Raw genomic sequence first — 218,847 nt, 5'->3', positions numbered from 1 at the left:
TTGTCCAGGCGTCTGACCACCTGTGGTAGGGTGGCCAGGGCCTGTGCCCCGGTGACCTCTAGGGCCAGAGGGTCGCTAGCGGATTTGGCGAGCGGTGTGGTGATGATCAGCGTGTCGATGTTCACGGCCATACGGAAACCTCCTGGATAAAAAGATCCTGCACCTATGCGAGCAGTTGAAAGGCGTCGGGTTCAGTGAGCCAGGGAGGTCCGGGCAAAAAAAGCCCGCCAGGGCGGCGGGCAAAGTGCGTTTTTGAAGGGAGAGCCTGCACCATGCGCCTTGTCGGTTAAGCCGGGGTTAAGCAGCGCGAGGATTGACCGCCCGCGCCGATACGCCTATACAGGCGTGCCGTTGTTACCGGAGCCTGCGATGCACGACGAAGACGATCTGCCCGAACCCGAGCACGACCACCTGCTCGACCCTGAATTCCACGAAGACTTCGACCCCGAGGCGGACGCCTACGGGGCGCTGGACGAAGTCGAGGAGGACGAAGAGTTGCTCGACGACTTCGATGATGAGGATGACCATCCAGCCTGGCACGACGACTGCGACGACTGAAGCCGCAGTGGGGCTCAGCGACGGTCGAGGGAGAAGCGCCCGGCGCCAGTAACGGCCAATAGCAGCAACCCGCCGACAATGGCGAGGTTCTTCAGGAACTGGGTCATGTTGGCGCTGCGCTCGGGTTCGACCATGTTCCAGAACGGGTGCCCGAGCAGCGCGGTGCCCAGCACGAACAGGGCGAACAGCAGGGCCAGCGGGCGAGTGTAGAAGCCCAGGATCAGCAGGATGCCGACCAGCAGTTCCATGATCACGGCAACGGCCGCCGCCAGCATGGGCGCGGGCGCGCCGAGGGAGGTCATGTAGCCGACCGTGCCTTCAAAACCGCTCAGCTTGCTCCAGCCGGAGAGCACGAACAGGATCATCAGCAGGATGCGGGCGAGTAGCAGGATGACGTCGCGTTGACCGTCGAGCAGGCTATAGCGCATGGCGGCGCTCCAGTGGACAGGGACAGGTTCCACTCTAGCAGCTGTGTGGCGGTTTTCCGGCGGGCATGAAAAAGGCGCCGCAAGGGCGCCTTGATCGACAGAAGATGGTGCGAGTGGCGGGACTCGAACCCGCAAGGCTCACGCCGACAGATTTTAAGTCTGCTGTGTATACCAATTCCACCACACTCGCACGATAGGCCGGCGCGCTGCATAGCGGCGGGGCCTGGGCAATCAGGCGCGCTTTATAACCCATTGTTATAGAAGCGTCAACTGGCCCTGGGGTTCAGGGTTCGATGCTGCGGGCGATGTCGCGCATGTCGCAGGCTGAGTGGCGCAGGGCATCGACATGCCCGTCCATGGCCTGTGCATCGGCCTCGTGAACCGAGTGACGCAGGAAGCGGGCATGGCCATCCAGGGCCTGGCACAGTTCGTCGAGTTCGCTGGCGTTGCGCACCAGATCCTCCTGCAGCCCTTGCATGCGAAAGTTCGAAGTCATGTCGGGTCCTCGTGGGATCGGGGCGGGGCCCACTATAGGCCAATTGACAGCATGCCGCCATTACGCCACTGTTCAGGCATTGGATCCAACGGGTCGTGTCGCCATGTCATCGCGTTCCTCCTATCCAGAGACAGCAAGGTGTGTACGCCCGAAGCTGTTCTGGCGGCTGCTGTTCCTGCTTGTCTGCCTGCTGGCGGCATTCCTGTACGCCGGCTTCATGAGCCTGGGCGGCTACCTGCTGATGCTTGGGTTCAACCTGGACCACCCCGAACCTCAACGCTTCCTGGCACTGGGCGGCGGCGTGTCGATCCTGTTGCTGGGGCTGTGGCTGTTGAAGGTGGCGATGCCGCGCCGGCTGGTGCCGACGGTGGTGGAGCGTGAGCACTGACGATCATCGCCTGAAGGACGGTGTCGGCGGGACTTTTGACTACGCTCAATATGTCCTTTCGTGGTGCTTGTGGAGCTTGCATGGTGTCGACAGACCGCCCCACCCATTCGGTAATGTCCGAGGCGCGCTACGAGCAATTGGTCCAGGCAGTGGTGGACTATGCCATCTACATGCTCGACCCGACCGGCCATGTGGTGTCGTGGAACGCGGGTGCGCAGCGAATCAAGGGTTATCGTGCCGATGAGGTGATCGGCCAGCATTTCTCGTTGTTCTTTACCGATCAGGACCGTGCTGAAGGGCGCCCACAACAACTGCTGCTCCAGGCCCTGGAAGAAGGCAAGGCGCAGGACGAGGGCTGGCGCGTGCGCAAGGATGGCACGCAGTTCTGGGCGCTGGCGGCGCTGGATGTGATCCGTGATGAGCATGGCGAGGTCATCGGCCTGGCCAAGGTCACCCGCGACATCACCGACCGCCGCGAATCCGCACTGCAACTGGACGCCATGCGCGTGCAGTTGTTCCAGGCGCAGAAGCTCGAAGCCTTGGGACAACTGACCGGAGGCCTGGCCCATGACTTCAACAACCTGCTGACGATCATCCTCAGCTCCGCCCGGCTGGCCCGCGGCAACCAGGACCCGGCACGCGTGCGGCGCCTGCTCGAGCATATTCTCGACGCCGGGCAGCGCGGTGCCCAACTGACCCAGCAACTGCTCAGTTTTGCCCGGCATCGGCAACTGAATGTCACCAGCATCGCTCCAGCCCAGGTGATCGACACCACACGCGGGCTGGCGGAGCACGCGTTGCCCAGGGACATCGAACTGCTGCTGCAGGTGCAGCCGGACCTGCCGCTGATCGAGGTGGACGCCGGGCAACTGCAGATGGTCCTGCTCAACCTGGTGTTCAATGCCCGCGATGCCATCGCGACGACGGGGCAGATCCACCTGACGGCCGAAAGCGTCCGCCTGGCCGGCGAGGTGGAGGGGCTGCATGGGCGCTTCGTGCGCTTCGATGTGCGTGATGACGGGCAGGGGATCGACCCCCAGGTCTTGCCACGGATCTTCGAGCCGTTCTTCACTACCAAGGCCTTCGGCAAGGGCACCGGTCTCGGCCTGAGCCAGGCCTATGGTTTCGCCCGCCAGAGTGATGGCGCGATCAGCGTGTCCAGCCGCCCCGGTGAAGGCACCTGCATGAGCTTGTACCTACCCGCCCGAATGGGCGACGATACCCCATCGAGCGACGGATAGACGACCATGGTAGAGCAACTCAAGCGACTGGCCACCGGCATCGAAGGGCTTGATGCGCTGCTCAAGGGCGGGCTGGTGGCCGGTGCCTCCTACATCGTCCAGGGGCACCCGGGCTCGGGCAAGACCATCCTCGCCAACCAGCTGGCCTGCAACCATGTGCGCGACGGTGGCCGGGTGCTGGTGGCGACCCTGCTCAGCGAGTCTCATGAGCGCTTGTTCCAGTACCTGTCGACGCTGAGCTTCTTCGACCCGGCGCTGGTCGGTGACAGCATCCAGTTCGTCAGCGCTTTCGATACCCTCGAGCAGGATGGCCTGGATGCGGTAGTCAGGCTGTTGCGTCAAGAGATTGCGCGGCAGCAGGCCACCTTGCTGGTCGTCGATGGCCTGCTCAACGCCCGCTCACGGGCGGAAACCAGCCTGGATACCAAGAAGTTCGTCTCCGAGCTGCAGGGGCATGCGGCGTTCGCCGGTTGCACGGTGCTGCTGCTGACCAGTGCACGGCTTGAGGAGGGCAGTCCCGAGCACACCATGGTCGACGGCGTGATAGAGCTGGGCGAACACCTGGTCGGCAGTACCGCGGTGCGGCATGTCCAGTTGCGCAAGACCCGCGGCAGCGGCGCGCTGTCTGGTCGCCACGAATGCCAGATCGATGAGTCGGGGTTGCAGGTCTATCCGCGCCTTGAAGCGCTCTACAGCCGCCCCAGCCAGCAGGGTGCGCAAACCCTGGCGCGGGTCGCCACCGGGGTTGCCGACCTGGACGGCATGCTCGGTGGCGGGCTGGCCGAAGCCTCGGTGAGCTTGCTGATGGGGCCATCCGGCGTGGGCAAGACGGCTTTGGGCATCGCGTTTCTCGCCGCCTCGACGAGGGCCGCACCGGGTCTGCATTTTGGATTTTACGAGACGCCGGCGCGACTGCGCCTGAAAGCGTCCGCACTGGGCTACGACTTGCCGGCGCTGGAGCGCGAGGGGGCGGTGCAACTGAGTTGGCAGCCGACCACCGAAGGCCTGCTGGATCAACTCGGCGCGCGCCTGCTGGCGCAGGTCGAGGCATTGGGCGCGCGACGCGTGGTGATCGACAGCCTGGGCGCCTTCGGCCGTTTGGCGCTGGAGCCCGCCCGCCTGAATGCGTTCTTCCGCGCGCTGACCGGCGAGCTGCGTGCCCGTGGCGTCACGGTGCTGCTGACCTGGGAGATGCGCGACATCTTCGGTGCGGAGATCACTGCGCCGGCTCCGGACCTGTCGAGCATCGTCGACAACCTGATCCTCATGCGCTTCGCCGAGCTCGACGCACAACTGCATCGCGCCCTGTCGATCATCAAGGTGCGTGACAGCGACCACGATCCGGCCTTGCAGGCATTGAACCTGGGGCCGACGGGCATCAGCCTGGCGCGGGCATTCGATGGCGCCAGCGGTGTGCTCAGCGGCTCGGCGACAACGCCAGGAGACCGCTGATGGGATGAGCAGCATCTTGATCGTCGACGACGAGTACCTGATCGCCGATATCCTGGGATTCGCTCTGGAGGATGAGGGCTACCTGGTGGAAAAGGCCAGCAATGGGCGCAAGGCGCTGGAGGCCTTGAGAGAAAAGCGCGTGGACCTGGTGATCACCGACTACATGATGCCGGTGCTCAATGGCGAGGAACTGTTGAATGCGATTCGTGACGAGCTGCAGCTGACGGACCTGCCGGTGATCCTCATGAGCGGTGCCCAGGCCAGCCAGGGCCGGACCTGCCCAGGAAGGTTCGCGGCAGTGTTCGACAAACCCTTCGACATGGACCGAATGATCGCCACGGTACGCGAACTGCTCGGCGCCTGAGGTTCGCAAGAGGCTCCCCGCATGGGCGGGCAATCGATCAGGCGCATCCGTGCGGCATGATGCGGTTGGTTTGAGGTTACTCGTCGTTGCTTTTTTCCGGCGCCGGGCTGCCGGCCTGGATTCGCTTGTAGATCTCTTCACGGTGCACCTGGACATCCTTCGGTGCATCGATACCGATCCTCACCTGCATCCCCTTGACGCCCAGAATGGTGACTTTGATGTCATCGTCGATGACGATGCTTTCGCCAACCTTGCGTGTGAGTATCAGCATGTAGTTCTCCTTGGTGATGTAGAAAACCGCCGAGCCTGATGGTCTGCGGTGGGAGCCTGTCCCTCTTCCTTCTCATTAAAGACGCTTTCGGCGGATAGTAATTCCCCGACAGACAAATTCTGTTATCGATCTTTAGTTGCAGGTGCCAGTGGGGGTGCTACGCCTTCCGCTGGCCAAGGTGCTCGGTGGCAAGGATAGGGTGCTTGGGTCAATATGGGAAATTTCTCTGCTCGATGAGCTAAATAGTTGGGGTCAATGATCGTTTTGGCGCGCAAGCGCCTGGAGAAAGCGCAGCAGTGACACTTCCTCGAGTTCCAGGCCCTTGCGCGCCCGCGCGCGGGGCAGGTCTGCCAGGCGTCCGAGTTGGAAGTGTTCGAGGATGGCGGGGTGGATGTAGCAGCGTCGGCAAACCGCTGGCGTGTTGCCCAGTCGCGCCGCCACCTGGCGGACGGTGTCGGCGACCTGGCGCCTGGCCTCGCTGTCGGGTTCCCAGGCCAGTGGCCGCAGCAGGCTCAGGGCAAGGCTGCTGCCGGCCCAGGTGCGGTAGTCCTTGGCGGTGAAGTCGGCGCCGGTCAGTTGCTGGAGAAACTGGTTGACCTCGGTCGAGCCGATGCCATGGCGCTGGCCCTGTTCGTCCAGGTACTGGAACAAGGCTTGGCCGGGCAATTCCATGCAGCGCTTGACCAGCCCGGCCAGGCGCCGGTCGGTCAGGGTGACGTTGTGCTCGACACCGCGCTTGCCACGGAACTGAAAGCGAATTTGGCTACCCTTGACCTGTACATGGCGGGTGTTGAGCGTGGTCAGTCCGTAGGAGCGATTGGCGCGTAGGTATTGGCGGTTGCCGATGCGGATCAGCGTACTGTCGAGCAGGCTGATCACCAGCGCCATGATCTTCTCCCGGCCCAGCCCCGGGCAGGCCAGGTGCGCATCCAGTTGCTTGCGCAGCTTCGGCAGGGCTTCGGCGAAGGCCAGCATGCGCCCGTACTTGTGCTGGTCGCGCAGCTCGCGCCATTGCGTGTGGTAGCGGTACTGCTTGCGCCCCCGGGCATCCCGGCCGGTGGCCTGCAGGTGGCCCTGCGGGTCGGCACAGATCCACACATCGGTGTAGGCCGGCGGGATCACCAGGGCTGCGATGCGCGCCAGTGTGTCGGCATCGCGGACACGCTGGTTGCTTGCGTCGAAATAATGAAAGCGATCGCGCCAGCGCCGCCGGGTCAAGCCGGGCTGGCTGTCATCGACATAGTGCAGGGCGGCAGGCAGCGGGCAGTCGGGCATGGGGGCGGTCCATGAAGAGCATTCTTGCTGCAATGGACAGCGCCCGTTGCGTCATTGCTCAGCCCAGCAGCGCTACCGACTTGATCTGCGCCCACAGCATCTGACCCGGCTGCACCGCGAGCTGGTCCGCCGAATAGCGGGTGATGCGCGCCAGCAGGGCGTTGCCGGCGGCGTCCAGGCTGACCAGCACATGGGCCGGGTTGTCCGCCGGGCGGCATTCGCGGACTTGCACCGGCAGGCGATTGAGGATGCTCGAGGCGCTATCGGCGGTCAGTGCCAGGCTGACATCCCGGGCCTGGACCTTGAGCCGCAGGGTGCTGCCCATGTGCAGCCCCGGGTGGGCGATGCGCAAGCGCTGGCCGTCACCGCCGGGCAGGCGTAGCTCGAACAACTGGTAATGCGGGTCGTGGCCTACCACCACGCCTTCGAGCACCACGCCGGCATCCTCGCCCTGGGCCAGCGGCAGGTCGAGGCGCGCCAGGGTCTGGCCGATCGGCCCGCTGGCCACGGCCTTGCCCTGTTCGAGCAGGACCAGGTGGTCGGCCAGGCGCGCCACTTCGTCCTGGGCATGGCTGACGTAGATCAGCGGAATGTCCAGTTCGTCGTGCAGGCGTTCCAGGTACGGCAGGATCTCGCGCTTGCGCGCGCTGTCCAGCGCGGCCAGGGGTTCGTCCATCAGCAGCAGCCGTGGGCTGCTGAGCAGGGCCCGGGCGATACCGACCCGCTGCGCCTCGCCACCGGACAGGGTCGCCGGCTTGCGTGCCAGCAGGTGGCCGATGCCCAGCAGTTGGCAGGCCTGCTCCTGGCTGATCTTGCGCGCCTCGGGGGCGACGCGGCGCCAGCCGAACTCGAGGTTGCCGCGCACCGACAGGTGCGGGAACAGGCTGGCCTCCTGGAACACGTAGCCTACCGGTCGCTGGTGCGGCGGGATGAAGTGCCCGCGCGCGCTGTCTTCCCAGACCTCGCCATTGACCTCGATGTAGGCGCTGGCGGCCCGCTCCAGGCCGGCCAGGCAACGCAGGCACGAGGTCTTGCCCGAGCCGGAATGGCCGAACAGGGCGCTGATGCCGCGTCCGGGCAGGTTCAGGTCGACGTCCAGGGTGAAGTCGTCACGCGCCAGTTTCAGACGCGCCTGTATAGATGTACTCATGTCAGCTCCAGCCGGCCTTGCTGCGACGGCCTGCATAGAGCATCAGCAGCACCAGGAACGAGAACACCAGCATGGCTCCGGCCAGCCAGTGCGCCTGGCTGTATTCCATGGCTTCGACGTGATCGAAGATCTGCACCGAGACCACCCGGGTCTTGTCGGGAATATTGCCGCCGATCATCAGCACCACGCCGAACTCGCCCACGGTATGGGCGAAGCCAAGAATGCTGGCAGTGATGAAGCCGGGGCGCGCCAGCGGCAGCACCACGTGGATGAAGGTATCCCATGGGCTGGCGCGCAGGGTGGCGGCCACCTCCAGCGGGCGTTGGCCGATGGCGCCGAAGGCGTTCTGCAAGGGCTGCACCACGAAGGGCATGGAGTACACCACCGAGCCGATCACCAGCCCGGTGAAGCTGAACACCACGCTGCCCAGGCCCAGGGCCTGGGTGGCCTGGCCTATCCAGCCATGGGGGCCGAGGGCCATCAGCAGGTAAAAGCCGATCACGGTCGGTGGCAGCACCAGCGGTAGGGCCACCACCGCGCCGATCGGTCCGCGCAGCCAGGAGCGTGTGCGCGCCAGCCACCAGGCGATGGGCGTGCCCAACAGCAGGAGGATGGCGGTGGTCAGGCTGGCCAGCTTGATGGTCAACCAGATCGCGCCCAGGTCACCGGCGTCGAGCGGCATCAGAGCTCATAGCCATAGGACTTGATCACCGCCGCGGCCTTCGGGCCCTTGAGGTAGTCGACCAGGGCCTTGGCGGCCGGGTTGTCCTTGCCTTTGTTGAGAATCACCGCGTCCTGGCGGATCGGGTCATGCAGCTCGGCGGGCACGATCCAGGCGGAGCCTTCGCTGACCTTGCCATCCTTGTAGACCTGCGACAGGGCGACGAAGCCCAGCTCGGCATTGCCGGTGGAAACGAACTGGAAGGCCTGGGTGATGTTCTGGCCTTCGACGATCTTCGCCTTGGTGGCTTCGGTCAGCTTGAGCTTGTCCAGCACCTGGGTGGCGGCCAGGCCATAGGGCGCGGCCTTGGGGTTGGCAATGGACAGGTGCTTGTATTCGTTCTTCTTCAGCACGTCGCCCTTGGCGTCGACGTAGCCCGGCTTGGCCGACCACAGCGCCAGGGTGCCGATGGCGTAGGTGAAGCGCGAGCCCGCGACGATTTCCTTTTCCTGCTCGAGCTTGGCCGGGGTGCTGTCGTCGGCGGCGAGGAACACTTCGAACGGCGCGCCATTCTTGATCTGTGCGTAGAACTGGCCGGTAGCACCGTAGGCGGCAACCAGCTTGTGGCCGGTGTCCTTCTCGAAGTCCTTGGCGATGGCCTGGATGGGCGCTGTAAAGTTGGCCGCTACGGCGACCTGGACTTCCTCGGCCTGGGCGGCGTTGACGGCGATCAGGGTGGCCAGGGCGCTTAAGGCCAGGTGGGACAGACGAATACGCATGTAAACGGCTCCTAGGGGCGGCGGATTATCGTTATGGCTTTAACTATATAGCGATACGCCATCTGTCGGGAAGAGGGTGTCTGAAAGTTTCCTGATCTATGGGTCAGCTTTTTGTTGGCCGCCCGGCAATGGCTCGGGTCAGCTCACCCGCCGGCATGTGACGCCCAAGGCGCAGCGCCTGTCCGGACCACAGGTTGCTGAAATCGGCGTTGCCCTGTGGGTCGGTGATCGCCCGCAGTGGCATCAGCGCGCCACCGGCCAGCGGGAAGCGCGGGGCGAGGGCGCTCATCGGCCCCAGCTCGCGCATCAGGCGGTTGTTGATGCCACGCGCCGGGCGGCCGGTGAACAGGTTGGTCAGCGCTGTATCGTTGGCGGACGCGTTGTCCAGCGCGCGGCGGTGCGCCGGCGACACCTTGGCCTCTGGGCAGAACAGGTACGCAGTACCGACCTGCACCGCCGAAGCGCCCAGGGCCAGGGCGGCGACCAGGCCGCGATGGTCGCCGACACCACCCGCCGCGATCACCGGCAACTGCACGGCATCCACAACTTGGGGCACCAGGGCGAAGGTGCCGATCTGGCTGTTGATGTCGCTGCCGAGGAACATGCCGCGATGGCCGCCGGCCTCGTAGCCCATGGCGATGATCGCGTCGCAGCCGTGCTGCTCAAGCCACCGCGCTTCCTCCACCGTGGTGGCGCTGGACAGCACCTTGGCCCCGGCTGCCTTGACCCTTCGCAGCAGCTCGGGCGCCGGCAGGCCGAAGTGGAAACTGACCACCTCCGGGCGCAGTTCCTCCACCAGCTGGCAGCTCTGTTCGTCGAAGGGCGCGCGATTGGACACCGGCGTCGGCGCCTCGAAGTCCGCGCCGACTTCCTCGTAGTAGGGTTTGAGCGCCTGCTTCCAGCGGGCGTCGCGGTCGGGGTCGGGCGCCGGCGGCTGGTGGCAGAAGAAGTTCAGGTTGAGCGGGCCCCGGCAGGCGGCGCGAAAGGCCTCGATCTCGCCGCGCACCTGCTCGGCGGTGAGCATGGCGCAGGGCAGGGCGCCGAGGCCGCCGGCGTTGCCGACGGCAATGGCCATGGCCGAACCGCTGGCGCCGGCCATGGGCGCCTGGAGAATGGGCAGCTCGATACCCAGCAGGTCGAGGATGCGGCGGTCTTGCCAGGTGCTCATGGGCGACTCCTTGAGTGCGGGGCGTGCTGCGTGGTTACAAGGCCTTGCTGACCTGGATGTCGCTGATCTTGTCGACGTCGTCGCCGTGGATCTTGCGCAGCGCTTGCTGCGCCTGCTCGAGGGAGGCATCGGGCATCTGGGCGAAGTCCCAGCGGCGCTCGCCGTCGAGCTTGTACTTGATCACGTATTTGATGGTCTGGGTCATGCGGCTATCCAAGTGTTATCCGAGTTTCGACGACGAGCGACGGACGATCTTGATCTTGTGGCTGAGGGCCGGCTTGCGCGTCACCGAGATCGGGCGAGTGGTCACGGTGTCGATGGTGATGTTCCAGAAGCCTGTGCTGGGCACGGTGATCTTCGCCGGGAAGCGCTCGAAGTGGCCGCCGTGGTAGGTGTGGCGCCCGCCATTCTTGAAGCTGCGGAAGTTGGCGTCGTTCATCAGGCGGATGTTGCAGCGCTGGGAGCACTCGATGACGACGATGTCGTCTTCGTTCAGGTGCTCGCGCTGGTGTACGAATTTCATGGGGAGCTCCGCAAGGATTGGTTCAGCAAACGCGAAAGATACCACGATGTGAGGTTACACTTGCGCCCGGGCTGGCCAAGCCAAGGAGATTTCTGCCAGACGTGGGAGCAAAACCGCCTGGATGTGGTCAGAGGATGACTTTGCAGATGCTGGAGACGATGTAGATGAAATGGGTGTTAGCGGCGGTATCGTTGGCCTTGGGGGGCTGTGTCAGCGTGACGGAACTCGAGCAGTCCCACGCGACGCTGGATGTGATCTCCGGCAAGACGCCGCGCGAATATGCCGATTGCGTCAAGCGCAAGCTGGCCGACACGCGTGATCCCTTGCAGGAAGAGGTACGGGGCGATGGCCTGCGCCTGACCGTGCCGCAGAAGGTGTCGGCCGGTGTCGGTCCCGCGGCGCTGCTCGATATCGACAAGCGCGGCAGCGGCAGCGCGATCAAGGTGTATGAACGGCTGAACAACTTCCCGCTGCGCCTGGGTGATGTGCGTACTTCGGCGACCCAGTGCATCTCCGGTTCTTGATCCAGCTCAGTTAATCGGCGATTAGCTGGCGGTTTGCCACTTTCCTTCCCGGTGACGCGTTGTCGCACGTCGGGGATTAGGCCTAGTATTTCTGGGCTTATATCGTTTGAGCCTAAGCTTATAACAAGGAAATGGAGCCTCCGTGATGAAACCCCTGAGCCATGTCGTGATCGGCAGCCTGCTGATCTTGGCCTGGCCCTCGGCGCACGCTGCCGATGGCCAGAAAATCTTCAACCAGGGCGGGCAGAACCCCGCCGCCATGGCCTGCCTGGGCTGTCATGGCCCGGACGGCAAGGGTATCGCCGCCGCCGGCTTTCCCCGTCTCGCCGGCCTGCCTGCCGGCTATCTCAGCAAGCAGTTGCACGACTTTCGCAGCGCCAGCCGCAAGCAGCCAGTGATGGAGCCGCTGGCCAAGGCCCTGGACGATGCCGAAATCGAGGCGGTCAGCGCCTATCTGGCCAAGCTGCCGGCCGATGCCGCGGCGGACACGCGTCGCCAGCAGATCGCCAACGATCCGGTGGCCCGCCTGGCCATCTACGGCGACTGGAGCCGGCTGATCCCTGGTTGCGTGCAGTGTCATGGCCCGGGTGGCAGCGGCGTCGGCGAGCACTTCCCGCCGCTGGCCGGGCAGCCCGCCGCTTACCTGGTGACGCAACTCAATGCCTGGCGCGATGGCAGCCGCAGCAATGATCCCAACCAGTTGATGGTCAACGTGGCCAAGGCGATGACCGATGCCGAGGTCAAGGCGGTCGCCGACTACTTCGCCCAACCGGCCAGCCAGGAGGTCAAGCCATGAAAGCCCTGATGCCAACCCTGCTGCTGGTCATGGGCACTGCCCAAGCCGCCCCCATCGCCATGGAAGACCAGTCCCAGCTCAAGGTCCCGGGCGTGCAGGCCGCCCCGCAGTTCGTACCGCCGGCGGAAAGCGCGATCCCGGATAACGCCTTCGGCAAGATGATCCGTGAAGGCCACGCGCTGTTCGTCGATACTCGACGATTGATGCCCGACGCGGTCGGCAACGGCATGAACTGCAGCAACTGCCACCTCGACCAGGGACGTATGCCACATTCCGCGCCATTGTGGGGCGCCTACCCAATGTACCCGGCGTATCGCAAGAAGAACGACAAGGTCAACACCTTCGCCGAGCGCATCCAGGGCTGCTTCACCTTCAGCATGAACGGCAAGCCGCCGGCGGCCGACAGCCCACAGATGACCGCGTTGAGCGTTTACGCCTACTGGCTGTCGACCCAGGCGCCGACAGGCGTGGAAATCGCCGGTCGCGGCTACCCGGAGGTGCCCAGGCCCGAAGGTGGTTATGACTTCAAGCGCGGCAAGCAGGTGTATGACGAGCAATGCGCGATCTGTCACGGTGGCAATGGCGAAGGGCAGAAGGTGGCCGGGGAGTATGTGATGCCGCCGCTGTGGGGCAAGGATTCCTACAACTGGGGCGCCGGCATGCACCGGATCAATACCGCAGCGTCGTTCATCAAGTACAACATGCCATTGGGCAAGCCTGGCAGCCTCAGTGATCAGCAGGCCTGGGACGTGGCCGCGTGGATCAACCGCCATGAGCGACCGCAGGATCCGCGGCTGGTCGAAGGCTCGATCGAGAAGACCCGGCTCAAGTTCCATGCCAACGACGGGGTCAACCTGTATGGGCAGAAGGTCGATGGCGTGCTGATCGGGCAGGGGATCGGCGGCTGAGCCACGGTCATCGCGGGGCATCTTCGAGAGCGCGGGCCTGCCCCGCGATGACGCTGTCGGTCGCCTGAAATTCACACCCTGGCGGAACTATCTACACTGGAATATCTCTATGATGGCATCGGCCAGCGCGGGGGGCATTGTAAGGTGAACGCCGCCTGATTAGACTGCGCCGAATTTCGTACGCAAAGCCCTTGTTAAGGACGTATATGATCAAGAAATGCTTGTTCCCGGCAGCCGGTTACGGCACCCGCTTCCTGCCCGCTACCAAAGCCATGCCCAAGGAAATGCTGCCGGTGGTCAACAAGCCACTGATCCAGTATGGCGTTGAAGAAGCGCTGGACGCTGGCCTCAACGAGATCTCCATCGTCACCGGCCGTGGCAAGCGCGCCCTGGAAGACCACTTCGACATCAGCTACGAGCTGGAAAACCAGATCAAGGGTACCGACAAGGAAAAATACCTGGTAGGCATCCGCCGACTGCTCGACGAGTGCTCGTTCTCCTACACCCGCCAGACAGAAATGAAAGGCCTGGGCCACGCGATCCTCACCGGTCGTCCGCTGATCGGCGACGAGCCATTCGCCGTGGTACTGGCCGACGACCTGTGCGTCAACCTCGAAGGTGACGGCGTGCTCAAGCAGATGGTCAAGCTGTACAAGCAGTATCGCTGCACCATCGTGGCGATCATGGAAGTCGACCCGCAGGAAACCAGCAAGTACGGCGTGATCGCCGGTGACCTGATTGGTGACGACCTGTACCGCGTACGCAACATGGTCGAGAAGCCGAAACCGGAAGATGCACCGTCGAACCTGGCGATCATCGGCCGCTACATCATGACCCCGGACATCTTCAAGCTGATCGAGGAAACCGAACCGGGCAAGGGCGGTGAAATCCAGATCACCGACGCATTGATGAAGCAGGCCCAGGACGGCTGTGTGATTGCCTACAAGTTCAAGGGCAAGCGTTTCGACTGCGGTGGCGCCGAAGGTTACATCGAAGCGACCAACTTCTGCTTCGAGAACTTCTACAAGACCGGCAAGGCTTACTGAGTCCCCGGTGTTGTGTGAAAAGCCACCTTCGGGTGGCTTTTTTGTTTGCGGCGGACAACGGCGCTATGCTGGGCGCCTGCCTAGGAGAGTGAATACATGGCCTACGATTTTGATCTGTTCGTGATTGGCGCCGGTTCCGGCGGTGTGCGCGCGGCACGTTTCGCTGCGGGGTTCGGTGCGAAAGTGGCGGTGGCCGAGAGCCGCTACCTCGGCGGCACGTGCGTCAACGTCGGGTGCGTACCGAAGAAGCTGCTGGTGTACGGCGCCCATGTCGCCGACGAACTGGAACAGGCCGCGGGCTTCGGCTGGACCCTGGAAGAGGGGCATTTCGACTGGGGCACGCTGATCGCCAACAAGAACCGCGAGATCGAGCGCCTCAACGGCATCTATCGCAACCTGTTGGTCAACAGTGGCGTGACCTTGCTGCAGGGCCATGCGCGCCTGACCGGCGCCCATGAGGTGGAAGTCGAGGGCCAGCGTTACAGCGCCGCGCATATCCTCATCGCCACCGGCGGCTGGCCGCAGGTGCCGGACATACCCGGCAAGGAGCTGGCGATCACCTCCAATGAAGCCTTCTACCTCAAGGACCTGCCGCGCCGGGTACTGGTGGTGGGCGGCGGCTACATCGCCGTGGAGTTCGCCGGCATCTTCCAGGGCCTGGGTGCCGACACCACGCTGCTGTACCGCGGCGAGCTGTTCCTGCGTGGCTTCGACGGCTCGGTGCGTACCCACCTGAAGGAAGAGCTGGAGAAGCGCGGCCTGGACCTTGAGTTCAACGCCGACATCCAGCGCATCGACAAGCTCGAGGATGGTAGCCTCAAGGCCACCCTCAAGGACGGTCGCGAGCTGGTCGCCGACTGCATCTTCTACGCCACCGGGCGCCGGCCGATGCTGGATAACCTGGGCCTGGAAAACACCGGCGTCGAACTGGACCCGCGTGGCTTCATCCGCGTCGACGAGCAGTACCAGACCACCGAACCGTCGATCCTGGCCATCGGCGACGTCATCGGTCGTGTGCAGCTCACCCCCGTGGCCCTGGCCGAAGGCATGGCCGTGGCCCGGCGCCTGTTCAAGCCAGAGCAGTACCGCACGGTCGACTACCAGAACATCCCGACTGCGGTATTCAGCCAGCCGCCGATCGGCACCGTGGGCCTGACCGAGGAGCAGGCGCTGGCCGCCGGGCACAAGGTGCAGATCTTCGAGAGCCGCTTCCGCGCGATGAAGCTGACCCTCACCGATATCCAGGAAAAGACCCTGATGAAGCTGGTGGTCGACGCAGAAACCGACAAGGTGCTGGGCTGCCACATGGTCGGGCCGGATGCCGGCGAGATCATCCAGGGCCTGGGGATCGCCCTGAAGGCAGGTGCGACCAAGCAGCAGTTCGACGAGACCATCGGCGTGCACCCGACCGCCGCGGAAGAGTTCGTGACCATGCGCACCGTCACCCGCTGATACGCGTTTATCCCGGATCGCGGGGCAAACCCGCTCCCACGCCTGAAAATGTCCCGGCGTGGGAGCGGGCTTGCCCCGCAATGCATTTTGCCCCCGCAATCCTTTGCTCAGCCCAATCCCTTCTATTAATAATCCCGCCTTATAGCCAAAACCAATCACCAGCATGAGCTTTGCCAATGAGCCTTCATCGGGACCAGCGGTTAGGATTCTCTCCGTCAACTGATTTCAACCCATGAAGGAGCGTCTCTCATGCCAATCATCAACAGCCAGGTCAAACCGTTCAACGCCACTGCTTTCCACAATGGCGAATTCGTCCAGGTCAGCGAAGCCGACCTGAAAGGCAAGTGGTCCGTCGTGTTCTTCTACCCGGCCGACTTCACCTTTGTCTGCCCGACCGAACTGGGTGACCTTGCTGACAACTACGCTGAGTTCCAGAAACTGGGCGTGGAAATCTACGGTGTGTCCACCGACACCCACTTCACCCACAAGGCCTGGCACGATACCTCGGACACCATCGGCAAGATCAAGTACCCGCTGATCGGTGACCCGACCCACGTCATCTCGCGCAACTTCGACGTGCTGATCGAAGAAGCCGGCCTGGCCGATCGCGGTACCTTCGTGATCAACCCGGAAGGTCAGATCAAGATCGTCGAAATCAACGACGGTGGTGTAGGCCGTGACGCCAGCGAGCTGCTGCGCAAGGTCAAGGCTGCCCAGTACGTTGCCGCTCACCCAGGCGAAGTCTGCCCGGCCAAGTGGAAAGAAGGCGAGGCCACTCTCGCGCCGTCGCTGGACCTGGTCGGCAAGATCTAAGGCGAAGCCTCTGATCATGCGCCAAGCGCGGGCGGTAGACAGCCGCCAAAGCTGAAGCAGTTACCGCCCCGTAAAAACGCCCGGGCGATCTCGTCTGGGCGTTTTTGTATCCGAGTTTTGAAAAAAAGGAATCGCCCGTATGTTGGACGCCACGCTTAAATCGCAACTGAAAACCTACCTGGAGCGGGTCACCCAGCCGATCGAGATCGTTGCCTCCCTCGACGACGGCGCGAAATCCCGCGAACTGCATGACCTGCTGGTGGAAATCGCCGGTCTGTCGAACCTCATTACCTTCAGTGCGGATGGCAACGACGCCCGTCGTCCTTCGTTCTCGCTGAACCGCCCGGGAGCCGGGATCAGCTTGCGTTTCGCCGGCATCCCCATGGGCCACGAATTCACCTCCCTGGTGCTGGCGTTGCTGCAGGTCGGCGGCCACCCCTCCAAGGCCAGTGCCGAAGTGATCGAGCAGATCCAGGCGCTGGAAGGCGAGTTCACCTTCGAAACCTACTTCTCGCTGTCGTGCCAGAACTGCCCGGACGTGGTCCAGGCGCTGAACCTGATGGCGGTGCTCAACCCCAATGTGCGTCATGTCGCCATCGACGGCGCGCTGTTCCAGGATGAAGTCGAAGCCCGCAAGGTCATGGCGGTGCCGAGCATCTACCTGAACGGTGAAGTGTTCGGCCAGGGCCGCATGGGCCTGGAAGAAATCCTCGGCAAGATCGACACCAATGCTGGCGCTCGCCAAGCCGAGAAGATCAACGCCAAGGATGCCTTCGACGTGCTGGTGGTCGGGGGCGGCCCGGCCGGCGCCGCCGCCGCGATCTACGCCGCGCGCAAAGGCATTCGCACCGGTGTTGCTGCCGAGCGCTTCGGTGGCCAGGTGCTCGACACCCTGGCGATCGAGAACTTCATCTCGGTGCAGGAGACCGAAGGGCCGAAGCTGGCCACGGCCCTGGAAGAGCACGTCAAGCAATACGACGTCGACATCATGAACCTGCAGCGCGGCGAAGCGCTGATCCCGGGCACCGATGGCGGCCTGCACGAAGTACGCCTGGCCGGTGGCGCCTCGCTCAAGGCCAAGACCGTGATCCTCGCCACTGGCGCTCGCTGGCGTGAGATGAACGTACCGGGTGAGCAGCAATACCGCGCCCGTGGCGTGGCCTACTGCCCGCACTGCGACGGCCCGCTGTTCAAGGGCAAGCGCGTGGCGGTGATCGGCGGTGGCAACTCCGGCGTGGAAGCGGCCATCGACCTGGCCGGCGTCGTCGCCCAGGTGACCCTGATCGAATTCGACAGCCAGCTGCGCGCCGATGCCGTTCTGCAGCGCAAGCTGCACAGCCTGCCGAACGTCAAGGTGATCACCAGCGCGTTGACCACCGAGGTGGTCGGCGATGGCGAGAAGGTCACCGGCCTGCGCTACAAGGACCGCACCAACGACGCGTCGCACGACCTGGCGCTGGAAGGGATCTTCGTGCAGATCGGCCTGCTGCCGAACACCGATTGGCTCAAGGGCACGGTCGAGCTGTCGTCGCGTGGCGAGATCATCGTCGACGCCAAGGGCCAGACCAGCATCCCGGGCGTGTTCGCCGCCGGTGATGTGACCACCGTGCCTTACAAGCAGATCGTCATCGCCGTGGGCGAGGGGGCCAAGGCCTCGCTGGCGGCCTTCGATCATCTGATCCGCACCTCGGCGCCAGCCTGATCGCCAGGCGCCGCACATGAAAACGCCGCCATTCCCCGAGGGATGGCGGCGTTTTCATTGCCGGGCGGTAACGCCGCGATCAGGCGCCGCGTTGTTCCATTGCCTGGCACGCTGCAGCGGTGAACAGCACGTCGGTGGAGGAGTTCAGCGCGGTTTCCGCCGAGTCCTGCAGCACGCCGATAATGAAACCGACCGCCACCACTTGCATGGCGATCTCGCTGGGGATGCCGAACAGGCTGCAGGCCAGCGGAATCAGCAGCAGCGAGCCGCCGGCCACGCCTGATGCGCCACAAGCGCAAACCGCCGCCACCACGCTGAGCAGCACCGCGGTCGGCAGGTCCACCGGGATACCCAGGGTGTGCACGGCGGCCAGGGTCAGCACGGTGATGGTGATCGCCGCGCCGGCCATGTTGATGGTCGCGCCCAGCGGGATCGACACCGAATAGGTATCCTCATGCAGGCCGAGTTTTTCCGACAGCGCCAGGTTGACCGGGATGTTGGCCGCCGAGCTGCGGGTGAAGAACGCGGTGATGCCGCTCTCGCGCAGGCACAGCAAGGTCAGCGGGTAGGGGTTGCGGCGGATCTTCCAGAACACGATCAGCGGGTTCATCACCAGCGCCACGAACAGCATGCAGCCGATCAGCACGCCGAGCAGGTGCAGGTAGCCGAGCAGCGCGTCCAGGCCCGATTGCGCCAGGGTGGCGCTGACCAGGCCGAAGATACCCAGCGGGGCGAAGCGGATCACCACGCGCACGATCAGGGTCACGCCGTTGGACAGGTCCTCGACCACGGTGCGGGTGGTGTCGTTGGCATGGCGCAGGGCCACGCCCAGGCCGATGGCCCAGGTCAGCACGCCGATGAAGTTGGCGTTGAGCAGCGCGTTGACCGGGTTGTCCACGGCGCTGAGCAGCAGGTTCTGCAACACCTCGCCGATACCGCCGGGGGCGCTCAGCGTGGCGTCGCTGGCGCTCAGTGCCAGGTTGGACGGGAACAGCATGCTCGCCGTCACGGCCACCACCGCTGCGGCGAAGGTGCCCAGCAGGTACAGCCAGAGGATCGGGCGGATATGGGTTTCCTGGCCATGGCGGTGGTTGGCGATCGAAGCCATCACCAGGATGAACACCAGCACCGGCGCCACGGCCTTCAGGGCGCTGACGAAGACCTTGCCGAGGAACGCCAGGTCGCGGGCCACGGCCGGGGCGAGCAGGGCGAGGAGAATGCCGGCCACCAGGCCGATGCAGATCTGCGTCACCAGGCCGGTGCGGTTGATGAGGCGGAGGATGGGGGTCATGTGCAGCGCAATCCAGTTACGTGAAAGCGCGCGACTTTATCACAGACCCGCAGGGCATATCGTGGCAACGGGCCTGTCCCGCGATCACCGGCCGACCTACCAGTGAAACAACTCCCGCCGCGCGCCCTCGGTGATCGCCAGGATCCCCGGGTGCTTGACCTTGCGCTCTACCGAAATGGCGTAGAACGACTCGTTCACGGCCTCGGTCTGGCCGATCAGCCGCACGCCGTACTGGCGGCAGACTTCCTCGGCGATCACGCTGGGGGCGACGAAGATGCCGCTGCCCGACTGGCCGAAGGCCTGCATCAGCGCGCTGTCGTCGAACTCGCCGACGATGCGCGGCTGCACCTGCTGCTCGGCCAGCCAGCGCAGCAGCCGGCTACGCACCACGGTCTCCTGGCCGGGGATCAGCAACGGTGCGTCGTCCAGGCAGGCGGGGAAGGGCCGGTCGAGGCGATCGGCCAGCGTGGGCGTGGCGAAGAAGCTCAGGCCGCATTCGCCGAGTTTCTGGCTGTAGCCCTTGATGTCCAGGTGGCTGGGCATGGGGCTATCGGAGATCACCAGGTCCAGGCGCTGGATCGCCAGGTCCGCCAGCAGCCGTTCGAGCTTGTCCTCGCGGCAGCTGATGCGCAGCACCTCGTCCAGCTCCATGGTCGGCGCCAGCAAGCGGTAGACGATGGACTTGGGCACCACGTCGGCCACCCCCACGCGAAACAGAATCTGCTCCTGTGGCCCGGCCCGCAGCATGGCTTCCAGCTCGCCGCCGATCTGGAACATCTGCTCGGCGTAGACCAGCGCCTGGCGCCCGGTCTCGGTCAGCTCCAGCTGGCGGCCGACGCGCTGGAACAGCTCCAGGTTCCAGGTCTGCTCGAACAGGCTGATCTGGCCGCTGATGGTCTGCGGGGTGAGGTTCAGCTGCTCGCTGGCGCGGGCGATGCTGCCGGTCTTGGCCACGGCCCAGAAATAGTGGAGCTGGCGGTAGTTGAGCATGGCCTGCCTCAGTTCGGAAAAACCGAAGTATACACGCCGAAAAAACGAATTTTCCGGATGTTTCAGTCTCTTTAGAATGCCTCCCCATCAGGCGCATGGCGCGCCGCCCGGCATTCGACAAGCGAGGACCCCATGCTACAACTCAAATCCATTGGTACACCGCTGGTGCTGGCACTGGCCCTGCTCGCCATGTCCGGTTGCGACCAGGCCGAGAAATCCGCCCAGCAGATGCTCGACCAGGCCGCCGAAACCGCCAAGCAGGCCATCGACAAGACCAACGACGCCGCCCAGCAGGCCCTGAGCGACGCCATCGGCGGCGATGCCGAGAAGGCCAAGGCCGAAGACGACAAGAAAGACACCCAGGACATCTGAGAGCAGGACTGACCAATGGAATATTTGCTGGAACTCGCCGCAAGCCCTACCGCCTGGGTTGCCCTCGCCACCCTGGTGGCCATGGAGGTCGTGCTTGGCATCGACAACCTGATCTTCATCTCCATCCTCACCAACAAGCTGCCTGAGCAATACCGCTCCAAGGCACGGCGTATCGGTATCAGCATGGCCCTGGTCATGCGCCTGGCGCTGCTCAGTACCGTGGCCTGGATCGTCCAGCTGACGGAGCCTGTGGTCGAGGTGTTCGGCCACACGTTCTCGTGGAAGGACATGATCCTCATCGCCGGTGGCCTGTTCCTGCTGTGGAAGGCGACCAAGGAGATCCATGAAAGCGTCGACCCTCACGGCGCCAAGGAAGAGTCCAAGGTTGGCAGCACCGTGACCATCGGCTTCACCGCAGCGATTTTCCAGATACTGCTGCTGGACATCGTCTTCTCGATCGACAGCATCATCACCGCCGTGGGCATGACCGAGCACCTGCCGATCATGATCATCGCCGTGATCAGCGCCGTCATCGTGATGCTGGTAGCCGCCGACCCGCTGGCCAAGTTCATCAACGACAACCCGACCGTGGTGATGCTGGCCCTGGGCTTCCTGATCATGATCGGCATGACCCTGATCGCCGAAGGTTTCGGCGCACATGTGCCGAAAGGTTATGTGTATGCGGCCATGGCGTTCTCCACGGCGATCGAGATCCTCAACATCCTGGCGCGTCGGGCACGCCTGAAGCGTGAGGCGGCCGAGGGCAACTGAGCCGCAAGCTACAAATGATAATAAGCAAGAGGGAGCCTGGGCTCCCTCTTGTCGTTCATGGCTCGAGGTGTGTAGATGCTGTCAATGAGCCCCGGCATGGCGTCGGACACGGCGCATGGGCTGGGCCTTGGCCAGTGCATGGGGTGGCAGGTGATGAGGGTGGGAATGCCGGCGCACGATGCGCAACACCCCCCAGAGCATGGCCGCCGCAACGCTGAGCCACATGCCGACCAGCATTAGAATTGCCATTGTCAGGCTCATGTGTGCCTCCTTATCTCTGGCGAGCCAGACTCGCCATCCAGACACAGCTTTAGTCTAGCCCGTCGCCTATGACGTTCCATTGACCGAAGGTCTAGTCCTTGGGTTGTTTTGTTCCAAGCCCGCGCCGGGCTATACCCGCAGGCGCCAGCGTCCTATGATCGGCTTCTTGGTCGGGCGCTGCCTGCCTGACCGCGGAACAAGCGAGTGTCCACGTTGCAAAAGCTCTCCAAGTTTCGGGCCCTGGGCCCACGTCGCCTGCTGGCCGCCTGCCTGGTGGTGGCGACCCTTTCCGGTTGCGCAAGCTCGCCGCCGGCCGCACTCAAGGGCCTGGCGCAGCGGGTCGAGATCAGCAGCGTGCCGTTCTATCGCGGCAACGCCAACCACAGCGGCTCGATGGCCCTGGCCGCGGTGCTGTCGCAACAGGGCGCGCCGATTACCCCGGGCCTGCTCGACAAGGCGCTGGGCCTGCCCCAGGCCGCCGAATCGCTGGATACCGGCATCCCTCGGGTTGCCCGCGAGTATGGCCGGGTGGTGTACCCGCTGGACAAGCACCTGGACGCCTTGCTCGCGCAGGTGGCCGCCGGTTATCCGGTGCTGCTGCGCTTCCAGGAAGGTTCGGCCTGGTGGAGCGAGACGCGCTACGCCGTGCTGATCGGCTATGACCGCTACAAGCAGCGGGTGCTGTTGCGTTCGGGCATGCATCGACGGCAGTCGATGGCCTTCGATGATTTCGAATCGGCGTGGGCCAAGGAGGGCAGTTGGGCGGTGCTGCTGCAGTCGCCACGGCAGCTGCCGGCCGAGGTGGATCGCCAGCGCTGGTTGCGGGCGGCGGATGAGCTGGCCCGTTCAGGGCAGGAGATTGCCGCCAGGCAGGCGGTTGCCAGCCTGGGCCAGTGATGGCTTGGCCAGTTGCAGGACGCCGCCTGCAGCTCAAACGTGCCTCTACCGATCGAATGAGAGCATTGTCGCGAAAGGGCTTATTGGATCGCCGTCTCGTGCAGGCAGCGCCACACCACCCCACGGTCGCTGCATTCGAGCAATGCCAGCGACCAGCGTGCCAGTGTCACGTCCTGCGCGCGGTGGGTTTCCTTGTAGCGCACCGCCACATTCACCCCGGCCTGCCACACCACTTGCACATCGCCGACCGTGATCTGCAGCCCGGGCCGTGTGCCTGCGGCCCCCTTGAACAACTGCTCGACCTGCTGGCGGCCCACTAGACTGCCTGTCGTGCCCACCATGCTGAAATCGTCGGCGAACACCGCCATCAGGCCGCCGAGCACCGACTGGGTCTCGGCCGCCGACCGAGTGAAGATCATCTGGATCAGTTCGTGGACGTGATGAATGCTGCGTTCGGCGCGGGCAATCGCGTGTTCAGGCATGGGCGTGGTTCTCCTTGGGCAGTGTGTTCAGTACCAACAATGGCAGCAGCCCCAGCAGCGCGGCCAGGGCAAAGGTCAGGCGATAGGCCGAAGACGCGTCCAGGTCCACCAGCAGCAGGTTGAGGATCATCAGCAGCAAGGCTGCGCCGACGCTGAAGGCCATCTGTCGATTGAGGTTCCACAGTACGCTGGCCTGCTGCATCCGCTCGCCGCTGAAATCGAGCAGCGCGGTCGTCTGCGCGGTGTTGGCGCCGACGCCGCCGCCGATACCCATGAGGCCGTAGGCCGCGACCAGTGCGGCGCTATCCGTCGGCGTGGCGACCCATATCAGCAGGCTGATACCCAGGCTGTGCAGAAGCAGGCCGAGCAGCAGCAGGCGGACGGCACCGACGCGGTTGTACAGGCGGCCGGCCACCAGCATGGCGGCCAAGGCTCCGGTGGCATAGACCAACATGAACAGGCCGGTGGCCTGGGCGCTCAGTTCCAACACGTCCTGCAGGTAGAAGATGTTCAGCAGGTTGACCCCAGTGAACACACCAGGGATCGCATGGTAGACCTGCATCGAGACCCGCAGACGAGGGCTGCCGAGCAGCTTGAGTTCGACGATGCCGCCGGCCGAGCGTCGGTAGTGGGCGCGGTACAGCAGGGCGCAGGACACGCTGGCCAGCAGGCAGGCGATGGTCAGCGCGAGGCCATGGCCAGCGCCGTACAGCGACAGACCCAGCAGCAGGCAGGCGAGGGTGGCGCTGACCAGCAGCAATCCCTTGAAGTCCGGGCGGGAGGCTGTTGGGCCGGGCGTCTGGTCAATCCAGGCCCAGGCCAGCGCCGCCGTCAGCAGGGCCAGCGGAATGTTGCAGTGGAAGACCCACGGCCATCGGCCATGGTCGACGATCATCCCGCCGAGGGTCGGCGACAGCGCCGGCGCCAGTAGCGCCACGGCCATCACCAGGGTGGACACGCGGGCGCGCTCCGGGCCCTGGAACCGCTCGAAGGTCAGCGCTTGCCCCACAGGGATCAGCAGGCCACCGGCCATCCCCTGGAGCAGACGCCAGGCGATCAGCGCAGCGAAGCTTGCGGCTTCCCCACAGCCCCAAACTGCCACGCTGAACCCCAGCATCGCGGCGCACAGCAGGCGCCGCGCGCCCCAGTGGTTCGCCAGCCAGGTGCTCACCGGCACGGCCAGGGTCAGCCCGAGCATGTAGGCGTTGCCGACCCAGGCGCTGCTGGCATTGCCAATGGCGAACTGGTCCGTGATCCGCGGCAACGCCACGGTCGGCATGAACAGGTTGATGCAGTCGATGAAGAAGCCCATCAGGAAGATCGTTGCCACACGATATCGGTACGTCATTGCCACTCCTTTTCGGCGCGCAGCGTAGGTGCCGTGGACTGTCCCCGTCGATATCGCTACCCTTGAAACTCTGTTTGATGGAAGTGAACAATGCCGCGCACGGCCCTCCACACCCAGCTCAACCGGGTGCAGACGTTTCTGGCGGTGGTCGATTTCGGCTCCTTTACCAAGGCGGCGGACTTTCTCGGCATCAGCAAAGCCATGGCCAGCCAGCACGTCAAGGCGCTGGAGCAGGCCCTGGGAGTGACGCTGCTGGCGCGCAGCACCCGTTCCATCGCCCTGACCGAAACCGGCCAAGGTTTCTACGAAGACTTCAAGGTGATCGTCAGCGATGTCGAAGGCGCCTTCGACAGTGTGCTGCGCCGGCACAATGGCGTATCGGGCCGACTGCGCATCAGTACCACCGGGGAGTACGGCGAGCGCTTCATCCTGCCGCTGATCCCGGTGTTCGCCGAGCGCTACCCAGCGTTGTCGATCAGCTACGAGACCGACTCGTCGCTGAGCGACCTGATTGCCGAACGGCTCGACCTGGTGGTGCGCCTCGGTGCCCTGATGGACTCGAACCTGCGCAGTCGCAAGCTGGCTGACTACGACATTCTGCTGGTGGCCTCACCGCCCTTTCTCGCTCGCCATGCCATCACCGAGCCTGCCGACCTTGCGCAGGTACCCTGGATCGCCAATAGCAACCTGCGCAGCCCGACCAGTTGGACCTTGCGCGCAACGCGCAGTGGCAGTGCGAGCGTGGTGGGCAAGGCGGTCTACCAGTCCAATGCGTCCCACGCCATCCGGGCGATGGCCTGCGCCGCGCTGGGCGTGGCAGTGCTGCCTGCCTGGCTGGTCGAGGAGGATCTGGACGCCGGCAGGTTGCAGCGCGTGTTGCCGGACTACAGCCTGCCGGCGCAGCCCATCAGCGTCGTCTACCCGAACAGCAGCCATGTGCCGCACAAGACCCGGGTGTTCATCGACTTCCTGTGCGAGCACCTGGGGCGCTAGTTCATGGCTCCAGGCCGATACCGCGCAGGATGACGCCGGTGACGGTCTGCACCGCTTGCTCGAACGCCACGTCGGACAGCGACTCGCCGCCATTGAGCAGGTTGACCTGGTAGCCGAAGTCGGCGTAGTGCTGGGTCGCGGCCCAGATCATGTACAGCAGCGCAGACGGCTCCACCGGCAGGATGCGGCGTTCCTCGACCCAACTGCGGATCTTCGCTTGCTTGAGCTGCGCCCAGGGCACCAGGATTTCGTCCAGGCTGGCGCCGAGCAGCGGGGCGCCGTGGAGCATCTCCTCGGCCCAGATCTTCGAGCCCAGCGGCCTTGAGCGCGAGTGGCCCATCTTGGCGCGGATGTAGCTGGTCAGCACCACCCTGGGGTCGTCGAAGCGCTCGAAGCACAGGGCGTCCTGCTTCCACACATCCAGCAGGTCCTGCAGCACGGCGCGGTACAGCTCGTCCTTGGTGCTGAAGTAGTAGTGCAGGTTGGAGCGCGGCAGTTGCGCCAGCTCGGCGATATCGCCCATGGAGGTGGCGCCGTAGCCCTTGTCGGCGAACACCTGCTCGGCGGCTTGCAGGATTTTCTCGACGTTGCGCCTGCGGATCTCGATCTTGTGGTTGGCCATGGGCTGTCCGTGGTGACCTGAACAGGGCAAGGCTAACAGCTTTGCCAGGGCCAAGGTTAACGGCCTCGCGCTCCTGCAGGGAGACGTGTAAACCCTGGCTGTTCGGCAGCAGGGTCAATGCCTGGCGCAGGCGCATGATCGACTCGGTGCGCGGCTGACGATGCGGGGGCACGCCGACGCGGTGCAGGGTGTGATCCAGCCGGGTTGCGGGCACTTCGTCATGGAGGAAGCGCCGGTGTCGTTCAACGAGCACCTGCTGGCGTTCCTGGAGGAGGTCGAGGTCAACCGCTGATCGCGGTCCGGGTCCTGGCGGCGTCGGTCACCACCTGCGGGCGGCCGGCGCGCGACACCGCCAGTTTGCGCTGCTCGTATTCCTCCAGGCTCAGGCCCTGACGCTGCAGCGCCTCGAGTTGCAGCTGACGGGTTTCCTCGGCGGTATAGGGGCGTAGCTCGGGATGACTGGCGCAGCCGCTGAGCACAGCGATGGCCAGGGCAGCGAGGAGGTGGCGGGCGGTGGTGTTCATCGGGGCGGTTCCGTGAGCCTGGGATTCGAGGGTGTCGAATCGATGAACTCAGGTTATGGGCCGCGTTGACGCTTTGGAAATTGCTGGGCTCGATAGTGATTATCGAAGCATGCGCATATCCTGCAGGTACGGGCTTGCACTGTTTGGTCCGCCCTCAGCGCGGCATGTAGCCCAACTGCCAGGCCCGCGGAATGAACACCGTCACCAGCGCCAGCAGGCAGGCCAGGGCGCAACTGGCTGCCAACGCCTGCAAGCCAAGCCGTTGTTGCAGCCAGGCGCCGAGCGCGGCGCCCAGCAGCATGCCGCTCCAGGGCACCAGTTGCACTCGCCAGCCATCGCGCCGCTCTCCCAGCAGCCAACGTCCCAGGCCACGGCCGAAGCGCGACAGCGCGCCGGTGACGTAGGTCAGGCCGATCGGCAGGCCGTTTACCTGCTCGACCACCGCGTTGAGCATGCCCATGGCCAGGGTGGCCGCGATCAGCGCGGGGAAGGTGATCGACGCCGGCCAGGCCGCGGCGAAGGCCAGCAGGGTGGCGACGATCAGCAGCAAGGGCGCGGCGCGCCGGTTCAGGCGCCGGGCCAGCAGGACACCCAGGGTGTTGCCCAGCACGAAACCGAGGATCGCCAAGGCCAGGCGCAGGATCAGGGCCAGGTCCGCCTGGCTGATGGCCACCGCCAGGCGCGTGGTGTTGCCGCTCATGAACGAGACGAAGTCGCCCAGCGCCAGCAGGCCGACGGCATCGGTCATGCCGGCCAGCACCGAAAGCCCGGCCACCAGCCCCAGGCCGACCCGCCCGCGCAAGGCCTGCAGGCGGACGCGGCGTGCACTGTGCAGGGAGGGGGCGGTGGGCAGCATGGGACGGGTCTCCGGGGCAGGGGGCTCTGATCTTATACCCGGACCATGGCCTTGCGCATGGGGATGCAGGACAGTTCGAGGCCAAAGGGCGACTGGTAGGTCGATTGTGCTTCGCCGACGTAGCCGCAGCGGCGATAGAACGCGGCGGCGTTGAGGGTGGCATCCAGATGGACCGTTTCCAGGCCCTCGACCCGGGCGATGCCTTCGAGGTGTTCGACCATCCTGCGGGCGATGCCCTGGCCCATGAACGACGGCAGTACGAACAGTGCGCCCAGTTCGCCGCTGTGCAGGTCGAGCATGCCGGTGGCGGCGATCGTAACAAGGGCGTACGGGAAAACGCTGATTGGCGCGGTGCAATGGGATTGTGCTGTTAAATCACCGGGGCAGGTCGCATGCTGCGGGCTTCCCGCAAGCACAGTGTCGAGGCAGGCAATGGCAATGGATACGCCCGTGGTAATGGTCAATGGCCTGATCGGCTGCCTGGATCACCCGACGTTTCAGCGCACCTTGCGACCCAGGAAGGTGTTTGCCCCGGACCTGCTCGGCTACGGCAGCCTGGACGACACGCCGTCGACGCTGGTCGATATCGACGCCCAGGTCGAGCACCTGCGGCAGATCCTGCTGGCGCGCAACCTGCCCTATGTGCACCTGCTCGGCCACTCCGTGGGTGGAGTGGTGGCGATGCTGTTCGCCCGGCGCTATCCAGCCAGCGTGGCGAGCGTGATCAGTGTCGAGGGCAACTTCACCTTGAAGGACGCGTTCTGGTCGGTGTCAGTGGCGCGCATGGCCCCAGTCGAGGCCGAAGCGTTGCTGCAAGGTTATCGTGACGATGCCTCTGCCTGGCTGGCCCGCTCCGGCATCATGGCCGATGCCGGGCGCCTGGCGCTGGCGAACCAGTGGCTGGCCCACCAGGGCGCGGGCACGCTGCAGGCCATGGCGCGCTCGGTGGTCGCGGTGACCGGCGTACCAGGTTACCTGGCGGAGCTGCGCACGTTGTTCGCCACGAAACCGGTGCACCTGGTCGCCGGCGAACACTCACGGGCTGGTTGGGATGTACCGCACTGGGCCGAGGAGCAGGCGGCCAGTTTTACCGTGCTGCCGCGTGCGGGGCACCTGATGATGCTCGAAGACCCGCAAGGCTTCGCCAACGCCATCGCCCGCCTGCTCGACTGACCGGGCTCAGAACGATCCTGTCTGTACCTCGCCGCTGCGCACGTAATGCGCCAGCAGTACCCCGTTGGGCGTGCTGCTCGATTCCACCAGCTTGAAGGTTGCAGCCTGTGCATCGTCACCGAACAGGCGCTTGCCGCGCCCCAGCAGCAGGGGATGGATCAACAGGCGCAGCTCGTCCACCAGCCCGGCCGCCAGCAGCTGGCGTACCAGTTCACCGCTGCCTTGGGTCAGCAGCGCCGGGCCGTCCTGTTGCTTGAGCGCGCGCACCGCGCCTGTTACATCGGCGCCCAACGTGTGGCTGTTTTGCCATTCGATGGATTCGGGACGGTGGGTGGCGACATGCTTGGCCACGCCATTGAACAGGTCGGCCAACGGACGATCCGGCGCCTCGGGCCCGACTTCTGGCCAGAACCCGGCGAAGATGTCGTAGGTGCGCCGCCCCAGCAGCAGTTCGAACGGTTGGCTGAACAGGGTCTGCATGGCCTGGCCGAAGGCCTCGTCGGCCAACGGCGGGATCCAGCCGCCATGGGTGAAGCCGCCGCTGGTGTCCTCCTGCGGACCGCCGGGGGCCTGCATGACGCCGTCGAGGGTGATGAAGGCGGCGACGATGAGCTTGCGCATGGGATGAATCTCCTCGGGTGGGTGTGCTGGATAGTCGAACGGGGTTGGCGCGAATCGACAGCAGGGCTGAACGATAGTCAGGGTTCGACGGATGGGGGCGCGGGAGGAGAGAAAGCGGGAAAAGGCGCGGTCGCCTGCAGGAGCGGCTAAAGCCACTCCTGCAGAGGGTTCGGCTACAGCCAGTAGGTCACCGCCCACCAGCCCAGGCCACCCATGACCACGGTGTAGGGCAAGGCCATCCACACCATGCGTCCATAGGACAGTCGAACCAGCGGCGCGATCGCCGAGGTCAGCAGGAACAGGAACGCCGCCTGGCCATTGGGCGTGGCCACGCTGGGCAGGTTGGTGCCGGTGTTGATCGCCACCGCCAGGGTTTCGAAGTGCTCGCGGCTCATCGCGCCGTTGACGAACGCCTGCTTGACCTCGGTGATGTAGATGGTGGCGACGAACACGTTGTCACTGATCGCCGACAGCAGGCCGTTGGCCAGGTACAGCATGCCCGGCTGCTGCTCGCTGGGCAGGGCCAGCACCCAGGCGATCAGCGGGCTGAACAGTTGCTGCTGGTGGATCACCGCGACCACGGCGAAGAACACCACCAGCAGCGCGGTGAACGGCATGGCGTCCTGGAACGCGCGGCCCAGGCGGTGCTCGTCGGTGATGCCGGTGAAGGCGGTGATCAGCACGATGACCATCAGGCCGATCAGGCCAACCTCGGCGATATGCAGGCCCAGGCAGACGATCAGGATCAACGCGGCCAGGCCTTGCACCACCAGGGCGATGCGCTGGGCCGGAGTGCGCGCGGCGTCGTCCTCGGCGGCGTAGGCGGCCAGTACCTGGCGCACACGCTCGGGCATCAGCGTGCCGTAGCCGAACAGGCGCAGCTTCTCCAGCAGCACGCAGGTCACCAGGCCTGCCGCCAGTACCGGCATCGACACCGGCGCGACCTTGAGGAAGAAGTCGGCGAAGTGCCAACCCATTTCATGGCCGATCAGCAGGTTCTGCGGCTCGCCCACCAGGGTGCACACGCCGCCCAGCGCCGTGCCCACCGCGCCGTGCATCAGCAGGCTGCGCAGGAAGGCGCGGAACTGGTCGAGGTCGTCGCGGTGCAGTTGTTCGACCTGGTGGTCGCTGTCCAGCGCCGACTCCTCCCGTGGATTGGTGCCCGAGGCAACCCGGTGGTACACCGCATAGAAACCCACCGCGGCGCTGATGATCACCGCGGTCACGGTCAGGGCGTCGAGGAACGCCGAGAGAAACGCCGAGAGCACGCAGAACAGCAGGCTCAGTATCGCCTTGGAACGCACCCCCAGCAGGATCCGCGAGAACAGATACAGCAGCAGTTCCTTCATGAAGTGAATGCCGGCGACCATGAACATCAGCAGCAGGATTACCGGGAAGTTGTGCTGCAGCTCTTCGTACAGGGCCTCGGGCGTGGTCATGCGCAGCAGCAGCGCCTCGACCAGCAGCAGGCCGCCGGGCATCAGCGGGTAGCACTTGAGCGCCATCCCCAGGGTGAAGATGAACTGGATCACCAGCACCCAGCCGGTAACCACCGGGCCAAGGGTCGCCAGCAGCAACGGGTTGAGCACCAGGAACAGGCAGATGACGGCCTTGTACCAACGCGGCGACTGGCCCAGGAAACCATGGGCGAGGGCGCCGGTCAGGGAACGGGACATGAATTTGTATCCTTTTGATTCAGCAGTGGCGCAAGGTGCCGCATCGCGCCTTGGGGTGCAAGTCATCCAGTCCGGCTTTTGGCACATGTGCAGCCTTGCGGGTGCGCTAAGATCCGGCGTTGTGAACCCTTTTCCCACAGGAGTGCCGCTCGTGACCGAATACACCGCGTTCAAGGTCGAACTGACCGACAACATCGCCCACGTGCAGATCAACCGCCCGGACAAGATCAACGCGATGAACGCCGCCTTCTGGGAAGAGCTGGTCGAGATCTTCCAATGGATCGACGACACCGACGCGGTGCGCGTGGTGGTCATCAGCGGCGCCGGCAAGCACTTCTCCTCCGGTATCGACCTGACGATGCTGGCCACCCTGGCGCAGCAACTGGGCAAGGACGTCGGCCGCAATGCCCGGGTGATGCGCCGCACCATCCTGCGCCTGCAAGGCTCGTTCAACGCCGTGGACAACTGCCGCAAGCCGGTGCTGGCGGCGATCCAGGGCTACTGCATCGGTGGCGCCATCGATATGGTTTCGGCCTGCGACATGCGCTACTGCGCCGCTGACGCGCAGTTCTCGATCAAGGAGATCGACATGGGCATGGCCGCCGATGTCGGCACCTTGCAACGTTTGCCGCGTATCATCGGCGACGGCATCATGCGTGAGCTGGCCTACACCGGCCGCCGGGTCGACGCCCAGGAAGCGCTGCGCATCGGCCTGGTCAACCGCGTCTATGATGACCAGGCGGCGCTGCTCGACGGGGTCTTTGCCATCGCCCGCGAGATTGCCGCAAAATCGCCGATCGCCGTGGCCGGCACCAAGGAGATGATCAGCTACATGCGCGACCATCGCATCGACGATGGCCTGGAGTACATCGCCACCTGGAACGCCGCCATGCTGCAGTCCGAAGACCTGCGCGTGGCCATGGCCGCGCACATGAGCAAACAGCAACCGACGTTCGCCGACTGACTGGACAGTGGCGGGCGCCACCTAGGGACCCGAACCATGTCAGCACGCTGGACAACCGCAGTACTCGACCCGCAGATCACCGGGGGGCTGGCCGTCGCCCGCAGCCCGGAGGGGTTCCTGGTGGACGCCAACGGCGCGCTGTTCCCCCGCGACTGGCTCAAGCGCCAGGACCTGGACGTGCTGTGCGAGCATGGTATCGGCCATTTCGATGGCCAGCCGGTGTTCCTGCTGGAGCTGCGCGGGGCCGGCGAGGTGCCGGGGTGTTACTGGCAGGGGTTGCGCCGGTTCATGCTCGAGGGCGACTTCGATACCTACAAGGTACTTGGGTACGCCGCGCAGATCGGTACCTGGGCTCGTGAGCACCGTTTCTGCGGCAGTTGCGGGCAGGCCATGACGCAGATTCGCTGGGAGCGGGCGATGTATTGCCAGCCGTGCGACCTGCGCAGCTATCCGCGGATTTCACCGAGCATGATCGTACTGATTACTCGCGGTGACGAAGTGCTGCTGGCCCGTTCGCCGCGCTTCGTGACCGGGGTCTACAGCACCCTGGCGGGGTTCGCGGAGCCTGGGGAGTCGGCCGAGGACTGCCTGGTGCGCGAGGTGCGTGAGGAGGTGGCGGTCGAGGTCAGGAACATCCAGTACGTTGGCAGCCAGTGCTGGCCGTTTCCGCATTCGATGATGCTGGGGTTTCATGCCGAGTATGCTGGGGGGGAGATTGTCATGCAGGCGGATGAGATCGAGGATGCGCGGTGGTTCAATGTGCATGAGTTGCCGCCTTTGCCGGCGGGGCGGTCGATTGCTCGGTATCTGATTGATCTGTATGTGGCTCGGCGGTTGGGTCTTCCTGAGCCGGTTTTGTCTGCCTGAGTTGAGTTGGTTTGTTGGTTTGGAAGTTGTAGGCGCATTCATTTGTGATGTTGACGCTTATTCACCTTTGCGCCCTTACGGCGGGTTACTTTGGTCGTGGCCAAAGTAACCAAAGCCGTTGCGCTCCATTCATCCGGCCCTACGCTTCGCTCCGGGTTCCCTCACTCCGGCCTTGCTCCCGGGAGGACCGCGCTGCAGGGCCCATCCTGGGCCCCAGCGCTTGACGGGCATCCATGCCCGTCACCTCCCTCCGCAAGACCTCCATTCGGCCTCCTGAAGTCGCGAAGTTACGGGCGGCGCCTGGGCTGGCGCAGCTGTCGCTAGTTGGAATTTAATTAATCTCTCGATTGTTTCGCGGGGCAAGCCCGCTCCCACGAAATAGTCGTCGTTATATAGATCTCTGTAGGAGCGGGCTTGTCCCGCGAAAGGGCCTGAACAGCCAATACATAACTAATGGTAAAACAACTAACTTCGCGCCTCTTGCTCTTGCTCTCTTGCTCTTGCTCTTGCTCTCTTGCTCTTGCTCTTGCTTCTAAGCGCGCGATAGTCCAGGCGCCGCCAATTGCGACTTCAGGAGGCCGAGCGGAGTTCTTGCGGAGGGAGGTGACGGCCATGGATGGCCGTCAAGCGCTGCGCCCCAGGATGGGGCGTTCAGCGCGGTCCTCCCGGGAGCAAGAACGGAGCGAGGGGACCCCGGAGCGCAGCGTAGGGGCCGGATGAACGGAGCGGAACGGTTTTGCCTACTTTTCCCAAGAGAAAAGTAGGCCGCCATAAAGGCGGAAAGGTGACTAAATGTCGTTATATTCTACGAATGCGCATACAAAAATCAAAACAATCGCCCCCAAGCCCAAGCCCTACCCAAACCAATGCTGCCAAGCCAACCGCACAGTCAACGCCAACACCACGGCAATAAACACCGGTCGGATGAACTTGCTCCCCCCACTGATCGCCGTACGCGCCCCGAAGAACGCCCCGATCATCACCGACACCCCCATGCACAGGCCAACGATGTAATCCACCTGCCCGGAAATGATGAACACCGTCAGCGCCGCGATGTTGCTGACGAAGTTCATGCTACGCGCCACGCCACTGGCGCGAACCAGGTCGATGGGATAGAGCAGCAACGTGCTCACGGTCCAGAAGGCACCTGTGCCGGGCCCGGCGACACCGTCGTAGAAGCCCAGGGTGAAGCCCTGCGGGAACTGCCACTTCTTCCTGATCGGCGCCTCGGCGTCCAATGGCGCCTTGGGCGTGCCGCCAAACAACAGGTAGACGCCACAGGCAAAGACGACCACCGGCAGCATCTTGTTCAGCCATTCGGCAGGCATGTAGTGGGCCACAACCGCGCCGATCAGCGCACCCACCAGGGTGCCGACGATCGCCAGGCGCCACTGCGCCGGGTGGAACAGCTTGCGCCGGTAGTAGGTGATGCTGGCGGTGACGGCGCCGAAGGTCGAGCTGAGCTTGTTGGTGCCCAGCACCAGGTGCGGCGGCATGCCGGCGGTGAGCAGCGCCGGGGTCGTCAGCAGCCCGCCGCCGCCGGCAATGGCGTCGATGAAGCCGGCTACGAAGGCGACCAGGGCGAGGATCAGCAGGGTGAGCGGTTCTACGGTGAGGTCGAAGGGCATGGGGTGTGCGCAGGCTGGAAGGCGGGGTGCGGCAAAAGGCCGCGCCAGAGGTGGTGCATGGTAATCCTGGGCGGCGCGTGATTCCAGTGCCAGCCTCTTCGCGGGTAAACCCGCGAAGAGGCAGCAACAGGGCCTACAGGAACCAGCGATACTCCCGCGCACTGACCTCCTGCAGAAACGCCAGATGGTCCTGGCGCTTGTTTTCGCAATAGACCATCACGAACTCTGCGCCCAGCCCTTCGTTGACTGCCGGGTGTCCGCGCATGGCCGCCACCGCGCCGAGCATGTCCTTGGGGAAGTCGATCCCGCTGCCACGATCCTCGTTCAGCGGCGTGATCGGCTCCTGCGCGGCATCGAGGCCGTGCTCCATGCCGCAGAGTATCGCCGCCAGCACCAGATATGGATTGGCATCCGCCCCGGCCAGCCGGTGTTCGATCCGCAGGTTGCGCGGATCCGACTCGGGGATACGAATGCAGGCGTCGCGGTCCTCGAAGCCCCAGCTCGCACGGCTGGCGGCGTTGACCATGGCGCCATAGCGACGAAACGCGTTGTGGTTGGCGGCGAACACCGGCATGCAGTGCGGCAGCAGCGCCAGGCAGCCGGCCACGGCGTGGCGCAGCGGGCGCTGGGCGTCGGCGGCGAGCAGGTTGCTGCCGGCCGCGTCGTAGAGGCTGACATGCACATGCATGCCGCTGCCCGGCGCGTGTAGGTAGGGCTTGCTCATGAACGACGCACGCAGCCCATGCTTGAGCGCCACGCCACGGGTGCTGCGACAGAACAGCGCCGCCCAGTCGGCGGCGCGCAGACCTTCGTCGCAGTGAGCGAAATTGATCTCGAACTGGCCAGGGCCCAGCTCGGCGGTGATGACATTGGCGTCCACTCCCTGGGCATTGGCGGTCTCGACCATCTCGCGTAACACATCGGAAAACCGCGAAAGGCGCTCGATATGCATGTTCGGTTGGTCGTCGGCATCGCCACTGGCCGGATCGCGGGGGAACTGCGGCAGACCGTCCTTCAGCGTCCGGTCGAACAGGTAGAACTCCAGTTCGAACGCCACCACCGGGCGGATGCCCTTGCGTTCGAGGCGCTGCAGGACGCGGGCCAGAACCTCGCGGGGCTCGAACTCGATGGGCGCCGCGGTGCCGTCCGAAGTGATCAGCATCTGCCCCAGCGGCTCGCGCTCCCAATTAATCGGCTTCAGCGTACCGGGCACCAGGCGGCGCGGGGCGTCCGGGTCACCGTCGTTGAAGCAGTAATCGCCGATGGGGAACAGCCCGCCCTGCACGCCGAGCAGCACGCAGTTCTGCGGCAGCTTGAGCGGGCTGCCGGCGGCCACCTTTTCCAGCATGTCGATGGGGTAACGCTTGCCGTAGAAGTGCCCGGGGATGTCCAGGCTGATCAGGTCGACGTAGCGCACCTCGGGGTGTCGGGTACGGAAGGCGCGTACTTCGCTGAGCAGATCGGGGAAGCCTGTTGTACTTGTCATTGGCATGCTCTCAACGGAAGACCCAGAGAACCCGGGTCGTTCGGGCGGTCAGGTTGGCGTAGCGGAACTGGCTGTGGGGTGGCAGCTGGAAGCTGTCGTTGGGGTACAGGGTGACGGCATCTTCCTGGCCTTCGAGCCACAGGGTCAGTTCGCCCTCGAGTACGAAACCACCCTGTTCCGAGCTGTCGTCCAGATGCCCCTCGCCACTGCTGGCGCCGGGCGCCAGGTGGCTTTCGAGCATGGCGAAGCGGCCGGTGAGGGTCGGCGAGACCAGCACGTCGGTGACCCCGGAGGCGTAGTACAGGGTCCGTCGCTCGCCGGGACGGGTGACCCAGTCGAGCGCCCGGGGCGGCACGGCCTGGTAGAAGTAGGTGGTGGGGACCTGCAGCGCCTCGCTGATGGCGGTGAGGTCGGCCACCGTAGGGCGCGAGAGGCCGCGCTCGACCTGGGAGAGAAAGCCCAGCGAGCGCTTGACCCGGCCGGCCAGCTCGTCCAGGGTCAGCCCACGGTGCTTGCGCAGGTCGCGCACCAGTCGCGCCAGGCCTTGGTTGTCGTCGATCGGCTCAGACATGGTCGCGCATCCTGTACCAGGCCTTGGCGGCTGCTTCCAGCGGCGCGGCCAGCAGGTCGCCACCGGGGAAGCGGCCATTGTCGATAGCCTGGTAAAGCGCGAGCAAGTCGTCGTTACCGAGAATCGCGTCACTGACGGCGCGTGCGCCGGCCAGTGTCGGCAGCACGCCGTGCCCGGAGAATCCTTGCAGCCAGTAGCGTTGGCCCTGACGGCCGATATCCGGGGTGCGCTGGATGCTGCAGTCGATATGGCCGCCCCAGGCATGTTCGATGGCCACCCCGCGCAACTGCGGGAACACCCGCTCCAGGTAGGGCCGGGTGGCGCTGGCGACGTCCTTGGGGATGCCGCCCAGGTAGGTGCAGCCGCCCCCGAACAGCAGGCGATGGTCGGGTGTCAGGCGGAAGTAGTCGGGAACGAACTGGTTGTCGATCACGCAGCTGTTGCGTGGCAGCAGCGAGGCGGCGAACTCGGCATCCAGCGGCGCCGTGGCCACCTGGTAGGAGCCCACCGGCAGCAGGCGGCGCGAGAGCGTGCGGTCGAGGCGGTCGATATAGGCATTGCAGGCCAGCACCAGTACGCGACTGCGCACTTCGCCCTGATCGGTGCGGGCAACGAAGCCGTCGGCGTGTTCGTGGTAGTCGAGCACCTGGCTTTGCTCGAAGATCCGCCCGCCGTTCGCCTCGATCACGCCGGCCAGCCCCTGGGCCAGTTTCAGTGGGTTGAGGTGGGCGCCATTGGGGTCGTACAGCGCGGCCTGGTATCGGGGGCTGTCGATCCACTCGGGCAGTTCGTCGCGGCCGATCAGGCGCAGGCAGTCGTAGTCGAACTTCTCCTGTGCTTCGCGCCGGGCTTCCTCCAGCAGTTTTACTCGGCGCGGCAACACGGCGGTCCACAGGCTGCCCAGGCGATAGTCGACATCGAAGCCATGGCGCTGGGGCAGTTCGCGCAGCTCGCGGGCGGCCCAGCACATGCTGTCCCACAGGCGTCGGCTGCGCTCCAGGCCCAGGGCTCGCTCCAGCGGGGGCATGTCGCACGACCAGCCCAGCAGTGCCTGGCCACCGTTACGGCCCGAGGCGGCCCAGGCCACCCGGCTGGCTTCCAGCAGGGTCACGCGCTGGCCGGCCAGTGTCAGGCGCAAGGCCGTGTGCAGGCCGCTGAAGCCGGCACCGACGATCAGGATGTCGGTGTCATGAGCGCCTTGCAGGGTGGGGCGCAGGGGGAGGGTGGTGGGGTAGGTGCGGGCGTAGTAGCTGGCGACGTGCTGGGCGGATTGCTTGAACATGCCGGGGCCTCGTGAAATTTTTTCTGATTATTTTCATGAAAAAATAGCAGAGAATTTTCATTTCGCCAGTAGTAGATGGTGCCATCGCGGGGCGCGCTAGGTCGCTGCCTTGCGCCGCGGCTGTCGGGGCTTGCTGGCTGCTGTCTTGCCCTTGGCGGCACCCTTGCGCTTCTTCTTCCACGGCGCTGCCGCCTTGCCCGCTGCCGGCCCGCTGATGGTCAGGCGCAGGCCGCTGCACCGTTGCACCAGCTTGCCCATCCAGGCCGACTGGCGGGTGACGAACTCGTCCAGGCTCATCTCGCCGCTCTGTACCATGTCCAGCGCCTGTTCCCAGATTGCGGTGGTGCCGGGGTCGGCGATGGCCCGGGGCACGGCGTCTATCAGGCTGAAGGCGGCGGGCGTGGCCGACAGCGCCTTGCCGTTCTTGACCAGGTAGCCACGGTCGAGCAGGCCCTGGATGATGCTGGCCCGGGTGGCCTCGGTGCCGATGCCGGTGGTTTCCTTGAGCTTCTGTTTAAGCCGAGGGTCGTCGACCAGCTTGGCGACGTTCTTCATCGCCTTGATCAGGTCGCCTTCGGTGAAGGGCTTGGGCGGCTGGGTCCACAGGTCCTTCAGCTGCAGGTCCCGCACTGCGCAGTCCTGGCCTTCGCGCAGCGTCGGCAGCACCTGTGCCGGTGGCGCCTCGCGACCCTTGGTTGGGGTCAGTGCCTCGGGCAGCGCCCGGCGCCAACCCGGCTCGACGATCTGCTTGCCCACCGCCCGCAGCGCATGACCGGCACAATCGAACTCGGCCTCGGTACGGTCGTACTCGTGGTTGGGCAGGAACTGCGCCAGGTAGCGGGCGCGAATCAGGGTATACACGGCCTTGTACTTGGGCGGCAGACGCGCCGGGTCGCTGGCGGCGGCGGTGGGGATGATGCCGTGGTGGGCGCTGACCTTCTGGTCGTTCCATGCCCGTGAGCGGCGGCCCGGATCCAGGTGCGGCCGCAGCGGCGCGAGGCTGTCGTCGGCGCGCTGCAGGGCGGCGAGGATGCCAGCGGCCTCGCCGTGCTGGCTGAGAGGCAGGTAGCCGCTGTCGCTGCGCGGGTAGGTGATGAGCTTGTGGGTCTCGTACAGGGCCTGGGCGATGTCCAGGGTCTCCTGGGCGCCGAGGCCGAGCTTCTTCGAGCACACCTCCTGCAGGGTACCGAGGTCGAAGGGCAGGGGCGCCGCCTCGCGCACGCGTTCGGTGGCGATCTTGCGCACCCGGGCGCTCGCGGCCGCCTGCATGTCGGCGGCCGCCTGCCGGGTCAGGTCCTGCTTAAGGCAGCGGCCCTGGTCGTCGCAGGCGTCCTCCGGTGCACGCCACTGGGCGTTGAACACGCTGCCGGCGCTCTCCAGCTGCACCTCGATGGCCCAGAAGGGCACCGGCACGAAGTCGGCGATGCTGCGGTCGCGGTCCACCACCAGGCGCAGCGTCGGTGTCTGCACCCGGCCTACCGGCAGCACGCCCTGATAGCCGGACTGGCGGCCGAGCAGGGTGAACAGGCGGCTCATGTTCATGCCGATCAGCCAGTCGGCCCGCGAGCGGCCGAGGGCCGAATGGTACAGGCTGAAGGTCTCCTGCCCCGGCAGTAGACGACCCAGCGCCTTGCGGATCGAGGCATCGTCCAGCGCCGACAGCCACAGACGCTGGATCGGCCCCCGGTAGCGACAATGCTCGACCAGCTCCCGGGCGATCATCTCGCCCTCGCGGTCGGCGTCGGTGGCGATCACCAGTTCGCGGGCCTCGCCGAGCAGGCGCTTGACCGCCTTGTACTGGCTGGCGGTCTTGGGCTTGACGGTCATCTTCCACTTTTGCGGGATGATCGGCAGGTCCTCGAGGGCCCAGCGCTTGTAGCGCTCGTCGTAGCTGTCGGGCGGGGCGGTCTCGAGCAGGTGGCCGATGCACCAGGTCACGCAGACATCGGTGCCTTGCCAGCAGCCGTCGCCACGACGCTGGGCGCCGAGGACCTTGGCGATGTCTTTTGCCTGGGAGGGCTTTTCGCAGAGAAAGAGGCGCATGGCCGAAACGCTTGATCGTGGGAGGTGGGCACTAGGATGCGCAAGGCAGGGCGCACAGGCAAGCTTTATCTGTATGTATGTACAGTTTTTTCGCCCGCATGTTTGGCAGGGTAGTCACCCCTTGGGGTTGGACGATTCGGCAAATGCGTGCCAGCTTTGCCTTTCGCCCGCCAGTCGTGTCACTGGACGATGTCGCTGGGGTGTCCTTCCTACAAGAACAACAAGGATGTAAACCAATGCCCGTTTTCGATTACCGACAGCTCGATAGCACTGCCTCCTCCTCGCTCTATAAAGATGCCATGGCCCTGGCCACCTATGCCTACCATGGCATCGACGATGGCTTCAGCGCCGGCTATCAAAAGCACGGCTTCGGCCTGGGCCTGCCGGCCACCCTGGTCAAGGCGCTGATCGGCGGCACCGACAGCCAGGGCGTCATTCCCGGCATCCCCTGGAATCCCGACTCCGAAGCCCGGGCCCTGGCCCAAGTCAAGGCCGCCGGCTGGACGCCGCTCAGCGCGGCGCAGCTGGGCTACCAGGGCAAGACCGACGCCCGCGGTACATTCCATGGCGAAGCGCCGGGCTACACCTCGGCACAGGTGGAAATCCTTGGGCGCTACGATGCCGCCGGTCAGCTCAGCGGCATCGGCATCGCCTTCCGCGGCACCAGCGGGCCGCGCGAGATCCTGCTGGGCGACACCATCGGAGACGCCATCAACGATCTGCTGGCGGCGATCGGCCCGGCCGGCTATGCCCGTGATTACGCCGGTAACGCATTCGGGCAACTGCTCGCCGATGTGGCAGCCTTCGCCAAGGCCAACGGCCTGAGCGGTGCCGATATCACGGTCAGCGGCCATAGCCTCGGCGGCCTGGCGGTCAACAGCCTGGCCGACCTCAGCGGCTCGCGCTGGGGCGGTTTCTACCAGGATGCGCGTTACGTCGCCTTCGCCTCGCCGACCCAGGCCGCCGACGCCAGCAAGGTGCTCAATATCGGCTACGAGAACGACCCGGTGTTCCGCGTGCTCGACGGCACCTCGGCAACCTGGGGCACCCTGGGCGTGCACGACGGCGCCAAGGCTTCGGCCACCAACAACATTGTCAACTTCAACGACCACTACGCCTCCGACGCCTGGAACCTGCTGCCGTTCTCCATCGGCAACATCGCCACTTGGTTGTCGCACCTGCCGACGGCCTACGCCGATGGCCTTGGCCGCGTGCTGGGGTCGTCGTTCTATCAATGGACCAGCCGCGACTCGACCATCGTGGTCAGCAACCTGTCCGATGTCACCCGTGGCTCGACCTGGGTCGAGGACCTCAACCGCAATGCCGAGCCGCACAAAGGCAGCACCTTCATCATCGGCTCCGACCAGGACGACCTGATCCACGGCGGGCGTGGCAACGACTACCTTGAGGGCCGGGCCGGCAATGACACCTTCCGCGACGACGGCGGCTTCAACTTGATCGACGGCGGCGCCGGCCACGACACCCTGAAGCTGCAGGACGCCCTGGCCAACCTGAGCATCGCCCGGGACGGCGAGGGCACGCTGTACGTGCGCGACGCCCAGGGCGGCATCAGCCTGGTGCGCAATGTCGAGAACCTGGTGAGCAAGGAGTCGAGCCTGCTGATCTTCAGCAAGGAGGTCAGCCACGGGGTCGCGGCGCAGGGGCTGTTCGAGAGCGGCAAGGTCACGCCCTACGCGTCCTCGCTCAACGGCACCCAGGCCGGCGACCAGTTGGTGGCAGGCAACCAGGGCCAGTGGTTGTTCGGCCTCGGCGGTGACGACCGGTTGCAGGGCGGTGCTGGCAATGACGTGCTGGTCGGCGGCGCGGGCAACGATGTGCTCATTGGCGGCGGCGGGCGCGACACCTTCCTGTTCAGCGAGCATTTTGGCCAGGATCGGGTGCTGGACTTCTCCGGGCAGGACCGGCTGGTGTTCATCGGCGTGGACGGTGGCACCGCAGCGCCGGACTGGCGTGCCCATGCCAGCCAGGTTGGCGATGACCTGGTGCTGAAGTTCGGGGGGGATAGCGTGACGCTGGTGGGGATCTCGGCCCAAGGGGTGGGGGATGGGCAGATTGTGATTGCCTGAGGGGTAGGGCGTAACCCTGCAGGAGCGGCCTTGCCGAGGCGTCGGACCGGTCGGAAAGGGCCGCATAGCGGCCCCGGCGATCTTTGCGTCAACGCTGAAACCCTGGGGCTGCTACGCAGCCCTTTTCGACCGGTCCGACGCCTCGGCAAGACCGCTCCTACAAAGAGCAGGCTAACGTGATGGCTCAGGCCATCTCGCGCGAGTCGCGAACCATGTCCACGTGCGGAATGCCAGCCTCGAGGAACTCCTCGCTGACCACGCGGAACCCCAGGCGCTCATAGAATGGCGTGGCGTGCACCTGGGCGCTGAGCATCTGCTGCTTGAGGTCGCGGTTCTGCGCCTCGACGATCACCGCGCGCATCAGCGCGTCGCCCACGTGCAGGCCGCGCCAGTCCTTGAGCACCGAGACCCGGCCGATGGTGCCGTCGGGCAACAGGCGGGCGGTACCGATCGGGTAGTCGCCCTCCATGGCCAGGAAGTGCACGGCGGTCGGGTCCTCGGCGTCGAATTCCAGCTCCGGCGGCACGTGCTGCTCGGCGACGAACACGGCGCTGCGGATACGGTGGATGTCGGCGTTGTCCTTGTGCCAGTCGGCCAGTCGAACACTGATCTTATTCATCGGCGAATCCCAGGCTGCCTTGCATGACCAGCTGTTGTACCAGCATCAGGCCGTCTTCGTCTTCCAGCCACTGCCCAAGGTTCTCGCTGTGCAGGGCGTCGGCGGAGCAGATCAGCTTCAGCAGTTCGCGCAGTTTGCCCGGCAGCGGGCAACTGCGACCGCTGGCGAACAGCAGCAGGTCGTCGCCGAACTCCGACCAGGCCAGGCGTGCGCTCGGGTTGCGGATCAGGATGGCGCCCTGGCCGAGGTAGTCGAGCAGCTCCTGCTCGCTCAGTTCCTCGCCGACAACCTGCTCGGGATAACGCGGCTCGGTCATGAACTGGCCGAACCAGGTCAGCAGCAGGTCCTTGTCGGCCATGTGCTTGTCGATCAGCGCCTTGAGGCGGTCGAGGGCATCGTGCTGGATCTGGTGCGGGTCGCTGACCGGCTGGGCGTCGGCGTCGCTGTAGCGCTCTTCATCCGGCAGGAACTGGCCGAGGAAGTCGGTGAAGTGGGTCAGCACTTCGGCGGCGCTCGGGGCGCGGAAGCCCACCGAGTAGGTCAGGCACTCGCTCTCGGCAACGCCGTAGTGGGCCAGGCGCGGCGGCAGGTAGAGCATGTCACCCGGCTCCAGGGTCCACTCTTCGCTCTGCTCGAAGTCGGCCAGGATACGCAGGTCGGCGTGGTCGATCAGCGCGCTGTCGCTGTTGCACATCTGTCCGACTTTCCAGTTGCGCGTGCCGTCGCCCTGCAGCAGGAATACGTCGTAGTTGTCGAAGTGCGGGCCGACGCTGCCGCCGGGCGCCGCATAGCTGATCATCACATCGTCGATGCGCCAGCTGGGCAGGAAGCGGAACGCTTCGAGCAGCTCGGCCACTTCCGGCACGAACTGGTCAACCGCCTGCACCAGCAGGGTCCAGTCGCGCTCGGGCAGGTCGGCGAAAGCGTCCTCGGCGAACGGGCCGCGGCGCAGCTCCCACGGGCGCTCGCCGTGTTCGAGCACCAGGCGCGACTCGACTTCTTCTTCCAGGGCCAGGCCGGCCAGTTCGTCGGCGTCGATGGGGCTGACGAAGTCGGGGAAGGCCTGACGCACCAGCAGCGGCTTTTTCTGCCAGTAGTCGCGCAGGAATTCACGGGCCGTGAGGCCGCCCAGCAGTTGCAGTGGAGTATCAGAATTCATGTTCAACCTATTGAAAAAACGTAGTTTTCGTACGGGAATAAAAACGCCCGGCCAGGCCGGGCGTTGTACGCGACGCTCAGCTTAGATGCGTTTGGCCTGGGCCACGGCGTTGCCGATGTAGGTCGCCGGGGTCAGTTGCTTGAGCTCGGCCTTGGCTTCGGCCGGCATGTCCAGGCCGTCGATGAAGGTCAGCAGGGCTTCAGGGGTGATGCCCTTGCCACGGGTCAGCTCCTTGAGCTTCTCGTAGGGGTTCTCGATGTTGAAGCGGCGCATCACGGTCTGGATCGGCTCGGCCAGGACTTCCCAGCAGGCGTCCAGGTCGGCGGCGATGCGGGCGGCGTTGACTTCAAGCTTGCCGATGCCTTTCAGGCTGGCTTCGTAGGCGATGACGCTGTGGGCGAAGCCCACGCCCAGGTTACGGAGCACGGTGGAGTCGGTCAGGTCACGCTGCCAGCGCGAGATCGGCAGCTTGCTGGCCAGGTGCTGGAACAGCGCGTTGGCGATCCCCAGGTTGCCTTCGGAGTTCTCGAAGTCGATCGGGTTGACCTTGTGCGGCATGGTCGAGGAGCCGATTTCGCCGGCGACGGTCTTCTGCTTGAAGTAGCCCAGCGAGATGTAGCCCCAGACGTCGCGGTCGAAGTCGATGAGGATGGTATTGAAACGGGCGATGGCGTCGAACAGCTCGGCGATGTAGTCGTGCGGCTCGATCTGGGTGGTGTAGGGGTTGAACACCAGGCCCAGCTCGTCCTCGATGAAGGCTCGGGCGTTGGCTTCCCAGTCGATCTGCGAGTAGGCCGACAGGTGGGCGTTGTAGTTGCCCACGGCGCCGTTGATCTTGCCCAGCAGCGGCACGGCGGCCACCTGGGCGATCTGGCGCTCCAGGCGGTAGACGACGTTGGCCAGCTCTTTACCCAGGGTGGTCGGCGAGGCCGGCTGGCCGTGGGTGCGCGACAGCATCGGCACGTCGGCGTGGGCGTGGGCCAGGGCGCGGATGGATTCGGCGATCTGGCGCATCAGCGGCAGCAGCACATCGTCACGGCCGGCGCGCAGCATCAGGGCGTGGGACAGGTTGTTGATGTCCTCGCTGGTGCAGGCGAAGTGGATGAACTCGCTGACCTTGGCCAGCTCAGGCAGCTGAGCCGCTTGCTCCTTGAGCAGGTACTCGATGGCCTTGACGTCGTGGTTGGTGGTGCGCTCGATTTCCTTGACGCGTTCGGCGTGCTCAAGTTTGAAATCGGTGGCCAGGCTGTCCAGCACGGCGTTGGCTTCGGCGGAGAACGCCGGCACTTCGCCGATCTGCGGGTGGGCGGCCAGGCGCTGCAGCCAGCGTACTTCGACCAGGGCGCGGAAACGGATCAGGCCGAATTCGCTGAAGATGGGGCGCAAGGCCTGGGTTTTGCCGGCATAACGGCCGTCTACAGGGGAAACCGCAGTGAGCGAGGAGAGCTGCATGGGGTGTTCTCGGACAGTCAGGCTTTTGGAAGGGCGCATATCATACATGAAAAACGCGCCCGAGTCGGGTGGCTGACCAAAGGTCGGGCCTATCAAAAATGTTGCGATCCCCTGTAGGAGCGGCCTTGTGTCGCGAAAGGGCTGCGCAGCAGCCCCGGCAATCTTGAGTCAGGCTCGAGATCCTGGGGCCGCGCTGCGGCCCTTTCGCGACACAAGGCCGCTCCTACAGGTACTACGTCAATCGTTGGTACGCATCATCCCGTACAGTTCATTGAGCAACTTGCGGCGGCTGAACACCAGCTGCCAGCGGTGTCCGCCCAGCTGGCGCCACAGGCGCGCGGCGCGGATGCCGGCCAGCAGCAGGGCGCGGATCTTCGAGGCGTTGCTGGCCTGCTGCAGGAAACGCATGTCGCCGTGCACCTGGATGCGCTGGCGCAGGGTGCTCAGGGTGTCCTGGTACAAGGCTCCACTGGAAGCAATGACGTTTTCGTGAACCAGGCCGAAATGCTCGGCCTGGGACTGGATCTGCGGCAGGCGATTACCGATGGTGTCGAGCATGTCGCCACGCTTGTTCAGCTGGCGCTCAAGGCCCAGCATCGACAGGGCGTAGCGCAGCGGCTCGCGCTGCAGGCTGCTGGGGTCGCGCTCCAGGGCGCCGACCAGCGCGCGGTAGCCGTCGCGCAGGTTGAGGTCGTCGCCGCCGAACACTTCCAGGGTATCCTTCGGGTCGCGCACCAGCAGGCTGCCGAGCATGCAACCGATGTTGGCTTCGCTGGCCTGGCCGGTGCGGGCGATGCGGTCGACCAGCACTGCGGCCTGGAACACGCCGCCCAGGGCGACCAACTGCTCCTGAAGGTTGTTCATCGACGCGGGCTCCACGGCTCGGCGATCTCGATCACGCCGCCGCCCAGGCACACCTCGCCGTCATAGAACACCACCGACTGGCCCGGGGTGACGGCGCGCTGCGGCTCGTCGAACACGGCGCGGTAGCCGCTCTCGGTGCGTTCCAGGGTGCACTGCTGGTCGCCCTGGCGGTAGCGCACCTTGGCGGTCAGGCGGCGCGGGCTGGACAGGTCGATCGGGTTGACCCAGAAGATCTCCGAAGCCAGCAGGGCGCGGGAGAACAGCCATGGGTGCTCGTTGCCTTGGCCGACCACCAGCACGTTGCGCGCGAGGTCTTTTTCCAGCACGTACCACGGCTCGTCGCCCGCGTCCTTCAGGCCGCCGATCCCCAGGCCCTGGCGCTGGCCGATGGTGTGGTACATCAGGCCATGGTGCTGGCCGATCACTTCACCCTCGGTGGTCTGGATCTCGCCGGGCTGGGCCGGCAGGTACTGCTTGAGAAAATCGCTGAAGCGGCGCTCGCCGATGAAGCAGATGCCGGTGGAGTCCTTCTTCTTGGCGGTGGCCAGGCCGTGTTTTTCGGCGATGGCGCGTACCTCGGGCTTTTCCAGCTCGCCGACCGGGAACAGGGTGCGGGCGATTTCCTTGCCGCCGACGGCGTGCAGGAAGTAGCTCTGGTCCTTGTTCGGGTCCAGGCCCTTGAGCAGCTCGGTCAGCGCGCCAGTGTCGCGGCGGCGCACGTAGTGGCCGGTGGCGATCAGATCGGCGCCCAGGGACAGGGCGTAGTCGAGGAACGCCTTGAACTTGATCTCGCGGTTGCAGAGGATGTCCGGGTTGGGCGTACGGCCGGCCTTGTACTCCTCGAGGAAGTGCTCGAACACGTTGTCCCAGTATTCGGCGGCGAAGTTGGCAGTGTGCAGCTTGATGCCGATGCGGTCGCACACGGCCTGGGCGTCGGCCAGGTCTTCGCGGGCGGTGCAGTATTCGGTGCCGTCGTCTTCTTCCCAGTTCTTCATGAACAGACCTTCCACCTGGTAGCCCTGCTCGATGAGCAGAAGGGCGGAGACGGAAGAGTCCACGCCGCCGGACATGCCGACGATGACGCGGGTCTTGGCGGGGTCTTTGAGTGCTGGGCTGGTCATGGCTACCGGTGTGTATCAGAGGGGAAAAACGCCGATTCTATCAAACCCGTGGGCTGGCGTCAGTCGCGCAGCAGGTCGAGGCTGTGCAGCGGGCCTTTGAGATAGTCGTCGAGGCAGCGCGGTACCAGCTCGCTACGCCAGCGTGACGGCTCGGCCAGCAGTTCGTCGCGGGTCAGCCACACGGCACGGACGATGTCGCTGTCCAGCGCCAGGTCGGCATGATGGTGCACGGGGCGGGCGGCGAAGCAGATGCGCTGGTAGGTGACGCCGTTGCTCGGGGCGGTATAGAGGTAGATGCCGACCACGCCGGTGAGTTCGACTTCCCAGGCGGTTTCCTCGAGGGTTTCGCGCAGGGCGGCCTGGGCGATGGTCTCGTTGGCCTCGAGGTGGCCGGCGGGCTGGTTGAACACGTGCTGGCCGGCCTTGAACTCCTCGACGAAGAGGAACTTGCCGTCGTGTTCGACGATGGTGGCGACGGTGATGTGGGGTTGCCAGGTCATGCAGTGGGCTCCATGGCGGGGGCGTGGGGGGGGGGGGGGGGGGGGGGGGGGGGGGGCGGGGCGGGGGGGGGGGGGGGGGCGGGCGCCGCGGGGGGGGGGGGGGGCGGGCGCCGCCCCCCCCCCCCCCCGCCCCCCCCCCCCCCGCCCCCCCCCCCGCTCCCACGGGAGATTTCACAAACTTCAAAAAGCACAAACCCCGGTGCGTGGCCGGGGTCTGTGCTGCTACGTCAGGCGAACCTTACAGGGCGGCAATGGCGCTGTTCAGGGTCTGGCTTGGACGCATCACCTTGGCGGTCAGCTCGGCATCCGGGGCGTAGTAGCCGCCGATGTCGGCCGGCTTGCCCTGGACGGCGTTGAGCTCGGCGACGATGGTCGCCTCGTTCTCGCTCAGGGTCTTGGCCAGCGGGGCGAAGCGCGCCTGCAGGGCTGCGTCGTCGGTCTGGGCGGCCAGTGCTTCTGCCCAGTACAGCGTCAGGTAGAAGTGGCTGCCACGGTTGTCGATACCGCCGACCTTGCGCGAAGGCGACTTGTTGGTGTCGAGGAACTTGCCGGTAGCCTGGTCCAGGGTGTTGGCCAGGACCTTGGCGCGCGGGTTGTCGTAGGTGTTGCCCAGGTGCTCCAGGGAGGCTGCCAGGGCCAGGAACTCACCCAGCGAGTCCCAGCGCAGGAAGTTCTCTTCGACCAGTTGCTGCACGTGCTTCGGTGCCGAACCACCGGCGCCGGTCTCGAACAGGCCACCGCCGTTCATCAGCGGGACGATCGACAGCATCTTGGCGCTGGTACCCAGTTCCATGATCGGGAACAGGTCGGTCAGGTAGTCACGCAGCACGTTGCCGGTCACCGAGATGGTGTCCTTGCCTTCGCGGATGCGGGCCAGGGAGAACTTGATGGCGTCGACCGGGGCCAGGATGCGGATGTCCAGGCCTGAGGTGTCGTGATCCTTCAGGTACTGCTGCACCTTCTCGATCATCACGCCGTCGTGGGCGCGGGCCGGGTCCAGCCAGAACACCGCCGGGGTGTTGCTCAGGCGGGCGCGGTTGACGGCCAGCTTGACCCAGTCCTGGATCGGCGCGTCCTTGGTCTGGCACATGCGGAAGATGTCACCGGCTTCGACGTCCTGCTCCAGCACGACCTTGCCCTTGCCATCGACCACGCGCACGACGCCGTCGGCCTTGATCTGGAAGGTCTTGTCGTGGGAGCCGTACTCTTCGGCTTTCTGCGCCATCAGGCCGACGTTCGGCACGCTGCCCATGGTGGTCGGGTCGAAGGCGCCGTTGGCCTTGCAGTCTTCGATGGTGGCCTGGTAGATGCCGGCGTAGCAGCGGTCCGGGATGATCGCCTTGGCGTCCTGCAGTTCTCCGGCGGTGTTCCACATCTTGCCCGAGTCGCGGATCATCGCAGGCATCGAGGCGTCGACGATGACGTCGCTCGGTACGTGCAGGTTGGTGATGCCCTTGTCCGAGTTGACCATGGCCAGGGCCGGGCGAACGGCGTACAGGGCCTGGATGTCGGCTTCGATCTCGGCTTGCTTCTCGGCAGGCAGATCCTTGATGCGGGCGTACAGGTCGCCGATGCCGTTGTTGGCGTTGAAGCCCACCTGGCTGAGTGCGGCTGCGTGCTTGGCCAGTACGTCGCCGTAGAACTCTTCGACGATCACGCCGAACATGATCGGGTCGGAGACCTTCATCATGGTGGCTTTCAGGTGCACCGACAGCAGCACGCCAGAGGCCTTGGCATCGGCGATCTGCTCGGCGATGAAGGCTTTCAGGGCCTTGCGGCTCAGGGTGGCGCAGTCGATGACTTCGGCGGCCTTGACGGCGGTTTTTTCTTTCAGGACGGTGGTGGCGCCGTCCTTGCCGACCAGCTCGATGCGCAGGCTGTCGTCAGCCTCGATCAGCGCGGCTTTTTCGCTGCCGTAGAAGTCGCCCTGGGTCATGTGGGCAACGTGCGACTTGGAGTCGGCGGCCCAGGCGCCCATCTTGTGCGGGTGCTTGCGGGCGTAGTTCTTGACCGACAGCGGGGCGCGGCGGTCGGAGTTGCCTTCGCGCAGGACCGGGTTCACGGCGCTGCCCTTGATGCGGTCGTAGCGGGCGCGGGATTCTTTTTCCTCGGCGCTGCCCGGCTCGTCGGCGTAGTCGGGGATGTTGAAGCCCTTGGCCTGCAGCTCCTTGATCGCGGCCTTCAGCTGTGGAACCGACGCGGAGATGTTCGGCAGCTTGATGATGTTGGCTTCAGGGGTGGTGGCCAGCTGGCCCAGTTCCGCCAGGTGATCGCCTACCTGCTTCTCGGCACCCAGTTGCTCCGGGAAGGCGGCGAGGATACGGCCGGCCAGGGAGATGTCACGGGTTTCGACGGCGATATCGGCCGAAGCGGTGAAGGCCTCGACGATCGGCAGCAGCGAGTAGGTGGCGAGGGCGGGGGCTTCGTCGGTGAAGGTGTAGATGATCTTGGAACGGGTGGGCATGCGGGTTAACTCTCTATGTGCTGAGCGTACTCGAGTCTCGAGGTGCGCAGGGTAGGCGCTTCGCCCTGGCGACGCCATGAGCGGAAAGTCGAGAGGCTGCGAGCGGTGATGGTGGATGCATCAGTCGAGCGTCAAGTGCTGGGCCGCGGTAACAACCCAGGCTTTGCGGTCATTCATGACCAAGGGCGAGCCGCATTTTCCTAGGGTTCGCCCCGATGACCCTATGGTCGCGCCGGAGTATATCAAACCCTTTGGGCTATTCAGCAAGGCGAAGTGGTATCAGCGCATTTATAAGACCAAAGACGTAGGGGCAATGTGGCGTGTTGCCGCAGGCTGCCAGGGGGATTTTCCAGTCCTTTTTCGGCTGTCGTGGCAGCGAGCTTGCAGGTCGGCAGATGTGGTTTAGGCTCAGTGGATCGCACGATTTCCAATCACACCAGGAAAAGCGGAGTAGTGCAGCATGGGATACCAGAAAATCAAGGTTCCGTCTGATGGTGCCAAGATCACCGTCAATGCAGACCATTCGCTCAACGTTCCCGATAACCCCATCATTCCCTACATCGAGGGTGACGGCATTGGCGTGGACGTCTCGCCGGTGATGATCAAGGTGGTCGACGCCGCCGTGCACAAAGCCTACGGCGGCAAGCGCAAGATCGCCTGGATGGAGGTGTACGCCGGCGAGAAGGCCACCCAGGTCTACGACCAGGACACCTGGCTGCCCCAGGAAACCCTGGATGCGGTGCGCGACTACGTGGTGTCGATCAAGGGGCCGCTGACCACCCCGGTCGGCGGCGGCATCCGCTCGCTCAACGTGGCCCTGCGCCAGCAGCTCGACCTCTATGTGTGCCTGCGCCCGGTGGTCTGGTTCCAGGGCGTGCCGAGTCCGGTGAAAAAGCCGGGTGACGTCGACATGGTGATCTTCCGCGAGAACTCCGAGGACATCTATGCCGGCATCGAGTGGAAGGCCGGTTCGCCCGAGGCGAACAAGGTGATCAAGTTCCTCAAGGAAGAAATGGGCGTCACCAAGATCCGCTTCGACCAGGACTGCGGTATTGGCGTCAAGCCAGTCTCGAAGGAGGGCACCAAGCGCCTGGTGCGCAAGGCCCTGCAGTATGTGGTGGACAACGACCGCAAGTCGCTGACCCTGGTGCACAAGGGCAACATCATGAAGTTCACCGAAGGGGCCTTCAAGGACTGGGGCTACGAGGTGGCACGCGACGAGTTCGGCGCCGAGCTGCTCGATGGCGGCCCGTGGATGAAGTTCAGGAATCCGAAGACAGGCCGCGAGGTGATCGTCAAGGATGCCATCGCAGACGCCATGCTCCAGCAGATCCTGCTGCGTCCGGCCGAGTACGATGTGATCGCCACCCTCAACCTCAACGGCGACTACCTGTCCGATGCCCTGGCGGCGGAAGTGGGTGGTATCGGCATCGCGCCGGGCGCCAACCTGTCGGATACCGTGGCCATGTTCGAGGCCACGCACGGCACCGCGCCGAAGTACGCCGGCAAGGACCAGGTCAACCCGGGCTCGGTGATCCTCTCGGCGGAAATGATGCTGCGGCACATGGGCTGGACCGAGGCGGCCGACCTGATCATCAAGGGCACCAATGGCGCCATTGCGGCCAAGACCGTGACCTATGACTTCGAGCGCCTGATGGACGGCGCGACCCTGGTCGGTAGTTCGGGCTTTGGCGAGGCGCTGATCAAGCACATGTAGGCGGGGCAAAAAAACCGGTCGCCTCTTTATATTAAAGGGGCGACCGGCTTTTTCGTTTACCGGCAGACAGGTCGGGGATCAGACTTCGACGGTATTGCCTGGGTTCGTCGCGCTGGCCTGGACGTTGCTGGTGGCGCTTCTGATGTCGGTCGCGTGCAGCCCTTTGGGGCCCTGGATGATCTCGAAGTTCACGGCCTGGCCGGCTTTCAGCGTCTTGTAACCGTCCATCTGGATCGCTGAATAGTGGGCGAACAGATCATCGGTCTTGCCATCCTCGTTGATGAATCCGTAGCCCTTGGCATTGTTGAACCACTTGACTTTACCGCTTGCCATCCCTATGTCCCTCTGCAAAGGACTCCATCACTGGAGTATCATCCACTTCATCCGCATACGAACCTTGCGAGAAAATCTGGTTGACTGCGCGGATCTTTATCGACCACGGTGGGTTCTTATTGGTTGTAACACCGTTTTGCCGATAGTCAAGGTCAGCCGGCGCCCGCGCCGGGAGTGGCCTGCGCGGTCAACCCACAACCTTAACCTGTCGATCATGATGAAATTCTTTCCATGCATGCACCCAGTGAGATTCGACTAACATTCAATCAGGATCGCCCCCAGTCGCATGAGGACGGGCATGAGGACGATGGCGCGGGCCTTGCCGTCCAGGAGGCCAAGCCGATCCTGCAGGCGCCGCCGATGTACAAGGTGGTTTTGTTCAACGATGACTACACGCCGATGGATTTCGTCGTCGAAGTGCTCGAGACGTTCTTCAATCTGAACCGCGAGCTGGCGACCAAGATCATGCTGACCGTCCATACCGAAGGGCGGGCAGTGTGCGGATTGTTTACCCGGGACATCGCCGAGACAAAGGCCATGCAGGTCAACCAATACGCCAGGGAAAGCCAGCATCCGCTACTCTGTGAAATCGAGAAGGACGGTTAATCGCCGACCACTTGGGTATGAGGTGAAGCTATGTTAAACCGCGAGCTCGAAGTCACCCTCAATCTGGCCTTCAAGGAGGCCCGTTCGAAGCGTCATGAGTTCATGACCGTCGAACACCTGCTGCTGGCACTCCTTGACAATGAGGCTGCCGCGACCGTTCTGCGCGCCTGTGGCGCCAATCTCGACAAACTCAAGCACGACCTGCAGGAGTTCATCGATTCGACCACCCCGCTGATCCCCGTGCATGACGAGGATCGCGAGACCCAACCGACCCTGGGCTTCCAGCGTGTGCTGCAGCGTGCCGTGTTCCACGTGCAGAGCTCAGGCAAGCGCGAAGTGACCGGCGCCAACGTGCTGGTGGCGATCTTCAGCGAACAGGAAAGCCAGGCGGTGTTCCTGCTCAAGCAGCAGAGCGTGGCGCGCATCGACGTCGTCAACTACATCGCCCACGGCATCAGCAAGGTGCCGGGCCACGGTTCGCACAACGAAAGCGAGCAGGACATGCAGGACGAGGAGGGCGGCGAAGCGTCGTCTTCCAGCAACCCGCTGGACGCCTATGCCAGCAACCTGAACGAACTGGCCCGGGCCGGGCGCATCGACCCGCTGGTCGGGCGCGAGCAGGAGGTCGAGCGCGTGGCGCAGATCCTCGCCCGCCGGCGCAAGAACAACCCGCTGCTGGTCGGCGAGGCCGGCGTGGGCAAGACCGCCATCGCCGAAGGCCTGGCCAAGCGCATCGTCGACGGGCAGGTGCCCGACCTGCTGGCGCAGAGCGTGGTGTACTCCCTTGACCTCGGCGCACTGCTGGCCGGTACCAAGTACCGCGGCGACTTCGAGAAGCGCTTCAAGGCGCTGCTCGGCGAGCTGCGCAAGCGCCCGCAGGCGATCCTGTTCATCGACGAGATCCACACCATCATCGGCGCCGGCGCGGCTTCCGGTGGCGTGATGGATGCGTCCAACCTGCTCAAGCCGCTGCTGTCGTCCGGTGAGATCCGTTGCATCGGCTCCACCACCTTCCAGGAGTTCCGCGGCATCTTCGAGAAGGATCGCGCCCTGGCGCGGCGCTTCCAGAAAGTCGACGTCACCGAGCCATCGGTGGAGGACACCGTGGGCATCCTGCGCGGGCTCAAGGGCCGCTTCGAGAGCCACCACAACATCGAGTACAGCGACGAGGCCCTGCGCGCCGCCGCCGAACTGGCCTCGCGCTACATCAACGACAGGCACATGCCCGACAAGGCCATCGACGTGATCGACGAGGCCGGCGCCTACCAGCGCCTGCAGCCGGAGGCCAATCGGGTCAAGCGCATCGACGTGCCGCAGGTCGAGGATATCGTCGCCAAGATCGCGCGGATTCCGCCGAAGCACGTCACCAGCTCCGACAAGGAGCTGCTGCGCAACCTCGAGCGTGACCTGAAACTGACCGTGTTCGGCCAGGATGCCGCGATCGACTCGCTGGCCACCGCCATCAAGCTGTCCCGTGCCGGCCTCAAGGCGCCGGACAAGCCGGTCGGCTCGTTCCTGTTCGCCGGCCCTACCGGCGTGGGCAAGACCGAGGCCGCCCGTCAGCTGGCCAAGGCCCTGGGCGTGGAACTGGTGCGCTTCGACATGTCCGAGTACATGGAGCGGCACACTGTGTCGCGCCTGATCGGTGCGCCGCCCGGCTATGTCGGGTTCGACCAGGGTGGCCTGCTGACCGAGGCCATCACCAAGCAACCGCACTGTGTGCTGCTGCTCGACGAGATCGAGAAGGCCCACCCGGAAGTCTTCAACCTGTTGCTGCAGGTAATGGACCACGGGACCCTGACCGACAACAACGGGCGCAAGGCGGATTTCCGCAACGTGATCCTGATCATGACCACCAACGCCGGCGCTGAAACCGCCGCGCGGGCCTCGATCGGCTTCACCCACCAGGACCACTCGTCCGATGCGATGGAGGTCATCCGCAAGAGCTTCACGCCGGAGTTCCGCAACCGCCTGGACACCATCATCCAGTTCGGCCGCCTGTCCCACGAGACGATCAAGAGCATCGTCGACAAGTTCCTCATCGAACTGCAGGCGCAGCTGGAAGACAAGCGTGTGCTGCTGGAGGTCACCGACGCCGCCCGCGGCTGGCTGGCGGCCTCGGGCTACGACGTGCAGATGGGGGCGCGGCCGATGGCGCGGCTGATCCAGGACAAGATCAAGCGGCCGCTGGCCGAGGAGATCCTGTTTGGCGAGCTGGCCGAGCACGGTGGTGTGGTGCATATCGACCTGCGCGATGGCGAGCTGGTGTTCGATTACGAGACCACGGCTGAAGTCGCGTAAGGCTGGGGCCGCTGTGCGGCCCATTCGCCGGCAAGCCGGCGAAAGGCCTGCACAGCAGTCCCGCTGTATAAAGCCCACAAAAAAGCCCGGCACATTGGCCGGGCTTTTTCATGGCTGGAGCTTAGCGCGCACGGTAGGTGATGCGGCCCTTGCTCAGGTCGTACGGCGTCAGTTCGACGCGGACCTTGTCGCCAGTGAGAATACGGATGTAGTTCTTGCGCATCTTGCCAGAGATATGCGCGGTAACGACGTGCCCGTTTTCCAACTCCACGCGGAACATGGTGTTGGGCAGGGTGTCGACGACAGTGCCTTCCATTTCGAAGCTGTCTTCTTTCGACATGCAGTAAAGCCCTCGGTATCCAGTGATGGCCCGACGCACGACTGCACCGGGCAAAAAAAGTGGCGTGGATTATGCCCGAAATTTGTGTTTCAAGCCAATGCCTTTCAGTTGAGGGTGACCCAGCGCTGGTTGATCAGCAGTTCGATGGGGCGATACTGGGTTTTGTAATTCATCTTCTTGCAGTTCTTGATCCAGTAACCGAGGTACACCGCCTCGAGGTCCTGGCGCAGGGCCTCGGTGATCTGCCAGAGGATGGCATAGCGCCCCAGGCTGCGGCGCTCCTCGTCGGGCTCGTAGAAGGTGTACACCGCTGACAGCCCATTGGGCAGAAGGTCGCACACCGCCACGGCCAGCAGCCGGCCCTCCAGACGGAACTCGTAGAACCAGCAGAACGGCAGGTCGCGGACCAGGAAGGTGGAGAACTGGTCGCGGCTGGGCGGGTACATGTCGCCGTCGGCGTGGCGCTGCTCGATATAGCGCCGGTACAGGTCGAAGTATTCTTCCTTGAAGGACGGGCGGGCGGCGGTGACGGTCAGGTCGGCGTTGCGCTTGAGGATTCGGCGCTGCTGGCGGTTGGGAATGAAGCGCGCCGCCGGGATGCGCGCCGGCACGCAGGCGTTGCATTGCTGGCAATGCGGGCGATAGAGGTGATCGCCGCTGCGGCGAAAGCCCATCTCCGACAGGTCGGCATAGACATGCACGTCCATCGGCTGGCTCGGGTCGAGAAACAGCGTGGTCGCCTGCTCATCCGGCAGGTAGCTGCAGGAGTGGGGTTGAGTGGCATAAAACTTCAACCGCGCCAGCTCTGTCATGATCAACCCCTTAGGTGAGACGTTGTCTCTAAGTGTAAGCCAGCTCCGGGAACTCGCCTAGGCAACCCAGTTGGCGCCGCTGGGCTGATCCAGGTACCGCGCCAGGTGGTTGGCAAACGCGACCCGGCTGATGGCGCGGGCGCCCAGGCTGTGCAGGTGGTCGGTCGGCATCTGGCAGTCGATCAGCACGAAGCCGGCCTGCCTGAGGTGTTCGACCAGGGTCACGAAGCCCACCTTGGAGGCGTTGTCGGCGCGGCTGAACATCGATTCGCCGAAGAACAGCCGACCCATGGCCAGGCCGTAGAGGCCGCCGACCAGCTCGCCGTCGCGGCGCACCTCCACCGAATGGGCGATGCCGCGGCGGTGCAGCTCGCAGTAGGCGGCGCGCATGTTGTCGGTGATCCAGGTGCCGTCGGCGTAGTCCCGCGGCGCGGCGCAGGCGGCGATCACCGCCGCGAAATCGCTGTCGAAGCTCACCTGGTAGCGGCCCTGGCGGATCAGCTTGGCCAGCGAGCGCGAGACGTGCAGCTCGTCCGGGAACAACACGGTGCGCGGGTCGGGCGACCACCAGAGGATCGGCTGGCCGTCCTGGTACCAGGGGAAGCAGCCGTGGCGATAGGCCGCGACCAGGCGGTCCGGGGTCAGGTCACCGCCGGCGGCAAGCAGGCCGTTGGGGTCGTGCAGGGCCTTTTCCAGGGGGGGGAAGGTCAGCGAGTCGCGGGTCAGCCAGGTGAGCATGGGGTTCTTGAGCGGCGGGGGAGGGGAGAGGGCAGCATGGCGTGGGTTGAGAATGAGGTCAACGCCTTGCCAGGTCGACAAATTCCCTTCGGCTTCGGTAGCGCCAGGCACCATCTGGCGCTTTTGCTGTCACACCTGTGCAAAAACACAGCATAAGCCTTTGTCACAAAAGAAAATGCATGCTCAAATTGCAACTATATGAAAGTAGCCCCCGTTCGCGCCCCACACGGCGTGCCGCCATGGCGGCTGGCGGGCAGTAATGTTAAAAGTAGTGGTTCATTGGCCAGTGACCGGCCAATCACTATTGGACGCGCAGCACGCGCAGGAATAGACGCGTTTTGAAGAAATCGACCGCAACCCCAGCCCCCTTGCCAGTGCCTCTGTGGCGGCAACAGCTGCACTACCGCCTGAAGGAAGGTGCGCTGATCGCCGTCGGCGCCCTGTGCCTGTACCTGTGGATGGCACTGGTCACCTACGACACCGCCGATCCGGGCTTCAGCCACACCAGCAACGCCGAGCAGGTGCAGAACGCCGCCGGCCGCGCCGGGGCCTACTTCGCCGATATCCTGTTCATGGTGCTCGGCTACTTCGCCTATATCTTCCCGCTGCTGCTGGCGATCAAGACCTGGCAGATCTTTCGCGAGCGTCACCAGCCCTGGCAGTGGAGCGGCTGGCTGTTCTCCTGGCGCCTGATCGGCCTGGTGTTCCTGGTGTTGTCGGGTGCGGCATTGGCGCATATCCACTTCCACCCGCCGGCGAGCATGCCGTTCTCCGCCGGTGGCGCCCTGGGCGAGAGCCTTGGCGATCTGGCGCGCAACCTGCTCAACGTTCAGGGCAGCACGCTGATGTTCATCGCCCTGTTCCTGTTCGGCCTGACCGTGTTTACCGACCTGTCCTGGTTCAAGGTGATGGACATCACCGGCAAGATCACCCTCGACCTGTTCGAGCTGGTGCAGGGCGCCGCCAACCGCTGGTGGGAGGCGCGCAACGAGCGCAAGCGCCTGGTGGCGCAGCTGCGCGAGGTGGACGAGCAGGTCGACGAAGTGGTCGCCCCGGTGGTCGCCGACAAGCGCGAGCAGGTCAAGGCCCGCGAGCGCATCATCGAGCGCGACGAGGCGCTGACCAAGCACATCGCCCAGCGCGAACAGCAACCAGCCCCGGTGATCAACCTGCCGACTCCGGCGGTCAAGGCGCCGGAGCCGAGCAAGCGGGTGATGAAGGAGAAGCAGGCGCCGTTGTTCGTCGACAGCGCCGTCGAAGGCACGCTGCCGTCGATCTCCATCCTCGACCCGGCCGAACAGAAGAAGGTCGAGTACTCACCCGAATCCCTGGCCGCTGTCGGCCACCTGTTGGAAATCAAGCTGAAGGAATTCGGCGTGGAGGTCTCGGTCGACTCGATCCACCCGGGCCCGGTGATCACCCGCTATGAGATCCAGCCGGCCGCGGGCGTCAAGGTCAGCCGTATCGCCAACCTGGCCAAGGACCTGGCGCGTTCCCTGGCGGTGACCAGCGTGCGCGTGGTCGAGGTCATTCCCGGCAAGACCACCGTGGGTATCGAGATTCCCAACGAAAACCGCCAAATGGTGCGCTTCTCCGAGGTGCTGTCGTCGGCGCAATTCGACGAGAACAAGTCGCCGGTCACCCTGGCCCTGGGCCACGATATCGGCGGCAAGCCAGTGATCACCGACCTTGCCAAGATGCCGCACCTGCTGGTGGCCGGTACTACCGGTTCCGGTAAGTCGGTGGGCGTGAACGCGATGATCCTGTCGATCCTGTTCAAGTCGGGCCCGGAAGACGCGCGGCTGATCATGATCGACCCGAAAATGCTCGAGCTGTCGATCTACGAAGGCATTCCGCACCTGCTGTGCCCGGTGGTCACCGACATGAAGGACGCCGCCAACGCCCTGCGCTGGAGCGTCGCCGAGATGGAGCGCCGCTACAAGCTGATGGCGGCCATGGGCGTGCGTAACCTGGCGGGCTTCAACCGCAAGATCAAAGATGCCCAGGAGGCCGGCGAGATCATCCACGACCCGCTGTACCGTCGCGAGAGCATGGACGACGAGCCGCCGGCGCTGAAAACCCTGCCGACCATCGTGGTGGTGGTCGACGAATTCGCCGACATGATGATGATCGTCGGCAAGAAGGTCGAAGAGTTGATCGCCCGTATCGCCCAGAAGGCCCGTGCCGCTGGTATCCACTTGATCCTGGCCACCCAGCGCCCGTCGGTGGACGTGATCACCGGCCTGATCAAGGCCAACATCCCGACCCGCATGGCATTCCAGGTGTCGAGCAAGATCGACTCGCGGACCATCATCGACCAGGGTGGCGCCGAACAGCTGCTCGGCCACGGTGACATGCTCTACATGCCGCCGGGCACCAGCCTGCCGATCCGCGTGCATGGCGCGTTCGTTTCCGACGACGAGGTGCATCGCACGGTCGAGGCCTGGAAGCTGCGCGGCGCGCCGGACTACAACGATGACATCCTCAATGGCGTCGAGGAGGCCGGTAGCGGCTTCGACGGCGGCGGTGGCGGTGGCGGCGATGGCGACGACCCGGAAGCCGACGCGCTCTACGACGAAGCCGTGCAGTTCGTGCTGGAAAGCCGCCGGGCGTCGATCTCGGCGGTGCAGCGCAAGCTCAAGATCGGTTACAACCGCGCCGCGCGGATGATCGAGTCGATGGAAATGGCCGGCGTGGTCACGCCGATGAACAGCAACGGCTCGCGGGAAGTGATTGCCCCGGGTGGCCCGCGCGACTGATGAACAACCTGCCGGGCGCCATTGACGACGCCCGGCCCCTCCACTGTGCAATGAGGATTTCCATGCGCGCGATTCGCATGCTGTTGGTTTCTGCCCTGGCTACGGCCAGCCTGTCGGCCCAGGCCGGCGAACAGGACGTCCAGCGCCTGACGCAATTGCTGGAAAAGTCGCAGACCATCGAAGCCAATTTCTCCCAGCTGACCTTGGATGCCGGTGGCACCAGCCTGCAGGAGACCAACGGCAAGATGACCGTCAAGCGCCCGGGCCTGTTCTACTGGCACACCGATGCGCCGCAGGAGCAGGTCGTGGTGTCCGACGGCAAGAACGTCACCCTGTGGGACCCGGACCTCGAGCAGGCGACCATCAAGAAGCTCGACGTGCGCCTGAACCAGACCCCGGCGCTGCTGCTGTCCGGCGATGTGTCGAAGATCAGCCAGAGCTTCGACATCACCTCCAAGGAGCAGGGCGAAGTGATGGACTTCACCTTGAAGCCCAAGACCAAGGACACCCTGTTCGACTCGCTGCGCGTGTCGTTCCGCAGGGGCCTGATCAATGACATGCAGCTGATCGACAGCGTCGGCCAGCGCACCAATATCCTGTTCAATGGCGTCAAGGCCAACCAGGCGGTGCCGGACAGCAAGTTCCAGTTCGACATCCCCAAGGGCGCTGACGTCATCAAGGAGTAAGCGGAGCCTGTGATGGACCTGTTTCGAAGCGAACCCGTCGCCCAGCCCCTGGCCGCCCGCCTGCGTCCGTCCAACCTGGACGAGTACGTCGGCCAGGAGCACCTGCTGGCGCGCGGCAAGCCGCTGCGCGAGGCGCTGGAGCAGGGTGCGTTGCACTCGATGATCTTCTGGGGGCCGCCTGGGGTGGGCAAGACCACCCTGGCGCGGCTGCTGGCGCAGTTCTGCGACGCCCACTTCGAAACGGTGTCGGCGGTGCTGGCCGGGGTCAAGGAGATCCGCCAGGCGGTCGAGGTGGCGAAGCAGCAGGCCGGCCAGTATGGCCGGCGCACCATCCTGTTCGTCGACGAGGTGCACCGCTTCAACAAATCGCAACAGGATGCCTTCCTGCCCTACGTGGAGGACGGCACGCTGATCTTCATCGGCGCCACCACCGAGAACCCGTCGTTCGAGCTGAACAACGCGCTGCTGTCGCGGGCGCGGGTCTACGTGCTCAAGAGCCTGGACGAGGCGGCGCTGCGCAAGCTGGTCGATCGCGCCCTGAGCGAGGAGCGCGGCCTGGGCAAGCGCAGCCTGCGGGTGGGTGATGAGGCGTTCAAGATGCTCATGGCCGCCGCCGACGGCGATGGCCGGCGCATGCTCAATTTCCTCGAGAATGCCTCGGACCTGGCCGAAGACGGCGGCGAGATCGGCGTCGAGCTGCTGCAGAGCCTGCTCGGCGACAGCCGTCGGCGTTTCGACAAGGGCGGCGAAGCGTTCTACGACCAGATTTCCGCGCTGCACAAATCGGTGCGCGGCTCCAATCCGGACGGTGCGCTGTACTGGTACGCGCGCATGCTCGACGGCGGCTGCGACCCGCTGTACATCGCCCGCCGCGTGGTGCGCATGGCCAGCGAGGACATCGGCAATGCCGACCCCCGAGCCCTGAGCCTGTGCCTGGCGGCGTGGGACGTGCAGGAGCGCCTGGGAAGCCCCGAAGGCGAGCTGGCGGTGGCCCAGGCCATCACCTACATCGCCTGCGCGCCGAAGAGCAACGCGGTGTACGTGGGCTTCAAGGCGGCCATGCGCGAGGCCGCCGAGCACGGTTCGCTGGAAGTGCCGCTGCACCTGCGCAACGCGCCGACCAAACTGATGAAGCAACTGGGCTATGGCGAGGAGTACCGCTATGCCCACGACGAGCCGGACGCCTATGCCGCTGGCGAGGACTATTTCCCCGAGCAGCTTGAGCCGCGTCAGTACTACCAGCCGGTGCCGAGGGGACTTGAGCTGAAGATCGGCGAGAAGCTCAAGCACCTGGCCGAGCTGGACCGCAACAGCCCCCGGCAGCGGAGAAAACCGTGATCGCACTTGTCGCTGCCGTCAGCGCCGGCGGGATTGCCGGCACGCTGCTGCGCTTCGCCACCGCCAACTGGGTCGCGGCCCACTGGCCACGGCACTTCTATGCCGGTACGCTGGCGGTCAACCTGGTCGGCTGCCTGCTGATCGGCCTGCTGTACGGGCTGTTCCTGCACAAGCCGCTGGCGCCGGTCGAGCTGCGCGCCGGGCTGATCGTCGGTTTTCTCGGCGGCCTGACCACTTTTTCCTCCTTCTCGCTCGATACCGTGCGCCTGATGGAAAGCGGGCAGGTCCCGTTGGCCTTGGGCTATACCATTATCAGCGTGGTGGGCGGCCTGCTCGCGACCTGGGCCGGCCTGTCCCTGACCCGATTCTGAACCAACATCTACACATAACGAGAGAACGACATGCTCGATTCCAAACAGTTACGCACTGAACTTCAGGCAGTGGCGGACCGCCTGGCCACCCGTGGCTTCAGCCTGGATGTCGCGCGCATCGAATCGCTGGAAGAGCGCCGCAAATCGGTGCAGACCCGCACCGAGCAACTGCAGGCCGAGCGTAACGCCCGTTCCAAATCGATCGGCCAGGCCAAGGCCAAGGGCGAGGACATCGCACCGCTGATGGCTGACGTCGAGCGCATGGCCAATGAGCTGGCCGCCGGCAAGACTGAACTGGACGGTATCCAGGCCGAGCTGGACGGCATCCTGCTGACCATCCCCAACCTGCCGGACGCCAGCGTGCCGGTCGGCGCCAGCGAAGACGACAACGTCGAAGTGCGCCGCTGGGGCACCCCGACTACCTTCGACTTCGAGATCAAGGACCACGTCGCCCTGGGTGAAGTCAGCGGTGGCCTGGACTTCGAAGCCGCGGCCAAGCTCTCCGGCGCCCGCTTCGCCGTGCTGCGCGGCCCGATCGCCCGCCTGCACCGCGCCCTGGCGCAGTTCATGATCAACCTGCACACCGGCGAGCACGGCTACGAGGAACACTACACCCCGTACCTGGTGCAGGCTCCGGCCCTGCAAGGCACCGGCCAGCTGCCGAAGTTCGAGGAAGACCTGTTCAAGATCAGCCGCGAAGGCGAGGCCGACTTCTACCTGATCCCGACTGCCGAAGTGTCGCTGACCAACCTGGTGGCCGGCGAGATCCTCGACGCCAAGCAACTGCCGCTCAAGCTGGTTGCTCACACCCCGTGCTTCCGCAGCGAGGCCGGTGCCTCGGGCCGTGACACCCGCGGCATGATCCGTCAGCACCAGTTCGACAAGGTCGAGATGGTGCAGGTGGTCGAGCCGTCCAAGTCGATGGAAGCGCTGGAAAGCCTGACCGCCAACGCCGAGCGCGTGCTGCAGCTGCTGGAGCTGCCGTACCGCGTGCTGGCGCTGTGCACCGGCGACATGGGCTTCGGCGCGGTGAAGACCTACGACCTGGAAGTGTGGGTGCCGAGCCAGGACAAGTACCGCGAGATCAGCTCCTGCTCGAACTGCGGTGATTTCCAGGCGCGCCGCATGCAGGCTCGCTGGCGCAACCCGGAAACCGGCAAGCCGGAGCTGGTGCACACTCTCAACGGTTCGGGCCTGGCGGTCGGGCGTACCCTGGTGGCGGTGCTGGAGAACTACCAGCAGGCCGACGGCTCGATCCGTGTGCCGGAGGTGCTCAAACCGTACATGGGTGGCGTCGAGGTCATTCGCTGAATGGACTACCTGCCGCTTTTCCATAAGCTGCAGGGCGGCCGTGTGCTGGTCGTCGGCGGCGGCGAGATCGCCTTGCGCAAGGCGCGCCTGCTGGCCGATGCCGGCGCCGCGCTGCGGGTGGTGGCGCCGGAAGTCGACGGCCAGCTGGCCGCGCTGGCCCGCGAGGGCGGTGGCGAGGTGCTGGTGCGTGGCTACCAGGCGAGCGACCTGGAGGGCTGCCGCCTGGTGATCGCGGCCACCGACGACTCGGCGCTTAACGCCCAGGTCTCGGCCGAGGCCCAGGCGCGCAGCCTGCCGGTCAACGTGGTGGATGCGCCGGCCCTGTGCACGGTGATCTTCCCGGCCATCGTCGACCGTTCACCCCTGGTGGTGGCGGTCTCCAGCGGTGGCGATGCCCCGGTGCTGGCGCGCTTGATCCGCGCCAAGCTGGAAGCCTGGATCCCGTCCGCCTACGGCGAGCTGGCTGGGCTGGCGGCGCGTTTCCGGCACAAGGTCAAGGCCTTGTACCCGGACGTCAACCAGCGTCGCGGCTTCTGGGAGAGCGTGTTCCAGGGGCCGGTCGCCGAGCGCCAGCTGGCCGGGCAGGGCGCCGAGGCCGAGCGCCTGTTGCAGGCGATGGTCGACGGCGCACCGGTGCAGCAGGGTGGCGAGGTGTACCTGGTGGGCGCGGGGCCGGGCGATCCGGACCTGCTGACCTTCCGTGCCCTGCGCCTGATGCAGCAGGCCGACGTGGTGCTGTATGACCGCCTGGTGGCCCCGGCCATCATCGAGATGTGCCGGCGTGATGCCGAGCGCATCTATGTCGGCAAGCGCCGCGCCGACCATGCCGTGCCCCAGGACAAGATCAACCGTCTGCTGGTCGACCTGGCCCGCCAGGGCAAGCGCGTGCTGCGGCTCAAGGGTGGCGATCCGTTCATCTTTGGCCGTGGTGGCGAGGAGATCGAGGAGCTGGCCGACGAGGGGATTCCGTTTCAGGTGGTGCCGGGTATCACGGCGGCCAGCGGCTGTTCCGCCTATGGCGGGATTCCGCTGACTCATCGCGACTATGCCCAGTCGGTGCGTTTCGTCACCGGCCACCTGAAGGATGGCACCAGCAACCTGCCGTGGGATGACCTGGTGGCGCCGGCCCAGACCCTGGTGTTCTACATGGGGCTGGTCGGATTGCCGACCATCTGTGCCGAGCTGATCCGTCATGGGCGCGCGGCGAGCACGCCGGCGGCTTTGGTGCAGCAGGGGACCACGCGCAACCAGCGGGTGTTCACCGGCACCCTGGCTGACCTGCCGGAGCTGGTGGCGCGGCATGAAGTGCATGCGCCAACCCTGGTGATCGTCGGGGAGGTGGTGCAGCTGCGCGAGAAGCTCGCGTGGTTTGAAGGGGCGCAAGACAGCTGAAATTGCTGGGGCTGCAAAGCAGCCCCAGCTCTCTCAAGCCCGCCAGATTCCTTTGCCCGACAACCGCTCCCGGTCATGCGGCAAGCCAAAGTCCTGCAACGGCCCCTTGGGCACGATCCCGTTCGGGTTGATGGTCTTGTGGCTCATGTAATAGTGCTTCTGGATATGCTCCATGTTCACCGTTGCCGCCACGCCCGGCCACTGGTACAGCTCGCGCAGCCAGTTGGACAGGTTCGGGTAGTCGCTCAGGCGGCGCAGGTTGCACTTGAAGTGCCCGTGGTACACCGCGTCGAAACGCACCAGCGTGGTGAACAGGCGCACATCGGCCTCGGTCAGGTACTCGCCGGCCAGGTAGCGCTGGCGACCCAGCAGCCCTTCCAGATGATCCAGCTCATTGAACACCTCGTCGAAGGCAGTCTCGTAGGCGTCCTGCGAGGTGGCGAAGCCGGCGCGGTACACACCGTTGTTCACGGCCGGGTAGATACGCTCGTTGAGCGCATCGATGGTCGCCCGCAGCGGCTCGGGGTAGAGGTCCAGGGTATTGCCGGTCAACCCGTCGAAGGCGCTGTTGAAGATACGGATGATCTCGGCCGACTCGTTGTTGACGATGCGCTTCTCCTGCTTGTCCCACAGCACCGGCACGGTCACGCGCCCGGTGTAGTGCGGGTCGTCCTGGGTGTAGCGCTGGTGCAGGTACTGCAGCGCATCCAGTTGATCGCCGCTGGAGCCTTGCTGCTGGTCGAAGGTCCAGCCATGCTCGCCCATCAGCCAACTGACCACCGAGACATCGATCAATGGCTCCAGGCCCTTGAGGGCGCGGAAGATCAGGGTGCGGTGCGCCCACGGGCAGGCCAGCGACACGTACAGGTGATAGCGGCCGGCCTCGGCGGCGGGCAATGGGTTGCGCCGCTGCGCGTTCTCGCGCTGGAAGGCGCCGTCCTTGCTGCTCTGGTACCACTGGTCATGCCAGCGGCCATCGATCAAAAGGCCCATCTCGGAGCTCCTCGAAAACTAATCGTCTGTCGTTGGAGCTCAGTCTAGGGCAAAGCGTTCGAAGAAATAGCGCAAAGACTGCCCTATTCCTATCGACTTATTCGATGTCTATGCGGGCGGCCCAGTAGGCGCGGGCATTGCTGAACGCCTGCTCGCGCTCCTGGCCGAGCCCGCGCAAGGCCAGGGCCATGGTCGCGACCACGGCCAGTTCGCCGTAGCTGTCCTGCGCCTCGCCGCGCCACACCGCCAGCAGGTGCTCGGGCTGCAGGCTGGCCGGCTTCACATGGCGCTGGGCACTGAGCGCCGGCCACTCTTCGTCCCAGGCCTCGCCGGCCGAGGTGCCGTACAGGTGGCTGATGACATCCGGGTTGACCTCGATTTCGCCACCGTCGCCCTTGATGACCACGGCATGATCGCCGAGCAGGCGGCTGGCTTCGCGGTGCACCGCCTGGTAACCGGGGTGGAAGATGCTCTGCAGGCCGCAGCGGGCGGCAAGCGGGTTGAGCACCCGGGCCAGCGAGTGGATGGGCGAGCGCAGGCCCAGGGTGTTGCGCAGGTCTATCATGCGTTGCAGCTGCGGCGCCCAGTCCTGCAAGGGGAAGAAGGCCAGTCGGTGGCTGTCCAGGGTCTGCTCCACGGCCGTCCAGTCACGGCTGAGCGGGATCTCCAGCAGGTCGAGCAATTGCTCGGTGTACAGTCGCCCGGCCGTATGGGCGCCACCGCCGTGCATCAGGATGCGCACGCCGTTACCTGCCAGGCATTTGGCCGCCAGCAGGTACCAGGGCAGGTGGCGCTTCTTGCCGGCGTAGCTCGGCCAGTCGAGGTCAACGGTGATGCGCGGCGCCTGCAGGTGGGCGCGCAGGGCCTCGGTGAAGCCGGCCAACTCCTCGGCGCTTTCTTCCTTGTGCCGCAGCAGCATCAGGAAGGCGCCCAGCTGGGTGTCCTCGACCTTGCCTTCGAGCAGCAGGGTCATGGCGGCGCGGGCTTCCTCGCGGGTCAGGCCGCGGGCGCCGCGCTTGCCCTTGCCGAGGATGCGCACGAATTCGGCGAACGGGTGTTCGGCCGGGGTTTCCAGGGTCAACGGGCGGACGTCGTTCAGCTGTGGTTCGGTCATATGCAGTTGGTCGGCTTGGGCAGGCCCGCCAGCTTGGCGGCGAGTTTGGCGGGGGTGCCATTGAACAGGCGGTTCAGGTGCGGGCTGTTGCCTTTTTCCGCACCGAGCTTGAGCGCGGTGTACTTGATCAGCGGGCGGGTGGCTGGCGACAGCTGGTACTCCTGGTAGAACTGGCGCAGCAGCTCGAGGATTTCCCAGTGGTCCGCGGTCAGGGCGATGCTTTCGCGCGTGGCGAGGGCCTCGGCGACTTCGTGGGACCAGTCCTGCAGCTCGACCAGGAAGCCGTCCTTGTCCAGGGCGATGTGGCGATCGCCGACAGTCAGGGTACTCATAGCCAGCTGTTGACCTTGTCGTGGTGCAGGGTGAGTTCGACGAAGGCGGCGTAGTCCACGGCCTCGGCCAGCTGGCTGTCGAGGCCACGGGCCTGCAGGTCTTCGGCAAGGGCGAACAGCCGCCCGCCGAGGTTGGCGGCCTGCAGGGCGGCGAACGGCTCGCTGCCGGCCTTGAGCGCGTAGGTGGCGTCGCCGCACAGCAGCAGCGCGTCTTGCGGGCCCAGCAGGCGCAGGCAGCTGGCCAGGCGCTCGTCGCTGAAGGGCGATTGGGCGATTACATGCAGGGTCGTCATCAGAGCGTCACCACCTGGTCGAAACGGGCAATCAGCGCGGCCAGCGCGCAATCGTCGAGCACCTCGACCGGCAGCGCCAGGGCATCACCGTCCAGCCCCCGGCGGGCCAGGCTGTGGCGGCAGGCGAACAGTTCCTCGACGCCGAACATTGGCAGGGCCTGGAGGTTGGCGGTCAGGTTCTTCTGCTGCAGGGCGTCGGGTTGCTGCGCGGCGGCGAGCTGGAACACGCCGTCATCGAGGAACAGCATGCCCAGCGGCAGGTCGAAGGCACCGCCGGCCAGGGCTATGTCCAGCGCCTCGCGGGCGGACGGGCCGTTCCACGGCGCCTGGCGGCTGATGATCAACAAGGACTTGGCCATCTCAATCACCTCCGAAGCAGACCAGGCGGTCGGCCAGTTGCGCGGCTTCGTGCAGTTGACCCAGGCCGGACAGCTCCCACGGCATCGGCAGGTTCACCGCCGGACGCTGGTAGCGGTTGGCTTCGGTATCGTCGAGCACGCCCCGGCGCAGTGCCGCGGCGATGCACACCACGGCGTCCAGGCGGTGGTCGCTGACGAAGGTGCGCCACTGCGCGGCCACGTCCAGTTCGTCCTGGGGCGTGACGATATTGGCCGAGGCGCTGTGCACCCCATCTTGGTAGAAGAACAATCGGGCTATTTCATGCCCGCCGGCCAGCACCGCCTCGGCAAAGCGCAAGGCGCGGCGCGAGGAGGGCGCATGGGCCGGGGAAAAGACCGCGATGGCGAATTTCATGGAAGGCTCGTGCAAATGAATGCGGCCATGATAAAGCAAAAAGCCCGCGCTGGTAGGCGCGGGCTTTTTGCTCAGGCGGGCGCGGCTCAGGCCTGTTCCTTGCCCTCGGGCAGGAACCAGTTGAGCAGCAGGGCACAGATGCCGCCGGTGGCGACGCCCGACTCCAGCACGTTGCGCAGCGCCGCCGGCATGTGCGCGAGGAACTCCGGTACCTGGGCCACGCCCAGGCCCAGCGACAGCGACACGGCGATAATCAGCAGGGCGCGGCGGTCGAGACGGGTGCTGGCAAGAATGTTGATGCCCGAGGCCGCCACGGCGCCGAACATCACCATGGCCGCGCCACCGAGCACCGGCTCCGGCACTGCCTGGATCACCCCGGCGACGCTGGGGAACAGACCCAGCAGGATCAGCATGGCGGCGATCCAGATACCGATATGGCGGCTGGCGATGCCGGTCAGCTGAATCACGCCGTTGTTCTGGGCGAAGATCGAGCTGGGAAAGGTGTTGAACAGCCCGGCCAGCAGCGAGTTGGCGCCGTTGACCAGCACTCCGCCCTTGATCCGTTGCATCCACACCGGGCCTTCCACCGGCTGGCGCGAGACCTTGCTGGTGGCGGTCACGTCACCGATGGCTTCCAGCGAGGTGACCAGGTAGATCACCAGCATCGGGATGAACAGCGACCAGGAGAAGCCCAGGCCGAAGTGCAGCGGCGTCGGCACCTGGAACAGCGCGGCCTGGTGCATGCCGGTGAAGTCCAGGCGGCCCAGGTAGCCGGCCAGGGCATAGCCCACGGCCAGGGCGATGACGATGGCGCAGCTGCGCATCCACACCACCGGAATACGGTTGAGGATGACGATGATCGCCAGCACCACGCCGGACAGCAGCAGGTTCTCGCCATCGGCGAAGGTGCCGTTGGCCATCGCGCCGAAGCCGCCGCCCATGCTGATCAGGCCGACCTTGATCAGGGTCAGGCCGATCATCAGCACGACGATGCCGGTCACCAGCGGAGTGATCAGGCGCTTGACGAAGGGCAGGATGCGCGACACGCCCATTTCCACGAACGAGCCGGCGATGACCACGCCAAAGATCGCCGCCATCACGCTCTCCACCGGCGTGCCCTGCTTGACCATCAGCGCACCGCCGGCGATCAGCGGGCCGACGAAGTTGAAGCTGGTGCCCTGGACGATCAGCAGCCCGGCGCCGAACGGCCCGAAGCGCTTGCACTGGACGAAGGTGGCGATACCCGAGATCACCAGCGACATCGACACGATCAGGTTGGTGTCACGCGCCGACACGCCCAGCGCCTGGCAGATCAGCAGGCCCGGCGTGACGATCGGCACGATGATCGCCAGAAGGTGCTGCAATGCCGCCAGCAGGCCGATCAGCAGGCGAGGCTTGTCCTCAAGGCCAAGGACCAGTTCATTGGCAGGCGCCGCCGCGCCTGGGCCGTGTTCGTGTGAACTCATGGGAAAATGCCGCCCCGGAATAAAAAAGGAGCGCATTCTACGGGCAGAAAGCCCATAGGGGTAGAGGCAAGCACGATGGCCGCACAATCGCGGAGGAATGGGGTTATAAGCTGACTTTTAAGTCAATCTTCGTCGGCTTTGCTACCGCTGTTCAGCAGGCACGAAAAAGCCCGCCAAGGCGGGCTTTTTGTGAGGCGCTTGTCGACCAACTCGATCAGTCGTCGCGGCCCATGATGCCGAACAGCTGCAGCAGGCTGACGAACAGGTTGTAGATCGACACGTACAGGCTGATGGTGGCCATGATGTAGTTGCGCTCGCCGCCATGGATGATGGCGCTGGTCTGGAACAGGATGCAGACCGACGAGAACAGTACGAAGCCAGCGCTGATGGCCAGTTGCAGGCCGCTGATCTGGAAGAAGAAGCTGGCCACCACGGCACCCAGCAGGACGAAGAAGCCGGCGGTGATGAAGCCGCTGAGGAAGCTCATGTCCTTGCGGGTGATCAGCACGTAGGCCGACAGGCCGCCAAATACCAGGGCGGTCATGGCGAAGGCCGAGCTGACCACTTCGGCGCCACCGGCCATGCCCAGGTAGCGGTTGAGGATCGGGCCGAGGATGAAGCCCATGAAGCCGGTGAGGGCAAAGGTGGACACCAGGCCCCAGGCCGAATCACGCAGCTTGTTGGTGAGGAAGAACAGGCCGTAGAAGCCGATCAGCACCACGAAGATGTTCGGGTAGCCGACACGCATCTGCTGGGCGACGAAGGCCATGATGCCGCTGAAGGCGAGAGTAAGGGCCAGCAGGCTGTACGTGTTGCGCAGGACCTTGCTGACCTCCTGCTGCTCGACCTGCTGGCCGTGTTGGACGGCGTAATCCTGTTCGCGCATGGCGCACTCCTTTGGGGTGAGACCGCGGTCCGGGACCGGCGGTAGTGGAACGTATGAGGCAGAGCATATCAGAGCTGTCGCAGGGCGCGACACAGAGAGTTTGACAGCTTGTTACATTACGGTATGATTGCCGCCGCAAAACAAGCTGGAAGCGTGGCCGAGTGGTTTAAGGCAACGGTCTTGAAAACCGTCGATGGGCAACTATCCTAGAGTTCGAATCTCTACGCTTCCGCCACATTCAAAGCCCTGATTTTTCAGGGCTTTTTGCGTTTTGGGGCATGGTAAAACTACCCATTGGAACACCCTTGGGAATGGCTCCAGGTACTTTGAATTAGGACGCGTCCTAATACTTTGCTCATTTGGTCGGCTTGGCGAGCCCCGACGCGTCGATAAACCCTCTCGGTTATGTCTCCTTTCGTATGGCCAAGCAGCAGGCTGGCATGGTCGACATCGGTGATTTCTGGGGTCGCCTTTCGTCGGTACACCCCGGGGGCAAGTCCCTGTTTTCGGTCTTCCTTGGGGCGCATTTCACCTCACCTTCGAAATGTCAGGTGTCCACGCAGGGACTACAGGTGGTGGTGACGCCGTTGGCATTACTCCAATGCTCCCGCCCAGCTTCATGCAGACGTATGGCGACCAACCAGTGGGCGCCCGCTGCGGGTTTCAACGAATACCTAACCTCGTTCTTCTAGCCAGCGGCGCTGGTAGCCTCTGGCCTTGTAGCCGGTAAGGTCGGCCAGCTCTTCGTCCGACAGGATCTCGGTTCCATGATGGTCTCTTTGAATATGCGGCCCCGTTCCCCGCACCAGTCGGGGTAAAGGGGGTATAGTGGGGAGCGAGTCGGCATCCGTCCGGCTCATCGAAGGGGTAAGAACATGTACGAATCCGCGACGCATCAGGCGCATTTGCACCTGAAGCAAAAGATTGAACAGTTCTTGTCTAAAGGCGGGGAAATTCAGAATGTCCCCTCAGGTGTCAGCGGCTTTAACCGAAGCTTACCTAAGGCCCACTGGGCCAAAGGGCAGTCAGTAAAATCGTGATCATGATGCTTGGAGCCGTCTCCAAAAGGCGGCTTTCTAGCGTGCCGTGAAAACTCGGGGCGAATAGCTCAACGCCGCTTCAAGGAAGGCGATGAGCCACGACCAGTAGGGTTCAGCAGCTAGAACAGGCGCCACTCGCAACTGTCAGTGCGGTCTATTTGCGTGTGGCGGCGTATTGGTGGCATCCCGGCGCAAGGCCGGAGGGAGCATCACCGATGGATCGCGAGCCTACCAATCGAGAAGTTGCAGCCGAGATTGGCATTGCTGAAGCAGAAGTGGAGCGCTACCGTAGCGATACGTTCCGTCTCGATGATGGTTCCTGGTTGATTCACTTCGGCTTCTTGATGCCGAAGGAGCTTCGCCAAGGCCTCACTGGAAGCTTCACCTTTATCCTGAAAGCTGATCGGAAATCGGGCGATTTGAGTCGTCCCGACTGGTGAGGCTGTGTGAGAGCAACGTGACAGCAGTTTGAGGCAAAGGTAAGGCAGTCGATGCATGGAACAGACTCGGTAAAGGCGGAGTCCACCGTAATGAGCCGTTGAAGCTGATAGCTCATCCACCCCACCACTTAGGTGAGCTACATGCCCAGCGCAAAGGAAGGCCGTTATCAGGCCTATAAGTTATTAAGAGAGCTTGATGCTCAAATTGCCGCCACGATGAACCAGGTGGCCTATGGTCGAATGAGCGGGGTCGACTGGGAGAGGACGTGCAAAGCCCACCGAATTGCCTTTGATGAGTGGATTCAATTCGCTGACCTGCAGACCGGCGAAGAGAACCACTCAGCTCCGAACAACCCCGACGATATGTGACTGATCGTGTTGGCACCGTACCTCGATATGTAGTGGTCCTGGTCGTACATCGGGGGACTGGGGATGTTCTATTACATCAGCGCTTGGCCGCCAGAGTTCCACGACAAGCGCTGAGGAACTGGCTGGTAGCTCATGCCCGGCTGCTGGGTGAAAGTCCGGTTATCCTCCAGCTCGGTGTCCAGCAACCTTCCAGGCAGAACAGAATATGACCCTTCCGGCACCAATGATCGGCCATATATTCTGCGGTGTACTCAACCCATCGAACCCGAACGTCCCCAAACAGACAGCTACGCCAATACGCCGTACCGTTCTCGCCCGGATAAGCGACAGGATCGATTTTTGACCAGTCCGTGGTGCCGAACGGGATTGCTGTCAGCTCCATGACAACCTCGCAGAAACAGTGAGGCCTGAACCGTACCGATGAAATCGCTCTGCCGATAGGCACAGACCGCTGGGAATTTGGACATGGAGACAGTCCAGCGAGCCTGATTCAGGGGCCAAGCTGCTTCAAAACCGCCGCCACAATCGCTTCCGGTCGGTCTTCCTGCATCAGGTGGCCTGAGTTTTCTACTCGCACGCAGGGCTGTTGGGAGATAAGCCCAGCGAGACGTTCCCCTTGGGAATAGGGAATCCAGGCGTCCTCCGAGCCCCAAAGTACCGATACGGGGCAATCCAGCTTTCCGTAAAGTGGTTCGATTTCGTCGGTGTAGCGCTGATTCATCTGTGCGATCTGCCTGTAGAAGGCCGCCTGGCCAATCGGCCCCAGCCATGGAGCGCTGTACGCTTGCAGGGCTTCGTCACTGAGGGGATTGGCCGCAGCGGTTTGCAGATAGGCTGCCAGCAGCGCCCGGTGCATGTACTCGGGCATCCCGGAAAAGGCGGCCTCATGTTGACGGACATGCTGAACGAAAGGAGAGCCCCAGGGTGCCAGGGCTACGGCATCGAAAATGGTGAGGGATGCATAGCGCAGACCGTTCAGGTAGTAAGCGCGCAGTGCTGTCGCGCCTCCAAAGTCATGGGCCAGGACGTCAGGGCGCTCGATGCCCCATTCCTCGAAAAGCGCAGCCATGACGTTGTTTTGCATCGCCAATGAAACGTCCTGGCCTTCTCTCATTTCAGACAGGCCATAACCAACCAGGTCGAAGTAATACACGGTCCTGCGGTCAGTGAGATGAGGTATGACGCGCCTCCATACCTGCGAAGAGAAGGGGGTGCCATGGATGGCGACCAGCGGCGCGCCTGTGCCCACTTTCCCCCATCTGACGATGTTGCCTTCGATGCTCGATGCGTAGGGTAGATCCAGCATGGCTCACCTCACATTGTCATTTAGCTAAATGACTATATGATGTGGGCATGGACAGATCAATACAGATGAAAGCGATGAGCAGTGAGGTTCGCATGGCGATCCTTCGCCTGCTTGCAGCGCCTCGTGACCACTTCGCTGAACAATGGTCGGCAGACCCCGTCGAGTTCGGCGTCTGCATGACCCTTATCGCTAGTGCGCTGGGTATTGCCCAGCCAACAGCGAGCCGGCACCTTGAGATTCTCAAGCAGGCGAGGTTCATCTCGGTTTCAAAGCAGCAAAAATGGTCGTACTGCAAGCGTAACGATGCCGAGATTCTCGAGTACCTGGAGTGGCTCAGGATTGAGTTGTCGCCGGGTGGATGTGTCTAGCAATTTTGGTTCGCTGGTGCTGCACAGCACCGCAGGCGATCCGCTTCGCCGCAGGGCTTCATGCCCGAGCCGACCATAAGACAATAAGGCGTTGGCGGCTCGGGCCTTCAGAGCGAGCATGGCGGACTGGCCCGCCCTGCGTTCAAGTCTCCGGAACCCCTTTCTCCCAAGCGGTCCAATTTTTCAGGATTTCCAGCACCAGAGGATTGGCAGTCCGATAGAGATTCTCCAGCGCCGGAACAAAACCGCCCTGGTCGGCATACTCGAGCAGATTCTCAACCTCACTTCCCCCCGGCTCAGGCCGATCAAAGTCAGATCCCGCCCGCACCACCGCCACCCGCTGCACATCCACCAACCCTTCACGACTGGCCCGCAGCAGCGCTTCATAGGTGGAGTTATCCTCCTGCTGTGTGGTGCAGTACTCCCCCTTGTTATCCGTCAACAACCGAGTCCAGACCTCGGCTCGCTCACTCAGGCGCGTCCCGGAAAACCAGGTATTGCCTGCCACGGTGTCGCACCGGGTCACCACCGGCGGCTGGTTGGCCGGCGCCATCGGGTACTTGAGCCGCCAGGCCGCCGATTCCTTGCTCTCGCTCAGGCTCACCCCGTGTGACAGGGCATAGGCCTTGGCCTGCAGCTTCGGATTGAGCTCGAAGACCTCGGTCTTGTAATCCAGCGGCGGCTTCTCGTTCGGCCCCTTGGTGTTGATCCCCAGGTAGCCCGTCGGCCAGTCCTTGGGCGCATCCCGCGAGTCCAGCTCCCACTGGGTGCCGAACTCCACCAGGTAATGGGCCCAGGCGGTGGTGCCGAGGGTCCCGTGCTTCGGGTTGATCCCGGCAATCCCCGCGACCAGGAAGTAGCTCTTGCGCAGGTCGAACTTCGGCGACAGCGCCAGTGCCAGGGTCGAGGCCGCTGCGTTGGTCTGGCCCATGCCGGTCACCAGCAGGCAGACGTCCTGGCTGTTGCAACGTATCACCGGATACTCCGCCGACAGGCCCGGTACACGCACTTCCTGATTCAGCTCCAGGCGCTCGATCCAGTGCTGGGCCTCGGGGGCGAACATGGTGATCAGCATCACCTTGGGCTTGATCGGCGGCGCAGTCGTCTCGCCGGCCTGGGCCGTCGAGGTGAGCAGGATGCCGCAGGCAAGGCCCACGGCGAGGGAAAGACGATGTATCGGGTGCATGCGAGCCTCCATGGCGCAAGTGATCAGAACTGGTAGCCGACCCCGGCGTAATACCCCCAGCCATCGGACCGGCCGCGGAAATCGCCGTCGCCGAAATTCAGCTGGCTGCCATCTTGCCAGTTGCCGCCATTGTGGAAATGGCGGCCCACCAGGGTGAAGCGCAGGTGGGTGAAGGCGTACAGCAATACGTTTGTGGATACCGTGGCATTGGCCGTGCGGTTGGGGTTGTCCTTGTGCAGGTCCGAGCCGAAATCGAAGTTGGTGAAGCCGATGTAGGTCAGCGAGGCGCCGTTGTCGAACTTGCCGAGGGGCACGATGTACTTGAGCTGGGCCCGATAGCCGTCCCACGAATACTCGTTGCTGGCGCCATAGTTTTCCCACTGGTAGCGGCCATAGAAGTTGGCCGACAGGTTGACCCGCGAATGGGTATCGATGTCGGTCCCCAGGCCGCTGTACAGGGTGTTGGCGCGGTTGGCGCTGTTGCTGCCGTGGTCGTAGATCCAGTCGAAGGCTACGTACCACTCCTTGAACGGGCCGACGGCCAGGCTGCGGCCGGCCAGGTAGTCGATGGAGATCCGCGGCTCGTGCTCCATGAACAGTGGCGAGCCGTGGTCCCACGCGCCTTTGTCATGGCTGTTGCCGATGTCGAGGATCTTCGGGATGTCGATGTAGCCGTACAGCTCGAACGGCCCCTTGCGGCCGAAGTACTCGTATTCCAGGTAGATATCGTCAACCGGGCGGGGGCCGAAACTGATGTCCTTGGTGCCGATCAGGGTGAAGTTCTGGTTGTACCAGTCCGATAGGTAAGGGCCGGATTTGACCGGCGCGGCGGCGGGGCTCAGGGCCTCGCCTTGGGCTGACTCGTTGGAGGCAGTGTCCTGGGCGTGGCTGGTGATGCTGAGTAGTCCCGTAACAGCGCCCAGTAGCAAGGAGACAGCCAGGGGGGAGCGAGCCGCTGGGTGGTGGGAAGCAGGTTGACGCATTGAAAGTCCTTGTTCATGCGGTGGTAGCCCAAAAAGGCTGAGGTGAGCGAAAGCTTCGGCGATTGTTCGCTTAATTGTTTTGAGCAAACGTTTGCATACTCTGTACCAACCTGCCAGAGGTCTTTCAAATAAAGCTGAATCCGGGGTATTAGCTGACCTTCCGGTTAGAAAGCTGCACGGAAAATGGGCGTGGGATGGGGGCAGGCACACGCATGGGGCGGTCTTGCTGCGCAGGTAATGGGGAGTCGATTGAACGCGGATGGTTTAAGCGATGGGCTTGCGGCGCCTCATCAGAGGGGCGAGCCGCAAATCCGTCGCCATCCTGCTGGCATCACTTCACTGCAGTGTCTCGGGCTTTCTCCCTTTGGAGGCCTCCTTCAATCCCTGCTCCATCCGCCCGATTACCTGCGCCAGTATCGCCGCTCTTTCCAGCTCTCCCGACGCCTTCATCCGTGCATGATCCCGCCGCAGGTTCAGCAGGCATTTTTGCAATCCAAGCGCCGAGCTGTCGTAGTTGTCCATGTTGTTCTCACTGGCCGTGGGCATCCGTGCCGTTGTAGGAAAGGCTCGACGGTATCAGGTCAATTCCCCATCCAATACTGATTATTCATACACCGGATCACAAACCCGTAGAAACGTCCTACGGCGACAAAAGAGACGTCTTACAGGACCGCCGGGGGGAATGTTTCGCCATACGTCCGCTCATTTTGCGGCAGGCCCCGTAGTACAAGGTCTGCCACGGAACAGACGGGTCGCAGAGGCAATCCGCGCATACCGGCACCCGACACGCGCCGTCGAAACGATATGTTGCAATTGCCCTTACAGATGGTCTGCATCCACCACGGCCTTGACGAATGCCTCGGGCGCTTCCTGCGGCAGGTTGTGGCCGACGCCGCCGCTCACCAGGCGGTAGGCGTAGTTGCCGGTGAAGCGCTTGGCGTAGGCCTCGGCCGTTGGATGCGGCGCGCCGTTGGCATCGCCCTCGAGGGCGATGGTGGGCACGCCGATGGCGGGGAAGGTGGCCAGCTTCGCCTCCAGCGGGTCGTAGCGGGTTTCGCCCTGTGCCAGGCCGAGCCGCCAGCGGTAGTTGTGCACGGTGATGGCGACCTGGTCGGGGTTGTCCAGGGCCTTGGCGCTGCGCTCGAAAGTGGCGTCGTCGAAGGCCCACTGCGGCGACGCGGTCCGCCAGATCAGCCGGGCGAAGGCGTGGCGGTTGCTGTCGTAGCCGGCACGGCCGCGCTCGGTGGCGAAGTAGTACTGGTACCACCACTGCAGTTCGGCGCTGGGCGGCAGCGGGGCCTTGGCGGCCTCCTGGCTGCTGATCAGGTAGCCGCTGACCGACACCAGCGCCTTGACCCGCTCGGGCCACAGGGCCGAGACGATATTGGCGGTGCGCGCGCCCCAGTCGAAGCCGCCGAGCACGGCGCGCTTGATCTGCAGGGCGTCCATGAAGGCGATGACGTCGCTGGCCAGGGCGGCGGGTTGGGCATTGCGCGGGGTGTTCGCAGAGAGGAAACGGGTGTCGCCGTAGCCGCGAGCGTAGGGCACCAGCACCCGGTAGCCCTGGGCGGCCAGTTGCGGCGCCACCTGCTCGTAGCTGTGGATGTCGTAGGGCCAGCCGTGCAGGAGGATCACAACCGGGCCGTCGGCAGGGCCTTGTTCCACGTAGGCGACATCCAGCACGCCGGCCTGGACATGCTTGAGCGGGCCGAAGGACGCGGCCTGGCGGGCTGCGGCAGGCGTGCGGGTTTCCTCGGCCTGGCCTGGGGAGGCGGCCAGCAGGGCCAGAGGCAGCAGGGCGCAGGCGAGCAGGGCTGAGCGATTGAGGCGGTTGGCGGTGGCGAACATGGTGCATCTCCTTGGCGGGCCATCGGTGTGGGCTGGATGGGGTGTAGTTAAGGAGGTGGCTGTGTCCGGGGTGTGTCGGGTGGTGGTGGGGTGGACGTTTGTGTGTATCGGGAGGCGGTTGGTACACAGAAAGCTACAAAAGGGCAGACCTCTCTAGCCCGCTAAATCAGAGCGTTGTGATTTGGGCGTTCTTGGGTTTCATCGTTCGCCTGGGCCTGCAGCCAGCGCACCACCTGCTCGGCGGCCGAGCCTGCCTGCGGAGCATGGCTGGCGAGCAGGTGAAAGCCGGCATCGCTGTGCAGCTCATGGTCCTCCAGGGCCAGTACCAAGGTGCCGGCCTTCAGGGCATTTTCCACTAGCAGGCGGGGCACCAGGGCGATGCCCATGCCTTGCTCGGCGGCCTCGATGGCGAGGATGGTCTGGGAGAACACCGGGCCGCTGAAGCGCGTACCGGGCAGCGCGTAGTGATCAAACCAGCGCTTCCAGTTGTTGTGGCTGTCGGAGATCAGCGGCTGCTGCGCAAGATCCGTGGCTTGCCGCCAAGGGCGCTCGCCGCGCAGTGCCGGCGCGCACACCGGCACCGCCACGCCGGGCAGCAGTGGCAGGGCGTAGGCGTCGGCGAAGGGCGGCGCTCCCCAGCGCACGGCAAGGTCCACGGCACCCTTGCCGCTCAGGGGGCGGGTAGTGTCGGAGGCATCGATCATCAGCGCCACCTGCGGGTGTGCCTGGGCCAACAGGCCCAGGCGCGGGATCAACCAGCGGCTGGCGAAGGCGGGGGTGGTGCTGAGCAGGATCTGCCGGGGATCGCGCTGGCTGTCGCGCTCCAGCAGTTCGCCGGTGGCGTCCTCGATGATGTCCAACGCCAGGCGCACGCGGGTCAGGTAGTCGGCGCCGTCCGGGTTGGGTCGCAGGCCTCGGGGCAGGCGTTCGAACAGCGGGCGCCCGAGCTTGTCCTCGAGGGTGCGCACCTGCTGGGCGACGGCGCCGGGGGTGACGTGCAGTTCGTCGGCGGCGGCGCGGAAGCTGCCCAGGCGGGCGGCGGCCTCGAAGGCCACCAGGTGGTTGACGATGGCGGGGGCATTGCGTCGCTTGGGCGCGCTCATCCAGTAGATTTCCTGCAGGCTGCTGCCAGTATTTGTGATTGGTGCGTTTAGCCGGATTCTGGCTTCATGGGCCTACTTGATCAACTCCCTGAAGGAGCAGCAAATGTCTTCGCAGAAAGTCGCAATCATTACCGCAGGTGGCAGTGGCATGGGCGCTGAGGCCGCACGGCGGCTGGCCGCTGATGGCTTCAGGGTGGCGATCCTGTCGTCGTCCGGCAAGGGCGAGGCGCTGGCGGCCGAGCTGGGCGGCATCGGCGTGACCGGCTCGAACCAGTCGGTAGAAGACCTGCAGCGTCTGGTGGATACCGTGATGCAGCAGTGGGGGCGGGTCGATGTGCTGGTCAACAGCGCAGGCCACGGCCCGCGCGCACCGATCCTCGAACTGAGCGACGACGACTGGCACCGTGGCATGGAGGTGTACTTCCTCAACGTAGTGCGCCCGACCCGCCTGGTGACGCCGATCATGCAGCGCCATGGCGGCGGCGCCATCATCAACATCTCGACCTTCGCCGCCTTCGAGCCGGATCCGGCGTTCCCGACCTCCGGGGTGTTCCGTGCCGGGCTCGCGGCCTTCACCAAGCTGTTCGCCGACCGTTACGCGGCCGAGAACATCCGCATGAACAACGTGCTGCCGGGCTTTATCGACAGCCTGCCGGAGAAAGAAGAATTCCGTAACCGAATTCCGATGGAGCGGTACGGCAAGTCCGAGGAGATCGCGGCCACTGTCGCCTTCCTGGCCTCCGAGGGCGCGGGCTACATCACTGGGCAGAACCTGAGGGTCGATGGGGGCATCACCCGTTCGGTGTAACTGGTGCATACAGCTGGGCGGCGACTTCCGTTAGCATGTCGCCCCTGTTTCCCGCTATCCGGATCCGCCCCATGAGCACCCCGATGTTCCGCCAGGCCACGGCAACCGACGTGGACCGCTGCTACCAGATCGAAACCAGCGCCTACGAAGGCGACGAAGCCGCCACCCGGGAGAAGATCGCCACGCGCATCGCCCAGTACCCGGAGGGCTTCCTGGTGCTGGAGGCCGATGGCCAGGTGATCGGCTTCATCAACAGCGGCTGCGCCGACCAGGTGGTGATGTCGGACGAGGCCTTCAAGGAGCTGGTCGGACACGACCCGCAGGCGCCCAACGTGGTGATCATGTCGGTGGTGCTCGACCCGGCGTACCAGGGCCTGGGTCATGCCAGCCGGCTGATGGCGCGCTTCGTCGAGCAGATGCGCGAGCGCGGCAAGGCGACCATTCACCTGATGTGCAAGGATCGCCACGTCGGGCTGTACGAGAAGATGGGCTACACCTATGTACGCCCGTCGGCCTCCGATCATGGCGGCATGGCCTGGCACGAAATGATCATGGTGCTCTGAAGGGCCTTCGACTAGCATCGACGCTTTCGCAGCCAAGGAGAGGCCTGTGAACTACGTCGTGATTGCCGCACACCGCAGTGAATACCCTGCGCCCATCAGCTTTGCCCAGGGCACATTGCTGGATATCGGCCAGCGATACGAGGGTGTCGAACCCTGGGAGGACTGGTACCTGTGCAGTTGCCACGGTCAGGAGCCGGGCTGGGTGCCCGGCCAGCTCATCGAGCGGCTGGGCGTCGGTCGAGGCAGGGCAGTGGAGGCCTATTCGGCGCATGAGCTGGACGTCGACCCTGGCCAGCCGCTGGAGGGCCTGCGCCCGCTGAACGGCTGGCTCTGGTGTCGTCGTGCCGCTAGCGGGGAGCTTGGCTGGGTGCCGCTGGCGAAGCTGCGCCTGCTGGACTGAGTTCAGGCCATGGCCAGGACAGCCGCGCTGTCGAGAATCCGCGCATAGTCCATGGCCAGGTTGCCCAGCGCCAGGGCATGGACATCCTCCGCCAGCCACAGTCGGCCCTGCAAGTCGTGCTGGTCGAAGGTGTAGCAGGCATCGCCCACCACTACCGTATCGAACCCCAGGTTACCCGCCGAGCGTGCGGTCGACTCCACCGAGTTGTTGGTGATCACTCCAACGATGACCAGCTGGCTGATGCCGCGCTGGTGCAGCCAGCGTTCAAGTCCACTGTTGCAGAAGGCGTCGGGCACGTGTTTTTCGAACACGGTCTCGCTGGCTTGCGGAGTAAAGGCGGGCTGGAACTCGCAACCGGGTTGGCCCGGCCAGAACACCGAATCGGGATCGCGGGAGACATGGCGCACATGCACCACCGGGCGCATGCTCGCGCGCCAAGAAGCGAGCAGTTGGTTGATGCGCTGTTCGGCTTCGGGGTTGTTGCGACGGCCCAGGCGAGGGTGGTTGATGCCGTTCTGCATGTCGATGATCAGCAGGGCGGCGTTGTTGGCGAGCGCGGTCATTGGCGGTAGTTCTCCTTGACTGGGCAGGGGACCGTAGCACAGCTGTGTAGCTGGCGCAGATGTGATCGTGGAGCGCGCCCGCGCCCTTGGCAATCGCCTCGGCTTCACCATCTGATCCGCTTTTATTCCGCGAACCTGAATCTGTAACCGTATCAGCGGCTGCCGGACAATACGTCCAGGCCCAGCCTTCCAACCCGGTGTGCGCTGGGCAGGTTGCCCCGCTGCACTACCGCAGCGGCCAGCCCCGCCGTTACGACATCACACTGTAGAGGTTCCGATGGGCAAGCTCGCGCTGTTTCTGGGTGGTTTTCTGCTGCTGACTATCATGATTGGCCTGCTGGGTACCATCCCGCCAAGCTGAGCCGTTAAATTTTCTTGTCCCGGCCCGCCTGGCGCAATGGCGGGCCAGACACATCGCCCGGTTTTACCCCGCCCCCTGACCGCAGTCGTCTAGACAAGCGGTAGCTGCAAGTCGTTCTCAAGTACAAGTCGCTCGTGTAATCTCGCGCCCCCAATCCCAGGGCCCGGGCACACGGGCCGTTCACTTGCCTTGGAGACAGTACACACTATGGAATGCAAGAAGGGCACTGCAGCGATGCTGGAGTGGCGCGGTCGTTTTCTCGGTGAGGGCATCCTCCACGAAGCGGACTACGATCAGGCACTGCGCCGTGCCGAAGAGTTGGAGCGTTCCGGTGTGATCAGCGCAAGCGAATGGATCGAGTTGGTCAAGCTGGCCAATGCGGCTTTACTGAGCTTGTAAAAATTCCTTCAAGGCTTGTAGAAACTGTCCACAAAAATCGTGGGTAGGTCTGTGGATAAAGCGCTGCAGGCCATTGTTTTCAGGGCCTCTGTTAGATTGAGCAGAAATTGAGCAGCCCTGTTCAGGGCTGTTTTCCACTGCGCAGACCAGCTTCGCGCAGGGCTTGCAGCAGTTCGCGGACCTTCGCCGGCAGATCGCCGGCCGGGTACACGGCGTGCATCTGCGGGTCCTGTCCGGTGCTGGATGTCAGGTGGTAGTCGGGGCAGACCCGCACCAGGCGCCCGGCACGTACCTCCGGCTCCCCCAGCCAATCCGCCAGCCGGGCGATACCGGCCCCCGCCAGGGTACTCTGCAGCACCGCCACCCCCGAGCCCAGGCGCAGCCGTGGTCGCGGGCGCAGGCTCACGGTGTGTCCATCCTTGCTGAAATGCCAGGCCTTCAGGATGCGCGGCGCGGTGTGCAGGATCAGCGTATGCCGCTCCAGGTCTTCCAGTACCTGCGGTGTGCCAGCCAACGCCAGGTACTGAGGGCTGGCGTAGAGATGGCGGCGGTAACGCCAGAGTGGATAGCCGATCAGCTCGCTGGACTGCGGGAAGGCCCCGCGGATCACGAAATCCAGCTTGCCTTGCAAGGGGTCGAAAGCCTGGTCGCCGTACTGTACGTCGAGGGTGACGTGGGGGTGGCGCCGGGCAAATTCAGCCAGCACCGATGGCAGCACTTGCAGGGCCAGCACCTCGGGCGCGGCCAGGCGAATCCAGCCTTGGGCGTCGCCGGTCAGCGCCGCCAGTTCGTCGGCGGCATCCCGTTGCACATCCAGCAAGCGTTCGGCGTGGGGCAGTAGCCGCTCGCCAGCTTCGGTCAGGGAAACCGAACTGGCGCTGCGGTTGAACAGCTTGGCGCCGCTGTTATCCTCCAGGGCCTGCACAGCCCGGGTCACCGCGCTGGGCGAACGCCCCAGGGCACGGGCGGCGCTGACGAAGCTGCGCTTGTGCGCGACGCTGACGAACGCCTGTATTTCACGCAGCATGTCCAGTGCCATCGCGGGCCTCCTTGTTGCAGTTTTCGCAATATGGCATTTCAACACACGCGCGCCGCTTTGATTAGTCTGGCAGCCTGTTTTGTGCCGCCCGGACCCTCAAGATGATGGATATCGCCCTGCTTTCGCTGTTCGCCTTCGCCGCTGGCCTGATCGACGCCGCCGTCGGAGGCGGCGGGCTGATCCAGATCCCGGCGTTGTTCAACGTGCTCCCCAACGCCCAGCCGGCGGCCTTGCTGGGCAGCAACAAGCTCGCCTCGGTGTGCGGCACCACCTTTGCGGCGCGCTCGTTCATCCGCAAGGTCACACTGGACTGGGGGCTGATCGTGCCGGCGGCGCTGAGCGCCTTCGTCATGTCGTTCTTCGGCGCGGCCACCGTGTCGCTGGTGCCGGCCAGCGTGATGCGGCCGATGGTCCTGGTGCTGATCGTGCTGATGGCCATCTACACCTTTTGCAAGAAGGACTTCGGCACCTTGCACAAACCCAGGGTGATCGGCCGCAAGGAACAGTGCCTGGCGGTGCTGATCGGCGGCGCCATCGGCTTCTATGACGGATTGTTCGGGCCAGGCACCGGCAGCTTCCTGATCTTCCTGTTCATTCGCTTCTTCGCCCTGGACTTCCTGCATGCCTCGGCCTCGGCAAAGCTGGTCAACATTGCCACCAACCTGGCCGCGCTGGTGTTCTTCATCCCGTCGGGCAATGTGCTGTGGGCCATTGCGCTGCCGATGGCGTTGTTCAACATCCTCGGTGCGCTGACCGGCACCTGGCTGGCGGTGCGCAAGGGGGCCGGTTTCGTGCGCGGGCTATTCCTGGTATTGCTGTGCGTGCTGATCACCAAGCTCAGCTGGGACTTGCTGGTCGGATGAGTCACCGCACCTGGCGCTGCCCTTCGGCCTGCTCGACCCGGTTGCGGCCTTGGGCCTTGGCCCGGTAGAGCGCTTGGTCGGCGCTGGCCAGCAGTTCGTCGAGGCTGGGCGCCGGGGTGTCGGCGGCGCAGCCGCTCAGGCCGATGCTGACGGTGATCCGCAGTGCCTGCTCTGGCTGGGCGATATGCAGGTCCTGCACTGCCCGGCGCAGGCGCTCGGCGGTAAACCTGGCCAGCTCCGGCGCCAGCCCCGGCACGATGATGACGAACTCCTCGCCACCCAGGCGGGCGAACAGCTCGCCGTCGTGCAACTGGTCCTGCAGGGTCATGGCGAACTGGCGCAGCACCTGATCGCCGACCCCGTGGCCATGCCGGTCGTTGATGGTCTTGAAATGGTCGATATCGAGCATCATCAGGGTCAAGGGCAACTGCGGCGTGTGCTGACGGCTGTCCAGCAGGGCGTTGGCGCGGCGGGTGAAGGCACTGCGCGACAGTGTGCCGGTGAGGTGGTCGATGGTTGCCTGATGCGCCAGGCGCGCCATCAGGCTGCGGTTGGCGCTGCTGACGCAGGCCAGCACCAGCGGGCCGAGCACCAGCATGGCGATGCCCAGGCGTGCCGACATCAGGGTGGTGACCCCCGACTCGCTCTGGGGAATGCTGAAGTGCATGAGGTTCTGCGCCACGGCGACGATCAGCGTACTGCCCGCGGTCAGGGCCAGCAGCGCCACCAGGAACGGTGAATAGCTCAGCGCGCACCACAGCAGTGCGGCGATCGGGAAGGCGATGGCCCCCGGGCCGCCGAAGACGATGCTGACCGCCAGCGAGGCCAGCAGTACCAGCAGCGGTGCCAGGCGGATCGGCTGGCTGCCGTGGCCGCTCAAGGCGCGGGGCGAGGGTGCGGTGAGCAGCACGGGCAGGACCAGCACGCTGGTGGAGAACTGCTCGCTGAACCAGGCAAGCCATGTGGCGCGCAGCGATTGTTCGAACCAGGGCGTGGCCATCACACAGGCCAGGCTGGCGGCGACCATGGCACCGACCGCGCAGGCGCCGAACAGGCGCAGGGTGCCGTGGGGCGTACGCAGGCGTCGATGCACGCGTGGCAGGCGGGCCATCAGGTACCAGATGCTGACGATGGCGCCGAGGTTGCACAGGTTGAACCACAGGGCCGGTTTCCAGGCGCTGCCGCAGCCGAGGTCGGCGACCACCATGGCCAGGTAGATGAGGGCGAATCCGGAAGGGGTGGCCTGGCGCGGATTGCGCAACAGCACCCCGGCGAGCACGGCGTTCACCGGCCAGAACAGCGACAGCGACTCGATGGGGCGGGCGAGGATGCCGGCCAGGGTCAATGCCAGGGTCAGGCCGAACAGGATCAGCGGGGGCAGCAGGCGCGACGGAGCTGATGACACCATGGGCTCGACCGACAAGCGAAGACAGAATCCAGGAAAACGGCCGTAGGCACCTGGGACGATAGTCTGTGAGTGTCTTTCAACTGCCCAATTGATGTCAATTCGCCGCAAACCGCCTGGATCGTGGCGACTACAGGCCGAACACCCACGGCACCATCAGCACGGTGACCAGCATCACCAGGAAGGTGAAGGGCACCCCGACCTTGACGAAGTCCCCGAAGCGGTACTGCCCGGGCCCCAGCACCAGGGTGTTGACCGGCGACGACACCGGCGTCATGAACGCCGCCGACGCCGCCAGGGCCACGGTCATGGCGAACGGGTAGGGCGACATGCCCAGCTGCTGCGCGGTGCTGACCGCCACCGGGGCCATCAGTACCGCCGTCGCGGTGTTGGAGATGAACAGGCCGATCAGCGCGGTGAGGGCGAACAGGCAGGCGAGGATCACGCTCGGCCCTGCGCCGCCGAGGGCGCCGACCAGCGCGCCGACGGCCAGGTCGATGCCGCCGGTCTTCTGCAGGGCGAGGGCGAAAGGCAGCATGCCGACGATCAGCACCAGGCTCTGCCAGTGGATGGCGCGGTAGGCGCTGTTCATGTCGATGCAACGGCCGGCGCCCATCAGCAGGCAGCCGATCAAGGCGGCGATGACGTTGGGCACCAGGCCGCTGACCATCAGCCCGACCATCACCGCCAGGCTGATCAACGCGTAGGGCGCGCGGGCGCGGGCCGGGGCGACCTGGTCGATTTCCGCCGGCAGGCTCAGCACCAGGAAGTCGCGGGGCTTGCCCTGCAGCTGGCGCACCGCTTTCCATGGGCCGACCACCAGCAGGGTGTCGCCCAGTCGCAGCTTCTCTTCCACCAATTGCCCTTCGATCGCTTGCAGGTCGCGGCGCAGGCCGACCACGTTGAGGTCGTAGCGCGTGCGGAAGGTCAGTTCGAGGAGGGTCTTGCCGATCAGTTGTGAGCCCGGAGGCAACGAGATCTCGGCCATGCCCACTTCCTGGGACTGGTCGATGAAATAGGCCGCCTTGAAGTGCAGGGGTTCGAGCAGCATCGACTGGCACAGGCTGCGCAGGTCGTCGCGGTTGGCGAACAGGTCCAGCAGCAGCACGTCGTCCTGTTGCAGCAGGGTACCGGAGTCGGCAGTGATCACCCGGGTGGTGAATTTGTGCTGGCGCTCGATGCCGATCACGTTGGCGCCGTGGCGGGTGCGCAACTCCAGCTCGCCCAGTGTGTGGCCGATCAGCGGCGAATGGGGGCGGATGCGCAGGCGCCGCTCGCGGCCGCTGAGCTTGTAGTCCAGTACCAGGTCGAGCAGGGTGCGGCGGCTTTCGACGCGGCCGTCCTTGCGCACCTCGCCGTTGAGCCAGTGGCGGGTCAGCAGCATGTAGCCGATACCCAGCACCAGCACCACCAGGCCGAAGGGAGTGAAGCTGAAAAAGCCGAAGCCGCTTTCGCCGTGGCGCACCAGCTCGCTGTGCACCACCACGTTCGGCGGGGTCGCCACCAGGCTGAGCATGCCGCTGATCAGGCCGGCGAAGCTCAGCGGCATCATCATCCGGCTGGGCGAAAGCTGCAGGCGTGCGGCGATGCTCAGCACCACCGGGATGAAGATCGCCACCACGCCAGTGGAACTCATCACCGAGCCCAGGCCAGCCACCGCGACCATCAGCAGCACCAGCAGGCGCGCCTCGCTGTTGCCGGCGCGTTCGCTCATCCATTCACCGATGCGGTAGGCGATGCCGGTGCGCACCAGCCCCTCGCCAATCACGAACAGCGCGGCAATCAGTACCACGTTGGGGTCGCTGAAACCGGCCAGGGCTTGCTCCACGGTCAGAATGCCGGACAGCGGCAGCGCGAGAATCACCAGCAGGGCAACCACGTCCATACGCGGACGGTTGATGATGAACAGGACGACGACGACGGCCAGCAGGCCTAGGACCCAGAGCAACTCATGGTTCATGGGGAGGGGATGTTCCTTCACACAGGGGCACGATAGGCGATGGCCCTAGTGTGGCAGCTCGACGCGAATGCGTCGTTGACGTGCTGCAGTGTTTTTGCCGGTTGGCGATCTGCTGCGTAATGGCTGGGCGCTTGGGGCGGGCCCGCGGCCCCCCCCCGTACTGCTGAATCAGTGGCGATGCTTGTGCTTGCGGTTGCTGTCGCCCATATGGTTGCCGAGCGCGCCGCCCGCCGCGCCGCCCAGGCCTGCGCCGATGGTCGAGCCGTTGGCGCCGCCGAGCTTGCCGCCGATCAGCGAGCCACCGGCCGAACCCAGGCCGCCACCGATGGCGGCTTCGGCCCGGTTGCCCTTGCGGGCGCCCACCGCGCTGCCGGCCGCACCGCCCAGGCCCGCGCCGATGGCTGCGCCGGTGCTGCCGCCGATCTGTTTGCCGACCACGTTGCCCAGGGCGCCACCCAGGCCGCCGCCGATGGCCGCAGTGCCGTCACCGGCGAAGGCGCCCTGGCAGAGCAGCAGGCCGAGGGCGAGGGAAGGCAGAGTCAGACGCATGTTGTGAACCTCAGGGAAGTCATCAGAAGTAGGGTGCCGCGTGATTGGCGGCGAGTCAGGGTTGGAATGACGCTTCAGCGGTAGTAGCGGTCACGGTACTGGCGGTCGTCATCGTCACGGTCGTGGCGATGGTGATGACGGTGGCCGCGGTCACGGTCGCGCCAGCCGTCGTCATCGTCGTGGTAGTGATTGCTGTAGCAGCCGCCGAGCAGCAGCAGGGTGGCGATCATCGAAAGGCTGGCAAAGCGTTTCATCACGTTATAGGTCCTTGATCCGCAACGGTTTACGCGGTACCTCCTGAGACCTGTGGCGATCGATTTGGTTCTTTGCCGCGCAAATTTTTATCGCGGCGGCGATGAGCGGCAGTGGCGATTCCCCGGTCGGCCAGGCGGTGCTAGAGTCAGCTTCTTTTTTGTCCCGAGGATGGAACATGCGAGCAATTCTGCCGATCACCGTGGCGCTGCTGCTGGCGGGCTGTGCATCGTCGACCATGGAAGCGGCGCGCAACGGGTCGCCCACCGCACGCCTGGATTCGCACAAGACGCCGGACCTTGTCGCCCAGTGCATCCAGTTCAGCTGGCAGGAGGAAAACACCTTCGGGGTCGATGCCAGCGGTTACCTGGAGGCGCGCAAGCAGGGTGGGTTCACGGTGTACACCCGAGAGGCCGAGTCGTTCGTCGATGTCTACGCCCAGGCCGGGGGCACCCGTGTGGACTACTACGCGCAGAAGGACGACCAGATGGCCCTGCGCCGTCGCGCGGCGGCGGCGACCTGCCTGTAGGGCCATCCCCCCCGGTGGTCACATCGGCAACAACCTGTCCTGAATCACTTCTTTCATCACCAGTGTCGAGCTCAAGCGCTTGACATTGGGGATGCTCGTCAGCTGTTCGTCGTACAGTTTCTGGAACGCCGGCAGGTCCTTGGTCACCACATGCAGCAAGTAGTCCGGATCGCCGAACAGGCGTTGGGCCTCGACAATCTGCGCAATTTCCCCGAGCGCCGCCTCGAAGTCCGCCACCGGCTGGCGGGTCACTTCACGCAGGGTCACGAACACCAGCGCGGCGAAATTCAGGCCCAGGGCCGCCGGAGCCAGGCGAGCGTGGTAGCCGAGGATGGCGCCGGATTCCTCCAGCGCCTTGAGGCGGCGGTGGCAGGGCGAAAGGCTCAGGCCCACGCGCTCGGCCAGTTCGGTAACAGACAGGCGCCCGTCTTTCTGCAGCTCGGCAAGGATTTTTCGATCGGTTCGATCCATAGGGGAGAATCTTCCAGTATTCGGCGTGTTGCAGGGAATATACGAAAGAAAATCCCTGGGTGATATCCGTAGTCTTTCTTCCATCGAAACCTGTGTGGAAGGAAGGGTCGACATGACCATGAGTGTATTGGCGGCGTTCTGGGCCGTCTCCCTGCTGTTCGTGATCACCCCTGGTGCCGACTGGGCCTATGCCATCTCGGCCGGCATGCGCGGGCGTTGGGTGGTACCGGCGGTGGCCGGCATGCTCTCCGGGCATTTCCTGGTCACCCTGGTGGTGGCGGCCGGGGTCGGTAGCCTGCTCGCCGGGCACCCGCTGGCGCTCACCCTGCTGACCTTGGCTGGCTGCGTTTACCTGCTGTGGCTGGGCGGCAACCTGCTGCTGAGCCCGGCGGTCCCCGAGGCGGGCGAAGGCGGCGAGCGAGACTCGGGGTCGCGCTGGGCGTTCAAGGGCCTGTGCGTGAGTGGGCTCAACCCCAAGGTCTTCCTGTTGTTCCTGGCGTTGTTGCCGCAGTTCACCGATCCGCAGTCGAGCTGGCCGCTGCCGCTGCAGATCCTGCTGCTGGGGCTGGTACACCTGGGCAGCTCGCTGGTGGTCTACCTGATGGTCGGCTATGGGGCCAAGGCCGTGCTGCGCACCCGGCCTGTGGCGGCGCGGGCGGTGGGGCGGCTGTCCGGCGGCGTGATGATCCTGATTGCCGTGGGGCTGATTGCCGGACAGTTGCGTTGATCCTCTCAACGGCGGCGGCTTGGGCTATGCTGGCGACCCCATGAACCGGAACCGCCAACCATGAAATATGCCGCCGCACTCTTGCTCAGCCTGCTTCCGTTGCTGGCCCATGCCGTGCAGACCGGGGAAACCCTCGCACCCTGGACCCTGCTTGACCAGTACGATCAGCCCTACAGTCTGGGCGCCGACACCCGCATCCTGCTGGTCGCCCGCGACATGGACGGTGCCAAGCTGGTGAAGGCGGCGCTGGCCGAACAACCCAAGGGCTATCTCGAGGCGCGTGGTGCGGTGTTTGTTGCGGATATCCAGCGCATGCCGGCACTGATCAGCAAGCTGTTCGCCATCCCGGCCATGCGCGACTACAGCTACCGGGTGCTGTTGGACCGTGAAGGCCGGGTCGCCAGCCGCTATGCCGGGGAGCAGGGCAAGGTGCTGTGGCTCTCGCTGGACAATGGCGTACTGGTCGGGCAGAAGAGCTATACCGCAGCCGATGACCTGAAAGCGGCATTGGACCAGGCCAGCCGCTGAAACCTGCGGGCTTGCCCGGCGACAGCACGGCAGGTTCAGGGAAACGCCTGGCGCATCAATTCAGGCAACACCTCGCCTGCCTTGCCGGCCAACGCAAACGCCCGCGGATGCTGCTCACTCGCAGGCTGCGGGTTGACCTGCACCACCGTCGCCCCCGCCGCCAACGCCAGGCGTGGCATCGAGGCCGCCGGCTGCACCATGCCGGACGTTCCCACCGACAACAGCACATCGCATTGCTGTGCGGCTTCGAATGCCCGCGCCAGCGTCTGCTCCGGCAACCTCTCGCCGAACCATACCACCCCGGGGCGTACCGGCCCGGCGCAGTGGGTGCAACGTGGAGGCTCGATGCGCCGGCCTTGCAGGGCGTCCTCGGGCACGGCCACCGGTCCGTCCACCCGGCGTGCGCAGTCCAGGCAGCGGAACGCATCCAGCCGGCCATGCAAATGCAGCACGTCCTGGCTGCCAGCGCGTTCGTGCAGGTCATCGACGTTCTGCGTCACCAGCGTCAGCTTCGGCACCCGCGTCGCCAGCGCGGCGATGGCCAGGTGGGCGGCGTTTGGCGTGGCCCGGGCGATCCCGGCGCGGCGCATCTGGTACCAGCCCCAGACCAGCGCCGGATCGGCGCGAAAGCCTTCGGCACTGGCCAGCTGCGCCGGGTCGAAGCGTTCCCACAACCCGGTCAGCTTGTCGCGGAAGGTGGCAATGCCGCTTTCGGCGCTGACGCCGGCGCCGGTGAACACCACCACATGGCGGGCTTGGGCGAGCAAGGTTGGATCGAACGGCATGGGGGCTCCACGGCGTGGGTGCTGGACAGCTACCAACTGTGCCAGTGGGTGGCAGGCCGGACAAGATCCGAGTGAACCCTTGCTGTGTTCGGCGACCCAACCCAGTACATGCCAATAGGAGAAGACTCATGGAAATCGGAACACTGTGGTTCGTCGTCGCCCTCGTGGTCATCCTCCTGGAGCTCTGGGCCATCTGGCATATCATCGGCAGTGACCGACGCGCCGAACGCAAGATGCTGTGGGTGGTGTTCGTGGTCTACGCGCCGTTCCCCGGCCTGTTGATCTGGGCTTGGCGCGGGCCGCGGGCAGTGAAGGGGCGGGCGGTGCTGCACGAGAAATAGAGGCGTTGGATATTCAAGGGGGCACGATCTGCGGTGCTTTGAAGGGCTTGACCTCGACTTAGCCTGAGGTTTGATACTCGGCCGCTCATTCCATCGACGGAGCGATACCATGACCCAGCCAGCCGCCTTCGCCCTGAGCAACCCCGAAGGCCTCTACGACCCCAGTGGCAATGCCTATTCCCATGTCGCCGAAGTACGCGCCGGCAGTCGCCTGCTGTACATCGCCGGGCAGGGCGGCGAGGACCTGCAGGGCAACCTGTCGGCGCGTTTCGATGAGCAGGCGCGCCAGGCCCTGGTGAACCTGAAGATCGCCCTGGCCTCCCGTGGGGCTGCCCTCGAGCACGTGTTCAAGCTCACCTTGCTGGTGGTCGACCATTCCGAGGCGCGCCTGAGCCAGTGGGTGGCCGAGGCCCAGCGCGCCTGGGGTGACCGAATGACGCCGACCTGCACGCTGATTCCGGTCCCGCGCCTGGCGCTGGACGGAATGCTGGTGGAAGTGGATGCGGTGGCGGCGCTGCCCGAATAACCTGGCCCTGCACGGTCCCTGTAGGAGCGACCTTGTGTCGCGAAAGGGGCGCGTAGCGGTCCCAGGATTTCAGCGTTGGTGCAAAGATCGCCGGGGCCGCTTTGCGGCCCTTTCGCGACACAAGGCCGCTCCTGCAGGGGGTAGTCCAAACCATTGTGCAAGGGCTTGCTCCATGGTGGGCTGGTAGACTCGCGAATTGCGAATTGATCGAGCCTGCACCATGACTGTCCCTGTCGAGTTGCTCCAGACCGGCCCCGAGCACGCCGAGCTGGTGCGTAACCTCTACCAGTTCTACGCCTACGAATCCTCCGACTGGGAGCAGGAGGACGTCGAGGTGGACGGGCGCTTCTACATCCACGAGCCGCACTTCGCCCGCTACTGGCAAACCCCCGGCTGGAGCGCCAGCCTGATCCTGGTGGACGGCTTCATCGCCGGCTTCATGCTCATCGAGCGCAGCGAGCTGCCCGGTATCGAGGCCTGCGAGCTGGCCGACCTGTTCATCCTCAGGAAGTACCGCCGCCAGGGCGTGGGCCTGGCAGTGGCGCGGCAGACGCTGTGCGAAGGCGACAGCGACTGGCTGGTGCGCTGCTATCCCGCGGATGCCCCGGCACTGGCGTTCTGCCAGGCAGTGCTGGCGGACCTGCCGCGTGCGGTCCGGGAGATCGCGCTGGATGATGAGCCGCCACTGCGCAACTTCCTGGTGACTCGGCAGCGGCACTGAAGCCTTGCGGATTTTTTTGTGATGCATTTCACAAAAGCCCCGCGTCGAGCGGCATAATGCCAGCACTTCGTAATTTCGGACTGTTCCGACGTACGGTCCGGAGGTTTCCTATTCCTGCTGTAAAGGAGTCAGGTCATTCCCATGTCGCTCGCCGCCAATCCCGACATGATGTACCGGTTGTTGATCCAGAGCGTGGCGGACTACGCCATCTACCAGCTCACCCCCGAGGGCATTGTCGCCAACTGGAACCCGGGCGCGCAGCGGGCCAAGGGCTACCGGGCCGAGGAGATCATCGGCCAGCACTTCTCGGTGTTCTATACCGACGAGGACCGCCATGCCGGGCTGCCGGCACGCAGCCTGGACACCGCGCGCAACGAGGGGCGTTTCCAGGCCGAAGGGCTGCGCCAGCGCAAGGATGGGTCGCACTTCTGGACCAGCGTGGTGATCGAGCCGATCAAGGATGAACTCAGTGGCCAGTTGATCGGCTATGCCAAGATCACCCGCGACATTTCCGAGCGCCGCCAGCATGAGCTGGAGCTGCTCAAGGCCAAGGAGTTGGCCGAACAGTACAGCCAGGAGATGACTACCCTGTCGCAATTCCTCGACTCGGTGATCGCCAACATTCCCGCCAGCGTCATTGTCCAGGACCTGCAGAGCCAGCAGATCCTCCTGGCCAACCAGCAGGCCGAGCGCTTGTTCGGCCGCCAGGGCACGCGCATGGTCGGCCAGTTGCCGCGCCAGTGCCTGGTGCCGGCGGCCGTCGACTACCTCGAACAACAGTTGGCGCGCGGGGCGCGCAGCACCAAGGGCCACGCCGCCGAAACCCGGGTCGATACCGCCTCTGGGCCGCGTACCCTGCGTAGCCGGGCCACGCTCTGCGACAACCGCGAAGGGCAGGGTGACTACGTGCTGTTCGTCGCCGAGGACGCCACCGAGGAGCTGGCCGCCCATGCCCAGATCCACCACATGGCCCATCACGACGCGCTGACCGGGCTGCCCAACCGTACTCTGTTTCACGAGCGTCTCAAGCAGGCGCTGCTGCGCGGCGAGGACAGCGGCAAGCTGACCGCCGCCCTGTGCCTGGACCTGGACAACTTCAAGAACATCAACGACACCCTCGGCCACGCCTTCGGCGACAAGCTGCTGCGCGCCCTGGGCAAGCGCCTGCGCCGCGAGCTGCGCGAGCACGACACCCTGGCCCGGCTTGGCGGCGACGAGTTCGCCGTTGTGCTGTCGGGCCTGGAGACCTGTGACGCCGCGCGCATCACCGCCCAGCGCCTGATCGAGGCGATCTGCCCGCCGTTCCATATCGAAGGGCACCAGTTCAGCGTAGGGGTGAGCATCGGCGTGGCGGTCGCGCCCGACGACCACCACCAGGCCGAGCAGTTGCTGGGCTACGCCGACATGGCCCTGTACGAGGCCAAGCGCAACGGCCGCAACCGCTACGAGTGCTTCCATGTCGAACTGGATGTCGCCGCCCGCCAGCGCCGCCTGGTCGAAACCGACCTACGCACCGCGCTGCACCTGGGCCAGCTGCAACTGCACTACCAGCCGGTGGTGGACCAGCAGAACGCCACTGTTACCGGTTACGAGGCCCTGCTGCGTTGGGAGCACCCGAGCCGCGGCATGATCATGCCGATGGATTTCATTCCCATCGCCGAGGAAACCGGCCTGATCCACGAGATCGGCGCCCGGGCGCTGAACCTGGCGTGTCAGGAGGCGGCCAGCTGGGGCACCACCCAGACGGTGTCGGTCAACCTCTCGGCGGTGCAGTTCAAGAATGCCAGCCTGGTGCATACCGTGGCCCTGGCCCTGGCCGACTCGGGCCTGCCGGCCACGCGCCTGGAGCTGGAGATCACCGAGTCGGTGCTGCTGGGCAACAGCGAGGAGAACGTGCGGACCCTACGGGCGCTGAAGGACCTGGGGGTGTCGATTTCCCTCGACGATTTCGGCACGGGGTACTCTTCGCTGGGCTACCTGCGCTCGTTCCCGTTCGACCGGATCAAGATCGACAAGTCGTTCGTCCACGACATGTGCGAAAGCCGCGAGGCGATGTCGATCATCCGCGCCATCACCGAGCTGTCCAACAGCCTGATGATCAAGACCACGGCCGAAGGGGTGGAGTCGGCCGAGCAGATGGAGCGCCTGCTGGCCGAGGGGTGTTCGCAGTTCCAGGGCTACCTGTATGGCCGGCCGGCGCCGGCGAGCGAGCGCCTGACGCAGGTGATGCCGCGAGCCTGACAGGCCGCAAAGCGGCCCCAGCAATCTTTGCATCACAACTGAGATCCTGGCCACTTGAGTAAAAGTGGTCGATCAGCGAACAAAATGTACCAGCTGGACCACAAGGCTTTGTCGCGTCCCGGGGTTCTCTTCTAGAATCCGCCCATGCCCCGGCACCATGCCGGGGCCCTCGCCCGAGAGCCTCATGAGTTCCAGTTCGCCGCTGTCCGGAGTCAACCAGCCACTGCGCGGCATCGCCCTGGTGGTGGTGGCCACCTTCCTGTTCGCCAGCCACGACGCACTGTCGAAATTCCTCGGTGGGATCTATCCGATCATCATGGTGGTCTGGGTGCGTTACCTGGTGCACACCCTGCTGATGGCCGGGATCTTCCTGCCCAAGGCGGGCCTCGCGGTGCTGCGTACCCGCCGGCCGTTGCTGCAGACCCTGCGCGCGCTGAGCCTGCTCAGCACCAGCCTGCTGTTCACCGCCGGGTTGCAGTACCTGCCGCTGGCGGAGGCGACTTCGGTCAACTTCCTCGCGCCGGTACTGGTCACCGCGCTGTCGGTGCCGCTGCTCAAGGAGCGGGTGACGCCGGGGCAGTGGCTGGCGGTGGTGATGGGCTTTGGCGGCGTGCTGGTGGTGGTGCACCCGGGCGGAGCGATGTTCACCCCGGCCATCCTGTTTCCCTTCGGCTCGGCGCTGGGGTTCTGTTTCTACCAGTTGCTGACGCGCAAGCTGGCGGCCCACGACAGCCCGACCACCAGCAACTTCTACGCGGGGTTGTGCAACACCCTGATCATGACGGCGTTGGTGCCGTTTTTCTGGCAGGCGCCGCAATGGCCCCATGTGCCGCTGATGCTGGCGCTGGGCGGCTGCGGGATGACCGCGCACCTGTTGCTGACCCAGGCGTTCCGCCATGCTGCGCCGGCTTTACTGGCGCCGTTCAGCTATTGCCAGATCGTGTTCGCGGGGTTGCTGGGCCTGGTGGTGTTCGGCCAGGTGCCGGACGGCACGAGCCTGGTCGGCATCGCGGTGATCTGCCTCAGCGGGCTGGGGGCGGCCTGGATGCAGCGGCGGGCCTGAGGGGGCTGCGCCTTATCCCGTACCCTGCTGTTTGCGATAGGCTCCTGGCTGCACGCCGACCGCCTTGGCGAACGCCCGGGTAAAGGCCGCCACCGACTGATACCCCGCCTGCGCGCCCACCTGTTCGACGGTATTGCCCGTCTTGAGCAATTGGCAGGCATGGCGCATGCGCAGCGCCAGCAGTACCTGCCCGGGCGATTGCCCGGCCAGCTCGTTGAAGCGCTTGAAGAAGGCCGAGCGCGAAAGCCCCGTGCAGGCCGCCATGCTCTCCAGCGTCCAGGCCTGCCCCGGCTCCTCGATCAGGCGTTCCAGCAAGCCGGCGAAGGCCGGCTGGCGGGCGAGGGCGACCAGCCCGCCCAGCGACTGGCCGGCGTGCACCTGCTGGCGCAGCACATACAGGAACAGCAGGTGGGTGAGGCGTTCGAGCAGCGCCTGGGAGGGCTGCGGGCGACGGCATTCCTCGAGGATCAGCCCGAACAGCGCCCGCGCCGCACTGCCGGCCGGATCGCTGGCGCGCAGCAGGATCCAGTCCGCCAGCCCGTCGACGATCAGCGACGACAACCCCGACTGGAAGTGGAAGAACCCGCACACTAGCCCTACGCCGTCTCCGGCTTCGAGGTCCAGCGCCTGCATGCTTCGGCGCGGTTGGGCACAGGCGTCGGCGGCATCCTCGTCGCCGGACAGCCGATAGGCCAGGTCACGCAAAAGGAACACCGCATCGCCGCTCTCCAGGCGCAGCGGCTGCGCCTGGCCATCGATATGCAGCCAGCAATGGCCCTGCACCACCAGGTGGAAACTGGCCCGGCCCATGCCCTGGGTGCTGGCGTGCCAGCCGCCGCAGTAGCGGCCGACATGGAACAGGCTGGCGTCGAGCTCCAGGCTCTCTAATAACCAATCGACGAGGGGGCTGGAAGAAATCATCTAATGCAAGGACTCTGGAGCAAGGAAAGGCGACTGATGAATATGGATGCTACTTCTTATAACCAACAGACTGTAGCGACCTACATCAAAGGAGACCACTCCATGTCCGCACGCATCACTCTACACAGCCTGCAGACCGCCCCGGAAGCCGCCCGCCCGTTCCTTGAGAACGCGCAGAAGAATTCCGGCTTCATCCCCAACCTGCTGGGCATCCTGGCCAACGCCCCGGCGGCGCTGGAAACCTACGTTACCGTCTCGGCGCTCAACGGCAAATCCGAGCTGACCCTGGCCGAACGCGAAGTGGTGCAGCTGATCGCCGCCACCCAGCATGGCTGCGATTTCTGCGTCGCCGGCCACACCGCCGTGGCGCTGAACAAGGCCAAGCTGCCCCAGGAAGTGGTCGATGCCCTGCGTGCCCGTGGCGAGCTGCCCGATGCCCGCTACGAGACCCTGGCCGCCTTCGCCCGTGAGGTGATCGCCACCCGTGGCAACGTCTCTGACGCCACCTATCAGGCGTTCCGTGATGCGGGTTTCAGCGAAGGCAACGCCCTGGAAGTGATTCTCGGCGTGAGCCTCGCAACCCTGTGCAACTTTGCTAATGTGTTCGCCCAGACGCCGCTCAACGACGAGCTCGGCAAGTACCGCTGGCAGCCTTCGGCCTGATCGGGGCCTGATGCCGGCGTGCCCGGCGTTTCAACAGGAGTAGGGACATGCTTGATCATGCATTTCGACATTGGCTGGATGCCAATGCCGAGGCCATCGACCAGGGCCAGTGCGATCCACACCTGGTGCTGGCGCATATCGCCGAATCGCAACTGCTGCGCATTGGCGTCGACCCGGCCCTGGGGGGCTCGGGTGGCGACGTCAGCGCGGCGGTCGAGGCCATCGCCGCCATCGCCAGCCGTTCGCTGGCCGCGGCCTTCGTCTGCTGGGGCCAGCGCGCCTTCATCGAATACTTGCTGCAAAGCCCCAACCGGGCGCTGTGCGAACGGCTGCTGCCCGATCTGCTGAAGGGCGAGCTGGCCGGGGCCACCGGCCTGTCCAACGCCATGAAGTTCCTTTCCGGCATCGAGGCCTTGCAGGTGCGTGGCCGCGCCGCGAGCGATGGCTGGAACCTGGAAGGACGCCTGCACTGGGTGACCAACCTGCGCCAGCACGGTTTCGTGGTGGCCGCGGCCATCGAGGATGATACCGGTGGCGCGCCGTTCGTGGTCGCCATCCCGTCGAACGCGCCGGGCCTGGAGCGCTCCGACGACCTGCAACTGATGGGCCTGCAGTCGAGCAACACCGCGGCGCTGGCCTTCCACCAGGTACCCCTGGCCCGTGACTGGCTGCTGCACGACAACGCCCGCGAGTTCCTGCCCAGGGTGCGTCCGGCGTTCCTGGCGCTGCAGTGCGGCATGGCCATCGGCCTGGCTCGCCGCGCCCTGGAGGAGGCACAGGCACACCTGCAGGGGCGTGGCGCGTTCCTCGAGGAGGCTCGCCAAGTGCTCGCCGAGCGCCTGGAAAACACCGTCGCCGAGCTCAAGCAGGGGCTGCTCGACGACCGCTTCCAGAGCCAGCCGGCCGCCTTGTTCAAACTGCGCATCACCCTCGCCGAATGCGCCGCCGACGCCGTGCAGCTGGAGCTGCAGGCCAGCGGTGGCAAGGCCTACCTGACCGCCTATGGCGAGGGCTTCGCCCGCCGCTGGCGCGAGTCGGCGTTCGTGCCGATCGTCACCCCGAGCCTGGTGCAGCTGCGCGCCGAGCTGCAACGCCAGGCGGCCTCTGCATGACCGAGGTGCTACTCGAAGCCCGTGACATCAGCCTGGGCTACCCGCGCGAGGGTGGCTGGCAGGCGGTGCTGGAGCAGTTCGACCTGGCGCTGGCGCCGGGGGAGGTGGTTACCATCCTTGGCCCCAGCGGCGTCGGCAAGTCCAGCCTGCTGCGCGTGCTGGCCGGCCTGCAGCAGGCCCGTGGCGGCAGCGTGCAGTTGCGCGGCGAGCCGCTGCAGGGGCCGCACCCGCGCCTGGCGGTGGCATTCCAGGACCCCAGCTTGCTGCCCTGGCTGAGCCTTGAGAAGAACGTCGCCTTCGGCCTCGACTTCGCCCGCCAGCCCAAGCTGTCGGCGGCCGAGCGGCGTGCACGGATCGACCATGCCATCGACGCGGTGGGCCTGGCCCACGCCCGCGGCCAGTACCCGGCGCAGCTGTCCGGCGGCATGGCCCAGCGCACCGCGCTGGCCCGCTGCCTGGCGCGCCAGCCCGAGGTGCTGTTGCTGGACGAACCCTTCGGCGCGCTGGACGAGGTGACCCGGGCCGACATGCAGCAACTGCTGCTGCAACTGATCGCCACCCACAATACCGCTGCGGTGCTGATTACCCACGATATCGACGAAGCCCTGCTGCTTTCCGATCGCGTGCTGCTACTGGGCAACCACCCGGCGCGCACCCTCGGCCAGTGGCACATCGACCTGCCGCAGCCGCGTGCGCAGCGGGTCGAGGAACTGGGCGCGCTGCGCATCGAGATCCTGAAAACCCTTCGGCGGGCAAGCCGCACAGCCGAAACCACTCCATCCCCCTTGCCCTCGGAGGCTGTCCATGTGCATGGATGACTGCTGTTCCACGACGTCCCGTCGCGATTTTCTCAAGCTGAGCGCCATGCTTACCGCCGCCGGCGCCGTGCCGCTGCTGTCGAGCCTGCAGGCCCGCGCCGCCGCCGAGCCGGACGCGCCCGTGCGCATCGGCTACCTGCCGATCACCGACGCCACGCCCTTGCTGGTGGCGCACAACAACGGCCTGTTCGAGGCCGAGGGTATCAAGGCCGAGCGCCCGGTGCTGCTGCGCAGCTGGGCGCAGGTGATCGAGGCATTCATCTCCGGCCAGGTCAACGTCATCCACCTGCTGTCGCCGATGACCGTGTGGGCGCGCTACGGTAGCAAGGTGCCGGCCAAGGTCGTGGCCTGGAACCATGTCGGTGGCTCGGGCCTGACCGTGGCCCCGGACATCGCCGAGATGAAGCAGCTCGGCGGCAAGACCGTGGCGATTCCGTTCTGGTACTCGATCCACAACGTGGTGCTGCAGCAGATGCTCACCGACAACGGCCTCAAGCCCGTGTCCAAGCCGGCCGACGCGCAACTGGCGGACAACGAGGTCAACCTGCTGGTGCTGCCGCCGTCGGACATGCCGCCGGCCTTGGCCAGCAAGCGTATCGCCGGCTATATCGTCGCCGAGCCGTTCAACGCCCTGGCCGAGAACCTCAAGGTTGGCCGCGTGCAGCGCTTCACCGGTGATGTCTGGCGCAACCATGCCTGCTGCGTGGTGTTCATGCACGAGCACGACCTGAACAATCGCCCGGAATGGTCGCAGAAGGTGGTCAACGCCATCGTCAAGGCCCAGCAGTGGACCCGCGAGCACCGTGCCGAGGCCGCCGCGCTGCTGTCCAAGGCCGGTCCCAACAAGTACACCCCGCACGAGCCGGCGGTGCTGACCAAGGTGCTGGCGCCCTCCGCCGAAGACCGCGCCGGCTACATCGCCAGCGGCGCGATCCAGCACCAGCAATGGGACGAGAAACGCATCGACTTCCAGCCTTACCCGTTCCCCAGCTACACGGAGGAACTGGTCAAGCGCCTGAAGAACACCCTGATCGTCGGCGAGAGCGATTTCCTCGCCGGCCTGGATCCGGCGCAGACTGCCCGCGACCTGGTGGACGAGCGCTTCGTGCGCAACGCCATCGCCGCCGTGGGCGGCCCGGCCGCGTTCGGCATCGCCGAGGACTTCCAGCGTAGCGAGGAGTTCGCGGTCTGATGCGCAGGCATGTCGTGCATGGTGCCCTGGGCCTGGCGGGCCTGGCGGCGCTGTTGTTGCTGTGGTGGGCGGGCGTGCGCCTGTTCGGCGCCGCCGATGGCCTGTCGGCGCGTTTCGCGCCCCAGGCCACGCTGCACAGCCTGGTCGAGCTGTTGGGGCAGGGCGAGGTCTATGGGCACATCTGGGTAAGCTTGAAACGCATCCTCGTCGGCCTGTTGCTGGCGCTGCTGATCGGCGTGCCGCTGGGCCTGCTGGTGGGCAGCTACCGGCACCTGGAGGCGGCGACCACGCCGGCGTTCCAGTTCCTGCGCATGATCTCGCCGCTGTCGTGGATGCCGGTGGTGGTGATGCTGATGGGCGTGGGTGACCAGCCGATCTACTTCCTGCTGGCCTTCGCCGCGCTGTGGCCGATTCTGCTGAACACCGCCGCCGGGGTGCGCCAGCTCGACCCGCGCTGGCTGCAGTTGAGCCGCAGCCTCAGTGCCACGCGCTGGGAGACCTTGTGCAAGGTGGTCATCCCCGGGGTGATCGGCCATGTGCTGACCGGTGTGCGCCTGGCCATCGGCATCCTGTGGATCGTGCTGGTGCCGTGCGAAATGCTCGGGGTTAGCGCCGGCTTGGGATACTTCATCCTCGATACCCGCGATCGGCTGGCCTACTCGGAGCTGATGGCGATGGTGCTGCTGATCGGTGTGCTGGGGTTCATGCTCGATGCCCTGGCGCGCGGGCTGCATCGGCGGTGGGTGCATGCGTGAATTCTGTAGCGGCGCGTTAGGCCTGGAGGCGCATCCTTGCGCCCTGGGATTCAGAAGCTGTACTTGGCCGTCAGCATCAGGTTGCGCGGATCGCCGAAGGTATCGCCGCCATAGTTCACCGACTTGGAGATCGACGAGTAGTATTTCCTGTCGAACACGTTGTTGGCGTTGAGCTGCAGGTCCAGGTGCTGGTTGACCGCGTAGCCGGCCATCAGGTCGGTGACGGCGTAGGCGCCCTGCTCGAGGCGGTAGCTGCTGCCGTCGGCCACGGTGAAGTCGTTGTACATGCGGCTTTGCCAGGTGACGCCACCACCGACCCGCAGTTTCTCCAGCGGGCCCTGGAAGCGGTAGGTGGTGAACAGCTTCAACTGGTGCTGCGGCGTGTCGGATTCGAACGGCTTGTTGACGTTCTGCGGGTTCTTGGCGTCCTTGACCGTGTGCACACGGGCATAGGTGTAGCCGGCGCCAATCTGCCACTGCTCGGTCAGCGCGCCCTGCAGCTCGAAGTCGATACCCTGGCTGCGCACTTCGCCTGAGGCTTCGTAGCAGGCGAACTGGCCGGCCCGGCACAGGCTCTTGTCCACCTCGACCGCGCGGTTCTGCTGGTCGATACGGAACACCGCGAGGCTGGCGTTGAGCGCGCCGTCGAAGTACTCGCCCTTGATGCCCACTTCGTAGTTCTTGCCTTCGATCGGTCGCACCGGCGTGCCGCTGGAGTCTTTGTTGTCCTGAGGCTGGAAGATGTCGGTGTAGCTGGTGTACAGCGAGTGGTGTTCGTCCAGCTCGTAGATCAGGCCGGCATAGCGGGTGACGTTGCGGGTCACCTTGTAGTCGCCTTCGTTGCTGCCGCGCTGGTCGTAGTCGTACCAGTCCAGGCGCCCGCCGAGGATCAGCTTGAGCGGGTCGGCCAGGCTCAGGCGGGTGGTGGTGTACACGCCTTCCTGGTTGATCAGGTAGCGGCTGCTGCCAGTGTGCAGGAAATCCGGTTTGCCGCCGTCGATGGGGTAGTCCAGGTCGTAGGGGCTGTAGTTGCGCTCGGTCATGTCGTAGATGCGCTTGCTGGCACCGACCACTAGCTCGTGGGTGCGACCGAAGGCTTCGAACGGGCCGCTGGCGAAGGTGTCCAGGCCCAGCTGGTTCTCGTCGTGGGCCGACTGGTAGACCGTGCGGCTCAGCGGCTTGGCCAGGTCCCAGCGCGACTGGTAGGAGCCGCGGAACAGCGCGTTCTGCTCGCTGTAGATGGCGTTGACCTGCAGCTTCCAGTCATTGGCCAGGCGCTGGCGCAGCTCGGCGAACAGGGTGTTGATTTCCTGGTCCTTGACCTCCCAGTCGGTGGCCGGGTTGTATGAGCGCGGCAGGTCCTGATGGTGGCCGTTGAGCTCGGTGGGGATCGCGCCCCAGAACACGTTGGTCTTGTCCTTCTGGTGGGACAGGCCGAGGGTCAGGGTGGTGTCCTCGCCCAGGTCGGCCTCGGTGATCGCATAGAACAGTCCGTGGTCTTCCTGCTGCCCATCACGGAAGCCGTTGGCGTCGCGGTACGAGGCCACCACGCGGCCGCGCAGTGTGCCGCTGTCGTTGAGCGGGCTGGAGGCGTCGAGTTCGCCGCGGTAGTTGTCCCAGCTGCCGGCGGCGCCGGTGAGCGTGACCTTCTGTTCCGCCAGCGGGCGCTTGCGCACCAGGTTGATGGCCGCCGACGGCGTGCCGGAACCGGTGACCAGGCCGGTGGCGCCGCGCACCACCTCGACCCGGTCGAACATCGCCAGGTTGGGCTGGGCGCCGACCACCCAGCCGGTGTACGCGCTGGGGATGCCGTCGTACATGACGTTGTCGACGTCGAAGCCGCGGGCCTTGTAGGTCTGCCGGCCCGGACCGTTGGACTGGTTGAGGAACAGCCCCGGCGTGTACCTGGCCACGTCGTTGATACTGGTCATGCCCTGGTCGTCCATGCGCTGGCGGGTGATCACGGTCACCGCCTGGGGCGTTTCGCGCATGGTCAACGGCAGCTTGGTGGCGGTGGACATGGAGCCGGTGGTGTACGACTTCGACCCCTCGGTGGTGCTGCCCAGGCTGCTGTCGTTGATGGCCGTGGCGCCCAGCTCGATCACGGCTGGCGCTTGTTCCTCGGCCAGCGCGGGAGTGAGGGTTGCCATGCAGATGGCCATGGCCAACAGGTTGCGGGTGGGCGTGAAGCGGTGAGGGGAGATGTGCGGTGACATGCTGAGCTTTATCCTTATTGCTAGTGCTTATGAGAACAATTAGCAATAAGTGTGTCGGATTGTCAGGCTCGCAACAATGCTTTCGAATCGGAAAATGGTGAGCTTTTCACAAATTCCATTCGTTTGGTTTGTGGTTCCCTGAAGCAATGCGTTTGCCACGCTGGCGCCCGACCTCCAGCGCCTGCCCGTCGCGCTGCTTGCCATGTCGCGCCTGGCCGACCAGCTCGGGGATCAGCGGACCCTCCGGCAGGTGGCGCCAGAAGCGCCCGGGCAGGTGCTGGCGCAACGCGCCGGGGTTGAGCCGGGCGGGGTTGAAGGTGTGCCGGTAGTAGGCCAGCCACAGCTCGGCGCCGGGGTCCTCGGCGTTGCGCGCCCACTGCCGCCATTGCTCCGGGCATTGGCGTCGGTAGTCCAGGTGCTGGCCGTCGAAGCGCACGCCATCGAGGGGCGTGGCGATCAGCCAGCGCTGGCGCCCCAGGCGATCGGCAAAATGCCCGCAGGCGCTGTCGAGGATGTCGTGGGCCGGTTCGTGGTAGGCCACCAGGTCCAGTTGCAGTTGTTCGGCCAGGGCCTCGGGCAGTGGCACGAAGCGCACGAAGGCATGCAGGTGATGGGCTTCGCGGCCGACCTGGCGGATGCGCCGCTGCATCTCGCTGCCCAGGCGGTCGCCGGCGAGCATGGCGGTGCGGTCGCCATGGGCGACGCGCCACAGCACTTCATACAGCAGGTTCCAGCGTTGCTCGCCGCGGTATCGCCCGGCCTGTTCCAGCTGGGCCAGCAGCGCCGCCGGCACGCGGGCGCGAAACGGGCCGGGGCCGGCGGGCAGGGGCGTGGGCACGGCCAGCAGGTCGTCCATGTGCGCCTGGCCCCAGGTCACCGTGGCCGGGTCGATGCCATGGCCGAGCAGTTGCCGCGCCTGGTCGCGCCAGGTGGCGAAGTTGTCATCGCAATCCAGCGCGATCATCCCCACAGGCCCATCTGCAACGGTGCCTGGGGTTCGCGCAGGCGGGCGCGCAGCAGGCCGCTGCGCAGCTCGGCCTGGGCCGGGCGGTAGTCGCTGGTGACGATGAACGGGCGGGCCTTGTCCAGCACGCAGCGCAACTGGATCAGGTCGTCGTAGCGGATGCGCCGCTCGCGGCGCAGGGCCACCAGGCGCTGCACGCTGCGCAGGCCGATACCGGGGATACGCGCCAGCAGGGCCGGCTCGGCGCGGTTGACGTCGAGCGGGAACACCTCGCGGTTGGCCAGCGCCCAGGCCAGCTTGGGGTCGATGTCCAGGGCCAGGTTGCCGGTTTCGCCCAAAAGCTCGCCGGCCTTGTAGCCGTAGCCGCGCAGGAGGAAGTCGGCCTGGTACAGGCGGTGTTCGCGCAGCAGCGGCGGGGCGGCCAGGGGCACGCTGGAGGGGCTGTCGGGGATCGGACTGAAGGCGGAGTAGTAGACGCGCCTGAGGCCATAGCCCTGGTACAGCGACTCGGCGTTGCGCAGCAGGGCGCTGTCGTCGGTGGCGTCGGCGCCGACGATGACCTGGGTGCTCTGCCCGGCGGGGGTGAAGCGTGGCGCTCGTGGTTCGCCGGCGACGGCCTGCTGGCCGTGGTGGATCACGCCCATGGCCTGGCGGATGGTAATGGCGCGCTTCTCCGGGGCCAGGCGTTCGAGGCTGGCGTCGGTGGGCAGCTCGATGTTCACGCTCAAGCGGTCGGCCAGGCGCCCGGCTTCCTCGATCAGCAGCGGGTCGGCGTCGGGGATGGTCTTGAGGTGGATGTAGCCGCGAAAGCCATGCTCCTCGCGCAGCAGGCGGGCCACCCGGATCAGCTGCTCCATGGTGTAGTCGGCCGAGCGGATGATGCCGGAGCTGAGAAACAGGCCGCTGATGCAGTTGCGCCGGTAGAAGTCCAGGGTCAGGCGCACCACTTCCTCGGGGCTGAAACGCGCCCGCGGCACGTTGCTGGAGCGGCGGTTGACGCAGTACTGGCAGTCGTACAGGCAGAAGTTGGTCAGCAGCACCTTGAGCAGCGACACGCAGCGCCCGTCCGGGGTGTAGCTGTGGCAGATGCCCATGCCATCGGTGGCGCCGAGGCCGTCGCGGCCACGGGAGCTGCGCTTGGGGGCGCCGCTGCTGGCGCAGGACGCGTCGTACTTGGCGGCGTCGGCGAGGATGCCGAGCTTGGCGATGAGCTGCATGGGATTGTCCGATCGTACTGTCTATTCATACAGTACCCCCGGGTTGGGCTGCTGGCAAGTGTATGCAGGTGGTTCTGATTGCGTGAAGGCGCAGAGGTGCCTGGCGAGAGTCTTGCTGCGCCTGTCGCCGAACACCCAGAAAGCCCCTCATTTCAAGGCGATCCACCCTCGGCATGCTTGATTGCAGAATTGTAATCTTCCCGCCACCGCCCCGATAACCACCGCTGCCTAAAGTCCCTCGCCAAAGCATTCCGCCGCTTGTCGACGAGGACTTCCGCCGTGCCCATCCCCCGCAAGATCGCCTTGCTCTGCCTGTTGCTGGCCGGCCCTGCCGGTGCCCAGGGCCTGAGCCTGGACCAGGCGCTAGACGCCGCCTTCTCCCAGAACCCGGACTTCGCCGCCATCGGCCGTGAGATCGGCATCGCCGAGGGCGAGCGCCGCCAGGCCGGGTTGATCCCCAACCCCGAGCTGTCCTGGGAGGTCGAGGACACCCGCAGCGACACCAGCACCACCACCGTGACCCTCAGCCAGGCCCTGGAGCTGGGCGGCAAGCGCGGCGCGCGGATCGAAGTCGCCGAGGCCGGCCAGGCAATCGCCCGGCTGGAGCTCGAGCGCCAGCGCAACAGCCTGCGCGCGGATGTAATCCAGGCCTTTCATGCCGCCTTGCGGGCACAGACCGCGCTGGAGCTGGCGCAACAGTCGCAGGCGCTGACCGAACGCGGCCTGCGGGTGGTGGAGGGGCGGGTGCGCGCCGGGCAGTCCTCGCCGGTGGAGGCCACCCGTGCCCAGGTCCAGCTGGCCCAGGCCGAGGCGGCGGTGCGTCGGGCACGCACCGAACGTGGCGTGGCCAACCAGGTCCTGGCGCGTCTGACGGGCAGTGCCGAGGCCCGCTTCGACCGGCTCGACGCGAGCAACCTCTCACCCGGCCCGGCGCCGCAGGCCGAGCCCCTGCTGGCCAAGGTCGAGCAGACCGCCGAATGGCGCCTGGCCGCGGCGCAGATCGAGCGTGGCGATGCCAGCCTCGGTTCCGAGAAGGCCCAGCGCATTCCCAACCTGACTGTCAGCCTGGGCAGCCAGTACAGCCGCGAGGACCGTGAGCGGGTCAACGTGGTCGGGCTGTCGATGCCGCTGCCGCTGTTCGACCGCAACCAGGGCAACGTCCTGGCCGCCGCCCGTCGCGCCGACCAGGCCCGTGACCTGCGCAACGCCGTGGAGCTGCGCCTGCGCAGCGAAACCCGCAGCGCCCTGGAGCAGTGGGGCACGGCCATGGGCGAAGTGCAGGCCTACGACCGCACCATCCTGCCCGCCGCCCAGCAGGCGGTGGACACCGCCACACGCGGCTTCGAGATGGGCAAGTTCGCCTTCCTCGATGTGCTCGACGCCCAGCGAACGCTGATCGAGGCACGGGGCTTGTACCTCGAAGCGCTGGCCCAGGCGACCGATGCCCGGGCGCAGGTGGAACGGATCTACGGCGAGCTTTGAGCCTCGACCCATCGCGGGGCACGCCCGCTCCCACGCATTCCCGCGGGAGCGGGCTTGCCCCGCGATGGGCCCTGAACTGCAACGACTTTTCCAGCAGGAGCAACAATGACCAACCCACGCAAGCTCGCCATCCTCGCCGCTGCCCTGGCCGTTATCGGCCTCGGCGGTGCCGCCTGGACCGGCACCCTCGGTAAGGCCGGCAGCGGCCAGGCCCAGCACGACGACCACGGCGAAGCCGGCCACGGCCACGACGAAGAGAAGGACGATGGCCACGGTGAGTCCGCAGGCGAAGGCCATGCCGACGAAGAGGGCCAGTTGCATCTCTCCGCCGAGCAGATACAGGCCGCCGGCGTGCAGCTGGCCACCGCCGGCCCGCGCACCTTGGGCACTGCCATCAGCTTCCCCGGCGAGATCCGCTTCGACGAGGACCGCACCGCCCACGTGGTGCCCCGCGTCCCCGGCGTGGTCGAGTCGGTGCAGGCCGAGCTGGGCCAGGCGGTCAAGCGTGGCCAGGTGCTGGCGGTGATCGCCAGCCAGCAGATCTCCGAGCTGCGCAGCGAGCAGCAGGCCGCCCAGCGCCGCCTGGAGCTTGCCCGCTTGACCTTCGAGCGTGAGAAGCAGCTGTGGCAGGAGCGCATCAGCGCCGAACAGGACTACCTGCAAGCCCGCCAGGCGCTGCAGGAGGCCGAGATCGCCGCTGCCAACGCCGGGCAGAAGGTCGCCGCCGTGGCGCCGGCCGGCAAGGGCAACCGCTACGAGTTGCGTGCACCGTTCGACGCGGTGGTGGTGGAAAAGCACCTGACCGTGGGCGAGGTGGTGGACGAGACCAGCAATGCCTTCACCCTGTCTGATCTGAGCCGGGTCTGGGCCACCTTCGCCGTGGCCCCGCGCGACCTGGACAAGGTGGTCAGCGGCCGTGGCGTCAGTGTCAGCGCGCCGGACCTCGGTGCTCAGGTGGAGGGCAAGGTCAACTATGTCGGCAGCCTGCTCGGCGAGCAGAACCGCGCCGCCACCGTGCGCGCCACCCTGGCCAACCCCAATGGCGCCTGGCGTCCAGGGCTGTTCGTCAACATCGCGGTCACCGTCGAGCGTTTCGACGCCGCCGTGGTGGTGCCGGAAAGCGCACTGCAGACCTGGGAAGAACAGACCGTGGTGTTCGCCCGCACCGACGAGGGCTTCGAGGCCCGCCCGGTGAAGACCGGGCGCCGCGACGCCGGCCAGGTGGAAGTACGCGAGGGGCTGGCCGCCGGTACCGTGGTCGCCGCCGCCGGCAGCTTCGTCCTCAAGTCCGAGCTGGGCAAAGGCTCGGCCGAACACAGCCACTGACCGGGGACGCCTTTCATGTTCGAACGCCTTATCCAGTTCGCCATCGAGCAACGCCTGGTGGTGATGCTCGCCGTGGTGCTGATGGCCGCCGTGGGCATCCACAGCTACCAGAAGTTGCCCATCGACGCCGTGCCCGACATCACCAACGTGCAGGTGCAGATCAACACCGCCGCGCCCGGTTACTCGCCACTGGAGACCGAGCAGCGCATCACCTTCGCCATCGAGACCGCCATGGCCGGCCTGCCAGGCCTCAAGCAGACCCGCTCGCTGTCGCGTTCGGGGCTGTCCCAGGTGACGGTGATCTTCGATGACGGCACCGACATCTTCTTTGCCCGCCAGCTGGTCAACGAGCGCTTGCAGGTGGCCCGCGAGCAGTTGCCCGAAGGCATCGAGGCGGCCATGGGGCCGATCTCCACCGGCCTTGGCGAGATCTTCCTGTGGACGGTCGAGGCCGAGGGGGGGGCGGTGAAGGATGACGGCACGCCCTATACCGCCACCGACCTGCGGGTGATCCAGGACTGGATCATCAAGCCGCAGCTGCGCAACGTGCCGGGCGTGGCCGAGGTGAACAGCATCGGCGGCCATGCCAAGCAGTACCTGATCGCGCCCGAACCCAAGCGCCTGGCGGCCTACAAGCTGACCCTCAACGACCTGGTCGCGGCGCTCGAGCGCAACAATGCCAACGTCGGCGCCGGCTACATCGAGCGCAACGGCGAGCAGTTGCTGATCCGCGCCCCGGGCCAGGTGGCCTCGGCCGAGGACATCGCCAACATCGTCATCTCCAGCGTCGATGGCACGCCAATCCGCGTCAGCCATGTCGCCCAGGTTGGCCTGGGCCAGGAGCTGCGCTCGGGCGCGGCCACCGAGAATGGCCGCGAAGTGGTGTTGGGCACGGTGTTCATGCTGATCGGCGAGAACAGCCGCACGGTGTCCCAGGCGGTGGCGGCCAAGCTCGAGGAGATCAACCGCAGCCTGCCCAAGGGCGTGGTGGCGATCACCGTCTATGACCGCACCAACCTGGTGGAAAAAGCCATCGCCACGGTGAAGAAGAACCTCATCGAAGGCGCGATCCTGGTCATCGCCGTATTGTTCCTGTTCCTGGGCAACATCCGTGCGGCGCTGATCACCGCCATGGTCATTCCGCTGTCGATGCTGTTCACCTTCACCGGCATGTTCAGCAACAAGGTCAGTGCCAACCTGATGAGCCTTGGGGCGCTCGACTTCGGCATCATCGTCGACGGCGCGGTGGTGATCGTCGAGAACGCCATCCGCCGCCTGGCCCATGCCCAGCAGCACCATGGTCGCATGCTGACCCGTTCCGAGCGCTTCCACGAAGTGTTCGCCGCCGCCCGTGAGGCACGTCGGCCGCTGATCTACGGGCAGTTGATCATCATGGTGGTGTACCTGCCGATCTTTGCCCTGACAGGGGTCGAGGGCAAGATGTTCCACCCCATGGCCTTCACCGTGGTGATGGCGCTGCTGGGGGCGATGATCCTTTCGGTGACCTTCGTTCCGGCGGCGCTCGCGCTGTTCGTCACCGGCAAGGTGAAGGAGGAGGAGGGCGCGGTCATGCGCACCGCCCGCCGCCGCTACGCCCCGGTGCTGGACTGGGTGCTGGGCCGGCGCAACCTGGCATTCGCCGGCGCCGCCACCGTGGTGCTGCTGTCCGGCGTGCTGGCCAGTCGCATGGGCAGTGAGTTCATCCCCAGCCTCAGCGAGGGTGATTTCGCCCTGCAGGCCCTGCGCGTGCCGGGCACCAGCCTGTCGCAGTCGGTGGACATGCAGCAGCGCCTGGAGAAGACCATCATCGCCCAGGTGCCGGAAGTCGAGCGGGTGTTCGCCCGTACCGGCACAGCCGAGATCGCTTCCGACCCGATGCCGCCGAACATCTCCGACGCCTACGTGATGCTCAAGCCCCGCGAGCAATGGCAGGATCCAGGCAAGCCGCGCGATGAACTGATCTTCGAGGTACAGCGTGCCGCCGCCAGCGTGCCGGGTAGCAACTACGAGCTGTCGCAGCCGATCCAGCTGCGCTTCAACGAGCTGATCTCCGGGGTGCGCAGCGATGTCGCGGTGAAGGTGTTCGGCGACGACATGGAGGTGCTCAACCGCACCGCCGCGCAGATTGCCGCGAGCTTGCAGCAGGTGCCGGGAGCCTCCGAGGTGAAGGTCGAGCAGACCACCGGCCTGCCGGTGCTGACCATCGATATCGACCGTGACAAGGCCGCCCGTTACGGCCTGAACGTGGGCGATGTTCAGGACGCCATTGCCATCGCCGTGGGTGGTCGCACTGCCGGCACCCTGTACGAAGGCGACCGCCGCTTCGACATGGTGGTGCGCCTGTCGGAAGCGCTACGCACCGATGTCGACGGCTTGTCCGGCCTGCTGATCCCGGTGCCGGCCAGCGCCGCCGCCGGTGCCTCGCAGATCGGCTTCATCCCGCTGTCACAGGTGGCCAACCTGAACCTGCAGTTGGGCCCCAACCAGGTCAGCCGCGAGGATGGCAAGCGCGTGGTGGTGGTCAGCGCCAACGTGCGTGGGCGTGACCTGGGTTCGTTCGTCGAACAGGCCTCGCAGACGCTGATCGACCAGGTGCAGATCCCGCCGGGCTACTGGACCCGCTGGGGCGGCCAATTCGAGCAGTTGCAGTCGGCGGCAGAGCGCCTGCGGGTGGTGGTGCCGATCTCGCTGCTGCTGGTCATGGCCTTGCTGCTGATGATGTTCAACAACCTCAAGGATGGCCTGCTGGTGTTCACCGGCATCCCCTTCGCCCTGACCGGCGGGGTGCTGGCGCTTTGGTTGCGGGATATCCCGCTGTCGATCTCGGCGGGGGTAGGCTTTATCGCGCTGTCGGGCGTCGCGGTGCTCAACGGCCTGGTGATGATTGCCTTCATTCGCAACCTGCGCGAGGAAGGCCGGAGCTTGCGCGCGGCGGTGGAAGAGGGGGCGTTGACCCGCCTGCGGCCGGTGCTGATGACCGCGCTGGTGGCGTCGCTGGGCTTCATTCCCATGGCCCTGGCCACCGGCACCGGCGCCGAGGTGCAGCGACCGCTGGCGACGGTGGTGATCGGTGGGATCCTGTCGTCGACGGCGCTGACCTTGCTGGTGTTGCCAGCGTTGTATCAGTGGGCGCATCGGCGGGATGAGGACAACCTGGCAGAAGACGTGTAACGCTATCGCTTGTAGGAGCGGCCTTGTGTCGCGAAAGGGCCGCAAAGCGGCCCCAGGTCACGCAATTGTTGCATGGTTCATTGGGGCTGCTTCGCAGCCCATTCGCGACACAAGGCCGCTCCTACAGGTACCGGCGCAGCCAGTGATCCAGGCTCAACCTTCCAGCCCCTTTCAACAGCAGCGGCAGCAACGCCACCAGGTAGATCAACGGTAGCTTGAAGTTGCCAAAACCCTGGTCGGTGATCGCATAACCCCGCCCCAATTCCGCCAGGCTCGACCACTGGCTCGGCCAGTGCACGGCGGCAATCGCCACCACCGTCACCACCATCAGCACTGCCGAGGCCAGACGGGTGCCGAGCCCCAGCAGCAGGAGCAGCGGACAGATCAATTCGGCCCACATCGACAGCTGCCAGTTGAGACCCACCGGCAACAGGTTGAACGGGAATGGAAAACTGCTTTGCAGGTCGGCGAACCAGTTGGTGCCGTTGAACTTCTCCAGGCCCGATTCGAAGAACTCCCAGGCCAGGAACAAACGCAACGGCAGGTCGGCGCTCCAGTTGCCGGTGTGGTCGAGGGCGTTGAACAGCTTCCAGTCAGTGAACAGTGGCAGGGCTTTCATGGGCAGGCATCCCGGTGTAGGCGGCAACGGCGGGCTGCCGTCGCGCTGTCGTGGCCGGGAGTGTGTGGCGGCGGGGTATCGACAGTGTGTCGGGGGTGGTGGGTTTATGTATCGCTGTGTAGCGATCCTCAGCGGTTGCTGGTCAGGCGCTGTTGCGCCGCGGCGCAGCCGTTGATGTCCACCGCCTTCTGCAGGAAGGCCTGGCGCTGGCGCGGGTCGAGCTCACCGAGCAGGCGGTAGATCTCGGCCTGGTAGTCGCGCTGGCGCCCCCACTGCAGTTGCAGGCCCTGGGGCCGGGTACGGTTGCACACCAGGCGGGTGGCCGGCTGCGGGTAGTAGGCGGCATACAAGGTGGCCATGCTGGGAACCGCCTCCAGCGCCTCGCGGTAGGCGGGGCTGGCATTGTACGGGGAGCACCAGTGGGCGATGGCCAGCGCGGGTGGGGCGAAGCCTTGCTTGAGGCTGGCTTCCAGCAACGGGCAGGCGGCTTCGGCGATCTGTCCTGCCGGCAGATAGGTGGTGTAGTACAGCGCCAGGCGGTACTGGGCTACCGGGTGGCCGAGTTCCACCGACTTTTTCAGCAGGGCCACCGCCGTGGGCAGCGTGTGGGCCATCGCCTGGCCCTGGCGGCTGAGCTCGGGGTCGCCACTGGCGGTGCGCAGCGGACCGGCGTTGTCGTCCTGGTTGTCGGCCTGTTCCAGCAGCGGCAGGGCCTGGCGATAGAGCAGGTCGGCATGGGGGTCGATGCTCACGTCCAGGGCCTGGGCGCCTGTGGCGGCCAGCAGCAACGGGAGTGTCGCAGCCAGGCGAGCGCGAGGACGGGCCAGGAGCGAGGGGAAGGCAGGAATGGTCATGGCAGTTACACGGTGCCTCGGGCGAATCAGGAGCGACGACGGCCTATTCTATCCATCCGCGTGCCTTTCCCGAAAGCCCGGCGTCCGGTCATCAGACCAGCTTGATCGGTGCGACCTTGCGCAGGGCCTGTCTTTCCTGGGCCAGCCCCAGCTTGGCAGTGATCACCTTGGCCAGCGCATTGTTGCCCAGGTCGTTGAAATGCAGGCGATCGACGAACAGGTGCTCGGCGAATACCGGCGAGCTGCTGAGCATGCTGTTCATGTCGTAGCAGGGGACCGGGTCGGCCTGGCTCTTGATGCGGCGGAAGAAGGCCATGTGCAGCTGGCTGTCGAAGGTGTCGCCGAGCAGGCGGTCGAAGTTCGATGGCTGGCGCTCGAGCTTGGCGAGCATGGCCTGTTCCGCCTTGGGCAGTGCCTCGCGGCACCAGGGCAGCAGCGGTTGCAGGATGAAGGTGAGGGTGGTGTGGCCGTCCGCCAGCAGCCGGTCCCACTGGCGCAGGGTGCGGCCCACGGCATCGGCGGCGCGGATCAGGCGCTTGTCCGGGCTCGACAGCGGTTCCACTGGCGGCCAGCGGGTTTCCCGGGCTGGCGCCAGCAACTGGCCAAGGCGTTGCCAGAACGACTCGCGGCGCGCTTCGCCACCGGCATGCACGCCTTCGTTGAAACGGTTGAGAAAATCCTGGTAGGCCTGTGCTCGATGCGGGTCCTGCGCACCGGCCAGGACTTCGGCGAGGGCCTCCTGGGCCAGTGTGTTCAGGCCACTGAGCACCACCACGTGGCCGATCTGGCCAAAGCGGTGCTGGTGAGTGAGGAACATCAGCAGTTCCTGGGTTGCGTTCAGGCCGCAACCTGCGAGGCTCAACCAGATCTCGCCGGTCAGCACCGACAGGTACGAGGCCACGGTGTGTTCGTCGGAACTGGCGCCGATGCCCATGGCGGTGGAACCGCCCACCAGCAGGTTGACCCGCGCCGCGCCGCCGCGCTCTGCCACCGAGAAACGCTTGCCGGCGCAGTGGCTGTAGCGCATGCCCAGGGCGTCGGTGTTGATGGTTGCGGAGCGGTAGCCGCGCTCGTGCACATACAGCGTGTGCGGTGCGCGGCGGCTACCCAGTTGCAGGAAGCGCTGATAGTCCTGCGCCAAGGGGTCGGGCGTGCCCATGCTGCCGGTGGTGGCGGGGGGGATCGGGGTCATGGGCGCTCCTTCTGTTAGGGGGCTCAGGCGGCCAGCTCCCTGAGGTTGTAGGCCAGGCCGACGGCGGCGATCAGCAGCAGGGCAACGCCGGAGGCCAGGCTGATCAGGCGGTTGCTGCGCGGCGAGGCGATCTTGCCGATGGCGAAGATGTACAGGCTGAGCACGGCGAAATCGATGGCGATCCACAGCAGCGACAGCACCACCATGCTCTTGCCGAACGACTCGGTGATCTGGATGAACTGTGGGAAGAAGGCGATGAAGAAGATGATGTCCTTGGGGTTGGAGATACCGACCATGAAGCCCTGCAGCAGGCCCCCGCGGCCCGCTTGCGCGCTGGCCGGGGCCTGCGGGGCGCTGTCGACCGGGGCCTGCAGCGCTTCGCGCAGGGTGCCCAGGGCGATGTAGCCGATGAACAGGCAGCCCAGCAGGCTCATGGCGCTGAGCCAGGCCTTGTCGATGGCCGCGCTGGTAAGGATGATCCAGGCGGCCGCGCCGATCAGCACCAGCGAGGCCCAGTTGGTGCCGACCGCGGTGAACAGGGCCTTGCGCGAGCCCGAGGCGGCGGCGGTGTTGACGATCAGGGCCACCACCGGGCCGGGCGTGGCGATCAGCAGCAGGACGGTTAGGGCGTAGGTGGCGGTCAGTGCGGTATTCACGATCAGTTCTCGGTGAGGGTTGCAGCGGTTGCGTGGGCATGGAACGGGCAGCGCGCCGGGCTTGGCGAACCGGGCTCCTGCAATTGGTACTGCTTCCATTCGAAGTTGTCGTCCTGGCCGAAGAAGCCCAGGGTCTCGGGCATCACCCCGTCGTTGTAGTGGCGCACCCGCTCGCGGATGCGTGCGCGAATGCGCTGGCCGCTTTCAGTGCTGGCGCTGGCGACCTCGTCGAAGCTCTCCCGCGGGTTGATGACGAAGGCAATGTGTCGGCCCAGGTTGCGGCTTTTCATCAAGCGGTGGGCGGGGAAGCTCATGTTGATGAACAGCGGCATGCCTGCGAAACAGAACGACCAGCGCGTGTCGTGCGGATCCTGCGGTACTTCTTCGGGCCAGGGCTGCGGGTCGCGCGCATGGACCTGATTCAGCACGTCCCAGGCCAGTGCCTGCTGTGCCTGCAGCGTGGTGCCGGGCGCCGTCTCGAGGAACACCAGCAGCGGGTTGCCGATGCGCTGCTTGAGCGGGATCGGCTCGATGGTGCGGATGTAGTCGCCAAGGCCTTGGGCAATATCGTCTGCCAGGCGTTCGGCGCGGGCGAAGACGATGTGGCACGTGCGCGCATTGACCGCCTTGCGCCCGAACAGGCACGGGAAGTCAGGGTTGGCGAGGGTTTCCTTGAAGTGTTCTATGGTCTTGTACGTCCAGTGGTGACGGTTCTGGACATGTTCATCGGCGAGCTCCAGCGCATCCAGGCGGTAGCAGTTTCCATAACCCGTAAACATGATTTCCCCAGGCATATCCGTATGCAGTATTTAATAGAGTTTCTCGTTTAATAGAACGTTTTCGACATATAACGGCAGCTTAGCTATATATAATTGTTATTTACCGGCATTTTCCGAGATGGATCCCGCGTTGTAAAACGCCTGGTTCTATGACCTACTATTAGCTTCACTCATGCTCTGGAAGGCGCCATGTCGGAACGGATTCAAGCCTTGCACGCCCTGCGCGCCTTCGAAGTGGCGTCGCGCTATGGCTCCTTCACCCGCGCGGCCCAGGAATTGGCCCTGACCCAGGGCGCAGTCAGCCACCACATCAAGACCCTCGAAGCCCTGTTCGGCTGCGACCTGTTCGAGCGTCGCGGCCCCAAGCTGCGCCTGACCGAGCACGGCCGGCTGCTGGCCCAGGAACTCAAGGTCGGCTTCAAGATCATCGAGAACGCCTGCGCGCTGCTGCGCCAGGATCGCTACGGCGTGCGCCTCAAGGCGCCGTCCACGCTCACCGTGCGCTGGCTGCTCAGGGCCCTGGACGGCTTCAAGCGGGTCGACAACAGCTGTTCGGTGCAACTGTCGAGCGTATGGATGGACATCGACGCGGTGGACTTCTATTCCGAACCCTATGACTGCGCCATCCTGCTCGGCAACGGACGCTTCCCGGCGGATGTGGAAAGCCTGAAGCTGTTCGATGAATGGCTGATCCCGGTGTGCCACCCAAGCTACCTCGAGCAGGCCCGGCCGGAGCTGTCGGTGCTCTCCAGCTGCGAGTTCCTCCACCCCTCCCCGGACCGCCGTGACTGGCGGCGCTGGCTGGCGCGCATGGACGCGCTGGACATCAGCATCGACCAGGGCCAGGTGTTCGACACCCTCGACCAGGGCATCTCGGCCGCCCAGCAGGGGCTGGGCATTTCGGTGGTCGACCTGGTGCTGGCCAGCGCCGACCTGGCGGCGGGCAACCTGGTCACGCCATTCCCCCACGCGGTGGCCACCGGCGACGGCTACTACATGACCTGGCTCAAGGCCAGCCCCAAGGCCCACCAGATGCACAAGTTGCGTGACTACCTGGTGGCGCAGGTGCCGCCGCTGTCGCACAAGGACATCAGCTACCTGTACGGCTGACGTCGGTGGCAGGCAGTACCCGTTCGAGCATGAAGTCGATGAACACCCTCAGCTTGGGCGGCATCTGCCGTCCTGATGGCCACAGCAGGTAGAAGCTGCCGCGTCGCTCCATGAAGCTGTCGAGCACGCTCACCAGGCTGCCGGCCGCCAGTTCCTTGCGCACGCTGAAGTCCGGCAGGCAGGTGATGCCGCGATGGTTGAGGGCGAAGCAGATGCGCGTCTCGACGTGATTGCAGACCATCGAGATGGGAATCGCGTAGTCCTGCTCGGGGTGTTCCCGGCGCAGCGGCCAGGTTTCCAGCTTGCCGCTGCTGGGGAAGCGGTAGTGCAGGCAGCTGTGCCCGGTGAGCTCGCGGGGATGCTGCGGCGTGCCGCGCTCGCGCAGGTAGGCGGGGGACGCCACCAGGCGATGCTGGAAGTGCCCGAGGAACTTGGCGTTGAGCCGCGAATCCAGCGGCTGGCCACCGCGCATCACCACGTCGAAGCCCTCGCCGACGATGTCCACCATGCGGTCGCTGAAGTCCAGGTCCAGTTCGATCTCGGGGTAGCGCGCCATGAACTCGGCCAGCGCCGGCATCACCAACCCGGTCACCTGCGGCAGGCTGACCCGCAGGCGTCCGCGGGGCGCGCCACTGGCCTGGGACAGTTCCTGCTCGGTGGCTTCGATCTCGGCGAGGATGCGCCGGCTGCGTTCCAGGAACAGCGTGCCCTCGGCGGTCAGGGTGATGCTGCGCGTGCTGCGGTGAAACAGGCGCACGCCCAGGCGTTCCTCCAACCGTGCCACGCGCTTGCCCACGGCGGAGGCGCTGATCCCCAGCGACTGGCCGGCGGCGACGAAACTGCGGGTCTCGGCGACCCGGTTGAAGACCATGAAGCCGCTGAGGCTGTCCATGCTGCGCTCCGATTGCGGACACTAATGTCCTGACTGAGTGGAATTGTACCCGGCTTTTTCCGCAATGCCCCAGCAGCGCACCATGCCTGCCTAAATCGATAGCCGGAGACAACCATGCATTCACCTTCCCCGGCGGCGTGTGTCGCCGCATCCCCTGCCAGCGCCACGCGCCTTCCCCTGAGCGGGCTGCTGGCCCTGGCCCTGACCGGCTTCATCGCCATCCTCAGCGAAACCCTGCCGGCCGGCCTGCTCGACCAGATCGCCGACGGTATGCAAATCAGCCAGGCGATGGCCGGGCAGTGGGTCACGGCCTATGCCCTGGGCTCGCTGCTCACCGCCATTCCACTGGTCACCCTGACCCAGGGCTGGTGGCGACGTCGCGCGCTGCTGCTGGCGATCGCCGGGTTCGTGCTGTTCAACGGATTGACCGCTGTGTCGCCGGACAACTCCCTCACCCTGTGTCTGCGCTTTCTTACCGGCGCCGCCGCCGGCCTGGCTTGGGGCCTGATCGCCGGCCATGCGCGGCGCATGGTGGCGCCGGCCCAGCAGGGCAGGGCCATGGCGGTGGCGATGCTGGGCCAGCCCATTGCGCTGTCGCTAGGTCTGCCAATCGGCACCTGGCTCGGCGCCTGGCTGGGCTGGCGCGCGGCCTTCGTGGTGGTCACGGTCGCGGCGTTGCTGCTGATCGTCTGGGTGGTGCGGGCGGTGCCGGACTTCCCCGGCCAGGCCGCCGGCAAGCGCCCCGCGGCGCTGGCGGTGCTGCGCACCCCGGGCGTGGCGCGGGTGTTGCTGGTGATCCTGGCGTGGATTCTCGGGCACAACATCCTCTACACCTACATCGTGCCGCTGCTGGCGGCGGCGGGCATGACGGCCGAGGTGGGCCAGGTGCTGATGACCTTCGGCCTGGCCTCGCTGGGCGGCATCCTGCTGGTGGGCCTGGGTGTCGACCGTCATCTGCGCAGGCTGGTGTTGCTGTGCCTGGCCGGGTTCGCCCTGGCGACGCTGGCCTTGGGGCAGGCCCAGGGCGCCGCCTGGCTGGTGCATGTCAGCGTGGCGCTGTGGGGGATGACCTACGGCGGTGCGCCGACCCTGTTGCAGACCGCCTGCGCCGATGCGGCGGGCGAGGGCGGCGATGTGGCGCAGTCGATGCTGGTGACGGTGTGGAACAGCGCGATCGCCTTGGGCGGGATCATTGGCGGGTTGTTGCTGGTCGGCGCCGGGGTCGAGTGGTTTGGCGCGGTGGTGCTGGGGCTGCTGGCGCTGGCGTGGCTGCTGGTGGTCAGCGGACGCCGGGCCGGGTTCGTCGCGGGCGCACGCTAGCCTGATCGGACGCAATCGCGGGGCCTGGAAACACCCCTTTATGCCAAGAGGAACGGTACAATCCGCCCATGTGAGAAAGTAGCGATCCGAGGTCCCCGCAGTGCCGTTGCAACAAGGCTTCGTCTTGACCCGCCACTGGCATGACACGCCCGAAGGCACCTGCGTGGAGTTCTGGCTGGCCACCGACCAGGGCCCACGGCGCCTGCGCCTGGCCGCCCAGCCCTCGGTGGCCTTCATTCCCGCCGCCCAGGCTGCCCACGCCCGGGCGCTGCTGGCCGGTGAACAGGGCGTCGAACTCAAGCCCCTGCAGCTGCGCGACTTCGACCTGCGTCCGGTGATGGGCCTGTACTGCCGCCAGCACCGCCAGCTGATCGCCCTGGAAAAGCGCCTGCGCGCTGCAGGTGTCGAGGTGTTCGAAGCCGACATCCGCCCGCCGGAACGCTACCTGATGGAGCGCTTCATCACCGCCCCGGTGCGTTTCGATGGTCGCCCCGACAGCCAGGGCGTGCTGCACGATGCCCAGCTCAAGCCCGACCCGGACTACCGCCCGCCGCTGCGCCTGGTGTCACTGGATATCGAGACCAGCGAACGCGGCGAGCTGTACAGCATCGCCCTGGAAGGCTGCGGCCAGCGCCAGGTCTATATGCTCGGCCCGGCCAACGGCGAGGCGGGCAAACTGGACTTCGACCTGCACTATTGCGCCGATCGCGCTGAACTGATCGTCTGCCTCAACCAGTGGTTGGCCCGCCACGACCCCGACGCGATCATCGGTTGGAACCTGGTGCAGTTCGACCTGCGCCTGCTGCACGAGCATGCCCAGCGCCTGAACGTGCCGCTGTGCCTGGGCCGCGACGGCGCGCCGATGCACCTGCGCGAGCACGGCGCCCGCAGCCACTTCTTCGCCGAGGCGCCGGGCCGGCTGCTGATCGACGGCATCGAGGCCTTGCGCTCGGCGACCTGGAACTTCCCCTCGTTCAGCCTGGAGAGCGTCGCGCAGCAGTTGCTGGGCGAGGGCAAGGCCATCGACACGCCGTACCAGCGCATGGACGAGATCAACCGCCGCTTCGCCGAGGACAAGCCGGCCCTGGCCCGCTACAACCTCAGGGACTGTGAGCTGGTGACGCGGATCTTCGCCCATACCCACTTGCTGGAGTTCCTCCTCGAACGCGCCTCGGTCACCGGACTGGCCGTGGACCGCAGCGGCGGATCGGTGGCCGCGTTCTGCCACCTGTACATCCCGCACATGCACCGCCTGGGCTATGTCGCGCCGAACCTCGTCGGTGGCGAGGGCGAGGCCAGCCCGGGCGGTTTCGTCATGGAGTCGCGGCCCGGGCTGTACGATTCGGTGCTGGTGCTCGACTACAAGAGCCTGTACCCCTCGATCATCCGCACCTTCCTCATCGACCCGGTGGGGCTGGTCGAGGGCTTGCGCCAGCCGGACGACGCGCACTCGGTGGAGGGCTTTCGCGGTGGCCGTTTCTCGCGCCGCCAGCATTGCCTGCCGGCCATCGTCGAGCGTGTCTGGCAGGGGCGCGAGGCGGCCAAGCGCGCGGGCAACGCCCCGCTTTCGCAGGCACTGAAGATCATCATGAACGCCTTCTACGGCGTGCTCGGCTCCAGTGGCTGCCGCTTCTTCGACCCGCGCCTGGCCTCGTCGATCACGATGCGCGGGCACCAGATCATGCGCCAGACCCGGGCGCTGATCGAGGCGCGGGGCTATGACGTGATCTACGGCGACACCGACTCCACCTTTGTCTGGCTCAAGGGGGCCCACGACGAAGCGGCTGCCGCAAGTATCGGCCAGGCGCTGGTGGCGCAGGTCAACCAGTGGTGGCGCGAGAACCTGCGTCATTCCATGGGCCTTGAGAGCGCGCTGGAGCTGCAGTTCGAAACCCACTACCGACGCTTCCTGATGCCGACCATCCGAGGCACCGACGAAGGCAGCAAAAAGCGCTACGCCGGCATGGTACGGCGCAGCGACGGCCAGGACGACATGGTCTTCAAGGGGCTGGAGTCGGTGCGCACCGACTGGTCGCCGCTGGCCAGGCAGTTCCAGCAGGAACTCTATGGCCGGGTGTTCCGTGGCCAGCCTTACCGCGACTACCTGCAGGCATACGTGCGCCGTACCCTGGCGGGCGAGCAGGATGAATTGCTGGTCTACCGCAAGCGCCTGCGTCGCCCGTTGGCTGACTACCAGCGCAATGTGCCGCCGCATGTACGCGCGGCGCGCCTGGCCGACGAGCATAATCGACGGGTGGGACGCCCCACTCAGTACCAGAACGGCGGCTGGATCAGCTACATCATCACCACCTCGGGGCCAGAGCCCCTGGAGATTCTGCAATCGTCGGTCGATTACGAGCACTATGTCGCCCGACAGCTGCAACCCGTGGCGGATGCCATCCTGCCATTCGTGCTGGGGCACACGATCGACCTGGGGCACCTGGATCAACTCGCCTTCGACTTCTGAACAGGTCGGGGCGGGTGCTATCTATCGAGGTTTCACCGAAGTTCATACGCTCGCGTCTCTATTTTCAGCAGAGACGAGTCATGGACAACAACGAGCAGCAAGTGCTTCGCGCGCCATCAGTAACCGGGCACGAAACGTTCCAGGACGCCATCATCGCTCGCGCTTGGCGCTGGAAGCCGGCGAGATGGGCAACGCCACGGCACGGCCCTGAGTGCGCGCAGTATCCTTGGACTATGCTCTGGTCAGGTGTGGGACATGCCCGGTTACTTTTGCCGCGAGCAGGCGCCTGGCCAGTTGGTTTAGGCTCCACGCCGGATCTTTCTCCCTGATCCGCAGTCTTTAGGTTTATAGAGAAAACAAGGAGATGCGCATGCTCGTTCGGTCACTGACCCTCGCTACCCTGTTCGCCTTGGCTAGCCCGCTGTTTGCCGCAGACAGCGATGCACCGTTGGCCAAGGAACTGGGCAAGGCACGGCCACTGGTGGTCATTGCCCCGAGTTCGGCCGACCCGACCCTGCGCGGCCTGGAAGAGGCGTTGAAAGACTCCGCCACCCAGGCCGGATTCAAGGAGCGCAGCCTGGTGCTGTACAGCGTCGCCAACATGATGGGCAAGCGCGAGGACAAGAACCTCGAGCAGCAGACCACAATGGCCCTGATCCGTGAGCTCAAGCTGGGCGCGAGCAAGGGCACCAAGGTGATCCTGGTGGGCAAGGACGGTGAGCGCCACATGCTCAAGGACGACGACAGCGGCGAGAAGCTCGACCCGCAGGTGATCTTCAAGGCGGTCGACGAGCTGCCGGCCAGCGAGAAGGCGGTCACCGCCCCCGAACCCGTCGCAGCCGCACCTGCCGAGCCCAAGGCCAAGGACAGCAAGACCAAGGATGCCAAGGCCAAGCCCGCCAAACCTGCAGCGCCGCCCAAGCCGCTGGAGGACTGACCGCTCTGTCACGGCCTTCTGCGCAACCAGAGGGCCGTTCATGTATCACTGTGTATCTGCGCTTCGCCGCGACCCATTGGCATACAAAATATCGCCTGCCTCGATACATCCGCGACACACCGCTGCGGCTCAATGGCTCCACTTTCCAACCACAGTGGAGCGACACCATGAAAACGACCCGTCAAACCCTCGGCCTGCTCGGCGCCACCTTGCTAGGCGGCATGGTTCTGGGCAACAGTGCCTTCGCCGTAGAACCCCTGGCCCAAGGCTACCAGTTGGCCTCGGCCAAGACCCCGGGCGAAGGCAAGTGCGGTGAAGGCAAGTGCGGTGCCGGTGGCAAGGCCACGCAGAGCGAGGGCAAATGCGGCGAAGGCAAGTGTGGCGCCAGCGCCAAGGCCGGAGCCGAGGGCAAGTGCGGTGAGGGCAAGTGTGGCGACGCCTCGTTCGCCCGCACTGACAGCAACCGCGACGGCAAGGTCTCCCGCGAGGAGTTCCTGGCCGTGGCCAAGGACAGGGCGGCAGACTTCGACAAGATCGACCGCAATCACGACGGCTTCATCTCCGAGCAGGAGGCCCATGATCACCTGGCGGCGATCTACAAGGCCAACGGCAAGGCCATGCCCGACGGGCTGTTCAGCCATCTGACCGGCCAGTCCTGAAGCGCCTCGCGGGGCCAGCCCGCTTCCACGATGTCATGTGTGGGAGCGGGCTGGCCCCGCGCTGCCGTTCAACGCCCCAGAGAGCCTGCAATCATGCCCCAACCCAAATTGCACACCGGCCTCGGCCTGCGCCGTGGCCTGCTGCCCGACTTGCTGACGATGGAGGCGGGCGCGGTGGACTTCCTAGAGTGCGCCCCGGAAAACTGGATCGGCGTCGGCGGCGCCTTCGGCCAGGGCCTGGCGCGCCTGGCCGAGCGTTTTCCCATCGCCTGCCACGGCCTGTCGCTGTCACTGGGCGGCACCGCGCCGCTGGATCGCGGCTTTCTCGAGCGCACCCGACAGTTCCTCGACCGTCACCAGGTACGGATGTACAGCGAGCACCTGAGCTACTGCAGCGACGATGGCCACCTCTACGACCTGATGCCGATCCCGTTCACCGAAGAGGCCGTCCACCATGTGTCCGCACGCATCCGCCAGGCCCAGGACATGCTTGGTCGGCGCATCGCGGTGGAGAACATCAGCTACTACGCCGCGCCGTACCAGGCGATGCCCGAGCTGGACTTCGTCCGCGCCGTGCTCGACGAGGCCGACTGCGACCTGCTGCTGGACGTGAACAACGTTTTCGTCAATGCCTGCAACCATCGCTACGACGCCCGCGCCTTCCTCGCCGGCATACCCCAAGAGCGGGTGGTGGGCATGCATGTGGCCGGTCATTACGACGAGGCCCCGGACCTGAAGGTCGACACCCACGGCGCGCCGGTCAAGGAGGACGTCTGGGCGCTGTTCGCCGACGCCTGCCGGCGTTTCGGGGCGCAGCCCACTGTGCTCGAGCGCGATTTCAACTACCCGCCGCTGACCGAACTGCTGGCCGAGACGGCGCGTATCCGCAGCCTGCAATATGCCCACGGAGTGCCCGGCCATGACTGAGACCCTGCGCACCCAGCAATTCACCTTGGCGCGCCACCTGCGCGACCCGGCCGCCAATCCGCCGCCGCCCGGCATCGAGGCACGGCGCCTGAAGGTCTATCGCGAGCTGTTCCATGGCGCCATCGAAGGATTGCTGGCCGGCAGCTTCCCAGTGCTGCGCCGTACCTTGGGCGATCAGCGCTGGCATGCGCGGGTGCGCGATTTCTACGCCCTTTACCGCAGTCAGACACCGCTGTTCACCGAGATTGCCGAGGCGTTCATCGACTACCTGCAGGGCATCGAGCCCGATGCCCCTTGGCAGCTGGAACTGGCGCACTATGAATGGATCGAGGCGCAGCTATACCTGAGCGACGCCGAGGATCCGCCGCACGACCCGGACGGTGACCTGCTCGACGGCGAGCCACTGTTGTCGTGCGTGGCGCGGGTGCTGGCCTACCGTTGGCCGGTGGAACGCATCGGCCCGGAGTACCAGCCAGGCGAGGCGCCAGCGCAACCCACCCTGTTGCTGGTGTACCGCGACGCCGACCTGCAGGTGCGTTTCGCCCGCCTGGCGCCGCTGGCCTGGCAATTGTTGGTGGGCCTGCCGGGCAGCGGGCGCGAGCGCCTGCGCGCGTTGGGCGAGCAGCACCAGCAGGCGGGCCTGGAGCTGCTGCACCAGTTGCGCGGGCAGGGCATCATCGTCGGTACCCGCCGAGGCGGCAGGGAGCCTGTCAGGCCACCGGAATCAGTGGATCGGCTGCCGCCAGCGCCGTCGCCCGATCCGCGGCCGGCGGATAGATCCATACCGAGTTGATCTGCTGCTTGAGCTGCTTGGCCTCGGCCTTGTCCGTCGGTGGCGAGACGGTGCGCTCCCAACCCTCGGTGTACACCGCGCCCCAGGCACCGAGGTCCAGGCAGGTGACGTACTTGGGCTGGCTGTAGGTCATCGGCGCCACGCCGATCAGCTCGGCGGCGGCGTTGTTGCCGGCGTAGCGGCCCAGGGGGATGGCGTGCTGGCAGGACATCACGGCAAAGTTGCCAACCTCGTCGCAGGCCGCGTAGGCCACATCGCCCGCGGCATACACATCCGGGTTGCCGATGACCTTGAGCTGGCCGTCCACATGCAGGCGGCCCTGGCGGTCGCGCTCGCCGGTGATCTGCTCGGTCAGCGGGTTGGCCTTGAAGCCGACGGTCCAGATCACCGTACAGGCGGCGATGCGGTCGCCGTTGTCGAGCAGCACGCCGCCGGCATCCACCGAGGCCACCGTGGCGCCGCAGACCCATTCGATGCCCAGCGCCGCCGATGCCTGTTCGATGGCCGGGCGGATGCCGTCGCCCAGGGCGGCGCCGATCTTCGTCCCGCGGTCGACCACGACGATGCGTGGCGTGACCTTGTCGCCCAGGATCGCCCGCAGCCGGCTGGGCAGTTCGGTCGCGGTCTCGATGCCGGTGAAACCGCCACCGGCGACCACCACGGTGTTGCGCGCCGGGCTGTCGGGACGGGCGGCCAGGGACTTGAGGTGTTCTTCAAGGCGAGTGGCAGACTCGATCTTGTCGACGTCGAAGGCGTGGCGGTCGAAGCCTTCCAGCGCCGGGCGGTTGAGCAGGCTGCCGCAGGCCATGATCAGGCGGTCATAGCCCAGCCTGGCCTCGATGCCGTTGGGCTGGCGGTAAGCCACTTCACGGCTGGCCTGGTCGATGTGGTAGGCGCTGCCCTTGACGAAGCGCACGTTGACCGCGTCGAACAACGCCTGCAACGGTGCAGCCATGGTGTGCACGTCGGGTTCGTAGAAGCGTGGGCGGATGTGCAGTTCCGCCTGGGGCGCGAGCACGGTGATCAGCACGTCGTCGCGTTTGTGCTGGTCGAGCAGGCGGGCGGCGCCGAGGGCGCTCCACAGCCCGGCGAAGCCTGCTCCAATGATCAGGATCTGTTTCATGGGGTGCTCCTGGATGCCGCGATTGTCGATGTTGTCGCTGCGGCAGTGGGAAAAGGGTACGCCTTGCCGGACGACATGGACCGTGGCCCGAAAGACGTGCTGCAGATGCTATGCGCGCCCTTGGTTTACCCCTAGGCCAAAGAACCCTGGATTTCGGCCAGCGACACGCTGCGGGCGAAGCGCGCCCGGTAGTCCCGCGGGGTCACCGCCAGGTGACGCTGGAACGCCAGGCGCATGCGCTCCTCGCTGCCGAACCCGCAGTGGCGGGCGACCTGCTCGATGTGCTGGTCCGAGTTCTCCAGCAAGCGGCGCGCCGCCTCGAGGCGGAACACCTCGATGGCCTTGGCCGGAGTGCGGCCGGTCTTGTGCTTGTACACCCGGGTGAAGTTGCGCAGGCTCATGCGCGCCTGCTCGGCCAGCCGCTCGACCGTCAGGCGCGGGTCGCCCAGGTGCTCGTTGAGCCACAGGTGCAGGGCCTCGAAGGCGGCGCTGTCCTCGCCCTGGGCCTTGAGCAGTTCGCTGAACTGCGCCTGGCCGCCGGGGCGCTTGAGGAACACCACCAGCTCGCGGGCCACCTGCATGGCCACCTCGCGGCCACAGTCGGCCTCGACCAGGGCCAGCGCCAGGTCGATGCCGGCACTGACCCCGGCCGAGGTCCACACCTGGTCCTGTTGCACGAAGATCGACTCGGCGTCCACTTCGATGGCCGGGAAGCGCCGGTGCAGCGCATCGCACATCGCCCAGTGGGTGGCGGCCCGGCGTCCGTCGAGCAGCCCGGCGGCGGCCAGCAGGAAGGTGCCGCTGCACACCGAGGCGGTGCGTCGGGCGCGTTGGGCAGCCTGGGCCAGCCAGGCAACCAGCTCGGCATGATCGGGGAGGGTGCGGACGATCTCCGGCGCGCCGGGCACCACCAGGGTGTCGAAGGGTTCGCGCAACCAGGGCGCCAGTGGCTCGGTACCTACCGCCAGGCCCTCGGCGGTCGGCACCAGGCCGCCCTCGAGGCTGGCGGTGACCAGGCGGTAACCTGGCAGGCCGCGGGCGGCGCGGGCCTTGGTCGCGGCCCAGAAGACCGTCTGCGCGCCGGTGAGGTCGAGCAGGCCCATCTGCGGGTAGGCGAGGAACAGCAAGGTGCGCGGCTGATCCAGGGCGTGCACGGGTGGGGTGGGGATCTGCGGGATGTCGGTCATGGCACGCTGCTTGTGATGAAGGCGTAGGTCCTAGTCGAGCAGGTGGCACGGTGCTGATCAAGCACCGTGCGACGAACGCTGGAGTCCGCCTCAGAAGCGGTAGTCGACCGTGGCGAAATACGAGCGCGGCGCGCCCAGCAGCCATTGCTCGCCGCTGAAGCTGGACTGGGCGTACTGGCGGTCGAACAGGTTGTTGAACTGCAGGCCCAGGCGCACATCGGGCAGCACCTGCCAGCCCAGGTTGGCATCGACCACCGTGTAGCCCGGCACGCGCTGGTCGTTGGCCGCGCTGGCATAGCGCTCATCCACATAGCGAAGGCCGATACCGGCATCCATGGCCTGGCCGAAGCCCTTGCTCAGCCACAGGTTGGCGGTGCGTCGCGGCACGTCCTGCGGACGGTTGCCGGCGCGGTCGTGGACCGTGCCGTTGTCGCCTTCCTCGAGAAAATCATCGTACTTGGCCCGCACCAAAGCGGCATTGGCCGAGAGCTGCCACTGGTTGCCCAGCGCCAGTTCCAGGCTGGCCTCCAGGCCGTCGGAGGTCTGCTGGCCGGCCTGCTGGCTGTCGTGGGTGAGCGGGTTGTACACCGGCAGCTTCTTCTTGACGATGTGATAGGCCGCCAGCGTCCACTCGCCACGGGTATCCCAGAAACGTTGCTTGAGGCCTACCTCGGCCTGCTTCGCTTCGGTCAGTTCCAGGCGCTTGTCCGGGCGCTGGGTGAGCAGGTCGCCGACGCCGTCCTCGCTGGTCGAAAACTGCCCATATAGCGACAGGTCGTCGGTAACAGCGAACACCAGGCCGGCGCGCCAGTTGCCGCCCTGCAGGCTGCGATCGCTGCGGCTGTTGTTGGCCAGGTCGTCGCGGTCGATGTGATTCTGGTCGCGGCGAATGCCGGTGACCAGTGCGAGGCGGTCGGTCAGCTGGGTGCGGTTTTCGGCGAACAGGGCGAAGGTGTCGACCTTGGACAGCGTTTGTGCGCGGGTTGGGCTGAGGCTATGGAAGCCGCCCGGAGCCGGATGCCATGGGTCGAGCGGGTCGCTGCTGCCATCGCTGTAGGGCGAGTTGCTGTCGACGTTGAAACGGATCCGGTTGTACTCGGCGCCGACCACGGTCTTGCTGTCCAGGCCGAACAGGCCATGGTCGAAGGTGAAGCTCTGGCGATCGCCGAGTTGCTCCTGGTTATGGCGAATCTCGAGGAAGCTGCCGCGCTGGATCACGCCGTTGGCGGCGTCCCAGGTGTAGGACTCGGCATTGCGCCACTGGCGGCGGCTCTTGATGTAGTACAGCTGGTTGCTGGCACTGACGCGGTCGCTGAGGGTCCAGTCGGTGGTCAGGCGCGTCCACTCGTCGTGGTAGCGCTGCTCGTCGTTGCTGACGTTGTAGTTCTTGCGGCGCACGCTGCTGCGCAGGTGCCCGTCGATCAGCGGGGTGCCGTAGTAGTTGGCCGGTTGCGCATCGCCACGTTCGTGGGCGAGGGTAAAACTCAGGTCGTCGCTGGCATCGAAGCGCAGGGCGGCGCTCAGGGCCAGGCTGCGCGAGTCGGTGCGGTCGACCCAGCCGTTGCCAGCCTGCTGGTTGAGGGTCACGCGGTAGCTCAGGCGCTCGCTCAGGCTGCCGCCGCTGTCCAGGCCCAGCTGCTGGCGGTCCCAGGAGCCGTAGCCCAGACGCAGGTGGTTGCGGATCTCGCCAGCGAACGGCTGCTTCGGTACCACGTTGACCACCGCGCCGGTGGCGCCTTCGCCGTACAGCACCGAGGCGGGGCCGCGGATCACGTCGATGCGCTCGACCATCCACGGATCGACCGGGAAGGTCAGGGTGCCGGCACCGGCGTACAGGCGTGAGCCGTCGAACAGGGTCATCACCGAACTCTGCCCGGTGAAGCCGCGGGCCGACAGGCCGGTGCCGCCGTCGCCCGGCGTGCCGATGAAGGTAAGGCCCGGCGAGCGGGTCACGGCGTCCTGCACGGTGAGGTTGTTGCGCTGCTGGATCTGCGCCTCGGTCAGGCTGCTGGTGCTGGCCGGGGTGTCCAGGGCGCTGAGGTTCAGGCGTGAACCGGTCGGGGTCGGGGTGGCCAGGTCGATGGCCTGTGGCTCGCGGGTGTCGGTGATTGCCGTGGAGGGCAGGGTGAAGGGCGTTACTTCATGATCGTCGGCCAGCGCCGGCAGGGACACGGCCAGGCAGGCCGCCAGGGTGTGAAGCTTGTTGAATCGGGACATGTCGTTCCACTGCTGCAGGAAGGAATGGATCCCGGTGGAAAACACGCAACGGTCAAGCGCACGCAGGCGCGCACGCGGATACCGGCCTGCGCCCGCCCACCGCGGGTTGCCAAGTAGCGCCTCAGGCCGGTCTCCGGGCTTGCGAGGGGCATGAAGCCTTCACCTTCCCATGCGTGCGCACAGTGGTCTGTCGAAGGATTCACTCGCTTACCGTTGCGGGGGCAGCGCCGGACTTGTCGTGACAACGACGCACCGGCTTCCCGTTTCACCCTGCGCACGGCGGCGCAGGACACCTGAAACTGGCGCGCATCTGACCATTGAACGGGCAGTGAGTCAATCGTTCGAGTGGGTGGGGAAACTGTGACGGACAGGGCGGTTTAGAGCGGTTTGCCAAATTTTTTCGAACTTTTGCCAAGCCCTTTGTCTCGAACCGGTCGTTCGCCATTCATTCACGTCATGGAGACTTTTGCGAATGTCTACCCGTAACCTGCTGCGCCACGCCTGCCTGCTTGCCCTGCTCGGTGCCCCTCTGGCTGCCACGGCGGCACCGAGTACCGACCCGCTGTTCACCCTCGGCTTGCTGGGGTCCTACGACAAGTTCAAGTTCGAGGGAGGAAGCGAATCGGACAAGGAACACATGGGCCAGGGCGGTGTGTTCGCCACGTTCGGCAACAAGATGACCGCCGAATCCGGGTTCATCTACCAGATCGGTGCCGAGGCCAAGTATGGCAAGAAGAACGACAACAAGCTCAAGGAAGCCCAGGCCGATCTCGACCTGGGCTGGCGCGCCGCACTGGATGCGCGCAACTTCGTCGACCTGACGGTGGGCGGCGGTTACAGCTGGACCCGCTTCGAGCCCGAGATCAACGATCTTGATACACGGCTGACCTACAAGTCGCCGTTCGCCAAGGCAGCGCTGGGCTACAACCACCAGTTCGACGCGTCGACCCTGCGCGTGGAGGTGGGCGCGCGCCACACCATTGATGGCCGCGCACGGCTCAAAGTCGATGATTTCGGCAGCGACAGCGTCGACATGAAGGACCGCACCAATCCGTATGCGGAGATCACGCTGCTGATGAACCAGCAGGGCGGCATGCCGGTGCAGGTGGGGGCGTACTACACCCGTACCGAATACAAGCTGGACGAGGATACGCCGGTGGCCGACAACACCAAGCTCAAGCGCGACGAGTTTGGCGTGAAGGTGGGGTTGGCGTTCTGATCGGTTGAACCTGCGCTGATTCCGTCGCGGGGCAGGCCCGCGATGGATTCAGCTGCCTCTTATCGCCCGCGCCGGCGCGACACCCGCGCCTCGATGTTCTTGCGCCCGATCAGCAGCGCCGGTTTTTCCACGACCGGCTCATCGGCCAGCCACTTGTACATCACCAGGCAGTCCACCAGGCCCAGCTCGGCATGACGGTACGCCTTGGGCAGGCGCCCGACGGTCTCGAAGCCGAGCTTGTGCCAAAGCGCCACGGCCACCTCGTTGCTCGCCACCACCGAGTTGAACTGCAAGGCCAGGAAACCCTCCTGGCGCGCCAGCTTCTGCGAGTGCTCGCACATCAGCCTGGCCACGCCCCGGCCACGGGCCTGTTCGCAGACCATGTAGCCGCAGTTGCCGACATGTCCCCCGGGGCCGGCGGAATTGGCCTTGAGGAAATAGGAGCCAAGCAGCACGCCGTCTTCTTCGGCCACCAGTGTGCGCAGCGGGGTTTCCAGCCACAGCCGGCGCGCCTGGGCGAAATCCAGGGCAGGGTCGAAGGCGTAGGTCTGGCGGGCCTGGACGATGGCCTGGAAGGTCGGCCAGAAGCGCTCGAAGTCTTCCGGGGTCATGGGGCGGATCTGGATCATGGTGGTTCCTGCACGGGCTGAGGCGCCAAGTCTGGGTGTCGCGGCGCCCGCGCGCAAGGGCGCCGGCGCCGCACCCTGCTCAGGCGTCGGCCTTGCCCACGGCGTCCAGCGCCCTGGCCGAGTAGACCAGCGCGGCGCCGGCATTCATCGCCACCGCCACGCCGAGGGCTTCGGCAATCTCTTCGCGGGTGGCGCCGTGCTTGACCGCCTGCTGCGAATGCACGGCGATGCAGCCGTCGCAGCGCGTGGTGACCGCCACGGCCAGGGAGATCAGCTCGCGGGTCTTGGCGTCCAGGTGGTTGGTCTTGGCCCCGGCGCCGCTGGCGGTCATGTAGCCGGCCACGGTATCGGGAGAGAGTTGCTTGAGATCGCCGATGCCGGCCATCAACTGCTTACGGTAGGCGTCCCAGTCCATCATGCTCATCGTCTTCACCTTGTCAGGTTGGCAACAGGAGCTATCAGGCTAGTCGATGTTTGGCGGGGGGATGAGGCGTAGGTGATCTTGGTAGAAGCGGCCTTGCGGTTGTTTCGCGACCCAAGGCCGCTCCCACAGGGGCGTGGGGCGGCCGATAGACAGTGGCAGGTCAGATATAGATGAACACCAGCACCAGCGCCGCGACCACCGCCCACTTCTCCAGGTAGTAGCGGGTGCGGTTGCGTTTCTTCATCGCCTTGCCGCGCTCGCGGATCTTGTAGATGCGGGTGAACAGGCGATTGATGCCGCCGGTCTTGTCGCTGGCATCGTTGGGCGCGGCGGCGGCGGCCATGACGTTACGGCTGAACCAGCGGTTGAACGCCGCGGCCCAGCGGTACTTGAGCGGGCGCTCGACGTCGCAGAACAGGATGATGCGGTTGTGCTCGGTGGTGTTGGCCGCGTAGTGGATGTAGGTCTCGTCGAACACCACGCCCTCGCCGTCACGCCAGGAGTACTTCTCGCCGTCCACGTCGATGTAGCAGCCATCGTCGTTGGGCGTGTCCAGGCCCAGGTGGTAGCGGTAGGAGCCGGCGTACGGGTCGCGGTGGCGCACCAGCTTGGCGCCCGGCGGCAGGGTGGCGAACATCGCCGCCTTGACCGTGCCGATGCCGGCGAGCAGCTCGGTGGTGCGCGGGCACAGGGTCATCGCCGAGGGGTGGCTCTCGCCGTACCACTTCAGGTAGAAGCGCTTCCAGCCGGTCTTGAAGAACGAGTTGAAACCGACGTCGTCATAATTGTCGGACTTCTTGATCTCGCCGGCCTGCAGCAGCTGCTGGCCTTCCTTGCGGATTTCCTGCCAGTGGTCCTGCAGCACCTGCAACTCGGGGAAGGCGCTGACCGGCAGGTACGGCTTGGCCGGATGCTTGGAGAACAGGTACAGGAAGGCGTTGACCGGAGCCAGGAAGCTGGAGTGGTCGCCCAGCTGGCGTGTCAGCTTGTGGCGAACCCGACCGCGCAGGTGAACATAGGCGATCGAGAGGACGAAGATCAGTACGAGTGCAATTTTCATGGACGATTACTTGTCGAAAAATGGCCATGCGCCATGGCGTAAGCCCGCCAGCATAAACAATCGTGGCGTGGGTTTGTACTTATTGTTACGTCTTGTCTGGCCGACTTAGGTGCAATGGCTGACAGGTTGCGCAAACGATTCAACAGCTTATGTAGCTGTTTTGCGTGGGCAGAACGCTACACTCGATGACGCGAACCGTTACCAGGGAGACTCCAATGGTCCAGGATCCGCGCCCCAGCGGCGCGCCGTTCAAACGGTTGTTCTTCGCCTTGCCGGTCAGCGACGAACAATGCCGTGCCCTGGCGCAGTGGCGTCGAGGGCTGAACCTGCGCAGCGGCAAACCGGTGCCAGCGGAGAATTTCCACGTCACCTTGCTGTTTCTCGGTGACGTGGATGCCGAGCAGGTGCCGGCAATCTGCGCGGCGGTCGATCAGCTCAGGCGGCCGGTCGCACCGCCACGCTTGCTGCTCGACCGCCTGCAGGTCTGGTCGCGGGCCAGTGCACTGGTGCTGGAGGCGCAACAGGCGCCTGCGGCGCTGCTGCAACTGGTGTATGGCCTGCAGCAGGCACTGTTGCCCCTGGGTGTGGAGGTGGCAAACCGTGAGTACCGCCCGCACCTGACCCTGGCCAGGGACTTTCGCGGCCAGCCGCCGGAGGCCGGCACGGCGCCGGAATTCTTCCTTGCCGCGCGGCACTTCACGCTCTACGAATCGCGCAAGGGCCGTTACTGGCCCTTGGCGCAATGGCCGTTGAACGCGTGAGCGGCGATCAGAACTCAGGCGTGTACTTGACCGAGAACATCAGGTTGCGCGGCTCACCGTAGTTGTTGCTGCCATTGAGCTGGTTGAAGCCTGCCCGGTGGCATATCAGGCCGCAGCTTCCTGGCCTTCGAACAGGGTCAATCCCAGTTGGCGGGCTTGCGGCAGGAGGCTGGCGGGGGCTACGCCTTCACTGTCGGTGAATAGGGTCGAACTGATGACCCGGGCGCCACAGTAATCGAAGATGCCATGTTCGATCTGCACGCGCATGGCCTCGCCGTAGCCATGGCGCTCGAAGGTGCCGGCATCGGCGCCGGCCACGCCGACCAGGTGCGCGGTCATCCCGTGCAGCAGCTTGGTGGTGCTGCCGTCGGCGGCCTGGTCGAAGGCCCAGCCGTTGCTGAACACCCGCTCGACCCAACCCTTGAGCAGGGCGGGCAGCGACCACCAGTAGATGGGGTAGACCATGACCACGGTGTCGGCACGTTCAATGCGCGCCTGTTCTGCCAGTACATCGGCCGGTGGCTGGCCTAGGCGCCGGTGCACGGCGTGGTCGGCCAGGCCGAAACGTGGGTCGAAGCCTTCACGGGCCAGGTCGGCCAACTCGCTGGTATGGCCGGCGGCGCGCAGGCCCTCGGCCACTTGCTGGGCGAGGGCGTGGGTGAGGGAGTCGGGATCGTGGTGACCGATGACGATCAGGGCATGCATGGTGGAATCTCCAGAATCAGGATGCAGGGACACCGGGAGCGTTATATACTCGAGGTAAGTTACGTTTAGTAAGTTACTTTTGGTAGGTAATCGATGTCAAGCGAGGAAAAGTCCGCGCCGCGCAAACGCCTGTCCCGCGAGGAGCGCCGGCGTCAATTGCTGGACGTGGCCTGGCGGCTGGTACGCGAGGAGGGCACCGATGCCCTGAGCCTGGGACGCCTGGCCGAGCAGGCCGGGGTGACCAAGCCGGTGGTGTACGACCATTTCGAGACCCGCAACGGCTTGTTGCTGGCGCTGTATCAGGAATACGACGCCCGTCAGACGGCCATGCTCGACAAGGCCCTGGCCGGCTGCCCGGCAGGCCTGCCGGAGCGGGCCTGGGTGATTGCCGAGGCCTATGTGGACTGTGTGGCGACCCAGGGCAGGGAGATCCCTGGGGTCAGCGCCGCGCTGGCCGGCTCGCCGGAACTGGAGGCGCTCAAACGCGGCTATGACGGGCCGTTCATGGACAAGTGCCGCGAGGCGCTATTGCCATTTGCGCCGGGTGGCGATATCGGCGTGGCCGGGCTGTGGGGGCTGATGGGGGCGGCGGACGCGTTGTCCCTGGCGGCGGCGGCCGAAGAACTGACGGCTGAAGCGGCCAAGCGCGAACTGCAGGCGACTATCGTGGCGATGGTTTTGCGCCAGTAATTTTGGGCGCTCCAATTCAAGGTTGCCGGGCACCAGATATCAACTCCTTGAAAGTGCTGGCTCCGACGGCTCCAGTCAGGCCGGCAGGCTCTGGTATGGCTGTTCCTCGCCCGGACTGCGGGCGAACTGGCGTTTGTACTCGCGGCTGAACTGCGAGGTGCTCTGATAACCCACCCGGTGCGCCACCTGGGCCACGCCCAGCCCTTCGCCGATCAGCATCTGCTGCGCCTTGAGCAGGCGCAGGCGCTTGAGGTACTGCATCGGTGCCAGGTCAGTGCAGCGCTTGAAGTGTTCGTGGAAGGTCGACACGCTCATGTTCGCCCGGCTGGCCAGCTCATCCACCCCTAGCGGCTCGGCGTAGTGCTCGCGCAGGTAGGCCAGGGCCGAGCCGATCCGGGCGAAATGCCCCTGCTGCTCGACCAGTGCCCGCAGCACGCTGGCCTGTGGCCCGCGCAAGGCGGTATAGAGCACTTCGCGTACCCGCGCCGGCCCCAGCACCTTGGCATCCAGCGGGTCCTGCAGGCACTGCAGCAGGCGCTCGACGCTGTCGCGCATGGCTGTGTCCAGCGCTGCCGAAGTCATCGATTGTGGCGTCTGTGCCTGCACCGCGGCATCCGGCCCCAGGTCCATGCTTTGCACCAGCTCGCCGAGCAGGGCACGGTCGATGTCCACCGCCACGCCGAGCAGCGGTGCCTGTGGCGTGGCGAAGGTCTCGCACATGAACGGCACCGACAGCGCCTGCACCAGGTAATGCCCGGCACCGTACTCCAGGGTGCGTGGGCCCAGGCGCGCCAGTTTGCTGCCCTGGGCGAGGATGATCAGGCTGGGTTCGTAGATCTGCGGGCTGCTGGCCACATAGTGGTCCCAGGTGAGGATCTGGACCTGGGGCAGGGCGGTGGGCACGAACCCCGGGCCTTTGGCGAGGGCGCGGATCAGCGAGCAGAGCGTGGCATTGGCATCCACATGGCGAGTCAGGTGCATGGTGAACCCGGGCAGAGAATCAGACACTGGCATCTTCGCAGATTAGCGGGGGCATGCCAGAGGTAGGCGACAAGGTCCGGAGAATCAGGCATGCATGCCGGAGAATCGGCTGTGGGCGAGTCTGGTAGCGGCGCGCAGAATGCGCCGCCTGAATCGTTTCACTCGCACGAGGTACCCCATGTACACCGCCATCGGTTACGCCGCCCAATCTCCCACCAGCCCCCTGGCCCCCATGACCTTCCAGCGCCGCAGCCCGCGGCCCGACGATGTGGTCATCGAGATCCTCTACTGTGGTGTGTGCCACTCCGATCTCCACCAGGCCCGTAACGAATGGGGCATCGCCGTGTACCCGCTGATGCCGGGCCACGAGATCGTCGGTCGGGTCAGCGCGGTGGGCGCACAGGTCAGCCGTTACCAGGTCGGCGATCTGGTCGGCGTCGGTTGCATGGTCGACTCCTGCCGCCATTGCGAGGCCTGTCGCCAGGACGTCGAGCAGTATTGCCTGGAAGGCCCGACCATGACCTATGCCACCCCCGACCGGGTCGACGGCAGCAATACGATGGGCGGCTATTCCAACAGCATCGTGGTCAGCGAGCATTTCGTCCTGCGCATTCCCGAGGGCATGGACCTGGCCAGCGCGGCGCCGATCCTGTGCGCCGGCATCACCACCTATTCGCCCCTCAAGCATCACGGCGTAGGCCCTGGGCACAAGGTGGGCGTGCTGGGCATGGGCGGCCTGGGCCACATGGGCATCAAGCTGGCCAAGGCCCTGGGCGCGCAAGTGACCCTGTTCACCCGCTCCGCAGCCAAGGCCGAGGAAGCCCGTCGCCAGGGCGCCGATCATGTGATCGTCTCCACTGATGCCGAACAGATGCGCAGCGCGGCGGGCCGCTTCGATTTCCTGCTCGACACCATACCGGTACAGCACGACCTCAACCCCTACCTGCAAACCCTGAAGTTCGATGGCGTGCATATCCTGGTCGGGCTGATCGAACCGATTGACCCGCCGGTGCATGCGGCCAACCTGGTGATGCAGCGTCGGATACTCGCCGGCTCCCTGATCGGTGGTATTGCCGAAACCCAAGAGGTGCTCGACTTCTGCGCCGAGCATGGAATCAGCTGCGATATCGAAATGCTCGACATCCGCAACATCAACCAGGCGTACGAGCGGATGATTGCCGGCGACGTGAAGTACCGCTTCGTCATCGACATGGCCACGCTCAAGGCCTGATCCTGCCGTGGAGCGGGCTTACCCTTCGATGCCTTGCGCTACCTGAGAGGCGCAGCATATCCCTGGCGCAGGTCCACGGCCCAGCCATCGAGTACGGCCTTGACGTTGTCGGCGGTCATCACCTGTCGGTCGTTAGCCAGCGGCACGCCAGTACCCGCGAGCATCGCCTCGCCCACCACCTTGCCGCTGGTGCCGGCCTCGAACGACAGCTCGCTGGTGATCGCGCTGTCCCGGTCGCGAATACCCGCGGCGCTGCTCACCCCGGCCGCGACCAGTGTGATCGGCAGCCACTCGTAGAGCCGCAGGCCTTGGGTGTCGGCGCTGATGCGGGTGATGGCCGGCCTGACCACCAGGGTGTTCGGGCCGGGCCTGTCGACCACGGTCATGACCTTGCCCAGTTCGTTGCGCAGTACCGCGTCGTAGTAGTGGGTGATGCTGGCGAGGGTGGTCTGGGGAATGCGCGTGCTTGGCTCGGGTGTCGGGTAGAACCGGCTGGGTGCCAGGTACACCTCGATATAGCGGCCCCGTGGCCATTTCGGGTCGGCCCAGCTGAGCACCGTCCCGCCTGAAGGTGCCTGGTGCGGGGTGAGCAGGCCGTAGTCCTTGAGATAACCGGTGGGGGCCGGCTTGTTGCTGCCACACGCGGACAGTCCCAGGCTGGTCGTCAGCACCAGTACCAGAAGGTGACGCCGACTCATGGGTGGCGAACCTCGCGCCGGGCCGGGTGGGCCGCTTGCAGGTGGGGTACATCCTGCGATGTCTGGATACGCAACTGCCCGCGCGCCATCAGCCAGTGCACGAGGTCACGGACGGGAACGGTGTGGCTGTACTCGACCCATTCGCCAAAAGTCGGCTCATAGTGTTCGAAATACCGGCGCAGGGTGACGTAGCCCTGTTCGCTTGCCAGGTCCAGGCTTTCCTGCTGCACGATCAGGGAACCCGTTTGTCCGCGCTGGGTGTTGCGCTGACTGAGGATCAGGGATGCGCGGCCCTCATGCCCATCGGTGCTGTTGCGGCTGTCGACTATCTTCATGGGGAACCCTCGGTAGTGGAAGGCCGGCAGGGTGAAGGGCCATCGTTGCCAGCTGATGTCTGCTTTGTGTCGGGTATGACGAAATGTTGCGCGATTGAAATAAATGACCCGCGTGGCGCAATGGTTTTAGATACGCCTTTTTTCGGACCGGTATGACCGTGAGCAGACTGTTGATCGTCGATGACGACGTGGAAATCCTCGCCTTGCTGAAGCAGTTCTTCGTCCAGCACGGCTACCAGGTGGACCTGGCCGCCGAGGGGCAGGCGATGTGGGCGGCCATCGCGCGGCAACGCCCGGATGCGATCATCCTCGACCTGATGCTGCCCGGCGAAGGGGGGCTGGACCTGTGCCAGAAACTGCGCGCGCAGCTTGGGGTGCCGGTCATCATGCTCACTGCCATGGCCGAGCTGAGCGACCGCATCATCGGCCTGGAACTGGGCGCCGACGACTACCTGACCAAACCCTTCGACCCTCGCGAACTGCTGGCCCGCCTGCGTGCCGTGCAACGCCGTGTCGGCGAGCAACTGCCGCGCGGCGAGGCGGCGCGGCCGGTGATCGGCTTTGCCGGCTGGCGCCTGGACATCACCTGCCGCGAGCTGCGCTCGCCCGAGCAGGTGATGGTGCCGCTGTCCGGCGCCGAGTTCGACCTGCTGGTGGTGTTTCTCGAACACCCGCAGCGTATTCTCACCCGCGAGCAGTTGATCGACCTGACCCGCGGCCACGGCCATGATGCTTTCGACCGCAGTATCGATGTGCAGGTCAGCCGGCTGCGGCGCAAGATCGAGCCTGACAGCAAGCGCCCGGACCTGATCCGCACGGTGCGCAATGGCGGCTACCTGTTCAGCGCCAAGGTGAGCCGTTCGTGATCCGCCGCCTGCTGGGCCGCGATACCTTGCGCAAGCGCATCGCCCTGACCATCTTCACCGCGCTGCTCGCTTCGCTGGCGTTCAATGCCCTGTTCGTCCAGCTTGCCGGCAGCTGGGCACGTCCGCCCATCGACCGTACCGGCCTGCTCGATCAGATCGCCGTGACTACCCATATGATCGAGACCGCGCCGCCCGCGCTACGTGGGCAACTGGCCGAGGCGGCGAGTACGCCGACGCTACGGGTAAGGTGGAGTACCCGGCGCGCAGCGTTCGGCTTGCCCGGCCCGGGCGTGCCGCTCAACTCCGGACAGGTACCGGCGATGGCCCAACTGCTGGGCCCTTCACGCCCGCTCGAGGTATACAACCCCGGCGACTGGCCTGATGGCAGTGCCGACGCGCACTATGTGGCGCTGGTCGGATTGGAGGATGGCAGCTGGCTGTTGTTCGTGCCGCCAGAGCGCAGCTGGGGCATGAGCGCGCCGGCGCGTCTGGCGGTGGTCATCGGCCTGGGCCTGGTGGCGACCCTGCTGGTGGCCTGGCTTGCCACTCGCCAGTTGGCCGCGCCGTTGCAACGCTTCGCCAGTGCGGCGCGGCGCTTTGGCGGCGACCTGCAGGCGCCGCCTATCGCTATCGAGGGCCCCGAGGAGATCCGCCAGGCGATCATCGCCTTCAACACCATGCAGGCACAGATCCAGCACTTCATCCGTGAGCGCACCCATATGCTCGCGGCCATCTCCCATGACCTGCGCGCTCCGTTGACGCGCATGCGCCTGCGCAGCGAGTTCATGGAGGATCTGGACCACCAGCGCAAGCTGGTCCGCGATGTCGACGAGATGCAGACGATGATCAACGAGGCCCTGGCGTTCTTCCGCGAGGGCACGCAGATGGAGCAGCGCACGGCGTATGACCTGTCGGAGCTGTTGCAGACCCTGGTCGACGACTACCGTGACCAGCATCTGGACATCGCCTTCAAGGGCCCGGCACACCTGGTGCATGACGGCCGCCCATTGGCGACCAAGCGGGTGATCGTCAACCTGGTGGAAAACGCCATGAAGTATGCCCGCGATCCGCAGATAACGCTGCGTCGCGCCGCTCACCTGATCGTCATCGAGGTTCGCGACAGTGGCCCAGGTATTCCCGACGAGGCCCTGCAGCAGGTGTTCGAGCCGTTCTACCGGCTGGAGGGCTCGCGCAACCGAGACACCGGCGGCGTCGGCCTCGGCCTTTCGGCCGCCCGTGCCAGCGTGCGCGAGCAGGGCGGCGAACTGACCCTGCGCAATCGCGTTGGCGGTGGGCTGGTGGCGCGGGTCGAACTGCCCGATGGCGGCTGAGCGGGTCAGTACACCCAGACCTCGACCCGGCGGTTGCGCAATCGTCCCTGTTCCAGGTCATTGCCGGCCACCGGCAGTTCGTCGCCCATGCCCGCCACGTCCCTGACCTGCACTCCGGTCCGGGCCAGCTCCCGGCGTACCGCCATGGCCCGCAGGCGTGACAGCAGCGCGGCGCGGCCCGGCGTCTCCTTGGGGTCGCCGAAACCCACCAGCACCACCTTGCCCTGCAACTTGCCGGCCTGGCGCAGGTAATCGCCGACCCGCTGCACATCGCGCAAGGCCTTGTTGTCCAGGCCGGCGCTGCCCTCCTGGAAGCGGAAGTTCACGCTCAGGCGCTGCGCCTCGCCGGCCAACGCCCGGTAACGCGGCGGCATGTCGGTCTGGGCCGCGACCTGCTGTGGCTTGATCTGCTGGGAAACGAAGCCCTGCTCGGCGACGATGGCCTGGCCGGCGGGGCTCTGGGCGAACTCGGCGAGTGCCCTGGCTTGCGGCGCGGAGTGAGCGGGGAGGTAGAAGAACAGTCGACGCGACAATGGGTAGTCCTCGCTGGCCACCAAGGCACGGCTGGGCGCCAATGCCGGTGCGTCGCCTTCGGCCACTGCCAGCGCCTTGGCCCTGTGGACCGTGGCCAGGCCGCTGAAGCCGATGGCCTGGCGGTCGGCCGTGACTTGGGCCGCCAGTTCGTCGGCGGACTCGAAGCGCCGTGCCTCGCTGGCCAGTGTCGCTTTCTGAGGCGCGAGTACCAAGGCCTTGAACGTTTCGAAGGTGCCGGAGCGGTCATCGCGGGCATACAGGTGGATCGCTCCGCCAGGCACGCCCAGTTGCTCCCAGCGCTGCAACTGGCCGGAAAACACCTGGGCCAGTTGCTCGGTGGTCAGTTGGCTGAGCGGGTTGTCCGGGTGAACGATCACCGCCACGCCATCCAGGCCGATCACCTGTTCCGAGCCGGCGCCGCGCAGGTTGCCCAAGGCCTGTAACTGTTGCACCTCGCTGTCGCTGATCGGTCGCGAGGCCGCGGCCAAGTCAGCCTCACCCCGGGCCAGCGCGGCAAATCCGGTGCTGGTGCCGTGGGCGGCGATTTCTATGCGCACGGGCTGGCCGTTCGCATCAAGGGCGTGGATCTCGGTTTCGTTGGCCGTGGCACCGGGCCAACGCGCGATGGCACTTGCGCCCTGCGCCTGTAGCAGCCCCTGCACCAAGGCCGGGCCAAGGGCCGCACCGATGGTGTTGGAGCCCTGGATACGCAGTTGCGCGGGCCCGGCGCTAGCCAGGCACGGGAGCAGGCATAGCAGAAGGAGTAGCAGGCGGGGCATGCCGGAGACCTGTGGCACAGAGTTGCACTGCAGATTACGACAGTTGCTTGACCAAAAGATGACAGCGCCCCGGCAGGCGCTGCCAGCTTTTTGCAACCCGGCTCAGCGCGCCTCAGGCACGATGATACCGGTTGGTGCCTCGGCCGCCCGACGGCGGGCCACGCAGTAATACAGCACGCTCGGCACCACCAGGCCGATCAGCCACGACACATCCACGCCACCGAGGTGCGCGACCATGGGCCCGGTGTACAGCTTGGTGTCGATGAACGGCATCTGCACCAGCACGCCGAAGGTGTACACGCCGATGCCCGGCCAGTTCCAGCGCCCGTAGCGGCCATCAGGGTCTGCCAGCGCCGGGATGTCGTAGCGTTCCTTGGTGATGAAGTAGTAGTCCACCAGGTTCACCGCGCTCCACGGCACGAAGAAGGTCAGCAGGAACAGGATGAACGACTTGAACGCGCTGAGGAACGAATGCTGGCCGAGCAGGGCGACCAGGGTCGCAGCGCCGACGATGCCAAGCACGAACACCAGCCGCTGGACCCGACTGATCTGCAGGTGACCCCGGAAACCGCTGATGATCGTGGCGATGCACATGAAGCTGCCGTAGCTGTTGAGGGTGGAAATGGTCACCTTGCCGAAGGCGATGCTGAAGTACAGCAGCGCCGCCGTGGTGCCGGCGCCGCCCAGGCCGACGATGTAGGCCACCTCGCGCCCGGAGAACTGGCCACCGGCGATGGCCGCGGCGAACACGCCGAGGATCATCGAGGCCTGGGCGCCGATCACCGAGCCCAGGCCGGCGGCGAGGAAGGTCTTGAGCGGCGAGGTGTGGCTGGGCAGGTAGCGCGAGTAGTCGGCCACGTACGGGCCGAAGGCGATCTGCCAGGACGCCGCCAGCGACACCGCCAGCAGGAAGCTGGCCCAGCTGAAGTGGCGGTTGTCGAGCAACTGGCCGATGTCGGCGAGCATCAGGATGCGGCTGAACAGGTAGACGAAGGCGATGATCCCCAGCACGCTGGCCACGCGCCCGATCCAGTGGATCACCCGGTAGCCGGCCAGGGTCGCCAGCACGATCACCCCGGCGAAGATGAGGATGCCGGCGCTGTCGCTGATGCTCAGCAACTGGCCGATGGCCTGGCCGGACAGCACCGTGCCGGTGGCGGTGAAGCCCAGGTACATCAGGCACACCAGGGCCATGGGGATGGCCGCGCCGTACACGCCGAATTGCACCCGGCTGGAGATCATCTGCGGCAGCCCCAGGCGCGGCCCCTGGGCGGCGTGCAGGGCCATCACCGCGCCGCCGACCAGTTGCCCGAGCAGCAGGCCGATCAACGACCAGAACACATCGCCGCCCAGTACCACGGCCAGGGCGCCGGTGACGATCGCGGTGATCTGCAGGTTGGCTCCCAGCCACAGGGTGAATTGGCTGTAGACGCGTCCATGGCGTTCAGACTCGGGGATGTAGTCGATCGAGCGGCGCTCGATCACGGGTTTGCTGGACATCGGGAGGGCTCCGCTTCGTTGTTTTTGTGAAAGGCGGCGGCTATCGGCGGGACGCAGGGCGGATGGCCGAAGTCCGATATGAGCATGTATATACAAGTCTGGTCAAGTGAAGCTTGCGCAGGTTTTTGTCGGTGTCGCGAGGCCATCACAGCCGACTGTTGCGCAAGGCTGGCGCGCAACTGTGCTGGTCCGAGGCACCGAGATGCCCTTATGCTGTAACCAAATATGTCTATAACAAGCCTGAAGAAGGAATGCGTGCCATGCCACTCAAGGACCTGCTGATCGCCCTGGTGGTGATCATCGCCTGGGGCGTCAATTTCGTGGTCATCAAGGTGGGCCTCGACGGCCTGCCGCCGATGCTGCTCGGGGCATTGCGCTTTCTGCTGGTGGCCTTCCCGGCGGTGTTCCTGACCAAGCGTCCGAACCTGCCCTGGCGCTGGCTGATCGCCTACGGTGCGACCATCTCCCTGGGCCAGTTCGCCTTCCTGTTCCAGGCCATGGCCAGTGGCATGCCGCCGGGGCTGGCCTCGCTGGTGCTGCAGTCCCAGGCGTTCTTCACCCTGGGCTTTGCCGCGCTGTTCCTTGGCGAGCGGCTGCGCCTGGCCAGCGTGCTGGGCCTGCTGGTGGCCGCCGGCGGCCTGGCGGTGATCGGCAGCGAGGACAGTGGCCACGTGCCGTTGCTCGCACTGCTGCTGACCCTGTGCGGCGGCGCCATGTGGGGCATGGGCAACATCATCACCCGGCGCTTCGGCAAGGTCGACCTGGTTGCCCTGGTGATCTGGGGCGGGTTGATCCCGCCGCTGCCGTTCCTGGCACTGTCCTGGTGGCTGGAAGGGCCCGAGCGCATCGGCCATGCGCTGGCCAACATCGGCTTAAGCTCGGTGCTGGCCCTGGCCTACCTGGCCTTCGTCGCCACCATGGTCGGCTACAGCCTGTGGAGCACCCTGTTGTCGCGCCACCCGGCGGGCAAGGTGGCGCCATTCTCGCTGCTGGTGCCGGTGGTCGGCCTGAGCTCCTCGGCCCTGTTGCTGGGCGAGCGCCTGAGCGAGGCCCAGGGCTGGGGCGCGCTGCTGGTGATGCTCGGGCTGCTGATCAATGTGTTCGGGCCTCGCCTGGGGTTGCGTCTGCGCGCGGCTACCGCGCGCTGAAGTGCGATGCGCGCCGCGTTACATCAACAAGGCCGACCACGCGGACACCAGCAGCAGTCCGGCCAGGCCCTGGTTGAACACCCGCAGAGCCCGTGACGAGCGCAGCCAGCGGGCGCTGCCGATACCCATCAGCGCCCATGCGGTCATGCTCGGCAGGGCGGTCAGCAGGAACACCAGGCTCAACCACCACATCGGCAGTGCCGGGCCGGCGAACAGGCCGACCATCGCCACCGCCGTCACCCACACCTTGGGGTTGACCACCTGTAGGGTCGCCGCGCTCAGCGGGCCAAGGCCGCTGTCGCTATCGGCCTGCAGCGGCGCACCGGCGCTGCGCAGCATCTTCCAGGCCAACCAGCTGAGCCACAGGGCGCCCACCCAACTCATGGCCTGCTGCGCCAGCGGGTAGCGCAGCAGCAGCTCGCCCAGCCCCAGGCCCACCAGCAGCACCACTGCCGCCGCCGCGCAGCAGGCCGTCATGATCGGCGCCAGGCTGGCGCGCAGGCCGCGCCGGGCTCCGTGGGCGAGAATCAGCAGGTTGGTCGGCCCGGGGCTGATGCTTGCGGCCAGGGCGAACAGGATGAAAGGCAACAGCGTGTGTGACATGGTCAAGGCTCCGAGTGATCGAAGCGCCATGGTCGCGGCGGGCGTTGCTTCAGTCTGGAAGGTTTGAGCAGCGCTTGCGGTAGTCCGCCGGAGTCAGCTGGTAAGCGCGGCGGAACCAGCGGCCCAGGTGGCTCTGGTCGGCAAAGCCCAGGGACGTGGCGACGCTGGCCGGCGTTTCACCCTGGGCCAGCCGCCGCCGTGCACGGGCCAGGCGCAGTTGGATCAGGTAGGCATGCGGCGCCAGGCCGAAGGCCGCCTTGAACGCTCGGGTCAGGCGGAAGCGGTCGATAGCGCACACCTGCGCAAGCTCGACCAGGCCGATGTCCTGGTCCAGGTGCGCGTGCAGGTAATCCCGGGCGACCTGGGCGCACAGCGGCAGGCGCGGGTCGGGGTCCAGGCGCTTGCGCCAGTGCAGGTGACCGGTGAGGCAGGCCAGCAGGTCGTCCAGGGCGGTCTGGCGGATGATGCGCAGCTCGTTGTAATGCACCGTCTCGAAGGCCCGGGCGGTGGCGCCGGCCAGGCGCGGATCCTGGTGCAGCAGAGTGCCGAAGCTGGGCAGAGCGCCCGAAGGCGCTTGTTCGAACAGGGCGCGCAGCTCGGTTTCCAGCCAGTTGCCATCCAGGTACAGGGTTGAATAGGTAAAACCCTCCATGGTCGGCGCATGGCCGTCGTGCAGGTCGCCCGGCTCGAGCACGAACACCTGGCCGGGGGTGCTGTTATGGCGTTCGCGGCGGCAGTTGAACTGCTGTACGCCCTGTTCGGTCACCCCGACCAGGAAGCTGTCGTGCCAGTGCGGGTCGTAGGCATGGCCGGTGAAATGGGCACGGATCGACTCGATGCCGGTGTCGGCGTCCTGTCTGAGGTCGATCCAGTTGCTCATGGGCGCGGGCCGTGTGGGAGTCGGTAGACGACCTTAACGCACAAACGGCCCGGACGTTTAGAACGATTGTGCAGCCCTGTCAGCGTTGGGCGAACGCCAGGTTGATGCCAAGCCCGGCGAACGAGGCGGCGAAGCTGCGCCGTAGCCAGGCCTGTACCTGGGGCGAGTCGATCACGGCGCGGCGGAACAGATGGGCGAGCAGGCCGTAGATCACGAAGACGACGAAGGTCATGGCCATGAACACCGCGCTCAGACCGAGCATCTGCAAGGTCGCGGAACCGGCCTGGGGGCTGATGAACTGCGGTAGGAAGGCGAGGAAGAACAGCGTCAGCTTGGGGTTGAGGATGTTCAGCAGGCAGGCCTTGAGCACCAGCTGGCCGGCGGCGGTTGGAGTGGCCTGGGTGTCCACTGCGAAGGCCGCACGGTCGCGCCAGGTGGCATAGGCCAGGTACAGCAGGTAGGCGACGCCGGCGAACTTCAAGCCCTGGAAGGCCAGGGCGCTGGTGTGCAGCAAGGCCGAGAGGCCGAGCACCGAGGCCAGCAGGTGCGGGACGATACCCAGGGTGCAGCCGGTGGCGGTCCACAGGCAGGCGCGGCGCCCGGCCACCAGGGCGCTGGAAACGGTGAGAATGACCCCGCTGCCGGGAATCAGCACGATGATCAGCGCGGTAACGAGAAATTCCAGGCTCGGCATGAATGACAGCTCCTTGCAGTCGGGGGTGGATGCACTATACGCCCGGTGACAGCGGCTGCAACATGCCCTCCGGGCGCAGCGTGGCGAAGCGCTCGCGCAGCCACAGGTGCAGCTGGGCCACCGCCGGGGTGAGCTGCTTGCGGTGCGGGCACACCAGGGTCACCGGGGTCAGCTCGCCGGGATGTTCGGGCAGCAGGACCTCCAGCTCGCCGGCGGCGACATTGGCGCTGACATCCAGCCACGACTTGTAGACGATGCCTTCGCCTTCCAGCGCCCAGCGCCGGACCACATCGGCGTCGTCGCTGAACAGCGGCCCGCGCACCTGCACGGTGCGGTTGCCCAGCCGCCATTTGTCGTAGACCCGGCTTTGCTGCAGGTACAGCAGGCAGTCGTGCTGCTGCAGCTCGTCAGGGCTGCCCGGCCGGCCATGGCGGGCCAGGTAGTCGGGCGAGGCCACCAGCACCCGACGGTTCCACGGCGCCAGCGGCAGGGCGATGTAGTTGGCGTCCTCGTTCTGGCCGTAGCGGATGGCGACATCCACCGGATCGCGGTAGAGGTCGGCCAGCTGGTCGGAGAGGAACAAACGCAGGCCGAGCCCCGGATGCTCGCGGCGAAACGCGCTGAGCCAGGGTCGCAACAGGTTGCGCCCCATGTCCGAGGGCGCCGCCACCTGCAGCACGCCGCGCAGGCAGCTGTGGCTGCCGTGCAGGTCGTCGCGACCCTGGCGCAGGGCGTCGAGCACGCGCTGGGCGGTGGGCAGGTACAGCTCGCCCTCGGCGGTCAGGCGCAGGCTGCGAGTGGTGCGGGCGAACAGGCGCACATCCAGTTCGCGTTCCAGGCGCTTGATCGCCGCCGCCACCTGGCCGGGCAGCAGGTCGGCCTCGTGGGCCGCGGCGGTGAAGCTGCCCAGGGCGCTGGCACGGGCGAACAGTTCGAGGTCGTTGATGCGCAGCATTTTCACTCCAGGGATGAAAGTGTTGCTGCATTGTGCTGGTTTTTCTTTACCGCCGGGAAGATAAGATGCGGCTCATTCACGATCCCTTTTAGGAATTGCCGTAGATGGATACCGTTGCCCTCGCCAAACGCCGTTACACCACCAAAGCCTACGACGCCAGCCGCAAGATTCCCCAGGCCACCATCGATGCCTTGCTCGAGCAGCTGCGCCACAGCCCGTCCTCGGTCAACTCGCAGCCTTGGCACTTCGTCGTGGCCGACAGCGCCGAAGGCAAGGCGCGCCTGGCCAAGGCCACCGACGAGCGTTTCGCCTACAACAGCCCGAAGCTGCGCGATGCCTCCCATGTGATCGTGTTCGCCGCCCGCACCAACATGACCGAAGGCCACCTGCAGGCGGTGCTGGCGCAGGAGGCCGCCGACGGGCGCTTCCGCACCGAGCAGGCCCGTGATGGCCAGGACCAGACCCGTCGCGGCTACGTCGACCTGCACCGCTATGATTTCAAGGACCTGCAGCACTGGATGGAGAAGCAGGTCTACCTGGCCCTGGGCACCGCACTGCTGGGCGCCGCCGCCCACGGCCTGGACGCCACGCCGATCGAAGGCTTCGACGCCAAGGCCCTGGACGCCGAACTGGGTCTGCGCGAGCAGGGCTTCACCAGCGTAGTGCTGCTGAGCCTGGGCTATCGCAGCGAGGAGGATTTCAATGCCGGGCTGAGCAAGTCGCGGTTGTCGGCGGCTGAGGTATTTACCTTTCTGTGATTGTCGGCAGGTAAGCTTGCGCCCCGCAGTGGCTCTGCTGTTCCGGGGCCACGCGCAAAGGCTTACGCAACCCTCATGAGCCTAGGTGCCTTGCCGGTATGTTGGGACACAGCCAGTGGAAGCGCCGGGCAACTGCCAGGGCGCGAGGGCTGGGCGGTGTCACGGGGGTACCTGGGCATCACCGCGCTGAATGGCTGCTGGAAGGAACGCTGGTGCTGTGGTGCATCGCCTACACGGCGCGGTTCCCGGTCTCTCAGGTGCGGGTGATGCAGGCCGGGACCTTGATCGTGTTGGTGGCCATTCTGCCGATCGGTTGCTGACAGCGTGGGAGCGGGCGGGCCCCGCTCCCACGCTACAGGGTTCAGCGCGCCAGACGCCCGCTGACGAAGTGCGCCACGTCGTTGAATCCGGGCGTCGAGGCATGCCCTGGTGTCACCAGCGAGTCGATGAACGCTTCGTCCTCTGCCGTGATCTTCACCTCCAACGCGCCGGCATAGGTGTCCCACTGCGCTTCGGTGCGCGGCCCGACGATGGCCGAGCTGACCAGGCGGTTGTTCAGCACCCAGGCGATGGCGAACTCGACGATGCCCACGCCCTTGGCCTCGGTGTAGGCATGGATCTTCTGGGCGATGGCCAGCGACTCCTGGCGCCATTCCACCTCCATGATGCGCTTGTCCTGGCGACCGGCGCGGCTGCCTTGGTCCGGGGTCGAGCCGGGCGCGTACTTGCCGCTGAGCACGCCGCGGGCCAGCGGGCTGAACGGCACCACGCCCAGGCCATGGTAGGCGGCGGCGGTCAGTTGCTCGGGCTCGGCCTGGCGGTTGACGATGTTGTACAGCGGCTGGCTGACCACCGGCTTGGCCACGCCGAGCTTCTCTGCCAGGTTGCAGATCTCGGCGATGCGCCAGCCACGGAAGTTGGACACGCCCCAGTAGCGGATCTTGCCCTGGGCCAGCAGGTCGCCGATGGCGCGCACGGTCTCTTCCAGCGGTACGGTGTGATCCTCGCGGTGCAGGTAGTAAATGTCCAGGTAGTCGGTGCCCAGGCGTGTGAGGCTGGCCTCGATGGCGTTGAACAGGTGCTTGCGCGACAGGCCGCTGCGGTTGGGCACGCCATCGACCGGGCCGTAGCCAGCCTTGGAGGCGATGATCCAGTCGTGGCGGTTGCGCGCCACCGCCTCGCCGACGATCTCCTCGGAACGGCCGCCGTTGTAGACGTCGGCGGTGTCGACGAAATTGATGCCCTGGTCCCAGGCCTTGTCGATGATGCGCAGCGAGTCTTCGGTGCTGGTCTGCTCACCGAACATCATGCTGCCCAGGGTGAGGGCCGAGACGTGCAGGCCGGAGCGGCCGAGGGGGCGGTAGATCATTGCAGATAATCCTTTTCTGACGCCTTGAGAGGGGTTTCCCTCTTTTACACAGTTCCGCCTGGCATTGAAAGCGTGTGGCGGGCGCCGCTTCAATCCGGCCAGGCATCGATCAGGTCACGCGCCTCGCGGCTCGACAGCGGCCGTTTCAGCCGCTGCGACAGCACCGCCATGGCCCGCGCGTGGCCCTTGGCGATCACTGCCTCGACCTGGTCGTCCAGGCACTGCAGGGCGATGAAGTCGCCCTGTTCCGGGGTGCCGACGTACTCGATGCGGTTCCAGCCGCTGGCATGCCCGAGCACTTCGTAGGTGCGCCCGTGCTGGTAGGTCCAGAAGAACGGCACGTCGTCGTAGCGGCGGCGCTCGCCGAGCATGTTGGCGGCGGCGATCACCCCATGCTGCTGGGCCAGGCGCCAGTGCTCGATGCGTACCGGGCGGCCGGCCAGAGGGAAAGTGGCGATATCGCCGGCCGCCCACAGGCCGTCGGCGGCCTGCAGATGGGCGTCCACTGTCAGTGAACGGTCCTCGGCCAGGGGCAGGTCGTGCAGATAACCGGTGGCCGGGCTGACGCCGGTGCCAAGCAGTACCAGCGGGGTTTCCAGGCGCTCGCCAGTGGCCAGCAACACGGCCTCGACCCGCTCCCGGCCTTCGAAGCCGCTCACCTCGGTCGGCCCGTGGAATACCACGCCCTTGCGCTCGTGCAGCTCGCGCAGGCTCTGGCCGATGCGCTCGCCCAGCTGTCGGGCCAGCGGGATGGCGTGGCGCGTGACCACATGCACCTGTAGGCCGTACTTGCGCAGGGCGCTGGCAGCCTCCAGGCCGATGAACCCATCGCCGACGATCACCACCGGCTGGCCTGGTTCGGCCAGGTCGAGCAGTTGCGCGGCATCCGTGCGCGAGCGCAGCACGCAGATACCGGGCAACTGCACGCCGGGGAGTTCGGGGCGTCTGGGTTTGCCGCCGGTGGCCAGCAGGGCGGCGTCGTATTTCAGCTTCTGGCCGTCGGCCAGGGTGAGCACGCGCTTGTCGGCATCCAGGGCGCGCACCTTGCCGTGCAAACGCTGCAGCTGGCCACGGCGCAGGGCGTCCGGGGCCAGCAGGGTCGGCACTTCGTCCACCGGCATCTGCCCGGCGATGACGAACTTGCTCAGGGCGGTGCGATCGTAGGCGTTCGGCTGTTCCTGGTCGATCCACAGCAGGCGCCCGGCAAAGCCATGCTCAAGCAGGGTGGCGATGGCGGCCGAGCCGGCGGCGCCGGCGCCCACCACGACGAAGGTGCGGGCGTCGCTGTGGCGCGGTGCCTCGGTTGCGGGCAGTGGCTGGTCGTCGACCCAGACCTGGCCATCCCTGAGCTGCACGGCATGGCGGCGCAGGCCGGCCAGGGCCGGCGGTTCGCATACCGCGCCCTCGTCCACGGCGAAGGCGGCCTTGTGCCAGGGGCAGATCAGCAGCCCACCACAGACCGCGCCTTGTTCGAGGGGCGCGCCCTCATGCGGGCAGTTGGCCTGGTAGGCCTTCACCAACTCGCCCTGGCGCACCAGGATGATCTCCTCGGTGCCGGCCTGGACGCGCAGGGGGCGGTGTTCCTCGAGCTGGTCGAGGCTGGCCACGGCGTGCAGGGTCATGGCGGATCTCCTCAGGCGTTGTGTTTCATTTGACGCCCTCCATGGGCCAGGACTGCGACGAGCCGACGATCGGAGGTGGTCATTACAGCTTTTCACAAAAACTTTAAATGAGACAAAATTGACTCAAATCGAATGTGTAAGTACCATTCGCGCCAAATTTAGTTAACGGCTCGGGTGAGTTCATGAGCAATTTGCGTGCAATAGGAATGGCCAGCTGGCTGGCAGTGGCTGTGGCCCTGGCCGGCTGCGGGGCGGCCGACGAACAGCAGGCCGGCGCTGAAACGGCGTTTCCGGTGGAAATCGTGACCGTGGCCGCCGAGCCACTGGCCTTGGCCTCGACCTTGCCAGGTCGGGTCGAGCCGATGCGGGTGGCCGAGGTACGTGCCCGGGTGGCCGGTATCGTCCTGCACAAGCGTTTCGAGGAAGGTGCCGACGTCAAGGCCGGCGATGTCCTGTTCCAGATCGACCCGGCGCCGTTCAAGGCGGCCCTGGCCCGCGCCGAGGCCGACCTGGCCCGGGCCCAGGCCGTGCAGCACGAAGCCCAGGCGCGGGTAAAACGCTATGAGCCGCTGGTGAAGATCGAAGCGGTCAGCCAGCAGGACTTCGACAGCGCCACCGCCGAGCTGCGCAGCGCCCAGGCCGCCGTGCGTTCGGCCCAGGCCGACGTGCAGACCGCGCGCCTGAACCTGGGCTACGCCACGGTCACCGCGCCGATTTCCGGACGCATTGGTCGCGCCCTGGCCACCGAAGGCGCGCTGGTCGGACAGGGCGATGCCACGCTGATGGCGCGCATCCAGCAGCTCGATCCGATCTATGTCGATTTCACTCAGTCTGCCGCCGATGCCCTGCGCCTGCGCCAGGCGCTCAAGGACGGTGCGTTGGCCGGTGGCGACGACAAGGCGCTGACGGCCCAGGTAGAAGGCACCGACTACCAGCGCCAGGGCGCGCTGATGTTCACCGACGTGGCGGTCGACCGCGGCACCGGTCAGGTCTCCCTGCGCGGGCGCTTCGACAATGCCGACGGCATTCTCCTGCCGGGCATGTACGTGCGCGTGCGCACTCCGCAGGGCACCGACCAGCAGGCGATCCTGGTGCCGCAACGGGCGGTGCAGCGCGGCAGCGATGGCGAGGCGCGGGTGCTGGTGGTTGGCACCGGCAGCCTGGCCGAGGCGCGCAGCGTGCGCACCGGCGTGATGCAGGGTTCGCGCTGGCAGATCGTCGAAGGCCTGCGCGGCGGTGAGCAGGTCATCGTCGGCAGCCCTGCCGGCCTGGCCCCGGGCATGCCCGTGGTGGCGCAGGCGCAGCCGGTCGCGGCGAAATAAGGCGAGGGAGGCGAGATGTCCAAGTTCTTCATCAATCGGCCGAACTTCGCCTGGGTCGTGGCGCTGTTCATTGCCCTGGCCGGCTTGCTGGTGATCCCCGCGTTGCCGGTGGCCCAGTACCCCAGCGTGGCACCGCCACAGATTTCCATCACCGCCAGCTATCCGGGGGCTTCGGCCAAGGTGCTGGTGGAGTCGGTGACCAGCATCATCGAGGAGTCGCTCAACGGCGCCAAGGGCCTGCTGTACTACGAGTCCACCAACAACTCCAACGGCGTCGCCGAGGTGCTGGTGACCTTCGAGCCCGGCACCAAGCCGGACATGGCCCAGGTGGATGTGCAGAACCGCCTGAAGAAGGCCGAGGCGCGCATGCCCCAGGCAGTGCTGACCCAGGGTCTGAAGGTCGAGCAGGCCAGCTCCGGCTTCCTGCTGATCTACGCCCTGACCAGCAAGGCCGGCGACCGCGGCGACACCACGGCCCTGGCCGACTACGCCGCGCGCAATATCAACAACGAACTGCTGCGCGTGCCGGGCGTGGGCAAGCTGCAGTTCTTCGCCTCCGAAGCGGCCATGCGGGTCTGGGTCGATCCGCAGAAACTGGTGGGCTATGGCCTGTCCATCGACGACATCAACAATGCCATCCGTGGCCAGAACGTCCAGGTACCGGCCGGCAGCTTCGGCAGCACGCCGGGCGCCAGCGAACAGGAGCTGACCGCGACCCTGGCGGTGCAGGGCACCCTCGATACGCCCGAGGCCTTCGCCGGTATCGTCCTGCGTGCCAACCCGGACGGCTCCAGCGTGCGCCTGGGCGATGTCGCGCGCCTGGCCATCGGCAGCGAGAACTACAACCTGTCCTCGCGCCTGGACGGCCACCCGGCCGTGGCCGGTGCGGTGCAGCTGGCGCCCGGTGCCAACGCCATCCAGACCGCGACGCTGGTCAAGGAGCGCCTGGCGGAGCTTGCGCAGTTCTTCCCCGAGGGCGTCGAGTACTCGGTGCCCTACGACACCTCGCGCTTCGTCGACGTGGCCATCGAGAAGGTCATCCACACCCTGATCGAAGCCATGGTGCTGGTGTTCCTGGTGATGTTCCTGTTCCTGCAGAACGTGCGCTACACCCTGATCCCGTCGATCGTGGTGCCGGTGTGCCTGCTGGGCACGCTGATGATCATGAAGCTGCTCGGCTTCTCGGTGAACATGATGACCATGTTCGGCATGGTGCTGGCCATCGGCATCCTGGTGGACGATGCCATCGTGGTGGTGGAGAACGTCGAGCGGCTGATGGCCGAGGAGGGCCTGTCGCCGGTGGACGCGACCATCAAGGCGATGGGGCAGGTGTCCGGGGCGATCATCGGCATCACCCTGGTGCTGGCGGCGGTGTTCCTGCCGCTGGCGTTCATGTCAGGATCCGTGGGGGTGATCTACCAGCAGTTCTCGGTGTCGCTGGCGGTGTCGATCCTGTTCTCCGGCTTCCTCGCCCTGACCTTCACCCCGGCGCTGTGCGCCACGCTGCTCAAGCCGGTGCCCCATGGCCACCATGAGAAGGGCGGTTTCTTCGGTGCCTTCAACCGCGCCTTCGTCCGGGTGACCGAGCGCTACTCGGTGATGAACAGCGCCCTGGTGGCCCGTGCCGGTCGCTGGATGCTGGCCTACGTCGGCATCCTGGTGGTGCTCGGCTACTCCTACCTGCGCCTGCCAGAGGCCTTCGTGCCATCCGAGGACCTGGGCTACAGCATTGTCGACGTACAGCTGCCGCCGGGTGCCAGCCGTGTACGTACCGACCACACTGCCGAGGCGCTGGAGCAGTTCCTGTTGTCCCGCGAGGCGACGGCCAGCTCGTTCATCGTCAGCGGCTTCAGCTTCTCGGGCCAGGGTGACAACGCCGCGCTGGCGTTCCCCACCTTCAAAGACTGGTCCGTGCGCGGCCCCGAGCAATCGGCGGAGGCGGAAACCGCCGCCATCAATGCCCAGTTCGCGGCCAATGGCGATGGCACCATCACCGCGGTCATGCCGCCGCCGATCGACGGCCTGGGCAACTCCGGCGGTTTCGCCCTGCGCCTGATGGACCGTGGCGGCCTGGGCCGCGAAGCATTGCTGGCGGCCCGTGACCAGCTGCTGGCCCGCGCCAACGGCAACCCGGTGATCCTCTACGCGATGATGGAAGGCCTGGCCGAGGCGCCGCAACTGCGCGTGCAGATCGACCGCGAGAAGGCCCGCGCCCTGGGCGTGAGCTTCGAAACCATCAACAGCACCCTGGCCACCGCTTTCGGTTCGGCGGTGATCAACGACTTCACCAACGCCGGGCGCCAGCAGCGCGTGGTGGTGCAGGCCGAGCAGGGCGAGCGCATGACCCCGGAAAGCGTGCTGCGCCTGTATGCCCCGAATACCGGAGGCGAACAGGTGCCGTTCAGCGCCTTCGTCACCACGAAATGGGAAGAGGGCCCGGTGCAGTTGGTGCGCTACAACGGCTATCCGTCGATCCGCATCGCCGGTGACGCCGCGCCCGGCCACAGCACCGGCCAGGCAATGGCCGAGATGGAACGCCTGGTCAGCGAACTGCCGCCTGGCATCGGCTATGCCTGGACGGGCCTCTCGTACCAGGAGAAGGTCTCCAGCGGCCAGGCCACGGCCCTGTTCGCCCTGGCCATCCTGGTGGTGTTCCTGCTGCTGGTGGCACTGTACGAAAGCTGGGCGATCCCGCTGACGGTAATGCTGATCGTGCCGATCGGCGCCTTGGGCGCGGTGTGGGCGGTGATGCTCACCGGCCTGCCCAACGATGTGTACTTCAAGGTTGGCCTGATCACCATCATTGGCCTGGCGGCTAAGAACGCGATCCTGATCGTCGAGTTCGCCAAGGAGTTGTGGGAGAAGGGCTACAGCTTGAGCGACGCCGCCATCGAGGCCGCGCGCCTGCGCTTCCGCCCGATCGTGATGACCTCCATGGCCTTCATCCTCGGCGTAGTGCCGCTGGCCATCGCCACCGGCGCCGGCGCGGCCAGCCAGCGCGCCATCGGTACCGGGGTGATCGGCGGCATGCTCAGCGCCACCTTGCTGGGCGTGGTGTTCGTGCCGATCTGTTTCGTGTTCGTGCTCAAGCTGCTCAAGCGCAAGCCAGCCCCCGTGCAACACGCTGTCGAGGTAACCCAGTGATGCTCATGCGCAATCTTGCAATTCCGTTCGCGCTGGCCGTCACCTTGGCCGGCTGCTCCCTGGCACCGACCTACCAGCGCCCCGAGGCGCCGGTGGCAGCCGAGTGGGGCGATGCCGCCGGCCATCACGGCAAGGCGGTGGAGCAGTTGGACTGGCAGGGGTTCATCGTCGACCCGTCCCTGCGCCAGCTGGTGGGTACCGCGCTGGACAACAACCGTTCGCTGCGCCAGACCCTGCTGGATATCGAGCAGGCCCGCGCGCAGTACCGCATCCAGCGTGCCGACCGGTTCCCGGGCTTGAATGCCGGGGTTTCGGGCAACCGCCAGCATTTGCCGGCGGACCTGTCGAGCAACGGTCGCGAGGGTGTGAGCAGTACTTACCAGGTGGGCCTGTCGCTGCCGGAGTACGAGGTCGATCTGTTCGGTCGGGTGAAGAGCCTGAGTGACGCGGCCCTGGAACAGTACCTGGCCACCGAGGAAGTTGGCCGCGCCGCGCGCATTGCCCTGATCGCTGAGGTAAGCCAGGCCTACCTGACCCTGGACGGCGCCGAGCGGCGCCTGGCGCTGACCCGCCAGACCCTGGCCAGCCGCGAGGATTCGCTGGCCCTGGTCGGCCAGCGGCGCACTGCCGGCACGGCCACGGCGCTGGATCACCAGGAGGCGCTGGGGCTGGTCGAACAGTCGCGGGCCGAGCTCGAAGGCATCGTGCGCGAGCAGCGCCAGGCCTACAACGCCCTGGTGCTGCTGCTGGGCAGCGCGGACGCGGCCACGGCGATCCCGGCCGCGCGCAGCGAGGCGCCGCTGGTCCTGCAGGACATCGCTCCGGGCGCGCCGTCGGCGTTGATCGAACGCCGTCCGGACATCCTCGCCGCCGAGCACCGGCTGCGGGCGCGCAATGCCGATATCGGCGCGGCGCGGGCGGCGTTCTTCCCGCGGATCAGCCTGACCGGCAGCTTCGGTACTTCCAGTGCACAGATGTCCGGGCTGTTCGACGGTGGTTCGCGCAGCTGGAGCTTCATGCCGCAGCTGTCGCTGCCGCTGTTCGATGCCGGGCGCAACAAGGCCGGCCTGAGCCTGGCCGAAGCGCGCAAGGATTCGGCGGTGGCGGCGTATGAAGGCACGATCCAGACCGCCTTCCGCGAAGTCGCCGACGCCCTGGCCGCCACCGACACCCTGCGCCGCGAGGAAGCGGCGCGCCGGGCCCTGGCCGACACCAGCCGGGCGACCGTGGCGCTGGCCAAGGCGCGCTACGAGGGCGGGGTGGACAGCCACCTGCGTTACCTGGATGCGCAGCGCAACGGCTATGTCAACGAAGCGGCGTTCATCGAGGCCAGTACCCAACGCCAGCTGGCATTGGTCGATCTGTTCCGTGCCCTGGGCGGTGGTTGGCCGGGCAAGGGCTGAAAAACTCCTTTGGTTGGGGATTCCAACCGCTTGGCCCCGGGGAATTTTGCCCGGGGCTTTTTTTGCCTCTAAGAATGGGGTAGGCAGGGCCGACGAAATCGCGGGGCAAGCCCGCTCCCACAGAGCACGCGTATTTCTGCGGGAGTGGGCTTTCGTGGGAGCGGGCTTGCCCCGCGATCGAGGTGTTAATCCTGCAGCAGATCCGGGCTGTTGAAGTTACTCAATCGCGGGTCGTCCTCTATACACTCCAGCCCCTGGACATTCGCTTGTAGCAAGGTCTTCTGCAAACTCCGCTCACCCGCCTGCCAGGCCTGCTCCAGCAGCGGCAGCAACCGCCGTGGCAGCACATTGAACATCGGCTGCCAGTACCCGCCCTGGCGCACCATGGCCGGGCTGTCGTGGGCCACCGCCAGGGCCAGCAGGTTCTCGATCAAGGCCCGATCGATCAGCGGCGCATCGCAGGCCAGCACCACCACCCATTCATGCCGTGCCACCTTGAGCCCGCTGATGACCCCGGCCAGCGGACCAGGAAAGTCCGCATCGGCATCGTTGACGAGTTGGTCGGCATACGCCGCATAGGCCGCCTGGTTGCGGTTGCAGGAGATCACAAGATCATCGCTGAGTGCCCGCACGGCACGTTGCACATGGGCCACCAGCGGCTCGCCGCGCCAGGCCACCAGGCCCTTGTCGCGGCCGCCCATGCGCTGGCCACGGCCTCCGGCGAGGATGAGGATGGAACAGGGGGGGAGGGCGTCAGGCATGAAAAAGGGTTCCGGGCAGTCAATGCCGGGAACCCTCCCATTTACCGCGGGGCTTGTCCAGTCAGGCCTCGTGGGTGGCTGCTTCGGCCGTCCTTGTCCGGCCACGCCCGGCCAGGCGCATCACCACGACGAAGAACACCGGCACGAACACCACGGCGAAAGTGGCGCTGAGCATGCCGCCGATCACCCCGGTGCCGATCGCCTGCTGGCTGGCCGAGCTGGCGCCGCTGGCGATGGCCAGGGGCACCACGCCGAGGATGAACGCCAGCGAGGTCATCACGATCGGGCGCAGGCGCAGGCGCGCGGCCTGAATCGCGGCGTCCACCGCGTCGTGGCCCTGGTCGACCAGGGCCTTGGCGAACTCGATGATCAGGATGGCGTTCTTCGCCGACAGGCCGATCAGGGTGATCAGGCCAACCTTGAAGTACACATCGTTGGGCATCCCGCGCAGGGTCACCGCAAGCACCGCGCCAAGCACGCCCAGGGGCACCACCAGCAGCACCGCGGTGGGGATCGACCAGCTTTCGTACAGCGCCGCCAGGCACAGGAACACCACCAGCAGCGACAGCGCCATCAGCAGCGGGGCCTGGCTGCCAGACAGACGCTCCTGCAGCGACAGGCCGGTCCATTCCAGGCCGGCGCCGGCCGGCAGCTGGGCAACCAGATGTTCGACCTCGGCCATGGCCTCGCCCGAGCTGTGGCCGGCCGCCGGCTCGCCGGAGATCGACACCGCCGGGTAGCCGTTGTAGCGGGTCAGCTGCACCGGACCGGACTGCCAGTGGGCGCTGACGAAGGCGCCGAGGGGCACCATCTTGCCGCTGTTGTTGCGCACGTGGATCTTCAGCAGGTCCTCGACCTGGCTGCGCCGGTCGCCTTCGGCCTGCACCACCACCCGCTGCATGCGGCCCTGGTTGGGGAAGTCGTTGACATAGTTGGAACCCACGGCGGTGTCCAGCACCGCGCCGATGTCGGCGAACGACACGCCCAGGGCATTGGCCTGGCGCCGATCGATTTCCAGTTCCACCTGGGGGCTTTCGGCCAGCGAGGCTTCGCGCACGTTGACCAGTACCTTGCTCTTGCGCGCCGCCTCCAGCAACTGGTCGCGGGCTTGCATGAGCGCGGTGTGCCCCATGCCGCCACGGTCCTGCAGGCGGAACTCGAAGCCGGTCGACTCGCCCAGGCCGTCCACCGGCGGTGGCAGCACCGCGTAGGCGATGGCGTCCTTGAGCTGGGTGAAGGCCAGGGTGGCGCGGTCGGCGATGGACTGCGCGCTGTCGTCGCCACCGCGTTCGGACCAGTCCTTGAGCGTGGTAAAGGCCAGCGCCGCGTTCTGGCCGCTGCCGGAGAAGCTGAAGCCTAGGATCAGCGTGGTGTTGGCCACGCCCGGTTCTTCGGCGTTGTGCGCCTCGATCTGCCGGGCCACCTCGATGGTGCGCGCCTGGCTGGCGCCTGGCGGCAGCTGGATATCGGTGATGGTGTAGCCCTGGTCCTCGGTGGGCAGGAAGGCGGTGGGCAACTGGCTGAAGCCGTAGCCGAGCACCGCCAGCAGCACGGCATACACCAGCAGGTAGCGGCCGCTGCGGGCCAGGGCGTGGGTCACCCAGCGCTGGTAGCCGTTGCTCATGCCCTCGAAGCGGCGGTTGAACCAGCCGAAGAAACCCTTGCGCTCATGGTGCTCGCCCTTTTCCAAGGGCTTGAGCAGGGTGGCGCACAGGGCCGGGGTCAGGCTCAGGGCGAGGAACGCCGAGAACAGGATCGACACCGCCATCGACACCGAGAACTGCTGGTAGATCACGCCCACCGAGCCTTTCATGAAGGCCATCGGCAGGAACACCGCCACCAGCACCAGGGTGATGCCGACGATGGCGCCACTGATCTGGCCCATGGCCTTGCGTGTGGCTTCCTTGGGCGGCAGGCCTTCCTCGGCCATGATCCGCTCGACGTTCTCTACCACGACGATGGCGTCGTCGACCAGGATGCCGATCGCCAGCACCATGCCGAACAGGGTCAGCACGTTGATCGAGAAGCCCAGCGCGTTCATCACCGCGAAGGTGCCCATCAGCGCCACCGGCACCACCAGGGTCGGGATCAGGGTGTAGCGGAAGTTCTGCAGGAACAGGAACATCACCGCGAACACCAGCACCATGGCCTCGACAAGGGTGTTGATCACCTGCTTGATCGAGACCTTGACGAACGGCGAGGTGTCGTAGGGGATGTCGTATTTCACCCCGGCCGGGAAGTAGCGCGCCAGCTCGTCGAGCTTCTGCTTGACCAGGCCCGCGGTTTCCATGGCGTTGGCGCCGGGCGACAGCTTGACGCTGAAGGCGCTGGTGGCCTTGCCGTTCAGGCGCGTGCCGTACTGGTACTCCTGGGCGCCGATCTCGACCCGGGCGACATCGCCGACGGTGACGGTCGAGCCGTCGGTGTTCGCGCGCAGGACGATGGCGGCGAATTCCTCGGGGGTGCTCAGCTGGCCCTTGACCACCACGTTGGCGGTGATCTCCTGGGTCGGCCGGCTGGGCAGGTCACCGATGCTGCCGGGGGCGACCTGGGCGTTCTGCGCGGCGATGGCTTCGGCCACGTCGTTGGGCGTGAGGTTGAAGCCGACCAGCTTGGCCGGGTCGATCCAGATGCGCATGGCCCTCTCCGAGCCGTACAGCTGCGCCTTGCCGACGCCCTTGATGCGGCGGATCTCGTTCATCACGTTGCGCGCGAGGATGTCCGACAGGGCGATCTCGTCGAGGTTGCCGTCCTCGGAGGTGAGGGTGGCCAGCAGCAGGAAGCCGGTGGACACCTTTTCCACCTGCAGGCCTTGCTGGGTCACCGGGCGCGGCAGGCGCGACTCGATCACCTTGAGGCGGTTCTGCACATCGACCTGGGCCATGTCCGGGTTGGTGCCGGGCTGGAAGCTGGCGGTGATGGTGGCGCTGCCCAGGCTGCTCTGCGACTCGAAGTAGAGCAGGTTGTCGGCACCGTTGAGCTCCTGCTCGATGATGCTGACCACGCTCTCGTCCATGGTCGCCGCCGAGGCGCCCGGGTAGACGGCGTAGATTTCCACCTGCGGCGGCGCCACGTCGGGGTACTGGGCCACCGGCAACTGCGGGATGGCCAGGGCGCCGACCAGGAGGATGAAGAGGGCGACCACCCAGGCGAATACCGGGCGGTCGATGAAGAACTGCGGCATGGATCAGGCCCTCATTGGCCGGTGTGTTGGGCGACCGCGGAGGCGCCCGGTTGCTCGTCGATCTGGACCTGGTCGCCGGCCTTGACGTGTTGCAGGCCCTCGACCACCACCCGATCACCCGGGGCCAGGCCCTCGCTGACGATCCAGCGATCACCCTGGGCGCTGCCCAAAACCACCTGGCGTTCGCTGATGCGCTTCTGCGGGTCGACCAGCAGCACCTTGGGCACGCCGGCGCTGTCGCGCAGGATGGCGCGTTGCGGCACGCTGATGCCCTGGGGTTGCACCGCCTGGTCCAGGCGCACGCGCACATAGCTGCCCGGCAGCAGGTCGAGGTCGGGGTTGGGGAATTCGCTGCGCAGGGTGATCTGGTTGGTGCTCGGGTCGACACTGATGTCCGAGAACAGCAGCTTGCCGGCCAGCGGGTAGGCGCTGCCGTCGTCCTGGATCAGCGTGGCCTTGACCTGGTCCTGGCCGACCTGGCGCAGTTCGCCGGCGCGCAAGGCGCGGCGCAGGGCATTGAGCTCGCGGGTAGACTGGGTGACGTCGGCGTGGATCGGGTTCAACTGCTGGATGGTGGCCAGCGGCGTGGTTTCGTTCTGTCCGACCAGCGCGCCCTCGGTCACCAGGGCACGGCCGATGCGTCCGGAGATCGGCGCGGTGACGGTGGCGTAGCCCAGGTTCAGGCGCGCCCGTTCCAGCGCCGCCTTGGCTTCGCCGACCGCGGCATCGGCCTGGAGGAAGGCGGCGCGGGCGTTGTCGTACTCCTGACGGCTGACCGCCTTGTCGTCGACCAGTTCGCGGTAACGCTGTTCCTGCAGGCGGGCCTGGTACAGGGTTGCCTCGGCCTTGGCCAGGGTGGCGCGGGCGCTGTCGAAGTCGGCCTTGAATGGCGCCGGGTCGATCAGGAACAAGACGTCGCCCTGCTTGACGTCGCTGCCTTCGCGGTACACCCGCTTGAGCACCACGCCGGCTACCCGGGCGCGCACCTCGGCGGTACGCGGCGCGAGGATGCGGCCGCTCAGTTCAGTGCTGATCGCCAGTGGCTGCACGGCCAGGGTCTCGACCCGGACCTGGGAAGGCGGGGCCTGTTCTTCCTGTTCGGCGGCGTCGTTGCAACCGGCCAGGGAAAGGGTGATCAGCGCCAGCAGCGCCAAGGGGCGCAGGCGCGAAGGGCAGGGAATGGACATACGGATCTTCCAGGTTTGATCCAGCGTATGCTAAAGCAGCCGTCCGGGTGGCGGCTGTTAAGCTGTGTTGGGCGTGTGTGAAAAAGTGTGAACAATCGGCGGTGGCCCGCGCGGGATTCTATATCCTGCCTTACTTCAATCTTTCGTCAAATCCCCTTATGCCGAACATTCTCCTGGTCGAAGACGACAGCGCGTTGTCCGAACTGATCGCCAGCTACCTGCAACGCAACGATTTCCATGTCCGGGTGATTGCCCGCGGCGACCATGTGCTGGACGAGTTCCGCCGCCAGAAACCGGACCTGGTGATCCTCGACCTGATGCTGCCGGGCCTCGACGGCCTGCAGGTGTGCCGCCTGCTGCGCCAGGAGAGCCAGGGCCTGCCGATCCTCATGCTGACCGCCCGTGACGACAGCCACGACCAGGTGCTGGGGTTGGAAATGGGCGCCGACGACTACGTCACCAAACCGTGCGAACCCCGGGTGCTGCTGGCCAGGGTGCGTACCCTGCTGCGCCGCAGCAGCGTCAACGAGCCGCGCCTGGACAGCGACCTGATCCAGGTCGGCGGCCTGCGCATCGACCTGGCCGAGCGCACGGTCAGCTGGCGCGGCGAGGAGGTGGAACTGTCCAGCGGCGAGTACAACCTGCTGGTGGTGCTGGCGCGCAACGCCGGCGAGGTGATGAGCCGCGACCGTATCCTGCAGCAGTTGCGCGGCATCGAGTTCAACGGCACCGACCGTTCGGTGGACGTGGCCATCTCCAAGCTGCGCCGACGCTTCGACGACAGCGCCGGCGAAGCGCGCAAGATCAAGACCGTGTGGGGCAAGGGGTATCTGTTCAGCCGGGTCGAGTGGGAGTACTGACAGGCCATGCTCAAGATCCTGGTGCGGTTGTACCTGGTGATCATCGTCGCCTATGCCGGGGCGATCGCGTTGATCCCCGACACCATCGTCGGGTTGTTCCATGAGCGCTTCATGGCCTACAACCTCGAGCAGGCCAAGGGCGTGCAGACCCTGATCGTGCGCCAGTTCCAGCAGGCGCCGCAGGAGCAGTGGCCGGCAGTGGAAAAAGACCTGGCCGGGGTGTTCAAACCGTTGCAAGTGCGCCTGTTGCGCATGGACGATGCCGACTTGAGCAGCGAGGAGAAAGCCCGGCTCGAACATGGCCTGTTCGCGGTGCGCATGGCCGACTGGGGCTACTACGAAACGGTGCTGGCGCCGCTGGATTCGCAATGGCTGGTGCGCCTGCATTCGCCGGACGACCCGCTGGACATCAACGTGCTGTCCTGGGGCGTGACCGTGCTGATCGGCGCGGCCATGCTTGGCTGCCTGCTGTTGTGGGTGTGGCCGCACTGGCGCGACCTCGAACGGCTGAAGGACACTGCCCGGCGTCTGGGGCGCGGGGAGATGTCAGAACGTACGCATATCTCGCCTCGCTCGAACATCGGTGAACTGGCCGGGGTGTTCGACACCATGGCCAGCGATCTGGAACGCCACGTCAACCAGCAGCGCGAACTGCTCAACGCGGTTTCCCACGAGCTGCGCACGCCGTTGACACGCCTGGACTTCGGCCTGGTGCTGCTGTTCGACGAGGTGCCGCCGGCCAGCCGCAAGCGTCTACTGGGGCTGGTGGGCCATGTGCGCGAACTGGACGAACTGGTGCTCGAACTGCTCTCCTACAGCCGCCTGGACAGCGTCGACCAGGCCCGGGAACGGGTCGAGGTGTCGTTGCTGGAACTGGTGGACAGCGTGCTCGGCAGCTTCGCCGAGGAGCTCGACAACCGTGGCATTCGCTGGGAGGTGCGCTGCGAAACCGACCTGCCGCGTTTCGTCCTCGACCCGCGGCTGACCGCCCGCGCCGTGCAGAACCTGGTGCGCAACGCCATGCGCTACTGCGATGAAAGCCTGCTGCTGCGCCTGCGCCGGGAAGAGGACGGCGCTTGCCTGGTGACAGTGGAAGACGACGGCATCGGCATCCCGACCGAGGAGCGTGAGCGGATCTTCCAGCCGTTCTATCGCCTGGACCGCAGCCGTGACCGCAATACCGGCGGGTTCGGGCTGGGGCTGGCGATCAGCCGGCGGGCCATCGAAGGGCAGGGCGGCACACTGACCGTGGCGCAGTCGGCGCTGGGCGGGGCGCAGTTCAGGATTCGTTTGCCAGCCGGGTAGTCCACAGGACGAAGCGGTCCTTGCCGGTGTGCTTGGCCTCGTACAACGCCTGGTCCGCCCTGATCAGCGCCAGGCTCAGGGTATCGCCGCTGTCAATCCGGGCCAGGCCGATGCTGATGGTCACCGGGTGCGCAGACAGGTCCTCGCGCACTCTCTGGCACAGCGCGGCGACCTGCTGCTTGGCGCTGGTTTCGTTCAGCCCCTGGAAGAAAATCGCGAATTCCTCGCCACCCAGCCGAGCGATCTCGTAGCCGATCATCGCCGCCTTGATATGCGCCGCCACGCGCTTGAGCACTTCGTCGCCGATGTCATGGCCGAAGCGGTCGTTGACCTGCTTGAAATTGTCGATGTCGATCATCGCCAGGAACTGCCCGGCATCCGCCTGGCGCAGCTGCTTTCCGGCCTTGGCCATGAACGAGCGGCGGTTGGGGATTTCGGTCAGGGCGTCGATGTAGGCCTGCTCCAGCAGCACGTTGGTCAGGTAGAAATTGTGCAGCTTGGCCTGGCGGATGCGCAGGTAGCTGTAGGTCACCAGGCCGCTGAGGAATACCCCGTAGCTGATCAGCATCGCGCCCTCAAGCTCCAGGGCCTCGATACGCGTGTGGAAGAACGGGTTGAGCATGAGCCAGGTGATGCCCAGGGCGCAGAAGAATGACCAGCGCCGCACCGGCAGCACCGAGACGGCGTAGAGCACCGTCGAGACCCCGAGCACCAGCCACACCGGGCGCAGAACGATCGGAATGCCCTCGATCACCAGGCGCATGGCCAGGGTGATCACCGCCACGAACAACAGGTTGAGCACGTCGAAATGCTGGCTCTTGCGGGTAAAGCCCAGGACCACGCAGAGGCTGCACAACAGGGCGATGAACACCCCCGACAGCCAGGTGAAACCCTGGCCGCCCAGGTAGCTGACGATCAGGTCGAAGATCAGCCAGATGGCGATGCCGATGCAGAAGATCAGCAGGCAGAAGCGGCGCATGGCCTCGAATTCGTGCTGGCGGAACTCGGCGCGCAGGGCGGCGGGGGCGACCTGTTGGCGGATGTGGGCTTCGAGGGTCTTGTACATGGAGGCGATGGTGGCCTTGAAATTGTTGTCTGTTATGCCTTCCAGGGCTGTGAGGTCTCTGTGGGAGCGGCCTTGTGTCGCGAAAGGGCAGCTCCTACAACGAGCTTGGTTTCAGCACATCCTTGGCCCAGGGCCGGTAGCGCAGTGCGAACACAGCTTCGGCGTGGCAGCCTCCGCTCAGCGCCGGCTGCGCCGGTTCGGCGCGGAACGGTTGCCCAGGCGGGCTGACCTGGCGAAACGCCTCGCGCACGATACCCACCTGGCAGGGCAGGGCCTGTTCATAGCCCTGGCGCACCAGCGGCGCCAGGCGACCGGTGCCGGCACCATCCTGCCACCACACGTTCAGGCCAAGGCTCGCCAACTGCTCCAGCCACGCACCATTGACCCGTGGCGACAGCTGGCCGGCGCTGAAGGCACTGATATGCAAGGGCTTGTCCAATTGCCGATTGAACGCCTGCAATTGTGTGTAGAGGGCACCGCGCCTGGCTGCATCGCGAAAGTGCAGGTCGTCCAGCTCCAGCGGCAGGTACCAGCCGGACACCGGCAGCGCCCAGTCGGTCTTGAGCTGCTGGTACTGGGTGAGGGAGCGGCCCAACTGCGCCTTGAAGTAGCTGTTCAGGCCTTCACCGTCGAGCTGTTCGAGCCGCTGGTAGTAGGCCGGATCCATGTACAGCCCCAGCACCAGCTCCAGCCCCTGGGCCTGCGCCTCGCGCAGGCTGCCGGCAAGCCAGCCGTGGGCGCCGCCAAAGTCGCTGTCGCCGTAGGCGCTCCATTGCACGATCAGGGTCGTGCCACCCTGGGCCCTGGTGGCGCGCCACAGTTGTTGCCACTGGGCGGGGGTGACGCTGGCATCACGGTCGAGCGGTTGATAGAACAGGCGCTGGTCGGCCTGGGCGGGCAGGCACAGGGCGAGCAGGCAGAGAGCCAGAAAGGTACGCATCAGAAGTTCATCTCCACACCCAGCAGCACGCCGTTGGCGCGCTCGTAGAGGTTGCCGCCCAGCGCCTGCTGGTACTCGGCGCGCACTTTCAGCGAGCCACGGTAGGCGTTGTAGCGGTCGTCGTCGAACCACCACTGCCAGCGCACGCCGACCCCGGCGCGGGCGTCCTGGCGCCAGTCGTTGCTTGGATCCTGGCTTGAGAACTCGAGGAAGCCGTAGGGCATGATCGTCTGCGGCGACCGGCTCGGCAGTTTCCAGGCATGGCCCTGCTGGAAGCGCGACAGCCAGGCATGATCGCCCGCCCGGGTCCACCAGGCGGCGTCGAGGTAGAGGAAGCGCTCGTCCCAGTCGTCTTCGTCGATACGCCAGTCATTGCGGTACCGGCCCTGGTCGAGGAACGAGGCGGTGGCACGCAGCAGCAGGTCGTTGCTCGATTCGGCGTTGTGGCGCAGGTCGCCCCAGTTGCCGCCGACCTTCGCCGGGCTGAGCAGCTCGCCCAGGCTCAGGCCGCTGTAGTGCGTGCTGTCGATCTGGCGCTGGTGGTAGAGCTCGGCGTACAGGTTGAGGTTGGCCTGTCCGAGCGGTTTGTAGCGCAGGCCGACGCCGGTGCCCATGCTCTGGGCGTAGTCGGTGCGGCTCTGGCCACCGAACAGCACGCGGCCATAGACCGAAAGCGTGCTGCCGTTGCGGCTGGGCTCCTCGCCCACGGCGTGGTCCCACATCGCCAGCTGCACGTTCTGCGATTGTGCCCGGCGGGAGCTGCCGGCGCGCGCGCCGTTGTCGAGAAACTTATCGTTGGTCGAGGTACCGGCTGGCGACCAGGTGCTGGCCAGGGTGACGCTGTCGCGGCGCGACAGGGCTTCATGGGCACGGCGCTGGCGGTACTTGCGCGCCTCCAGGCTGCCGTATTCGTCGTCGCCGTCGACCAGGTTGCGCTCCACGTCCAGCACCCGGCGCAACTCGCGGCGGGCCGAGGCGCTGTCCTCGGCCTCGTCGTAGCGCAGGGCCAGGGTCTCGCCCAGGCGGTAGTCCTCGGGGAAGTCGCGGGTGGCGCGCTCCAGATAGGGGATGGACTGGCGCCGTTGCTGCTTGTCCGTCGAGCCGGCCAGGCGCATGCCGTAGTCGGCGCGGTAGCGCGGCTGATCCGGCGCCAGGCGCACGGCGTCGGCCAGCCAGGCGGTGCTCTGGGCGCTGTCGCCGGCCTGCTGGGCGGTGCCGGCGGCGGCGTAGTAGTGATCGGCGCGCGGGGTGTGGCGCAGGGCTTCGCGCTGGAAGGCCAGGGCCTGCTGGGCGTCGCCCTGGCGCTGGGCAATGGCGGCGCCCAGGGCCCAGTCGTCGGCACTGAGGTGCGCGGCCGCGTCCCAGTGACGGCGGGCGACATTGGCGTCGCCAGCGTTCAAGGCACCACGCGCCGCGGTCAGGCGAGCATTGTCGGTCCATGCGTCGACCGGCAGGCTGTTCCAGATCGGCAGCGCCGCCTCGGAGTCGCCCGAGGCCTCCAGTGCGTAGGCCAGGGGCAGGCGGCTGGCGGTGTCGCCCAGGCGTTCGGCGACCTGGTAGTAGACCACGGCTTCGCCGGGCTGGTCGGGCATGGCGCAGCGGCCCAGGGCACGATACTGTCCGGCTTCGCTCGGGTTGGCCGGGGTCGCCTTGCGCACCGCGTCGCACTGGCCGGCCTCGGCCAGGCGGGCGAGCAACTGACCCCGTGTGGCGGCATCCACTTGCGGCACCAGGGCGTGCATGCGCGGGGTATCCAGCGGACCGTCGTTGCGCGCATAGAGGTTGCCCAGGCGTTGCAGCAGCGAGGGCGTCAATCGGCCCTGTCGGCGGTCGTAGGCGTTCTCCAGCAAATGCCGGGCGTGTTCGGCCTGGCCGCGTTCAAGCAGCATGAACGTGGCCTGTTCCAGCGCCGCCAGGTCGCCGGTCTGGCGGTAGCGTTGTTCCCACTGCGCCGCCGTGCGTGGTTGCGGCGGCTGCGCGGGGTCACCGTACAGGCGTTGCTTGAGGATGGCGTAGCTGCGTGGATTGTCGTGGGCCTCGCACTGGCCAAGCTGCTCGCGGGCCAGCTTCAGGTCCTTGTGCGACAGCCAGTCGACGGTCTCCAGGCACGGGCGCTGCAATTCATTGCTCAACTGGCGCACCAGCGCCGCGTCGTCGCCCTCGCGGGCCAGTTCCCAGAGTTGCCGGCGCTGTTCGGGATGTTGCAGTTGGTCGGCCGGCAGGCTCTGCAGCCAGCGCTCGGCCTGCTGGTTGTGGCCCATGGCGATGGCGCGGTTGGCCATGGCCAGGCGGGCATGGGTCGCCGCCTCCTGGGAAGGCGCGCTGGCCAGCAGCTTGTTCAGGCCCTTTTCATCGACCTGCTGGATATAGGCATTGGCCAGGCGCTGCCAGTCCTGCGCCGGCAGTTCGCCCTTGTCGGCCAGGGGTTGCAGTTGGTCGATGGTCTCGCCCCAGTTGCGCAGCTGCTCGGCGAAGTTGGCCCGGGTCATGCGCAATACCATGCCGTCGTCGCGCACCGGCAACTGGTTGAGCCATTCCAAGGCCTTGGCCGCGCCACCGAACTTGGCCAGGCTGACGCTGTAGGCCTGCCACAGGCGCACCCGCTGCTGGCCCTGGCTGTCGGCCAGCCAGGCCTCCACCTGGCTCGCCGCGGGCGGGTCCTGCTCGATCCAGGTCAAGCGCAGTTCGAGCAGGGCGTCGGCGTGCTCGGGGTTGTCGTCGAGGTCCTCGGCGATGGCCTCGGCCTCCTTGTAGCGACGCTGATGGGCCAGGGCCTCGGCCAGCAGGGCGCGGGCCTCGTTGTTGTTGGGCACGCGCCCCAGTACGTGACGGGTCAGGCGCTCGACCTCCGCCCAGTTGTCCTTCTGCGCCTCCCGGTAGCCACGTTCCATGAACGGGTAGCTGGTGAAACGCTGGAAATCGGTCATCGGCTTGGTCGGCGCGGCCAGGGTGGAAGAGCACAGCAGCAGGCTGGCGAGGGTCAGGGAAAGACGGGGCGTCATGCCACCTCCCGGGTCAGTTCATAGGCGGCTTGCTGTTCGCTGGCCTGCTCGGCGAGGGCTTGCTGCAGCACCTCTTCGGTAATGATGCCGCGGGCGATCAGGTGCTCGCCCAGGCTCTGCTGCTCGGGGTTGAAGTCGATCAGCGCCTGGTTGAACAGGGTCACCGGCACCATGCCGCGCACCTGCAGTAGCGTGCCGAGCATCACCTGGTGGATGCCGACCTGCTCCAGCAGGGTGGCGTCGTCCTGATGGCGCTCGAGCACCGCGAGCATTTCGCGGGTCTCGGGCTTTTGCCAGGGGCTTGGGTAGTGGTAGCGCAGGCCGAGGGTGACCCGCCCCTGCGGCGCCAGGCGGGCGCGTACCGGGCGCTTGAGCTGCCGGCTGATCACGCCCAGCGAAACCTGGCTGACCGGACTCTCGCTGGCCAGCACCAGGGTGTCGCCGTCCTCGTCCACCGGCAGCACGCCGTAGTGGGTGGCGAGCTTGCGCGGCAGCTTGGCGATCAACGCAGGTTCAATCTTGAATGGATTCAGCGGCGCCCAGGGCAGGTCCAGCTGCTCGGCCAGGGTCTCGACCAGTTGCTCGCTGCTCAGCCAGCCGCGCAGCAGCAACTCGCGACCCAGGCGCCGGCGCACCGGGCTGGTGATGGCCTGCTCAAGCTGGGTTTCGCTGATCAGGCCCTTTTCCACCAGTCGTTGGCCCAGCGGTGTGCGCGCAGGCGCGGCGAGTGCGGGGAACTCGTGGGTGGTCTTGTCCCAGGCCACCCGCCGCGAATCGCCCATTTCCATCACCTGGCGCAGGGCGCGCAGGTTGGCGAAGAAGTTGACGAAGTTGCTCCACATCATCCGCGGCGCCGACAGCAGGCCCTCGAAGATGCCGTAGTAGCGGGTGACGAACCAGAAACGCTGGAACAGGCGGTTGAACAGCAGCAGGCCGTTGAGCCACAGCAGGGTGCTCAGCAGCTTGCTGTCGCTGAGGATCGACATGAAGCGCCACGACTCCGGCGCGATCACCGTCACCAGCCACATCGCCAGCAGCACCAGCAGCAACAGGTTGACCAAGAAGCTCAGCAGGTAGGCGAACAGCCCGCGGCGGTCGCGCCAGAGGAAGTAGTTGAGCGCCCCCTTGCGGCTCCAGCCGAGGTTGCTGGTGCCCTGGAACACGATGCCGACGATCCACCGCGATTTTTGCCGGATGGCGTGCTGCCAGTCCCGCGGGAAGTGCTCGCGCACGCAGATCACCTGGGCGAACTCGCGGCTCATGCCGGGGCGCCAGTCCTGCTTGAGGGCCAGCGCCGGGTCGGTGATGGAGTAGCGGGCGAAGATGCACTTCATGCCCTTGTGCTTGAGACGAAAACCAATGTCGTAGTCCTCGGTCAGGCTCTGCACATCGAAGGCTATGCCGTCGCCGTCCTCGAGCAGGGCGCTGATCGCCCGGCGGCTGAAGCAGGTGCCGACCCCGGCGCTGGGCACCTGGCCGGTGAGCGCTTCGCGCACGATGACATCCTTGCCGTGGTTCTCGGCGAACTCGTCGACATAATGGCCGGCGGTGAAGCCTTTCCATTCCGGTGCGTAGGGGTACACCGGAATCTGGATCATGTCCTTGTTCGGCAGCAGGTAGTTGAACAGGCGCAGTTCCATCGGCGAGATGACGTCTTCGGCGTCATGCAGGATGAAACCGGCGAACTCGATGCGCGCGTCCTGCTGGAAGCGCAGGATGGCGTCGATGATGTTGTTCAGGCAGTCGGCCTTGCTGGTCGGGCCGGGGCGGGCGCAGACCACCTTGTGCACGTTGGGGTAGTGCAGGCAGACGGCGTCGACGTCGGCCTGGGTCTGCGGGTCGTTGGGGTAGGTGCCGACGAAGATCTGGTAGTTCTCGTAGTCGATGGTCGAGGCCGCCAGGCGCGCCATCTCGCCGACCACGCCGACCTCGTTCCAGGCCGGCACCATGATCGCCAGGGGCTTTTCCGGCACCTCGAACAGGCGTTTCTCGTCGGCCTTGTCGAACTTGTCGTAGATCCGAAAGCGCCGGATCAGCTTGCGGCCCCAGTAGCACAGGTCGATGAACAGGTCGTCCAGGCCGAGCACGAACATCAGTGTCGCCAGGATGATGGCAAGGATCTTCAGGCCGAACAGGACATAGGTGAGGAAATCGATGAAGGCCAGGCTCATGCGTTGTCCCGTGCGGCGGATTGCTCGGCGAACCAGCGGCTCAGGCGTTCGGCGATGCGCTCGCTGGCGTGGCCGTCGCCGAAGGGGGTGAACACCTGCGCCATGCGCGCGTAGGCCGCCGGGTCGTCGAGCAATTGGCTGGTCTCGTGGACGATGCGCTCGGTCAGGGTGCCGACCAGCTTGACCGTGCCACCCTTGAGCACGGCGGGGCGCTCGGTGACCTTGCGCAGCACCAGCACCGGCTTGCCCAGGGCCGGCGCCTCTTCCTGCACGCCGCCGGAGTCGGTGAGGATGATATGGGCGCGGTTCATCAGCCAGACGAAGTGCGGGTAGTCCTGGGGGGCGACCAGGTGGATGTTGTCGCGCCCGGACAGCACGCTGTACACCGCGTGCTGCACCTGCGGGTTGAGGTGCACGGGGTAGAGGAACTGCACGTCCGGGTAGCGCAAGGCCAGTTCGGCCAGGGCCAGGCAGATGCGTTCGAAGCCGCTGCCGAAGTTCTCCCGGCGGTGGCCGGTGATCAGCACCATGCGTTGGTCGTCGCGCAGCACATTGAGCGGGGATTCGGGGGCGGGGCGCCAGTTATCGCGGTGCAGCTTGTCGCGCATCCACAGCAGGGCGTCGATCACCGTGTTGCCGGTGACCTCGATATGCTCGGGCGGTACGCCTTCGCGGATCAGGTTGGCGTCGGAGTCGCGGGTGGGGGTGAAGTGCAGGTCGGCGAGCACGCCGGTCAAGCGCCGGTTGGCTTCCTCGGGCCAGGGCTGCTGCAGGTTGCCGGTACGCAGGCCGGCCTCGACATGGCCGATGGGGATATGCCGGTGGAAGGCCGCCAGCGAGGCGATGAAGCTGGTGGTCGTATCGCCGTGGACCAGCACGATATCGGGCTTGACCTGCTCGTAGGCGCGGTCGAGCTTGTCCAGCAGGTCGCGGGACAGGCCGTTGAGGGTCTGGTTCTGGGTCATCACCTGCAGGTCCTGGTCGACCGTGAGGCCGAAGGCGGTAAGGACCTGTTCGAGCATTTCGCGGTGCTGGCCGGTGGAGCAGATATGCAAGTCGACCTCGGGCCAGTCGCGCAGGACGCGGGCCAGCGGGGCCATCTTGATCGCTTCGGGGCGGGTACCGAATACCATCATCACGGTGTAAGCCATCGTGTAGTTCCTCGTTCGATTCCCTGGACGAAGTTGTACGACGTGTCGCCGCTTGCCAGTCATAGATACAAGCAGTCGATCACGGGGTTGTCCAATGCGTGGCCTACGCCGGACGGTGCGCTGCAGGCGCTTGCGGAAGTGCCATGGAGGCGGGGGTCGTGTCGGCAATGTCGAGGCCGAACGCCAGGGAGGGGTGGTGCGGAAACGTTTATGCTAGCTTTTCTTGATTGAACGGTCAGTCAATAAAGTATTTCCGGCTTTTTCTTACAGCCTTCTTCTTGTAGCTTTGTAGGTCTTTTCTTCAGGGAGTAGAACATGCAAGGCAAGGCGCGCAAGGTCGTCCAGGCCATCCTGTACGAGGCCATCGCCGTGGCCTGCGTGGCGCCGGCGCTGGAGCTGGCGTTCGGTGCCGGCATGGCCCAGTCCACCGTGCTGTCGATCCTCATGTCGGGCATCGCCATGAGCTGGAACATGGCCTACAACTGGGCGTTCGAGCGCTGGGAGGCGCGCCAGCGCCAGCGCAGCCGCACCTTCCTGCGGCGCCTGCTGCATGCCCTGGGCTTCGAGGGCGGGCTGGTGCTGATCCTGCTGCCGCTGGTGGCCTACTGGCTGGACATCGGGCTGTGGGCGGCGCTGGTGACCAACCTGGCGTTGTTCATGTTCTTCTTCGTCTATGCGTTCGTGTTCCAGTGGGGGTTCGACAAGGTCTTCGATGTGCCGGTATCGGCGCAGGAAGCGGCCAAGGGGTGCTGATATCAGGGCTTTTTCCCACAAGTCACCGGGTTCCCCTCAGCCCCACGCATCGCCAATAATCTCCGTTCAACCATGCCAGACCCGCACCGATGCCGCGTCCGATCATCCTGCCGCTCGCCGAGAACTACCGCCATGGCGAGCACATCGCGCCGCACTGTCATGACCGCGCCCAGTTGATCCACGCGATCAGTGGCGTGGTTACGGTCAGTGCCCGCGAAGGCAGCTGGGTGGTCCCCCCGGGGCGTGGGGTGTGGGTGCCAGCGGCGGTCGAGCACGAGCTGCGCATGGCCGGCGTCGTGCGCATGCGTACCTTGTTCGTCGAACCCGACGCGCGCCCGGACCTGCCGCGCCAGTGCCAGGTGATCGAGATCTCGCCGCTGTTGCGCGAGCTGATCATCCGCGCCATGGACATCGCCCCCGACCATCCGGCCCAGGGCCGCGAGGCACGGATCATGCAACTGATCCTCGACGAACTGCGCGTGCTGCCGGTATTCGCCCTGCATGTGCCCAGTCCGCATTCGGCGCACCTGCAAGGCCTGTGCGAGGCCCTGCGCCAGGCACTGTCCGAGGACTGGAGCCTGGCCCGTGCCGCGTCCCACAGCGGCCTCAATCCGCGCACCCTGACCCGTGCCTTCCAGCGCGAGACCGGCCTGAGCCTGGTGCAATGGCTGCGGCGCATGCGCCTGCTGGCAAGCCTGGATGCCCTGGCGGCCGGGCAGTCGGTGCTGGCGGTGGCGCTGGACCTGGGCTATGACAGCCCCAGTGCCTTCAGCGCGATGTTCCGCCGCACCCTCGGGGTATCGCCGTCGGTCTACTTCGGCAGGGCCGTGGAGCGCTGGTAGGCCAGCCCCGGCGCCTCGTCCCAGCCGCCACCCAAGGCCGTGAACAGGTTCACCTCGGCGAGCAACTGCGCCAGGCGGTCGCTGATCAGGCCCTGCTGGGCGCTGAACAGCGAGCGCTGGGCGTCGAGGAAGGTCAGGCTGCTGTCGATACCGGTGCGGTAGCGGTTCTCGGCCAGGTCGTGGTAGCGCTGGCTGGCTTCGACCAGGTCGCGCTGGGCCTGCAACTGCTGCTGGAAGGTGCTGCGCGCCGCCAGGCCGTCGGCCACTTCCTGGAAGGCGGTCTGGATCGACTTCTCGTAGCGCGCCACCTGCATGTCCTTCTGCAACTTGGCGTAATCGAGACTGGCACGCAGGCTGCCGGCGTTGAACAGCGGCAGGTTGACCTGCGGCTGGAACAGCCAGGTGCCACTGCCGGCGTCGAACAGGTCGGCCAGCTCGCGGCTGCTGCTGCCGGCGTTGGCGGTCAGGCTGATGCTCGGGAAGAACGCTGCCCGCGCCGCGCCGATATTGGCGTTGGCGGCCTGCAACTGGTACTCGGCTTGACGGATGTCCGGGCGGCGCTGCAGCAGGTCGGCGGGCAGGCCGGCGGGGACCCTGGCAATCTGTTCGGCGGCCAGCGGCAATGCCGGCAGGTGTTCGTCGATCTGCGTGCCGACCAGGCGCTGCAACTGGTTGAGGTCCTGGGCGGCCAAGCGGGTGTAGCGCGCCACGGCGGCGCGGGTGCTGTCGACGCGGGTGGTGGCCTGGATCTGGTCGAGCGCCGACAGCGTGCCGGTGCGGCGTTGACGCTGGGTCAGGCGCAGGCTCTTCTCGTCGGCTTGCAGGGTCTGGCGCGACAGGGCCAGCAATTCCTGGTCGGCACGCCAGGTCAGGTAGGCGCCGGCGACGCTGCTGAGCAGGCTGAGCTCGGCGCCACGCCGTGCCTCGTCGGTAGCCAGGTAGCTGAGCAGCGCCTGGTCGCTGAGGCTGCGCAATCGACCGAACAGGTCCAGTTCATAGGCGCTGATGCCAACGGTGGCCGATTGCTGGGTGCTGATCATGCCTTCGCCGCCGGTGCGCCGCCGTGGCAGGTACTGGCGTGTGCCCTGGGCGTTGGCCGCGATCTTCGGCAGCAGCTCGGCGCGCTGGATGCGGTACTGGGCGCGGTAGGCCTCGGCGTTGAGCACGGCCACGCGCAGGTCGCGGTTGTTGGCCAGCGCGGTGTCGAGCAACTGGCGCAGCACCGGGTCTTGGAACACCCCGCGCCAGTCGCCGGTCAGGTCCGTGGCGGGTGGCCCGCCCCGGTAGGCGACGCCCGTGGGGTACTGCTCGGCGCTGGGCGAAGGTGGGCGCTGGTAGTCGGGGGCGAGGCTGCAACCGGTCAGAACGAGAGCAAGCAAGGGCAGGGCGATTCGCGGCATGACAGGGTCTCTGGGATCAGGTGCCGGCCATCCAGCGGGCCAGGCCATGGCGTCCGCTGACGCCGAGCTTGGCGGTGGCGCGTTTCAGGTAGGTCTCGATCGAGCTGTTCTTCACATTCAAGCGCTGGGCCATCTGCGGCACGGTGGCTCCGGTGAGCAGGCCAATGCACACTTCCTGCTCGCGGGTGGACAGGCGGATTGCCTCCTGCTCCAGGCGCTCGATGAAGACCTGGCGCAGCGAGCCGGCCTCATCCGCCTGCACGCTGCCCGGACGACGCTGGGCCGTCTGCAGGAACAGCTGGGCATGGTGCTCGACCAATGGCAGCAGGGTGTCGGACAGGCGCTTGAGCAGCGACAGTTCGGCCAGGGAGAACATCCGCTCGCTGCGCTGGCGATGGCAGCAGATGACCCAGCGCCGGTCGCCGCTGCGCGACACCAGGTTGCACTGGTGCACGGGGGCGTTTATCTGGATCAGCAAGGGGTCTTCCATGCGCATGATGCTTTGCAGCAGGGGATGGCGCAGCTGCGCTTGCGCGGGCGTCGCCTCGGGCAGGCCGGCGCTGCCCAGTACCTTGACCTGGCGGATGTTGGCCTGGTCGCTGTCAAGGGTCCACTCGCTGAGATCGAGCCGATGGATCGGCACCTGGTCGTCGATCAGCTGGAACATCTGTTCGGCGAAGGTGGCATCGCCGGTGCTGGCAACCAGTGCCCCCAATTGCAGGTACAGGTGCGGGTCGTGGCGGTGTTCGAGGCTGTCGATCAGCTTCATGTCGTCGTCTTCCTTGATCCGGTAACGCGGTGGGTCTCGCGGTCGAGTCCTCTCTGTGCTGGGGCTTGGCGCTATTGAATAGCAGGCTCCGAGCCTGCGTCTGTAGCGGAAAGCGGGGACAGGAAATGCCAATTAATCCGACAAGAAAAGTCGGTATTTCCCTGGGCTCATGCACTCTGAATTGATGGATTGTCGGACAATTGGCGCCGGAAACCGGCCAGATCGCCGGCGATTGCCCCGCCCGTTGGCAGGGGTAGGTTGGTACCGTCTGCCGACTATCGTCAATTTCCTACAAAAGATTCAGCACGCTCAGGCGGAGCGAAAAGGTACTGGCCAATGTCCGGGTTTGGGGGGCCATACAGGGCGCGGGGTGGGTGCTTGAATCCGCGGACGATCCCGTTTCAAGGAAGACCCGCCCATGCCTGTCGCCGATAGCTTCCCCCTGACCTGCGCCCAGCGCGATATCTGGCTGGACCAGATCAGCCACGGTGACTCGCCGCTCTACAACGTCGGCGGGTATCTGGAATTCGACGGCGCCGTGGACAGTGGTCTGCTGCGGCGCGCGCTGGCGCATCTGGTCGCGCTTCACGACGGGTTGCGCACGGTGCTGGTGCGCGAGGCGGGGGACGATGGCGTCGCTCGTCAGCGCTTTGTGGCCGGTTTGCAGGTGCCGCTGGACGAGCACGACCTGCGCGGGCAGGCCGAGCCGTTCGCCGCTGCGCAGCGTCTGGCCAAGACCTTGCTGCAACAGCCCTTCGCCCTTGAAACCGGACCGTTGCTGCGCATGGCATTGCTGCATGTGGATGCCGGGCGCAGCCTGCTGATGTTGCAGGCCCATCACCTGATCCTCGACGGCTGGGGCCTGGAGCAGTTGCTCCACCAGCTGGGCCAGTACTACGGTCTGCTTGAGCAGGGCCTGGCACTGCCGGACACGGCCCCGTCCTACCGAACATTCATCGAGGATGACCTGGCCTACCAGGGATCGGCCCGTCAGCAGCGCGATCTTGCCTATTGGCAAGGCCGTTACCCACAACTACCAGATGCGCTGCTGCAGCCCAAGGAACAGGGCCTGCCGCCAGGTGCCACGCCCAGCCATGCGCTGGAGCGCAGTTTCGACGGTGACCTGCTGGCGCGCATGCGGCAACTGGCCGACGAGCTGCAGGGATCGGTCGCCCATGTGCTGCTGGCGGCCTTGCACGTGTGCTGTGCCCGGGCCTGGCAGCGGGATGACTGGGTCGTCGGCCTGCCTGTGCGTAACCGTGGCAATGCGCGGGCCAAGGCGACCTTGGGCATGTTCGTCCAGGTCAATGCCTTGCGCATGGACTTCGGTCGGCATTTGAGCTTCGCCGAACTGGTGCGCGGTATCGGCGATGCCCTGCGGCGGGACCTGCGTCACCAGCGCCTGCCGCTCAGCGAGCTCAACCGGGCGCTGGGGCTATCCCGGGAGGCCCGTGGGCAATTGTTCGAGATCACCGTGTCCTACGAGGAAGAGGGCCACGACCTGCGCTATGGCAGCCTCGGCGCCCACAGCGTGAAGGTATGCAACGATCACGAGCCGACGCCGCTGTCGATCTACCTGCGCAGCAACCCGCACAATGGCAAGGCCTGGCTGCACCTGGTGCATAACCAGGCTTGGCTGGCCCCCGAAGAGGTCGAGGTGTTCACTGCGCGCCTGCTGCATGTGCTGGCCCAGGGGCTGGCGCGGCCGCAGGCGGGCATCGACGACTACGACCTGCTGTTGCCTGACGAGCAGCAGCGCCTGCGACTGTGGAATGCCACCGCCAGCGCTGCCCAAGGCCCGGCCCTGATCCATCGGCGCATCGAGGCCCAGGCCGCGCTGCGCGCCGGGGCGACGGCCGCCGTGCACAAGGGGCGCCACCTGAGTTATGCCGAGCTGAACAACCGCGCCAATCAGCTGGCCACCCAACTGCTGGCCCTGGGCGTGTTGCCGGAGCAACGGGTCGCCGTGGTCGCCCGCCGTGGCCTGGACACCCTGGTCGGCCTGCTGGCGGTGCTCAAGGCCGGCGCCGCCTATGTGCCGATCGATCCGGCGCACCCAGGCGAGCGCCTGCGCTACCTGCTCGACGATTGTGCGCCGAAGGTGGTGCTGACCCAGTCCGGCCTGCGCGAGCGTCTGCCAGCCATCGAGGTGCCGGTGATCGAGCTGGACCGCCTGCAACAGCCCGCGACGGCGTTCGCCGACCTCGAGGTGCCGGGTCTGTCGGGTTCTAGCCTGGTCTATGTGATCTACACCTCCGGCTCGACCGGTCAGCCCAAGGGCGTGATGATCGAGCACCGCATGCTCGCCAATTTGGTCGACTGGCACTGCGAAGCCTTCGATCTCCATCCTGGCAGCGCAACCTCCAGCCTGGCCGGTTTCGGCTTCGATGCCATGGCCTGGGAGATCTGGCCGGCTTTGTGCGCTGGCGCCACCCTGCACCTGGCACCGGTGGGCGAGGGCGGCGAGGACATCGACGCGCTGCTGCGCTGGTGGCGTGCCCAGCCGCTGCAGGTCAGCTTCCTGCCCACGCCGGTGGCCGAGCACGCCTTCGCCCAGGGCGAGCCACACCCCACCCTACAGACCTTGCTGGTCGGCGGCGATCGTTTGCGTCGACTGGCCCGCGAGCGAGGCTGGCGGATCATCAACAACTATGGGCCGACCGAGGCCACGGTGGTGGCCAGCGCAGGCGAGGTACGCCCGGGCCAAGTGCTGCACATTGGCGCGCCGGTGGCCAACACCCGGCTGTACGTGCTCGATGCCCAGGGCCGGCAACTGCCGATAGGTGCTGTCGGTGAGCTGTACATCGGCGGTGCGGGAGTCGCCCGCGGCTATCTGAACCGCCCCGAACTGACTGCCGAGCGCTTCCTCGACGACCCGTTCACCCTGCAGCATGGCGCCCGGATGTACCGCACGGGTGACCTGGTGCGCTGGTTGCCCGACGGTACCCTGGAGTACCTCGGGCGTAGCGACGACCAAGTGAAGATACGCGGCGTGCGGGTCGAACTGGGCGAGATCGAGAGCGCGCTGGCCAGTCATCCAGCCGTGCGCGAGGCGCTGGTGCTGCTGCGCGACGGCCAACTGGTGGCCTGGTACCTTGGCGAACAGCCGTCGACCCCGTTGCAGTTGCACGAGCACCTGCGCAGCCGCCTGCCGGCCGCCTTGCTGCCGAGCGCTTATGTGGCGATGGCGGCCTGGCCGTTGACTGCCAATGGCAAGCTTGACCGCCGCGCGTTGCCCGCGCCGGGCAACGAGGCCACGGTGCGGCGCGCCCACGAGCCGCCCCGAGGCGAGCTTGAACAGCGCCTGGCCGCGCTGTGGGCCGAGTTGCTGGAGGTGGAGCAGGTCGGACGGCACGATCATTTCTTCGAACTGGGCGGTCATTCGCTGCTGGCGGTGCGCCTGATCGAGCGCATGCGTCAGGCGGGGTTGCAGGTCGATGCCCGGGTCCTGTTCGGTCAGCCGACCTTGGCGAGCCTGGCCGCGTCGCTTGACGGCGCCCCCGTACAGTCGGTGGCGGCCAATCGCGTGGCTCCGGGCTGCCAGCGGATCACCCCAGAAATGCTGGCCCTGACCCACCTCGACCAGGCCTGCATCGACCGCATCGTCGACAGGGTGCCGGGCGGGGCGGCCAATGTGCAGGAAATCTACCCGCTGGCACCGCTGCAGGAGGGGCTGCTGTATCACCACCTCACCGAAGACCGTGACACGTACCAGCAACAGGCGCTGTTCGCCTTCGCCAGCCAGGCTGCGCTGGAGGCGTTCAACCGCGCCTTGGCCGGGGTCATCGAGCGTCACGACATCCTGCGTACCAGCCTGGCTTGGGAGGGCTTGGCGCAGCCGCAGCAAGTGGTGTGGCGCCAGGCCTGGTTGCCGCTGAGGGTGCTTGCGTCCGGTCCGGGCGACGCGGCCACCCGGCTGCGCGAAGAGGGACTGCGGCTGGACCTGCGCCAGGCGCCGATGATGGCTCTGGCCTGCATCGAGGACAGCGCGCGGCAGCGCTGGCTGGGGCTGCTGCACTTCCACCATCTGGTCAACGACGCCGTATCGGTGCAGGTGCTGCTGGCCGAACTGGCGGTGCTGATGGCGAACGAAGGGCATGCATTGCCCAGGCCGGTGCCCTACCGCAACTACGTTGCCATGAGCCGCGACGAGGCTCGGCAGGCGGGCCATGAAGTGTTCCTGCGCGAAGCACTGGCCGGGGTGGAGGCGCCGCCGAGGCTGGCCGGCATGGGCGAGGGGATCCAGACCCGTGTCGAGACCTGCGTCCTGACCGTTCCTGAGGACCTGGCCCTGGCCCTGCGCCAGCGCGTGCGCCAATACGACGTCGGCCTCGGCAGCCTGATGCACCTGGCCTGGGCCCAGGTGCTGGGGGCCTTGGGTGGTCGCGACGAGGTGGTGTTCGGCACCGTGCTGTTGGGGCGGGTGATGGCGGGCGAGGGCGCCGACCGGGCACTGGGCATGTTCATCAACAGCCTGCCGCTGCGGGTGTCGCTGGCTGGTCGCGACGTAGGCCAGGCGCTGGTCGGAATCCACGGCCAACTGGCGGCGCTGCTCGGGCACGAGGATGCGCCGCTGGTGCTGGCCCAGCGCTGCAGTGGCCTGCCCGCCGGCGTGGCACTGTTCGACAGCCTGCTCAACTACCGGCATGGCGCCGCGCACGACGCCGTAGCGTTGCCCGGGGTGACCCTGCTCGATGCCAGCGAGGTGCACAGTCACGCCCTGGTGTTGACCGTGGACGAGCAGGGCGACAGCCTGCGCCTGAGTGTGCGGGCACCTTGCGAGTTGGGTGCCGGGCGGGTGCTAGGGTTCGTTTCCTGCGCCCTGCAGGCGCTGGCTGGCGCCCTGCTCAGCGAAGCCCCGGTGGCGCTCGAGGCGCTACCGACCCTGCCGGAGACGGAGCGTGTGTATCTGCTGGAAACCCTCAACAGCACCGAGGTTGCGCTGGATCCCGCGTATCCGCACCTGCCGGCGCTGTTCGCCGCTCAGGTGCGACGCACGCCGGATGCCGTGGCGCTGCAGAGTGAAGACGCACAGCTCACCTACCGCGAGCTCGACGCCCAGGCCAATCGCCTGGCCCATCACTTGATCGGCCTTGGCGTGCGGCCCGACAGCCGGGTAGCGGTGTGCCTGGAGCGCGGCGCCTCGCTGATCGTCGGCCTGCTCGGCGTGCTCAAGGCCGGTGGCGCCTATGTTCCGCTGGACCCCGGCTACCCCGACGAACGCCTGCACTACATGCTGGCCGACAGCGCGCCCCTGGCACTGCTGCTGCACGGAGCCACCCGTGGCCTGTTCGAGGGCCAGTCGACACCGCTGGTGGATCTGGATCACGGTGACTGGCAGGTGCACGGCGACCATGCGCCGGAGCTGCCGGAACTGGGTGGCGGGCACCTGGCCTATGTCATGTACACCTCGGGCTCGACTGGCACGCCGAAAGGGGTGATGGTCGAGCACCGCGGGCTGTGCAACCTGATGCGCTGGGGCAGCGACCTGTGCCCGCCGCAGGCCGGCGACGCGCTGCTGCAGCGGGCGCCGTTCAGCTTCGACGGTTCGGTGTGGGAGTTGTTCTGGCCACTGTGCGCGGGCTTGCGCCTGGTGCTGGCGCGCCCCGACGGTCACCGCGATCCGGCTTACCTGGTGCAGCTTGTCCAGTCGCGCAGGGTGACCACCGTCAAGTTCGTTCCGGCCCTGCTGCAAGCGTTTCTCGACACCCCGGGCGTGGAGCGTTGCAGCAGCCTGCGCGATGTCTTCTGTGGTGGCGGCGAGCTGACTCTGGCGCTGGCACAACAGGTGCGCCAGGCCTTGCCCCAGGTACGCCTGCACAATGTCTATGGTCCCACCGAAGCTACCGTGGACAGCACCGCCTGGACCCTGGAGCCGCAGCAGCCGTTGCCCGTCGCCGCCCCGCCGATCGGGTGGGCGATCGGCAACACGCGGCTGTACGTGCTCGATGCCCATGACCGTCCGGTGCCTGTGGGTTGTGCCGGCGAACTGCACATCGGCGGCATCGGTGTGGCCCGCGGCTACCTGGGCTTGCCGGCGTTGCAGGCCGAGCGCTTCATCGCCAGTCCGTTCGTGGCCGGCGACCGCCTGTACCGAACCGGCGACCTGGTGCGCTATCGCGCCGATGGTGCGCTGGAGTTCCTCGGTCGCAACGACTTCCAGGTCAAGCTCAACGGCCTGCGCATCGAGCCGGGCGAGATCGAGGCGCTGCTGACGGCTCATCCGGACCTTGGCCAGGCGGTGGTGCTGGTGCGCGAGGAGCGCCTGGTGGCTTATGCCAGCTGTCGCGACGGCCATGGCGCGCCGACGCTGGAAACGCTGCGCGCCTACCTGCTGGCGCGACTGCCGGCCTACATGGTGCCCTCGGCCTATGTGCTGCTGGCCGAGTTGCCGCTGAGCCCCAATGGCAAGGTCGATCGCCGCGCCTTGCCGGCGCCGGGCGTGGAGGCGGTGATCAGTCGGGCCTACGAGGCGCCCCGTGACGAGCTGGAGCATACGCTGGCGCAGATCTGGACCGAAGTGCTGAAGATCGAGCAGGTCGGCCGCGACGACAACTTCTTCGAGCTGGGTGGGCACTCGCTGTTGGCGGTCAGCCTGGTGGCGCGCATGCGCCAGGCCGGGCTGCATGCCGATGCGCGCCTGTTGTTCAGTCAGCCGACCCTGGCGGGCCTGGCGGCCAACACCCGCCGCGGGCAGGAACAGGTGGCGATTGCGCAGACCACGATTCCGGCGCTCAAGGGCAGGCGGCGGATCTGACCGGTAGGGGCAGCTACTTCGGCGAAATGCGATAGACGCAGCGCCGATCCCCTGAAATCAGGTGTTCGCAACGCTCCACCAGTCCCTGCTCGCCGATCGCCGCCTGGAACACCTGCAGCTCGCTGCGGCAGAACCCCTGGCAGCGGGTGGCGGCGATGCAGATCGGGCAGTGGTTCTCGACGATCAGCCAGTCGTTGCCGTCGGCCTGCATTTCGGCCATGTAGCCGGCGCGCTCGCGCAACTGCACGAGGATGCGCACCTTGTCCTCCAGGCTCTGGCCATCGGCGCAGGCCTGCTGGTACTCACGGCTGTTGCTGTCTTCCATGCGGCTGATCAGGCGGTCGACCCCGTCGCTGCCGAACACCTGCTCGACGCTCTCGATCAGTTGCAGGGTCAGCACGCTGTGGGAGTCGGGGAAGCGGCGCTGGGCCGTGGCGGTCAGTGCCCATTTTTGCGAAGGGCGCCCGGCGCCCTTGGCCGGCACGCTGATGCCGCTGACCAGGTCGGCCGCCTGCAGTTTTTGCACCTGCTGGCGGGTGGCTTCGAAGGTGATGGCGAGCAGTTGGGCCAGGTCGGCGGTCTTGAGCGGCCCGCGGGTCTTGAGCAGGAACAGGATGCGGTCGGCGGTGCAGTTGGTATCAACGGTGGTCGAGGTCATGGAGCGCTGGAAACCGGGCGTGAATGAACGGATCGGGCACTCTCCTGGGCCATCCTTTGCGCAGGCAAGTGGGCGAAGGATAGCCCGGATTCGCGGTGATTTGTGCAAGAAGAGCGATTATCGATAAGAAAATTTATATGCGATAAAAATATAAAAGGTATTAGTTGTATTTTATGAGTCCGCGTCTAAGCTGACTTGCGGAGCCTGTGCTTGCCGGTCCCAGGGAGGGTGCGTGCAAGTTCATCGACACCTTGCTGGCAAATGCCGGGCATGGGCTCACCCACAATAACTCGACAGGGACGTGAGTGCATGAATGCCCAGAAACCCGTGACCATCTATGAACACGCCGACGAGCTGAACAGCCTGCAAGGCGTGGTCGACCTGGTGAAGCTCTCTGACCAGTACCGCCAGTCCGCCATCCTGCATTCGGCGCTGGCCCAGCGTGTGTTCGACCACACCCGCCAGCCGGTCAGCGCCCAGGCCCTGAGCGATGCGCTGGGTTGGGTGCCGAACAAGGGCCGCATCTTCCTCAACGCGCTGGTGGCCATGGGCCTGTTGAAGCGCACCGCCCAAGGTTTCGAGAACCTGCCGCTGAGCCAGCGTTTCCTGGTCAGCGACAGCGCCGAGTTCATCGGTCCGATCATCGACCACCAGCGCCTGCAGTGGCACAACTGGCCGCGCCTGGATGAAGTGCTGCGCAGCCGCTCCTCGCTGGATTTCCAGCAGGAAAACCGCTTCAAGCACGACCTGGCGGCCCGCGACGCCTTCAACGATGCCATGGTCCGCTTCAGCCAGCCCATGGTCGATGTGCTGCGTGACCTGCCGCTGTTCGACAAGGCCCGCCGGGTGATCGACCTGGCCGGTGGCCACGGCACCTACCTGGCCGAGATCGCCAGCCGAAATCCGCAGGTCAAGGGCGAGGTCTGGGACCTGGAGCCGACCCGCGAGGCCGCTGCGGCCACCTTCGCCAAGTACCGCCTCGACGACCGCCTGGGCTTCCATGCCCGCAACCTGCTGGACCTGGCGCAGTACCAGGGCGAGCGGGCCGACGTGGTGATGCTCAACGACTGCCTGCACTATTTCACCCGCGAGCAGGTGCGCACCCTGATCGCCGGCGCCGCCGGCATGGTCGAGGGCGACGGCGCGCTGCTGGTGCTGAGCATGGCCCTGGAGGATGACGAGATCCACCCGGTGCTGTCGGCCGACTTCTCCCTGCACATGATGCTCAACACGGTCAACGGCGAGCTGCACCCGACCCGCTACCTGATCGACAGCATGGCGTCGGCGGGGTTGAGCGTGGAGCAGGAGCCGATCGGCCGCTACACCCTGCTGATCGGACGGAGGGCTGCCTGATGCTGCGCTTGTTGGCATTGCATGCCGCGCCGCTTGGCGACGCGGCGGCCCAGGCCCTGGACAGCTTGGGCAGCGCGGCGGCGGCGGCAGGTTTCAGCCTGCAGGTCAGCCAGAATCCGGCCGGCCAGGGACCGGTGGACGCAGTCTGCCTGCTGCTCGACAGCGCCACGCCACCGGTTGCGTTGAACACGTTGCTCAATGAGGCCAGCGGGCTGTGCCGCAACACCGCGCTGGTGCTGGTCCGCGTGCAGGGTGCACTGGCACAGTTGCCGCCTGCCAGCGGCGTGATCGCCCAGTGGCAGCAGGCGAGCCAGGGCTTTCTCTATCCGTACTCGCTGGATATCGGCGCCGGGCAGGCGCCGGAACTGGCGATCAAGGACTGGCTCGCGGGCTTCGCCAAGTTCGCGGCCGCGACCAAGTTGTGGCGTTCGCTCGACGGCCTGGGCCTGGACGAAGCGGCGCGGGCCGCGCAGCGCCCCGAGCTGAACCACATCAATATCCTCACCCGCGACCTGGAAGCCTCCAAGGCGTTCTACAGCGACATCCTCGGCGCCAATTACTGCTACAACCTCGGCCCGCGCAAGGCTGTGATGGAGCTCAACGGCTTCGACTTCTTCATCGAACAGAGCGAGTCGTTCAGCTACCCGACCGGCTACCACATCGGTGTGCGTGCGCTGCCTGGGGATGTGCGGCGCATCGCCGAGCAGGTCACCGCTGCCGGCACCATCAAGCTGGTCAAGGGCAACGGCCCGGCGCCGGGCTACCACCATGGGCCGGACAACGTGCGCAGCGCCGTCTACTTCGAGGACCCGGATGGCCTGGTGATCGAGGTCTACAGCGCCGAAGTGGAGATGATCGAAAGCAACCCTCGGTTGCTCCTCGACCGCCTCTGACCCCACGTCGTCACAGGCCTGTCGCTCGGCGGGCCTGTGCCTAGGCAGGTATTTGCATGAACAGCTACAAACAGTGGCATTGGCCACGGCTGCCCAGCCCATTGCCCAAGGATGTCAGCGACCGGGCGTTGATGGGCTACCCAGCACACTACCAGGAGCATCCGTTGCAGGCGCAGGTCGCCACGGCGCTCGACGATCTGCTCCAGGCGCCGCTGGACGTCTTGCTGACGTTGCTCGAGCAGCCGCGCCAGCCGTTGGCCCGGCGTATTGCCGCCGGCGAGGTGCTGGCATTGCGCGGCGACCCGCGCATCGACACCTTCGACCCGCAGATGATCGATATCCCGGCGGCGCGGGTGCACATCGGCCTCGACCCGCGCGCGGTCGAACAGGTGATGGACCAGTTCGACGGGCTCGGTCTGGACCGCAGCTGGATCGACAAGGAGACCCCGCGTCACGCCGTGGAACTGGCGGCGTTCCGTATCGCCCGCTTCCCGGTGACGCACCAGGAGTACCGCCAGTTCCTGCTCGACAGCGGGCATGCCGGCATTCCCGACGGCTGGGCGTTCGGCCGTTATCCGCGGCACCACGCCAACCACCCGGTGTACAGCGTCTCGGCCAGTGACGCCGACGCTTACGCCCAGTGGCTCAGCGAGCGCACCGGCCGACGCTTTGCCCTGCCCAGCGAGGCGCAGTGGGAGTATGCCGCCGCCGGCCCCGAAGGACGTCAGTTCCCCTGGGGCGACGCCTACCAGGTCGAGCACGCCAACACCGCCGAGCTGGGCTACCTGGACAGCACGCCGGTCGGCGTGTTCTGCGACGCAGCCTCGCCCTTCGGGGTGCTGGACATGGCCGGCAACGTCGAGGAGTACGTGGCCGAGGACTACCGGCCATACCCCGGCGGCCCGCAGATCGAGGACGACCTGGTGCTCGATGTCGGCACCCACCGTGTGGCCCGCGGTGGCAGCTTTACCCGTTTCCGCGACCTGGCGCGCACCGCGCGCCGCCACGGGCGTTACCCGCGATCGATCTACGTCATGGGTTTTCGCCTGGTTGAAAACCACAACTGAGCTGTTCCGTCTTCCGTGCAAGAGGTCTGATTCCATGAACAAGGATGTTTCGCTTCACACCATCGTGCCGATTTCCATCCTCGGCGGCGATGTCGATGCCCATTTCTTCGGCTTCCACGGCTTCGAGCGTGACCAGGAGCATTTCGCCGTCGGCATCGGCCGCGAGCAGTGCGACGTGCCGTTGGTGCGGGTGCACTCCGAGTGCATCACCGGCGATGTGTTCGGCTCGCAGCGCTGCGATTGCGGCCCGCAGCTGCAGGAGGCGTTGCGCACCCTCAAGGAGGTGGGCGGCTACCTGATCTACCTGCGCCAGGAAGGGCGTGGCATCGGCCTGTACTCCAAGTTCGAGGCCTACCTGCTGCAGGACAAGGGCCTGGACACCTATGAAGCCAACCTGCGCCTGAACCACCTGGCCGACTCGCGCTCGTTCGATCCGGCCGTGCAGATCCTGCGGGCCCTGGGCGTGCACCAGTGCCGGTTGCTGACCAACAACCCGGAGAAGGTCGCCCAGCTGCGCGCCGGTGGCATCGATGTGATCGAACAGGTGCCCACCGGGGTGTTCCTTACCAATCACAACCGCAACTACCTGCAGGCGAAGGCCGTCAAGTCCAGCCATTCGATCAAGCTCTGACTCCAGCGAAAAAGGATCTTTCGATGAAACACATTGGCCCTATCAGCGGTATCGCCGCCCATGCCGCGCGCTTCGTCGCCACCGCCGGCTACGACAACCAGGTGATCTTGTGGAACGCCGCCACCGGCGAGCCGATCCACCGTGTGCACCACGACCACCTGGCCAACCAGTGCGCCTTCAGCAGTGACGGCAAGCACCTGGTCAGCGCCAGCAGCGACTACACCGCGCGCATCTGGGAAGTGCCGAGCATGCGCCTGAAAGCCGTACTGCAGGGGCACAACGACGATGTCGAGATGGCGGTGTTCTCGCCAGACAGCCAGCGCGTGGCGACCTGTTCGCGTGACCATGTGCTGCGCATCTTCGACCTCGACGGCGTGCTGTTGCAGGCGTTTCATGGCCACCAGGCCGACGTCATCTCGGTGGTCTGGTCGCCGGACGGCCAGCGCCTGATCTCCAGCAGTGACGACGGTACCGTGCGCCAGTGGGACACCCGCAGCGGCCAGCAATGCGACGAGGTGGACATCGGCGGCGTGGAGACCGACACCATCGCCATCACCCGCGAAGGCGTGGTGTTCGCCGGGGACGACGAGGGGCGCATCTCGATCATCGCCCAGGGCCAGGTGCAGACCGTGCCGGCCCACGCCGCCGGGATCAAGCGCATCGTCTGGAACGACGACAAGCGCCTGCTGGTGAGCCTGAGCTATGATCGTTCGGCGATCCTCTGGACCTTCGACGCCGCGCGCAACCTGGTCAAGCGCCGCAGTACCGCGCTGCCGAGCATCGTCTGGCCGCGCAGCTGCGCTTTTGTCGGCGACGAACAACTGGTGTTCGCCACCTTCGGCTCGCGCTACGCCACCTGGAACTACGAGAAGGACCAGTGGCAGGTGTCGGGCATCGAGCCGGCGGTAAGCATCAACGCCGTGGTGCGCAGCGAAGAGCGCCAGTACAGCATTGGCGATGCTGGCATTCTGCACCGTGACGACCAGCCGGTGACCAGTGTCGGCAGCCTGTGCAACTTCCTCCTGCCGTTCGGCCCGCTGCTGTTGACCGGCGGCCAGATGGGCCAGGTGTTCGATGGCCTGTCCGGGCGCATGCTGTACCAGCACCGTTCGCCACTCAACTGCGGCGCCACCTTCGTCAGGAATGGCGAAGACCTGGCGTTGATCGGCACCTATACCGGCGAAGGCCTGGTGTTCGGCCATGATGGCCAGGGCGGGCTGCGCCTGGTGGCGTCGATCCCCATGCATGACAACGCGATCAAGGGCGTGGCCGCCGACCAGCGCCACCTGTTCAGCGTCTGCGCCTCGGCCGATGCCGCGCTGCACAGCATCGAGGATTTCAGCAGCGTGCGGCATATCGAGGGGGCGCATACGCGTATTTCCAATGGTTGCTGCCCGATCACCGGCGGTTTCGCCAGCATCGGTCGCGACCTCAAGCTGCGCCTGTGGCTGGAGACCGGCGACGAGGTGTTCGACTCGCCGCACCAGCACTCGATCAAGTGCATCGCCGCCTCCGCTGATGGCCGGGTGATCGCCACCGCGGCCTACAACGGTACCGTGGCGCTGTTCGACCTGGTCTCGCGGCGCTGGCTGCCCATGCAGCGGCCGACCGCCAGCGGCATTTCCTGCCTGACCCACGACGCCGTCAGCGGCGCCTTCCTGGCCAGTTCCTATGACGGGCGCATCTACGGCATCGACGCCCGCCTGGCGTCCTGAAGGAGCAGCACATGAGCAAGCAAGCAAGTGACTTCATGGCCCAGGGCGATTACCGCAAGGCCCTCGATACTTCGTTCGTGCACCGCTACAGCCATGGCGAGGACGAGTGGTCGTGGGACATCGGCATGATCCAGGCGGCCCAGGCTTTCCTCGAGCGTCTCGACCCCCGTGCTGATCAGCATGTACTGGACATCGGCGTGGGCCGTGGCCGTGACGCCTCCACCTTCATCCTCGCCGGGCATCGGGTCACCGGCCTGGATATCGTCGAGAACTCCAGCTGGCCGTTGCTGCGCAAACGCTGGGGCGATCGCCTGGACCTGGTGAACAAGGCCATGCAGGACTGGCAGCCGGCGCCGGGCACGGTGTTCGACGCGGCCCTGGACAATGGCTGCTTCCACCACCAGCATCCGGACGAGTGGGGCGCGTACCTGGCCCATGTGCGCCGCCTGCTGCGCCCCGGCGCGCTGGTGGGGCTGAACGTGTTCGGGGTCGACGCGGCCCATCCGCAGCCGGGCTGGCGCGAGATGGACAACCAGCGCCAGGGCTACTTCTTCACCGACGATGGTATCCGCCAGACCCTTGAGGCCCATGGCTTCACCTGGGAGGGGCTGGAGGTGATCGAGCGCCAGCATGGCGAAGCCCGCTACCTGTTGGCGCTGGTGCGCACGTGAGTGCGATCGACCGCCATTACCTGGACATGGCCCTGGCGCTCGCCAGCCAGGGCCTGTACAGCACCATGCCCAACCCGCGGGTCGGTTGCGTGATCGTCAACGCCGGTCAGGTGGTAGGGCGCGGCTGGCATCAGCGCGCCGGCCAGGCCCACGCCGAAGTGCACGCCCTGCGCGAGGCGGGCACGGCTGCGCGCGGGGCGACCGCCTATGTGACCCTGGAACCCTGCGGCCACCAGGGTCGCACGCCGCCGTGCGCCGATGCCCTGGTGGCGGCAGGGGTAAGCCGGGTGGTCACGGCCAGCGGCGACGTCTCGCAGAGCATCGGCGCGGATCGCCTGCGCGAAGCCGGTATCGCGGTCGAGGCCTTGCCTTGCCCGCGGGCGCGTGCGCTCAATCGCGGATTCTTCTCGCGCATCGAGCGCCAGCGCCCGTGGGTGCGGGTGTTGCGTCCGGCGGCGCTGGAGATCGGCACGCTGGGCGAGGGTGTGATGCTCAGCCATTGCGACGAGCAGACGCCCCTGGCGCATTGGCGGGGCAGGGCCTCGGCGCTGCTGACCACTTGTGACTGGGTGAAGGCCTGCGACACCTCGCTGGTGGCGCAGGTTGCCGGGCAACGCGCCGAGCCGGTGGTGCCCTTGCGGGTATTGATCGACCAGGGGCTGGACTGCCCGGCTTCGGCCAAGGTGCTCGACGGGCGTGCGCCGACGCTGGTGTTGCATGGGGCGCAGGCGAGGCGGGACGGTCGGTATGCACGGGCCCGTTGCCAGGTGCTGGAGGATCTGGGTGCCTTGCGGGTACTACAGACGTTGCATGAGCTCGACTGCAACGAAGTCCAGGTCGAGGCTGAGCCGGCCTGGTGCGAGGCCTTGGCGCGCCAGGGGCTGGTGGATGAGTGGTTGGTGCAGGTCTAGCGGTCTGTGCTCTCCCTGAGCGGCCTTGCCGAGGCGTCGGACCGGTCGGAAAGGGGCGCGAAGCGGCCCCAGGATTTTGCGTTAGTGCAAAGATTGCCGGGGCTGCTGCGCAGCCCTTTCCGACCGGTCCGACGCCTCGGCAAGGCCGCTCCTACAGGGGAAGTGCGTAAGCCTCGATCATTTCAGCGACTGCAGATCAACCCGACCTGCAGGCTGTTCTGTTCGAACAGGTCCCAATACCCCGGCGGATGCGCCTTCTTGCGGATCCCGCTGATCAGCGGGGCAATCCAGCGCACATTGCGCAGGCCGACATCGTGGGCGGCCTGCTCGTAGACTGCCTTGTCCCAGCGGTAATAGGTGAAGTCCGCAGGCGGTGAGCTCATGAATTGCCCCTGGCAGCGCAGGCCGCCTTCCATCGGCTGCTCGTCCAGCACACGGATGCCGTATTCGGTGAAATTGCCCAAGGCCAGGTCGAAGGCGGGGTTCGCCGTGTAGGCGATCAGTTGTCCGTTCGGCTTGAGGTTGAGCGCGACGCTCTCGAACATGCGCCGCAGCTCGTCGACGCTGCCGGCGTAGTTGAACAGCCAGGCGGCGGTAACCTTGTCGAACTGGCCGATGCGGCCCATCTGCGCCACGTCGCGCACTTCGTAGGCGATGCCGTCGTTGGCCTGGCGCGCCTGGTAGATCATGCTCGGCGAGATGTCCACGCCGTGCACCCGAGCCGCGCCCCAGTCCTTCAGGCGGCGGCTGAAGAAGCCATGCCCGCAGGCCAGGTCGAGAATCTCGTCGCCGGTTACGTCGCCGGCCATGTAGCGAAACGTGTCGACCTCGACCCCGCGCTGGCTGGCGTGGCTGGTGAAGTCTTCGAACTGCTCGCTGATCCGCTCGTAGACTTCCTTGGATTCCTTCATGGGCACTCCTTGCTTTCAGAGGTGAGGCGCAGCGCCAACGGCAGGGCCAGCAGCGGTGCGCAGGCGAACACGGCGAACAGCCACAGCGCCGCCTGGCGCGCGCCTTGCTCGCCGCCGGGCTCCACCAGCCCGGCACCATTGGCGACCAGCCCGGCCAGGGCCGCAGCCAGGGCGGTGGCGTAAAGTTGCACGGTGGTGATCGAGGCCGAGGCGAGGTTTTCCTCGCCGGGGCGCGCTGCCTGCAGCACCCGGGTGAGCAGGTGCGGCCAGCCCAGGCCGATCCCCAGGCCCACGCCGGCCAGGGCCAGGGCGAACAAGGCCAGGCCCGGCGCGCTGGCGATCCAGGCCGGGGCGGGGGTCAGCAGGGCCAGGGCCAGCAGCGCCCCCGCGACCACCAGCGGCCCACAGCGGATCTGCCAGGCGCCGCCTTCACGGTCACGGCCGGCGCTGGCCAGGGCGCCGACCGTCCAGCCTGCGGCCATCACGGCGGTCAGGTAGCCGGCGGCGAGGGGGCCGAAACCATGGATGCGCTGGAGGAAGTAGGGCACATAGATTTCAGTGGTGATGGCTGCTACCAGCAGGCACATCATGGCGAACAGTGCGCCCATCGGTTGCCTGAGGCTGTAAGCGCCCGTGGGCAGCAGGTGGTGGCGCGCCCTGGGATCGAGGCGGGCGATCAGCGCGGCGATGGCCAGGCCGGCGACGATGCCGGCCAGGTTGATCCACAGACTGTCGGCCAGGCTGGCCGCACAGATCGCCAGCACCGAGGCCACCAGGCAGGCTATCAGCCCGTAGGCCGGGCGCGCGCCATTGTCGTCCAGCGCCTGGCGCGCCGGCAGGCGCAGGCAGACGATCAGCGCCAGGGCGCCAGCCACCGGCAACAGCGACCAGAATGCCCAGCGCCAGTGCCCGCCCTCGGCGAACAGCCCGCCCACGGCCGGGCCGCACAGCGTGGCCACGCCCCACATCGCCGAGACAAGGGCCATGGCGCGAGGCCACAGGCGGCTGTCGAACACCAGATGGATCAGCGCATAGCTCAAGGCGAACAGGATGCCGCCTCCCAGGCCCTGCACGCTACGCCCGAGCAGCAGCACCGGCATGCTCCCGGCCTGGGCGCAGAGCATTGAGCCAAGGGTGAACACCAGCAGTGCCAGCAGGTAGGCGACCCGCGGTCCGCCACGGGCCAGCAGGCGGGTGGAGAGGGTGGAGCCGATGATCGAGGCGACCACGAACAGGGTAGTGTTCCAGGCATAGAAGGCCAGCCCGCCGATCTCTTCGATCACCGTCGGTAGCAAGGTAGTGACGATGTAGACATTGATGGCGTGCAGGGCGACACCGCCAGCCAGGGCGATCGAGCGCAGCGCGTTGCCGCCGCTGAGCAGTTCGCTCCAACGGGCCGGCGGCTGTTCGGGGATGGCGGTCATGTACGCTCCTTGCGTGGTCCTGCGCTGGGATTCTAGGAGCCGGAAAATCATTATTCAAGGTATTGCTTGTGTAATTTGCTCGCGGTGGATTTGTTAGGATCGTGCTCTTTTGTCTTGCCTCAGGAGCGACATCCATGATCATCAGCACCACCAGCCAGCTCGACGGTCGCCCGATTGCCGAATACCTCGGCGTGGTCAGCGCCGAATCGGTGCAGGGGATCAACTTCGTGCGCGATTTCTTCGCGCGCTTTCGCGACGTCTTCGGCGGCCGCTCGCAGACCCTGGAGGGCGCGCTGAAGCTGGCCCGTGAGCAGGCCACCGAGGAACTCATGGCGAGGGCACGGCAGTTGCAAGCCGATGCGTTGGTGGGCGTGGACTTCGAGATCAGCATGCCGTCGGTACAGGGTGGCATGGTCGTGGTGTTCGCCACCGGCACGGCGGTACGTCTGAAGTAAGGCCAGTTGCCATTGGTCGGGCCAGGAGATTTTGCCCGGCTGGTCTGCAAATGACCGGCTAGTCTCACTTCAACGGACCGTCGCTTCACTAGGCAGGTGTATTGCCTGCCGGCACGGTTGCCATTGGAGGGAGACAGGGCATGAGCGAATCCTATTTCGAAGACCTGAACGATGCGTTTCCGATCAACAGCCAGGTACGCTGCGGCCAGGCGGCTGTTCGCCTGGGCTTTTCCAACATGACCCTGGACGAGTCGGAGCAACTGCAACCGGCGCACCTGCAACGGGCCAAGAAGGGGCGTTTCACCCCGCGTGTCCCGTCGAAGAAGTGAACCTGCGTTGACCTCATAAGCCCGCTCTCACAAGCAGGAGCGGGCTTGCCCCGCATCACGTTTGATCAATCAACACGAAACCGCCCGACGGCACGCCTTTCCCGCCATTTCTTGACCCCGCTCATGGTATCGGTGCGTCCCCCTCGCCGACGGCCCGAGGCTGTGCTTTTCTTGCGCGGGATTTCAGACACGGAGTATCGACTTCAATGCGAATCAGGGAAGAGACCTACTGGCAGTGGGCCGATGCGCAGCTGCACAGTCGCTGTCACGACGAGGAACTCAGCGACGGCACCAGCTTCGATGTGCAGGTGCGCCTATCCAGGGTCGGTGCCACACAGTTGTTTCTCGGACTGTATGCGCGCAGCGGCGAGGCCTTGCTCGAGGAGTACTACCCCTCGCGGCCGGGCGAAACCATGACCCGTGCGCTGGTCTGGGGCGTGGATCGCGCCCGCGCCCTGGCAACCGGCGCTTTGCCATTGCCGGAGCAGGTGTCACGTCGGCGCCTCGCCTAGCAGCAATGAAAAAGCCCGGCCTTTTCAGGCCGGGCTCAAGAAACGGTGTGCTGCGCCGGTTCAGTTCAGCGCGTCGATCACCTTGATTGCCTGCCGTTCGCGGGCGGCGGGCCATTCTTGTTGCAGGGTCTGCAGTACGCGACCGACGAAGGTGGTGTCGGCGGCGGCCTTCCTGCCGACGTAGCCCTGGCCACGGCGGTAGACCTTGAAGCGGGCGCGCATGCTGGGCATGTGTGATTCGAATTCGGCTTCGACCGTGTTCGGCGGCAGGCGGTCCAGGCGGACCTCACCGGACTGGCTGACCCACAGCAGGTGGTCGTCGAGGCTGTCCTTGCGCGCGGCGAACAGACGGGCCAATTGGTCGATGGTTGGATTGTTGTTCAAGTTCATCATAAAGCCCCCATTACTCTCATTCGTCGGTGAAGTTCGGCTGAAGTTCACATTCGGCGCCACACCATGTAGCGCGCTAACCAAGGCTGCTACAGCAGCTTCGCAACAGGGGCTTTCTCACGCTGCCTTCTGGGCAGTTTCCCTCTCCACGGACGGCCTGCGTTACCGCGCAGGCCGTCTGGAACACCCTTGCCACCGCTCCCGATCGGGGAGACGGCTTCATCATGCACAAGGCGCGGGAAGGGCGTCAACAGGTTTGTAGTGATTATTTTTAGTCACTACATCTTGTCGGACAATCCTCCCGGTTCTGTCACGCCAGTCCGTTGTCGCCGTGCTCGAGGTAGCCGGGGCGTTGCCGCAGGCGCTCATGATAGGCCTCCAGTGCCGGCAACTGCGGGTGCTCCAGCGGCGTGCGCCGCCAGCGGTTGAGGGACAGGCCGATGGCCACGTCGGCGAGGCTGAAGGCGTCGCCGGCGACATAGGCGCCGGTGGCCTGCAGGCGCGCTTCGAGCAGGCGCATCCTGGCCGTCCACTGGGCGCTGCTGGCGGCCAGCAGCGCAGGGTCCTGATGCGCCGGCGATTGACGCACCAGCGACATGAACGGGTAGCGCCAGGCGTCGTTGAGGTCGGTGGCCTGCCAGTCGAGCCACTGGTCTACCGCGGCGCGGGCGCGCGGGGCGCCGGGGTAGAGCGCCTCGCCGCCGTACTGGTTGACCAGGTAGCGCAGGATGGTATTGGACTCCCACAGCACGAAGTCGCCATCGACGATCACCGGCACCATGGCGTTGGGGTTCAGCGCCAGGAACTCGGGGGTGTCGGTGGCACGAAAGCCACTGCCCCAGTCTTCGCGCTGGAACGGCAGGTTCAGTTCGGCGCAGGTCCACAGTACCTTGCGCACGTTGATCGACGAGGCCTTGCCCAGGATCTTCAGCATGTCACGGCTCCAGGCTGGAAAGGATCCGTTGCGCGGCGCGCACGCGTTCTTCGTTGGGGTAGTTGCGGTTGGCCAGCAGCACGATGCCCATCTGCCTGGACGGCACGAACGCCACGTAGGCACCGAAGCCGCCGGTGGCGCCGGTCTTGTTGTACCAGGCGCCAGGGTCGGCGGGCAGCGCCGGGGTCAGCGCCTGGATCGGGTTTTCTCCGCGGATGATTTTGGCGCCGTTGTATTCCAACAAGGTGTCGAGGCTGACCGGGTAGGGGTAGCGCTCCCAGCCCAGGCCCTGGATCATCGCGCCGACCTGGAAGTAACCGGACTGGGTGATGGCGATGGCCTTGCGCATGGCGGGGTCAAGCGTGTCCGGCTGAAGTTGCAGTTGCACATAGTGCAGCATGTCGCTGGCGCTGGTCTTGATGCCGTAGGCCTGCTCGGCGTAGGGGCCCGGGTTGACCCGCACCGGCTGGTCCTTGGCGTCGTAGCCTTGCGCGTAGAGCCCGCGGGCGCTGGCCGGAACCTCCAGGTAAGTGTGCTTGAGCCCCAGGCGGGGCAGCACCTGCTGGGTCATCAGTTCGGCGAACGGTTGTTGCTGGGCGCGGGCCGCCAGGTCACCGAACAGGCCCAGGCTGGGGTTGGAGTAGCAGCGGTGGGTGCCGGGTGCGAAGCGGGGCTGCCAGTGCTGGAACCAGGCCAGGGTCTGGGCCGGCGTCTGTACTTCATCGGGGAACTGCAAGGGCAGGCAGTCACCGCTGTAGGTCCCCAGTTCCAGCACGCTGGCCTTGCCGATCGAGGCCTTGGCCAGGGCCGGCTGGTAGCGGCTGGCGGGGGCCTGCAAGTCGAGCTTGCCTTCGGCGCTGGCCAGGGCGGCGAGGGTCGCGGTGTAGGTCTTGCTCACCGAGCCGACCTCGAACAGCGTGTCGCGACTCACCGGCTGGCGGCTGGCCTTGTCGGCCAGGCCGTAGTTGAAGTAATGCGACTGGCCGTTGGCATACACCGCCACGGCCATGCCGGCGATGCCTTGCTCGCGCATCAGCGCCGGGATGACGTCATCGACGGTGGCTTGCAGGTTGTTGGCCAGCAGGGGGGGCGCGGCCAGCGTCAGGGCGGTGGCCAGCAGCAGGCGAGGGGGGCGTTTCATGGTGGGCGTTCCTTGTCGTGGATCAGGGGCGTGGCGAAGCGAGGTGTCCGTTGGGCGACACCGACAGGGGTTCCGGCGTTAGCGGCACAAAGGCCAAGACCTTATCGTCCGGGCTTGCACAAAGACAAGACGGAAACTGTGATGAGATATCTACGGATGCTGTTCGACAACTTCACCCTGGCACTGCTCGGGGTGGTGTTCATCGCCACCGTACTGCCGTGCTCCGGCGAGGGCGCGCTGCTGTTCGGCTGGTTGACCAACCTGGCCATCGGCCTGCTGTTCTTCCTGCACGGCGCCAAGCTGTCGCGTGAGGCGATCATCGCCGGTGCCGGTCACTGGCGCCTGCACCTGCTGGTGTTCACCTGCACCTTCGTGCTGTTCCCGCTGCTGGGGCTGGCGTTCAAGCCGCTGTTCGTGCCGCTGGTGGGCAATGAACTTTACCTGGGCGTGCTGTACCTGTGCGCCTTGCCGGCCACGGTGCAGTCGGCGATCGCCTTCACCTCGCTGGCCCGGGGTAACGTGCCGGCGGCGATCTGCAGCGCGGCGGCCTCGAGCCTGCTGGGGATCTTCTTGACGCCGCTGCTGGTGATGCTGCTGCTGGGCGCTTCGGGCGACACCGGCTCCGGGCTGGACGCGGTACTGAAGATCACCTTGCAGTTGCTGGTGCCCTTCGTCGCCGGGCAGGTCGCCCGCCGCTGGATCGGCGCCTGGGTCAAGCGCAATGCACGCTGGCTGAAGGTGGTGGACCAGGGCTCGATCCTGCTGGTGGTGTACACCGCCTTCAGCGAGGCGGTGGTCACCGGCCTGTGGCACACGGTTTCGCCGCAGCACCTGGCCGGGCTGTTCGCCGTGTGCGGCATCCTGCTGGCGGTGGTGCTGCTGGGCACACGACTGCTCGGGCGAGTGCTGGGGTTCAATGTCGAGGACCGCATCACTATCCTGTTCGCCGGTTCCAAGAAGAGCCTGGCGACGGGCGTGCCCATGGCGCAGGTGTTGTTCGTCGGTGGCGGCATCGGGGCGATGATCCTGCCGTTGATGCTGTTTCATCAGATCCAGCTGATGGTCTGCGCGGTGCTGGCGCAGCGGTATGCGGCGCGGGTGGAGGCGGGGGATCCTGAGGCGGGCGTCACGGTGAAATGATGCGCTGCGTTCACTGACCCACCGATGTTTGCAATCGCGCCAGCGCAGGCCCTTCGCGTTGGCGCTCGAACACCTGCACCGACACCTCCAGCAATCCGGCCCGTGCCTGTGCGATTCGTTGTTCGCAGCGCAGGCGCAAACGCCCCTGGTCGCATTCGAACTGCCTGACGCCGGGCTTCGCGCCGCCCTCCAGGCGCAGTTCGGCCAGGCGCCCCTGGGCCGCCAGCAGGGCCAGCCCCTTGTCGCGCAACAGCCCGTTGCCCTGGGTCATCAAGCCGGTGGCGCGCACGGCGGCGGCCATGGCCACGGCGACGATGGTCAATGCCACCAACACTTCGATCAGGGTGAAACCGTCCTCGGTGGTGCGCACAGGAGCTCCATTTCGCGCAGGCCAAAGCGGCACTGTAGAGCGGCGCGATGACGGTTTGACGACGCCGACTCCCGAGCTTTTTCAATATCCGTGACATACCGGCTTGCCACAATCGGCCCCCGATTCGAACTCACGCAAGGAATGCCGAGATGCAGATCGCCCGCCGCAACATGCCCGCCCATCGACTCCGCCAGCAGGGCTTCACCCTGATCGAGATCATGGTGGTGGTGGTGATCCTCGGGATTCTCGCGGCGATGGTGGTGCCCAAGGTGCTCGATCGCCCCGACCAGGCTCGCGCCACCGCGGCGCGCCAGGATATCGGCGGGCTGATGCAGGCACTCAAGCTGTACCGACTGGACAACGGCGCCTACCCCAACCAGAACCAGGGCCTGAAGGTGCTGGTGGAAAAACCGGCCCAGGCCAAGGACGGCCAATGGCGCGCCTACCTCGACCGCCTGCCCAACGACCCCTGGGGGCGCCCGTACCAGTACCTGAACCCGGGCGCCAACGGTGAGATCGATGTGTTCTCCCTGGGCGCCGACGGCCAGGCTGGCGGCGACGGGGTGAATGCCGATCTCGGCTCCTGGCAGTTGTGACCGGCCATGGCGCGCCAGGAGGGCATGGCCGTGATCAGTGCGTTGCTGATCGCCGCAGTGGTGGCGGTGATCGCCGCCGGCATGATCGAGCGTCAGGGGTTGCTGACCCGTCAGGTGGAGAACCGCCAACTGGCATTGCAGGGCCAGTGGGCCCTGGAAGGCGGCCTGCAGTTCAGCCGCCAGGTGCTGTTCGCACAGCGCCTGCGCGATCCGCTGGTGCGTGGCGGTCAGCCCTGGGCCCAGCCGATGCGCGACGTGCCGTCCGGCAGCGTGCGTTTCGACGGGCAACTGGAGGACGAGCAGGGCAAGTTCAACCTGCGCAACCTGGTGGTCGATGGCCAGGTGGACGCCGAGGCGTTGGCGACCTTCAAGCGTCTGTGCGCGCTGATCGGGATCAATGAGCGCCTGGCCACGGCCATCGCCGGACAGGTGATCGACAGCTACCCACAGCGCCCGCTGGCCACTCCCGGCAAACTGGACAGCGGCCGGGCGGCTTCACCGGGTGGTGCCGTCGAAGCGTTGCCGGCCAGGCGCCCGATGCTGCGCAGCGTCGAGGGCCTGGCCGGGCTCAAGGGCATGGATGGCCAAGCCCTGGAGCGCTTGCGCCGTTTCGTCACGGTGCTGCCGGCGCTGACCTGGGTCAATGGCAACACCGCCAGCGCCGAAGTGCTGGCCGCCCAGGTGCCGGGCCTGTCGCTGCAGCAGGCCGCGGCGTTGGTGGCTGAGCGCGATGGCGGGCGCTGGTTCATCAATCGCGGCGATTTCGTCAATCGCCTGCGCATGCCATCCCTGGCCATGGCCAATGTGCGGGTGGGGATCAACAGCGACTGGTTCCGCCTGCGCGGCCTGGTGCGCCTGGGCAATCGCAAGCTTGCCCTGCAGGCGCTGCTGCGCCAGCGCGAGGGGCAGTTGCCGGATGTCATCTGGCGGCGGGTGGGCGCATGAATACGGCCATGGAAGTGTGGCTGGCACCGCTGGCCGAACTGGACGAGGCGTCGCTGCTGGAGTACCGCCTGGCCGATCGATGTGGGCAGGCGAACCGCAGGCAACTGCTTCGGCAGGCCAAGGGTGCGCCCTGGCGTCTGCACCTGCACGAGCAGGATAGCCTGGCCTTGGACATCGCCATGCCGCCTCTGACCGGCAAGCGTCTGACGGCGGCGGTGGGTTGTGCGGTGCAGGGGCTGGTGCTGGGGGATGCCGGGCAGGTCCATGTCGCCCACGGGCCGCGCCGGGCCGATGGGCAGGTCGCGGTGGCCTGGCTCGGCTTGGCGGAACTGGCACGGCTGCAGGCGTGGCTGCAGATCGGTGGGATCAAGGTAGCCGGGTTGCACGCCTGTCAGGACGCTGCACCGTCAGTGGTGGATCTTTCCGGCGGGTTGGCCGGGCCGGCGAAGCCGATGGCCTGGGGGCGCACGCTGGGCATCTGGGTTGCGGCGACGCTGGCCTGGTGCCTGGGCCTCAATCTTTACGCGGCTCAATTGGCCAGTGAAGGTGACGCGTTGCATAGCCACATGGTTGCGCAGGTGCGCCTGGCCTTCCCACAGTTGCCGGTGGTGCTCAACCCGCTGCAGCAGGCACGCCAGCAACTGCACGGCGGCACGGCGGTCGGGTTGGCGGCATTGCTGGACGGTGCCGGGCAGGTCATGCCGTTCCTGGTCGGCAATGTCGAGGCCATGGATTACCAGGATGGTCAGTTGCGCATCACCGCCCTGGCCGACGGCGGCAAGGTCCCGGCGGGCAGCGCCTGGCAGGCCGATCTTGCCGCCCGTGGCATTGACGCACAGACCAGCGGGCAAGGCTGGACCCTGCGCGCGGCCAAGCCATCCGGGGAGGAACTGGCCCATGTCGATTAAAGCGCGCCTGGCTACCGTCCGCGCGCAGGGGCGGCAACGCTGGCAGGCCCTGGCCGCGCGGGAGCGCCGGGCCGTCGCCCTGGGCGGTGGTCTGCTCGGCGTATTGTTTTGCTGGCAGGTGCTGGTCCAGCCGGCCTTGGCCAAGATCGACCACTGGCAAGCCGAGACACCCAAGCTGCGCGGCCAGGCCCAGGCGCTCGCTGCGCTGCTCGGCGAGCGCCTGGCGCAGCGGCCCGCAGACACCGCCCTGGCATTGCGGCAAAGCCTGGAACAGGCCGGCCTGCTGGCACAGACACAGCTCGACGCCGAGGGCGATGCCTGGCGCCTGAGCTGGCAGCGGGCCCCGGCCGAAGCGGCGATGGCCTGGCTGCAGGGCGTGCCGCCGCGGCTGGGGCTGGACATCGGCCGACTGGCGCTACGTCGCGACCCGGCTGCCGAGCCGGGCAGCCCGGTGACTTTCTCCGGAACCCTTCGCATGGATCAGGCGCATGGCGCTAAGGACCCTTCATGATGTGCCTCCGTTCACCGCGACTGCCGTTCGCGCCTTTGCTCCTGGCCCTGGCGCTCAGCGCCTGCGCCAGCGCGCCGAGCGCGCAACGCCCCCTGGCCAGCAGCGAGCTGGGCCGCCCGCTGGCCGAGGCCGGCACTTCGACGGGCGTGCCGGATCATCGTGCGCAGCCTGAACCACAGACCCGCTCGGCAACGCGCCAACACGCTCCTCGGGTCGGCCAGCGCCACAGCCGCGCCGTGGCGGCGCCGGTTCCGGCCAATCCGCTGGGTGACCAGCCAGTGCAGTTGAACTTCGTCGATGCCGATATCCAGGCGGTGGTGCGCGGCCTGTCCCGCGCCACCGGCCGGCAGTTCCTGGTCGACCCGCGAGTCAAAGGGCAACTGACCTTGGTGTCAGAGGGCGAGGTACCCGCGAGCAAGGCCTACGGCATGCTGTTGTCGGCCCTGCGCATGCAGGGCTTCAGCGTGGTCGACGTCGGCGGCGTGGCCCAGGTGGTGCCCCAGGCCGACGCCAAGCTGCTGGCGGGCGCGCTGGTGATGGGAGACCGCGATGCCGGCAACGGCATGGTCACCCGCACCTTCCGCCTGCAGTACGAGAACGCCGTCAACCTGATCCCGGTGCTGCGCCCGATCGTCTCGCCCGACAACCCGATCAACGCTTACCCCGGCAACAACACTCTTGTCGTCACCGACTACGCCGAGAACCTCGAACGGGTGGCGCAGATCCTCGACCGGGTCGACATTCCCACGGCCATCGACACCGACGTGGTGGCGATCAACAACGGCATCGCCAGCGACATCGCCGGCATGGTCAACGAACTGCTCGACAGCCAGGGCAACGACCCGACCCAGAAGATCAGCGTGCTGGGCGACCCGCGTTCGAACAGCGTGGTGATCCGCTCCGGTAGCCCCGAGCGCACCCAGCTGGCCCGTGACCTGATCTACAAGCTCGACAACGCCCAGAACAGCGCCGGCAACCTGCACGTGGTGTACCTGCGCAATGCCCAGGCCGACAAGCTGGCGCAGAGCCTGCGCGGGCTGCTGACCGGCGAGAGCGACACTGCCGGCAACGACGCCACGCGCGCGCTGCTCAGCGGCGGCGGCATGCTCACCGGCGGCAGTGGCAGCGGCACCAGCGGCAATGGCGGCAGCGCGCAGGGCAACAGTGGCAACAACAACGCCAATGCCAGCCGCAGTAGCAACCAGAGCGCCGGTACTACACCGAATGGCTATGGCAGCAGCACCCAGCAGAACGACCAGGGGCTCGCGTTCTCCGCCGGCGGCGCGACCATCCAGGCCGACAAAACCACCAACACCCTGCTGATCTCCGCGCCCGAGCCGCTGTACCGCAGCCTGCGCGAGGTCATCGACCAGCTCGACCAGCGCCGCGCCCAGGTGGTGGTGGAAAGCCTGATCGTCGAGGTCGGCGAGGACGACGCCAACGAGTTCGGCATCCAGTGGCAGGCCGGCAACCTCGGCAAGAATGGCGTGTTTGGCGGCGCCAACCTCGGTGGCAGCGGCCTGGTCAAGGGACCCAGCAGTATCGACGTGCTGCCCAAGGGGCTGTCGGTAGGAGTGGTCGACGGCACGGTGAAGATCCCGGGCATTGGCGAGGTGCTCGACCTCAAGGTGCTGGCCCGGGCGCTGACGAGCAAGGGTGGTAGCAACGTGCTGTCGACTCCCAACCTGCTGACCCTGGACAACGAGGCGGCGAGCATCTTCGTCGGCCAGACCATCCCCTTCGTCAGTGGTCAGTACGTCACCGACGGCGGCGGCAACAGCAACAACCCGTTCCAGACCATCCAGCGCGAAGAGGTGGGGCTGCGACTGAACGTGCGTCCGCAGATCTCCGAGGGCGGCACGGTCAAGCTGGACGTCTACCAGGAGGTCAGCAGCGTCGACCAGCGTGCCTCAAGCGCGGCCGGCACGGTGACCAACAAGCGCGCCATCGACACCAGCATCCTGCTCGACGATGGCCAGATCATGGTCCTGGGCGGCCTGCTGCAGGACGGCTACACCCAGACCAACGAGGGCATTCCGTGGCTGGCCGGGCTGCCGGGGGTCGGTGCGTTGTTTCGCAGCGAGCGCCGCGCCAGCAACAAGACCAACCTGATGGTGTTCCTGCGTCCGTACATCGTGCGTGATGCCGCGGTCGGGCGCAGCATCACCCTGAACCGCTACGATTTCATCCGCCGCGCCCAGGGCAGTCTCAAGCCCGAGCACTCCTGGGCCTTGCCAGACGTGGACATGCCGCTGCTGCCGCCGGTGGAGCAGGGCGTGCCCGACCAGGGCCGCGCCCAGCCGGCGGCGCTGCGCGCACCACGGGCCGCGATCCGCGCGGTGCCGGTGGACGAGGTGGCGCGTTGAGTCGGCTGCCATACGCCTGGGCCAAGGCCCAGCGCCTGGTGCTGCGGGTGGACGGTGAGGACGGGTCGGTGCTGTCGCGCTGCCCGTCGAGCCCGGCCTGGGCAGTGGCTGAGGTGCGCAGACGCCATGGCCCGGCGCGGGTCGAGGCGCTCGACGATGCGCAGATGGATGCGCTGCTGGCCAGCGCCTACGCCGACACCGGCAGCGCGGCGGCGGTGGTGGGGGCCGCGGAGAACGAAGTGGACCTGGACCGCCTGCTGCAGGACATCCCGGAAGTCACCGACCTGCTCGAGGCCCAGGACGATGCGCCGGTGATCCGCATGATCAACGCCTTGCTCACCCAGGCCGCGCGCGACCAGGCCAGCGACATTCATCTCGAGCCGTTCGAAAGCCACTGCCTGGTGCGCTATAGGGTCGACGGCACCCTGCGCGACGTGGTCTCGCCGCGCAAGGCGCTGCACGGCGCGCTGGTGTCGCGGATCAAGATCATGGCGCAGCTGGATATCGCCGAGAAGCGCCTGCCCCAGGACGGGCGCATCGCCTTGCGCGTGGCCGGGCGACCGATCGATATCCGTGTGTCCACCGTGCCCACCGGCCATGGCGAGCGGGTGGTGATGCGCCTGCTCGACAAGCAGGCCGGACGTCTGCGCCTGGAGGCGCTGGGCATGGACGCAGGCATCCTGGCGCGGCTCGACCAGCTGATTCGCCAGCCCCACGGCATCGTGCTGGTCACCGGCCCCACCGGTTCGGGCAAGACCACCAGCCTGTACGCCGCCCTGGCGCGGCTGGACGCCAGCGTCAGCAACATCCTCACCGTGGAGGATCCGGTGGAGTATGACTTGCCGGGCATCAGCCAGATCCAGGTCAACGCGCGCATCGACATGAGCTTCGCCGTGGCCTTGCGCGCCATCCTGCGCCAGGACCCCGACGTGATCATGATCGGCGAGATCCGCGACCTGGAGACCGCGCAGATTGCCGTGCAGGCCTCGCTGACCGGGCACCTGGTGCTGGCCACCCTGCACACCAACGATGCGGTGTCGGCGGTCAACCGCCTGGTCGACATGGGCGTCGAGCCGTTCCTGCTGGCCTCGGCGCTGCTCGGGGTGCTGGCCCAGCGCCTGGTGCGCCGATTGTGTCCGCACTGCCGCGAGCCCGACCCGGCCACGCCCGGGCAATACCGCGCGGTGGGTTGCGCGCACTGCAACCACTGCGGCTACAGCGGCCGCACCGGCATCCACGAGTTGTTCTGCGTGGACGATGAGGTCCGCAGCCTGGTGCACCAAGGCGCGGATGAACAGGCCCTGCGCGTCGCCGCCCGGCGCAACGGCATGCGCAGTATGCGCGAGGACGGCCAGCGCTGGGTCGACAGCGGCAGCACCTGCCTGGAAGAGATCCTGCGCGTGACACGGGACGCCTGATGAACCGCTATCGCTATGAAGCCGCCGACGCCCAGGGCCGCGTGGTCAAGGGCCTGCTCGAAGCCGACAGTCCGGGGGCGGCGATGGCCCAGTTGCGCGCCCTGGGCCTGACCACCCTGGAGGTCGAAGTCCAGGTCGTGGCCGGGCAGGGCAGTGGCCTGTTCGGCGCGAAGCTGTCCGACGGCGACCTTGCCTGGGCCACGCGTCAGCTTGCCAGCCTGCTGGCCGCCGGCCTGCCGCTGGAGGCGGCGCTGGGGGCGACCCTGGAGCAGGCCGAGCGCAAGCATGTGGCCCAACTGCTGGGCGCGGTACGCGGCGATGTGCGTAGCGGCATGCGCCTGGCCGACGCCCTGGCCGAGCGGCCGAGGGATTTCCCCGAGATCTACCGGGCACTGGTGGCGGCGGGCGAGGAGTCCGGCGACCTGGCCCAGGTGATGGAGCGCCTGGCCGACTACATCGAGGACCGCAACACCCTGCGCGGCAAGATCCTCACGGCATTCATCTATCCCGGCGTGGTGGGGCTGGTGTCGGTGGGCATCGTCATCTTCCTGCTCAGCTACGTGGTGCCGCAGGTGGTAAGTGCCTTCACCCAGGCGCGCCAGGACTTGCCCGGGCTGACCCTGGCCATGCTCGCTGCCAGTGACTTCGTGCGCGAATGGGGGGGGCTGTGCTTCGCCCTGATGGCCGGAGCGTTCTGGGGCTGGCGGGTCTATCTGCGCGCCCCGGAGGCGCGCCTGGCGTGGCATGGGTGCGTCCTGCGGCTGCCGTTGTTCGGGCGTTTCGTGCTGGGCCTGAACACGGCGCGTTTCGCCGCCACGCTGGCGATCCTCGGCAGCGCTGGCGTGCCCTTGCTGCGGGCACTGGAGGCGGCGCGCCAGACCCTGGGCAACGACCGCCTCGACCAGTGCGTCAACGAGGCCTCGGCGCGGGTGCGCGAGGGCGCCGGGCTGGCCTCGGCGCTGGCGGTGGAGAAGGTCTTTCCACCGCTGCTCATCCACCTGATCGCCAGTGGCGAGAAGACCGGCAACCTGCCGCCGATGCTCGACCGCGCCGCCGACAGCCTGGCCAAGGACATCGAGCGCCGCGCCATGGGCATGACCGCGCTGCTCGAACCGTTGATGATCGTGATCATGGGCGCGGTGGTGCTGCTGATCGTCATGGCGGTGCTGATGCCGATCATCGAGATCAACCAGCTGGTGCAATGACCTGTTGCGCCACCTCCCACACCTGCTGACGGAACCATCGGCGCATGGGATCGGCGTGGGTGCGTGCGTGCCAGATCTGCATCACCTCGACGTTCGGCAGCACCAGGGGCAGGGCGTGCAGGCGCAGGCCAGGGTCGCGCTCGACTGCCTCCATGGCCAGCGAGCGCAGGCAGGTCAGCAGCAGGTCGGTGCCGCGCACCAGGCGTGTGGGGGCGATGAAGCTGGACAGTCCGGCCACCACCCGGCGTTGCCGGCCGAGAGCCCGCAGGGCCTGGTCGACCCGGCCGTCGAGATCGCCGGTCAAGGTCGTCAACAGGTGGTCGCAGGCCACGAATGCCTCCAGGGTCAGGCCGTCGACCAACCTCGGGTTGTCGGCGGCGGCCAGTACCACGAAGTCCTCGCAGAGCAGCCGCTGCTGGTGGAATGTGTCTGGCAGGTCGCTGTAGAAGCCGGCGATTGCAAGGTCGCAGGTGCCTTTCTCCAGCGCCTCGCGGGGCAGGTCGCCACGGGTGTTGTGGGTGACCAGGGTCAGGTTCGGCGCCTGGTCGCGAAGAATCGGCAGCAGCCCGGGCAGCAAGGTCTGCTCCAGGTAGTCGGTGCTGTACAGGTGCAACTGGACCGGGCGTTCAAGGAAGTGCTCGCCGTCGCAGCGGCTGAAGAAGTCCTGCAGGTGCCCTATCAACTGCTGCACCTGCGGCGCCAGCTCGTGGGCCCTGGGGGTGGGTGTGAGGCCGCGTGGCGCGCGCACGAACAGCGGGTCGCCGAACTGGTGGCGCAGCTTGTTGAGCTTGTGGCTCAGGGCCGGCTGGCTGAGCGCCAGGCGTTGCGCGGCACGGGAGGCGCTGCGCTCTTCGTAGAGCACCTGGAACAGGTGCAGCAGGTTGAGGTCCTTGTTACCGATATTCATGAATTGAATCGCAGGAATAAGTGCTTTCGAATTATCGAATCATAGCGTGATGGTTAGGATGGGCCCAACCTGTTGAGGGAGTCGCCCATGACCATCGCCATTTTCGCCACCATCCAGCCCCTTCCCGAATACCGTGACGCCACCGAGCAGGCCCTGCGCCGGATGGTCGAGCAGACCCGCGCCGAGCCCGGCAACCTGCGCTACGACCTGTTCGTGCGCGAGGGTGGGGCGCTGGCGTTCGATCTGTTCGAGCTGTACGTCGACGAGGCCGCCGTCGAGGCCCATCGCCACAGCTCCCATTACCAGGCCTACCGCGCCGCCACCGCCGATTGGCTGGCCGCACCGACACAAGTGCAGCTTGCCCGCCCGCTGGATATCGCGCCATTCAACTGAATCAGGAATCGACCATGAACAAGATTGCTCCCGTTGCGCTGGCGCTGGCCGGCGCATTGCTGACTGGCCACGCCGCCGCTGCCGCGAAGGGCGAAGTGCTGGTGCTGTTGTCCAGCGAGAACCGGTTACCGCTCAAGGACGGCAGGCCGTACCCCACCGGTTATTACCTCAACGAGTTCGGCGTGCCCGCCGACCGCTTGCTCAAGGCCGGCTACAAGCTGGTGTTGGTGACGCCCAGGGGCAATGCGCCGAGTGTCGACGAGCGCTCGATCGACCCGATGTACTTCGGCGGCGATGCCGGCGAGATGCAGCGAATCCGCCAGGTGGTCGAAAGCCTGCCGGACATCCGCGACACCCTGTCGTTGAAGGAGGTGCTGGCGGGCGATCTGGATCGTTACGCGGGGATCTTCATCCCAGGTGGCCATGCGCCGCTGATCGACCTGGCCAACAACCCGGACGTCGGCACCTTGCTGCGCCATTTCCACCAGGCCGGCAAGCCCACCGCCGCCATCTGCCACGGCCCGATCACGCTGCTGTCGGCGCAGCAGGATCCGGTCGCCTACCACGCCGCGTTGGCCCGTGGCGAAACCCCGGCAGTTGGAGACTGGACCTACCAGGGTTATCGCATGACCATCTTTTCCGATCCGGAGGAGCAGGTGTTTGAAGGTTCGCTCAAGGACCAGCGGCTGCAGTTCTATCCGGCCAAGGCCATGGCAGGCGCAGGAGGCGACATGAGCTACGCCGAGGCCTGGCAGCCCCATGTGGTGGTTGATCGCGAGTTGATCACCGGGCAGAACCCGTTCTCCGACAAGGCGTTGGCCGATGCGCTGCTGGAGCGGTTGGAGGCTGTAGAGGAGTAGCGAGGTCTTTGGGTTTCAGGTGCCTGGTGAAATAGATGGAGCGCCTGTGAGGTCGAGCGCCGCCCACGCGGCGCTCGATCTTGAGAGCGCTGCAAGGGGCGCGGTGGACACTTGGTAGCTTTCACGCGATGGCCGGTTTCTTCATCGCCCCCAATCCCAGCACCAGCGCCCCCGCCATGATGGCGATGTCGGCAAGGTTGAACACGCCGGTATGCAGCGGCCCGAGGTTAAGCACGAGGTAGTCGACCACATGGCCGTCGCGCAGCACCCGGTCGATCAGGTTGGCCAGGCCGCCCATGGCGATGAAGTAGGCCGCGCCGGCCTTCACCGGGGTCGCTTGCCAGTGCCTGAACGCCCAGGTCACGGCCCAGCAGCATGCCACGCCTACCGCGGCCACGAAGATCAGTTGCTTGAGGCCCGGCGACAGGCTGGCGCCGAGGCTGAGGAATGCACCCGGGTTCAGGCTCAGGGCCAGGTCGAGCCAGACGATCTGGTTGCCGAAGACATAACTGTGGTTGTTCAGGCCGACCAGGGCGATTAGTTTCACCCACTGGTCGAGCATGATGAAAGCGACACCAAGGATCAGGACGAGGGTACGGCTGGAGAGCATGCAGGCAATTCCTTCGCTGCGCGGGTGCGGCCGTCCGGTATTGGCGGGGCTGCCGGCAGCGCGGCGAAGATAGCGCAGGCGGGTCTAGACTTAAAGCCTGGACCGGCTTCAAAACGGTCTGATCATCCATCCGACCACCGCCTCTGGACCTGACGTCGCCGACGGTGGCCTTCTGGCAAGAGGAGGGCAGGTCATGGACGAGGCACGGCTTCAGGAATTCATGGGCAAGCTGGTGGGTGACATGGGCGCGGCAGCGACGCTGGCCAATGTCATTCTCGGGGATGAGCTCGGGCTTTATCGGGCCATGGCTGACAGCCAGCCGGTCACGCCCGAGGCGTTGGCCGAACGGACCTGCTGTCAGCCACGACTTGTGCGTGAGTGGCTCAATGGCCAGGCGGCGGCGGGCTATCTGGTGCATCGTGACGGACAGTTCACCCTGCCCGAGGAGCAGGCCATGACACTGGCCCTGGAAGACTCCCCGGTCTACATGGCCGGCGGCGCCTCGGTGCTGGCGGCGCTGTTCCATGACAAGGACAAGTTGGTCGCGGCCATGCGCGGCAACGGCGCACTCGCCTGGGGCGATCATCATCCCTGCATGTTCAGTGGTACCGAGCGGTTCTTCAGGCCGGGTTATCGGACTTTCCTCGTCGCCGACTGGCTACCGGCACTGGAGGGTGTGGTGGCCAAGCTGCAGGCCGGTGCCCAAGTGGCCGATGTCGGCTGTGGCCATGGCGCCTCGACCATCGTCATGGCCGAGGCGTTTCCGGCCTCGCGCTTTACCGGCTACGACTACCATGCGCCGTCGGTGCTCACCGCCACCGAGCGGGCCCGCGACGCAGGCGTGGCCGAGCGGGTCAGCTTCCAGCAGGCTTCGGCCAAGGACTATCCCGGTCGCGACCTGGACCTGGTGTGCTTCTTCGACTGTTTGCACGACATGGGTGACCCGGTGGGAGCGGCGCGGCATGCTTACCGGGCGCTCAAGGACGACGGCACGGTGATGCTGGTGGAACCGTTCGCCGAGGATACGCTGGATGCCAACATCAATCCGGTCGGCAGGCTGTTCTATGCGGCGTCCACCTTCATCTGCACACCGAATTCGCTGTCGCAGGAGGTTGGGCTGGGATTGGGGGCGCAGGCCGGGGAGGCGCGGTTGCGGGCGGTGTTCGAAGAGGCAGGGTTCAGGCGGTTCCGCAGGGCGACGCAGACGCCGTTCAACCTGATACTGGAGGCCAGGAAGTAGCGATCTGTCAGTGCTGCCCCTATCGCGGGGCAAGCCCGCTCCCACAGACAGCTTGCACAAACAGAAGGGGCGCCATCTGGCGCCCCTTCGTCGTGCAGCTTAGGCTTCAGCGTCCCATGGACGATCGCCTTTTTCATCCTTGACGCGGGTCGGCAGGCCCATCACGTCCAGCGCCTTGAGGAACGGCTCGGCCGGCAGTTCCTCGACGTTGACCATGCGCCCGGCGTCCCATTCGCCACGGGCGACCAGCAGTGCGGCGGCCACCGGCGGCACGCCGGCGGTGTAGGAGATGCCCTGGCTGTCGGTCTCGGCGTAGGCTTCTTCGTGGTCGGCCACGTTGTAGATGAACACCTCGCGCGGCTGCCCGTCCTTGGTACCCTTGACCAGGTCACCGATGCAGGTCTTGCCGGTGTAGCCCGGAGCCAGCGAGGCCGGATCCGGTAGCACGGCCTTGACCACTTTCAGCGGTACCACTTCCAGGCCTTCGGCGGTCTTGACCGGTTGCTCGGAGAGCAGGCCGAGGTTCTTCAGCACGGTGAACACGTTGATGTAGTGCTCGCCGAAGCTCATCCAGAAGCGCACGTTCGGCACGTTCAGGTTCTTCGAGATCGAGTGCACCTCGTCGTGGCCGGTCAGGTACAGGTTCTGCGAACCCACCACTGGCAGGTCGTCGGTACGCTTGACCTCGAACATGGTGTTGCTGGTCCACTGGCTGTTCTGCCAACTCCAGACTTGCCCGGTGAACTCGCGGAAGTTGATTTCCGGGTCGAAGTTGGTGGCGAAGTACTTGCCGTGGGAACCGGCATTGACGTCGAGGATGTCGATCGAATCAATGCGGTCGAAATACTGCTGCTGCGCGAGTTTCGCGTAGCTGTTCACCACACCCGGGTCGAAGCCGACACCGAGAATGGCGGTAATGTTCTTCTGCTGGCATTCCTCGAGGTGCTTCCACTCGTAGTTGCCATACCAGGGCGGGGTTTCGCAGATCTTGCCCGGTTCTTCGTGAATCGCGGTGTCAAGATAAGCGACACCGGTATCGATGCAGGCACGCAGCACCGACATGTTGAGGAAGGCGGAACCAACGTTGATCACGATCTGCGACTCGGTCTCGCGGATCAGTGCCTTGGTCGCCTCGACATCGAGGGCGTTGAGCGAGAAGGCCTGGATGTCGGCGGGTACCTTGAGGCTACCCTTGGCCTTGACGCTGTCGATGATGGCCTGGCATTTGGAGATGTTCCGTGACGCAATCGCAATACGACCCAGTTCGTCGTTATGCTGTGCGCACTTGTGGGCCACCACCTTGGCGACACCTCCTGCACCAATGATAAGAACGTTCTTCTTCAATTCAGCTTTTCTCCTTCGTGAAAGCCTGTCTTACGACAGGCTCGAAACGTAGTCTTCGAACCCGAACTCGCGCACCAGCTCGACGCTGCCGTCGAGCTGCTTGACCGCGATGGATGGCATTTTCAGACCGTTGAACCAGTTTTTCTTGACCATGGTGTAACCGGCGGTGTCGACGAACGACAGGCGGTCACCGATCTGCAGCGGCTTGTCGAACTGATACTCGCCGAAGATATCGCCCGCCAGGCACGACTTGCCGCAGACCATGTAGGTGTGCGCGCCGTCGTTGGGCGCCATCTTGGCGTTGAGGCGATAGATCAGCAGGTCGAGCAGGTGTGCCTCGATCGAGCTGTCGACCACGGCCAGGTGCTTGCCGTTGTACAGGGTGTCGAGCACGGTCACTTCCAGCGAGGCGCTGTTGGTGATGGCCGCTTCGCCCGGCTCCAGGTAGACCTGCACGCCGTACTGTTGCGAGAAGGCTTTCAGGCGTGCGCAGAACGCGTCCACCGCGTAGTCTTCGCCGGTGAAATGGATGCCGCCGCCGAGGCTGACCCACTGGACCTTGTGCAGCAGGTGGCCGAAGCGTTCCTCGATGTGCGTGAGCATCTTGTCGAACAGGCCGAAGTCGCCGTTTTCGCAGTTGTTGTGGAACATGAAGCCGGAGATCTTCTCGATCACCTTCTCGATTTTCTCAGGGTCCCACTCACCAAGGCGGCTGAACGGGCGCGCCGGGTCGGCCAGCAGGTAGTCGGAACTGCTTACCTGCGGGTTGACGCGCAGGCCGCGCACCTTGCCCTCGGACTGTTCGGCGAAACGCTCGAGCTGGCCGATGGAGTTGAAGATGATCTTGTCGCAGTTCTCGAGCATCTCTTCGACTTCATCGTCGGCCCAGGCCACGCTGTAGGCGTGGGTTTCGCCGGCGAACTTCTGGCGGCCGAGCTTGAGCTCGTACAGCGAGGACGAAGTGGTGCCATCCATGTACTGCTGCATCAGGTCGAACACCGACCAGGTGGCGAAGCACTTGAGGGCGAGCAGGGCCTTGGCCCCGGACTGCTGGCGCACGTAGGCGATCTTTTCCATGTTGCCCAGCAGCTTTTGTTTATCGATGAGGTAGTACGGCGTCTTGATCATTTAAAGGCCCCCGGCCAGGCCGGCCAAAAAAAGGACACGCATTGTGCCCTCACTTGCCGCGGTACGAAAGGGCGCGGGGCGCATTTCGTCCGAGTCATGCCGCGCTTTGCAATGGAAACGCCATCAGCTCCGTGGCCAGGCCCTGTGTGGCAGCGTATCGACCCAGGGCCTGAAGCTCGATGCAAGGTGTTCTTTAAGCGGGCTGTGATCAAGTTGATCAGATAAACATGACCATTCCGGTAGTCGACCAAGCGTGCCAATAAAGAATCCGAAAGGCGCGCCATGTTGCGTGTATCCGCCTGTTGACGAAGGTCTGGTGCGCAGACGCCGCTTCATGGTTGACCGGCGGGAACCAGGGTGGCTGGCGGAGCGGCTTGCTGATCAGGACGTCCCATCATCGAGGAGAAGGATGGCATGTTGTTATCATCAAGATACTTCTGCGCCACCGCCAGCGTGACGGGTGTTGCGTCTACCCATGGCTGTTCCCAGAGACCGGAAATGTAGAGTTGTGGAGCCCCTGAAGGTTGGAGGCCGCCATCGACGAAGACGAATGACTGCGTGACATGCAGGTGCTCACTGACGAAGCTCGCGCTGTCCACAACCCAGGAAAACCGCAGCACCTTGCGCTTGCCTTCGGTCTGTGCGGCAAACCCGTTGGCAAACGTGATGGGGCTGGTGTCTCCGCTGATCAGGTCTTTCATTACACCGGTGCTGCGGTAGGCACTGTAGGGTGACAGCGCGCCTGTCCGCAGCCCCTCAACCTCAGGGGGAACGGGAGTGCCACTGAGCAGCCGACCTCGCGGGTCGACGATCAGGACATTGATCAGCCGGTCATCGTGAAGGGAGTAGAGTTGATTGGTGAGCGTCAGTACCACTTCGGGGATGCCATCGTCATCCAGGTCCATCACTTGGTAGCGAACATGGGTGGGGATCTGGTGGTAGGTCAATGGGGCGGTGGCTGGATAGTCACGGAAACGCTGATCCTTTGCGGTATGTGCAATCTCCAGGGTTTTCACCGGCACGCGGTTCAACAGGAGCGTGACGAGGTCCGGCTCACCCACGAACAATTCATCCTGTGCTTCCCATTGCGCGCCCGTTGTGCGGCCTGTCTTGATCTCCACTGCAAGGGGTTGCCTGAGTTCGGCGATCTGCTGGCGGTGCTCCATCAGGGGTTTGAACAGGTCCTGGAAAAGGCCGGCCCAGAAGCCCAGTGCAGAGACCGTAAAGACGATCCCGCCGACGACAGCGGCACGATGCCGACTGCACCACGCAGTCAAATACCTGAACAGATTCGCGAACATCCGTCTCATTGTTTTCAGTTCCCTTGATCCTGACCGGTTCTACCGTTGGCGCTTGAAAGGCGCAGACTATCACAGGGCAACATCCACTCTATTAGACCTCTGCCCAGGCTCGGCTAGTCTTTGTGCGGGTTCCGCGAAAAGCCGGTGCACAGGCGTGCCCGGCCACTATTGATGAGCAGAGGGCGTGCTTGCGGGCGCGCCTGTTCCGAGACCTGGCAGCAAACATACAAGAACGCCCGGAAATCTGAATTGAACCGACCCGAAAGGTAGAAGCAGATGGCGAACGAATCGAAATGCCCGTTCCACCAGACCGCCGGTGGCGGCACCAGCAACCGTGACTGGTGGCCTGACCAGCTCAACCTGAAGATCCTCCACCAGCACTCCAGCAAGTCCGATCCCATGGACCCGGACTTCGACTACGCCAAGGCGTTCAAGAGCCTCGACTTCCAGGCGCTGAAAAAAGACCTGACCGCCTTGATGACCGATTCCCAGGACTGGTGGCCGGCCGACTTCGGCCACTATGGCCCGCTGTTCATCCGCATGGCCTGGCACAGCGCCGGCACCTACCGCATCGGTGACGGCCGTGGCGGCGCCGGCTCCGGCCAGCAGCGCTTCGCCCCGCTCAACAGCTGGCCGGACAACGTCAGCCTGGACAAGGCCCGGCGCCTGCTGTGGCCGATCAAGCAGAAGTACGGCAACAAGATCTCCTGGGCCGACCTGATCGTGCTCACCGGCAACGTCGCTCTCGAATCCATGGGTTTCAAGACCTTCGGCTTCTCCGGTGGTCGCGCCGATGTGTGGGAGCCCGACGAGGATGTGTACTGGGGCTCGGAGAAGGTCTGGCTGGGCGGTGACACCCGCTACGGCAAGGATCAGGTCAAGGCCCAGTCCCCCGGCCAGGGTGACTTGGTGGCCGAGCCTGCCAAGCATGGTGAGGAACAGAACCGTGACCTGTCGGCCGAGCGCAACCTGGAGAACCCGCTGGCCGCCGTGCAGATGGGCCTGATCTACGTGAACCCCGAAGGGCCGGAGGGCAACCCCGACCCGGTCGCCTCGGGCAAGGATATCCGCGAGACCTTCGGCCGCATGGCCATGAATGATGAAGAGACCGTGGCGCTGATCGCCGGCGGCCACGCCTTCGGCAAGACCCATGGTGCAGGCCCCGCCGACAATGTCGGCGCCGAGCCGGAAGCCGCGGGCCTGGAACAGCAAGGTTTCGGCTGGCACAACAAATTCGGTACCGGCAAGGGCGCCGACACCATCACCAGTGGCCTGGAAGTGATCTGGACCTCGACCCCGACGAAGTGGAGCAACGAGTACCTCAACAACCTCTTCAACTTCGAGTGGGAGCTGACCAAGAGCCCGGCGGGCGCCCATCAGTGGCGACCGAAGGATGGCAAGGGCGCGGGGACCGTGCCGGATGCCCACGACCCCGGCAAGAAGCACGCCCCGTCGATGCTCACCTCCGACCTGGCGCTGCGTTTCGACCCCATCTACGAACCCATCGCCCGACGCTTCAAGGACAACCCAGACCAGCTCGCCGACGCTTTCGCCCGCGCCTGGTACAAGCTGATCCACCGCGACATGGGCCCGCTGGCCCGTTACCTCGGGCCGGAAATGCCCAACGAGGAGCTGTTGTGGCAGGACCCGCTGCCCAAATCAGGCCCTCAGCCGAGCGACGCCGATATCGCCGCGCTCAAGGCCAAGGTGCTGGCGTCGGGGCTGAGTGTGTCGGAGTTGGTTTCCGCCGCCTGGGCCTCGGCTTCGACCTTCCGTGGCTCCGACAAGCGCGGTGGTGCCAACGGCGCCCGCTTGCGCCTGGCACCGCAGAACGGCTGGACGGCGAACCAGGGCCTGGACAAGGTGCTGACGGCACTGGAGAAGATCCGCGGCGAGGGCGGCAACAAGATCTCCCTGGCCGACCTGATCGTGCTGGCCGGCAGCGCGGCGGTGGAGAAGGCGGCCAAGGACGCCGGGCACAACATCAGCGTGCCGTTCCATCCGGGGCGTGTGGATGCCTCGCAGGAGCAGACCGATGTCGAGTCGTTCGCCGTGCTCGAGCCGCTTGCCGACGGTTTCCGCAACTTCAGCAAGGCCCGCTACAGCGTCAAGGCCGAGAAGCTGCTGCTGGACAAGGCCCAGTTGCTGACCCTCACCGCACCGGAGCTGACCGTGCTGATCGGCGGCCTGCGGGTGCTCGGTGCCAATCATGGCGGCAGCAAGGACGGCGTGTTCACCGACAGGGTCGGCGTGCTCAGCAACGACTTCTTCCGCAACCTGCTGGACATGGGCGTGGAGTGGAAGCCGACCTCGGCGGACAACGAGGCGTTCGAGGGTCGTGACCGCAAGACCGGCCAAGTGAAATGGACCGCCAGCCGGGTCGACCTGGTGTTCGGCTCCCATGCGCAGCTGCGTGCCTTGAGCGAGGTGTATGGCAGCAGCGATGCCAAGGACAAGTTCGTCAAGGACTTCGTGGCGGCGTGGGTAAAGGTCATGGAGCTGGACCGCTTCGACCTGGCGTGAGGAAAGGCGTGGGGGCGGGGCAACCCCGCTCCCACGAGAAGCCCCAGGGCAACCCGCTACAGGTCTTGCGATACCCCAGGCTGATCGTTGCCCGGCGTGTCCTCATGCAACGAAGCCTGCGAGGTCTCCGGCAACGCCAACCCGCCCACCAGGGCCAGCAAGGCAATCACCACCAGGTAGAAGGCCGGCGCCAGGCGGCTGCCGCTCTGCTCGATCAGCCAGGTCGCCACCAGCGGCGCGGTACCGCCGAACAGGGTGTAGGCGACGTTGTAGGTGATCGCCGAGGCGGTGTAGCGGCTGCGGGTGGGGAAGCATTCCGACAGCAGCGCGGCGGTGACCACACCGCTCATCAGCGCGCCGATGGCCAGCAGGATCACCCCCAGCAATGCCCCCGACAGCGAACCGGAACTGGCCAGCCAGTAGGCGGGGAAGACCGCGAGCATCACCCATAGGCACGTAAAGCCGATGGTCCTGCGCCGTCCGACTCGGTCGCTGAAGGCGCCCGCCAGCGGGCAGCCGGCGGCGGCGAACAGCAGCGCAACGGTCGAGACCAGCAGCGCCTGGGCGCGGCTGAGGTGGCCGACCGTCTGTAGGTAGGTGGCGAAGTAGGTGGTGAATATGTAGAACGACAGTGCCGTCAGCGAGATGAACGCGCCCAGGTTGCGAATGGTGCGGCCATGGTGGCGCAGGGTGTCGCCCAGCGGCGAATGCGCATGGGCCTTGCCTTCGGCCAGTGCCTGGCGAAACGCCGGGGTCTCCTCCATGCGCCAGCGCAGGTACAGGCCCACCAGGCCCAGGGGCGCGGCAACCAGGAACGGTACGCGCCAGCCCCAGGCGTTCATCGCCTCGGGCGTGAGGCTGGCCTCCAGTCCGTAGGCGATGACTGCCGCGCAGGCAAAGGCGGAGAAGGTCGAGACCGGCACGAAGCTGCCATAGAACGCCCGCTTGCCCCGTGGCGCGTGCTCCATCAGGTAGGCGCAGGCACCGGCGTATTCACCGCCCGCGGAAAACCCCTGCAGGCAGCGGGCGAGGGTGAGCAGTACCGGAGCCAGCACGCCGATGCTGGCGTAGGTCGGCAGCAGGCCGATCAGGGTGGTGGAACCGGCCATCAGCAGGATGGTCAGCGACAGGATGCGCTTGCGTCCGAGCCGGTCGCCCAGCGCGCCGAACACGATGCCACCCAGCGGGCGCAGGGCGAAGGCCACGGCGAACACGGCGAAGGTCTTGAGCAGGGCGACGCTGGCGTCCTCACTGGCGAAGAACTGACTGGCGATCAGGGTGGCCAGAAAACCGTAGACGGCGAAGTCGAACCATTCGACGAAGTTGCCGATGGCCGAGGCGGCGATCACCCGCCGCAAGGTGGCGGGCGGGACCTCATGGGCGATGGACATGGATGCTCTCCGTTGCTCTGGCAGCCTGGGCGGATGCGGCGCGCTCAGGTCGCGCCGTCGTTGTTCTCGGGCCAGTAGACA

General features: G+C 66.0%; 212 protein-coding genes, 2 tRNA genes, 3 pseudogenes and 1 riboswitch (1 of these 218 only partly in view). Of the genes and pseudogenes, 102 read left to right on the top strand and 115 right to left on the bottom strand.

Annotation, left to right across the window (positions count from 1 at the left end; translation table 11 throughout):
- Positions 1–131, bottom strand: partial view of a polysaccharide lyase family 7 protein gene (locus tag ACVWZ5_RS03045; protein ID WP_062361168.1) — the beginning only. Its footprint begins 544 nt before the window's first position; only the first 131 of its 675 coding nucleotides appear in the window; it begins with the start codon at positions 129–131; its stop codon lies beyond the left edge, outside the window.
- Between the two features lie 238 nt (positions 132–369).
- On the opposite strand from ACVWZ5_RS03045, the gene ACVWZ5_RS03040 reads away from it, so the two are divergent.
- Positions 370–558: a hypothetical protein gene (locus tag ACVWZ5_RS03040; protein WP_062573503.1), complete on the top strand. Its 189-nt coding sequence runs from the start codon at positions 370–372 to the stop codon at positions 556–558.
- Between the two features lie 14 nt (positions 559–572).
- Here ACVWZ5_RS03040 and ACVWZ5_RS03035 read toward each other — a convergent pair whose 3' ends face one another.
- From ACVWZ5_RS03035 to ACVWZ5_RS03025, 3 genes are all read right to left on the bottom strand, one after another.
- Positions 573–986 carry a DoxX family protein gene (locus ACVWZ5_RS03035; RefSeq protein ID WP_062573504.1) on the bottom strand — a complete coding sequence of 138 codons (414 nt, stop codon included), beginning with the start codon at positions 984–986 and terminating at the stop codon, positions 573–575.
- A gap of 105 nt (positions 987–1,091) precedes the next feature.
- Positions 1,092–1,176, bottom strand: a tRNA-Leu gene (locus ACVWZ5_RS03030).
- A gap of 93 nt (positions 1,177–1,269) precedes the next feature.
- The gene (locus ACVWZ5_RS03025; protein WP_062573505.1) at positions 1,270–1,482 is read right to left on the bottom strand and encodes a hypothetical protein; all 213 of its coding nucleotides are present in this window, start codon (positions 1,480–1,482) and stop codon (positions 1,270–1,272) included.
- Between the two features lie 103 nt (positions 1,483–1,585).
- Between ACVWZ5_RS03025 and ACVWZ5_RS03020 the strand changes: the two genes are divergently transcribed.
- The 4 genes from ACVWZ5_RS03020 (at position 1,586) to ACVWZ5_RS03005 (ending at position 4,927) form a co-directional block, all read left to right on the top strand.
- Positions 1,586–1,870: a hypothetical protein gene (locus ACVWZ5_RS03020; RefSeq protein WP_062573506.1), complete on the top strand. Its 285-nt coding sequence runs from the start codon at positions 1,586–1,588 to the stop codon at positions 1,868–1,870.
- An 80-nt stretch (positions 1,871–1,950) separates the two neighbouring features.
- Positions 1,951–3,111, top strand: a complete 1,161-nt coding sequence (locus ACVWZ5_RS03015) for a two-component system sensor histidine kinase NtrB (RefSeq protein WP_062573507.1) — start codon at positions 1,951–1,953, stop codon at positions 3,109–3,111.
- A gap of 6 nt (positions 3,112–3,117) precedes the next feature.
- Positions 3,118–4,563, top strand: coding sequence for an ATPase domain-containing protein (locus ACVWZ5_RS03010; RefSeq protein WP_084941366.1), 1,446 nt, complete (start codon positions 3,118–3,120; stop codon positions 4,561–4,563).
- 4 nt (positions 4,564–4,567) lie between these two features.
- The gene (locus ACVWZ5_RS03005; RefSeq protein WP_062573509.1) at positions 4,568–4,927 is read left to right on the top strand and encodes a response regulator; all 360 of its coding nucleotides are present in this window, start codon (positions 4,568–4,570) and stop codon (positions 4,925–4,927) included.
- A gap of 76 nt (positions 4,928–5,003) precedes the next feature.
- Here the strand turns inward: ACVWZ5_RS03005 and csrA are convergent, their stop codons facing one another.
- The 8 genes from csrA to ACVWZ5_RS02965 all read right to left on the bottom strand — a co-directional run bounded on the left by csrA (position 5,004) and on the right by ACVWZ5_RS02965 (position 10,754).
- The gene (gene csrA, locus ACVWZ5_RS03000) at positions 5,004–5,198 is read right to left on the bottom strand and encodes a carbon storage regulator CsrA (RefSeq protein ID WP_023628788.1); all 195 of its coding nucleotides are present in this window, start codon (positions 5,196–5,198) and stop codon (positions 5,004–5,006) included.
- A 252-nt stretch (positions 5,199–5,450) separates the two neighbouring features.
- Positions 5,451–6,473, bottom strand: a complete 1,023-nt coding sequence (locus tag ACVWZ5_RS02995; RefSeq protein ID WP_186599527.1) for a DNA topoisomerase IB — start codon at positions 6,471–6,473, stop codon at positions 5,451–5,453.
- Positions 6,474–6,531: 58 nt separating this feature from the next.
- Positions 6,532–7,623 (bottom strand): molybdenum ABC transporter ATP-binding protein, encoded by a 1,092-nt coding sequence (gene modC, locus ACVWZ5_RS02990; RefSeq protein ID WP_084941368.1) that lies wholly within the window; start codon positions 7,621–7,623, stop codon positions 6,532–6,534.
- A 1-nt stretch (position 7,624) separates the two neighbouring features.
- Positions 7,625–8,305 (bottom strand): molybdate ABC transporter permease subunit, encoded by a 681-nt coding sequence (gene modB / locus ACVWZ5_RS02985; RefSeq protein WP_062573512.1) that lies wholly within the window; start codon positions 8,303–8,305, stop codon positions 7,625–7,627.
- Complete coding sequence (modA, locus tag ACVWZ5_RS02980) at positions 8,305–9,063, bottom strand: molybdate ABC transporter substrate-binding protein (protein WP_280070531.1); 759 nt, start codon at positions 9,061–9,063, stop codon at positions 8,305–8,307. Before modA ends, modB begins: the two co-directional genes overlap by 1 nt.
- Before the next feature lie 103 nt (positions 9,064–9,166).
- On the bottom strand, positions 9,167–10,231 hold the full coding sequence (locus ACVWZ5_RS02975) for an NAD(P)H-dependent flavin oxidoreductase (RefSeq protein ID WP_062573514.1): 1,065 nt from the start codon (positions 10,229–10,231) through the stop codon (positions 9,167–9,169).
- A gap of 34 nt (positions 10,232–10,265) precedes the next feature.
- A complete protein-coding gene (locus ACVWZ5_RS02970) occupies positions 10,266–10,436 on the bottom strand; it encodes a hypothetical protein (protein ID WP_088851781.1) in 171 nt (56 codons plus the stop codon).
- Between the two features lie 15 nt (positions 10,437–10,451).
- The gene (locus ACVWZ5_RS02965) at positions 10,452–10,754 is read right to left on the bottom strand and encodes a DUF1883 domain-containing protein (protein WP_028692429.1); all 303 of its coding nucleotides are present in this window, start codon (positions 10,752–10,754) and stop codon (positions 10,452–10,454) included.
- Between the two features lie 164 nt (positions 10,755–10,918).
- Here ACVWZ5_RS02965 and ACVWZ5_RS02960 point away from each other — a divergent pair, with 164 nt between their 5' ends.
- The 7 genes from ACVWZ5_RS02960 (at position 10,919) to ahpF (ending at position 17,995) form a co-directional block, all read left to right on the top strand.
- A complete protein-coding gene (locus ACVWZ5_RS02960; RefSeq protein ID WP_028692428.1) occupies positions 10,919–11,278 on the top strand; it encodes a hypothetical protein in 360 nt (119 codons plus the stop codon).
- Between the two features lie 145 nt (positions 11,279–11,423).
- Positions 11,424–12,074, top strand: a complete 651-nt coding sequence (locus ACVWZ5_RS02955) for a c-type cytochrome (RefSeq protein WP_084941371.1) — start codon at positions 11,424–11,426, stop codon at positions 12,072–12,074.
- Complete coding sequence (locus tag ACVWZ5_RS02950) at positions 12,071–12,982, top strand: c-type cytochrome (RefSeq protein WP_062573516.1); 912 nt, start codon at positions 12,071–12,073, stop codon at positions 12,980–12,982. The genes ACVWZ5_RS02955 and ACVWZ5_RS02950 overlap by 4 nt, the downstream gene beginning before the upstream one ends.
- A gap of 206 nt (positions 12,983–13,188) precedes the next feature.
- Complete coding sequence (galU, locus tag ACVWZ5_RS02945; RefSeq protein ID WP_010223914.1) at positions 13,189–14,028, top strand: UTP--glucose-1-phosphate uridylyltransferase GalU; 840 nt, start codon at positions 13,189–13,191, stop codon at positions 14,026–14,028.
- Positions 14,029–14,124: 96 nt separating this feature from the next.
- Complete coding sequence (gene gorA, locus ACVWZ5_RS02940) at positions 14,125–15,480, top strand: glutathione-disulfide reductase (RefSeq protein WP_028692425.1); 1,356 nt, start codon at positions 14,125–14,127, stop codon at positions 15,478–15,480.
- A 249-nt stretch (positions 15,481–15,729) separates the two neighbouring features.
- A complete protein-coding gene (ahpC, locus tag ACVWZ5_RS02935; protein WP_008090543.1) occupies positions 15,730–16,293 on the top strand; it encodes an alkyl hydroperoxide reductase subunit C in 564 nt (187 codons plus the stop codon).
- A gap of 139 nt (positions 16,294–16,432) precedes the next feature.
- Positions 16,433–17,995, top strand: coding sequence for an alkyl hydroperoxide reductase subunit F (gene ahpF, locus ACVWZ5_RS02930; protein WP_457340395.1), 1,563 nt, complete (start codon positions 16,433–16,435; stop codon positions 17,993–17,995).
- Between the two features lie 79 nt (positions 17,996–18,074).
- On the opposite strand, the gene sstT is transcribed toward ahpF, so the two are convergent.
- Together sstT and nhaR are read right to left on the bottom strand one after the other, a co-directional pair.
- A complete protein-coding gene (gene sstT / locus ACVWZ5_RS02925) occupies positions 18,075–19,286 on the bottom strand; it encodes a serine/threonine transporter SstT (protein ID WP_028692423.1) in 1,212 nt (403 codons plus the stop codon).
- 96 nt (positions 19,287–19,382) lie between these two features.
- Positions 19,383–20,276 carry a transcriptional activator NhaR gene (nhaR, locus tag ACVWZ5_RS02920; RefSeq protein WP_062361178.1) on the bottom strand — a complete coding sequence of 298 codons (894 nt, stop codon included), beginning with the start codon at positions 20,274–20,276 and terminating at the stop codon, positions 19,383–19,385.
- Positions 20,277–20,408: 132 nt separating this feature from the next.
- On the opposite strand from nhaR, the gene ACVWZ5_RS02915 reads away from it, so the two are divergent.
- Positions 20,409–20,648: a hypothetical protein gene (locus tag ACVWZ5_RS02915; protein ID WP_028692421.1), complete on the top strand. Its 240-nt coding sequence runs from the start codon at positions 20,409–20,411 to the stop codon at positions 20,646–20,648.
- 15 nt (positions 20,649–20,663) lie between these two features.
- Positions 20,664–21,419, top strand: a complete 756-nt coding sequence (locus ACVWZ5_RS02910) for a TerC family protein (RefSeq protein WP_028692420.1) — start codon at positions 20,664–20,666, stop codon at positions 21,417–21,419.
- Positions 21,420–21,500: 81 nt separating this feature from the next.
- Here ACVWZ5_RS02910 and ACVWZ5_RS02905 read toward each other — a convergent pair whose 3' ends face one another.
- The gene (locus tag ACVWZ5_RS02905) at positions 21,501–21,680 is read right to left on the bottom strand and encodes a hypothetical protein (RefSeq protein ID WP_028692419.1); all 180 of its coding nucleotides are present in this window, start codon (positions 21,678–21,680) and stop codon (positions 21,501–21,503) included.
- A 204-nt stretch (positions 21,681–21,884) separates the two neighbouring features.
- Here ACVWZ5_RS02905 and ACVWZ5_RS02900 point away from each other — a divergent pair, with 204 nt between their 5' ends.
- Complete coding sequence (locus ACVWZ5_RS02900; RefSeq protein ID WP_062573518.1) at positions 21,885–22,577, top strand: peptidase C39 family protein; 693 nt, start codon at positions 21,885–21,887, stop codon at positions 22,575–22,577.
- An 80-nt stretch (positions 22,578–22,657) separates the two neighbouring features.
- On the opposite strand, the gene ACVWZ5_RS02895 is transcribed toward ACVWZ5_RS02900, so the two are convergent.
- The gene (locus ACVWZ5_RS02895) at positions 22,658–23,059 is read right to left on the bottom strand and encodes a DUF4440 domain-containing protein (RefSeq protein ID WP_062573519.1); all 402 of its coding nucleotides are present in this window, start codon (positions 23,057–23,059) and stop codon (positions 22,658–22,660) included.
- Positions 23,052–24,407 (bottom strand): MFS transporter, encoded by a 1,356-nt coding sequence (locus ACVWZ5_RS02890; protein WP_084941372.1) that lies wholly within the window; start codon positions 24,405–24,407, stop codon positions 23,052–23,054. Before ACVWZ5_RS02890 ends, ACVWZ5_RS02895 begins: the two co-directional genes overlap by 8 nt.
- A 90-nt stretch (positions 24,408–24,497) precedes the next feature.
- On the opposite strand from ACVWZ5_RS02890, the gene ACVWZ5_RS02885 reads away from it, so the two are divergent.
- On the top strand, positions 24,498–25,400 hold the full coding sequence (locus tag ACVWZ5_RS02885) for a LysR family transcriptional regulator (RefSeq protein ID WP_457340394.1): 903 nt from the start codon (positions 24,498–24,500) through the stop codon (positions 25,398–25,400).
- A gap of 1 nt (position 25,401) precedes the next feature.
- On the opposite strand, the gene ACVWZ5_RS02880 is transcribed toward ACVWZ5_RS02885, so the two are convergent.
- On the bottom strand, positions 25,402–26,022 hold the full coding sequence (locus ACVWZ5_RS02880) for a TetR/AcrR family transcriptional regulator (RefSeq protein ID WP_062573522.1): 621 nt from the start codon (positions 26,020–26,022) through the stop codon (positions 25,402–25,404).
- 160 nt (positions 26,023–26,182) lie between these two features.
- On the opposite strand from ACVWZ5_RS02880, the gene ACVWZ5_RS02875 reads away from it, so the two are divergent.
- Positions 26,183–26,314: an alpha/beta fold hydrolase gene (locus ACVWZ5_RS02875; protein ID WP_186599518.1), complete on the top strand. Its 132-nt coding sequence runs from the start codon at positions 26,183–26,185 to the stop codon at positions 26,312–26,314.
- Here the strand turns inward: ACVWZ5_RS02875 and ACVWZ5_RS02870 are convergent.
- The 3 genes from ACVWZ5_RS02870 to ACVWZ5_RS02860 all read right to left on the bottom strand — a co-directional run bounded on the left by ACVWZ5_RS02870 (position 26,304) and on the right by ACVWZ5_RS02860 (position 27,701).
- Positions 26,304–26,546, bottom strand: coding sequence for a hypothetical protein (locus ACVWZ5_RS02870; RefSeq protein ID WP_062573523.1), 243 nt, complete (start codon positions 26,544–26,546; stop codon positions 26,304–26,306). The two genes, ACVWZ5_RS02875 and ACVWZ5_RS02870, sit on opposite strands and share 11 nt — an antisense overlap.
- A gap of 154 nt (positions 26,547–26,700) precedes the next feature.
- Entirely contained in the window at positions 26,701–27,402 is a 702-nt protein-coding gene (locus ACVWZ5_RS02865; RefSeq protein ID WP_062573524.1) for a YoaK family protein, read from the bottom strand.
- Positions 27,403–27,434: 32 nt separating this feature from the next.
- Entirely contained in the window at positions 27,435–27,701 is a 267-nt protein-coding gene (locus ACVWZ5_RS02860; RefSeq protein ID WP_084941374.1) for a GNAT family N-acetyltransferase, read from the bottom strand.
- A 139-nt stretch (positions 27,702–27,840) separates the two neighbouring features.
- On the opposite strand from ACVWZ5_RS02860, the gene ACVWZ5_RS02855 reads away from it, so the two are divergent.
- Entirely contained in the window at positions 27,841–28,575 is a 735-nt protein-coding gene (locus ACVWZ5_RS02855) for an alpha/beta fold hydrolase (RefSeq protein ID WP_062573526.1), read from the top strand.
- Between the two features lie 6 nt (positions 28,576–28,581).
- Here the strand turns inward: ACVWZ5_RS02855 and ACVWZ5_RS02850 are convergent, their stop codons facing one another.
- Both ACVWZ5_RS02850 and nhaB read right to left on the bottom strand, forming a co-directional pair.
- Entirely contained in the window at positions 28,582–29,196 is a 615-nt protein-coding gene (locus ACVWZ5_RS02850; RefSeq protein WP_062573527.1) for a dihydrofolate reductase family protein, read from the bottom strand.
- Between the two features lie 173 nt (positions 29,197–29,369).
- Positions 29,370–30,872: a sodium/proton antiporter NhaB gene (gene nhaB, locus ACVWZ5_RS02845; RefSeq protein ID WP_050705228.1), complete on the bottom strand. Its 1,503-nt coding sequence runs from the start codon at positions 30,870–30,872 to the stop codon at positions 29,370–29,372.
- Between the two features lie 151 nt (positions 30,873–31,023).
- Between nhaB and ACVWZ5_RS02840 the strand changes: the two genes are divergently transcribed.
- On the top strand, positions 31,024–31,836 hold the full coding sequence (locus ACVWZ5_RS02840; RefSeq protein ID WP_028692407.1) for a crotonase/enoyl-CoA hydratase family protein: 813 nt from the start codon (positions 31,024–31,026) through the stop codon (positions 31,834–31,836).
- Positions 31,837–31,872: 36 nt separating this feature from the next.
- Positions 31,873–32,703, top strand: coding sequence for an NAD(+) diphosphatase (gene nudC / locus ACVWZ5_RS02835; RefSeq protein ID WP_062573530.1), 831 nt, complete (start codon positions 31,873–31,875; stop codon positions 32,701–32,703).
- Between the two features lie 854 nt (positions 32,704–33,557).
- On the opposite strand, the gene ACVWZ5_RS02830 is transcribed toward nudC, so the two are convergent.
- From ACVWZ5_RS02830 to ACVWZ5_RS02810, 5 genes are all read right to left on the bottom strand, one after another.
- Entirely contained in the window at positions 33,558–34,331 is a 774-nt protein-coding gene (locus ACVWZ5_RS02830; protein ID WP_301143899.1) for a TSUP family transporter, read from the bottom strand.
- Between the two features lie 133 nt (positions 34,332–34,464).
- A complete protein-coding gene (locus tag ACVWZ5_RS02825) occupies positions 34,465–35,817 on the bottom strand; it encodes a glutamine synthetase family protein (protein WP_457340393.1) in 1,353 nt (450 codons plus the stop codon).
- Between the two features lie 10 nt (positions 35,818–35,827).
- Positions 35,828–36,388, bottom strand: a complete 561-nt coding sequence (locus ACVWZ5_RS02820; protein ID WP_062573533.1) for a helix-turn-helix domain-containing protein — start codon at positions 36,386–36,388, stop codon at positions 35,828–35,830.
- Positions 36,381–37,670: an NAD(P)/FAD-dependent oxidoreductase gene (locus tag ACVWZ5_RS02815; RefSeq protein WP_062573534.1), complete on the bottom strand. Its 1,290-nt coding sequence runs from the start codon at positions 37,668–37,670 to the stop codon at positions 36,381–36,383. The genes ACVWZ5_RS02820 and ACVWZ5_RS02815 overlap by 8 nt, the downstream gene beginning before the upstream one ends.
- A gap of 96 nt (positions 37,671–37,766) precedes the next feature.
- On the bottom strand, positions 37,767–39,713 hold the full coding sequence (locus tag ACVWZ5_RS02810; protein ID WP_301143898.1) for a DNA topoisomerase III: 1,947 nt from the start codon (positions 39,711–39,713) through the stop codon (positions 37,767–37,769).
- Positions 39,714–39,949: 236 nt separating this feature from the next.
- Between ACVWZ5_RS02810 and ACVWZ5_RS02805 the strand changes: the two genes are divergently transcribed.
- The gene (locus tag ACVWZ5_RS02805; RefSeq protein WP_457340392.1) at positions 39,950–41,800 is read left to right on the top strand and encodes a polyurethane esterase; all 1,851 of its coding nucleotides are present in this window, start codon (positions 39,950–39,952) and stop codon (positions 41,798–41,800) included.
- A 184-nt stretch (positions 41,801–41,984) separates the two neighbouring features.
- Here ACVWZ5_RS02805 and ACVWZ5_RS02800 read toward each other — a convergent pair whose 3' ends face one another.
- The 7 genes from ACVWZ5_RS02800 to ACVWZ5_RS02770 all read right to left on the bottom strand — a co-directional run bounded on the left by ACVWZ5_RS02800 (position 41,985) and on the right by ACVWZ5_RS02770 (position 49,979).
- The gene (locus tag ACVWZ5_RS02800) at positions 41,985–42,419 is read right to left on the bottom strand and encodes a GNAT family N-acetyltransferase (protein ID WP_028692399.1); all 435 of its coding nucleotides are present in this window, start codon (positions 42,417–42,419) and stop codon (positions 41,985–41,987) included.
- Entirely contained in the window at positions 42,412–43,578 is a 1,167-nt protein-coding gene (locus tag ACVWZ5_RS02795) for a ribosomal protein uL16 3-hydroxylase (protein ID WP_258801858.1), read from the bottom strand. The genes ACVWZ5_RS02800 and ACVWZ5_RS02795 overlap by 8 nt, the downstream gene beginning before the upstream one ends.
- 81 nt (positions 43,579–43,659) lie before the next feature.
- A complete protein-coding gene (purB, locus tag ACVWZ5_RS02790; RefSeq protein ID WP_062359667.1) occupies positions 43,660–45,030 on the bottom strand; it encodes an adenylosuccinate lyase in 1,371 nt (456 codons plus the stop codon).
- A 237-nt stretch (positions 45,031–45,267) separates the two neighbouring features.
- Positions 45,268–45,894: a high frequency lysogenization protein HflD gene (gene hflD, locus ACVWZ5_RS02785; protein WP_028692396.1), complete on the bottom strand. Its 627-nt coding sequence runs from the start codon at positions 45,892–45,894 to the stop codon at positions 45,268–45,270.
- On the bottom strand, positions 45,891–47,015 hold the full coding sequence (mnmA, locus tag ACVWZ5_RS02780; RefSeq protein WP_028692395.1) for a tRNA 2-thiouridine(34) synthase MnmA: 1,125 nt from the start codon (positions 47,013–47,015) through the stop codon (positions 45,891–45,893). Before mnmA ends, hflD begins: the two co-directional genes overlap by 4 nt.
- Positions 47,016–47,074: 59 nt before the next feature.
- Positions 47,075–47,515 carry an NUDIX hydrolase gene (locus tag ACVWZ5_RS02775; protein WP_028692394.1) on the bottom strand — a complete coding sequence of 147 codons (441 nt, stop codon included), beginning with the start codon at positions 47,513–47,515 and terminating at the stop codon, positions 47,075–47,077.
- 238 nt (positions 47,516–47,753) lie between these two features.
- Positions 47,754–49,979: an NADP-dependent isocitrate dehydrogenase gene (locus ACVWZ5_RS02770; protein ID WP_062573540.1), complete on the bottom strand. Its 2,226-nt coding sequence runs from the start codon at positions 49,977–49,979 to the stop codon at positions 47,754–47,756.
- Between the two features lie 460 nt (positions 49,980–50,439).
- On the opposite strand from ACVWZ5_RS02770, the gene icd reads away from it, so the two are divergent.
- Positions 50,440–51,696 carry an NADP-dependent isocitrate dehydrogenase gene (gene icd / locus ACVWZ5_RS02765; protein WP_062573542.1) on the top strand — a complete coding sequence of 419 codons (1,257 nt, stop codon included), beginning with the start codon at positions 50,440–50,442 and terminating at the stop codon, positions 51,694–51,696.
- Positions 51,697–51,774: 78 nt separating this feature from the next.
- On the opposite strand, the gene cspD is transcribed toward icd, so the two are convergent.
- A complete protein-coding gene (cspD, locus tag ACVWZ5_RS02760; protein ID WP_062573543.1) occupies positions 51,775–52,029 on the bottom strand; it encodes a cold shock domain-containing protein CspD in 255 nt (84 codons plus the stop codon).
- Between the two features lie 231 nt (positions 52,030–52,260).
- Here cspD and clpS point away from each other — a divergent pair, with 231 nt between their 5' ends.
- Positions 52,261–52,635 carry an ATP-dependent Clp protease adapter ClpS gene (gene clpS / locus ACVWZ5_RS02755; protein WP_062573544.1) on the top strand — a complete coding sequence of 125 codons (375 nt, stop codon included), beginning with the start codon at positions 52,261–52,263 and terminating at the stop codon, positions 52,633–52,635.
- Between the two features lie 30 nt (positions 52,636–52,665).
- The gene (gene clpA / locus ACVWZ5_RS02750; RefSeq protein ID WP_028692389.1) at positions 52,666–54,936 is read left to right on the top strand and encodes an ATP-dependent Clp protease ATP-binding subunit ClpA; all 2,271 of its coding nucleotides are present in this window, start codon (positions 52,666–52,668) and stop codon (positions 54,934–54,936) included.
- Between the two features lie 121 nt (positions 54,937–55,057).
- Here the strand turns inward: clpA and infA are convergent, their stop codons facing one another.
- The 3 genes from infA to aat all read right to left on the bottom strand — a co-directional run bounded on the left by infA (position 55,058) and on the right by aat (position 56,826).
- The gene (infA, locus tag ACVWZ5_RS02745; RefSeq protein WP_002553999.1) at positions 55,058–55,276 is read right to left on the bottom strand and encodes a translation initiation factor IF-1; all 219 of its coding nucleotides are present in this window, start codon (positions 55,274–55,276) and stop codon (positions 55,058–55,060) included.
- Between the two features lie 104 nt (positions 55,277–55,380).
- Positions 55,381–56,088 carry an arginyltransferase gene (locus tag ACVWZ5_RS02740; RefSeq protein ID WP_028692388.1) on the bottom strand — a complete coding sequence of 236 codons (708 nt, stop codon included), beginning with the start codon at positions 56,086–56,088 and terminating at the stop codon, positions 55,381–55,383.
- A 57-nt stretch (positions 56,089–56,145) separates the two neighbouring features.
- Positions 56,146–56,826: a leucyl/phenylalanyl-tRNA--protein transferase gene (gene aat, locus ACVWZ5_RS02735; RefSeq protein ID WP_301143896.1), complete on the bottom strand. Its 681-nt coding sequence runs from the start codon at positions 56,824–56,826 to the stop codon at positions 56,146–56,148.
- A gap of 338 nt (positions 56,827–57,164) precedes the next feature.
- Between aat and ftsK the strand changes: the two genes are divergently transcribed.
- From ftsK to cysG, 6 genes are all read left to right on the top strand, one after another.
- Entirely contained in the window at positions 57,165–59,585 is a 2,421-nt protein-coding gene (gene ftsK, locus ACVWZ5_RS02730; protein WP_081100255.1) for a DNA translocase FtsK, read from the top strand.
- A gap of 62 nt (positions 59,586–59,647) precedes the next feature.
- Positions 59,648–60,271, top strand: a complete 624-nt coding sequence (lolA, locus tag ACVWZ5_RS02725) for an outer membrane lipoprotein chaperone LolA (RefSeq protein WP_028692385.1) — start codon at positions 59,648–59,650, stop codon at positions 60,269–60,271.
- Positions 60,272–60,283: 12 nt separating this feature from the next.
- Complete coding sequence (locus ACVWZ5_RS02720; RefSeq protein ID WP_062573547.1) at positions 60,284–61,609, top strand: replication-associated recombination protein A; 1,326 nt, start codon at positions 60,284–60,286, stop codon at positions 61,607–61,609.
- Positions 61,606–61,980, top strand: a complete 375-nt coding sequence (gene crcB, locus ACVWZ5_RS02715) for a fluoride efflux transporter CrcB (protein ID WP_062573548.1) — start codon at positions 61,606–61,608, stop codon at positions 61,978–61,980. Before ACVWZ5_RS02720 ends, crcB begins: the two co-directional genes overlap by 4 nt.
- A 30-nt stretch (positions 61,981–62,010) precedes the next feature.
- Positions 62,011–63,291, top strand: coding sequence for a serine--tRNA ligase (gene serS / locus ACVWZ5_RS02710; RefSeq protein WP_301143894.1), 1,281 nt, complete (start codon positions 62,011–62,013; stop codon positions 63,289–63,291).
- Complete coding sequence (gene cysG, locus ACVWZ5_RS02705) at positions 63,292–64,683, top strand: siroheme synthase CysG (RefSeq protein WP_062573549.1); 1,392 nt, start codon at positions 63,292–63,294, stop codon at positions 64,681–64,683.
- Positions 64,684–64,716: 33 nt separating this feature from the next.
- On the opposite strand, the gene ACVWZ5_RS02700 is transcribed toward cysG, so the two are convergent.
- The 8 genes from ACVWZ5_RS02700 to ACVWZ5_RS02665 all read right to left on the bottom strand — a co-directional run bounded on the left by ACVWZ5_RS02700 (position 64,717) and on the right by ACVWZ5_RS02665 (position 70,520).
- Entirely contained in the window at positions 64,717–65,676 is a 960-nt protein-coding gene (locus ACVWZ5_RS02700; RefSeq protein WP_084941568.1) for a glutathione S-transferase family protein, read from the bottom strand.
- Positions 65,677–65,773: 97 nt separating this feature from the next.
- Positions 65,774–66,757 (bottom strand): glycosyl transferase family protein, encoded by a 984-nt coding sequence (locus ACVWZ5_RS02695; protein ID WP_196590211.1) that lies wholly within the window; start codon positions 66,755–66,757, stop codon positions 65,774–65,776.
- Between the two features lie 29 nt (positions 66,758–66,786).
- On the bottom strand, positions 66,787–67,122 hold the full coding sequence (locus tag ACVWZ5_RS02690) for a TusE/DsrC/DsvC family sulfur relay protein (protein ID WP_028692378.1): 336 nt from the start codon (positions 67,120–67,122) through the stop codon (positions 66,787–66,789).
- Entirely contained in the window at positions 67,119–67,415 is a 297-nt protein-coding gene (tusB, locus tag ACVWZ5_RS02685; RefSeq protein WP_280070795.1) for a sulfurtransferase complex subunit TusB, read from the bottom strand. Before tusB ends, ACVWZ5_RS02690 begins: the two co-directional genes overlap by 4 nt.
- A complete protein-coding gene (gene tusC, locus ACVWZ5_RS02680) occupies positions 67,415–67,774 on the bottom strand; it encodes a sulfurtransferase complex subunit TusC (RefSeq protein ID WP_084941565.1) in 360 nt (119 codons plus the stop codon). The genes tusB and tusC overlap by 1 nt, the downstream gene beginning before the upstream one ends.
- A gap of 1 nt (position 67,775) precedes the next feature.
- Positions 67,776–68,168, bottom strand: a complete 393-nt coding sequence (tusD, locus tag ACVWZ5_RS02675) for a sulfurtransferase complex subunit TusD (protein WP_217847472.1) — start codon at positions 68,166–68,168, stop codon at positions 67,776–67,778.
- Positions 68,169–68,254: 86 nt separating this feature from the next.
- Positions 68,255–69,634 (bottom strand): nucleobase:cation symporter-2 family protein, encoded by a 1,380-nt coding sequence (locus tag ACVWZ5_RS02670; protein WP_062573555.1) that lies wholly within the window; start codon positions 69,632–69,634, stop codon positions 68,255–68,257.
- 214 nt (positions 69,635–69,848) lie between these two features.
- A complete protein-coding gene (locus ACVWZ5_RS02665; RefSeq protein WP_028692373.1) occupies positions 69,849–70,520 on the bottom strand; it encodes a Bax inhibitor-1/YccA family protein in 672 nt (223 codons plus the stop codon).
- Positions 70,521–70,667: 147 nt separating this feature from the next.
- Between ACVWZ5_RS02665 and ACVWZ5_RS02660 the strand changes: the two genes are divergently transcribed.
- Positions 70,668–70,755, top strand: a tRNA-Ser gene (locus tag ACVWZ5_RS02660).
- Between the two features lie 120 nt (positions 70,756–70,875).
- On the opposite strand, the pseudogene ACVWZ5_RS02655 reads toward ACVWZ5_RS02660, so the two are convergent.
- Positions 70,876–70,999, bottom strand: a pseudogene (locus ACVWZ5_RS02655) (integrase); the annotation flags it as partial.
- Positions 71,000–71,048: 49 nt separating this feature from the next.
- Positions 71,049–71,305 (bottom strand): annotated as a pseudogene (locus ACVWZ5_RS02650) (DUF4224 domain-containing protein).
- Positions 71,306–71,395: 90 nt separating this feature from the next.
- On the opposite strand from ACVWZ5_RS02650, the gene ACVWZ5_RS02645 reads away from it, so the two are divergent.
- From ACVWZ5_RS02645 to ACVWZ5_RS02635, 3 genes are all read left to right on the top strand, one after another.
- Positions 71,396–71,560: a hypothetical protein gene (locus tag ACVWZ5_RS02645; RefSeq protein ID WP_155952720.1), complete on the top strand. Its 165-nt coding sequence runs from the start codon at positions 71,396–71,398 to the stop codon at positions 71,558–71,560.
- 215 nt (positions 71,561–71,775) lie between these two features.
- Positions 71,776–72,000, top strand: a complete 225-nt coding sequence (locus tag ACVWZ5_RS02640; protein WP_062573557.1) for a hypothetical protein — start codon at positions 71,776–71,778, stop codon at positions 71,998–72,000.
- Between the two features lie 141 nt (positions 72,001–72,141).
- Entirely contained in the window at positions 72,142–72,369 is a 228-nt protein-coding gene (locus ACVWZ5_RS02635) for a hypothetical protein (protein WP_062573558.1), read from the top strand.
- Positions 72,370–72,440: 71 nt separating this feature from the next.
- Here ACVWZ5_RS02635 and ACVWZ5_RS02630 read toward each other — a convergent pair.
- Both ACVWZ5_RS02630 and ACVWZ5_RS02625 read right to left on the bottom strand, forming a co-directional pair.
- Positions 72,441–72,751 (bottom strand): annotated as a pseudogene (locus tag ACVWZ5_RS02630) (DHCW motif cupin fold protein).
- Between the two features lie 108 nt (positions 72,752–72,859).
- Complete coding sequence (locus ACVWZ5_RS02625; protein WP_280070829.1) at positions 72,860–73,675, bottom strand: alpha/beta fold hydrolase; 816 nt, start codon at positions 73,673–73,675, stop codon at positions 72,860–72,862.
- Between the two features lie 65 nt (positions 73,676–73,740).
- Here ACVWZ5_RS02625 and ACVWZ5_RS02620 point away from each other — a divergent pair, with 65 nt between their 5' ends.
- On the top strand, positions 73,741–74,043 hold the full coding sequence (locus ACVWZ5_RS02620; RefSeq protein WP_196590202.1) for an ArsR/SmtB family transcription factor: 303 nt from the start codon (positions 73,741–73,743) through the stop codon (positions 74,041–74,043).
- A 142-nt stretch (positions 74,044–74,185) separates the two neighbouring features.
- On the opposite strand, the gene ACVWZ5_RS02615 is transcribed toward ACVWZ5_RS02620, so the two are convergent.
- The 5 genes from ACVWZ5_RS02615 to ACVWZ5_RS02595 all read right to left on the bottom strand — a co-directional run bounded on the left by ACVWZ5_RS02615 (position 74,186) and on the right by ACVWZ5_RS02595 (position 79,163).
- Positions 74,186–75,229, bottom strand: a complete 1,044-nt coding sequence (locus ACVWZ5_RS02615) for a purine-nucleoside phosphorylase (RefSeq protein ID WP_280070830.1) — start codon at positions 75,227–75,229, stop codon at positions 74,186–74,188.
- Positions 75,230–75,252: 23 nt separating this feature from the next.
- Complete coding sequence (locus tag ACVWZ5_RS02610; RefSeq protein WP_301142104.1) at positions 75,253–76,212, bottom strand: nucleoside-specific channel-forming protein Tsx; 960 nt, start codon at positions 76,210–76,212, stop codon at positions 75,253–75,255.
- Positions 76,213–76,548: 336 nt separating this feature from the next.
- Positions 76,549–76,734 (bottom strand): hypothetical protein, encoded by a 186-nt coding sequence (locus ACVWZ5_RS02605; protein WP_062573563.1) that lies wholly within the window; start codon positions 76,732–76,734, stop codon positions 76,549–76,551.
- Positions 76,735–77,031: 297 nt separating this feature from the next.
- Positions 77,032–78,060 carry an alpha/beta fold hydrolase gene (locus ACVWZ5_RS02600; protein ID WP_301142102.1) on the bottom strand — a complete coding sequence of 343 codons (1,029 nt, stop codon included), beginning with the start codon at positions 78,058–78,060 and terminating at the stop codon, positions 77,032–77,034.
- Between the two features lie 161 nt (positions 78,061–78,221).
- Positions 78,222–79,163: a LysR substrate-binding domain-containing protein gene (locus ACVWZ5_RS02595; RefSeq protein ID WP_301142100.1), complete on the bottom strand. Its 942-nt coding sequence runs from the start codon at positions 79,161–79,163 to the stop codon at positions 78,222–78,224.
- Positions 79,164–79,266: 103 nt separating this feature from the next.
- On the opposite strand from ACVWZ5_RS02595, the gene ACVWZ5_RS02590 reads away from it, so the two are divergent.
- The 3 genes from ACVWZ5_RS02590 to ACVWZ5_RS02580 all read left to right on the top strand — a co-directional run bounded on the left by ACVWZ5_RS02590 (position 79,267) and on the right by ACVWZ5_RS02580 (position 80,934).
- On the top strand, positions 79,267–79,971 hold the full coding sequence (locus tag ACVWZ5_RS02590; protein WP_301142098.1) for an SDR family oxidoreductase: 705 nt from the start codon (positions 79,267–79,269) through the stop codon (positions 79,969–79,971).
- 71 nt (positions 79,972–80,042) lie between these two features.
- Positions 80,043–80,534 (top strand): GNAT family N-acetyltransferase, encoded by a 492-nt coding sequence (locus ACVWZ5_RS02585; protein ID WP_062573567.1) that lies wholly within the window; start codon positions 80,043–80,045, stop codon positions 80,532–80,534.
- A 46-nt stretch (positions 80,535–80,580) separates the two neighbouring features.
- Positions 80,581–80,934: an SH3 domain-containing protein gene (locus ACVWZ5_RS02580; RefSeq protein ID WP_084941558.1), complete on the top strand. Its 354-nt coding sequence runs from the start codon at positions 80,581–80,583 to the stop codon at positions 80,932–80,934.
- 2 nt (positions 80,935–80,936) lie between these two features.
- Here ACVWZ5_RS02580 and ACVWZ5_RS02575 read toward each other — a convergent pair whose 3' ends face one another.
- Positions 80,937–81,497, bottom strand: coding sequence for a cysteine hydrolase family protein (locus ACVWZ5_RS02575; protein WP_062573569.1), 561 nt, complete (start codon positions 81,495–81,497; stop codon positions 80,937–80,939).
- A gap of 568 nt (positions 81,498–82,065) precedes the next feature.
- Here ACVWZ5_RS02575 and ACVWZ5_RS02570 point away from each other — a divergent pair.
- Positions 82,066–82,257: a hypothetical protein gene (locus ACVWZ5_RS02570; protein ID WP_062573570.1), complete on the top strand. Its 192-nt coding sequence runs from the start codon at positions 82,066–82,068 to the stop codon at positions 82,255–82,257.
- Positions 82,258–82,378: 121 nt separating this feature from the next.
- On the opposite strand, the gene ACVWZ5_RS02565 is transcribed toward ACVWZ5_RS02570, so the two are convergent.
- Positions 82,379–83,296 (bottom strand): LysR family transcriptional regulator, encoded by a 918-nt coding sequence (locus ACVWZ5_RS02565; protein ID WP_062573571.1) that lies wholly within the window; start codon positions 83,294–83,296, stop codon positions 82,379–82,381.
- A gap of 101 nt (positions 83,297–83,397) precedes the next feature.
- Here ACVWZ5_RS02565 and ACVWZ5_RS02560 point away from each other — a divergent pair, with 101 nt between their 5' ends.
- Positions 83,398–84,159: a sulfite exporter TauE/SafE family protein gene (locus ACVWZ5_RS02560; protein ID WP_062573572.1), complete on the top strand. Its 762-nt coding sequence runs from the start codon at positions 83,398–83,400 to the stop codon at positions 84,157–84,159.
- Position 84,160: 1 nt separating this feature from the next.
- Here the strand turns inward: ACVWZ5_RS02560 and ACVWZ5_RS02555 are convergent, their stop codons facing one another.
- From ACVWZ5_RS02555 to ACVWZ5_RS02540, 4 genes are all read right to left on the bottom strand, one after another.
- A complete protein-coding gene (locus ACVWZ5_RS02555) occupies positions 84,161–85,582 on the bottom strand; it encodes a GGDEF domain-containing protein (RefSeq protein ID WP_069017199.1) in 1,422 nt (473 codons plus the stop codon).
- Positions 85,583–85,694: 112 nt separating this feature from the next.
- A complete protein-coding gene (locus ACVWZ5_RS02550; RefSeq protein WP_301142091.1) occupies positions 85,695–87,524 on the bottom strand; it encodes an SLC13 family permease in 1,830 nt (609 codons plus the stop codon).
- 168 nt (positions 87,525–87,692) lie between these two features.
- On the bottom strand, positions 87,693–88,073 hold the full coding sequence (locus ACVWZ5_RS02545; RefSeq protein WP_062573575.1) for a glycine zipper domain-containing protein: 381 nt from the start codon (positions 88,071–88,073) through the stop codon (positions 87,693–87,695).
- A gap of 74 nt (positions 88,074–88,147) precedes the next feature.
- Positions 88,148–88,327, bottom strand: a complete 180-nt coding sequence (locus tag ACVWZ5_RS02540) for a hypothetical protein (RefSeq protein ID WP_028691840.1) — start codon at positions 88,325–88,327, stop codon at positions 88,148–88,150.
- A gap of 176 nt (positions 88,328–88,503) precedes the next feature.
- Between ACVWZ5_RS02540 and ACVWZ5_RS02535 the strand changes: the two genes are divergently transcribed.
- On the top strand, positions 88,504–88,854 hold the full coding sequence (locus ACVWZ5_RS02535) for a hypothetical protein (RefSeq protein WP_028691839.1): 351 nt from the start codon (positions 88,504–88,506) through the stop codon (positions 88,852–88,854).
- An 18-nt stretch (positions 88,855–88,872) separates the two neighbouring features.
- On the opposite strand, the gene ACVWZ5_RS02530 is transcribed toward ACVWZ5_RS02535, so the two are convergent.
- On the bottom strand, positions 88,873–89,325 hold the full coding sequence (locus tag ACVWZ5_RS02530; protein ID WP_062573577.1) for an Lrp/AsnC family transcriptional regulator: 453 nt from the start codon (positions 89,323–89,325) through the stop codon (positions 88,873–88,875).
- A gap of 112 nt (positions 89,326–89,437) precedes the next feature.
- On the opposite strand from ACVWZ5_RS02530, the gene ACVWZ5_RS02525 reads away from it, so the two are divergent.
- Together ACVWZ5_RS02525 and ACVWZ5_RS02520 are read left to right on the top strand one after the other, a co-directional pair.
- Positions 89,438–90,052 (top strand): LysE family translocator, encoded by a 615-nt coding sequence (locus ACVWZ5_RS02525; protein WP_028691837.1) that lies wholly within the window; start codon positions 89,438–89,440, stop codon positions 90,050–90,052.
- 60 nt (positions 90,053–90,112) lie between these two features.
- A complete protein-coding gene (locus tag ACVWZ5_RS02520; RefSeq protein WP_062573578.1) occupies positions 90,113–90,580 on the top strand; it encodes a hypothetical protein in 468 nt (155 codons plus the stop codon).
- Positions 90,581–90,615: 35 nt separating this feature from the next.
- On the opposite strand, the gene ACVWZ5_RS02515 is transcribed toward ACVWZ5_RS02520, so the two are convergent.
- A complete protein-coding gene (locus ACVWZ5_RS02515) occupies positions 90,616–91,365 on the bottom strand; it encodes an SIR2 family NAD-dependent protein deacylase (protein ID WP_062573579.1) in 750 nt (249 codons plus the stop codon).
- 128 nt (positions 91,366–91,493) lie between these two features.
- On the opposite strand from ACVWZ5_RS02515, the gene ACVWZ5_RS02510 reads away from it, so the two are divergent.
- The 5 genes from ACVWZ5_RS02510 (at position 91,494) to ACVWZ5_RS02490 (ending at position 96,257) form a co-directional block, all read left to right on the top strand.
- Positions 91,494–91,706, top strand: coding sequence for a PLDc N-terminal domain-containing protein (locus tag ACVWZ5_RS02510; RefSeq protein WP_028691834.1), 213 nt, complete (start codon positions 91,494–91,496; stop codon positions 91,704–91,706).
- 109 nt (positions 91,707–91,815) lie between these two features.
- On the top strand, positions 91,816–92,232 hold the full coding sequence (locus ACVWZ5_RS02505; RefSeq protein WP_062573580.1) for a RidA family protein: 417 nt from the start codon (positions 91,816–91,818) through the stop codon (positions 92,230–92,232).
- A gap of 220 nt (positions 92,233–92,452) precedes the next feature.
- The gene (locus tag ACVWZ5_RS02500; RefSeq protein WP_062573581.1) at positions 92,453–92,953 is read left to right on the top strand and encodes a hypothetical protein; all 501 of its coding nucleotides are present in this window, start codon (positions 92,453–92,455) and stop codon (positions 92,951–92,953) included.
- Between the two features lie 141 nt (positions 92,954–93,094).
- Positions 93,095–95,194, top strand: coding sequence for a putative bifunctional diguanylate cyclase/phosphodiesterase (locus tag ACVWZ5_RS02495; protein WP_096048132.1), 2,100 nt, complete (start codon positions 93,095–93,097; stop codon positions 95,192–95,194).
- Positions 95,195–95,378: 184 nt separating this feature from the next.
- The gene (locus ACVWZ5_RS02490; RefSeq protein WP_186599499.1) at positions 95,379–96,257 is read left to right on the top strand and encodes a DMT family transporter; all 879 of its coding nucleotides are present in this window, start codon (positions 95,379–95,381) and stop codon (positions 96,255–96,257) included.
- A gap of 12 nt (positions 96,258–96,269) precedes the next feature.
- Here ACVWZ5_RS02490 and ACVWZ5_RS02485 read toward each other — a convergent pair whose 3' ends face one another.
- Complete coding sequence (locus ACVWZ5_RS02485) at positions 96,270–97,178, bottom strand: AraC family transcriptional regulator (protein WP_186599498.1); 909 nt, start codon at positions 97,176–97,178, stop codon at positions 96,270–96,272.
- 102 nt (positions 97,179–97,280) lie between these two features.
- On the opposite strand from ACVWZ5_RS02485, the gene ACVWZ5_RS02480 reads away from it, so the two are divergent.
- The 5 genes from ACVWZ5_RS02480 to ACVWZ5_RS02460 are packed head-to-tail and all read left to right on the top strand — an operon-like array spanning position 97,281 to position 101,718.
- Complete coding sequence (locus ACVWZ5_RS02480; RefSeq protein WP_186714083.1) at positions 97,281–97,841, top strand: carboxymuconolactone decarboxylase family protein; 561 nt, start codon at positions 97,281–97,283, stop codon at positions 97,839–97,841.
- Positions 97,842–97,888: 47 nt separating this feature from the next.
- The gene (locus ACVWZ5_RS02475; RefSeq protein ID WP_301142079.1) at positions 97,889–98,953 is read left to right on the top strand and encodes an acyl-CoA dehydrogenase family protein; all 1,065 of its coding nucleotides are present in this window, start codon (positions 97,889–97,891) and stop codon (positions 98,951–98,953) included.
- Positions 98,950–99,771 carry an ABC transporter ATP-binding protein gene (locus tag ACVWZ5_RS02470; protein WP_084941554.1) on the top strand — a complete coding sequence of 274 codons (822 nt, stop codon included), beginning with the start codon at positions 98,950–98,952 and terminating at the stop codon, positions 99,769–99,771. Before ACVWZ5_RS02475 ends, ACVWZ5_RS02470 begins: the two co-directional genes overlap by 4 nt.
- Positions 99,758–100,963 carry an ABC transporter substrate-binding protein gene (locus ACVWZ5_RS02465; protein ID WP_062573588.1) on the top strand — a complete coding sequence of 402 codons (1,206 nt, stop codon included), beginning with the start codon at positions 99,758–99,760 and terminating at the stop codon, positions 100,961–100,963. The genes ACVWZ5_RS02470 and ACVWZ5_RS02465 overlap by 14 nt, the downstream gene beginning before the upstream one ends.
- Positions 100,963–101,718, top strand: coding sequence for an ABC transporter permease (locus ACVWZ5_RS02460; protein WP_062573589.1), 756 nt, complete (start codon positions 100,963–100,965; stop codon positions 101,716–101,718). The genes ACVWZ5_RS02465 and ACVWZ5_RS02460 overlap by 1 nt, the downstream gene beginning before the upstream one ends.
- Before the next feature lie 50 nt (positions 101,719–101,768).
- On the opposite strand, the gene ACVWZ5_RS02455 is transcribed toward ACVWZ5_RS02460, so the two are convergent.
- From ACVWZ5_RS02455 to ACVWZ5_RS02445, 3 genes are all read right to left on the bottom strand, one after another.
- The gene (locus tag ACVWZ5_RS02455; protein WP_062573590.1) at positions 101,769–103,934 is read right to left on the bottom strand and encodes a TonB-dependent siderophore receptor; all 2,166 of its coding nucleotides are present in this window, start codon (positions 103,932–103,934) and stop codon (positions 101,769–101,771) included.
- A 106-nt stretch (positions 103,935–104,040) separates the two neighbouring features.
- Positions 104,041–104,898, bottom strand: coding sequence for a TIGR03915 family putative DNA repair protein (locus ACVWZ5_RS02450; RefSeq protein WP_457340390.1), 858 nt, complete (start codon positions 104,896–104,898; stop codon positions 104,041–104,043).
- Positions 104,895–106,115 (bottom strand): putative DNA modification/repair radical SAM protein, encoded by a 1,221-nt coding sequence (locus tag ACVWZ5_RS02445; protein WP_457340389.1) that lies wholly within the window; start codon positions 106,113–106,115, stop codon positions 104,895–104,897. The genes ACVWZ5_RS02450 and ACVWZ5_RS02445 overlap by 4 nt, the downstream gene beginning before the upstream one ends.
- Positions 106,116–106,394: 279 nt before the next feature.
- Here ACVWZ5_RS02445 and ACVWZ5_RS02440 point away from each other — a divergent pair, with 279 nt between their 5' ends.
- From ACVWZ5_RS02440 to ACVWZ5_RS02430, 3 genes are all read left to right on the top strand, one after another.
- Positions 106,395–107,597, top strand: coding sequence for a TolC family protein (locus tag ACVWZ5_RS02440; protein WP_084941550.1), 1,203 nt, complete (start codon positions 106,395–106,397; stop codon positions 107,595–107,597).
- A gap of 105 nt (positions 107,598–107,702) precedes the next feature.
- Complete coding sequence (locus ACVWZ5_RS02435; protein WP_280071494.1) at positions 107,703–108,923, top strand: efflux RND transporter periplasmic adaptor subunit; 1,221 nt, start codon at positions 107,703–107,705, stop codon at positions 108,921–108,923.
- 15 nt (positions 108,924–108,938) lie between these two features.
- Positions 108,939–112,094, top strand: coding sequence for an efflux RND transporter permease subunit (locus ACVWZ5_RS02430; RefSeq protein WP_301142067.1), 3,156 nt, complete (start codon positions 108,939–108,941; stop codon positions 112,092–112,094).
- Between the two features lie 121 nt (positions 112,095–112,215).
- Here the strand turns inward: ACVWZ5_RS02430 and ACVWZ5_RS02425 are convergent, their stop codons facing one another.
- From ACVWZ5_RS02425 to ACVWZ5_RS02405, 5 genes are all read right to left on the bottom strand, one after another.
- Positions 112,216–112,713: an HvfX family Cu-binding RiPP maturation protein gene (locus ACVWZ5_RS02425; RefSeq protein ID WP_062573596.1), complete on the bottom strand. Its 498-nt coding sequence runs from the start codon at positions 112,711–112,713 to the stop codon at positions 112,216–112,218.
- A gap of 128 nt (positions 112,714–112,841) precedes the next feature.
- On the bottom strand, positions 112,842–113,567 hold the full coding sequence (locus ACVWZ5_RS02420; RefSeq protein WP_036986331.1) for a hypothetical protein: 726 nt from the start codon (positions 113,565–113,567) through the stop codon (positions 112,842–112,844).
- Between the two features lie 91 nt (positions 113,568–113,658).
- Positions 113,659–114,759: a hypothetical protein gene (locus ACVWZ5_RS02415; protein ID WP_232532243.1), complete on the bottom strand. Its 1,101-nt coding sequence runs from the start codon at positions 114,757–114,759 to the stop codon at positions 113,659–113,661.
- 23 nt (positions 114,760–114,782) lie between these two features.
- Positions 114,783–115,415: a LysE family translocator gene (locus ACVWZ5_RS02410; protein WP_028691814.1), complete on the bottom strand. Its 633-nt coding sequence runs from the start codon at positions 115,413–115,415 to the stop codon at positions 114,783–114,785.
- A 2-nt stretch (positions 115,416–115,417) separates the two neighbouring features.
- Positions 115,418–116,194, bottom strand: coding sequence for a YqcI/YcgG family protein (locus ACVWZ5_RS02405; protein WP_062575703.1), 777 nt, complete (start codon positions 116,192–116,194; stop codon positions 115,418–115,420).
- A 189-nt stretch (positions 116,195–116,383) separates the two neighbouring features.
- Between ACVWZ5_RS02405 and ACVWZ5_RS02400 the strand changes: the two genes are divergently transcribed.
- A complete protein-coding gene (locus ACVWZ5_RS02400) occupies positions 116,384–117,304 on the top strand; it encodes a LysR substrate-binding domain-containing protein (RefSeq protein WP_062573599.1) in 921 nt (306 codons plus the stop codon).
- On the opposite strand, the gene ACVWZ5_RS02395 is transcribed toward ACVWZ5_RS02400, so the two are convergent.
- A complete protein-coding gene (locus ACVWZ5_RS02395; protein ID WP_301142059.1) occupies positions 117,285–118,196 on the bottom strand; it encodes a LysR family transcriptional regulator in 912 nt (303 codons plus the stop codon). The genes ACVWZ5_RS02400 and ACVWZ5_RS02395 overlap by 20 nt on opposite strands.
- A gap of 114 nt (positions 118,197–118,310) precedes the next feature.
- Here ACVWZ5_RS02395 and ACVWZ5_RS02390 point away from each other — a divergent pair, with 114 nt between their 5' ends.
- The 6 genes from ACVWZ5_RS02390 to ACVWZ5_RS02365 all read left to right on the top strand — a co-directional run bounded on the left by ACVWZ5_RS02390 (position 118,311) and on the right by ACVWZ5_RS02365 (position 125,299).
- Complete coding sequence (locus ACVWZ5_RS02390) at positions 118,311–119,516, top strand: MFS transporter (protein WP_301142057.1); 1,206 nt, start codon at positions 118,311–118,313, stop codon at positions 119,514–119,516.
- A 100-nt stretch (positions 119,517–119,616) separates the two neighbouring features.
- Positions 119,617–121,983, top strand: coding sequence for a DNA polymerase II (locus ACVWZ5_RS02385; RefSeq protein WP_343580763.1), 2,367 nt, complete (start codon positions 119,617–119,619; stop codon positions 121,981–121,983).
- Positions 121,984–122,353: 370 nt separating this feature from the next.
- Positions 122,354–122,920: a DUF4174 domain-containing protein gene (locus ACVWZ5_RS02380; protein ID WP_028691808.1), complete on the top strand. Its 567-nt coding sequence runs from the start codon at positions 122,354–122,356 to the stop codon at positions 122,918–122,920.
- A gap of 167 nt (positions 122,921–123,087) precedes the next feature.
- A complete protein-coding gene (locus tag ACVWZ5_RS02375) occupies positions 123,088–123,579 on the top strand; it encodes an HvfA family oxazolone/thioamide-modified RiPP metallophore (RefSeq protein WP_062359738.1) in 492 nt (163 codons plus the stop codon).
- A gap of 93 nt (positions 123,580–123,672) precedes the next feature.
- Positions 123,673–124,506, top strand: coding sequence for an HvfB family MNIO-type RiPP peptide maturase (locus tag ACVWZ5_RS02370; protein ID WP_084941543.1), 834 nt, complete (start codon positions 123,673–123,675; stop codon positions 124,504–124,506).
- Complete coding sequence (locus tag ACVWZ5_RS02365; RefSeq protein WP_325925821.1) at positions 124,499–125,299, top strand: HvfC family RiPP maturation protein; 801 nt, start codon at positions 124,499–124,501, stop codon at positions 125,297–125,299. Before ACVWZ5_RS02370 ends, ACVWZ5_RS02365 begins: the two co-directional genes overlap by 8 nt.
- Here the strand turns inward: ACVWZ5_RS02365 and ACVWZ5_RS02360 are convergent.
- The 3 genes from ACVWZ5_RS02360 to ACVWZ5_RS02350 form a co-directional block, all read right to left on the bottom strand.
- Positions 125,217–126,422, bottom strand: coding sequence for an NAD(P)/FAD-dependent oxidoreductase (locus tag ACVWZ5_RS02360; RefSeq protein ID WP_096048122.1), 1,206 nt, complete (start codon positions 126,420–126,422; stop codon positions 125,217–125,219). The genes ACVWZ5_RS02365 and ACVWZ5_RS02360 overlap by 83 nt on opposite strands.
- 131 nt (positions 126,423–126,553) lie before the next feature.
- A complete protein-coding gene (locus ACVWZ5_RS02355) occupies positions 126,554–127,609 on the bottom strand; it encodes a GlxA family transcriptional regulator (RefSeq protein ID WP_096048121.1) in 1,056 nt (351 codons plus the stop codon).
- 90 nt (positions 127,610–127,699) lie between these two features.
- Positions 127,700–129,826, bottom strand: coding sequence for a TonB-dependent receptor (locus tag ACVWZ5_RS02350; RefSeq protein WP_062575704.1), 2,127 nt, complete (start codon positions 129,824–129,826; stop codon positions 127,700–127,702).
- A gap of 107 nt (positions 129,827–129,933) precedes the next feature.
- Positions 129,934–130,138: riboswitch (cobalamin riboswitch) on the bottom strand.
- 160 nt (positions 130,139–130,298) lie between these two features.
- On the opposite strand from ACVWZ5_RS02350, the gene ACVWZ5_RS02345 reads away from it, so the two are divergent.
- Positions 130,299–131,045, top strand: a complete 747-nt coding sequence (locus ACVWZ5_RS02345) for an outer membrane beta-barrel protein (RefSeq protein ID WP_062573606.1) — start codon at positions 130,299–130,301, stop codon at positions 131,043–131,045.
- A gap of 59 nt (positions 131,046–131,104) precedes the next feature.
- On the opposite strand, the gene ACVWZ5_RS02340 is transcribed toward ACVWZ5_RS02345, so the two are convergent.
- The 3 genes from ACVWZ5_RS02340 to lpxO all read right to left on the bottom strand — a co-directional run bounded on the left by ACVWZ5_RS02340 (position 131,105) and on the right by lpxO (position 133,158).
- Positions 131,105–131,674 carry a GNAT family N-acetyltransferase gene (locus tag ACVWZ5_RS02340; protein WP_062573607.1) on the bottom strand — a complete coding sequence of 190 codons (570 nt, stop codon included), beginning with the start codon at positions 131,672–131,674 and terminating at the stop codon, positions 131,105–131,107.
- Between the two features lie 79 nt (positions 131,675–131,753).
- Positions 131,754–132,098, bottom strand: coding sequence for a carboxymuconolactone decarboxylase family protein (locus tag ACVWZ5_RS02335; RefSeq protein WP_062359743.1), 345 nt, complete (start codon positions 132,096–132,098; stop codon positions 131,754–131,756).
- A 160-nt stretch (positions 132,099–132,258) separates the two neighbouring features.
- Complete coding sequence (lpxO, locus tag ACVWZ5_RS02330) at positions 132,259–133,158, bottom strand: lipid A hydroxylase LpxO (RefSeq protein ID WP_028691801.1); 900 nt, start codon at positions 133,156–133,158, stop codon at positions 132,259–132,261.
- 215 nt (positions 133,159–133,373) lie between these two features.
- Between lpxO and thpR the strand changes: the two genes are divergently transcribed.
- Positions 133,374–133,919: an RNA 2',3'-cyclic phosphodiesterase gene (gene thpR / locus ACVWZ5_RS02325; RefSeq protein WP_062573608.1), complete on the top strand. Its 546-nt coding sequence runs from the start codon at positions 133,374–133,376 to the stop codon at positions 133,917–133,919.
- A 105-nt stretch (positions 133,920–134,024) separates the two neighbouring features.
- Here the strand turns inward: thpR and ACVWZ5_RS02320 are convergent, their stop codons facing one another.
- A complete protein-coding gene (locus ACVWZ5_RS02320) occupies positions 134,025–134,624 on the bottom strand; it encodes an NAD(P)H-dependent oxidoreductase (protein ID WP_096048118.1) in 600 nt (199 codons plus the stop codon).
- A 93-nt stretch (positions 134,625–134,717) separates the two neighbouring features.
- Here ACVWZ5_RS02320 and ACVWZ5_RS02315 point away from each other — a divergent pair, with 93 nt between their 5' ends.
- Positions 134,718–135,314 carry a TetR/AcrR family transcriptional regulator gene (locus tag ACVWZ5_RS02315; protein ID WP_062573613.1) on the top strand — a complete coding sequence of 199 codons (597 nt, stop codon included), beginning with the start codon at positions 134,718–134,720 and terminating at the stop codon, positions 135,312–135,314.
- A 75-nt stretch (positions 135,315–135,389) separates the two neighbouring features.
- Here ACVWZ5_RS02315 and ACVWZ5_RS02310 read toward each other — a convergent pair whose 3' ends face one another.
- The gene (locus ACVWZ5_RS02310) at positions 135,390–136,295 is read right to left on the bottom strand and encodes an AraC family transcriptional regulator (RefSeq protein ID WP_062573614.1); all 906 of its coding nucleotides are present in this window, start codon (positions 136,293–136,295) and stop codon (positions 135,390–135,392) included.
- Between the two features lie 178 nt (positions 136,296–136,473).
- On the opposite strand from ACVWZ5_RS02310, the gene ACVWZ5_RS02305 reads away from it, so the two are divergent.
- Positions 136,474–137,526: an NAD(P)-dependent alcohol dehydrogenase gene (locus ACVWZ5_RS02305; protein ID WP_186599487.1), complete on the top strand. Its 1,053-nt coding sequence runs from the start codon at positions 136,474–136,476 to the stop codon at positions 137,524–137,526.
- Positions 137,527–137,564: 38 nt separating this feature from the next.
- Here the strand turns inward: ACVWZ5_RS02305 and ACVWZ5_RS02300 are convergent, their stop codons facing one another.
- Both ACVWZ5_RS02300 and ACVWZ5_RS02295 read right to left on the bottom strand, forming a co-directional pair.
- The gene (locus ACVWZ5_RS02300; protein WP_084941534.1) at positions 137,565–138,224 is read right to left on the bottom strand and encodes a DUF3313 domain-containing protein; all 660 of its coding nucleotides are present in this window, start codon (positions 138,222–138,224) and stop codon (positions 137,565–137,567) included.
- Complete coding sequence (locus tag ACVWZ5_RS02295; protein WP_457340388.1) at positions 138,221–138,559, bottom strand: hypothetical protein; 339 nt, start codon at positions 138,557–138,559, stop codon at positions 138,221–138,223. Before ACVWZ5_RS02295 ends, ACVWZ5_RS02300 begins: the two co-directional genes overlap by 4 nt.
- 152 nt (positions 138,560–138,711) lie before the next feature.
- On the opposite strand from ACVWZ5_RS02295, the gene ACVWZ5_RS02290 reads away from it, so the two are divergent.
- Positions 138,712–139,425 carry a response regulator gene (locus tag ACVWZ5_RS02290; protein ID WP_457340387.1) on the top strand — a complete coding sequence of 238 codons (714 nt, stop codon included), beginning with the start codon at positions 138,712–138,714 and terminating at the stop codon, positions 139,423–139,425.
- The gene (locus ACVWZ5_RS02285) at positions 139,422–140,756 is read left to right on the top strand and encodes an ATP-binding protein (protein WP_062573619.1); all 1,335 of its coding nucleotides are present in this window, start codon (positions 139,422–139,424) and stop codon (positions 140,754–140,756) included. The genes ACVWZ5_RS02290 and ACVWZ5_RS02285 overlap by 4 nt, the downstream gene beginning before the upstream one ends.
- Positions 140,757–140,761: 5 nt before the next feature.
- Here ACVWZ5_RS02285 and ACVWZ5_RS02280 read toward each other — a convergent pair whose 3' ends face one another.
- Entirely contained in the window at positions 140,762–142,069 is a 1,308-nt protein-coding gene (locus ACVWZ5_RS02280) for a phosphate ABC transporter substrate-binding/OmpA family protein (protein ID WP_457340386.1), read from the bottom strand.
- 102 nt (positions 142,070–142,171) lie between these two features.
- Positions 142,172–143,569, bottom strand: coding sequence for a purine-cytosine permease family protein (locus tag ACVWZ5_RS02275; RefSeq protein ID WP_062573621.1), 1,398 nt, complete (start codon positions 143,567–143,569; stop codon positions 142,172–142,174).
- Between the two features lie 260 nt (positions 143,570–143,829).
- Here ACVWZ5_RS02275 and ACVWZ5_RS02270 point away from each other — a divergent pair, with 260 nt between their 5' ends.
- Positions 143,830–144,717 (top strand): EamA family transporter, encoded by an 888-nt coding sequence (locus ACVWZ5_RS02270; protein WP_457340385.1) that lies wholly within the window; start codon positions 143,830–143,832, stop codon positions 144,715–144,717.
- Positions 144,718–144,735: 18 nt separating this feature from the next.
- On the opposite strand, the gene ACVWZ5_RS02265 is transcribed toward ACVWZ5_RS02270, so the two are convergent.
- The 4 genes from ACVWZ5_RS02265 to ACVWZ5_RS02250 all read right to left on the bottom strand — a co-directional run bounded on the left by ACVWZ5_RS02265 (position 144,736) and on the right by ACVWZ5_RS02250 (position 147,849).
- Entirely contained in the window at positions 144,736–145,320 is a 585-nt protein-coding gene (locus ACVWZ5_RS02265) for a LysE family translocator (RefSeq protein WP_062573623.1), read from the bottom strand.
- A 49-nt stretch (positions 145,321–145,369) separates the two neighbouring features.
- Positions 145,370–146,200 carry an AraC family ligand binding domain-containing protein gene (locus ACVWZ5_RS02260; protein WP_457340384.1) on the bottom strand — a complete coding sequence of 277 codons (831 nt, stop codon included), beginning with the start codon at positions 146,198–146,200 and terminating at the stop codon, positions 145,370–145,372.
- 79 nt (positions 146,201–146,279) lie between these two features.
- Positions 146,280–146,894, bottom strand: a complete 615-nt coding sequence (locus tag ACVWZ5_RS02255; RefSeq protein WP_096048109.1) for a LysE family translocator — start codon at positions 146,892–146,894, stop codon at positions 146,280–146,282.
- 34 nt (positions 146,895–146,928) lie between these two features.
- On the bottom strand, positions 146,929–147,849 hold the full coding sequence (locus ACVWZ5_RS02250) for a LysR substrate-binding domain-containing protein (RefSeq protein WP_435767783.1): 921 nt from the start codon (positions 147,847–147,849) through the stop codon (positions 146,929–146,931).
- Positions 147,850–147,953: 104 nt separating this feature from the next.
- Between ACVWZ5_RS02250 and nfsB the strand changes: the two genes are divergently transcribed.
- The gene (gene nfsB / locus ACVWZ5_RS02245) at positions 147,954–148,607 is read left to right on the top strand and encodes an oxygen-insensitive NAD(P)H nitroreductase (protein WP_084941525.1); all 654 of its coding nucleotides are present in this window, start codon (positions 147,954–147,956) and stop codon (positions 148,605–148,607) included.
- Positions 148,608–148,705: 98 nt separating this feature from the next.
- Positions 148,706–148,927: a hypothetical protein gene (locus tag ACVWZ5_RS02240; RefSeq protein ID WP_155721650.1), complete on the top strand. Its 222-nt coding sequence runs from the start codon at positions 148,706–148,708 to the stop codon at positions 148,925–148,927.
- Between the two features lie 41 nt (positions 148,928–148,968).
- Here the strand turns inward: ACVWZ5_RS02240 and ACVWZ5_RS02235 are convergent, their stop codons facing one another.
- On the bottom strand, positions 148,969–149,976 hold the full coding sequence (locus ACVWZ5_RS02235; protein WP_062573628.1) for an aldo/keto reductase: 1,008 nt from the start codon (positions 149,974–149,976) through the stop codon (positions 148,969–148,971).
- A gap of 89 nt (positions 149,977–150,065) precedes the next feature.
- Positions 150,066–151,598: an FAD-dependent oxidoreductase gene (locus tag ACVWZ5_RS02230; RefSeq protein WP_062573629.1), complete on the bottom strand. Its 1,533-nt coding sequence runs from the start codon at positions 151,596–151,598 to the stop codon at positions 150,066–150,068.
- Between the two features lie 182 nt (positions 151,599–151,780).
- Here ACVWZ5_RS02230 and ACVWZ5_RS02225 point away from each other — a divergent pair, with 182 nt between their 5' ends.
- The 3 genes from ACVWZ5_RS02225 to ACVWZ5_RS02215 are packed head-to-tail and all read left to right on the top strand — an operon-like array spanning position 151,781 to position 157,467.
- A complete protein-coding gene (locus tag ACVWZ5_RS02225) occupies positions 151,781–152,920 on the top strand; it encodes a MexC family multidrug efflux RND transporter periplasmic adaptor subunit (RefSeq protein ID WP_457340383.1) in 1,140 nt (379 codons plus the stop codon).
- A gap of 15 nt (positions 152,921–152,935) precedes the next feature.
- A complete protein-coding gene (locus ACVWZ5_RS02220; protein WP_457340382.1) occupies positions 152,936–156,064 on the top strand; it encodes a multidrug efflux RND transporter permease subunit in 3,129 nt (1,042 codons plus the stop codon).
- Entirely contained in the window at positions 156,064–157,467 is a 1,404-nt protein-coding gene (locus ACVWZ5_RS02215) for an efflux transporter outer membrane subunit (RefSeq protein ID WP_457340381.1), read from the top strand. Before ACVWZ5_RS02220 ends, ACVWZ5_RS02215 begins: the two co-directional genes overlap by 1 nt.
- A 185-nt stretch (positions 157,468–157,652) precedes the next feature.
- Here the strand turns inward: ACVWZ5_RS02215 and mobA are convergent, their stop codons facing one another.
- From mobA to ACVWZ5_RS02200, 3 genes are all read right to left on the bottom strand, one after another.
- Complete coding sequence (mobA, locus tag ACVWZ5_RS02210) at positions 157,653–158,228, bottom strand: molybdenum cofactor guanylyltransferase MobA (RefSeq protein ID WP_062573632.1); 576 nt, start codon at positions 158,226–158,228, stop codon at positions 157,653–157,655.
- A 61-nt stretch (positions 158,229–158,289) separates the two neighbouring features.
- Entirely contained in the window at positions 158,290–161,412 is a 3,123-nt protein-coding gene (locus tag ACVWZ5_RS02205; RefSeq protein ID WP_062573633.1) for an efflux RND transporter permease subunit, read from the bottom strand.
- An 11-nt stretch (positions 161,413–161,423) separates the two neighbouring features.
- Complete coding sequence (locus tag ACVWZ5_RS02200; RefSeq protein WP_457340380.1) at positions 161,424–162,599, bottom strand: efflux RND transporter periplasmic adaptor subunit; 1,176 nt, start codon at positions 162,597–162,599, stop codon at positions 161,424–161,426.
- Positions 162,600–162,757: 158 nt separating this feature from the next.
- On the opposite strand from ACVWZ5_RS02200, the gene ACVWZ5_RS02195 reads away from it, so the two are divergent.
- Both ACVWZ5_RS02195 and ACVWZ5_RS02190 read left to right on the top strand, forming a co-directional pair.
- Positions 162,758–163,459, top strand: coding sequence for a response regulator transcription factor (locus tag ACVWZ5_RS02195; RefSeq protein WP_062360827.1), 702 nt, complete (start codon positions 162,758–162,760; stop codon positions 163,457–163,459).
- Positions 163,460–163,465: 6 nt separating this feature from the next.
- Positions 163,466–164,764, top strand: coding sequence for an ATP-binding protein (locus ACVWZ5_RS02190; protein ID WP_062573635.1), 1,299 nt, complete (start codon positions 163,466–163,468; stop codon positions 164,762–164,764).
- On the opposite strand, the gene ACVWZ5_RS02185 is transcribed toward ACVWZ5_RS02190, so the two are convergent.
- The 5 genes from ACVWZ5_RS02185 to wecB all read right to left on the bottom strand — a co-directional run bounded on the left by ACVWZ5_RS02185 (position 164,739) and on the right by wecB (position 173,094).
- Positions 164,739–165,830, bottom strand: coding sequence for a GGDEF domain-containing protein (locus ACVWZ5_RS02185; RefSeq protein WP_096048100.1), 1,092 nt, complete (start codon positions 165,828–165,830; stop codon positions 164,739–164,741). The two genes, ACVWZ5_RS02190 and ACVWZ5_RS02185, sit on opposite strands and share 26 nt — an antisense overlap.
- A 94-nt stretch (positions 165,831–165,924) precedes the next feature.
- Positions 165,925–166,770, bottom strand: coding sequence for a DUF4434 family protein (locus ACVWZ5_RS02180; RefSeq protein ID WP_343580714.1), 846 nt, complete (start codon positions 166,768–166,770; stop codon positions 165,925–165,927).
- Positions 166,770–169,772: a phage receptor gene (locus ACVWZ5_RS02175; RefSeq protein ID WP_457340379.1), complete on the bottom strand. Its 3,003-nt coding sequence runs from the start codon at positions 169,770–169,772 to the stop codon at positions 166,770–166,772. Before ACVWZ5_RS02175 ends, ACVWZ5_RS02180 begins: the two co-directional genes overlap by 1 nt.
- A complete protein-coding gene (nfrB, locus tag ACVWZ5_RS02170; protein ID WP_062573639.1) occupies positions 169,769–171,943 on the bottom strand; it encodes a cyclic di-3',5'-guanylate-activated glycosyltransferase NfrB in 2,175 nt (724 codons plus the stop codon). Before nfrB ends, ACVWZ5_RS02175 begins: the two co-directional genes overlap by 4 nt.
- Positions 171,940–173,094, bottom strand: coding sequence for a non-hydrolyzing UDP-N-acetylglucosamine 2-epimerase (gene wecB, locus ACVWZ5_RS02165; RefSeq protein WP_062573640.1), 1,155 nt, complete (start codon positions 173,092–173,094; stop codon positions 171,940–171,942). Before wecB ends, nfrB begins: the two co-directional genes overlap by 4 nt.
- Before the next feature lie 315 nt (positions 173,095–173,409).
- On the opposite strand from wecB, the gene ACVWZ5_RS02160 reads away from it, so the two are divergent.
- The gene (locus ACVWZ5_RS02160; protein ID WP_062573641.1) at positions 173,410–173,847 is read left to right on the top strand and encodes a PACE efflux transporter; all 438 of its coding nucleotides are present in this window, start codon (positions 173,410–173,412) and stop codon (positions 173,845–173,847) included.
- Positions 173,848–173,936: 89 nt separating this feature from the next.
- Positions 173,937–174,689: an AraC family transcriptional regulator gene (locus tag ACVWZ5_RS02155; protein ID WP_062573642.1), complete on the top strand. Its 753-nt coding sequence runs from the start codon at positions 173,937–173,939 to the stop codon at positions 174,687–174,689.
- On the opposite strand, the gene ACVWZ5_RS02150 is transcribed toward ACVWZ5_RS02155, so the two are convergent.
- Together ACVWZ5_RS02150 and ACVWZ5_RS02145 are read right to left on the bottom strand one after the other, a co-directional pair.
- Positions 174,659–176,089 (bottom strand): efflux transporter outer membrane subunit, encoded by a 1,431-nt coding sequence (locus tag ACVWZ5_RS02150; RefSeq protein ID WP_457340378.1) that lies wholly within the window; start codon positions 176,087–176,089, stop codon positions 174,659–174,661. The genes ACVWZ5_RS02155 and ACVWZ5_RS02150 overlap by 31 nt on opposite strands.
- A 16-nt stretch (positions 176,090–176,105) precedes the next feature.
- Entirely contained in the window at positions 176,106–176,858 is a 753-nt protein-coding gene (locus ACVWZ5_RS02145) for a helix-turn-helix transcriptional regulator (protein ID WP_336196666.1), read from the bottom strand.
- Between the two features lie 418 nt (positions 176,859–177,276).
- Here ACVWZ5_RS02145 and ACVWZ5_RS02140 point away from each other — a divergent pair, with 418 nt between their 5' ends.
- Entirely contained in the window at positions 177,277–183,615 is a 6,339-nt protein-coding gene (locus tag ACVWZ5_RS02140) for an amino acid adenylation domain-containing protein (RefSeq protein ID WP_457340377.1), read from the top strand.
- A gap of 13 nt (positions 183,616–183,628) precedes the next feature.
- On the opposite strand, the gene ACVWZ5_RS02135 is transcribed toward ACVWZ5_RS02140, so the two are convergent.
- Entirely contained in the window at positions 183,629–184,273 is a 645-nt protein-coding gene (locus ACVWZ5_RS02135; protein ID WP_028691691.1) for a helix-turn-helix transcriptional regulator, read from the bottom strand.
- A gap of 309 nt (positions 184,274–184,582) precedes the next feature.
- Between ACVWZ5_RS02135 and ACVWZ5_RS02130 the strand changes: the two genes are divergently transcribed.
- Genes ACVWZ5_RS02130 through ribD form a run of 7 tightly spaced genes read left to right on the top strand, consistent with a single transcriptional unit; the run spans position 184,583 to position 191,514 of the window.
- A complete protein-coding gene (locus ACVWZ5_RS02130) occupies positions 184,583–185,626 on the top strand; it encodes a methyltransferase (protein WP_457340376.1) in 1,044 nt (347 codons plus the stop codon).
- Complete coding sequence (locus ACVWZ5_RS02125; protein ID WP_028691689.1) at positions 185,626–186,519, top strand: VOC family protein; 894 nt, start codon at positions 185,626–185,628, stop codon at positions 186,517–186,519. The genes ACVWZ5_RS02130 and ACVWZ5_RS02125 overlap by 1 nt, the downstream gene beginning before the upstream one ends.
- Before the next feature lie 56 nt (positions 186,520–186,575).
- Positions 186,576–187,586 carry a formylglycine-generating enzyme family protein gene (locus tag ACVWZ5_RS02120; protein WP_457340375.1) on the top strand — a complete coding sequence of 337 codons (1,011 nt, stop codon included), beginning with the start codon at positions 186,576–186,578 and terminating at the stop codon, positions 187,584–187,586.
- A 34-nt stretch (positions 187,587–187,620) separates the two neighbouring features.
- Positions 187,621–188,217, top strand: a complete 597-nt coding sequence (gene ribA / locus ACVWZ5_RS02115; RefSeq protein ID WP_062573650.1) for a GTP cyclohydrolase II RibA — start codon at positions 187,621–187,623, stop codon at positions 188,215–188,217.
- 23 nt (positions 188,218–188,240) lie between these two features.
- Positions 188,241–189,932, top strand: a complete 1,692-nt coding sequence (locus ACVWZ5_RS02110; RefSeq protein ID WP_457340374.1) for a WD40 repeat domain-containing protein — start codon at positions 188,241–188,243, stop codon at positions 189,930–189,932.
- An 11-nt stretch (positions 189,933–189,943) separates the two neighbouring features.
- Positions 189,944–190,603 carry an SAM-dependent methyltransferase gene (locus tag ACVWZ5_RS02105; RefSeq protein WP_028691685.1) on the top strand — a complete coding sequence of 220 codons (660 nt, stop codon included), beginning with the start codon at positions 189,944–189,946 and terminating at the stop codon, positions 190,601–190,603.
- Complete coding sequence (gene ribD / locus ACVWZ5_RS02100; RefSeq protein ID WP_062573652.1) at positions 190,600–191,514, top strand: bifunctional diaminohydroxyphosphoribosylaminopyrimidine deaminase/5-amino-6-(5-phosphoribosylamino)uracil reductase RibD; 915 nt, start codon at positions 190,600–190,602, stop codon at positions 191,512–191,514. The genes ACVWZ5_RS02105 and ribD overlap by 4 nt, the downstream gene beginning before the upstream one ends.
- 182 nt (positions 191,515–191,696) lie before the next feature.
- On the opposite strand, the gene ACVWZ5_RS02095 is transcribed toward ribD, so the two are convergent.
- Positions 191,697–192,425 carry a class I SAM-dependent methyltransferase gene (locus tag ACVWZ5_RS02095; protein WP_457340373.1) on the bottom strand — a complete coding sequence of 243 codons (729 nt, stop codon included), beginning with the start codon at positions 192,423–192,425 and terminating at the stop codon, positions 191,697–191,699.
- On the bottom strand, positions 192,422–193,849 hold the full coding sequence (locus ACVWZ5_RS02090; protein ID WP_457340372.1) for an MFS transporter: 1,428 nt from the start codon (positions 193,847–193,849) through the stop codon (positions 192,422–192,424). Before ACVWZ5_RS02090 ends, ACVWZ5_RS02095 begins: the two co-directional genes overlap by 4 nt.
- A 134-nt stretch (positions 193,850–193,983) precedes the next feature.
- On the opposite strand from ACVWZ5_RS02090, the gene ACVWZ5_RS02085 reads away from it, so the two are divergent.
- The 3 genes from ACVWZ5_RS02085 (at position 193,984) to ACVWZ5_RS02075 (ending at position 195,145) form a co-directional block, all read left to right on the top strand.
- On the top strand, positions 193,984–194,304 hold the full coding sequence (locus ACVWZ5_RS02085; protein ID WP_028691682.1) for a YbjQ family protein: 321 nt from the start codon (positions 193,984–193,986) through the stop codon (positions 194,302–194,304).
- A 140-nt stretch (positions 194,305–194,444) separates the two neighbouring features.
- Positions 194,445–194,633: a hypothetical protein gene (locus tag ACVWZ5_RS02080; RefSeq protein WP_457340371.1), complete on the top strand. Its 189-nt coding sequence runs from the start codon at positions 194,445–194,447 to the stop codon at positions 194,631–194,633.
- A 206-nt stretch (positions 194,634–194,839) separates the two neighbouring features.
- A complete protein-coding gene (locus ACVWZ5_RS02075; protein WP_062573655.1) occupies positions 194,840–195,145 on the top strand; it encodes a hypothetical protein in 306 nt (101 codons plus the stop codon).
- A 60-nt stretch (positions 195,146–195,205) separates the two neighbouring features.
- On the opposite strand, the gene ACVWZ5_RS02070 is transcribed toward ACVWZ5_RS02075, so the two are convergent.
- From ACVWZ5_RS02070 to ampC, 3 genes are all read right to left on the bottom strand, one after another.
- Positions 195,206–195,538 carry a hypothetical protein gene (locus tag ACVWZ5_RS02070; RefSeq protein WP_050706130.1) on the bottom strand — a complete coding sequence of 111 codons (333 nt, stop codon included), beginning with the start codon at positions 195,536–195,538 and terminating at the stop codon, positions 195,206–195,208.
- Positions 195,539–195,845: 307 nt separating this feature from the next.
- On the bottom strand, positions 195,846–196,469 hold the full coding sequence (locus ACVWZ5_RS02065) for a glutathione S-transferase family protein (protein ID WP_062573656.1): 624 nt from the start codon (positions 196,467–196,469) through the stop codon (positions 195,846–195,848).
- Between the two features lies 1 nt (position 196,470).
- Positions 196,471–197,610, bottom strand: a complete 1,140-nt coding sequence (gene ampC, locus ACVWZ5_RS02060) for a class C beta-lactamase (protein ID WP_084941512.1) — start codon at positions 197,608–197,610, stop codon at positions 196,471–196,473.
- Positions 197,611–197,751: 141 nt separating this feature from the next.
- Between ampC and ACVWZ5_RS02055 the strand changes: the two genes are divergently transcribed.
- Positions 197,752–198,750, top strand: coding sequence for a bile acid:sodium symporter family protein (locus ACVWZ5_RS02055; protein WP_062573658.1), 999 nt, complete (start codon positions 197,752–197,754; stop codon positions 198,748–198,750).
- 10 nt (positions 198,751–198,760) lie between these two features.
- Here ACVWZ5_RS02055 and gspI read toward each other — a convergent pair whose 3' ends face one another.
- Positions 198,761–199,120 (bottom strand): type II secretion system minor pseudopilin GspI, encoded by a 360-nt coding sequence (gene gspI, locus ACVWZ5_RS02050; protein WP_062573659.1) that lies wholly within the window; start codon positions 199,118–199,120, stop codon positions 198,761–198,763.
- Positions 199,121–199,269: 149 nt separating this feature from the next.
- On the opposite strand from gspI, the gene gspG reads away from it, so the two are divergent.
- From gspG to gspF, 7 genes are read left to right on the top strand one after another with little or no spacing between them, the layout of a single operon-like run.
- Complete coding sequence (gene gspG / locus ACVWZ5_RS02045; protein WP_062573660.1) at positions 199,270–199,716, top strand: type II secretion system major pseudopilin GspG; 447 nt, start codon at positions 199,270–199,272, stop codon at positions 199,714–199,716.
- A gap of 24 nt (positions 199,717–199,740) precedes the next feature.
- The gene (gspK, locus tag ACVWZ5_RS02040) at positions 199,741–200,661 is read left to right on the top strand and encodes a type II secretion system minor pseudopilin GspK (RefSeq protein ID WP_172402384.1); all 921 of its coding nucleotides are present in this window, start codon (positions 199,741–199,743) and stop codon (positions 200,659–200,661) included.
- Positions 200,658–201,569: a GspL/Epsl periplasmic domain-containing protein gene (locus tag ACVWZ5_RS02035; RefSeq protein WP_084941510.1), complete on the top strand. Its 912-nt coding sequence runs from the start codon at positions 200,658–200,660 to the stop codon at positions 201,567–201,569. Before gspK ends, ACVWZ5_RS02035 begins: the two co-directional genes overlap by 4 nt.
- Positions 201,559–202,080 carry a type II secretion system protein GspM gene (gene gspM, locus ACVWZ5_RS02030; RefSeq protein ID WP_084941509.1) on the top strand — a complete coding sequence of 174 codons (522 nt, stop codon included), beginning with the start codon at positions 201,559–201,561 and terminating at the stop codon, positions 202,078–202,080. Before ACVWZ5_RS02035 ends, gspM begins: the two co-directional genes overlap by 11 nt.
- Positions 202,077–204,446, top strand: a complete 2,370-nt coding sequence (gene gspD, locus ACVWZ5_RS02025; RefSeq protein ID WP_084941508.1) for a type II secretion system secretin GspD — start codon at positions 202,077–202,079, stop codon at positions 204,444–204,446. The genes gspM and gspD overlap by 4 nt, the downstream gene beginning before the upstream one ends.
- Positions 204,443–205,864: a type II secretion system ATPase GspE gene (gspE, locus tag ACVWZ5_RS02020; protein WP_084941507.1), complete on the top strand. Its 1,422-nt coding sequence runs from the start codon at positions 204,443–204,445 to the stop codon at positions 205,862–205,864. The genes gspD and gspE overlap by 4 nt, the downstream gene beginning before the upstream one ends.
- A complete protein-coding gene (gene gspF, locus ACVWZ5_RS02015) occupies positions 205,864–207,069 on the top strand; it encodes a type II secretion system inner membrane protein GspF (RefSeq protein ID WP_084941506.1) in 1,206 nt (401 codons plus the stop codon). Before gspE ends, gspF begins: the two co-directional genes overlap by 1 nt.
- On the opposite strand, the gene ACVWZ5_RS02010 is transcribed toward gspF, so the two are convergent.
- Positions 207,050–207,976 (bottom strand): LysR family transcriptional regulator, encoded by a 927-nt coding sequence (locus tag ACVWZ5_RS02010; RefSeq protein WP_084941505.1) that lies wholly within the window; start codon positions 207,974–207,976, stop codon positions 207,050–207,052. The genes gspF and ACVWZ5_RS02010 overlap by 20 nt on opposite strands.
- A gap of 87 nt (positions 207,977–208,063) precedes the next feature.
- Between ACVWZ5_RS02010 and ACVWZ5_RS02005 the strand changes: the two genes are divergently transcribed.
- Both ACVWZ5_RS02005 and ACVWZ5_RS02000 read left to right on the top strand, forming a co-directional pair.
- On the top strand, positions 208,064–208,369 hold the full coding sequence (locus ACVWZ5_RS02005) for a putative quinol monooxygenase (protein WP_062573668.1): 306 nt from the start codon (positions 208,064–208,066) through the stop codon (positions 208,367–208,369).
- A 14-nt stretch (positions 208,370–208,383) separates the two neighbouring features.
- Positions 208,384–209,229 (top strand): type 1 glutamine amidotransferase domain-containing protein, encoded by an 846-nt coding sequence (locus ACVWZ5_RS02000; RefSeq protein WP_062573669.1) that lies wholly within the window; start codon positions 208,384–208,386, stop codon positions 209,227–209,229.
- A gap of 121 nt (positions 209,230–209,350) precedes the next feature.
- On the opposite strand, the gene ACVWZ5_RS01995 is transcribed toward ACVWZ5_RS02000, so the two are convergent.
- Complete coding sequence (locus ACVWZ5_RS01995) at positions 209,351–209,839, bottom strand: signal peptidase II (RefSeq protein WP_062573670.1); 489 nt, start codon at positions 209,837–209,839, stop codon at positions 209,351–209,353.
- A 193-nt stretch (positions 209,840–210,032) separates the two neighbouring features.
- Here ACVWZ5_RS01995 and ACVWZ5_RS01990 point away from each other — a divergent pair, with 193 nt between their 5' ends.
- The gene (locus ACVWZ5_RS01990; protein ID WP_084941504.1) at positions 210,033–211,079 is read left to right on the top strand and encodes a class I SAM-dependent methyltransferase; all 1,047 of its coding nucleotides are present in this window, start codon (positions 210,033–210,035) and stop codon (positions 211,077–211,079) included.
- Between the two features lie 99 nt (positions 211,080–211,178).
- On the opposite strand, the gene ACVWZ5_RS01985 is transcribed toward ACVWZ5_RS01990, so the two are convergent.
- The 3 genes from ACVWZ5_RS01985 to ACVWZ5_RS01975 form a co-directional block, all read right to left on the bottom strand.
- Positions 211,179–212,423: a saccharopine dehydrogenase family protein gene (locus ACVWZ5_RS01985; RefSeq protein ID WP_028691662.1), complete on the bottom strand. Its 1,245-nt coding sequence runs from the start codon at positions 212,421–212,423 to the stop codon at positions 211,179–211,181.
- A 30-nt stretch (positions 212,424–212,453) separates the two neighbouring features.
- On the bottom strand, positions 212,454–213,551 hold the full coding sequence (gene nspC, locus ACVWZ5_RS01980; protein ID WP_062573672.1) for a carboxynorspermidine decarboxylase: 1,098 nt from the start codon (positions 213,549–213,551) through the stop codon (positions 212,454–212,456).
- A gap of 332 nt (positions 213,552–213,883) precedes the next feature.
- Positions 213,884–214,852: a hypothetical protein gene (locus ACVWZ5_RS01975; RefSeq protein WP_084941502.1), complete on the bottom strand. Its 969-nt coding sequence runs from the start codon at positions 214,850–214,852 to the stop codon at positions 213,884–213,886.
- Positions 214,853–215,128: 276 nt separating this feature from the next.
- Here ACVWZ5_RS01975 and katG point away from each other — a divergent pair, with 276 nt between their 5' ends.
- Positions 215,129–217,375: a catalase/peroxidase HPI gene (gene katG, locus ACVWZ5_RS01970; protein WP_336196679.1), complete on the top strand. Its 2,247-nt coding sequence runs from the start codon at positions 215,129–215,131 to the stop codon at positions 217,373–217,375.
- Between the two features lie 56 nt (positions 217,376–217,431).
- On the opposite strand, the gene ACVWZ5_RS01965 is transcribed toward katG, so the two are convergent.
- A complete protein-coding gene (locus ACVWZ5_RS01965; RefSeq protein WP_457340370.1) occupies positions 217,432–218,766 on the bottom strand; it encodes an MFS transporter in 1,335 nt (444 codons plus the stop codon).
- Between the last annotated feature and the right edge of the window lie 81 nt (positions 218,767–218,847).

It is taken from the genome of Pseudomonas sp. TE6283 (genome assembly GCF_054060555.1).
The sequence above is the reverse complement of the archived record's forward strand: the minus strand, read 5'-3'. Positions and strand labels throughout refer to the sequence as shown.

Excerpts from the sequence above, each read along its gene's own strand:
- ACVWZ5_RS02905 (WP_028692419.1), bottom strand. The coding sequence starts at position 21,680 with ATGAGCCTGACAATGGCAATTCTAATGCTGGTCGGCATGTGGCTCAGC.
- purB (WP_062359667.1), bottom strand. The coding sequence starts at position 45,030 with ATGCAGCTCTCCTCGCTCACTGCGGTTTCCCCTGTAGACGGCCGTTAT.
- ACVWZ5_RS02890 (WP_084941372.1), bottom strand. The coding sequence starts at position 24,407 with ATGACGTACCGATATCGTGTGGCAACGATCTTCCTGATGGGCTTCTTC.
- ACVWZ5_RS02235 (WP_062573628.1), bottom strand. The coding sequence starts at position 149,976 with ATGATCTACCGCCCCCTCGGCCGCTCCGGCCTGCACGTCTCGGCCCTC.
- gspD (WP_084941508.1), top strand. The coding sequence starts at position 202,077 with ATGATGTGCCTCCGTTCACCGCGACTGCCGTTCGCGCCTTTGCTCCTG.
- ACVWZ5_RS02880 (WP_062573522.1), bottom strand. The coding sequence starts at position 26,022 with ATGGCCAACCACAAGATCGAGATCCGCAGGCGCAACGTCGAGAAAATC.
- ACVWZ5_RS02855 (WP_062573526.1), top strand. The coding sequence starts at position 27,841 with ATGGATACGCCCGTGGTAATGGTCAATGGCCTGATCGGCTGCCTGGAT.
- ACVWZ5_RS02300 (WP_084941534.1), bottom strand. The coding sequence starts at position 138,224 with ATGAGTCGGCGTCACCTTCTGGTACTGGTGCTGACGACCAGCCTGGGA.
- nhaB (WP_050705228.1), bottom strand. The coding sequence starts at position 30,872 with ATGTCCCGTTCCCTGACCGGCGCCCTCGCCCATGGTTTCCTGGGCCAG.
- ACVWZ5_RS02645 (WP_155952720.1), top strand. The coding sequence starts at position 71,396 with ATGTACGAATCCGCGACGCATCAGGCGCATTTGCACCTGAAGCAAAAG.
- ACVWZ5_RS02370 (WP_084941543.1), top strand. The coding sequence starts at position 123,673 with ATGCCCCAACCCAAATTGCACACCGGCCTCGGCCTGCGCCGTGGCCTG.
- ACVWZ5_RS02080 (WP_457340371.1), top strand. The coding sequence starts at position 194,445 with ATGAGCGAATCCTATTTCGAAGACCTGAACGATGCGTTTCCGATCAAC.
- ACVWZ5_RS02390 (WP_301142057.1), top strand. The coding sequence starts at position 118,311 with ATGCATTCACCTTCCCCGGCGGCGTGTGTCGCCGCATCCCCTGCCAGC.
- infA (WP_002553999.1), bottom strand. The coding sequence starts at position 55,276 with ATGTCGAAAGAAGACAGCTTCGAAATGGAAGGCACTGTCGTCGACACC.
- ACVWZ5_RS02870 (WP_062573523.1), bottom strand. The coding sequence starts at position 26,546 with ATGAACACCACCGCCCGCCACCTCCTCGCTGCCCTGGCCATCGCTGTG.
- modA (WP_280070531.1), bottom strand. The coding sequence starts at position 9,063 with ATGCGTATTCGTCTGTCCCACCTGGCCTTAAGCGCCCTGGCCACCCTG.
- katG (WP_336196679.1), top strand. The coding sequence starts at position 215,129 with ATGGCGAACGAATCGAAATGCCCGTTCCACCAGACCGCCGGTGGCGGC.
- nudC (WP_062573530.1), top strand. The coding sequence starts at position 31,873 with ATGTCAGCACGCTGGACAACCGCAGTACTCGACCCGCAGATCACCGGG.
- ACVWZ5_RS02200 (WP_457340380.1), bottom strand. The coding sequence starts at position 162,599 with ATGTCCATTCCCTGCCCTTCGCGCCTGCGCCCCTTGGCGCTGCTGGCG.
- gspG (WP_062573660.1), top strand. The coding sequence starts at position 199,270 with ATGCAGATCGCCCGCCGCAACATGCCCGCCCATCGACTCCGCCAGCAG.
- ACVWZ5_RS02510 (WP_028691834.1), top strand. The coding sequence starts at position 91,494 with ATGGAAATCGGAACACTGTGGTTCGTCGTCGCCCTCGTGGTCATCCTC.
- ACVWZ5_RS02635 (WP_062573558.1), top strand. The coding sequence starts at position 72,142 with ATGCCCAGCGCAAAGGAAGGCCGTTATCAGGCCTATAAGTTATTAAGA.
- tusC (WP_084941565.1), bottom strand. The coding sequence starts at position 67,774 with ATGGCCAAGTCCTTGTTGATCATCAGCCGCCAGGCGCCGTGGAACGGC.
- ACVWZ5_RS02195 (WP_062360827.1), top strand. The coding sequence starts at position 162,758 with ATGCCGAACATTCTCCTGGTCGAAGACGACAGCGCGTTGTCCGAACTG.
- ACVWZ5_RS02795 (WP_258801858.1), bottom strand. The coding sequence starts at position 43,578 with ATGAATTCTGATACTCCACTGCAACTGCTGGGCGGCCTCACGGCCCGT.
- ribA (WP_062573650.1), top strand. The coding sequence starts at position 187,621 with ATGAACAAGGATGTTTCGCTTCACACCATCGTGCCGATTTCCATCCTC.
- gorA (WP_028692425.1), top strand. The coding sequence starts at position 14,125 with ATGGCCTACGATTTTGATCTGTTCGTGATTGGCGCCGGTTCCGGCGGT.
- ACVWZ5_RS02825 (WP_457340393.1), bottom strand. The coding sequence starts at position 35,817 with ATGACAAGTACAACAGGCTTCCCCGATCTGCTCAGCGAAGTACGCGCC.
- ACVWZ5_RS02400 (WP_062573599.1), top strand. The coding sequence starts at position 116,384 with ATGTCGGAACGGATTCAAGCCTTGCACGCCCTGCGCGCCTTCGAAGTG.
- galU (WP_010223914.1), top strand. The coding sequence starts at position 13,189 with ATGATCAAGAAATGCTTGTTCCCGGCAGCCGGTTACGGCACCCGCTTC.
- ACVWZ5_RS02560 (WP_062573572.1), top strand. The coding sequence starts at position 83,398 with ATGATGGATATCGCCCTGCTTTCGCTGTTCGCCTTCGCCGCTGGCCTG.
- ACVWZ5_RS02420 (WP_036986331.1), bottom strand. The coding sequence starts at position 113,567 with ATGACCATTCCTGCCTTCCCCTCGCTCCTGGCCCGTCCTCGCGCTCGC.
- ACVWZ5_RS02530 (WP_062573577.1), bottom strand. The coding sequence starts at position 89,325 with ATGGATCGAACCGATCGAAAAATCCTTGCCGAGCTGCAGAAAGACGGG.
- ACVWZ5_RS02415 (WP_232532243.1), bottom strand. The coding sequence starts at position 114,759 with ATGACCCCGATCCCCCCCGCCACCACCGGCAGCATGGGCACGCCCGAC.
- ACVWZ5_RS02895 (WP_062573519.1), bottom strand. The coding sequence starts at position 23,059 with ATGCCTGAACACGCGATTGCCCGCGCCGAACGCAGCATTCATCACGTC.
- ACVWZ5_RS02575 (WP_062573569.1), bottom strand. The coding sequence starts at position 81,497 with ATGACCGCGCTCGCCAACAACGCCGCCCTGCTGATCATCGACATGCAG.
- ACVWZ5_RS02130 (WP_457340376.1), top strand. The coding sequence starts at position 184,583 with ATGAATGCCCAGAAACCCGTGACCATCTATGAACACGCCGACGAGCTG.
- mnmA (WP_028692395.1), bottom strand. The coding sequence starts at position 47,015 with ATGACCAGCCCAGCACTCAAAGACCCCGCCAAGACCCGCGTCATCGTC.
- ACVWZ5_RS02500 (WP_062573581.1), top strand. The coding sequence starts at position 92,453 with ATGACTGTCCCTGTCGAGTTGCTCCAGACCGGCCCCGAGCACGCCGAG.
- ACVWZ5_RS02105 (WP_028691685.1), top strand. The coding sequence starts at position 189,944 with ATGAGCAAGCAAGCAAGTGACTTCATGGCCCAGGGCGATTACCGCAAG.
- gspM (WP_084941509.1), top strand. The coding sequence starts at position 201,559 with ATGTCGATTAAAGCGCGCCTGGCTACCGTCCGCGCGCAGGGGCGGCAA.
- ACVWZ5_RS02190 (WP_062573635.1), top strand. The coding sequence starts at position 163,466 with ATGCTCAAGATCCTGGTGCGGTTGTACCTGGTGATCATCGTCGCCTAT.
- ACVWZ5_RS02515 (WP_062573579.1), bottom strand. The coding sequence starts at position 91,365 with ATGCCGTTCGATCCAACCTTGCTCGCCCAAGCCCGCCATGTGGTGGTG.
- ACVWZ5_RS02505 (WP_062573580.1), top strand. The coding sequence starts at position 91,816 with ATGACCCAGCCAGCCGCCTTCGCCCTGAGCAACCCCGAAGGCCTCTAC.
- ACVWZ5_RS02305 (WP_186599487.1), top strand. The coding sequence starts at position 136,474 with ATGTACACCGCCATCGGTTACGCCGCCCAATCTCCCACCAGCCCCCTG.
- nhaR (WP_062361178.1), bottom strand. The coding sequence starts at position 20,276 with ATGCTCAACTACCGCCAGCTCCACTATTTCTGGGCCGTGGCCAAGACC.
- ACVWZ5_RS02095 (WP_457340373.1), bottom strand. The coding sequence starts at position 192,425 with ATGAAGGAATCCAAGGAAGTCTACGAGCGGATCAGCGAGCAGTTCGAA.
- ACVWZ5_RS01965 (WP_457340370.1), bottom strand. The coding sequence starts at position 218,766 with ATGTCCATCGCCCATGAGGTCCCGCCCGCCACCTTGCGGCGGGTGATC.
- ACVWZ5_RS02585 (WP_062573567.1), top strand. The coding sequence starts at position 80,043 with ATGAGCACCCCGATGTTCCGCCAGGCCACGGCAACCGACGTGGACCGC.
- ACVWZ5_RS02225 (WP_457340383.1), top strand. The coding sequence starts at position 151,781 with ATGAGCAATTTGCGTGCAATAGGAATGGCCAGCTGGCTGGCAGTGGCT.
- ACVWZ5_RS01975 (WP_084941502.1), bottom strand. The coding sequence starts at position 214,852 with ATGTTCGCGAATCTGTTCAGGTATTTGACTGCGTGGTGCAGTCGGCAT.
- ACVWZ5_RS02805 (WP_457340392.1), top strand. The coding sequence starts at position 39,950 with ATGCCCGTTTTCGATTACCGACAGCTCGATAGCACTGCCTCCTCCTCG.
- sstT (WP_028692423.1), bottom strand. The coding sequence starts at position 19,286 with ATGACCCCCATCCTCCGCCTCATCAACCGCACCGGCCTGGTGACGCAG.
- nfrB (WP_062573639.1), bottom strand. The coding sequence starts at position 171,943 with ATGAGCCTGGCCTTCATCGATTTCCTCACCTATGTCCTGTTCGGCCTG.
- ACVWZ5_RS02455 (WP_062573590.1), bottom strand. The coding sequence starts at position 103,934 with ATGTCACCGCACATCTCCCCTCACCGCTTCACGCCCACCCGCAACCTG.
- ACVWZ5_RS02430 (WP_301142067.1), top strand. The coding sequence starts at position 108,939 with ATGTTCGAACGCCTTATCCAGTTCGCCATCGAGCAACGCCTGGTGGTG.
- clpS (WP_062573544.1), top strand. The coding sequence starts at position 52,261 with ATGCATGCACCCAGTGAGATTCGACTAACATTCAATCAGGATCGCCCC.
- ACVWZ5_RS02255 (WP_096048109.1), bottom strand. The coding sequence starts at position 146,894 with ATGCCGAGCCTGGAATTTCTCGTTACCGCGCTGATCATCGTGCTGATT.
- mobA (WP_062573632.1), bottom strand. The coding sequence starts at position 158,228 with ATGCCTGACGCCCTCCCCCCCTGTTCCATCCTCATCCTCGCCGGAGGC.
- ACVWZ5_RS02315 (WP_062573613.1), top strand. The coding sequence starts at position 134,718 with ATGTCAAGCGAGGAAAAGTCCGCGCCGCGCAAACGCCTGTCCCGCGAG.
- ACVWZ5_RS02620 (WP_196590202.1), top strand. The coding sequence starts at position 73,741 with ATGAAAGCGATGAGCAGTGAGGTTCGCATGGCGATCCTTCGCCTGCTT.
- ACVWZ5_RS02005 (WP_062573668.1), top strand. The coding sequence starts at position 208,064 with ATGACCATCGCCATTTTCGCCACCATCCAGCCCCTTCCCGAATACCGT.
- ACVWZ5_RS02160 (WP_062573641.1), top strand. The coding sequence starts at position 173,410 with ATGCAAGGCAAGGCGCGCAAGGTCGTCCAGGCCATCCTGTACGAGGCC.
- ACVWZ5_RS02590 (WP_301142098.1), top strand. The coding sequence starts at position 79,267 with ATGTCTTCGCAGAAAGTCGCAATCATTACCGCAGGTGGCAGTGGCATG.
- ACVWZ5_RS02965 (WP_028692429.1), bottom strand. The coding sequence starts at position 10,754 with ATGAAATTCGTACACCAGCGCGAGCACCTGAACGAAGACGACATCGTC.
- ACVWZ5_RS02915 (WP_028692421.1), top strand. The coding sequence starts at position 20,409 with ATGCTACAACTCAAATCCATTGGTACACCGCTGGTGCTGGCACTGGCC.
- ACVWZ5_RS02970 (WP_088851781.1), bottom strand. The coding sequence starts at position 10,436 with ATGACCCAGACCATCAAATACGTGATCAAGTACAAGCTCGACGGCGAG.
- ACVWZ5_RS02120 (WP_457340375.1), top strand. The coding sequence starts at position 186,576 with ATGAACAGCTACAAACAGTGGCATTGGCCACGGCTGCCCAGCCCATTG.
- cspD (WP_062573543.1), bottom strand. The coding sequence starts at position 52,029 with ATGGCAAGCGGTAAAGTCAAGTGGTTCAACAATGCCAAGGGCTACGGA.
- ACVWZ5_RS02365 (WP_325925821.1), top strand. The coding sequence starts at position 124,499 with ATGACTGAGACCCTGCGCACCCAGCAATTCACCTTGGCGCGCCACCTG.
- ACVWZ5_RS02860 (WP_084941374.1), bottom strand. The coding sequence starts at position 27,701 with ATGCTCGACCTGCACAGCGGCGAACTGGGCGCACTGTTCGTACTGCCG.
- ACVWZ5_RS02310 (WP_062573614.1), bottom strand. The coding sequence starts at position 136,295 with ATGCACCTGACTCGCCATGTGGATGCCAATGCCACGCTCTGCTCGCTG.
- ACVWZ5_RS02240 (WP_155721650.1), top strand. The coding sequence starts at position 148,706 with ATGTTGGGACACAGCCAGTGGAAGCGCCGGGCAACTGCCAGGGCGCGA.
- ACVWZ5_RS02550 (WP_301142091.1), bottom strand. The coding sequence starts at position 87,524 with ATGAACCATGAGTTGCTCTGGGTCCTAGGCCTGCTGGCCGTCGTCGTC.
- tusB (WP_280070795.1), bottom strand. The coding sequence starts at position 67,415 with ATGACGACCCTGCATGTAATCGCCCAATCGCCCTTCAGCGACGAGCGC.
- ACVWZ5_RS02540 (WP_028691840.1), bottom strand. The coding sequence starts at position 88,327 with ATGAAACGCTTTGCCAGCCTTTCGATGATCGCCACCCTGCTGCTGCTC.
- ACVWZ5_RS02340 (WP_062573607.1), bottom strand. The coding sequence starts at position 131,674 with ATGATCCAGATCCGCCCCATGACCCCGGAAGACTTCGAGCGCTTCTGG.
- ACVWZ5_RS03005 (WP_062573509.1), top strand. The coding sequence starts at position 4,568 with ATGAGCAGCATCTTGATCGTCGACGACGAGTACCTGATCGCCGATATC.
- ACVWZ5_RS02875 (WP_186599518.1), top strand. The coding sequence starts at position 26,183 with ATGCGGGGGCACGCCGACGCGGTGCAGGGTGTGATCCAGCCGGGTTGC.
- ACVWZ5_RS02595 (WP_301142100.1), bottom strand. The coding sequence starts at position 79,163 with ATGAGCGCGCCCAAGCGACGCAATGCCCCCGCCATCGTCAACCACCTG.
- ACVWZ5_RS03015 (WP_062573507.1), top strand. The coding sequence starts at position 1,951 with ATGGTGTCGACAGACCGCCCCACCCATTCGGTAATGTCCGAGGCGCGC.
- serS (WP_301143894.1), top strand. The coding sequence starts at position 62,011 with ATGCTCGATTCCAAACAGTTACGCACTGAACTTCAGGCAGTGGCGGAC.
- ACVWZ5_RS02275 (WP_062573621.1), bottom strand. The coding sequence starts at position 143,569 with ATGTCCAGCAAACCCGTGATCGAGCGCCGCTCGATCGACTACATCCCC.
- ACVWZ5_RS02230 (WP_062573629.1), bottom strand. The coding sequence starts at position 151,598 with ATGACCCTGCACGCCGTGGCCAGCCTCGACCAGCTCGAGGAACACCGC.
- ACVWZ5_RS02960 (WP_028692428.1), top strand. The coding sequence starts at position 10,919 with ATGAAATGGGTGTTAGCGGCGGTATCGTTGGCCTTGGGGGGCTGTGTC.
- ACVWZ5_RS02475 (WP_301142079.1), top strand. The coding sequence starts at position 97,889 with ATGCTTGATCATGCATTTCGACATTGGCTGGATGCCAATGCCGAGGCC.
- ACVWZ5_RS03035 (WP_062573504.1), bottom strand. The coding sequence starts at position 986 with ATGCGCTATAGCCTGCTCGACGGTCAACGCGACGTCATCCTGCTACTC.
- ACVWZ5_RS02465 (WP_062573588.1), top strand. The coding sequence starts at position 99,758 with ATGTGCATGGATGACTGCTGTTCCACGACGTCCCGTCGCGATTTTCTC.
- nspC (WP_062573672.1), bottom strand. The coding sequence starts at position 213,551 with ATGATCAAGACGCCGTACTACCTCATCGATAAACAAAAGCTGCTGGGC.
- lolA (WP_028692385.1), top strand. The coding sequence starts at position 59,648 with ATGCGCGCGATTCGCATGCTGTTGGTTTCTGCCCTGGCTACGGCCAGC.
- ACVWZ5_RS02605 (WP_062573563.1), bottom strand. The coding sequence starts at position 76,734 with ATGGACAACTACGACAGCTCGGCGCTTGGATTGCAAAAATGCCTGCTG.
- ACVWZ5_RS02800 (WP_028692399.1), bottom strand. The coding sequence starts at position 42,419 with ATGAATAAGATCAGTGTTCGACTGGCCGACTGGCACAAGGACAACGCC.
- ACVWZ5_RS02405 (WP_062575703.1), bottom strand. The coding sequence starts at position 116,194 with ATGTTTACGGGTTATGGAAACTGCTACCGCCTGGATGCGCTGGAGCTC.
- ACVWZ5_RS02110 (WP_457340374.1), top strand. The coding sequence starts at position 188,241 with ATGAAACACATTGGCCCTATCAGCGGTATCGCCGCCCATGCCGCGCGC.
- ACVWZ5_RS02445 (WP_457340389.1), bottom strand. The coding sequence starts at position 106,115 with ATGCAGCTCATCGCCAAGCTCGGCATCCTCGCCGACGCCGCCAAGTAC.
- ACVWZ5_RS02720 (WP_062573547.1), top strand. The coding sequence starts at position 60,284 with ATGGACCTGTTTCGAAGCGAACCCGTCGCCCAGCCCCTGGCCGCCCGC.
- gspF (WP_084941506.1), top strand. The coding sequence starts at position 205,864 with ATGAACCGCTATCGCTATGAAGCCGCCGACGCCCAGGGCCGCGTGGTC.
- ACVWZ5_RS02380 (WP_028691808.1), top strand. The coding sequence starts at position 122,354 with ATGCTCGTTCGGTCACTGACCCTCGCTACCCTGTTCGCCTTGGCTAGC.
- ACVWZ5_RS02525 (WP_028691837.1), top strand. The coding sequence starts at position 89,438 with ATGACCATGAGTGTATTGGCGGCGTTCTGGGCCGTCTCCCTGCTGTTC.
- ACVWZ5_RS02490 (WP_186599499.1), top strand. The coding sequence starts at position 95,379 with ATGAGTTCCAGTTCGCCGCTGTCCGGAGTCAACCAGCCACTGCGCGGC.
- ACVWZ5_RS02810 (WP_301143898.1), bottom strand. The coding sequence starts at position 39,713 with ATGCGCCTCTTTCTCTGCGAAAAGCCCTCCCAGGCAAAAGACATCGCC.
- ACVWZ5_RS02950 (WP_062573516.1), top strand. The coding sequence starts at position 12,071 with ATGAAAGCCCTGATGCCAACCCTGCTGCTGGTCATGGGCACTGCCCAA.
- ACVWZ5_RS02565 (WP_062573571.1), bottom strand. The coding sequence starts at position 83,296 with ATGGCACTGGACATGCTGCGTGAAATACAGGCGTTCGTCAGCGTCGCG.
- ACVWZ5_RS02955 (WP_084941371.1), top strand. The coding sequence starts at position 11,424 with ATGAAACCCCTGAGCCATGTCGTGATCGGCAGCCTGCTGATCTTGGCC.
- ACVWZ5_RS02485 (WP_186599498.1), bottom strand. The coding sequence starts at position 97,178 with ATGATTTCTTCCAGCCCCCTCGTCGATTGGTTATTAGAGAGCCTGGAG.
- ACVWZ5_RS02150 (WP_457340378.1), bottom strand. The coding sequence starts at position 176,089 with ATGCCGCGAATCGCCCTGCCCTTGCTTGCTCTCGTTCTGACCGGTTGC.
- ACVWZ5_RS03025 (WP_062573505.1), bottom strand. The coding sequence starts at position 1,482 with ATGACTTCGAACTTTCGCATGCAAGGGCTGCAGGAGGATCTGGTGCGC.
- ACVWZ5_RS02830 (WP_301143899.1), bottom strand. The coding sequence starts at position 34,331 with ATGCCCTTCGACCTCACCGTAGAACCGCTCACCCTGCTGATCCTCGCC.
- ACVWZ5_RS02270 (WP_457340385.1), top strand. The coding sequence starts at position 143,830 with ATGCCACTCAAGGACCTGCTGATCGCCCTGGTGGTGATCATCGCCTGG.
- ACVWZ5_RS02975 (WP_062573514.1), bottom strand. The coding sequence starts at position 10,231 with ATGAGCACCTGGCAAGACCGCCGCATCCTCGACCTGCTGGGTATCGAG.
- ACVWZ5_RS01990 (WP_084941504.1), top strand. The coding sequence starts at position 210,033 with ATGGACGAGGCACGGCTTCAGGAATTCATGGGCAAGCTGGTGGGTGAC.
- ACVWZ5_RS02070 (WP_050706130.1), bottom strand. The coding sequence starts at position 195,538 with ATGATGAACTTGAACAACAATCCAACCATCGACCAATTGGCCCGTCTG.
- ACVWZ5_RS02665 (WP_028692373.1), bottom strand. The coding sequence starts at position 70,520 with ATGCGCGAACAGGATTACGCCGTCCAACACGGCCAGCAGGTCGAGCAG.
- ACVWZ5_RS03010 (WP_084941366.1), top strand. The coding sequence starts at position 3,118 with ATGGTAGAGCAACTCAAGCGACTGGCCACCGGCATCGAAGGGCTTGAT.
- clpA (WP_028692389.1), top strand. The coding sequence starts at position 52,666 with ATGTTAAACCGCGAGCTCGAAGTCACCCTCAATCTGGCCTTCAAGGAG.
- ACVWZ5_RS02425 (WP_062573596.1), bottom strand. The coding sequence starts at position 112,713 with ATGAAAGCCCTGCCACTGTTCACTGACTGGAAGCTGTTCAACGCCCTC.
- ACVWZ5_RS02375 (WP_062359738.1), top strand. The coding sequence starts at position 123,088 with ATGAAAACGACCCGTCAAACCCTCGGCCTGCTCGGCGCCACCTTGCTA.
- ACVWZ5_RS02345 (WP_062573606.1), top strand. The coding sequence starts at position 130,299 with ATGTCTACCCGTAACCTGCTGCGCCACGCCTGCCTGCTTGCCCTGCTC.
- ACVWZ5_RS02535 (WP_028691839.1), top strand. The coding sequence starts at position 88,504 with ATGCGAGCAATTCTGCCGATCACCGTGGCGCTGCTGCTGGCGGGCTGT.
- ACVWZ5_RS02140 (WP_457340377.1), top strand. The coding sequence starts at position 177,277 with ATGCCTGTCGCCGATAGCTTCCCCCTGACCTGCGCCCAGCGCGATATC.
- ACVWZ5_RS02360 (WP_096048122.1), bottom strand. The coding sequence starts at position 126,422 with ATGAAACAGATCCTGATCATTGGAGCAGGCTTCGCCGGGCTGTGGAGC.
- ACVWZ5_RS02610 (WP_301142104.1), bottom strand. The coding sequence starts at position 76,212 with ATGCGTCAACCTGCTTCCCACCACCCAGCGGCTCGCTCCCCCCTGGCT.
- ACVWZ5_RS02615 (WP_280070830.1), bottom strand. The coding sequence starts at position 75,229 with ATGCACCCGATACATCGTCTTTCCCTCGCCGTGGGCCTTGCCTGCGGC.
- ACVWZ5_RS02205 (WP_062573633.1), bottom strand. The coding sequence starts at position 161,412 with ATGCCGCAGTTCTTCATCGACCGCCCGGTATTCGCCTGGGTGGTCGCC.
- ACVWZ5_RS02260 (WP_457340384.1), bottom strand. The coding sequence starts at position 146,200 with ATGAGCAACTGGATCGACCTCAGACAGGACGCCGACACCGGCATCGAG.
- ACVWZ5_RS02065 (WP_062573656.1), bottom strand. The coding sequence starts at position 196,469 with ATGCTGAAGATCCTGGGCAAGGCCTCGTCGATCAACGTGCGCAAGGTA.
- ACVWZ5_RS02480 (WP_186714083.1), top strand. The coding sequence starts at position 97,281 with ATGTCCGCACGCATCACTCTACACAGCCTGCAGACCGCCCCGGAAGCC.
- ACVWZ5_RS03040 (WP_062573503.1), top strand. The coding sequence starts at position 370 with ATGCACGACGAAGACGATCTGCCCGAACCCGAGCACGACCACCTGCTC.
- ACVWZ5_RS02000 (WP_062573669.1), top strand. The coding sequence starts at position 208,384 with ATGAACAAGATTGCTCCCGTTGCGCTGGCGCTGGCCGGCGCATTGCTG.
- csrA (WP_023628788.1), bottom strand. The coding sequence starts at position 5,198 with ATGCTGATACTCACACGCAAGGTTGGCGAAAGCATCGTCATCGACGAT.
- ACVWZ5_RS02820 (WP_062573533.1), bottom strand. The coding sequence starts at position 36,388 with ATGTCTGAGCCGATCGACGACAACCAAGGCCTGGCGCGACTGGTGCGC.
- ACVWZ5_RS02885 (WP_457340394.1), top strand. The coding sequence starts at position 24,498 with ATGCCGCGCACGGCCCTCCACACCCAGCTCAACCGGGTGCAGACGTTT.
- ACVWZ5_RS02995 (WP_186599527.1), bottom strand. The coding sequence starts at position 6,473 with ATGCCCGACTGCCCGCTGCCTGCCGCCCTGCACTATGTCGATGACAGC.
- modB (WP_062573512.1), bottom strand. The coding sequence starts at position 8,305 with ATGCCGCTCGACGCCGGTGACCTGGGCGCGATCTGGTTGACCATCAAG.
- ACVWZ5_RS02320 (WP_096048118.1), bottom strand. The coding sequence starts at position 134,624 with ATGCATGCCCTGATCGTCATCGGTCACCACGATCCCGACTCCCTCACC.
- ACVWZ5_RS02395 (WP_301142059.1), bottom strand. The coding sequence starts at position 118,196 with ATGGACAGCCTCAGCGGCTTCATGGTCTTCAACCGGGTCGCCGAGACC.
- ACVWZ5_RS02570 (WP_062573570.1), top strand. The coding sequence starts at position 82,066 with ATGGAATGCAAGAAGGGCACTGCAGCGATGCTGGAGTGGCGCGGTCGT.
- modC (WP_084941368.1), bottom strand. The coding sequence starts at position 7,623 with ATGAGTACATCTATACAGGCGCGTCTGAAACTGGCGCGTGACGACTTC.
- ACVWZ5_RS02460 (WP_062573589.1), top strand. The coding sequence starts at position 100,963 with ATGCGCAGGCATGTCGTGCATGGTGCCCTGGGCCTGGCGGGCCTGGCG.
- ACVWZ5_RS02075 (WP_062573655.1), top strand. The coding sequence starts at position 194,840 with ATGCGAATCAGGGAAGAGACCTACTGGCAGTGGGCCGATGCGCAGCTG.
- ampC (WP_084941512.1), bottom strand. The coding sequence starts at position 197,610 with ATGAAACGCCCCCCTCGCCTGCTGCTGGCCACCGCCCTGACGCTGGCC.
- ACVWZ5_RS02220 (WP_457340382.1), top strand. The coding sequence starts at position 152,936 with ATGTCCAAGTTCTTCATCAATCGGCCGAACTTCGCCTGGGTCGTGGCG.
- ACVWZ5_RS02815 (WP_062573534.1), bottom strand. The coding sequence starts at position 37,670 with ATGTTCAAGCAATCCGCCCAGCACGTCGCCAGCTACTACGCCCGCACC.
- ahpC (WP_008090543.1), top strand. The coding sequence starts at position 15,730 with ATGCCAATCATCAACAGCCAGGTCAAACCGTTCAACGCCACTGCTTTC.
- ACVWZ5_RS02775 (WP_028692394.1), bottom strand. The coding sequence starts at position 47,515 with ATGACCTGGCAACCCCACATCACCGTCGCCACCATCGTCGAACACGAC.
- ACVWZ5_RS02295 (WP_457340388.1), bottom strand. The coding sequence starts at position 138,559 with ATGAAGATAGTCGACAGCCGCAACAGCACCGATGGGCATGAGGGCCGC.
- ACVWZ5_RS02355 (WP_096048121.1), bottom strand. The coding sequence starts at position 127,609 with ATGACCGACATCCCGCAGATCCCCACCCCACCCGTGCACGCCCTGGAT.
- ACVWZ5_RS02495 (WP_096048132.1), top strand. The coding sequence starts at position 93,095 with ATGTCGCTCGCCGCCAATCCCGACATGATGTACCGGTTGTTGATCCAG.
- aat (WP_301143896.1), bottom strand. The coding sequence starts at position 56,826 with ATGCTCACCTGGCTGACCCGCGACTCGCTGACCTTCCCCCCCCTGGAA.
- ACVWZ5_RS02145 (WP_336196666.1), bottom strand. The coding sequence starts at position 176,858 with ATGAAGCTGATCGACAGCCTCGAACACCGCCACGACCCGCACCTGTAC.
- ACVWZ5_RS02910 (WP_028692420.1), top strand. The coding sequence starts at position 20,664 with ATGGAATATTTGCTGGAACTCGCCGCAAGCCCTACCGCCTGGGTTGCC.
- wecB (WP_062573640.1), bottom strand. The coding sequence starts at position 173,094 with ATGGCTTACACCGTGATGATGGTATTCGGTACCCGCCCCGAAGCGATC.
- ACVWZ5_RS02700 (WP_084941568.1), bottom strand. The coding sequence starts at position 65,676 with ATGGGCCTTTTGATCGATGGCCGCTGGCATGACCAGTGGTACCAGAGC.
- lpxO (WP_028691801.1), bottom strand. The coding sequence starts at position 133,158 with ATGAAAATTGCACTCGTACTGATCTTCGTCCTCTCGATCGCCTATGTT.
- hflD (WP_028692396.1), bottom strand. The coding sequence starts at position 45,894 with ATGAACAACCTTCAGGAGCAGTTGGTCGCCCTGGGCGGCGTGTTCCAG.
- ACVWZ5_RS03020 (WP_062573506.1), top strand. The coding sequence starts at position 1,586 with ATGTCATCGCGTTCCTCCTATCCAGAGACAGCAAGGTGTGTACGCCCG.
- ACVWZ5_RS02335 (WP_062359743.1), bottom strand. The coding sequence starts at position 132,098 with ATGAGCATGATGGACTGGGACGCCTACCGTAAGCAGTTGATGGCCGGC.
- ACVWZ5_RS02055 (WP_062573658.1), top strand. The coding sequence starts at position 197,752 with ATGAGATATCTACGGATGCTGTTCGACAACTTCACCCTGGCACTGCTC.
- ACVWZ5_RS02690 (WP_028692378.1), bottom strand. The coding sequence starts at position 67,122 with ATGAGTACCCTGACTGTCGGCGATCGCCACATCGCCCTGGACAAGGAC.
- ACVWZ5_RS02640 (WP_062573557.1), top strand. The coding sequence starts at position 71,776 with ATGGATCGCGAGCCTACCAATCGAGAAGTTGCAGCCGAGATTGGCATT.
- ACVWZ5_RS02435 (WP_280071494.1), top strand. The coding sequence starts at position 107,703 with ATGACCAACCCACGCAAGCTCGCCATCCTCGCCGCTGCCCTGGCCGTT.
- ACVWZ5_RS02770 (WP_062573540.1), bottom strand. The coding sequence starts at position 49,979 with ATGCCCACCCGTTCCAAGATCATCTACACCTTCACCGACGAAGCCCCC.
- ACVWZ5_RS02090 (WP_457340372.1), bottom strand. The coding sequence starts at position 193,849 with ATGACCGCCATCCCCGAACAGCCGCCGGCCCGTTGGAGCGAACTGCTC.
- ahpF (WP_457340395.1), top strand. The coding sequence starts at position 16,433 with ATGTTGGACGCCACGCTTAAATCGCAACTGAAAACCTACCTGGAGCGG.
- ACVWZ5_RS02520 (WP_062573578.1), top strand. The coding sequence starts at position 90,113 with ATGAAATATGCCGCCGCACTCTTGCTCAGCCTGCTTCCGTTGCTGGCC.
- ACVWZ5_RS02085 (WP_028691682.1), top strand. The coding sequence starts at position 193,984 with ATGATCATCAGCACCACCAGCCAGCTCGACGGTCGCCCGATTGCCGAA.
- ACVWZ5_RS02250 (WP_435767783.1), bottom strand. The coding sequence starts at position 147,849 with ATGCTGCGCATCAACGACCTCGAACTGTTCGCCCGTGCCAGCGCCCTG.
- ACVWZ5_RS02625 (WP_280070829.1), bottom strand. The coding sequence starts at position 73,675 with ATGCTGGATCTACCCTACGCATCGAGCATCGAAGGCAACATCGTCAGA.
- ACVWZ5_RS02135 (WP_028691691.1), bottom strand. The coding sequence starts at position 184,273 with ATGACCTCGACCACCGTTGATACCAACTGCACCGCCGACCGCATCCTG.
- ACVWZ5_RS02125 (WP_028691689.1), top strand. The coding sequence starts at position 185,626 with ATGCTGCGCTTGTTGGCATTGCATGCCGCGCCGCTTGGCGACGCGGCG.
- ACVWZ5_RS02850 (WP_062573527.1), bottom strand. The coding sequence starts at position 29,196 with ATGCGCAAGCTCATCGTCGCCGCCTTCATCACCCTCGACGGCGTCATG.
- ACVWZ5_RS01995 (WP_062573670.1), bottom strand. The coding sequence starts at position 209,839 with ATGCTCTCCAGCCGTACCCTCGTCCTGATCCTTGGTGTCGCTTTCATC.
- tusD (WP_217847472.1), bottom strand. The coding sequence starts at position 68,168 with ATGAAATTCGCCATCGCGGTCTTTTCCCCGGCCCATGCGCCCTCCTCG.
- ACVWZ5_RS02175 (WP_457340379.1), bottom strand. The coding sequence starts at position 169,772 with ATGACGCCCCGTCTTTCCCTGACCCTCGCCAGCCTGCTGCTGTGCTCT.
- ACVWZ5_RS02290 (WP_457340387.1), top strand. The coding sequence starts at position 138,712 with ATGACCGTGAGCAGACTGTTGATCGTCGATGACGACGTGGAAATCCTC.
- ACVWZ5_RS02265 (WP_062573623.1), bottom strand. The coding sequence starts at position 145,320 with ATGTCACACACGCTGTTGCCTTTCATCCTGTTCGCCCTGGCCGCAAGC.
- ACVWZ5_RS02350 (WP_062575704.1), bottom strand. The coding sequence starts at position 129,826 with ATGTCCCGATTCAACAAGCTTCACACCCTGGCGGCCTGCCTGGCCGTG.
- ACVWZ5_RS02180 (WP_343580714.1), bottom strand. The coding sequence starts at position 166,770 with ATGCGTACCTTTCTGGCTCTCTGCCTGCTCGCCCTGTGCCTGCCCGCC.
- ACVWZ5_RS02010 (WP_084941505.1), bottom strand. The coding sequence starts at position 207,976 with ATGAATATCGGTAACAAGGACCTCAACCTGCTGCACCTGTTCCAGGTG.
- ACVWZ5_RS02280 (WP_457340386.1), bottom strand. The coding sequence starts at position 142,069 with ATGCCCCGCCTGCTACTCCTTCTGCTATGCCTGCTCCCGTGCCTGGCT.
- ACVWZ5_RS02670 (WP_062573555.1), bottom strand. The coding sequence starts at position 69,634 with ATGAGTTCACACGAACACGGCCCAGGCGCGGCGGCGCCTGCCAATGAA.
- ACVWZ5_RS02035 (WP_084941510.1), top strand. The coding sequence starts at position 200,658 with ATGAATACGGCCATGGAAGTGTGGCTGGCACCGCTGGCCGAACTGGAC.
- ACVWZ5_RS02185 (WP_096048100.1), bottom strand. The coding sequence starts at position 165,830 with ATGTACAAGACCCTCGAAGCCCACATCCGCCAACAGGTCGCCCCCGCC.
- nfsB (WP_084941525.1), top strand. The coding sequence starts at position 147,954 with ATGGATACCGTTGCCCTCGCCAAACGCCGTTACACCACCAAAGCCTAC.
- ACVWZ5_RS02155 (WP_062573642.1), top strand. The coding sequence starts at position 173,937 with ATGCCGCGTCCGATCATCCTGCCGCTCGCCGAGAACTACCGCCATGGC.
- ACVWZ5_RS02865 (WP_062573524.1), bottom strand. The coding sequence starts at position 27,402 with ATGCTGCCCACCGCCCCCTCCCTGCACAGTGCACGCCGCGTCCGCCTG.
- gspK (WP_172402384.1), top strand. The coding sequence starts at position 199,741 with ATGGCCGTGATCAGTGCGTTGCTGATCGCCGCAGTGGTGGCGGTGATC.
- thpR (WP_062573608.1), top strand. The coding sequence starts at position 133,374 with ATGGTCCAGGATCCGCGCCCCAGCGGCGCGCCGTTCAAACGGTTGTTC.
- ACVWZ5_RS02215 (WP_457340381.1), top strand. The coding sequence starts at position 156,064 with ATGCTCATGCGCAATCTTGCAATTCCGTTCGCGCTGGCCGTCACCTTG.
- ACVWZ5_RS02450 (WP_457340390.1), bottom strand. The coding sequence starts at position 104,898 with ATGATCGCGCTGGATTGCGATGACAACTTCGCCACCTGGCGCGACCAG.
- ACVWZ5_RS02740 (WP_028692388.1), bottom strand. The coding sequence starts at position 56,088 with ATGACAGAGCTGGCGCGGTTGAAGTTTTATGCCACTCAACCCCACTCC.
- icd (WP_062573542.1), top strand. The coding sequence starts at position 50,440 with ATGGGATACCAGAAAATCAAGGTTCCGTCTGATGGTGCCAAGATCACC.
- ACVWZ5_RS02545 (WP_062573575.1), bottom strand. The coding sequence starts at position 88,073 with ATGCGTCTGACTCTGCCTTCCCTCGCCCTCGGCCTGCTGCTCTGCCAG.
- cysG (WP_062573549.1), top strand. The coding sequence starts at position 63,292 with ATGGACTACCTGCCGCTTTTCCATAAGCTGCAGGGCGGCCGTGTGCTG.
- ACVWZ5_RS02470 (WP_084941554.1), top strand. The coding sequence starts at position 98,950 with ATGACCGAGGTGCTACTCGAAGCCCGTGACATCAGCCTGGGCTACCCG.
- ACVWZ5_RS02600 (WP_301142102.1), bottom strand. The coding sequence starts at position 78,060 with ATGTTCGCCACCGCCAACCGCCTCAATCGCTCAGCCCTGCTCGCCTGC.